Genomic DNA, 222890 nt, shown 5'->3' with positions numbered 1-222890 from the left:
AACACTCCCAAAATACAATTCCTGTGTATCGTCTTTCTACCTACGCAGATCGCTCTGCAGACAGGTCTCTAGAAAGGAGGTGTTCCAGCCGCACCTTCCGGTACGGCTACCTTGTTACGACTTAGCCCCAGTTACCAGTTTTACCCTAGGCCGCTCCTTGCGGTGACGGACTTCAGGTACCCCCAGCTTCCATGGCTTGACGGGCGGTGTGTACAAGGCCCGGGAACGTATTCACCGGATCATGGCTGATATCCGATTACTAGCGATTCCAGCTTCACGGAGTCGAGTTGCAGACTCCGATCCGAACTGTGATAGGTTTTATAGATTCGCTCCTACTCGCGTAGTGGCTGCTCTCTGTACCTACCATTGTAGCACGTGTGTGGCCCAGGACGTAAGGGCCGTGATGATTTGACGTCATCCCCACCTTCCTCGCGGTTTGCACCGGCAGTCTTGCTAGAGTTCCCGACATTACTCGCTGGCAACTAACAACAGGGGTTGCGCTCGTTATAGGACTTAACCTGACACCTCACGGCACGAGCTGACGACAACCATGCAGCACCTTGTAATATGTCCGAAGAAAAGTCTATCTCTAAACCTGTCATACTACATTTAAGCCCTGGTAAGGTTCCTCGCGTATCATCGAATTAAACCACATGCTCCACCGCTTGTGCGGGCCCCCGTCAATTCCTTTGAGTTTCATTCTTGCGAACGTACTCCCCAGGTGGGTTACTTATCACTTTCGCTTAGCCACTCAGACCGAAATCCGAACAGCTAGTAACCATCGTTTACGGCGTGGACTACCAGGGTATCTAATCCTGTTCGCTACCCACGCTTTCGTCCCTTAGCGTCAATACATTATTAGTGATCTGCCTTCGCAATCGGTATTCTAAGTAATATCTATGCATTTCACCGCTACACTACTTATTCTAACCACTTCATAATGATTCAAGACCTGCAGTATCAATGGCAATTTTCCGGTTGAGCCGAAAACTTTCACCACTGACTTACAAGCCCGCCTACGGACCCTTTAAACCCAATGATTCCGGATAACGCTTGGATCCTCCGTATTACCGCGGCTGCTGGCACGGAGTTAGCCGATCCTTATTCGTAGAGTACCGTCAGAGCCTGACACGTCAGGCGGTTTCTTCCTCTATAAAAGTAGTTTACAACCCATAGGGCAGTCTTCCTACACGCGGCATGGCTGGATCAGAGTTGCCTCCATTGTCCAATATTCCTCACTGCTGCCTCCCGTAGGAGTCTGGTCCGTGTCTCAGTACCAGTGTGGGGGATCTCCCTCTCAGGACCCCTATCTATCGTAGCCTTGGTATGCCGTTACCATACCAACTAGCTAATAGAACGCATAGCCATCTTGTAGCGATAAATCTTTAATGATTAAATGATGCCATCTTATCATACTATAAGGTATTAATCCAAATTTCTCTGGGCTATCCCTTACTACAAGGTAGGTTCTATACGCGTTACGCACCCGTGCGCCGGTCGTCAGCATCAGTGCAAGCACTAACCTGTTACCCCTCGACTTGCATGTGTTAAGCCTGCCGCTAGCGTTCATCCTGAGCCAGGATCAAACTCTTCATCGTGTATTCTTAAATATTATCTAAAAACAACACAACAGAAATTATAAATCGTATCTCAAAAATGATTCTAGTCTTAATTCTTATTGTAAAACAATTATATAAATATAATCGCAATACGCGCTGTCAATCAATATATCAATGAACTTTAAATCCCTGCCTAAATACATCAGGACGCCTCTTAAATAAGAGAGAAGCAATCTGTCACAACCACTCCCGGATCTCTTGCTAGTAACTAAGGAATCGAACCCTAATAATGACCTAAATCACCATACTCCAGTATCACTCATTTCCGCTATGAACTATCGCTTGTTTCTCAAAGCGGGTGCAAATATACAACCCCTTTTTAATCCACCAAAACTTTTTTGAAAATATTTTGAAATAAATTAAAAAGCCCTAGAAAATCACCGTAATACCAAAACAAAAAAAATAGCACCACCGTAAAACAATAACGAAAACCTCAATGAACTTAACAAAACAATACCCCGTTTTGCGGGTGCAAACATACAACCCTTTTTCTAATCAACAACACTTTTTTAAAAAGATTTTTATAACCTTTTTATAACACCCTAAAAACATTATCGTTAGAGATAAAAAAAACACAATAATTAAACAAAACAAACCTCTACACTCACTACAATAGACTTACTAATGGGTGTGTTGCCATCAAAAACATAAATTAACAGAATGCTTCATTTAATCTCACTAAACCACCGGTACCTCGATATCTAATATTGTGCCCCTACCCCTCATAGCATCAATATGAAGTGTACCCTTCAGTTTTGCAAGTCTATCTCTTATACTTTGTAACCCTATACCTTCTTGTTTTATTCCTTTATCAAAACCAACTCCATTGTCCTCATAAATTATATGAAGTATATCATTCAATAAATCAATCTGCAAGGAAACCTTGGTAGCGCTAGCGTGTTTTAAAGTGTTCGTAAGCAACTCTTGGACAATTCTAAATATTTCAACTGATATTTTCTCATTTATAGTATCAATTTTTTCTTTTGGAAAAACATTAAATGTCATTTTCATTTGATTTGCACTTACCATAGCTGCCATATATTCTTCCAGCACATCAGTAAATCTATTTCCGTAGAAATTGTCGGGTATCAAATTATGAGATATTTTTCTAACCAGCTTATAGGTCTCACCAACTTGCTGCTTTATTTGCTCTAATTCTTTACTTAACGCTACAGTTGAACCCAATTTTAGATTAATTGCCGCCAAATTACCACCTATACTATCATGCAAATCCTGAGCAATCCTTCTTCTTTCTATATTTTGAACATCAAGAGAAGTTTTTATTAGATTCAACTCTTGCTCTTTTATTAAAGATTTAACTCGTTCTTCGTTAATTTCCTGCTGCTGTTGATTCAACTTATTTTTTGCAATTAGTTTTTGCTTATAAAAGATCAAAAGAACAACACTGACAATTGATACAACCAGAAATGCATAAAAAAGTAATTTTCTTTGTTTTCTTTCAGAAACCAATAAATTATCTTTTATCTCCTGATTTTTTTAAAGCAATTCTATTTTTTTCTCCCTGTCTAAAATATCATACTTAACCAGTAACTCAGCGATTTCTTTATCCTTCTGAATAGCGCGTAAAGAATCTTTTAGCATAAATCTCCTGGTAGTTAATTCTTCAGCTTCTTTGTACTGTTTTTGTGCTTTTAAAGAATTACTTAAATTTTCCAAAATCTCAATTTCAATATCAATAAATCCTTTTGATTTTACTCGTTGCAATAGATCTGAATAAATACTAATTGCTTTTTCTAAATTATTTTTTTTATGGTACGCTTGAGCTAAGGTATTACCAGATAATAATACAAATTTCAAATTTTTATCCTCAAACATATTTTGTACCAACTCTCCATAATAAATAGCTTCATCAAATTCTCCCATTTTTAGATAGCAACCACTTATACTTTCTAAACAATAACCTCTCGCTTTGTAACCTTCCGGAGCCTCACACGCTTTTTTTAAATAATAAAGTGCATTCTTAAAATCATTTTTTCTAACATAAATTTGTCCAAGATTGTTATACGAAAAATATACGGTGCTATTGTTTTTATCAATCTCAATACTCTTTTTATAATAAGGAATTGCTCTATCATATTCTTTCTGATCTAAGTAATAATCTGCCAAGCCTCTAATGTGATGCACAGACATCTCATCACCTACCAGCTGATTCTCATACAAACCCAAGCCTTTTAAGTGGTACTCACCTCTTATTTTTACCAATCCCTTAAAACCATATCCAACAGCCAACATATTAAAAGCTTTACTTAACCATTGATAAGATAGTGAATCGTTTCTACCTATTGAGAGCTCATAAATTTGATTTCCATAATAAATGGTAGAATCCGCAACCTCTTTTTCCATATAATATCTTCCTAAATAATCCAACCCCCATATACGAGCCTTTTTATTGTCTAAAAGCGGTTTAACCAATGGAAAAAACTCTTCAGGATTTAAGTTATTCATATTCTGAAGCTTTTTCTCTAAATCCTTACTAACGTAATCAGTTTTTTGAGATAAAATAAACTGACTACCTAGAAACAAAACGAAAAAAAGTATTGTTTTTAGAATGTGATTATAATTGAATGTTTTTTCTTTACCTAGATGTGTTTTCATAGTAAAATCGTAAGTCAAAAGCCACTGACTACTTGCACAAATGAACAAAAAAGAATACATAACTCAGTATTCCGATAGTATTTTAAAAAAAATTAACCAAAAAGCCTAGAGATTAAACGAGTACATTTTTTTGTTCTATTAACTAATAAGAAACACATTAAAGAGCATATTATTACCCCTCCCAATATTTTATTTACTTTAAATATTAGTAATTATTGTGAGGATTTTATTATCGTATTATCTTTGCCTCTTTAATTAAAGGAAGAATGATCAAAATTACGTTACCAGACGGTTCGGTTAGAGAATACAATGGCAGTGTTACCGCCATGGATGTTGCCAAGGATATAAGTGAAGGATTTGCACGAAATGTCATTTCTGCAAAATTTAATGACACTACGATCGAAACATCCACAGAATTAACAACCGACGGGAATTTAGTTTTGTTCACCTGGGGAGATGATGATGGAAAAAAAGCTTTTAGACACTCCTCCTCACACGTTTTAGCACAAGCCTTAGAAGAGTTATATCCTGGAGTAAAACTATCTATTGGTCCAGCTATTGACAATGGATTTTATTATGACGTAGATCTTGGAGACCAGACAATATCTGAAAAAGATTTTAAGAAAATTGAAGATAAGATGCTGGAAATAGCTCGAGGAAAACATGATTTTAAAATGAGATCTGTTTCGAAAGCAGATGCTTTAGCTAAGTACAAAAACGAAGGTAACGAGTATAAGATTGAATTGATAGAAAACCTGGAAGATGGAACTATTACTTTTTGTGATCACGATACATTTACCGATTTATGCCGAGGAGGACACATTCCTAATACAGGACTAATCAAGGCTGTCAAAATAATGAGTGTTGCCGGTGCTTACTGGCGTGGAGATGAAAACAACAAACAACTTACCAGAGTTTATGGGACTTCATTTCCGAAACAAAAAGAACTGAAAGAATATCTAGAATTATTAGAAGAAGCTAAAAAACGAGATCATAGAAAACTTGGAAAAGAGTTAGAATTCTTTACGTTTTCCCAAAAAGTAGGCCAAGGATTACCTTTATGGCTACCTAAAGGAGCTGCTTTACGTGAGCGATTAGAACAATTCTTAAAAAAAGCTCAGAAAAAGGCCGGTTATGAAATGGTCGTAACACCACATATTGGACAAAAAGAATTATACGTAACCTCTGGACATTATGCCAAGTATGGAGAAGATAGCTTTCAACCTATAAGTACTCCAGCTGAAGGAGAAGAGTTTCTTTTAAAACCTATGAACTGCCCTCATCACTGTGAAATTTATAACAGTGGCCCTTGGTCTTATAGAGACCTTCCTAAGCGTTATGCAGAATTTGGAACCGTATACCGTTACGAACAAAGTGGAGAACTTCATGGACTCACTAGAGTACGTGGATTTACACAAGATGATGCACATATATTCTGTACGCCTGATCAATTGGATTCTGAATTCAAGAAAGTCATAGATCTTGTTCTATACGTATTTGGTTCTTTGGGTTTTGAAAATTTTACAGCACAAGTATCTGTAAGAGATCTTAACAACCCTGAAAAATATATCGGAGATGTTTCTAATTGGGAAAAAGCCGAAAATGCAATCATAAGTGCTGCAAAAGACAAAGGTCTTGATTATGTGGTAGAAAGTGGTGAAGCTGCTTTTTATGGACCCAAACTAGATTTCATGGTAAAAGATGCATTAGGAAGAAGTTGGCAATTAGGAACAATACAAGTAGATTATAATTTACCTGAACGGTTTGATCTTGAGTATAAAGGAAGTGACAATGAGATGCATAGACCGATAATGATACATAGAGCTCCTTTTGGAAGTATGGAAAGATTTATTGCTATTTTGCTAGAACACACAGCAGGTAACTTCCCGCTTTGGTTAATGCCTGAACAAGTTATTATTCTATCAATCAGTGAGAAATATGAAAAATACGCTGAAAAAGTTTTAAATTTGTTAGAAAATAACGAAATTCGCGCCCTTGCGGATCATAGAAATGAAACCATAGGTAAGAAAATCAGAGAAGCAGAAATGAAAAAAATTCCTTACATTGTTATTGTAGGGGAGCAAGAAGAAGAAAATAACACCATATCTGTTAGAAAACACGGAGGAGAAGATATTGGAGCTGTTACTATCGAAAAGTTCACTGAAATTATCAATACAGAAATAAATAGAACGTTAAAAACATTTAACGGATAAAATAATTAAGTTTAATTTAAAATTTTAAGTCATAGCAATAAGAAGAAGAAGGTCTCAGAAACCACTAAGAGTAATTAAAGAAGATGCTCACAGAATCAATCACAAAATTAGGGTTGACGAAGTACGCCTGGTTGGCGATAATGTAGAAGTTGGTGTATACCCAACTAAAAAAGCACTAGCACTTGCTGAAGAGCAAGAATTGGATCTTGTAGAAATTTCTCCAAAAGCGGTACCTCCTGTTTGTAAAATAATGGACTATAAAAAGTTCTTATATGAACAGAAAAAAAGGGACAAAGTTCTTAAGAACAAAGCTACCAAAGTCACCATCAAGGAGATTAGATTTGGACCAAACACGGATGAACATGATTACGAGTTTAAAAAAAAGCATGCAATCAAGTTCTTAAGTGAAGGAGCTAAACTAAAGGCATATGTTTTCTTTAAAGGTCGTTCTATTATATACAAAGATCAAGGGCAAATATTATTATTAAGACTTGCTCAGGAACTTGAGGATTATGGAAAAGTAGAACAGATGCCCAAATTAGAAGGTAAGCGTATGATTATGTTTATTGCTCCGAAAAAAACGAAATAAAAGAACAAGACTTTTAAATTAAAAAAGTTTTAAAAATAATAAGTGAGATTATTATAAAAACAAGGATACAATGCCTAAAATGAAAACTAAATCCAGTGCTAAAAAGCGTTTTAAGCTTACCGGTACTGGTAAAATCAAAAGGAAGCACGCTTTTAAGAGTCACATTTTGACAAAAAAATCAAAGAAGCGTAAGCTGGCTTTGACGCACTCTACGTTAGTGCATAAAAGCGATGAAAATAGTATTAAAGAACAATTACGTCTAAAGTAATCGCTTTTTAATCAGGTTAGAATTATTATAAACCCAGGAGTTGGGCCTTTACTATTTGAAATTTTCAAATTAAAAAGACAAAGAGTCGATCAATCGGCCGCCTACTACTAAAAAATTTAAAATTATGCCAAGATCAGTAAATTCTGTTGCAAAAAGAGCTAGAAGAAAAAGAGTTCTTAAGCAAGCAAAAGGTTACTTTGGACGTCGTAAAAACGTTTGGACAGTAGCAAAAAATGCAGTTGATAAAGCAATGTCATATGCTTATAGAGACCGCAGAAACAAAAAAAGAACTTTCCGTGCTTTATGGATCACTCGTATTAATGCAGGTGCACGTTTACACGGTATGTCTTATTCTCAATTTATGGGAAAAGTAAAAGCTAATAATATCGAATTAAACCGAAAGGTGCTTGCAGATTTAGCGATGAACAACCCAGAAGCTTTTAAAGCAATTGTAGAAAAAGTAAAGTAATTTTTAAATAATATATTTTCTCACTTATAAAAAACCTCGTCGAATTGACGAGGTTTTTTCATGCTATGCTACTTATTGATCTTGGATCAATGAAACGTATATATCGAATAAAGTAAGTGAATTAAAAATGAACAATTCGAGCCTTTAAATTGAAACCACAATTATTGCTTCGCAACTATATTTACAGTTATTTTACAAACTGACAAAAATTATTACATATATGCTTTTGATTACGAGTCTACAAAATCCAAAAATTAAATTCTTGCATCAACTTAAAGAAAAATCCAAATTAAGAAAAAGAGAAGGACAATTCGTGATAGAAGGCAAACGCGAAATTTCTCTCGCAATTTCAGGTGGATATAAAATAAGCCAAATCTATTTTTGTGATTCGATTATATCCAAAGAAGAAGTTATGTTTATCACAGAATCTGTTAATGGTTCAATTGACTATTTTAAAATAACTTTAGATATTTATCAGAAACTTTCTCACAGATCAACTACCGAAGGGATTCTTGCAGTTGCTTATTCTAAAGAAATATCATTAGAACAGTTAGACCTACATACAGACAACCCATTAATTTTAGTTGCAGAATCACCAGAAAAACCGGGAAATATTGGCGCACTTCTTCGTACAGCCGATGCTGCCAAAGTAGATGCATTTTTGATTGCTAATCCAAGAACAGACATTTATAATCCGAATATTATAAGATCTAGTGTTGGATGTGTTTTCACAAACAAAATTGCTTGCGGAACTACAGAGGAGATAATTCAATATTTAAATGAAAGAAAAATTAATATTTATGGGGCCGCATTACAATCTTCAGAAAATTATTACGCACAGGATTATAATAAACCTACAGCTATTATCGTTGGTACAGAAGACAAGGGCTTAACCGATGAGTGGTTAAAAAACACTACACAAAATATTAAAATCCCCATGAGTGGTGTTATAGATTCAATGAACGTTTCAGTAGCTGCGGGAATACTAATTTTTGAAGCAAAACGACAACGCGATTTTGTTGTCTGAAACTTAAAAAATCATTAACTTTCTAAAACCTACAAATCCCAAAGCTACAAACATAAACAAATGACATCAAACCTGCTATTTCAACTATTGATTGCTATTATTATTATAGTATTTCTGATAGATTCTCTTTTGGATATTCTTAATGCAAGACACTACAACAATCATATCCCAGAAGAACTTTCTGATGTATATCCAGAAGAAGAATATCAAAAATCAATCGCTTATAAAAAAGCAAATTACAAGTTCAAAATGGTTTCTTCTTCTATTTCATTATGCATTATGCTACTATTCTTTTTTTTGGATGGTTTTGCCTGGGTGGATGCAATTGCCAGAAGCTTTTCTGATAACTCAATAGTCGTAGGGCTTATTTTTTTTGGTATAATCATGATAGGTAGTGACGTTTTATCTACACCCGCTGCTTACTATAAAACTTTTGTTATAGAAGAAGAATTTGGCTTCAATAAAACGACGGTAAAGACTTTTTTTATTGATAAAATCAAAGGAATCATTATGATGATCATTGTTGGTGGTGGATTATTGGCTTTAATTATTTGGTTTTATGAAATTACCGGAAAATATTTTTGGGTATATGCTTGGGCATTGATTTCTGTTTTTACGCTGACTATGAACATGTTTTATGCTAAGCTCATAGTCCCTCTTTTTAATAAACAAACGCCTCTGGAGCCAGGCGAATTAAGAGATACTATTCAGGAATATTCCAAAAATGTGGGATTTCAGCTAAAGGATATTTTTGTAATTGATGGATCTAAAAGAAGTACCAAAGCAAACGCATATTTTTCTGGTTTGGGAAGTGAAAAAAGAATTACACTGTATGATACACTTATAAAAGATTTAAACAAAGAAGAAATTGTAGCAGTTTTAGCACACGAAGTAGGACACTACAAAAAAAGACATGTTATAATAAATCTTCTTTTATCTATACTGTTAACCGGTATAACATTATGGTTTTTATCCCTTTTTATAGCAAATCCTCTCCTCTCTGAAGCATTGGGAGTAGAAATACCGTCATTTCATATTGGGCTAGTAGCATTTGGGATTCTATATAGCCCGATATCAGAAGTTACGGGTCTGATTATGAATATTGTTTCAAGAGCATTTGAATATCAAGCCGATGATTATGCCAAAGACTCTTATGATGGGGAGGCACTTATCAACAGCTTAAAAAAATTATCAAAAAATAACCTAAGTAATCTAACACCTCACCCGGCTATGGTATTCATACATTATTCTCATCCAACACTTTTACAAAGGATCAAAAACATAAGAAAATAAAACCATCATAATAGACTTGGTGATTACAATTCTTAGTTGTATTTTTAACTATTACTCAAGGTTAAAATATAAATTTTATCTTTAGTGAGAATACACACAATAATATCAAAAAAAGGGCTTTCTAAGAAAACTTTTTAGTATGACTGAAGCCGCTATAGAAGAGGAAAACAAGCAAATTGCAAAGCAATATAAAGAATTGCTTCGTATTAGTTATAGGGATCTTAGTAAAGATGATAAAAAACTAATACGACAAGCATTTGATATTGCTGTAGATGCCCACAAAGATCAACGACGTAAAAGTGGAGAAGCCTATATCTTCCACCCTATTGCTGTGGCCAAAATCGTGGCTAGTGAGATAGGACTAGATGCTACCTCTATTGCAGCTGCCTTGTTGCACGATGTTGTAGAAGACACAGAATATACTCTGGTAGATATTGAGCAAATGTTTGGTGAAACTGTAGCTCGAATAGTTGACGGACTCACGAAAATTTCCTCATTAAAGAAAGATAAAGATATTTCGCTACAGGCAGAAAACTTTAGAAAGATGTTACTTACTCTTAATGATGATGTGAGAGTAATCATCATTAAAATTGCAGATCGTTTACACAATATGCAAACGATGGACTCAATGCGTCCAGATAAACAGGTCAAAATTGCCTCTGAAACTCTTTATATTTATGCTCCTTTAGCTCACAGAATTGGTCTTTATAACATAAAAACCGAACTAGAAGATTTAGGATTGAAATATACAGAACCTGAAGTTTACAAAGATATATTCGAAAAGATAAAGGAAAGCAAAGAAGAACAGGATGCTTATATAAAAAGGTTTTCTGATAAAATAAAAGAAGGTCTTGATAAAGAAGGTCTTGATTATGAAATCAAAGGTCGACCAAAATCTATTTTCTCCATACGTCGTAAAATTTTAAAACAAAATATTTCTTTTGACGAAGTATATGATAAATTCGCCATTCGAATTATCTATAAAGCCGATGATATAGAAAACGAAAAGTTCATAGCTTGGAAAATCTATACAATTGTTACAGATTATTATCGTCCTAATCCAATTCGGTTAAGAGATTGGATTTCACAACCTAAGTCGACAGGATATGAAGCATTACACATTACGGTTATTGGACCTGATAGTCGATGGGTAGAAGTTCAAATACGAAGCGAGCGTATGCACGAAATTGCCGAAAAAGGATATGCTGCTCATTATAAATATAAAAATAAAGAAGAAAAACAAGATCAAGGCCTGGACGGTTGGCTTAACAGATTACAAGAAGCATTAGAAAACTCTGAAGCTAATGCAGTAGATTTTGTAGAAGAATTTAAACTCAACCTATATTCTAAAGAGATTTTTGTTTTTACTCCTGAAGGGGATCTTAAATCTTTGCCCAAAGGTGCTACCGCACTTGATTTTGGATTTAGTGTCCATACCGAAGTAGGGTTACGAACCAGAGGAGCGAGAGTTAACAACAAATTGGTGCCTTTGAGTCACGAGCTCCAAAGCGGAGATCAGGTAGAGATCATTACTTCCACCAAATCAAAACCGTCTTCAAACTGGTTAGATTACGCAACCACAGCTAGAGCCAGGTCAAAAATAAAATCTGCATTACGCGATGAAAAGAAACAAATTGCAGAAGAAGGAAAAGTGATTCTAAAACGTAAACTACGATCGCAAAAAATCACTATGAGCGAGAAAGTAGTAAACGAACTTGTACTATATTTTAAACTAAAAACTAGTCAGGATCTTTTCTATAGAGTAGGTATTGGCACTATTGATAATACAAAAATCAAAGATTTTGCCAACGCACGCAGTAATGTCTTTATGAATTTTATAAAAAATAGGATTCGAAGAGGAAATGCAACAGATGTAAATAAAGATGAGATCACCTCCAAATATGATTTATTGGTATTTGGTAAAGATTCTGAAAAATTAGAGTACAAATTATCTAATTGTTGTAATCCTATCGCAGGAGATGATGTTTTTGGCTTTATTACGGTTAATGAAGGAATTAAAGTGCATAAAAAAGATTGCCCAAATGCCTTGCAATTACAAAGTAATTATGCATACCGAATCATACAAGCAAAATGGATCGATTCGAGTCAAGAAGAATTTAAAGCAGTTATAAGACTCAACGGAATTGATAATATAGGTGTTGTTAATGAAGTGACCCAAATCATTTCAAATAATATGCATCTGGCTATTTATAATATGAATTTTGACACCAACGACGGAGTTTTTACGGGTAAAATCACGGTAGGTGTTAAAAATAAAAACACTTTAAAAACAGTTATCCAAAATCTCTCTAAAGTAAACGGTATTGATAAAGTAGTTAGAGAATAAAATCATTCATTTTTTTTATGAATAAGTATTTATAAATTGGTCTTTCTCTAATAAAAAAATAGTGTAAATTTGCTTTTTAAAGCATTATGAGTACCAAAACAACTACGCAAAACGATCAAAACATCGTTAAAAATGTGTTTACTAGTTTTCTAGAGGAAAATGGTCATCGAAAAACACCTGAGCGCTACGCTATACTTCAGGAAATTTACGAAAGTGAAGAACATTTTGATATAGAATCACTATATATCAAAATGAAAAATAAAAACTATCGAGTAAGTAGAGCAACTCTTTATAATACTATAGAACTTTTACTGGATTGTAAACTCGTTAGAAAACATCAATTCGGTCAAAGTCAGGCACAATACGAAAAATCATATTTCGACAGGCAGCATGATCATCTCATTCTCACAGATAGCGGCGAGGTCTTGGAGTTTTGTGATCCCAGAATACAATCCATAAAGAAAACAATCGAAGAAATTTTTGATGTAGAAATTACAAATCATTCTTTGTATTTCTACGGAACTAAAAAGAAACCAACAAATCAAGAAAACTAATGGCGGTAAACTTACTACTTGGTCTTCAATGGGGAGACGAAGGTAAAGGAAAAATTGTAGACGTTCTTACAAAAAATTATGACATTATAGCTAGATTCCAAGGTGGGCCAAATGCTGGACATACCTTAGAGTTTGATGGTATAAAACATGTTTTACATACGATTCCTAGTGGGATTTTCCACGACAAAGCGATCAATCTGGTAGGAAATGGTGTTGTCATCGACCCGGTAATCTTTAAAAAAGAATTAGACAATCTAGCTAAGTTTAATTTAGATTATAAATCAAAGTTGGTTATATCCAGAAAAGCACATTTAATATTACCAACTCATAGAATTCTTGATGCTGCATCAGAAGCGTCAAAAGGAAAAGCAAAAATTGGTTCTACCCTTAAAGGTATTGGTCCAACCTATATGGACAAAACCGGTAGAAATGGTATTCGAGTAGGAGATTTGGAACTAAGTGACTGGAAAGAGCGTTATCGCAATCTAGCCAATAAACACGAAGCGATGATCGATTTCTATGATGCAAAAATAGAATACAATCTGAAAGAATTAGAAAATGAATTCTTTGAAGCTATCAAAATGCTAAAATCATTAACTTTTATTGATAGTGAAGAATATTTGTATCAAGCACAAAAAGATGGTAAAAAAATATTAGCAGAAGGAGCACAAGGATCCTTACTAGATATAGATTTTGGAACCTATCCGTTTGTTACTTCTTCAAATACCACAGCCGCTGGAGCCTGTACAGGTTTAGGCGTAGCTCCTAATAAAATTAAAGAAGTTTTCGGGATTTTCAAAGCATATACTACACGAGTAGGTAGCGGACCGTTTCCAACAGAGTTATTTGATGAGGATGGAGAAACTATGGGGCGTGTTGGAAATGAATTTGGCGCAACGACCGGAAGACCACGTAGATGCGGATGGCTGGATTTGGTAGCGTTAAAATATGCAGTCCACGTAAATGGAGTTACACAATTAATGATGATGAAAGGTGATGTGCTTAGTGGTTTTAAAACCTTAAAGGTTTGTACTGCTTATAAATATAAAGGTAAAACGATCACTCATCTGCCCTACAACATTGAACCGGAAAATGTAACTCCGGTGTATACCGAAATGAAAGGATGGTCGGAAGATCTTACCAAAATGACAGATAAGTCTCAGTTTCCAAAAGAACTAAATGAATATATCGAGTTTTTAGAAAAAGAACTGGAAACACCAATTACAATAGTTTCGGTAGGGCCGGATAGAACGCAAACTATACATAGATAATAGAATATGTAATAATATAATATCAAATTCCTCAAGCATCTATATTTGCTTGAGGAATTTTTATTTTGACAAAGCTTACAATCATATTTCAATTACAAGATTGGGTTTAATAGATTTAAGTAATACATTTGAAACACGAAAAACAATACCCATGAAAACTAATAAATTATATTATTTCTTATTCATCATAGGAATCATCTTCACTGTCTCCTGTAATCAATTATCCAAAGAAGAACAGGAATTCGATACCTTAATGCAACAAGTAATCGATGTCCACGATGAAGTAATGCCTAAGATGGGAACAATGAGTTCCTTAATAAAGGATCTAGAACCTAAAATTGACACTACCACAACTGGAAAATCATACGCAAAAGCTCAAAAGGACCTTAAAGATTCGTATGATTTTATGATGGATTGGATGAGTGATTTTAGTAATAAATTTCCTCATGGAGAAGAAATTACAACTGACGACTTAGAAAAATTTACCAGTAAGATGAAAATGCTAAAAGAAGAGGAAGTAGAAGTTAACAAGCTAAGAGATCAAATCAATTCTAGTATCGATAACGCAAAAAAAATATTGAAAAAGTCTTAACCACTTGTTTTTAATTATAGTTGCTAAAATTGTTATATTTTTGCTGCTGCAACAAATCGTTTAAATCCAATGAGAAAATTTATTTTATTTACCTTTATACTACTATTGACCAATACGGTAGTACACGCTCAAAAAAAGAAAGATCTATTAGCAGAAATTGATAAACTAAGACAAGAGTTAAAAACTACTGAAGGAGAATTGACCGAAGCTCGTAAGAATGAAAAAGTAGCTCAGTCCAAAGTAAAAACAATGGAGACTCAAGTAGCTGACCTGAAAGAAACTAATGCTACGCTATTAACTAATATGAGTAGTTTTACAGAGCTTTCTAACAAAAAGGCTAGTAACCTGCAGACATCACAGGAAATTATTAAGGCAAAAGACAGACAGCTTAACGCTATTAATGATGCTATTACTAGCAACGATTCTATTAATCTAGCGGTGTTTAGTAAATTTAAAAATGCTATCGGAGGTGACAACATAAAAATAAGCAATGGCACCATTTTTATTGTGTTACCAAACACCACACTTTTTGGAGAAAATGATAAAAATTATGTGGTTGATGACAAAGCAAAGCCTACTTTAGAAAAGATTGCTGCTACATTAAATGCAAATCCTGATCTTAATATAGTAGTAGAAGGAAATAGCAACGCACTAAAATTAGATGGAAAAACGTTAATCGATAATTGGGATTTAAGTTCCAGACAAGCTGCATCTGTAGTTAGAGTGCTGCAAACAGATTATAAAGTAGATCCAAAAAGAATGGAAGCTTTAGGAAAAAGCGAATATGCTACAGAAGGTATTGAAACAGTTACAAGAATTATCATCGATCCAAAATTTGATAAGTTCTACAATATGGTAAAAGACAATATGAAGAATTAAACCATAACTTTTACGTTTTCAAAAAGCCCGACTGAAATCAGTTGGGCTTTTATCTTTCATAAATCTTGTTACTTTTTCTGGATTAAGAATTTGTAAGTTTTTTACTTTTAAAATCAGTTGGATTCATTCCGGCATGTTTTTTAAAAAATTTAGAAAAATGTCCAGCTTCCTTATAACCCAACTCGTAGGCTATTTCTTCAGAGGTTTTATCAGAATACAGTAATAAACGTTTTGCTTCTAAAACTATACGCTCATTAATGGTTGCCAAAGGTGACTTATCACTATATTTATGGAATAGGTTTGAAAGCGTTTTAGGAGATTTAAATAAAAGCTCTGCATAATCTGCAACCTGATGTTTCTCTCTAAAATGTTGCTCAATCAAAACATTAAATTTTCTAATAATATCCAATTGGTTATTTGGTAAATCCGGCTCCGGTAAATCTTCTTTTATAAGTCTTCTTGATTTGATAAGAAATCTTGTTAAAAGTGTTTGAAGCATTTCGCCTTGTATGTTGTCTTTAGTCTCAAATTCTTCTCTAAAAGAATCAAACATCATCTCAAAACTTATTTTTTCTTTCTCATCAAGTGATAATATTTGTGGTATAGAGGATCCAAAAAACAAAAAACCATTACAGGAAACTTCCTGATCATGATCTCTGATACAATAAAATTCTCTATTAAAAACTAATGAAATCATCCCTGCTGTCCCCTTCTCTATCTCTAAAACATTGATTGGAGTACAAAAAATAATTTGATCTTTTTTTAATTCAATGAGAGATCCGTCAACGTGAAAGCTTACCGGATAATCCTTGCTCCAAATAATTTTATACAATCCTTTATCTCTTAATAAATCTAATGCCGCAGAACAGTTAAAATCCGTATAAATAAAGGAACTTTCATCTTTTATACTTGAATAGTCTAATCTCATATTCAAATTAACAAATAAATTTTATCAAAAAGAAAAATCTACACTGAAGGTTATACTAACTTACGATATTGATTCATTTATTTTTTAAGAAAATAGGTACCAGAAAAACCTTGCATTCTGCACATAAACTATCCACCTACACGCTGCTCTTCATCTTCTGTACCACCTTTTCTCTTCCCTGCGTTTTTTACTTCTTTATTTCCGAAAGCATATTGGATATAAAAATTAAAATTACGACTATCGCTACCACCACTACCGCTGATGAATAAATCTCCGAATTGGGTAGTACCACTCCACGGTATTGTATAAAGTATATCATTGACCGTAGCTTTTACTGTCCAATTGTCCCAGGTTTTCTGTATTGCTAGGTTTAGTGAACCTAAGGCATTTGTTTCATAAGTACCTCCCCATATAGAAGGACTACTATACCAACCACTTATTTCTAACTTATAATTTTTGGGTAGGCTGAATGTATTTTGTGCATATAATCCAAAAGTCTTTTGAGATGTTGAAATAAATGCAGGATTAGTAGCGGTATATTTGTTATAAGAACCATAAACATTAGCGTATGCACGCCACCAATTATTAACCTTAAAAGGATAAGAAAAACTTAAGTTATAAACTTGCTGATCGGCTACATTACGTGTACTCAAAAAGTTTGTATTTTCGCCTACAGCCTCGGTAACTTGAGCAAAAAAATCTGAAACAAATGAATAACTAAAACTAGTTGTGAGGGTATATTTATAGATGTGTGAAAGTTTTATATTATCGGTGTATTGAGGTTGTAAAAATGGGTTACCACGTCTGAAACTAAGCTCATCAAGTTGATATTCAAAAGGATTTAAATCCTGATAATTTGGTCTTTGAATTCTACGACTGTACAATAATGCCAACGAATTGTTTTGACTTGCCTGATATGTTATCCCTGCTGAAGGAAAAATATCTGTATAACTTCTGGAAACGGTTTCATCAGCATTTTCATTATCTGCTGTTAGTATACCTCTAGAATCTGTTGTTTCGGATCTTAATCCAGCTTGGAATTTCCATTTATTTCTTGAATAATTATACTTTACATAACCCGCATAAATTTTCTCGTCGTATCCAAACTGGTTGCTCCTATCTAAGTTTAATACGCTTTCTCCATTAATTTCATTAAAGAAGTCGAAGGTATTATCAGTATTTACCTGTGATACCTTCACCCCTGTTTCTAATATCCCTTTTCCAACTTTTCGCTCATAGTCTAATTTACCGGCAAAAATTTCAATATGAATAGGGGTTATTTGTTGAGTGATGCTAGTATTGAGTATTTCTCCATTAGCAGTTGTGTAGAAATTGGGTTGATTATTAAATCGATCTCGTATGTAATTACCATAATCCAAATCTGCGCTTAGACTAGTTCCTGACGTATCTTGATATCTATAATTTAAGTTTACATTAAAATTTCTGGTTTCATTTTCAGAGGAATTTGGAGCTTTTAATATACTATCAATTCTTTGAGTAGCCCTATCTATAATAGGAGTAATTGTTGTAGATCTAGAATCAGAATCATTCGAGTTAAAAGACACCATAGCTCCTACAGTACTTCTTTTAGAAGCATAATAATCAGTGCCAAATCTTATGTTATTTGAAAATCTATCATATTCAGAGTTTGTTTTTGCATCAAAAATTTTATCTCCTTGTACACGGTATAAATCAAGAAAACCAGTCGAACGTCCTACGTAATTTGAATAAGATCCATACATATTCCATTTCTTTAATCTGCTAGTAAAAGAAATAGAATTGTTTGTACGTACATAATCACCTATTGTTAATGTACTGGAGATACTCCCACGAGTTCCAAGTCCCTTTTCTCTCTTCAATCGAATATTAATGATTCCGGCATTTCCGGCCGCATCATATTTTGAGGAAGGTTGTGTAATAATCTCAATACTTTCTATAGTATCGGCATTTAGCGTTTGTAAATAAGCGGTAAGATCACTTCCTTCAAGAAAGCTTTGTCGACCATCGATATATACAAGAACACCTGCCTTACCTTCTACTATGATCGCATCATTATTATCAAGTCTTACTCCCGGAGCTTTACGCATTAGCTCCAATCCGTTTACTCCGGCATTACCAATAGTTCCATCAACGTTGAACACAGTTTTATCTGGTTCTACTTGAATAACTGGTTTTTCTGCTATTACTGTAACCCCTTCAAGCTCTTCTTCTTCAAGTTCCATTTCTACGATCTTTAAGTCCAAAACAGTGTTTTTAACAACAGTTTTTATTTGAATCGTTTTAAAACCGAGGTATGAGATACTCAACAAATATTCATCTGGCATTATTTCTTTAAACCTAAACTTTCCGTTTTCATCGGTAATGGTAGCTTTTACTAAATTTCCTTTAAGATCTTTTAATAAAATCGTTACATATGACAGAGGGTTTTGATTTTGATTTTGTTCTACCACTTTACCTACAATTTCCTGTGCTTTCACAAAAGAAATGTTCAATAATATTATCAAAAAAAGCATATGTATTTTCATAATAGTTTTAATTTTTAACGAAGATGGAAAACAACAACATCAATTAGAAACAAAATGAGATGGATGGTCATATAAGACGATGAAGTGAACTAATCCAACTGAACTGTTTATAGGGCGACTCGCCGAAAACAGTTTTGCATGAACAGTACAAGACCATACATTTGATCTAACTAAAATAAAACACTATGAAATATTTTATAATTACAATTTTACTGATGACAAGTTCCGTTTCGAAAGCGGCATTAACGTTAAACGATCATTACTATTTACAGATCGTTCTAAATGACGGTACTAATGTGAGTTACCCTCCAGGTACAGGATTCTTACTGGAAAATAAAAATGGAAATAACATTCTTAATCCTTCTAAATTGATTGAGCTTAGATCTTATAAAATAAATAACGAAAATACGTTGTATGTATTCCCTACCTATAAGACCACTCCGGATGTGTACGATATTACTGAAGGTACATTATACATGAAACTTGCAGAGTATATTGATAAAAAAACAACGAATCAAAATCGTGTTAAGGATAAAGTGAAAAATATATCAAGTAATAACGTGTCGTTACTTAAAAAACGATTTTTTGATTATTCCGATGAAAATGGGTACGATACCAGTATAGAATTCTCTAACGATGTAATTTTTTACTTCAGGGATGGGAAAGCAGAAGCATGGCAGCAAGGAGAAACCTTAAAAATCGAAGGGAAATATATAATTTATAGTAAATTGGGTATTATTAAATTGAGTTACAATCCATTTAATAAAGAAATTTGGTATGTATTTGAAAAGTATTAAAATGAATAAGGATTTATTAAAAATAAAATGGTCTGAAGCGGTAGCACTAATAGGCACCTATTTTTTACTATCGCTTTTGTACCATATAACATTATGGTTCAATAGAGCGGGATATAATGAAGATCTTAACACGCTGTTTGTACCAAAAAACTGGTTTTTCAATGAAGGGTTGCATTATTCGATAATGCTGGTCGCAACCATCATAGTTTGGTTTATAGTGTTCAGAGTTTTTCGTCATTGGCGATTAAAATATCGTCTGCTATTGCACACTATCGGCTTACCATTTTTCATTTTATTTGCCTGGCCTCTATTTTATTTTATTTGTGAAAGTATTGGAGAATGGCATCTTCAGGGTCCTGCTCAAATATGGGATGTCTACATACCTATGTTAATATATATCATTCAATTTTCATTAATACACGCTTATGAATATTATGTAATCAATCAACGTAAGCTACAATATGAAATTGAATTGAAAAATTCAGCTCTTAAAAGTGAGTTAAGTGCTATAAAAGCTCAGCTAAATCCACATTTCTTATACAATGTTTTTAATACAATAAATGCAAGTATTCCTAAAGAGATGGAGGAAACCAGAGAGATGATTGCAGAACTTGCTGACCTGTTCCGTTATCAATTAAAAGCCAGTAGAGAAGATTTTGTTACACTAAAAGAAGAGCTGGAATTTGTAAATAACTACTTAAAATTAGAGCAAAAGCGCTTTGAAGATCGTCTAATTGTCAATATAGACGTCCCAAATAATTTACTTTCACGAAAAGTGCCACCTATGATCTTACAACCCTTAGTAGAAAATTCTGTTAAACATGGTATTTCTCCTCTATTAAAAGGAGGTAAGATAGAGATTATTGTTAGCGAAGAAAATGACAAATTAATCTTCGAAATTAATGATACTGGAATAGGCGTGAAAGATAAAGAAGCAATTTTTAATTTTGGAGTAGGCTTAAGTAATACCCAGAAACGTCTCCAAAAAATGTATAAATCAACCTTGCAAGTGTCAGATAATATACCAAATGGATTAAAAATTCAATTTGAGATATGAAAAAAGTTGTAATTGTAGATGACGAAAAATCTGGACGTTTTCTAATCAAAGAATACTTGGAATACCATAGCCAATTAATTATTGTGGGGGAAGCAAACAATGGAGTGGATGCAATAAAGGTAATTAATGAGTTTAAGCCGGATCTGGTTTTTATGGACATACAAATGCCAGGGCTCTCGGGTTTTGATGTTTTGGAACACTTAGAGGAATTACCTACTATCATATTTAGTACGGCTTATGACAAATATGCTCTTCAAGCGTTTGAAGTACACGCAGTAGACTATTTACTAAAACCTTATACAAAAGATAGGTTCGATAAAGCAATTGCCAAAATCAACGATAGTTCTCCCAAGGAAATAGTACCATTAGCAGAACAATATATCATGTCTAAAACTGAGTACCCAGACAGAATTATCGTAGAAAAAGGAAATAAGTATGTTACCCTCTCTATACATGATATATTTTATATAGAAGCCTTTGGAGATTATTCAAAACTGTATTCTAAAACGGATGTATATATGAGTAATCGTGGAATTTCTCAACTAGAAGAAAAACTAAACCCTAGCCAATTTTTACGAATTCACAGAAGCACCATTGTAAGTCTGCCAGCAATAAGTGAGGTAAGCCGTTACGGAAAAAGTTACATGCTTATACTTCAGAATAATGCTAAATTAAAAGTTAGTAGAACGTATGCTGATAAGATAAAAGCGCTAATTCTATAGAAATTTAGTTTATGTTATCAAGGAACATATTAATTTGAAAGTACCTATAATCTCCTTGAAAAAAATAAGGAATAATTCACCATGAAATTAATTCTAAATGCTTCATCATCTTATAATAGCAAAGTGTTAAAATTGACTTATTAAAATGCTAAGAGAATTCTGCGAACACAACAATAACTTTATTGATTCTGGTTAAAAAGTTAATACTCAAAAAAAAGCAATAACAGCTAGCGCTCTCTTTGTCTTTTCTATTTCAAAACATAATCAAGCTTGCTTGGTTCAGGATTAACTGCGTTGATCCTCCAAAGGGATCGGTACTCAAAAAAACCAATAGCAGCTAGCGCTCTCTTTGTCTTTTCTATTTCAAAACATAAACTCAAGCAAGCTTGATTATGTTTTGAAATAGAAAATCCAATTGCTTTCACAATTGGATTTTCTTGGTCGGGTAGAGAGGATTCGAACCTCCGATCTCTGGTCCCCCAGACCAGCACTTTAACCGGACTAAGCTACTACCCGAAATTGGGAGACAAATATAAAAATACTTTTGTTAAACCGAAGGATTATTATTTTGTTCTAATATTTTAATCATTTTAAATGATTTTAATAAGTGAAATAGTCCTGGTAAAATCACAGCCCCTCCAATAATTAAAGAAATTCCTAAAACATTAATCACACTATCAGGCGCAATATTGTTTAATAAACTTACGCTATTAGATTCTGTAATTATGATATTAGGGAAATGAGATACTAAAGCCGCTAATAAAATAAAAAACACCTGTAACCCTGCAAAAAGTCTACTTAACACCCTTCTACCCTTTTTTATGGTAAACCAAAGGGGAATTAATAATAAACCTGAAATAATCATAGAAAAAATCGCATATGGATCTTTTATAAAACCAACAACGAATGCATACTCATTTGTATATCCATATATAAAAGTCAACAAACCCACGACAAATACTACAATAGTAGCAATGGTAGCTTTTCTAACATAAATATTTTCTTTTCCCAGCTCGGATTCTCCTATCAACAAAACTGCTGATAGAAATGCACAAAGAGCAGCAAAAAACAATCCAACTAATATGCTAAAAACATTAAACCACGGTCTTACAAATACTTCATAAAAAGTTAAGGTGCTTACATCATCCGTAAGTTGAATTTTTCCACTGATTAGCGCACCGAAAACCATTCCTAAAAATATTGGGGTAATTAAACTTGATACTTTAAACATGGCATCATATAATTTCTGAGAATTGTCGATTATCGCATCATAATGCCTAAATACAAAAGCAACTCCCCTAAGTGTAACTCCCAATAAAACTATAGTAAGCGGAATATGAAGATTCACAACCAATATATTATAATACGCAGGGAAAGCGATCCATAAAATCACGATCAAAATAATAATCCATATATGATTTGCTTCCCATACGGGTCCCATCACACGGTAAATCGTTTTTTTTGTGATTTTTTGGTTCTCTTTTGAAGAAAATAGTTCTACAATTCCCGCTCCATAATCGGCACCACCTAACACTACATATAGGTACAAAGAGAATATCAAAAAGAACAATACAACATACAGCATAAATCAATTATTTTTCGGAGTTAAGAACTTTAATCTGACGTATCATTAACCAGGTCACAGCGACAGATAAAGTTAAGTATACCACTATGTACGTATAGAAACTAAAAACGATTCCGGGCATTGGAGTAACGGCATCTTTTGTTCGCATGATTTTATGAATGATCCAAGGTTGTCTCCCTACTTCTGTTACGATCCAACCAGCTTCTAACGCTATAAATCCAAGAGGTGCTAAGAAGACAAAAAGCAACCAATACTTGTTACTTTTAAACCATTTTTTCTTTTTTAAAGAAATAAAATATAATAACCCTGCTAACATCAATACACCGCCAATCCCCACCATTGTTTGAAAGGCATAATGGACTATAGGTACATTAGGTCTTTCATCCTCAGGGAAATCATTTAATCCTTTCACCTCAGCATCAAAATCCCCAAATGCTAAAAACGATAACATTCCTGGAATAGCGATTTTATAATTAACCTCTTGTGTTTCGTTATTTACAATACCACCAATATATAAAGGAGCTCCATTTTCTGTATTATAATGTGCCTCCATCGCAGCTAGTTTAACGGGTTGTCTCTCTGCGATGTCTTTTGCCGATATATCTCCACTAATAGGCTGTAATATCGCTGCAACGGCACCAAAGGTTAATGCTATTTTAAAGGCTTTTGTATGTAAGGCTACTTTTCTTCCTTTATACACTTGATAGGCGTGGATTCCTGCTACTGCAAAACCTGTTGCCGTAAAAGCTGCCAAGGTCATATGTAATGCTTGCGTAAACCATGCAGGGTTTAGCATAGCTTTTACAGGATCTATGTTCAGAAACTGTCCATCTATGTAATCAAATCCGCTCGGAGAATTCATCCAGCCATTTGCAGCCACCACCAAAATCCCAGATGCCACTCCGGATAACCCTATAATAACACCTGTAAACCAATGAAATTTTTCAGGTAATTTGTTCCAGCCGTACAAATAAAATCCTAAAGCTATAGCTTCTACAAAGAATGCTGCTCCTTCCAGCGAAAATGGCATTCCTATGATTGGTCCTGCGTGTTTCATAAATTCTGGCCACAACAATCCTAACTCAAACGACAGTGCTGTACCCGAAACAGCACCCGTAACAAAAAAAATGGCAACACCTTTTTGCCAAGCTTTGGTAAGGATCAAGTAAAGTTGATCTTTGGTTTTTAACCATTTATAATGTGATACTACCATAAAAAAAGGCATCACCATACCAATACAAGCAAAAACAATGTGAAATATTAGGGTAAATGCCATCTGGAGTCTTGCCGCATCAAGGTTTTCCATAGAAAATATTTAGAGAAAGATTGGGATTCTAATTACCCTCTAAAGATACGACGCAAAGATGATTTTAAGAAAGAAAAAAGCAGGTGTTTTTTTGATATTTTCAGCACTTAAAATTGAATTTAAATTTGGTATCAAACCACTCGCCTACTTTGTAGTTTATTTCAATGGATTGAAAATTTTATGGTGTTAAGTTTTATTAAATATGAGCTTGATTAACCAAACTTAATTACGGAATCTTTACCTTCGTATATAAGACCAATTTATTATATTAACATCAGCACAAATGGATATCACACTCCTTAGAAAAACTTTAATATCTATATTTCTATGGGGTACGTTTATTTGTTTTGGACAGGAGGCATCGACACTACTACTCGATCGTGCGATTGATTCTTTAGATAATAATCCCACATATTCCTACACAGTATTATCCAAAATTTCGAAGCATAAAAAATATCAGGATTCTATTAGAGCGAAAGCAAAACTTTATTTAGGGAGCTATTTCAATTCTATTGGTGTAGTAGATTCCTCAATGTATTATACCAGAGCGTCTTTAATCCATCTGAGAAACAAAAAATACTTGGCTAAGGCATATAGACTATTAGGATCTAGTTTTCGTAGAAGTGGTCAAATGGATAATGCCATTGAAATTTTATATAAAAGCCTTACGATTTCTGAAGAGATAAACTATAGGGATATGATAGTCAAAGTAAAATCTGATTTAGGTTTACTTTATGCTAATAAGAAAAAATATACTAAAGCAATACAATTTTTAGAAGAAAGCATTGACCAGGCAGAAAATGAGCAGGCCATTTATGGAAATTATGTCAATATAGGAGCTATATATTTCTTTCAGAAGGATTTTGATAATGCTGAACAGTATTTTCTTAAGGCATTTGAAATGATGCCGCCGGACAAAGACCCCAAGGTATCAGCCACAATTGCTCTAAATTTAGGATCTGTGCTTTATGAAAACGGAAAGTACAACCAAGCTATTGAATACTATGAAAAAAGCAAAGAGATAGCCGATAAACACGGTTTTGTAGATAAAAGTTTGAATGCCACAATACATAAAGCACTTGTCGTAGGTATATTGGGAAAACATTCTGAAGCTATTCAAACCCTTAAAAATTCTATAGTAAAAGCTGAGGAAATTTCTAATCTGGAAATACAAAAAAACATCTACGATAATTTAGCCATTGTATACAAAGAAGCGAAGGATTACAAAGCGTCTAATGAAGCCTTAATTCAATATCACGCATTCAGGGATTCATTAAATAATAGGAAACAAAGAAAAGAGATCACCGAGTTGGAAGTAAAATATGAAACTGCTACCAAAGAAAAAGAAATTTTAGAGCTTAAAGAAAATCAGTTATTAAAAGATGCCGAAATTAAAAGACAACGATTATTAAAACGGTTCTATATTTTTGGTTTCATCTTGGTTCTTATTCCAATTCTAGGGCTACTTCTTGTTTACTATCAAAAACTACAAGTGAAAAACAAGTATAATGCTCAAAAAGAAGAAATTAATAAACAAAAAATCACTTCTTTCTTAAAAGAACAGGAATTAAAACTTGCGAATACTTACGTCATTGCTCAAAATGAAGAGCGTAGCAGAATTGCCAGAGAGTTACATGATAGTATTGGTGGTAATCTTGCGGCTATAAAGCTCCAAATGAAAGATATCCAAAAAAATAAGGATATTCAAAATACAATTATCGATCAACTGGATGACACCTATGAACAAGTACGGGAAATATCACACAATCTGATTCCTAAGAAAATTAGTCAGACAGCATTTGCAAACTATATCGCTGATTATATAAATACCATAGAAAAAGTAACAGAACCCGAAATTACCTTTATACCACATCCTGAAGAAAAAATTAATTCTATTGATGATCACCAGAAGGTTGAAATTTTTAAAATCATTCAGGAGTTAATGACAAACGCATTAAAACATGCCAAGGCCAAAGTAATTGAGATTTGTCTAAACGTATATAATGACTCTATCGAAATTATTTTTGAGGATGACGGTATCGGTTTCGATGTTAAAAATACAAATACCGGTATTGGCTTGCAAAATATAAAAAAACGTTTGTCGTTATTAAAAGCAAAAATAGATATTGATTCTGCAATCAATCGAGGAACAGCTATACGGATCGAAATTCCTACTGAACTAAATGACAAAAAAACATAAATACAAGCTAGTAGTGGCTGATGACCATAAGATGTTTCTGGATGGTCTACTCAGTATTATATCTCACGAATCAGATTATGAGATTGTCTACACGGCAAGTAACGGTTTAGATCTAAAAAAGTATCTGGATATTAATACTTCTGAACAGATTGACTTGGCTATTTTGGATATCAATATGCCAAAAATGGATGGAGTTGCTCTTAATCAATATATAAAAGAACATCACCCTGCTATAAAAACACTGATCGTTAGTATGCTATCAGAACCACAAAAAATTTATGAACTAACCCAAGATCAGGTAAATGGCTACATCCCAAAAAATGCTAAAAAAGAAGAGCTTTTAAAGGCCATTGAAACCATCTTAAACGGTAACAACTACTTTTCTGATAGTATTAAAGAAGCCTATACGAAGAGTATCTTTGAGCAAAAACAAAAAAGTGAAATTGTTTTGAGTAAAAGAGAAAAAGAAATACTTCAACTGATTGCTAAAGAATATACAACTCAGGAGATTGCTGATCAACTCTTTTTAAGTAAATATACAATTGAAGGATACCGAACCAGTTTGATTTCTAAGCTTAATGTAAAAAACGTGGTAGGTTTGGCAAAACACGCGATTAAAATGGGGTTGGTGGATTAATTATTTAGCCGACTTGAAACACGCTTTGGAATTTTATCCTCCTTGTCATTTTCACTCATGAGTTGTATATATTTTTGGTAAGCTTTTTTTGCTAAATCGATTTTATTTAACTCCCAATAAGAATCAGCAAGATTTAGATAAGATTGTGAATTCTGATAAGTTCTTAACACAATTCCAGATAAAAAAATTGATTCTAAATAAAATTCTTTGTCTTTTAATTTTTTCTCAAGGATATTATAACTTTCTAAGTTGTTTTCTGAAATAGCGACTTCATTCGAAACAATAGCCAACATTTTTTTGTTTCCAAGAAGATCAAAATTGCATTGCTTATCCAAATTATCAACAAGTCGTTTTAGTGATAACTCATCTGTTTTCTGTAAATTATCTTGGAAATAAACTTGTTCTAGTTTCGATAAAGCTAGTGTATTTAAATTATAATTGTTAATAAATGTTTTGTCAAGATCTGTAGAACCTTCTATAGTAATAGAATTTCTATTACTCCCATAGAAAACTATATTTTTAAGATAAAAATTATTACTGTCACCCTCCTTTATAAAATGATTAAATAAGATATACTCATTACCAAACCTAAAAATATAATTTATATTAAATCCACCACTCGAACATTCCAGCTCAATTTCTGGAAGAGAACCATAACCAAAAGTATTTTCATAAATTTCTATATCTTTTTCAGCAACGATTTCATTCTTTCTCTTAATTATAAGTTTTAAAAGAATTTTATCCGTGTTAAATTCTTGCTGAATTAAAACTTTTGATGCCTTATTAGTTTCACAAGATAAACTTTTATACTCGTTTATACTATTTGAACTTGCAATGACCTCAACGTCATTAACGCTAAAAAAGTGAAAGGATAAACCAATTATCGCTAATATAATACTCGAGAAAATTTTATAAAAATTATGAATTGTTATCATTATCTATTTTTCATTTTGTTGAATCTATCCGCCATATCGGTTCCTCTTCTATTATAACCATAGTGCTCAAGTATTTCGTTTTCATAAACCTGATGGTTTTCCCCCCAAGTTAAAGGATTCTTTGACACATTAGGATTCCTTGTGAAAAAATTATTCAAGGAATTTCCAAGATCATTTCTAACATATGCTGGTCTATTTATATGATGATCTAAAGCAGTCGCTCTTCCTAATCGTGATGTTAAAAAATCACCTAACGTATGAGAATAACCTCTAGGTACAATTGGCAAAACCTTATCTCTTAATCTTGATATAAAATCTTCTATTTGTTTTACTTGAAAATCATTATCATTTACTGCATTAACTATAGGTTCTAGTGGCTTACATTTTATTCTAGAACCGAAAGTAGAGGCATCAAAGCCCTCCCTTATCTTACGCTTTAAATCGCTACCTGTAATTTTTTGAGCATTAGGATCATCCGGATCTTTATAGAACATAGTATTATTCTCGACAGTCCAACCACAATGCTCGAAAAGACATTTATATTTCTCGGGATTTGAATCTTTGAACTCCGCTACTTGAATTGGGAACTCTCCCTGACCAGTCGGATTAACGGTTTTTTGCATCGCTCCAGCCGTTAGTATTTCACTATCATAAGATTGAACTGAGTCAATATTACCTTCGTTTGGAGACATAATTATAAATATATCTTTTTCCATACTGGTAACTATCCCTTTTGAAATTATTTCATTCCATTTAGGGTAATCTTTTAATTTGTAACTACCCTTATATATTGGTCCATATACTTTAACCGTTCTACCATAGCTTGTGCATCTAAACTGTCCATCATACTTTTCTCCACAATCACATTTTTTCAACTTAAAATATGCATTTTCACTCTCATTTAGAAACTCTTCTTCATAATTTTGCTGTTCACCACTAACTTGAACTTTTAACCACAGTAAATCAATTGTTTTAGGTGGTTCGTGAATTATTGGTGTTACTGATGCATCCAGATCATCTGGTCTGGGCATTGGTCGGATACTTGTCTCGACAGCTCCAGATTCATTTGTTGCTGTTTCCACTACCGGCTTAAACTTTTCTTTCCATTCTTCAAAAACAGTATCCGGATCCTCCACTTTGGGACGAAATTTTATTTTAACAACCGCTTCTCCGTTTTCATTAAAAACCCCTTTCAATTGAGTTTTGTTTACTGTTTCATTGGGTTCTTCTGCCTCTAAAGAATCGTATTGGATGACAGTTAAAGGTGTTTCACTTTCCATCAGTAAAAACGGACTCTTTTCAAATATTTCTATGGTGGCTTCTTTATCTTTTAGAGCAAAGCCTTTGACCAAAATGAATGCATCTCCTCCTAAGACCCCTTTATCAATTTTTGCATATGAAATTCTTTCTTCTGTTTTAAAAATTTCGAAAGTTACCGTATCGCCATTAGCATTGCTATAACTATCTTCTGTCAATGCAGCCGTAATTAATTCAATTGCAGTATGCTGGCCGTTTTGTTTCAACTCTGGAGAAACCCTGCCGAAAATGATCTGAGCAATTCTTTTCTTCTGGTCCAGCGTGCTTGTGTTGTTATCTCCTCCAAACGTATAGGTATAAGTACCGTCGGGAATTCCGAATTGTCGGGTTATCTGTTCTGCAAAATATGCATCTAACAAACCTTCTTCTGCTTCATTAGTAGCAAAAGTGGTTTGATTTGCATAATCAGCCCAATTACGATTAATCTCCTCAATTCTTTTTGAGCGAGCCTCTAACAACTGTTTTGTTAGATTTTGTGATGCTTCATCATGTCCACTCATATTAATATCTTTTATTATATAATGATCTTTTTAAAAACAGACTAAACTTACTGTAAAGCCTTATCTTCATAAACCAAACTTTTATCTTCTCTCATTATATCCCATTGCCATTTAAAAAATGAATGCATATTACCTTTAAAAAAATTATCCGCAGCTATTTTGTTTAGATCTGGTTCAAACTGAGTTGGATAATCCATGTAATTATCCGTAAAACCTCTATAAAAAAAGAAAGGTGTATTTAGTTCCTCTTCAAAAGAATGAGGTAATGAAAGAGAATGCCCTATTTCGTGAGGAACGTTGTGAATTTCTGACAATCCCCCGCCAAATATAATACATGCATTCCCCCATTTTACATTGGATACATCCATTTGATCAGCAGTTGCCAAACCTCTCCACTGCAAAGGAGGTAACCCCTCCCGTTCAAGAATCCCGGTAACATTGGTATAAAACATAAATGTTTTATTATGTCCAAATTCTTCAATACCAGTTACTGGTTTATAATGCCCGTATTTATCATACAAACTAACCAAATCATTTAAAAACCCATTTACAGAATCAAACTGAACTCCAATATCTAAAGTTTCTGTAATAAAATCTTCTTTAAATTTCTTTACATCTGGATCGTCATCAGGTAAACCATCAATATCAAAATTATCATCAATAACTTCTGCTTGTATTAAACATTGACCTAAGGATTTATATTTAATTGCCGTCTTATAATTAGGATTCAAACTTGCAGATTTTCCGTCTATAATCACATTAACTGCGATAATACTGGCATTAGCAATTTCACTATTCTTATATACCATAAGTTTACCAACCTCTTCTTTTTCTCCATCTAGTTCTGCGAAAATTTTAATTTCTTCGTGATTTTCTAGTGGCTCGCCATCACATTTTATATTGATTACTTTTTCGGTTACATAAAAATCCTTTGTGGCAGTGCCTAAATCCTTAGTTTGTTTTTTTCCTAAAAGTTCATTCAAGCTTAGTTCAGAAGGAGTGATTATTAGTGAATCATTAGCAGATTCAAAAATGATTTGTGTACCATCACTTTCCAACGGCTCAATTTCTTCAATTTCAATATTCAAATCGACTTCATTAATATGACCATTAGATGCATCGGAAAAAATAGATAGCCACGCTGGATAATACTCTACGCCATAAGGTGTGATAGGATTTACAACATCTTTTATTTTATACTCATTTTTTAGATCTTCTGGATTTTTACAGATTGGCATAAGTTGATTTAAGGAGGTTCCATCATTATCAAATACTACGGTTTCGATAGGATAAATATACTCATCACGCAACCAGTCAAATCCGTATTCTCCTTTATAGTCATCTGGTCTTCTTACATTTACTAGAAACTTTTTTAACACAGCATTCTCGATATCTGGCAAATCTGTAGGAACATCCATTTGCGCAGTATCGTCGATAACTATATCTACTCCTCCTGTACTACAAGATATGGTTGAATCTTCTAGTAACATAAACTCTCCATCGATTTCCACATCGGTTGCAACTCCAGCCCATTGAGTTGGCGAAATCACGCTGGTACACGGTGGTGGATTTTTTCTCCATTTTTTACAAACACCTCCAAAAACAAGATTAGTTTTACCTCGATCGCCATTGGTTGCACAAGGCGTATCCTGCAACTGTACCTGAGTATGTGACACGACTAATGTACCACTACTAGAGCAAAGTGGACAGCTTAAAGTAGCGCCATTTTTAACAAATTGTCCTGCCATTATTATAGTTGAATTATACTAACAGTATTGTGATATTCTTGTCTGCCATATTTTTCTATACTAGAAATTACAGCTCGTTGTAACCAGGACTCAAGTATACCCTTAAAATTATAAGTACCATTTACCGAAACATATTCTTCATTTTTAGGATAATGTGACTGTAATTGCAACTGAACATCTTCTGTTTCCTTTGCTGATTGTAATAGAATATTCTCTTGAGTACTAATTTTTCCATATTTTGTAGATAAATACTGGGATGTGTTACTACAGGAATCGGAGCTATATTTCTGATACATCGATTTTATTAATCCTCCAAAATTATGATACAGAGAGATATCCTTTATGATCTCTTCTTCTGAGTTTAATATAGTATCTGTTTTTAATATGAAACGTTGTATTTGATCCCCCTCATACTTACTTTCAAAATACATTTTTGTTTTATACCAATTTCCCTGTAGCTCTTCCATATTATCTATAGACAAGATTTGCCCTTGATAAGATACTTGTAAATGTAGCTTTTTATAAACTGAAGCTGTTCTTTTTATAATATCCTGCATTGCAAAAGATCCATCAGAAAATCGAAAAGTGTCATTTTCAATCTCAACTTTAACAAAACGAATATATGGCTGATCTTCACTGTATTCGATAGATAAAGAAACTTCCTTTTTACGGGAACAGCGTATATTTACAGAATAATTGATAAAATTCGTACTTTCAATCAAATACTTATTTTTTCCTTCTTTTGGGATATTGAGTTGTATTTCTTTTGTTCTAAAAGTATATTTACTTGATATCATGGACTTGTGTGTTAAAAAATACGTTTATCCTTTACTAATTTTTACATTTCCTCCTCCTTGAAAAGAAGCTGTGGCCCCACAAGCAATTTTCATGTTTCTTTTGCTCTGTATTTCGGCATTTCCACTATTCTGGATCATATCTCCTCCTATGGTGGTTTTCATTTTATTTTCTACGGTGTTTGTATGATTAGAAGAAGAAGTATCGAAATTCTTTTCAGTATAAATTGTAGTATTCCTACCAATATTAAAATTGGCATCTTCTTGAACATTCATTTGAAAGTTCTTCGCATTCAGTGTCATCATTTCTAATGCGGTAATGGTCATATTATTATTGGCTGTATCAATATGAATAAGGTTTTCATTCTTATCTCTTATGGTGATAAACTCTCCTTTATCCGTATCATTAAGTTCAATGGTATGACCACTTCTGGTTCTAATAGCTTTAACATTATTTTTATCGGTTTTCCATCCTGCCGGATTTGCAGCTCCATTGTAAAGTGCCCCCATCACAAAAGGTCTTTCTGCATTACCTCCTTCAAATCCTATCAATACTTCCTCTCCTATTTCAGGAATAAAATGAAAACCTTTTTCCCCGCCCGAGTGGGGTGTCATTATCCGAAGCCAAGGTGTGTATACTCCTAATGGCTTTTGCCAAGCTAATTGCACTTTTATTCTACCTATACCATCAGGATCTGCATTATCTGTAACAATTGCTACTTGTGTTTCGCTTTTAGGTGTCTTAAAAATATTAGTATTTGGGTATATATCCTGATCTACTGCGATTCCCTCAAAATGATTTACATACTTCCCATTTTCTGTAGCGGTGTGTGTTATTTTGATAATTCTGTAAACTCCTTTATCATTATTCTTTTCTCTTATTTTTACTTTCTTCCCTAAACTAACTCCCGGATTATCGCTTTTACCTGTAATGAGAACTTGTTTAATCTCTTCAGCCTTTTTTTGTTCTTTTACAAGTTTACTAAGTCTTTGCTTGGTCTGAGTATCGTTATATGTATTCAAAAAAACCTGAGTCTTATGAGGAAACATTTCTTTACTTTTATTAGACGCGTATCCATTGTGTCCGTTTATTGAGCTTGTAATTTCTGAAGTAGTTACTTCGTGTTTTTCATTATTTAAATAATCATTCGTAAAAAATGAATAACTATTAGACCTTGGATGCAAACTTCTTGAAAACTCCTGCAGATCATATCCATATGTTAGCTGTACCTCATCAGATTCTGATGGTTTACCAAAAACCAGATTCTCTCCATCGTAATAAAACCACTCACCATACTGAGCAGATAATCTACTGGCAAACTCAAAACTGCTTTCTCCTTGTTGTACACAGTAATGTAAAGCATCATTATATCTTGTAGATATAGTAGTATTTAACTTTGAACGATCATACTTTTGAAAAACACTTGAAAGAATTGATTCTAAATTTTCATCACTGAAGGATGCATAATGTGGTCCGTCATCGGTTAATATCGAATTACTTTTGGCCTTAATCAAAATAGAATCTCCCATTGATTGATGGAAGCCATTAGTTACTTTTACTTCAGTAACTACTCCGTTAAATTTAAGCTCTTTATATACATCTACTACATCAAGAGGTGTTACAGATAGAATAATAGTTTGTCCTAAAAAATCATTGCTTTCTTCTTCATTTTGATCAGAAATGTTTTCCAGAACATCCTTTCTACATAACAATTCTAGTGTATGGTGATTATCAATTTCCTGCTGAAGGGTTAGTTCCTTAAATGCCGTGATAGAAATTCCTCCAATAAATAATTGAATGTTAGACTGAAGTGCCATTGCTGAGTTTTAAGATTAATGTGTGTTTACCTTGTATAGAATATCAGAAATTAGCCAATGCTTCTGTGAATAACATATTCATTAATAACAAAATAGATTAAAAGAATATGAAATAGTTCTGTACTTTGGTTATTTCAAATTTAAAAAACAATGCAAGCAAAATCACCCAGATTTCCAGTGGAAATATACCCCTGAAAACAACCCCATTAAACGATGGTTGGATTCTAAAACAACTGTGGTGTACCCATAAATTATGACAATTAGCGCTAAGAAAATAATGACCTAGATAAGGTTAGGAAAGAAAAAACTGGATATAAAATAGAATTTACATCCAGTCGTTAAACGTAATTTGTAAACATAATGTTTGGGGTTTAGTTAAGAGAGTCTATCTGTGAATTGCATGGCTACTCGCTGCTGGTAATTCCTGTAAAAACTTTCTTAAAACGCTCCAATTGATCTTTAATGAAATAAAATTTGTCATGATTTCCTTATTTTTAAATTAATAAACATTTTTTAACTGATATTATAATTGCCCTATCAGTTGCTTAGTAATTTTCAAAACGCGTGCCAAACTTTTGTAAGCAAAACCAAAATATTCACAAAGTATTGGTAATCATTACTTTATATGTTAAAAAATATTTTTAAAAACGACCACACAATATGCATTAAGATATACACCTTGCGCATTTAAATTAAAAAAAACAATACTTTATTGACCACTAATATAGATTCATAAGAGTTATTAGAATCATAATTACTAGGGTAACTCTTTCAAAAAATCTTTGGAAAAAACCTCCCTACTCTTTTCTTATATTTTTTGTATCCCATATATTTTTTGAAGAGCAATTCTTCTTCATAAGAACTTTTGAAATAAAATAAGATGAATAAGCTAATAAAAATTATCATTTTGAAACCGGAACAACTATACAAAGTGTAAAAGAAACAACTGATCAATATGCGAGAATATATAGGATGTCTCGAAAATCTATAAAAGCCATTCTCTATCAAAACTCCATCTTTCAAAGGAGCTGGAAAAGGCGATAATTGATCTCGAAGTTGTAGCATAGAACCAAGAATTATAATTCCTCCTGTTATTGTTCCTATTAAAAAGAGATGACGGATAGAAAAGAAACAAAATATTTTCCAATCATATATTGGAAATACGTACAATAAAAACAAGATAATTTGAATTAATACATAGACGAATCCTTTTTTATCCTTTTGCATAATCTAAAAATAAAAAAAACCTGCCAAGAATAATCACGCTCTTGACAGGTTTTTACTTCAGCAAAATAATTGTCTACTTTACCATTTTCATAACCTTCACTGTTTTATTAGAAGTCATCTTTAGCAGATAAATTCCTTTAGGGAGATTATCAGTATTAATAGTAATTGTATTTGTTTTGGTATCTTTTAATTGTGTGGTATTGGTTTTCTTTCCCGCAAGGTCAAACAATTCTATTCTTATAAAATTATCTTTCATATTTCCTGTAAAAGACAATGTGAGCGATTCATTAAAAGGATTAGGCCAAGCTTTGGCAATTTGTAAATCGTTGTTTGCAGGATCTTTATCAGAGAAAGAAGCTTTAATATCTTCAATTGATGGACAATCACTTGGACAATTATCAAACCATTGGTTATCGTACCATCCGTCTGTGGTTCTAAACAGATCCCCTGTCTGTGCTCCTCCATTGTCATTAAATACAATTCCTACCTCAACAAGTTCATCTATTTTAGAGGAATACCAAGGAGACCCATCGATAGCGTTCATTGGTATACCAGGCCAAGCTGGAGCTCCGGGGATTGCAGCATTTGCATTTTTATCATAGATGTAGATAAATGCTGTATTCCAGGAAGATGGTTTTTTAAAATATACATCAAAAGAAGTGTCTATAATAATTCCAGGACATTCTCCAGGACAGACGTCTGTCCATCCGTCATTATACCATCCATCTTCGGTTCTAAACAAATCATCTGTCTGCGCCCCACCGTTATCATTAAACACAATTCCTACTTCAACGGATTCGTCAATAACATAAGAAAACCAAGGAGAATTGTCCAATGCGGTCATTTCGATTCCTGGCCAAGCCGGAAATCCGGGGATTGCAGCATTTGCATTTTTATCATATAAATAAATATAAGCAGTTGCCCAATTATCCGGTTTTCTGAAGTTTACTGTATATCCTGGTGTATCTTCTATCGAATAAGTTCTAGTTATTATAGAAGAACTTCCTGTACTATTAATCGCTATTGCATTTAATTCGGTAGTTCCACTAGTGGCAACTGTAAATGCTCCTGAGTATAAAATACTAGTTTCGTTAGGTGCAGACCCATCTAAGGTATAATATATCTCTCCTGAGTTTGTAGCACTCATATTTACTACAACGCTTCCGGTATACGTTCCTGAATCAGGAGATACTGTTAATACGGGAGGTTCTGGATCAATTGGACAATCGCTTGGGCAACTGTCATACCATTGATTATCATACCAGCCTTTGTTAATTCTTGTTAGATCATCGGTTTGAGCTCCTCCGTTATCATTAAATACAATACCGACCTGTACATTTTGATCAATAGTATAGGTAAACCAAGGAGTTCCTGGCACGCTTTGCATTACTTCTCCGGGCCAAGCTGGGAATCCAGGTAGTGCATCTCCTGTATTTTGGTTAAATATATAAATATTAGCTGTCGACCAATCCGATGGTTTTTTGAAATAAACATCAAACGGAGTACCATCTCCTATAACATAATCTCTTGAAATTATAACAGACTCATTGCCATTAGAATCTACCGCCAGAGCTTTTACTGTTGTTGTTGAGGCTATGCTAAAGGGAGTTGTATATTGCGTACTTGAAATTGAAGGATCAGAACCATCAATGGTATAGAAAATATCTACAGTAGTCCCTTGAGCAGGCGAAAAGGCCGTTATTTCTACAACTACATCGTCTGTATAAAATCCTGAAGCTGGATTTACAGATAATGTTACCTCATCTGAAACTTCATGAGGTTCTCCTACTAGAACAATTCCGAAAGTAGTTCCAAAAGATACTGTTCCTCCGGTAACCTTTGCAGTGGTGTCAGAAAAATAATCTTTAAGTATTGTTCCATCAGGCCACATTCCATAAACATTAAGTGCTCCAGCAAAATCATTATCCTGTCCTTGAAATACTAATGCCTTATCATTTTCGCCATTACGGTTATATTCACGCTTAAAAATGTATGGCGCATCGCTTAGTTTTTGATGCGAACCTGCACCTATAGAAATATGCTCTCTTCTAAATGTTCCTAATTTTCTCCAATGAAGCAGCATAGCATCATTCATGTTATCCCAATTCATGAACCCACGATACCCGGCATCTACATAAGTTTGAGCATCAAAAAATTCTCTCCCCGATTCATCCCCGTAATAAATCTGGGCTCCTCCTGGAGATAGTAATAATTTTACCGCTCCTTCAAACATATTTCCTCTATAATACTCACTAAAATCATGAGACCTCAAGTAACTAATCATGTTATACTCACCTGGAGTATTGAATCCTCCATCTTGATTAAGCTTTGCTGCAAAAGAACTAAAAATTTCTTCTTGCCCCATCGAATCATAAGCTTCAATAGGTGATCTAAAATTGATCATGCTATTGAATTTACTTACTGTAAAGTCTTCAGGAAGTGGATCATTCGCATTATTCTTAATGTTAAGCGAAGAATCTTCTCCTGTCATATAAAAATCAAGGTCATCCGGTTTTTTGGTAGGATTGTTTTGTTTCCATTCTCTTAATGCAAGGACTGCTTCTTCTTTTAGTTCTTTCCAAACGTCAGCTCTTACATGACGTTCTGTATCTACTCGAAATCCATCGATACCGTATTCTCTAACCCAGTCTGTCAACCATTTGATCAAGTAATATCTTGGAGTTCTTGGTTTATTTGTTCTGGAGAAATATGCATCTAGTTCATCCAGTTCCTGCTGTTTTCTTCCTTCGGCCTCCCACTTATCTAATAACCATTGCGGTAAATCTACTGTACTAAAAGATTCTGTTCTTATATCTGGTAAGCCATAAAGAGATTGTGTATAATCATCACATGGTAACTCTCCATTACTAGGTTTTCCATCTTCCTGACATTGAAATCGTACCCAATCCAAAGGATAATCTTGATCAACAGGTATTCTTTGACCATTTACATCTTTGTAAGTAACGTAACCGCTATGGTTCATCACGATATCTAGTAAAACTCGTATACCATGATCGTGAGCTTCGTCAATAAACTCTTCAAATTGTTCTGCCGAAGTGAAATTAGGATCAAAGGCTGTCCAATCATTCGTATGATATCCGTGGTATGGATAATCATTAAATTCTGTGCCTATATATCCATGTCTATTCTCTACCACAGGAGTTACCCATATTGCGCTAACTCCAAGTTTGTTAAAATATCCCTCTCTAATTTTTTGAGTGACCCCGGGAATATCGCCTCCTTGAAAATCAAGTTCATTAGCTGTACTGTTTTTTTGACGATCAAAGCTCGTATCGTTAGTAGGATCGCCGTTGTTGAAACGATCTGTAATAAGAAAATAAACTGTTAGGTTATCCCAGGAAAATGGAAGGTTTCTTTCTGATTGTGCAATACCTAATTTTGGCAAACATAGGCATAATAATAACCCCAAATAGAGTAATTTTTTCATAATAAAGTTTTAGTTTGTGTGTGTTAATAAAATAAACGGATAAGAAAATCTAAAACCTTGTAGAATTCCCTCAAACGTTGTAATAAATATTTCAAAAAAAAAATGGGATAATATAATAATCAGAAGGTCGTTTTTTGCCGAAAACGTTTGAGTGTTGATATTTTGTTACAAAAAGGTTAAAAAAATGATGAAAGAGTAAAATATTGGCGTGTAAATTGAACTATTATTCAATTTTAAAATCTAAAACCCTTTTATTAAAACTTCATAAAAATACAATTGATTGCTTTAGGTATTCATAAAATTCTTTTAGAGAAAATAGACACCTTATAAACCAATGATTTACCTGTCGATTGGCTTCTTGTTTTCAGGTTATTGAAATCGATTAAAGCAAACAATCAAAACTATAACGTTTTAATCTAACTTAACTACAATATTAATCTAGCGCACCGTCTTTTGTTAGCTTGATGTACAATACAATAAGAACAATTTACACACGCTTTCTTAATTATATTGTAAAGAATACAACAGAAAAGTATTTTCGTTATCCAATAATTTTAAGTTTGGCAAATCTCAGCAAGAGTTTTTTGATTCCACCGTTTTCAAAGTTGATTTCGGCTTTTTTGTCCTGACCAACTCCTTCTAACTGAAGTACTTTTCCTTTTCCAAAACGCATATGTTCCACAACAGTACCAGGTACCAGATCTCCGTCAAAGAGATTGGTTTTAGGCGGATTTGTAGAACCATTAGACATGGGTCTTAATTTGCGTAGCTTTCGAAGTTGTTCCTCAGAAGGTTTATGCGAAACCGGAGGTGATCCTGATACTGGTTTTTTAAGTCTTAATTTACTTTTATCTACTTCTCCAAAAATATCCGTATCTACCAGAGGTTTATAACGATATGTGTCTACAGGTGTCATATATTCCAGATATTGAGGGTCAATTTCTTCTATAAAACGACTCGGTTCTGCATCTACAAGTTTACCCCAGCGATAACGAGATTGTGTATAGGTTAAATATGCTTGCTTCTCTGCCCTTGTTAGTGCCACATAAAACAATCTTCGTTCTTCCTCCAATTCTGATCTGGTATTCATGCTCATACCTGAAGGAAATAAATCTTCTTCCATTCCTACAATGTATACATAAGGAAACTCTAATCCCTTTGCTAAATGTATCGTCATTAAAGCCACCCTATCGTCATCTCCAGTATCCTGATCTAAATCTGTAGCTAAAGCTACATCCTCTAAAAACTCTGCAAGAGATCCTGTTTCATCGGCCAATTCCTTTTGTCCTTCAACAAAATCCCGAATACCGTTTAATAGCTCTTCGATATTCTCAATACGAGCAATTCCCTCTGGAGTACCATCTTTTTTAAGTTCTTGAAGTAGACCTGTATTTTTAGCCACCATTTCTGCCAAAACAAATGCATCAGAAGTTTGGTTAGTCACTTGAAAACTTTTGATCATATTCATAAAGTTCTCTAACCTGGTTTTTGTTCCGCTATTGATTTTTAAGTTAATACGATCCAGATTTTCTATTACTTCAAAAATGGACCGATCATAATGGTTCGCAGCCACAACCAATTTATCTACTGTGGTAGATCCTATACCTCGTGCAGGATAATTTATAATTCGTTTTAACGCTTCTTCATCTTTGGGGTTGATAATCAATCTAAGATAGGCTAAAACATCCTTAATTTCTTTTCTTTGATAAAAAGATAATCCACCGTAGATTCTATACTTAATGTCACGTTTACGCAGTGCATCTTCCATTGCTCGAGACTGAGCATTAGTTCTGTAAAGAATTGCAAACTGACCATTGGTCAATTGATGCTGCATTTGATTCTCAAAGATCGAACTTGCTACAAACCTCCCTTCATCTCCATCTGTTAATAATCTGTTGACGTATATTTTAGATCCGGGATCATTAGCAGTCCATACGACTTTGTCTAGTTTGGTTTTATTCTTATCTATAATAGAGTTTGCTGCTTCTACTATATTTTTGGTGGATCTATAGTTTTGCTCCAATCGATATTGCTGTACATTATCATAATCTCTCTGAAAATTCAGGATATTATTGATATTGGCTCCTCGAAACGCATAAATACTTTGCGCATCATCCCCTACCACGCATATATTCTGAAACTTATCTGATAAAGCTTTTACGATTAAATATTGAGAATGATTCGTATCCTGGTACTCGTCTACCAGTATATATCTAAAACGATTTTGATACTTGGCCAATACGTCGGGAAAACGATTTAATAATTCGTTTGTCTTGAGTAACAGATCATCAAAATCCATAGCACCCGCTTTAAAACAACGATCCACATAATGCTGGTATATTTCTCCCATACGTGGTCTTTTGGCCATAGCATCTGCTTCTACCAACTCAGGATTTTGAAAATACGCCTTTACGGTAATCAAGCTATTTTTATAAGAAGAAATTCTTGATTGAACTTGTTTATACTTATAGATATCTTTATCCAGTCCCATTTCTTTGATCACCGAAGCGATCAGTCGTTGAGAATCTTGGGTATCATAAATCGTAAAATTAGAGGGATATCCTAACTTGTCTGCTTCTATTCTAAGAATTTTAGCAAATATAGAATGGAAGGTTCCCATCCATAGATTTTTTGCCTCACTAGCACCAACAATATCCGCAATACGCTTTTTCATTTCACGTGCAGCTTTGTTAGTAAAAGTTAGAGATAAAATATTAAAGGCATCTACTCCCTGATGCATCAGATAGGCAATTCTATAAGTAAGTACTCTTGTTTTTCCTGAACCAGCGCCTGCAATAACGATCATAGGACCATCTTTTTGTAATACAGGAGCTCGTTGCGCATCATTTAATCCAGCTAAATATTCTTCCAAGTCTTCAATTTTTATAAGCCACGAAATTTAAGTAAACTATACATTTTATCGAACTTTTATCGGGTATATTTATAAACAAATCTTCAACGTTTACCGCAATAAATAATAAATAATCATTCAACAACTAAACCTAACCATTTCTTACATTGTTAATATCTTTTAACGCTAAAAAATCGTTTAAAAGCAATAAATTAAGATAAAATACATATATTTAACAATATTTATAAGTAAAAAGTAATTTAAAATCCCAAAATATAACTAAATATTTATAGCTATGTCCCCAAACACAAACGTTCAGTTAATTGAAAAAGAAAAAATTAAATTCCTAACCTTCCCGAAAGAAGATGTACTCGATAAGAGAAAAGATCAGATAGATCGAATTTTAGAACTACAAAGAGCATTGTCCCTAGGTAATCTGGAACGTCATAAAGTCCGAATTGTATTTGTTGATAATAAAGGATTTAAAAAAGTGGAAACCACTATTTGGGGGATTACAGATAAAGAAGTCATCCTCAAGCAAGCAACTATCATACCCTTAGAAAGAATCATTAGTATTTCTTAAAGTTTTAAGTATTAATTGCAAAAACTCTCAATACGATCTTCGTGATGTATTGAGAGTTTTTAGTTTTGTATGGATCAAAAACACATTTTAACTTTCCTTTTATAGATTTTTGAATATCTTTAGAAACCAAAAAATTTAAGCTTGAAACACTCTATTTTATTTCTGCTGCTTGCACTACCAGCAGTAATTTTTTGTCAAAAAGAATTCAAAACAGGAAGCGTTATAACAGATTTTGGTAAAACGTATGAAGTAAAAAATCCTGATTTTAAAACAGATATAAAAAATGACTTAACAGTTGTATTCGATATCGGACGCTCGTTTGGAGATAGCACTAAAGTCAATCCTCTAATAAATACTGCAGCACGGTATCTTAATATGCACACTAATGCCGGAGTACCTATAAAAAATCTGAAAGTAGCTCTGGTTATTCATGGCAGCGCAGCTAATGAACTTTTAAACAATAAAAGCTACCAAGAAAAGTATGGCATAGACAATCCAAATACTCCGCTAATATCAGCACTTGCAGAAAAAGGAGTTCAGATTATTTTATGTGGACAAACCGCCGCATATCGAAATATTTCGAAATCAGATGTACACCCTAATATACAGATTGCCCTATCTGCTATGACCGCTCTGGTTCAATTACAAAACAATAATTACAGGCTCATTAATTTTTAACTCAACAAACTTCATGAAAACTAATATATTCATTGTTTTCCTCCTATTTTTCTGTTTAACACAATCTCAGGAAATAGACCCAGAGGTAAACGCGATGTCAGAAAAAATTGAAAACAAAGTGATTGAATGGCGAAGAGATTTTCATCAAAATCCGGAACTCTCCAATCGTGAATTTGAAACTGCAAAAAAAATAGCAAAACACCTCAAAGATCTTGGTTTTGAGGTAACAGAAAATGTAGCAAAAACCGGAGTCGTAGGTATTTTGGAAGGAAAAAAACCGGGTAAAGTGGTAGCACTAAGAGCAGATATCGACGCATTACCCGTAACAGAACGTGCAGATGTTCCGTTTAAATCAACCGTAAAAACCACTTTTCTCGATACAGAAGTTGGTGTAAGCCACGCATGTGGGCATGATACGCATATTGCAATCCTAATGGGAGTTGCAGAAGTATTGAGTAAGAATAAGGAGAAAATAGCTGGTACCGTAAAATTTATTTTTCAACCTGCAGAAGAAGGACCACCTCCTGGAGAAGAAGGTGGGGCCAAATTGATGATCAAAGAAGGTGTCCTTAAAAATCCAAATGTAGATGCTATTTTTGGGTTACATATCAATTCTGGAACTCCGGTTGGAATGATACGATACAAACCAGGTGGAACCATGGCAGCTGTAGAACGTTTTGTGATTGATGTAAAAGGTAAACAAACTCACGGATCTGCGCCGTGGACCGGTGTCGATCCTATTCTTATTTCGGCCAAAATAATCGATGGTTTACAAACCATCATTAGTAGAGAATCTCCACTAGTTGATGAAGCAGCGGTTATCACTGTGGGTAAGATAACCAGTGGCGTGCGTTTTAATATCATTCCTGAAAGCGCAGAAATGATCGGTACAGTAAGGACATTAGATCCCAAGATGCGCAAAATGATTATTAGACGAATGAACGAAATGGTTCCTGCTATAGCAAAAGCCTATGGTGGTGAAGCAACCATAACCTTCCAGAACAACACTTCGATAACCTATAACGATCCAAAACTCGTTAAACAAATGCTTCCTACCATTCAGGGAATTGTCGGGAAAGAAAATGTTGTCTTATCAAAGGCTACTACCGGAGGTGAAGATTTTTCGTATTTTCAAGAAGTGGTACCTGGGTTCTATTTCTTTTTGGGAGGAAAATCTCCGGCAACCGAAAAAGCAACTTCTCACCATACACCGGACTTCTATATTGATGAAAGCGGATTGGTACTAGGAGTAAAAATAATGTCTCAATTAGCTATAAATTATTTAAACGCTCAATAAATTAAACCAAACATGGAGGCTATCTTAGATTTCTTAGGTTCGATATCTTGGTGGATGTGGATTTTAATTGTACTTGCATTAGTAGCAATACGAGATATATTTTTTAACAGAAAACATACGATAAGTCATAATTATCCGATTGTTGGTCATTTAAGATATCTTTTGGAAAGTATTGGTCCAGAAATGAGACAATATTTCGTAGCGAATAATCGCGAAGAACTTCCGTTTAATAGAATTGAAAGAGGTTGGGTATACGCATCATCAAAAAATGAAAATAATTACGAGGGTTTTGGAACAGACAGAGATATATATCAACATCAGCACATTTTTGTAAAGAACTGCATGATTCCTTTTCAGATGGAGAAAGACCATCCTAATAAGGTAGATAAAACATTTTTACCATGCGCCAAGGTAATGGGTGCGTACAATCAACGTAGAAAACCGTATCGGCCTGCCTCTGTTATCAATGTTTCTGCTATGAGTTTTGGTTCTCTTTCTGCTCGCGCTGTAGATTCTTTAAATATAGGAGTCAAAAATGCAGGAGCTTACCATAATACTGGAGAAGGCGGGTTATCGCCTTATCATAGTAATGGTGGGGATGTTATTTTCCACTTTGGTACAGGATATTTTGGTGTGCGTACTGAAGATGGAAATTTTTCTCTGGAAAAAATGAAAGATTTGGTTGAAAAAAATCCCTTTATCAAAGCTATCGAAATTAAACTATCTCAAGGTGCCAAACCTGGAAAAGGTGGTGTACTGCCAGGTGCTAAAATTACTCCCGAAATTGCTGAAATAAGAGGTGTAGAAGTAGGAAAAGATGTGTTATCACCCTCTACTCATAAAGCTTTTAAAGACGTTCCTGAATTATTACAACTGATTGAAGATATTGCTTCAGAAACAGGATTACCCGTGGGTATTAAAGCTGCTATTGGTAAAACCGAGCAGTGGGAACTATTGGCAGAATTGATGGTGAAAACCAATAGAGGTCCTGATTTCATAACCATCGATGGTGGTGAAGGCGGTACCGGAGCTGCTCCTCCAAGTTTTGCAGATCACGTATCATTACCTTGGATTTATGGATTTACAGCTATTTATAAGATATTTCAAAAACATAACTTAACCGATAGAGTGGTATTTATCGGTAGTGGTAAATTAGGATTTCCTGCCAAAGCAGCCATGGCTTTTGCCATGGGAGTAGATTGTATCAATGTTGCCAGAGAAGCGATGATGAGCATAGGATGTATACAAGCTCAAGTTTGTCATACCAATCGATGTCCAAGTGGTATCGCTACCCAGAGCAAGTGGTTACAAAGAGGCATTAACGTCCCTCTAAAATCAGATCGATTAGCTCAATATTTTAAATCCTTTAGAAAAGAATTGGTAGAAATTACTCACGCAGCGGGTTATGAGCACCCATGCCAGTTTACTATGCAGGATGTAGACGTTAACGTGGATGATGGGGAACTAACGAAAACCCTCGAAGAATCTTTTAAATATACAAAAACACCTGTGGCATATACCTGTGCACAAGACTTAAAGGATTGCACCTATCTAGGAGGACATTATAAAGAAACATATCAATCATAACACAATACTTATGGACATAGAAATCATCCCATTATTAATATCGTTAATACCTTCGCTTTTTATTACATTATTAGCGTTATACTACTTTAAAACCCATACTGATAATGAAGAGAAAAGACGAAGGTTCCTCTTGCATAAAGAACACCAAAAACAATCACTTCCATTAAGGTTACAAGCCTATGAACGAATGGCTTTATTTTTAGAAAGAATTTCTCCAGGTAAACTATTATTGAGAACACCTCCATTGAGTGATGATAAAAAAAGTTATGAATCTTTGCTTGTTAATACCATTGAGCAAGAATTTGATCATAATCTTACGCAACAAATTTATATCTCTGATGAATGTTGGAATATTGTGAAAGCTGCCAAAAATGGTACGATCGCCTTAATCCGTAAAACAGTGCAAAAAGAAGAAGTAGATTCTGCTGATAAAATGAGGGAAATAATGTTAATGACCACTGTGGAAAAAGGTGCACCAAGTGATACAGCCTTAGCCGCTATTAAAAGTGAGGTAGAGGATTTGTTTTAAAATATTCTTCACAATCTACCCTCACTATTTATTGATTACAAAATCAATCCTGAGCATAGTATTTGTTTTACATAACAACCGTTTTATAACCTATAAAACTACTTATCATCCAATATTCTTAAGCTTACTGTGAGAATTATCTTCTTAAATATCAAATGATTACATTTTAAAAAATATTGTAAAACACTAAAAAACAGTTATTTATAAATACACCACCATTCTTATTAAGCTTTTTTAAATAGAAAAAGAGTTTTTTTACCAAACAGACTATTTTGAGCTTAGATACTAAAAAGAATATTTTTCAGTTAAACATGCAAGTTTTACAACGTAAAACAATATAGATATTTGTGTAAATTGATAAATTCATTTTGAGGATTTCAGACACCCTTAAAAAAATGTTTTTCGAAATAAGACTAATTCGGTAAACGTTTATCCCTCCTACATTCTTTTTACACAAGTTATTAAATTTAAGGATATGAAAACTTGTTTTTCATGATCCAGGCAAGTCATTTGTATCATTGAATCAAAACATAATCACAAACTCAATCAATACCAGTCAAATGAAAATAATTGCGCTCTTAAAAACAAAACAAAGACAACACTACATACAGCTTAAAAATAAAACAGTCGGACGACTTGTTTTATTTTTAATCCTATGTTTCTATCAAGTCAGTATATTTTCTCAGGAAAGTCGCCCTTTTAGCTTAGGAAATGAAAAAGCATTCTCAAGCAAATTATGGGATGTAAAATCTAATAGTATTACGCTACAAGTATCAAAAGATGTATCGTATACTGGGATTATTAGTAAAAAACAAGGTAGCTCGGATTCATATATCGTTATCGGAAGTATTGATAATTCTAAAACTTCAACCTTTCAGGTAACCAAACAAAGTAATCTGATATCAGGTCATATTGTCTTGTACGAAGAAAAGATTGCTTATAAATTCATCTCGGATGATACAAATGAAATTTTTATTAAAAAAGTTAATATCCATGAAGTGTTATGTATAGATTATGAAAAGGTGAGTGCTGATGAAGTTGATATGAGTAAAGCTTCAGCTAGAGTTCCCGTATTATCCAGTCTCCCCGGATCTGAATATACGGTTTACTTAGATTTTGATGGCGAATTAGTTAGTGATACCTGGTGGGTTAACGGTGGTACAATTGACGCTCAGCCTACCGGATATAGTGATGCAAAAATAACAGAGATCTGGAGAATTATGGCAGAAGACTTTAGACCTTTTGATATAAACATTACTACAGATAGAACTACTTTCGAAAATACTCCTATTAACCGTAGAATGATGTGTATTTTCACTCCTACCACAGATGCGGCTCCCAACTCCGGAGGCGTAGCGTATCTTAATTCATTTTCCAGTACTACTATAGATAATCCTTGTTGGGTATATAATAGCGGAACCAGATCTGCAGGAGAAACGGGATCCCACGAGGTAGGTCATACACTAGGGTTGTCTCACGACGGAGTTCCTGGAAATCAATATTATGCTGGACATGGTCCTTGGAGTCCGATTATGGGATGGAGCGCCAGCAAACCTATTGGACAATGGAGTAAAGGAGAATATGACAATGCAATTACTCAAGAAGATGATATGGCAATTATTGCCGGAAACAGAAACGGTTTTGGTTATAAAGGGGACGATCACGCTGATACTATCACTGATGCAACACCAATTCAGGTAAATTCTGATGGAACTGTCGATCCTTCCTTACATCAAGCATTGATTTCAACAAAAGAAGATAAAGATATATTTTCATTTATTACAGCGGGTGGAGAAGTAAATTTCAATATTGATCCCGATCCTTATTATCCCAATCTTAATATACAGGCCAGAATTATTAGCGGTACAGGAGACGAACTTGCACTATCAAGCCCAAATAATAATCTTAGTGCTGCTATCAATACTACTTTAGCCGGAGGTACTTATTTTATAGAAATTGATGGTGTTGGAGAGGGCAACGTTTCTAGTGGATATTCTGATTATGCCTCTGTTGGATTTTATGAAATTTCAGGGTCCTACACTCCGGGAAATAATAACCAACCACCAATTGCCAATTTCGAAGCATCTGTCAATTGTGATCAAGTTAATTTTAGAAATACATCTATTAATACCGTTTCTTCTGTTCTTTGGGATTTTGGCGACGGAACCTCGTCTACAGAACAAAATCCTAATCATACCTATACAGCAAATGGAACATACACCGTATCATTAACTGCTATTAACTCCATAGGACAAGACACAAATGTCAAAGAAGATCTGGTTACTATTAGTATAGCTTCATTACCAGATAACAGCTCACAAACGGTATGCCCTGAAGATGTTGCAACAATAAATGCATCAGGTAGTAACGGATATATATGGTACGATTCTCAAAATAGTGATACTATTCTGGCAACAGGACCAACCTTGGAAATTACGGATCTTACACAAAACCAAACCTTTTATGTAGCAGGAACTACAGAACCTATTTTTGATGCCGTTGCAGGAATACAAGATATAAATGAGACTTCTGGTAATATACATCAAGGAGGGTTTAATCTAATATTCGACGCAGAACAACCGATTATTCTTAAGAGAGCAACAGTAATTGCACAAGGATCAGGAAACAGAACATTGCAATTAATAGATGCCAATGGAACTATCATTGATACGAAAACCATAAATATTCCTGATGGCGAAAACACGATCGAAATCAATATGAATATTCCTGTAGGAACCAATATGGAAATTGGTTTCTTAGAGGAAGCTAATCTTTTTAGAAGTAATTCAAATATCAATTATCCTTATACTATAAATAATGTAATAAATATCAAAAGAAGTTCTGCTACCACAGATCCAGAAGGATTTTATTACTACCTGTACAACTGGGAAATTTCTACACTTGGAGGTTGTAAAACCTTAGAACGAGCTGTGATTGAAGTAAACATTTCAGAAGCACCAGTTGAACCAACCGTTACAATCAATACGGAAAACAATACAATTTCTGTAGTAGAAAACTACGCGTCTTATCAATGGTATTTTGAGAACCAACCTATTGCCGGAGCTAATTCGGCAACATACTTGGCAGAAGAAACAGGAGTTTATAGGTTAGAAGTATTTAACGAAGGAGGATGTAGTGCTTTTTCTGAAGATATTGAGATTCAATCACTATCCATTATTGATATTCAATCGCCGGAAGAGTTACTTGTATTATATCCAAATCCAGCAAATGAAGTATTACATATTGGTGGGGTATCTGGATTAAAGAATCGATATTCTCTAAAAGTTGTTAACAGTTTAGGACAAACGGTAATTTACAGATCCGACGTTCCGGAAAGCATCGCTGTAGAGAAACTTTCTGAAGGTTTGTATTTCTTATTGATCAATAATAAGCAAGTGGATAAGTTTATAAAAACAGCGAGATAACGAATGCGTCAGGGATAGGAACCCTTAGACAGGCTCAGGACAAGTCTAATATTATTTTAGTAAGTACCCTTCGAGAGCCTCGGGGTACTCATAAAAAAGAAATAATGGATAGCCCGCGAGGACGCCGTAATAATCTGAATAATCATCCGGCCATATCGATATCTTTCAGCTTATTCTCTTCTGCATGTTTTGCTTTTTCGGCAGCGTAATCAAATCCTTGTTGCCACCAGCTTCGCATTAATTTTTTATTAAAAACTAAAGAATTTTCGGTAAGTTTAGACGGCGTATAATATAAATTGAGCACTACATCTTTGTTCTTTGCAGCTAGTTTACCCACCACGGTATCGTGCCCTTCTACCTGATCAAACATATAGCTAAACAAATTGACCATCAACGAAAATGGATTTTTGCCTAACACCTTGTTATGCTCCATATTTTCGGATTCTAAAATAACAGCATCTACTTCTTTGGCTCCTCTTCGGATAGCTTCTCTGATCGGGACCATACAACCGAAACCTCCATCTGCATATTCGTATCCATTTTTGGTCACTAAGCTCATAAACGGAACATAATTACAAGAAATCCAGATCCAATCACAAAAATCCTCATAAGAGAAATCATTGATGGATTTATACTCTGTCGTATTTTTTGTCAAATTAGACACGGTTACCACTACGTCCTTTACTTTCTTTTTGGCAAGCTCAAACTCTATTTCAGAAAAATTCCTGCGAATATTTCTTCTTAGGTTTTTACTTTCTCCAAAGGTTCGTTTTCGCTTTAGAAATTGTAAGATGGTGTTAAAGAAATTGATAGAAACAAATTCTCGGTTTCCTTTCTTACGTGTCTTAAAAGGATTTACACTAAAAATGGTATGCTGATTTACATTAGTATAAATGTCATATACCTTATTTATGTTTCCGAGTGCCAATTGTGGTATTAACAAACTCCCGGTAGAAGTACCTAGAAAAAGATCGTAAGTCCTACCTTGCTCCTGCATTAAATACTGTGCCACACCACCGGCATAAGCTCCTTTACTTCCTCCTCCGGAAATGACTAATGCACGCATAGTTTACTTTATGGGGTTAATTTTTTTTCTAAAAACTCTTGCTGCCTTTTTGGCAAATTATTCTTTAAATCTACGTATTTCTTTTGAAACTTAGAATTCTTCAATAGCTTATCCAGTAGACTCCTACAAAAGTTCCTAAATCTCCAATTGTGATGTACTGCTCCATCTATAAGATCTACCAATGATTGATCAGAAAATGCCTGTAGACTTTCCAAATATGTAAAAGCATTTTCGCGGGTACTAAAATGATGCTGTGGAGATGAATATCCTGATAACTCTGCGTAAAATTCTTGATGTTTCTCACGCTGATACTCTGGAGTATTCAATGCCAAAACCAACCAAAGCACCCTTACATTTTTATCGTGAAAACCAATTATACTCTTAGTTTGCTCCAAATATTTACTCCTTTCTGAAGGAAAATTGGTCCATAAATGATATAAGGCTGGTTCTATAGTAGCATATGATTGGTCCTCTAATAGAGATTCGTATTGTTTTTGTAAACTTATTGGAACCCTACTCATCGTATTCGCAATTGCCTGACGAACGTAGATATTATTGGTTTCAAAAGCTTTGGTAAATAAGGCAATTGCCTCTTGTGAGGTATCTCCTTCTAACTGATAGATCACTTCTTGCCCAAGATACTCATTTACGGGATTATTCAAGGCTGTAGCCAAAGTGCCCCACTTTCCGGCTAGCGGTTGTGTACGCTCACCCGCTAGTGTCAAATATTTTTTGATGAAAGATGATTTCGTTAAGATATCCAATGCTTCCTGAGAAGGAAAAGCAATAGCTTCTAACCATATTTTCTGATAATCTGATAAATCCTGACCACTCACCTGCCCTGCTATCTTCATAAAATCTGATGTGGTGACATTCCCAAATTTGTGTTTCTCCAGATAGTTAGTAATAGTAAGCTTAAAATTAGCATCGCCGATTATATTCTTTAGTGCGTGCAATGCCCAGGCACCGCGCTGATAAAAGGTCAAAGAACTTGCTTTTGGATCTAGTAAAGAAGTAGCATTTGCGGCTTTTGCCTGCTCGGTTAGTTGCTCGGCACTTTCATACAATTTATATTGAAAATACTCTTCCCCAAAAACCTCTCTTTCTGCTAACAATGCGTAGTAAGTGGCAAAGCCTTCTTGTAACCAATGATGCTTCCCTTCGGTTTCGGTGACCAGATCCCCAAACCACTGATGTGCTAGTTCGTGAGCGTTTACATTGATATAATTGCGATCGTTAAATCCGATATTGTCGACTACAAAAGCGTCAGAAAAAATAGTGGTACCGGTATTTTCCATTCCGGCATATAAAAAATCCTTTACCGGTATTTGTTTATAGTTTTGCCAAGGAAATGTATATCCAATCTCTTTTTCAAGAAAATCAAACATTCGTTTACTATGTTTATAAGTAGGTTCAAACTTGTCCTTATCCTCAGGATAATAATACATTTCTAACGGAATTCCACTTTCTGAATTCTCCACTACTTTTTTGTATTTACCAATGGCCAATGCCAATAAATAACTACTCATAGGCTGTGTCATATCATACTGCCATTGTTGGATAGAATCATTAACAGCTTGCTTATTTATTAATTTGCCATTAGCGATCACTTCATAATCCGAATCAAAATTGATCGTCATATCAAACTCCACCTTTTCGTTCATATCGTCAAAACTAGGCAACCAATTAGAGGTGTATTTGCCTTGTCCTTGTGTCCAGATCTGATCATTGCCTTGATAATCCTTCAAAAAATACAATGCTTTTTGTGGTACAGCTATATATTGAATTTCTATAGTATGTTCTGAATCTTTCTCAAAAACTGATGAAACCTTAATGGTTTTATTATCATAGGCCGCATCTACTTTCTCACCATCCAACAAAACTGCCATAATTTGCATTTTCTGGGCATCAATAGTAATAGAATCTACAGCTTGAATCACTCTGAATACATAGGTAACTTTTCCTTCTACTTTTTTTAGATTAGATTCCAAAAAAACATTTACTTTTCCCGTTAAAAAATCCACGGCAGGTTGTTCCTTTGTATTAATAGAGACTAAGGTGGTAGTTGCTTCTTGTGCAGATACACCACAGAATGCAACTAACATAATTAGATATAAAATAAATCGCATACAGATCAATAATCAAATGTTCTGCCAAAATAACGATTTTAGTCTGGTTATGTGACAAAGCTTTTTATCTTTAATAATATACTGCTTGATTGTATTTATCAAGAAACGTTAATGAAACAGTTTAATTACAAAACTGGATGGCAGTCTGAGACATCCAACAAAAATTTTATCCATTGAATTTATTGACATTCCAAAACAGAGCTTTTGAAAATCTTTTTTCACCAGTATAAGATTGGTTTTGCGTTAAAAAATCTTGAAGCCTTGGAAAGATTTTAGCAAAAACAATCTGGTTTTCAGTAAAACTGAAAAATACCTTGAAAAAAGTGCCTTTTCTTTTGGTTCGTTTTCTTTGGGCAAGCAAAGAAAATGAACAGAAAGTCAAATCAAAGAAAAAAAGACGAAAATTAAATACAATTAAAACTGTGAAGAACAAATTGTTAAAAAATACATCGATCTATTTTTGTCAAAGACTAATCAAACTCTAAATAATCATTATACACTTAAAACTTCGAAATTGATACTTTGAACTTTAGACAGTGAAGTTTATCTTCGCTCTAATGAATCCTAATATCTTACAAACTCCTATTGATTATCTAAAAGGTGTTGGACCTTCTCGTGCAGATTTGTTACGAACAGAATTGGGGATTCATACCTATCAGGATTTGGTTAATTTATTTCCGAATAGATATATAGATAAAACCCATTATTATAAAATCAATGAGTTACAGCGCACCTCTGCAGAGGTACAGATCGTGGGTAAGATTGTTCATCTTAAAATAGTGGAGCAAAAACGCGGAAAACGATTGGTAGCCAAATTTATTGATGATACAGGAGAAATGGAATTGGTATGGTTTAGAGGGCACAAATGGATTAGAGAAAACCTTAAAATAAACGTGCCCTATGTAATCTTTGGAAAAACGAAATATTACAACGGTTATAGCATGCCACATCCAGAAATGGAACTACTTTCAGAGCACGAAAAAAATCTGAAAGTGATGATGCAGCCGGTATATCCATCTACAGAAAAACTTTCTAATAAAGGAATCACCAACAGGGTGATAAGTAAAATGATGCAACAGTTATTTCTGGACACAAAGGCTCGATTTTATGACACCCTTTCTGAAGAAATACGATCTGAACTGAAACTGATCCGCAAAAGTGAAGCGATGCTCAATATCCATTTCCCGAAAAATCAAGAATTATTGGCCAAGGCACAATATCGTCTAAAGTTTGAAGAGCTATTTTATATTCAGTTGCAGTTGATCACCAAAAAACTAATTCGCAAAAAAAAGATCAAGGGATTTCCGTTTACCGAAGTCGGAGAACACTTTACTAATTTTTATAACAACCACTTACCGTTTGAATTAACCAATGCTCAAAAACGTGTGATTAAAGAGATCCGAAAAGACATTGGTAGTAGCGCACAGATGAATCGATTATTACAGGGAGATGTAGGATCCGGAAAAACTATTGTAGCATTGATGACCATGTTGTTAGCTATGGACAATGGCTTTCAGGCATGTTTAATGGCACCAACAGCCATTTTGGCAAATCAGCATTATCAGGGGATATCTGAACTCACCAAAGATCTTGATATCAATGTGAAACTATTAATGGGTAGTACTAAAACCAAAGAACGCCGTATAATTCATCAAGAATTAGAAGAAGGTTCACTACATATTTTAATTGGCACTCATGCAGTACTAGAAGATAAAGTACAATTTAAAAATTTAGGGCTTGCTATTATCGATGAGCAACATCGTTTTGGAGTTGCTCAACGTTCTAAACTTTGGCATAAAAACATCTATCCGCCACATATCTTGGTAATGACCGCTACCCCAATACCCAGAACATTGGCAATGAGTCTCTATGGAGACCTGGATATCTCTGTGATTGACGAACTACCACCGGGTAGAAAATCTATCAAAACCGTACATCGGTATGATAGTAATCGCCTAAAAGTATTTAAGTTCATTGCCGATGAGATCAAAAAAGGAAGACAAGTTTATATCGTATACCCATTGATACAAGAATCTGAAGCGCTGGACTATAAAGATTTGATGGATGGGTATGAGAGTATCGCCCGCTCCTTCCCTGCTCCAGAGTATCAAATTTCTATTGTCCATGGTAAAATGAAACCTGCCGACAAAGATTATGAAATGGAGCGTTTTGTAAAAGGCGAAACCAATATTATGGTAGCGACCACTGTGATTGAAGTTGGGGTCAATGTGCCTAATGCTAGTGTGATGATTATTGAGAGTGCAGAACGTTTTGGATTATCTCAGTTGCATCAGTTACGAGGTCGGGTGGGTCGTGGTGCAGAACAGAGTTTTTGCATCCTAATGACCAGTCATAAATTGTCTTCCGACAGTAAGACACGATTAGAAACGATGGTTCGTACCAATGATGGTTTTGATATTGCCGAGGTAGATCTTAAACTAAGAGGTCCCGGAGATATTATGGGCACGCAACAAAGCGGAGTGCTTAATCTAAAGATCGCTGATATTGTTCGAGATAACGATATATTAAAAAATGCCAGATATTATGCAATGAAAATTCTAAAAGAAGACCCTTCTCTATCTTTAGAAAAAAACAAAGTGTTGTTATTTACCTATCAGCAACTGGCAAAACACAAAAACATCTGGAATTACATTAGTTAAACTGCTAAAAAATTAACATTGCAAGAACTAAAAGAGGTACTTAAGAACTACCCCCTCCTACCTGGACAGTACCTCTCCCCTTGCTAAAACATAAGTCAGTCCTGTATAAAACACAAGTGACACTTCTGTTTATACCTGGCCATGTTTCTGTTTTAAGTACCCTTACCCTATTTTAGAAGTGCCCCAAATGAACCTTTGAAACGAGTACATCCACTTGTATAAGTACCCCGAGTGATGTGCCAATTGTGAAATACCCACTTACATAGGTACCCCCACCTAGGGCTGGAAGTGGGTTTTGGCAAGTTTGCTTTGAAAAGGCTTTTTTTGCAACAGTTTTTGTTAAAACTTAAGAAGTGTCCATATACGATTGCCAAATCACCAAAAGATATTTGCTTTTAGCATTATCTTTTAACTCCAGAAAGCCATATTCATAGCAGAAAAGGTACACTTGGCCTTTGCTGTTTTTCCAATAATGCGTAAAATACTTTGGATCAAAACCTTCTTTAATCAACTTTCCTTTGCGAATAGTAACAAGCCCAGCTCGATTATAATTTTTAAGAATCTTACGGTTTGTCTTAAGCTGTTGATCTATTTTTTTAAACAAGGAATATTCTTTCTCTTTATTTTGTTGATAATAAAAAGCCGATCTACAATAAGAAGAACAAAACTTTTTACCAACTCTTCCTTCAAGCTTCTCGTTACAAAAGGTACAATTTCGTTTCATAAAACATCTTTCTAAGATAGTGTCATTATTCTTAAAAATGTTACCTATCCATCGAATTAAACGTTTATTAAACGTTTAATTCGATGGCTTTGATTGCGATTGGTTATATAATCAATCATATTTGACATGCATGAAACATATTAGCAAACATATCACGCTGAAGCACCTAATGATCAATCAACAAAAAATGATTGGTTTGCAGTTCTACCCGGATAAAATAATCCAGGCTTTGATTAAAGAGTTACCAAATCCCAAGTGGAGTAATCATTTTAAAATGCCTTATATCCTTAATAATCAGGAAAATATAGATTTAATTTTTCAGAAATTCAGAGGTGTCGCTTGGATTAATTGTAATTATTTTTATAGCGACAAAGTCATTAACCCTTCCAACCCAATCGCTAATCTTGAATTATTTAAGAACAGAAAGCTAACAAACGCCTATAGAGTTTGTCCAGAAGAATACTTGCAAAAACTATTATTGAAACGTTATTCTCAAAATACGGTAAGATCTTATGTCAATGCTTTTGAAGCTTTTATAAATTATTATAAGGATATTGAACTTTTATGCATTGGAGAGCAGGAAATAAGAAGATATCTTAAAAAATTAATAAGTGAGAAAAAATCAAATTCCTATATCAATCTGACTATTAATAGCATAAAGTTTTATTACGAGCTTGTTCTTAATATGCCAAATAGGTTTTATGCTATAGAACGACCTAGAAAACAGCAAAAACTTCCTGTTGTGTTATGTAAGGAGGAAATCTTATCGATCATTAATAACACCAATAACTTAAAACATAAATGTATTGTTAGCCTTTTGTATTCTGCCGGATTACGAAGAGCTGAATTACTTAATTTAAAAATATCCGATATCGATAGCAAGCGAATGGTTATACGGGTTGTCGATGCAAAAGGTAATAAGGATAGGTATACATTATTATCTGTCAATTTATTAAAAGATTTAAGAAATTATTTTAAACAATACCAACCTAAACACTATTTATTTGAGGGACCAAAAGGAAATCCTTACAGTGCAAGCAGTGTAAAAGCAATCCTTGAAAAAGCCGCTAAAAAATCTAGAATTACAAAAAGGATCACTCCGCATACGTTAAGACATAGTTTTGCTACACATCTACTTGAGAACGGAACTGACTTACGTTACATACAATCATTATTGGGGCATAGCTCCAGTAAAACAACAGAAATTTACACTCATGTTGCTACAAATACTTTTAGAATGATTAAAAATCCTCTAGATTTGTAGATGATAAAAGAGATATAACAGCAATAGCTGTTATACAATTGTTATCTCTTATTAAAAAAACTAAAAGATCTGAAAGCAATACTTGAAAATCGAACAAAAGCATTTATTATTGACTATCTGATTATGGGAATAATCGGATTTATAATTTTTTCACTGACTTATGATCTATTCATTTCAATGATGATTGTGTATCCAATTACAATGAATAAGGATTTTCTAAATGGAAAAAGTATTGGTAAAAGATTATTAGGAATTCAAGTACAGAATCTGACTGACCAAAAAGCGGACGAATGGAAAAGCTCGTTGCGGAATTTTTTGCCAATTATACCATTTGATTTGCTTTTCACATTTATTAGTCCAACACAAAGAATAGGAGACAAAATAGCGACCACAAAAATCGGAATTGAAACTGAACGAAATTTAAAAACGATTGGTTCAGAGCTAAAAAACTACGAATTAAAAAAAGAGTTAGTTTTCGGATTATTATTCGGAATTGCCAATATTTATGGGCTTTTATGGTTTTACGGATTTTTATTTACTAATATAATGATAAATTAAAACAAGAGATAACACTATATATGTGATCATAGCAGCAAAGTAATTAATCGAATGGTTGTTGTATTTTTGGTAAGGCGCAATGCTTGCAGAAGGAAAAAGTTAGCAACCATTGCGCAAGAAAAATCGAAAAGCAAGGTAACATTTTGCCTTGCTACGACACATATATTAAACGTTAGCAACAAGATGAATAATCTGAATTAAAATCTGAATAGTTTGCGAAAAATATCAATACTTATTTTTATTATTAGCTTGATTGTAAGCTGTAAGGATAAAAAATCAACTGAAATCAAAAATAACTCATATAATGTAAATGCAATTGGAAAGATCAAAAATGGCTCCTATACTTTTTGCGGAACTGTTCCAACTCAAGTTAATTACAACTATCGCATTGCAAAATGGTCATTTATAACTGAAGATAAAATTAAAATTGCGGAAGGTGAATATGATATCGTACTCAAGAAAAATGATAGTAGCGGAGGTTGCGCATTTGAATATTTTGAGAACAAAATTGATCTAAAAAAATGGAGGTTTTGGAATATTGAAGGACGGAATATTGAGCCGACTGAACAATTGATTGGTTTAATTGAATCAAAACATATTAAAAACAAAGTTAATCTAAAATAAAATCCAGTTGCTAACATCATATATGAAATCAGAGCAGAGTTTAGTGCTAGATCGAAAGGTCATTTCCTTTTTGCAATGGCGCTAGATTTTTATAAATTGAATAAGAAATAAAAATGCGCAGATAGATCGATTGGTTCAGGCTTACTTGTCTTGCTCCGATTCATATATTTGGCGTTGTACAGCATTAAAAACAATATAAGATGGGATTAGATTCTGTAGAATTGGCAATGTCTATCGAAGACAAATTTGGAGTAACTATTCCAGATGCCGAATATGCAAACATTGGTACGATTCAACAAATGGCTGATGCAATCTTTCAAAGATTAAAGCTGGAACCGAATAAGAAATGCTTATCACAAATAGTTTTCTATAGAGTAAGACGTGCTTTTGAGGAGTTTGGTAACGAGAAGCAAAGTATTTCACCAAATACTAAAATGATCGATTTACTCAACAAAACTGATCTAAAATCTGATTGGACTAAATTAGAGAATCGAATTGGACTAAAAGTTCCGGATTTAGTTGACCTAGATTTTAACAGTACTTTGAACAAAGAAGTTCGCTTTTTAGGTTTCAAAATATTTGATCGAACGGAACCTGTAGCAGAAAATACTTTACGAAAACTTACCGATTGGATTATTTCAATGAATTCCGATGAATTGATTCCCATCGAACGTATTTCGAGTAAATACGAAATAGAAAGAATTATTTGTGGAATAACGGAGGATAAAACAGGTGTTCCGATAAGTGAAATTGAATTGCATCATTCTTTTACAAATGATCTGGGAATAGATTAAATAAAACGCTGTACAACAACATATATGTGATCATAGCAGCTAAGTGATGAATCGAAAGGTTATTGTATTTTTGGTAAGGCGCAATGCTTGCAAAATGGAAAAGTTAGCAACCAATGCGCAGAAAAATCGAAAAGCAAGGTAACATTTTGCCTCGCTACGACACATATATTAAACGTTATGTGCAAGAAGAAATATCTGAAATGAAAGATAAAATCACATTAGAAAACGTACATACTTTTTCAATACCCTTATCGGAACATCCTCTGAAATGGAAATTTGAAGATGATAATAAAAAATTATCTCATGAATTTGAAGATCAAATAATAGCTTTGACCTCTCCTGCATCCAAGTTCTTATGGAATTTTGAAAACACTCAAAGGTATTTAGGTTCTATTTCAGCAATAGGAAAGTACTTTAACGAACAAGATGAGCTTTCATTTGGGGAAAATGACAATCAAAAGGTAAAGAAATGGCTTTATGAAAAAGGAATTCCTTTTGACCAAAAAGTTTTTTGGATAACTCAACCAGACTGGGGATTTATTTTGACTTGGAAAATGGTAATCAAATTTAGTGAAGACATATTTTTTGGTTCCGACGAAGTGATTTGGGACAAAACTCTAAATTGGTGTCTGATTTTCGACCATAATGATATTTTCTATTTTGGAAAGAATCGGAATTTTAACTCTGACAAGCACAGCGAAGAGATTAACGGAATTCAAAAGATGATTAATAAAAATCTTGGAAAAGCAAGCACATAACAATTTGTATATTGCATATGCCGCCTTCGGCAGGCAAACGCAACATACAAGAAACGTTAGGCACAAGCTGAAAAAAAATAAGAATGGAAACGAAAGAAATCGAAATTCGGGTTTATGATAAACGAGAAAAATCAACTGGAAACCTCTATGTTGAACAATTGTCTGAAAACAAATTCAGAATGACAGATAATGATATTTTCAATTGTCGCTTAACAAAAGGAACTGAATTTGAAACAAGGATTAATAAAGACGGATTACACGAAATAGTTAAAATCTTAAAAGACTCTGATTTTATAACAAGACGCTTCTTTTTATCACCTCAGTATAAAGAATCTGATTATAGAGTTTTAGGAGACGAATTAACTAAGCGCGGTGGATTTTGGCAAGTGGATTTTGGAGGAATAGCAACTGTAAATATTCCTAAAGACTTTGAATTCAATATTGACGAAGCTATGAAAGAATTGGATTTAAATCTGACTGAAATCACTGATTAATGATTGAATATAAATTACAACCTTTAATTATTCCAAGTGGATGTAGAATCGCAAAAAATGATTTTACAACGTATGACCCTAAAATTGATTTTACAGAAGAAAGAAATCTATATAATTTAACAGAAGACCTTTTACAAATTGAATTTGATTATTCAAATCTGATAATTGATTTAGGTTGGTACGGAGAAATATCTTCTAATAAAGGCGAATTTAAAATTTATGTTATAGAAAATAAAGATTGGGATAATCCGCTAAAAATAGAAAAATCAAAGTCTCAAAAAATAATAACCGAAAAACTTGAACTGATTTTATTGGAAATTCGTGAAAGCGGAAAGATAAAGCCAGATGCCTAACAATGGCTATAATTAATACGGGTTTTGGTACTTAACCCAAAGTTTAGAGCTTTTAACCAAGTCCGCCAAATCTTTTGATTTGGCTTTATAAAAAAAGATAAAATAAAAAGTTTTGGCTAAGTGCTTAATCGAAAGTTCACTACTTTTAATTCCCGTACTAACCATAGCCGAGACGTTGTGCGTCATTTGAATAAAGTTATGGAAAAACAAAAAAGAGGATTTAAACTATCAAAAGTTAATTGGATTTTTGCTCTAATAGTAATCGGAATTTCGTCCTTAATATTTTTAAGAAGAGACGGGATAAATGGATTTAGTCTTGGTTACCTATTCGGATCAATTGCAACTTCCGCAATAATACCTCTATTTTTTGCTCTTATGGTTTGGTTAATAAAAGGAAAGAAAGAATACTCAGGAACATACACTTTTAATATCATTCTAACTCTAATGTGCTTTGGAATGATAAAAGAAATCGGATCAATGAGCAAAGAGCAATCTGAAAGTGTTGATTCAATCACTAAATCAGTTGAAGAATACAAAGAAAGAATCAATAATGAAGAAGATGGACTTACTGCTTATAGAGAACACATCTCTAACGTTGATAACGGAATATCCAAAATGATTAAAAATAGTACAGGAAATGAACAGGAAGTTTATATAAACCTTCAAAAATTTTCTAACCTTAACAGCTCGGTAATGATAAATTGGCAAAAAGCTTATGATTCAGTTTTGGCACCTCGAATTTTAGATTATTCAGTATTAAATAATCAAGAAGAATTTGAGTATCAAATTGGAGTACTAAAATATTATCGAAAACAATCTGAATCTTACAAAAGTCACTTTGAAAATAGAAAATCTCTAATCATTGACTTGAATAAAAACATTCCAGAAAACAATCAAACTCTCATTGGCGTTATGAGAGGAATAAATAAAAAAGATTCAATTCAAAAACCAGTTTTTAAACCATTCATTAATTCTCATATCAGTTATGGAAATAACTTGATTAAAATTGTTGAGTTTCTCAACTTAAACAGCGGAAAATGGGAATATGAGAATGAAGAACTAATTTTTGAGAATTCTGAACTTGAAACAAAATATTCAGAATTAATAAATAAAATCACGGAAAATGAAAATCAGGTTAACAGGTGGACTGATGAACTGATTAAAGTGATGTAAAAAACGAACGCACAACAATTTGTATATTGCATATGCCGCCTGCGGCAGGCAAACGCAACATACAAGAGACGTTGTGTATAATTATCAAGTCCAATAACTAAATGATTCGGGTAGTTAATCTTCTAAAAAAGTAGGTTTACTCATTTTGAGTTTTATTCGTAAGCTAACCATTTTAGTTTTGAGGATAAACTGACCAAATAATGAAGAAACTACTATACTTATTCATAATACTTTTCGGTTATAATCTTTCTTCTCAAGATTTATTAGATTTAGCTTTAGTTGATAAAACAAAGATTGTTGACATAGAGGGTTACAAACCTAATTTAAAAACGGATAAATGGAACATCAATAATTATCTCTATGAGCTAAATGAAAGTAAGCTGATTTTGAATGATTCGACAATCTTAATCGAACTAATTTCAAAAACTACTACTCAAAACTTGACGGAATGGAAAATGGATGAACTAAATGAAGTTTATCTGACAAAAAAGAATCAGAAAATTATTATCAATGTTGCTCTGGAATCTATTAAACCGAAATCTAAAGAACAACAAAGAGAGCTGAAAAGAAAAATGAGACAGTATAATAATAATCCCAATAAATGGAGAGGCTGGCCATTATCAATATCTAGACCTGTTTTTTCTGGCGATAATAAATATGGCATGATTAGTTTTAAATTCGGAAATAACGGAGGATACTCCTGCCTATATCAAAACTTGAATGACGAATGGAAATTGATCGGAATTTTTAATCGATTTGCCTATTAAAAAACTATACACAACAATTTGTATATTGCATATGCCACCTTCGGCAGGCAAACGCAACATACAAGAAACGTTACCATTAATTAAAAACTATTGAAAAAATCACTACTCCTAATACTAGTTTTGACATTATTATCTTGTCACAAAAAGACAAAGGTTCCTTCTGAACTAATCTATTCTTTCGAATATTTAAATGATAATTGGGACAAAAACGAGATTAACGAATTCAAAAAAATATCTGAAAATGATACCACCCCAAGAAATTATCATTTTGGAATTGGAATGCAGATAAGAAACAATCTTCTTAGACATAATGAAAAATCGGACTCAATAGTGAAATTTTTCAATGACCTAAAAATTGAACATTATGATTATATGTCTGGTATTATTTTGACATCCTATCACAGATATCTCAATAAAACAGATATCAAACTTATGGATCAAGTAAATGGAATTATAGAAAGTCTTAAACCAACTGTAGATTGTCAAAATAGACGAAAAAGAAAAGCTGAAAAACTATATACCAAATATAACATTAACGATAGCATTCGTATTCAAATGCCTGTAAGTGAGATGACAAAAAATAGTGTGGTTAGCTACGATTGTCCAAACGATGAATGGAAATTTGACAAGAAAAAACATTTACTGATTGATGGAATTATTACAAGAAAATATATTATAAAGGACTCATTCTCTGATAATCCCAAAAAAGCATATAAAGATTACTACTTAAAATTGAGAGTCTTAAAAATCAATAACCCCGAAATAAAATACTTTATGAATAAAATAATTAAGGGTGACGAAATTGACTTTTCTTTGGAAGATTCATTTAATATAGAATAAAAAACTAATGGTAACATCATATATGAAATCAGAGCAATTTAGTGCTAGATCAAAAGGTCATTTCCTTTTTGCAAAGGCGCTGGATTTTTATAAGTTTAATAAGAAATAAAAATGCGCAGATAAATCAATTGGTTCAGGTGTGTTTGCCTTGCTCCGATTCATATATTTAGCGTTAGGTGCAATTGTCCCATTTTGATCTGACAATTTTTTCGGAGGGATACGCTGGGATTACGGAGTTTTATTCTGATAAGCAGTACGGACAAATGCTTTGCGAAAAGGATTTGCCCAAGTATTTTGCGATGGTATCGTGGAGAGTTACACTATCCAAACGTTAGCACGTTATAAAATACTTGATTAAGGTCGCGAAAATTTTTTACAAAGTCAAATTTGAAGCGGAATTGTGGAATGTTTATCAGAATGGAAAACGGAGTATTAAGTTCCCTGCACCAACAGATTATAGACTGATCTATACATCCATAGGTTTGGGTAGCTCCGAAAAAGTTGGGAGTTTTTTTGCCTGCCAAAATAGAACAACTGAGATTTTATTTTTTAATTTTACGATAAATTAATCAAAAAAGAAAAGCACATAACATTATGTAAGATTGCATTGATCAAATAGTTTGTCTTCGCTAACGCTACGCAAACGATTTAATCAACGACGCTACCGCTCATCTTACACTTATTGTTAGCCACAATTTATGCCAAGACACGATTTAACAGATTGGATAATACATTTTGTTCACGATAGAAATCCTGAAAACGACCCTTTGGAATTTTCATTGCATCCAGAAACATTTGAATATTTGCCATTTCCAGACAATTTTGACTTCGAAGGAGAACCAATCTACCAAATAGACGAGTCAGAGGAATCTGATTATGGATTAGAATCTGATGCTACAGCTTTTAGTGTTTTAATGAAAATTTTACACGATGGTTATGTCAGAGCTGGATGGTCTTTCAGAAAAATGAATCCTACTATTTATGGACCTAAATCAGCAGTTTGTTTTACAGAAATGCCACTTTACGGATTAATTGAATATGCGAATATTCGTAACGCTAAAAATTTAACTCAACAATATGGAATAGCTTTTATGCGAGAAGAATTATTTGCTGCTGGAGCCAGACCTGTAATTTATGGACTTAGCGGAAAGCATCAAGAAGCAAAAGAAAGTGATGAATATTTTGGTAAAGGACTTAGAAATTTAGCATCAAATTGCGGAATTGGACTAAAAGAGCAATATAGATATGTTTATACAAATATCGGTACAAAAAGAAAAATTGACTGGACTCACGAAAGGGAATGGCGATGGGCAGATTTAGATGACGAATTTTATTTTCCTGGAATGCCTTTTTATGCGCAAAATGACACAGTAAAATTTAGCAAAATTGTGGTATTAGTTAAAACCGCAGAAGAAGTGGAACAAGTAATTGACCAATTACAAAATCTTTATCATTCAAAGGGAACTAATTATGGCAGAGAATATGACCTCGAATTAATTAGGAAAACATATGTTTTGGCTTTAGATGAACTAAAAAGCTTCACACCTAATGATGAGTTAATAAAAATTGAAGATTTACCAATAAATACTATTCCCAAAATTGAGAAAATAACCGTTTCAAAGGAAATGCTTGAAAAAGTGCGAACAGTAATTAATAAAGCTTCTGAAATTTGTTATAACAAAACTGGAGAATATGCTAAAAAACACGGAGATTCATATCCTTGTGGTCGAGCTAATTTAATATGTTGGGATTCAAATTCAGAAATTACTCAAGCCTTAATTGACTTAGAATTTGCTCACACCTATGCAGATGGTTATTACCATATTTATTTACCAACTGGTTATCCAGTACAATCATTAGATGCACACGAATACGGAATTAAATTTGCGTTAGAATATGTAAAAACTGAACTTGGAGACGGGTTTAGTTCAAGGTCAAGATGGGATTAATAAAAACTGTGGCTAACAACGTATAAAATTAATTGCTTGGTACGAGCCTACTTACGAAAGTCCTTGCGGATTTTCTATTCGGTTTGTATTTGCTAAATTCGTTACTTAACCACGCAACTAATCTTATACAAAACCGTTAGCAGCAATATAAACGAACCGCTAAAAACAAATTGAATAAACTGAAAATCATATTCGCAATAATTTTAATCAGTTCAATCTACGGCTGTAAAGAAGGTCAAACATATTCGAATAAAAACGATTCTTGTGAATTATATCTTTATGGAGATAAAACGTATAAATTCAAATACCCAAATTTTTTCGAGAATAGAACTGAAAAAGGAACTTATGAATTTGACAATAGTAAAATATCTCTAATAAGAAAATCTACAGCAAGAATTGACAGTGTTGACATTGGATATGGCTGTTGGGAAGATAATCCTGACTCTTTATTACTTACTTTTAAAAACTTATATCGGGAACCAATTAATGTTATCGTAAGATTTAATGATACTGACAGAAAATTTAAAACAAATAGTCTCGGAGAAATTAATATCTCTTACAAGGATATAGAAAACCTGAAAATTGTCGACAAAAACAATGGAATTGACAAATACACAATTGAATTTCAAAACAAAGTGTTCACACCTGATATGACTTATTATAAAGACTCTCGAAAACCAAATAAAATCGATTTCAAATTAAATCAGTTTGTCGGAGAAGAATTCGCAATTCTAAAAAGAACTTATGATATAAATAGAGATACAATATTTGTGAATGATATTTCAAGGAAAGCAATTGGAAGAAATAATAAACTAATAAGAATAAAATAATACAGCTGCTAACAATGGCTCCTATGAAAAGCACTAGCTCAGTTTTTCAAAGTTAATATTTATATTTTAATTATCTCATAATGATTACTTTGAAGTGTTTAAATGTTGGCAATTCTCTTCCTTTTGTTGCAAATTGTCAACATTTAAATACTTTATAACTTGCTCCGCATCCTATATGTGATCAGCTTCTAGAGCCGTCACCAGCATCTGTATGATTATAAGCTATAATAAACCTGTTCACTTGCTATAAAAATGTGATATCAATGATACTGATTCACCCACGTTGTTTTGTGATACAGGCTTTACTACTTCTTTGTGAGCTTTGTTATCTGTTAATTATTCTATGACTCCTACAGAGTAAGGTATCTCTGTTTTGATTACTGCTAAGGTTCGACTCAATAATTTGCGAGCCACCTTAATGATTATTGTCTTTACGTTTTTGCCTAAATGTTTACGATAATAGCCCTGCATTACTGGGTCTGTACGTATAGCCTGCCATGAGGCTTCTATAAAATAGCTCCGCATCAATCGATGGGCTCTCATTGTGATTCCACTACTCCTTTGATGGTCTCCGCTTTGATGGATACCAGGAGCTAACCCAACATAACCTGCTAGATGTTTAATACTGTTAAAACGACGTAAATCCCCTAATTCACTTATAATACCACAAGCTACAATACCTCCAATACCAGGGATACTCCTCAACAAATAATAATCCTTTTTATAATGTTTGCGGCAATAAGCTCGTAGTTTAGTGGATACATCTCGTATTTCTTTATCTATAAATCTAAAATAACGCATCCTACTATCTAAGGTCTCACGAGCTGTAGAATATCTAAAAACAACTCCATCTACCCAATAACGAAATTTATGACTCCAATGATCATTATCAAACTCTTCAGGAATAGGAATACCAAAATATAATAATTGCATTTTTATATAGCTCTTTACGCGTCTATAATCCTTAACCAAATCATTACGCCTTCTAAAAAGGCTCCGAAGATGTTCCTGTTTTAATTCAGGAATATGAATACTTTCTAGTCTTCCATCTTTTAATTCTCTACTAATCAGTTGGGCATCTATTTTATCTGTTTTTGTATATTTCTCCTTGCCTTTTCGATGAATGTCTGCTGGGTTTACCACTAAGGAATTCCAACCATAACTCTCAAATTTTCGATGGGCATAGTAACCACAACAGCCAGCTTCGTAAGCAGTTGTAACCCTGTAATCTGGAAAATGTTTAGTAACATATTCTAATAAAACCTCTGGCTTAGGAGGCATCGTAAACGATTTACCAGAAAATAAATCAGTGGAGCAATGTATCTTCCAACTTCGCTTGTGAATATCAATACCAATGTATAAATTTGATTGGGCAGTCAGTTCAGTTTCCATGTCTTAGTGTTTTTGTGAACTTTAAAGATACTGGACTTACTGCTTTTTCATTGATGCTATAATTTATGCTTAATTTATTCTTCAAATTAAAATCATATATTTAACAAACTGATTTGCAACGACTGAAAATCCTGCGGATTCTCAATCGCACAAATCATACACAATACCGTTAGGTACAATACCAGACCGAAAAAAGTGAATGAAAATACTAAGTAAAACTTTAATTCTAATTCTTACGATACTTTTATTTCAAAGTTGCGGAGTTGGTGAATGGGATATAAGTGAATTATATGGTCTAAAAATAGAAGGAACTTCCAAAATAATTTATAAATATGACGCTTGGGGAGGGAGAGATTCAAATGCGAATGGGTATATAATTTTAGATTCCGCAGAAACTTTCAAAGTAGATATCCCCAAAGAATTACCTTTTTATTATTTAAAAGATATCCCGAATAAAAATTCTATTACTGGAGTAAGTCATAAATGTGATAATAGTTGCGGACAGGACTACTCTAAATCAAATCCAATTTACGAGCCGATCGAATTTGAGGAATTAAAAAAAGAAGATATTAAAATCGAGCATTATACTTATCAATATCGCGGGTTTGCTGAAAGAGGAGGCGGATTAGGAAGGTTTCACTTTGAAAGTTTTAAGGAAAAAAGAGATAGTATTTTTTTTTACGATTTAGATGATATTGAGAGTTTGAATGGAAAACATCTTGATAGTTTAAAACTCAAAAAGAAAATGGTGTTTATTCAAGAGAATAAGAACTCTGAAATAATAAAATTAGTTTTAAAAGACTTAACCATTAATAAAGAGAATAATGAAATTATGTCTAACAGAACATATTTCTTAACACCAAAAAATACAACACGAGTTGAATCTTTTTCTGATTATGGAATATTTAAGCCAATTAAAATTAAATAGTACTGTACCTAACAACACCTATGCGATAATGCGGGTTTTGTGATTAATCGAAAAGTTATTGCTAATTTGGTTTGTCGCCAAAGTATTAAATTTGGTATTTTAGAAAAGATAAAAACAAAATATAAACTTTGGCTAAGTGCTAGCTCGAAAACCAATGATTTTCTGCTCCCGCACTACGCATAGCTAAACGTTAGCTACAAGTTGAGAGAACTTTAACTCATTGAAAGGACTGTTTTACTCATTATGCCTTTTCTGAATTATAGCGTAAATCTATTTTTGGAAATCTAATAATATAAAAATGAAAGTTCTATTAACCATTACCATTTTAAACTTGTTTTTGTTTTCTTATAGCGCTTGTTTTTCTCAACAAATGACTAAATCCGAAATAAAAAAACTAATTAAGGAATCCAAAAAAGAAGAAAAGAAGAACGGATATTCATACTATTCAAAAATTATTTCAAATAATATAGACAGCATCTTCTTCAAATCTCAAAAAGTTGAAATCTATACAAGTGAAATAGCTACTCGTGAAAAAAATATTTGCAGAACCGTTGAATTAAAATTTCAAAAAAACAATAGAGTGAATTTCATTGACTGTCAAACTTGTGATGAACCTTCTTCTTGTTATGTAACGACTGATAAAAACTTATATGAATACCGAATCAAAGAAATTGACGACGAATTATATATTTTCTTAAAAAACAATTACAATGAAATCAAATTTAAAGTTATTTCGTCTGAAGAAAATAAATTGAATCGGAGAAAGTATTATAAAATTGGAATGGAAAAACAAATTAAAAACCAGTAGCTAACAATTTGTATATTGCATATGCTCCCTTCGGGAAGCAAACGCAACATACAAGAACCGTTGTAGGGCATACTGCGGATGTGAAAAGCAATGCGCAATCAGAACGCAACTGCGGACGGACGCCAAATCGAAGACTGCTGATTTTTTGCGGTGGTTCGTACCTGATCGAGGAAAAAAGCGGTGAAAAATTCCAAAATTATGGAGGGTTACGGAGTAAAGCGTGCAAAAAACCGCTTTTTTGGGCTGATCAACAGCGGACGAAATAAAGGTCAAGGCAATTTTGGTTTAGTCTGGATCTAATCGATTGGCAGCAAGGCGACCGCGGTGAGAAATAAAATCAGTACGGAGTGGTTCGCAAACAACCATCGCCTCGCTGCGGAGTATTTGCAAAGTTCTGGATTTAAAAAATGGTACGCCCCACAACATCATATAAGTGATCATAGCAGTTTAGGGATAAATCGATGGGATCGTGTATTTTTGCAATGGCGCAATCATTGATTTTGAGTAAATTATCAATCATTGCGCAGATAAATCGAAAATAGGGGTAACTTTTTGCCCTGCTACGACACTTATATATAGCGTTAGCATTCATTAATATGAAATTAACCAAGTACGAAATAGAAGTTGTTAATCTAATGTTGAGCGATAAGTTCGGCGATGAAGAATTGAATTCTATATTGACCAGTCCAATTACAGGTTATGATTACACTGGTGCAGGATATTTTCTTGAATTAACAAATCACATACTTCCAAAAGAAAGAATGACTATTTCAGAGCCAACTTTATTCGGACGTGCGGACAACTTTGAAGTTGGATTCTTAATTTTCATTGAGAATTCTAAACTAACTCTTGAATGTCACAGTTGGGGAAATGAAAACCCACCCGAAACAGTGAGAGAAAAATTGATAACTATTGAAATTATAGAATTGGACAATAAAGACGCTTGAAGTAGAAACTTGTAAAAAAATAATGAAAAACGAAATGCTAACAATGTATATGAAATCATAGCTCCCATTCGGTCACTACACTTCATATACTAACCGTTGTACAACATATCATAGATTAAGAAGTATGTTTAGTATTTTTAAGAAAAAAAGAAAGAAAATAATTGACGCTACTCTTGGAACTCTTACCTTCAGAAAGTCTAATCAAATAGACGAATCTTACTGGAATGTTGATCGAAAAATAAATTCGATAAATGAATTAGTGGAATTTTATATTTACAATAACTCTGAAGGGATTACGGAAAAACAAAAGCAACTTATTCTATCAATTGAAAAAAAATACCCTGAATTGATTAACTCATTAGAGAGTTTTTTAAATATGAAAATAAAAAAACTTGACTCTGATTATTCTAATATATCCATTGAAAGTGATTTGAATGTTTCTTTTATAAATATACCTGAAAACCCGACAGAATTAAATAAATGGGAAATCAATTATGTGGAAAAAAAAGGGTTTACTATTTATGGAATTGAAATTGAGAATTGGAAACCTACTGATTTAGGGATTTCTGCATAAAAAACGTTGTACAACACGATATATGTGATCATAGCAGTTTGGTAATGAATCAAAAGGTTCTTGTATTTTTGCAATGGCGCAATGCTTGCAAAATGGAAAAGTTAGCAACCAATGCGCAGAAATATCGAAAAACAGGGTAACATTTTGCCCTGCTACGACACATATATTAAACGTTGTGTGTAATTAGGGTACGTTAAACAAACATCCTTTACAAAGTTAAAGAAACATAGTTTACACTTTTTAAGGTATAATTTGAGGGAAAAATCAAATTATCATGCCTTGGAAAACGACAACAACTATGGAACAAAAAATTGAATTTATCTGTGAATGACGCACTGGAAAATATACCGTTACAGAATTGTGTAGGAATTTTAAAATCTCCAGACCAACAGCTTATAAATTGATTGATCGATTCGAAAACCAAGGCTTTGAAGGTCTAAAAGAACAATCCAGAAAACCAGGAAAACATCCTAATGCAACCGATCAAAAAATCATTGATGGTATTCTTAAATTAAAAGAAAAATACAAGCTATGGGGAGCTAAGAAAATTAGAACTTTATTGTTTAAAGAGTTTGCTGAAGAAGAAATCCCTTCTGTAGTGACTGTTCATAATATCCTTCGAAAAAACGGTCTGGTCAGTCCCCAAAAACGAATGCGAAGAGTAAAACCCACCTACCCTATTTTTGACCCAAAATCCTGTAATGAAGTATGGAGTGCAGATTATAAAGGAAAGTTCTTAATGGGTAATAAAATCTATTGCCATCCTCTTACTATTGCGGACTCTAAAAGTCGATTCTTATTCACAGCCAAAGGACACTACAAAGAAACCCTCAAGGCTGCTAAAACAGAGTTTACAAAGGTTTTTAGAACTTATGGTATCCCAAAACAGATACATACCGATAATGGAAGCCCTTTTGGATCTGTAAGAGCTATTCAACGATATACACAGCTCTCCTATTGGTTTATAGAACTAGGAATCACTCCCGTATTTTCTGACCCAGCACACCCTGAACAAAATGGAAGACACGAACGTATGCACCGCGATTTAAAGGCTGCTTGTGCTAAACCTTCTGCCTATGATTTAAAAGCTCAACAAAGACGTTTAAATCACTTTGTAAAGGAATATAATCACATCAGACCACACGAAGCTTTGGATATGAAAACACCCGCTGATGTACACGATTTTTCCTGCAGACCTTATCCTGAAAAAATAGCACACTACGACTATGATAACGACTATAAAGTACTCAAAGTAACAAAGAGTGGAGCCATAAGATGGAAGTCTTATTATTGGGTATATTTAACAGCTGCTTTAAAAGGAAAATATGTCGGAATACAAGAGCAAGGAAACGGAATTTGGAAAGTCTATTATAGAAATGTATTTTTAGGTTTCTTTGATCAAAGAAACCTAAGACATAAACAACAATCGACAAGGTTAGAAACTAATTTAGTGTAAACACCTAATCTTTAACTTGTGTAAACTATGTATCTTAATGAACATTAGAATTACGAAATGAAAAGAAAATTTGTATTAACTATAATCGGGACATTCTTTTTCTCTTACTTAATGGCTCAAGATGGTTCAAATATTAGATATTATGAGACGGATAAACTTGATCGTACTTTAATTGGAAAATACTGTCATATTGATTTTGGAAAAACATCATTTGGTGGACAAGCAGTTGACACTATTGAAATTGATGTAAAAGGTCAACGAATGAAATTCTATGAGCACAGAGAAGATGATGGATATAATAATTGGTTCAATAAACAATATTTGATTCGAGTAGAAAATAAAAATCATTCATCTGCCCGCCTTCAGAATTCAAGAATTGACAGTCTAACATCTGACAAAATATATGTGACGAGTACTTTGAGTTATTACACTAACGAATCTCCGATTGACACAATTACAGTCTTTCAACACTCGTATGACAAGAAAAATATTTCGAAAATATTAATAGAAAACTAAAAAAAGATGCTAACACTATATAACAAAACATAGCTGCCCTTTAGGTCAGCAACGTTTGTTATATTAAACGTTAGGCAACATTTGAAATGAGCATTTTCAATCGAAAAACAAAAAAGAAACATATTGAACAGTTCGGACTTAAAATAGCTGAATTGTTGGAACCTGAAATGCCTCAAATCAAAACGGTAATCGGACTTTCTAAAGCTTACGGAATTAGTTTTATGCACGAACCGAGAGGGATTTATATTTCTCGTGGTTATAAGCCTAAAGAATTTGAGATTATAAACAGAAATCACAAAACCTGTTTTAATCTGACTGGAATTTCAGTTTGGAACAAAAAAGAAAATCTCTTCCAACCGATTAAATTATATTATCAATCTGACGGACTGACCAAAATAGAAGTAGATAACCCAGAGTATTTTCATAAAACATTTGACTTAAACCAAATTCAGAAAAACCAAATAGAACTGGAGCATCTGAAAATGGAAAACCCAGACCAAAAGACAGCAGAAAAAATATTAAAATCCCTAACCAAAGAGCAAATTGAACTTTTGGAATTGGACTACACGTTCGAAATTGAATTTGACGAAAAACTATTCTACACAATTTTGGATATGGAAGACGGAAATTATATTGCAGTGGACAAAAGAGGAAAAGTATATCGACTAAATCACGACCACGAAAAAATGGTTAAACAAATAGCCGACAATCCAACTGATTTCTTTAAAATTTACAATGGAGAAAAAAGCGAACTGGAAAACTTGATGTATGAATAAAAAACGTTGCCTAACAATGTATAACCGCAATTACGGCGGAATTTTATATTAGAAAATTCTCGCCTATTTATTAACTTTAACCGTCAGCGGAAAAATCCTGCTGATTTTCCCGTAACTAACGGTTATACTAGACGTAATGAGCAAGCCCTAAAAATGGATGATTAAAAAAATTGGAATTCTAATATTGACTTTAATAGCTCTACCTCTTATAGCTGGAGTATATGGAATTTTGCACGATCAAATTTCTTTCTCAATATCTCCTGAATATTTTACCAAGTTCAAATTTCCTCAATTTCAAATAGGATTTATGGGACAAAATCAACCACGATTATCCGCATCTATTGTTGGTTTTTTTTCAACTTGGTGGACAGGACTTATAATCGGAATTATAGTTGGATCAATTGGATTGATTATGCCAAATACAAAACTGATGCGGAAAAGTATTTTCGGAGCTTCTATACGGACAATGGGAATTGCAGTTGGAATAGGGCTTTTAGGAATTTTAATCGGTAAATTTATTATTTCTAAACTAAATTCTGAATGGACAATTCCCGATGGAGTGACGGATAAAAGTGCTTTCTTGACGGTTGGAACAATGCATACACTTAGTTATATTGGAGGGTTAATCGGATTAATTTTCGGAGTGATTTATCAATTACGACTGAAAAAAGCGAGCTCATAACATTATATATGAAATCAGAACAAAGTGTAGTGCCAGATCAAAAGGTCATTTCCTTTTTGCAGTGGCGCTAGATTTTTATAAATTAAACAAGAAATAAAAATGCGCAGATAGATCGATTGGTTCAGGTATACTTACCTTGCTCCGATTCATATATTTGGCGTTAGGTTTCATACCCAAATAAGAATCAAATTTAATTTTTTCGTATTTTTGAAACAAAGGAAAGGAAATGGATATTAAAACTTCTAAAATTGAGCTGGTTAAAATGATTTTGAATATCGATAGTAGTGAATTCATTAAAAAAGTGACTGACTATATTAACAATGAAAAAGCAGATTTTTGGAATGATTTAAGTGCATCAGAAAAAAAAGAAATTAAAAGAGGGATTGAGGAACTCGAAAAAGGCCAACGAATTTCCTATGATGATGTTTTGAAAAAGATTTCTTAATGAAAGTTTACCTATCCGAACTTGCCGAATCTAAACTTCTAAAACTCACTGAATATCTTATAGAAAAATGGAATTTAAAAGTTAAAAACGAGTTTGTAGCTAAATTAACTGAAAAAATTAATCAAATAACTTTACAACCCGATAGTTGTCCAAGATCTAAGGAGTTAAATGGACTTTATAAATGTGTTGTTACAAAACAAACGACTTTTTATTACAGAGTTAATTTTGAAAAAAAAGAAATCGAAATAATTACTCTCTTTGATACAAGGCAAAACCCAAGCAAACTTAAAAAGCAATTAAAATAGTACGAAAACCTAACATTTTGTATAGTGCATATGCTCCCTTCGGGAAGCAAACACACCATACAAGAGACGTTAAGGCACATACTTGTTATCTGAAAAGCAAAACGCAATCTGAACCTGTATGCGGACGAGCCTCGATCGTATGAACTGAGAGTTTTTACAGTGGTTTGTATCGGATCAAAAGTAAAAAAGCGATGAAAAAATCACGAAAACGTAGGGTTTCGGAGCAATACGTGCTGAAAAATCGCTTTTTTTGGCGTATCACGATAATTTTGACGGAAAAAGGGTTTGTGATTTTTTAGTTTGGTAAGTGATATATCCAAAGGCAGCAAAGTGATCGCGGGAGATTAAGAAAAATAATACGGAGCAATTCGTAATCTGATATCACTTTACTGCGGCTTGTTTACAAAGTTCAGGCTTAGAAAAGTGGTACGTGCCATAACACGATGTATGAAATCAGGGCAATTTTCGCATATCAAAAGGTTATTTTGTATTTGTAATGGCGCTGATTTTTAATAGGTTTGTACTTGCCTGCCGGCAAAGGCAGGAAATAATCAAAAACAAGCGCGGATGGATCGATTGGTTAAAGCTTTTTTGCAAGCCCCGATTCATACATGCAGCGTTGTAAAACATTTAAACTGAATGAAAATAACATTAACAATAATTGCGGTAATCGGAATTGCTTTATTAATATTTTCCTGTACTAATAAGACTAAAAAACAAAAAAGTGAAACGATTACTATTGACCCAAACGAATTAATACCTGGACCGATTCAACACGAAAACTTATCTGAAGACCAACTGACAAAAATTAAATCGATTCACCAGACTTTTGAGGAAGTATATCCAATAAGTTTAGAGGAAACAATTACAAATTTTAAACGTGACCTCAATATTGATAAAGAAATTAATCTTTGGTTAAAAATGAAAGGAACATTTGAGAACGTTTTGAATGAAAAGCAGTATAACAAAGTAGAAGAAAGAAAGGACGTGTTTAAAATTATTCTTATGAGAACTATGATGTCGAAAAATGAAGTAAAGAGTAATGTTGAAATTAATGAGCTATCCGAAAATGATGCTGATTATATATTGAGTGAGTTTGAAAAACAAATGAATAAATAAAAACGTTTTACAAGAAACCGAAATGAGACAAAATAGAAAAGAAACAGCTTGGAAAAAAAGTCGAAAATTCGGGGATGTAAAAGGCGGAAGAAAAAGACCGAAACTTGCAGATAATATTTTCAATCGACAACATAATTTTTCAGCGCCAACTGAAAATGAAGAAACTCCAATTTTTATAGTGGATAATTCATCAAGAGATTTATATTTCCCAGTAACAGTTGATGAAATTAAAGAGTTTTTAAAGAAATTACCATCTAAACACACGGAGAATCTGACTCATATATGGTTGAGAAAAATGACCAATAAAGAATATGAAAAAGAAGGAAGTTTTCAAGGTTGTTTCATTTGTGGTAGTGGAGTGAATTTAATTGTACTTTACCCATTTCCAACTGACTTAAAAATGGAATTTGGAAATAAAAAACCATCTAACAAAACACTAAAATGGTATTCTGACTACGAGCCTGAATTGATTCACTCAAAAGGAAATTGGACTTTAAAATGGACTGAAGAAAAAATTAAGAGATATTATTTAGAAAGCTTACTTCTTCACGAAATCGGGCATCAAATGGATAGTGTTTATCAGAGATATTGGAGTCCAAACTATAAAAAGCAAAGAGCAGAAAACTATGCTGATAATTTTGCCTATTACTGGGGAAATGAAATTAGAAACGAAATTGAATAAAAAAAACGATTTTACAACACTATGTATAGTGCATAGCTACCCTGCGGGATAGCTACGACACCATACATTAAACGTTGTAGTGCATTAGAGAAAAAATGAACGAAAGATATTTAAAATTGGAAATCATCTGGAAAGATGAACATATGTTCGAATTAAAAGTTTCGGCGAATAATGGACGATATTCTGGAATTACGGAAGTTTACGAAGTATCTGAATCTCTACTCAAATTTGTAAATGAACTTAATGGATTTCCATTTGGAAAAGATAGAGTGACTCATTCTTGCGGAGAAAAAGACGGTTACGCTTATTTTCAAATGGAATTTTATAAAATCGGTTTGACTGGAAAATGCGGATTACTAATTACAATGGAAGAAAATGTTGCAACGGAATACAGAAAAGAAGAGAAAGACAAACTGACAATGGAATTGATAGTTGAACCAAATTCGATTGATATATTTTGCCGAGAATTGAAAAAATTAGCTGAAAAAGAAAGTGGAATTGCGGAATTGAAAGCTGTCGGAAAATATACAAACAACATTGCGCAAAATAAATAACGCACTACAACACCGTATAAAATTAATTGCTAGTGCAAGCCTACTTACGAAAATCCTCGCGGATTTTCTATTCGGTTTGTATTTGCTAAATTAGGTGCTTAAAACACGCAACTAATCTTATACAAAACCGTTATGTCTAATTACAAAAAATGAGTAGAGCAGAAACAAAACAATCTTATGAGTTAGGTACTTTTCAATTTAACCAAGCTATGAAAAAATCTCTTGCTCTTAAATTTGGATTAGACGGACTTTATAGCGGAGGGCATACCATTAGAAATGAAAAAGGTTGGAGAGATAACGAAATTGGAGTTGATTACATTTGGATTGCCAAAATAAGTAGGTCATTCGTGGGTTTTGGAGGATTAATTACCATAAAACTTGACGAAAGTGAGTTCCGAGGTATTAAAAATCCTGAAAAACTAATTCAAGGTATCTTTCTATATGACTCAAAAGGAAAAGTAACGGAACTCTATTTTGAGGAGCAAATTGAGGAATTTAATGATCCAGTTAAGAAGATTGATGACCTTGAATTATTTACAGCAAATAAAAGAATAACTCTTGACGGAGTATCTTATGAGTATAATGTGATAGCACAAAATATCGAAACTCATTTTTCCGTTAACAATCCGAATACTGAACGATGGAGAAATTGGGAGAAAGAAATCTGGAATTTAGGGAATAAACTTGCTCAAAAATCGGAGAACGAAGAAATGAAACAACTATTTGAATAAAATAAAAAAGACATAACAATTTGTATAGTTCATTTGCTCCCTTCGGGAAGCAAACGCACCATACAAGAGACGTTATAGCCAATCAAAATTAAATATGAAAATAAAATTATCAGTTCTCCTTTTTATTTTAACAATTTTATCTGTTAAATCGCAAGAAGTAATTAACGAAACGGAAAAAACTCAAACCGAATTTATTGAGTGGAAAGATGTTGAAATTGCTCCACTCTTTAACGATTGTAAAAGAAAAAAGAAAGAGGAAAAAAATAAAAAATGTACAAAAGACAAAATCAACGGTTTTATTCACCGAAAATTAAATACAGAACTGATCTCAAAAGAATTTAAGTCTAGAACGCTAGTTGAGATTAAAAGCGAATTCATAATCAATAGCAACGGAGAAATTGAAAACATAAAAGTGGATGGACCAACACAAACAGCTATAAATAATGTTTATGAAATATTTAGTTTGCTTCCCAAAATGTCTCCTGGTGTGAATAACGGAAAAGCTGTAAATGTGAAATATAAGCATTTTGTTCGCTTTTATACATTTTAAAAAAGGCTATAACACCAAGTATGTGATCATAGCAGTTAAGTGATAGCCCAATGGTTCTTGTATATTTGCTATGGCGCAAAGATTTTATGGAGAGAAAAGTTATAAAATCAGCGCAGAAAATGTCGATGCCTTGGTAACATTTTGCTCTGCTACGACACATACTTATAACGTTACCACACATTTGAGAAAAACACTATTCATATTGACCATTTTGATTTTCCAACAAAGTCTTTACTCTCAAAAAGAAATTGTCGGAAAAGTGGAATTTTATAAATCAATTGAAAGTGATTGGAAAATTCTGGAATCTTTTCCAGATGCTACGATTAAACATTTGACCAATCGAATTCATAGAATTAAGATTGAGCAAAATAATCAAGTAACAAAACTTAAAACTGACTCAACTGGAATTTTTAAAATCGGAACTGAATCGAATGATACTATTAGAATTATTGTAAACGACCATTCGCCAGTTTTCAACGAGAAATTTCAATTTGATTTAAGTCAAATAAAAGACACCTTAAAACTTAGAATATCTGATAAAAAATTGTGTGTTCATCGAGATTCAATTAGTGAACCGAAATTCTATGCTAAATACAATGAACGACAAGCGGAATTGGATTTTAATAATGGAAAACTTGAATTGTTAGGTATTAGTACATGCTGGCCAACAGAAGAATCAATTGAAAGACAGAAACAAATAGAAGTAGAATACGGAATAAAATATAATTACTACTTTGAACCAACTCGCGAAAAAATTAAAATAATGTACCGATATAATCAAGTAATGAAAAAACTAATCGGAATTAATAAAAACGTGTGGTAACACCGTATATAATTTATTGCTAGTTCTAGCCTACTTACGAAAATCCTCGCGGATTTTCTATTCGGTTTGTATTTGCTAAATTAGGTGATTAAAACACGCAACAAACCATATACAATTACGTTGTAAGTAATTCGGTACGTTAAACAAACATCCTTTACAAAGTTAAAGAAACATAGTTTACACTTTTTGAGGTGTAATTTGAGATCAAAATCAAATTATTATGCCTTGGAAAAACACAACAACTATGGAACAAAAAATTGAATTTATCTGTGAATGGCGTACTGGAAAATATACCATCACTGAATTGTGTAGGAATTTTGAAATCTCCAGACCAACAGCTTATAAATTGATTGATCGATTCGAAAACCAAGGCTTTGAAGGTCTAAAAGAACAATCCAGAAAACCAGGAAAACATCCTAATGCAACCGATCAAAAAATCATTGATAGTATTCTTAAATTAAAAGAAAAACACAAACTCTGGGGAGCTAAGAAAATTAGAACTTTATTGTTTAAAGAGTTTGCTGAAAAAGAAATCCCTTCTGTGGTGACTGTTCATAATATCCTTCGAAAAAACGGTCTGGTCAATCCCCAAAAACGAATGCGGAGAGTAAAGCCTCTCTACCCTGTTTTTGATCCAAAATCCTGTAATGAAGTATGGAGTGCTGACTATAAAGGAAAGTTTTTAATGGGAAACAAAATCTATTGTCACCCATTGACCATCGCCGATTCTAAAAGTCGATTCTTATTCACAGCCAAAGGACACTATAAAGAAACCCTAAAAGCTGCAAAGACAGAATTCACAAAGGTGTTTAGAACCTATGGCATGCCTAAACAAATACATACTGACAATGGAAGCCCCTTTGGATCGGTAAGAGCTATTCAAAGATTTACACAACTCTCTTATTGGTTCATAGAACTCGGAATTACGCCCGTATTTTCTGATCCTGCACATCCAGAACAAAATGGAAGACACGAACGAATGCATAGAGATTTAAAGGCTGCTTGTGCTAAACCTTCTGCCTATGATTTAAAAGCTCAACAAAGACGTTTAAATCACTTTGTAAAAGAATATAATAATATAAGACCTCATGAAGCTTTAGAAATGAAAACACCCGCTGATATACATGACTTTTCCTGTAGACCTTTCCCTGAAAAAATAACTCATTTTGATTATCATAGTGACTATAAAGTGCTCAAAGTAACCAAGAGTGGAGCCATTAGATGGAAGTCTTATTACTGGGTATATTTAACTGCTGCTTTAAAAGGAAAATATGTAGGAATCCAAGAACAAGGTAACGGTATTTGGAAAGTCTATTATAGAAATGTATTTTTAGGTTTCTTTGATCAAAGAAACCTAAGACATAAACAACAATCGACAAGGTTAGAAACTAATTTAGTGTAAACACCTAAGCTTTAACTTGTGTAAACTATGTATCTTAACGAACATAAACCACTCAATACTATAAATGAATTTTATTTTAAAAATATGGATTTGGATAACATTTATTAGAAATAAAGAATCATTACCAACAGAATCTAGAATTGAAAAACCAAAAATGGAATATGAAACAATGTCAGGAGCGTTTATTTGGGAAGATGAAGGATTATGGGACTGTCGAAATCATCATTTACAAGACGCATTTAAATATGTTCTCAACCACAGAATGAATTTAATTGTAGGACCTGATAATAATGTCGGAGTTATGCGCTCTAAAAAATTTGATAAATCGATTTTTAAAATGGCGAAAAAGTTCTTTCCAAACTGGATTGGATTTAATAACTCAAGATGTTCATATGATTCTGAAATTGCTGACAGAATACTTAGAATTAAAAAGGTTGAGAAATGGAGATTTGACAAATTACTTAACGAATGAAAATAAAAGTACTAAAGCTAACAATGTATAACCGCAATTACGGCGGATTCGACTACGTCCGAATCCACTCGGAATTGCTAAAGTCTGTTGCAAACCGAAAATAATCGCTAATTTAACCCGTAACTGACGGTTATACTAGACCGTTGTAGCCAATCAGAAGAAAAAAGAGATACGTAAAAATGAAAGTTGAATACAAAGAATATGAAATTGAATTTTTGAATGAGGAAAATTATTCGACAAAATCCGTAGATAATATTAGAAAATACAAGTTTGAATATTCTGAAGGGAAAGATATTAAAGATAGAAATCATCACATGAGTAAACACGGAATTAGAGTCCGAAAAAATTTAACTGATGAGTTAATTTCAAGTGCAATAATTTGTGAATATGGTGGCTCAACTACAATTCACCAGAAATCCTTCTTCATTGACGACCAAAAAATTTGGATTTGTGTATGTGATAAAATCTATTCCCTAAAATTACCAAACTTAGAAATTGAATGGTTTGGTACATTTGATTATGCAACAAACCTTTCTATAAATCAATTTCAAGATGATTTCATAATTCATGGTGAATTAGAAATTTTACGAATTAATCGCAAAGGTCAAATAAAATGGCGATTTGGTGCAAGAGATATTTTTATTACTGAAACTGGAGAAAATAACTTTCAGATAAATAATGGTATAATTGAGGTTCAAGATTGGGAAGGATATAAATATATAATTGACCAAAACGGAAAAGAGATTAAATAAAAAAGACTAGCTACAACAACATATATGATGTCATAGCAGCTAAGTGATCAATTGAATGGTTCTTGTATATTTGGTAAGGCGCAATGCTTGCAAAAAGTAAAAGTTAACAACCAATGCGCAGAAAAATCGAAAAATAAGGTGACTTTTTGCCCTGCTACGACACATATATTAAACGTTATAGCCAATCAAAATTAAATATGAAAATAAAATTATCAGTTCTCCTTTTTATTTTAACAATTTTATCTGTTAAATCGCAAGAAGTAATTAACGAAACGGAAAAAACTCAAACCGAATTTATTGAGTGGAAAGATGTTGAAATTGCTCCTCTCTTTAACGATTGTAAAAGAAAAAAGAAAGAGGAAAAAAATAAAAAATGTATAAAGACAAAATCAACGGTTTTATTCACCGAAAATTAAATACAGAACTGATCTCAAAAGAATTTAAGTCTAGAACGCTAGTTGAGATTAAAAGCGAATTCATAATCAATAGTAACGGAGAAATTGAAAACATAAAAGTGGATGGACCAACACAAACAGCTATAAATAATGTTTATGAAATATTTAGTTTGCTTCCCAAAATGTCTCCTGGTATGAATAACGGAAAAGCTGTAAATGTGAAATATAAGCATTTTGTTCGCTTTTATACATTTTAAAAAAGGCTATAACACCAAGTATGTGATCATAGCAGTTAAGTGATAGCCCAATGGTTCTTGTATATTTGCTATGGCGCAAAGATTTTATGGAGAGAAAAGTTATAAAATCAGCGCAGAAAATGTCGATGGCTTGGTAACATTTTGCTCTGCTACGACACATACTTATAACGTTATGCGCCAGCATCTGAGGTCCGAAAAGCAAATCGCAAGCAACACTCAAAACTGACAAACGCCAGATCAAAGGCCTGAGTATTTTTACAAAGAGTTTTAATGATTCAAAGGTTTACTCCTATTCGCAACTGACGAAAGAAAGGTCATCGCTATTTTGTGAGAGTTGTTTCCCAACCCAAAGTCACAAAGCGATCGTAGGAATCTGAAAAAGCAGCTCGCAAGTAGCTCGCAAGCAATCATCGCTTTGTTTAAGGCACCCTTGCAAAGTATCGGCTGAATAAAAAAGCCGGCGCATAACACCATGTATAAGTTTATAGCGGCGGAAATTCCTAACGGAATTTCACGCGCATTTGCTATCTTTAAGCCGTTGTGGAGAGTATGTTTTGTACCCGCCCGCAACAAACCATACATTAAACGTTACCTGCAAGCGCAAAAAAATGAATACAAAAGAATTCGTAAAAGCATTTTATTCCGAAAAACAGAATTTTCTAGAAGAATATCTATCTGAAAAATCGGAAACGGAAGTTGGAGAGTTAATTAAGTCTCTTAATCTGACTGAACAACAGACTGAAATAATGAAAAAAGTCTTGAACTCATCTTTCACTGATATTTTTTATACTATTCTTTTAGGTTTAGATGGTTCTGCTTCTATTGGCGGAACACAAGAAATGTATGACTTAAAAGATGAAAATGGAAATCAATTAAGTGGAGAAATAGAAGGTTACGCTTATGAATATTTTCACGAATCGGATTAAACAATGGAATTCATAGGGAGAATTAATAAAAGAAAAATTTACTACGTTCAGATTAGAAATAACTCTGAATGGAAAACAGCATTACCTAAAAATGATTGGGTTGCATTTACAATAGCTAATAAGGAAGATGAGGAATTAGTTCCTCCTGTTGTAAAGATATGTATGGACAAGAATGTATCTTATACTTGCAGTGCTGGAAATTTAGGACATCTGACTGAGCTATATTTTGATGAAGAAATATCTTGGAGAGGAGTTGACTACGAAATGCGAACTAAAAAGGATTTTGACTATGAACTTTCACCTGTCACTACAGCTCATAAAAATTTTGGAGAAGGGTTTTGGTTTGCAACAACTTTGGCGCATGATGATAATTTTGAAATTGATAAAGTAGTTTGCATTGACTTTACAACTAGAAAAGTCAAGAAACACTTAACGGAATTGATTAATAAAATAAATAATGATTGGTTACCAAGTGATGAGGAAATTGAGCTTGCGGAATATGATAACTGATGAAAAAGCCAGCAGGTAACAATGGCTATAATTAATACGGAGTTGGTGCTCAACCAAAAGTTTAGAGCATTTAACTAAATCCGCCAAATCTTTTTGATTTGGCTTTATAAAGAAAAAGATAAAACAAAATAAAAAGTTTTGGCTAAGTGCTTAATCGAAAGTTTACTACTTTTAATTCCCGTACTAACCATAGCCGAGCCGTTAGCCCACATTTGAGAAACAATGAAGAAAGTAATAGCATTTGTACCCTTATTAAAAATTAAGACAGTTTAAAAATTCACTAAATTTAAACTGTAATGAAGAAATCAAAATTTACTGAGAGCCAAATCATCAAGGCATTAAAAGAGAATGAAGCTGGTCGTTCTGTAGAGGAGATCAGTAGAGAGTTAAGTATTAACAAGGGTACATTTTACAATTGGCGCAAGAAGTATGGCGGGATGGAAGTAAGTCATTTGAAGCGTTTAAAAGAGTTAGAGGCCGAGAATTTGAGGTTAAAAAGGATGTATGCAGACGTATCCTTAGATTTACAAATGGCAAAAGATGTACTGTCAAAAAAGTGGTAGAGCCTTCCGTTAAAAAGAAAGTGATAGAATTTCTCAGGACTAACTATAGTGTGGGCTTGAAGCGAATATCAAGTATCGTAGGATATAGTCGTTCTTCGTATTATTATCAAAGTAAATTGAATGATACTGAGATTATAGAGAAATTGAATGAATTAGTAGAAAAGAAGCCCAATAGAGGTTTTGATTATTACTTTAAAAGAAGTAGACGAGAAGGCTGTAAATGGTCAAGAGGTAGGATGTTAAGGGTATATCGCAAGCAAGGATTAGTTCGAAGATCCAAAAAGCGCAAGAAGTTACCAATAGAACAGAGAAAGCCGTTATATCAGCCTAAAACAGTTAATGAAATCTGGAGTATGGATTTTATGAGTGACAGTTTATCGGATAGAAGAGCTTTTAGAATTTTGAATGTGATAGATGATCATAATCGAGAATGTTTACTTAGTCAAGGAAGTATAAGCTTTCCCTCTGAGCAAGTAATAAGATATTTAGAAGAATTAATAGAATATTATGGAAAGCCAAAATATATCCGAACAGATAATGGACCTGAATTCACTTCTAACCAATATAAAACTTGGTGTAAGAAGAAAAACATCATACGTGTATATTCAGAACCAGGAAAACCAATGCAAAATGGCTATATAGAGAGATTTAATAGGACATTTAGAGAAGATGTATTAGATGCTTACATATTCGATAGTTTAACGCAATTTCAAGTGATAGCAGATAAAATGATCCAAGATTACAATGATAATCATCCACATGAATCCTTAGGTGGAAAAAGCCCCAAGGAATATGGAAAACCAAAACATCCCATTGTTAGCTTAAGCTAACAATGGGATGGATAATAAAATTTTTTAAATTATAAACTGTCTAAAGATTTATAAGTTTACACATTTGCAGACGAATTTGGAAATAACTCTTTTGATTTTGAAAATCAAGGAAGTCATTTCATCATTGCAAGTGTTATAATGAATCAAGACGAATTGAATGAAATACAAATTCAACTTGAGGAAATTAGAAAACGCTTCTTTCAAACGGGAGAAATAAAATCCAGCAAAGTAAAGCATAATCACAATCGCAGAATTCTCATTTTAAGAGAACTTAAAAAAGTTAATTTTTCTGTTTATGCTGTGGTAATAGATAAACGAAAACTATATGGAGAAGGATTTAAATACAAACAGTCTTTTTACAAATACTTAAACGGAATTCTCTACAAAGAACTTTATCGAACTTTTCCACAATTGGAATTGAAAGTTGATGAACACGGTGGAAATCATTTTATGCGTAGTTTCAAAAAATACGTTGAGAAAAATCATATCAGAAACTTATTTGCAGGTTCTGATTTTCATATTCAAAAAAGCCATAATGATTTAGGTGTTCAATTAGCTGATATGATGGCTGGAACTTTAGGCTACATATTTGACGAACTCAAAAAATCTGATAAATCATCCGAGTTTGCCGAATTAATTAATGACAAGCTAATTAGCTTAAATCAATTTCCGAAAGAATATAAATCCGAGGAATTTAGTGAAAAGGAAACGTTTAGTGAATACGATGATACAATCGCAACACTTGGATTGAATAGAGCATTTGACTTTATTGACAAAACAACAGGAAATACACCTGACAATCGTGATAGAATAAACTTTCTTAAACTTTTATTATTGTATCATCAATCTAATCATCCTCGTAAATTCACAACGTCTGCCGAATTTGTTCGCCATTTAAGTGTAAATAGACATAAACCATTGAGTAAAGAACAATTTAGTTCAAAAATTATTGGTCATTTAAGAGATAAAGGAATTTTGATTGCAAGTAGTAGAGATGGATATAAAATTCCAACTTCTGCAAGTGATATGAAAAAATACATCAATCACGGAAAGAGTATTGTATTACCTGTTTTGCGTAGAATTGAGGAATGTAGAAACGCAATTTTACTTGCGACAACAAACGAATACGACATTTTGGACGACCCAGAATATCAGAAATTAAAAGAATTGATAGAAAAAAACGTGGGCTAACAACGTATCCTATGAAAAGCACTAGCTCAGTTTTTCAAAGTTAATATTTATATTTTAATTATCTCATAATGATTACTTTGAAGTGTTTAAATGTTGGCAATTCTCTTCCTTTTGTTGCAAATTGTCAACATTTAAATACTTTATAACTTGCTCCGCATCCTATATGTGATCAGCTTCTAGAGCCGTCACCAGCATCTGTATGATTATAAGCTATAATAAACCTGTTCACTTGCTATAAAAATGTGATATCAATGATACTGATTCACCCACGTTGTTTTGTGATACAGGCTTTACTACTTCTTTGTGAGCTTTGTTATCTGTTAATTATTCTATGACTCCTACAGAGTAAGGTATCTCTGTTTTGATTACTGCTAAGGTTCGACTCAATAATTTGCGAGCCACCTTAATGATTATTGTCTTTACGTTTTTGCCTAAATGTTTACGATAATAGCCCTGCATTACTGGGTCTGTACGTATAGCCTGCCATGAGGCTTCTATAAAATAGCTCCGCATCAATCGATGGGCTCTCATTGTGATTCCACTACTCCTTTGATGGTCTCCGCTTTGATGGATACCAGGAGCTAACCCAACATAACCTGCTAGATGTTTAATACTGTTAAAACGACGTAAATCCCCTAATTCACTTATAATACCACAAGCTACAATACCTCCAATACCAGGGATACTCCTCAACAAATAATAATCCTTTTTATAATGTTTGCGGCAATAAGCTCGTAGTTTAGTGGATACATCTCGTATTTCTTTATCTATAAATCTAAAATAACGCATCCTACTATCTAAGGTCTCACGAGCTGTAGAATATCTAAAAACAACTCCATCTACCCAATAACGAAATTTATGACTCCAATGATCATTATCAAACTCTTCAGGAATAGGAATACCAAAATATAATAATTGCATTTTTATATAGCTCTTTACGCGTCTATAATCCTTAACCAAATCATTACGCCTTCTAAAAAGGCTCCGAAGATGTTCCTGTTTTAATTCAGGAATATGAATACTTTCTAGTCTTCCATCTTTTAATTCTCTACTAATCAGTTGGGCATCTATTTTATCTGTTTTTGTATATTTCTCCTTGCCTTTTCGATGAATGTCTGCTGGGTTTACCACTAAGGAATTCCAACCATAACTCTCAAATTTTCGATGGGCATAGTAACCACAACAGCCAGCTTCGTAAGCAGTTGTAACCCTGTAATCTGGAAAATGTTTAGTAACATATTCTAATAAAACCTCTGGCTTAGGAGGCATCGTAAACGATTTACCAGAAAATAAATCAGTGGAGCAATGTATCTTCCAACTTCGCTTGTGAATATCAATACCAATGTATAAATTTGATTGGGCAGTCAGTTCAGTTTCCATGTCTTAGTGTTTTTGTGAACTTTAAAGATACTGGACTTACTGCTTTTTCATTGATGCTATAATCCATTGCTAGTACTAGCCTACTTACGAAAATCCTCGCGGATTTTCTATTTGGTTTGTATTTGCTAAATTACGTGCTAAACCACGCAACGAAACCATAGCCAATACGTTATCTGCAATTCTGAAAAATGGACGAAAAAACCAAAAAACAAATTGAAATACACTCTTCTGGCGCTACTGTAAGGCATAAAAGTCCATTTGCCGAACTCGAGCATCATAAATCTGAATTGAAAGTTGATAAAGAATTTGCTGCTAAATGGGTGGTTCCATTTTATATGTGGGGAATAAACGATACCGAAAAGTTTTTGAGTGACTACTCTAAAATAAGGCCTGAATTAAATCTAGATATTGTAAAACAACTTCTTGGAGATTTTAACTGGAGAACTCGTATTACCGGAGCTTACTTTGCATCTATAGAAAATTATGTAGAACTTGAAGAAATTATTGGAGTACATTTATTAAAAAGTCAAGTTTGTTATGCCGGAGGAGGATATTGCCTTGCTATGGCAACATTTAATACGGATAAGTCATATCAATATATCAAAAAGTATCTTGACTATTATTTAACAAGAAAAGATTTAACCTTCGAACAGCAAGAAGCAATGGCAACTCTAAATTGGTTGGATAATGCGAATGGAACTCGTGAAATGGAAAATTATTTACCTAAATACAAAAATTGGGTGAATGAAAAGTATTCTCAAAGTATTGAATCCTCAATCGAGCGTTTTAACAATCAGATGAATGCTATTAATGAAATCAGAGAAAAAAGCAGATAACATTATATAACAAAACATAGCTGCCCTTAAGGTCAGCAACGTTTGTTATATTTATCGTTGGCATTCATTTAAAACACAACGCAATGAAGAACAAAATTTTAAAGTTAGACAATCCTTGTAATGAAAAGTGGGAAAATATGAAACCCAATGAAAAAGGAAGCTATTGTGATTTGTGTTCAAAGAATGTTGTTGATTTCACTAAACTAAATCAAATTGAGATTTCGGAGATAATGAAAAAATCGGGAAATAGAATTTGTGCAAGATTAACATATTCTCAATTGAATTCGCCATTATTAAATATAGAGAATAGTTTGGATTTAAATTTTCCAAAATCTAAAGTAGCCGCAGGATTAATCATTGCAACTTCCTTAACAATTGGACAAACTTTACACGCTGAAAATCAAACTATAAAAACCGAATTCTTTCAAAGTTCAGACTCAAAGGTTGATTCTAAAAAGGAAAAAATTGCTTCTAAACCCAGTGAACCAAAACTTGATGATATAATTATATTTAAAGGAACGGTAACTTCCGAGGATTTGAAAAAACCTGTCGAAAACGCAAAAATTACCCTCGTAACTTCACAAAAAATATTGAATGTTTACACATCAAAAGGCGGGACATTTTCAATTGAAATACCTATAAGTTTAATTGATGATGATAATGTAATAAGAGTTTCATATTATGATGTTAAAGAAAAAAGAGAAAATGAAATGTTTTTTGGATACGAAACAAAAGATTACATATTATCAAAAGAGGAGTTAAAAACTAACTTTTCAATAGAAGCCGAACCTGAAGTACTATATCTTGGAGGAATTGGAGCCTACTCTGAAAAAAGAAAACCGATTGTATTAAGCAATGGGGTTGAAATTAAATATCGTGAATTTGTTAAAGCTCAAATGGGAGAAAAAAGCAGTTGTAGTCTTGAAAATAAAGACTATTTGTATTTTGACTCAAAATTTGCGATAGCGATTTATGGAAATAAGGCAAAAGATGGACTTTATATACTGACAAATAAAACAGAAAAATAAAAACGAAATGCCAACAATGGCTATAAGTAATTGCTTGTTCTCGCTTACTTCTAAAAATCCTCGCGGATTTTCAGTTTGGTGCGTACTTGCAAATTTAAGTGCTAAACCACGCAACTACTCATAGCCGAGACCGTTGGCAGTAATTTGAGAAATGAGAAAACTAATATTAATAATGGGAATTTTTAGCGCATTATTCGGTGGGAAAGCAAAAGCTCAATCCACAGAAGAAAAATATAAACCTGTTCTGAATGACTTAAATGCGGAACAAATTGAATTTATAAAAAATAAATCAAAACAAGCATCTGAATTTGTTGCGAAATACTCTGAATTCAAAAAAGAGGGCATAATGGAATTTCAGTATTTGGATGCATCCATAGAAAATTGGAAAAATGCCGACCAAAAATCACGTGAAAAAACAGAGGAAGTAATAGATATGATTGGAGCTTTATTCGGACAAACTTTATCTGAAAAACTGAATTTTGAATGGCAACTAATTACTGACCAATATGGAACTGATTTTACCGTAATCGACAAGAAATATTTTGTAAACGGATTCCCTTTCTCTTCTGTTCAAAAGTCTGTTTTGGAATATCGACCGAATGCTTTAAGTGAAATTTATGAGTTAATAAGAGAGCAATTAAAAAAAGCCAAAGAAAGTGGAGAAGTTGATGAAAGAAATTAAAAAACTACTGCCAACAATGTATCCTATGAAAAGCACTAGCTCAGTTTTTCAAAGTTAATATTTATATTTTAATTATCTCATAATGATTACTTTGAAGTGTTTAAATGTTGGCAATTCTCTTCCTTTTGTTGCAAATTGTCAACATTTAAATACTTTATAACTTGCTCCGCATCCTATATGTGATCAGCTTCTAGAGCCGTCACCAGCATCTGTATGATTATAAGCTATAATAAACCTGTTCACTTGCTATAAAAATGTGATATCAATGATACTGATTCACCCACGTTGTTTTGTGATACAGGCTTTACTACTTCGTTGTGAGCTTTGTTATCTGTTAATTATTCTATGACTCCTACAGAGTAAGGTATCTCTGTTTTGATTACTGCTAAGGTTCGACTCAATAATTTGCGAGCCACCTTAATGATTATTGTCTTTACATTTTTGCCTAAATGTTTACGATAATAGCCTTGCATTACTGGGTCTGTACGTATAGCCTGCCAAGAGGCTTCTATAAAATAGCTCCGCATCAATCGATGGGCTCTCATTGTGATTCCACTACTCCTTTGATGGTCTCCGCTTTGATGGATACCAGGAGCTAACCCAACATAACCTGCTAGATGTTTAATACTGTTAAAACGACGTAAATCCCCTAATTCACTTATAATACCACAAGCTACAATACCTCCAATACCAGGGATACTCCTCAACAAATAATAATCCTTTTTATAATGTTTGCGGCAATAAGCTCGTAGTTTAGTGGATACATCTCGTATTTCTTTATCTATAAATCTAAAATAACGCATCCTACTATCTAAGGTCTCACGAGCTGTAGAATATCTAAAAACAACTCCATCTACCCAATAACGAAATTTATGACTCCAATGATCATTATCAAACTCTTCAGGAATAGGAATACCAAAATATAATAATTGCATTTTTATATAGCTCTTTACGCGTCTATAATCCTTAACCAAATCATTACGCCTTCTAAAAAGGCTCCGAAGATGTTCCTGTTTTAATTCAGGAATATGAATACTTTCTAGTCTTCCATCTTTTAATTCTCTACTAATCAGTTGGGCATCTATTTTATCTGTTTTTGTATATTTCTCCTTGCCTTTTCGATGAATGTCTGCTGGGTTTACCACTAAGGAATTCCAACCATAACTCTCAAATTTTCGATGGGCATAGTAACCACAACAGCCAGCTTCGTAAGCAGTTGTAACCCTGTAATCTGGAAAATGTTTAGTAACATATTCTAATAAAACCTCTGGCTTAGGAGGCATCGTAAACGATTTACCAGAAAATAAATCAGTGGAGCAATGTATCTTCCAACTTCGCTTGTGAATATCAATACCAATGTATAAATTTGATTGGGCAGTCAGTTCAGTTTTCATGTCTTAGTGTTTTTGTGAACTTTAAAGATACTGGACTTACTGCTTTTTCATTGATGCTATAGCCAATAGGGCATTTAGAGACAAATTGAAAGTCCTGTTCTTTGAGCAGGCAAAGCCAAAACACAGTTTTGACGTTTAACAAAAAGAAAATTAAAAGTAAAAACGTTTGTTTTGGCTTAGTGGTAAACTGAAAGTGAAGAGCCTTAAATCTGCCCTACTGCCCATACACAGAACGTTAGCAAAAATTATGAAACAAACTTTTTGGATATTAATTTTCACACTTTTCCTTCTACCAAATCTTGGTTTTTCTCAACTTACAATTGAGGAACATTTGGAAATGGAAAATTTAAACAGTCCAACGGTTTGTGGCTCAAATATCCTTTTTACCAAAACAGTAAAGAAAGAATGGAACGGTAAAACTTATTCATCGATTGTGACTTGTGATTTGGACGGCAACAACCAAATACAAATTACCGAAAATGAATACGACTATGACCCGAAATTTTCTCCAGACGGAAAATATATCTCATTTGTTTCTTACAGAGATAATTTACAACAAGTATACATAGTGCCAAAATCTGGCGGTAAACTTAAAATGGCGTCTGACGCTCAAAACTACCTGTCGAATTACAACTGGCATAACGATAACACAATCTTATATGTAGATGACGAACCACGAGATAGCATTTTGGTTGCGAACGAAAAACAAAATGGAGGAGGATACAAAGTAGGAACAGAATTTTTTACAAATGCTCTATGGAGTTACAACATACAAACAAAAGAGAAAACCAAGATAACAAACGGAAAGTATAGAATAATTGACTTCGATGTAAGTAAAGATGGAAAACATATTGGTATTCTGGGTGCTAAGAATTATGATACATACGAGGCTATAACAAATAATTGGGTAGAAATCATTGATATTGAAAACGGAAAATCCTTTTACCGATTTGATGACGCGAACTCTTTGAACAACTTAAAATTTTCGCCTTCGGGCGAACAGATTTCGTTCGTTGGTAGTACAGGAGGTTATGCTTCAAATGATGGACTTTATATCGCAAACATCAAAACGGGCAAAACAAAAAATATGACTTACGATTTTGACCCGACCATTGAGAAAACTCAATGGATTGATGAAGAAAATATAGCCTTTTCTACGCCAAGGAATGGATACACAGGAGTTTATAATTTAAACACAAAGGGTAAGATAGAACCAATCCTAAAACCACATTGGGTTACCTATGATTTCCAAATCATAACAAATCAAATATTCTTTACTGCTTCACGAAGTTCTCGGACCAAACAATTATATAAGTTACCATTGGGAAATAATGCAGAAGGTGCAATAAGACTGACCAATCTAAATTCAGAAATAAACACAAAGATTAAGACTACTAGTAGCATTTTAGAATATGTAAGTAATGACGGAACAAATGTCCAAGGAATTATAACCTATCCACCAAACTATGACAAATTCAACGCCTATCCTCTTATGGTCATTCCTCACGGTGGACCTGATGCGAATGTGTTGGACGATTTCAACTGGATGGGTCAATTTTTTGCAGATAATGGATATGTAGTTTTTCAACCCAACTTTCGCGGAAGCATCGGTTACGGCAGAGGTTTTTATGCTGGCAATCGTAATGCATTCGGGTTTAAAGATTTTGAGGACATTATGGCTGGTGTAAACAAACTGGTCGAATTAGGAATTGCAGATGAAAATAAATTAGTTATTGGCGGTTGGAGTTATGGTGGTTATATGGCTAATTGGGCAATAACACAAACCGATATGTTTAAGGCTTCGATAAGTGTTGCTGGAGTATCAAATTTGGTAAGCCTTTATGGACAACACGAATTTAGCAACAGAGATATTGGTGTTTGGGAATACAAATCCTTACCAATTGATAACGTAGAAAATTACAGAAAAGCTTCGCCAATATTTCACGTCAAAAGTGTAGAGACACCACTTTTGATCCTTCATGGTGCAAATGATAAAAGAAGTCCAACGCTACAAGCTTGGGAAATGTACCGAGCGATGGTAGACGCTGAAAAAGAGGTCGAAATGATTATTTACCCAAGAGCAGGACACAGCATTGGTAATCCTGTTCAATTTAAAAGTGTTCTAACAAATTGGCTTGAATGGGCTGAAAGGCACATTGGTAAAGAATAACTTTTGCTAACATTGTATAAAAATAATAGCGGTTTAATCGCTTAATCGAAAGAAAATGAATAAAACAAAGGTCAGTTATAAACCGAAAAGTTAGTGCATAAAAATCCGCTACTATTCTTATACGTGACCGTTGTAAAACATTACTAAAAATTAAAAATGGGATTAGACTCGGTAGAATTAGTAATGTCCGTTGAGGACAAATTTGGAATCAGGATTCCGGATGCTGAATGTGAAAGGATTTATACTATCCAAGATTTTGCCGATAAGGTTTTTGAAATGATTTCAATTAATCCGACGGACAAATGCTTGACTCAAATAGTATTTTATCGAATTAGAAGAGCATTAATAAGTTTGACTTCAATCGAAAAGAAAATCAGACCTGATATGAAAATATCGGAATTGTTTACTCAAACTGAACTGAAAGAAAAATGGAGTCAATTAAAAACTGAACTCGGACTTGAGTTACCTGAATTAGTTGCTTTAGATTTCAACCCGGAATTAGATTCTCACGTCAAAATCTTTGGAATTAAAACTATTAAACGGACAACGCCTGTTACAAAAGGGACAATAAGACAATTAATTGATTGGATAATATCTCTAAATCGAAATAAATTAATCGACATTAAAAAAATATCAAGCAAATATGAAATTGAGCGAATTATTTGTGGAATAACCGAATATAATACTGGAATTCCAATAAGTGAAATTGAATTACATCATTCTTTTACAAATGATTTAGGAATTGACTAAAAACAGGTTACAACAACATCAATGTGCTCATAGCAGCAAGGTGATCAATCAAATGGCCATTAAATATTTAGTAAGGCGCAATGCCTGTAGAAAGTAAAAGTTAGCAACCAGTGTGCAGACCTGCCTGCCATCAGACAGGTAGGCAGGAATATCGAAAAGCAAGGTAACATTTTGCTCTGATACATTGTGGCCAAGTAAAACTGTATATGATGAGATTTACAAACCATTTCTTTTTGCTAAAATAAATCTAATTCTTGGTAATATTGTAGCGTAGTTACATTACAAACAAATGTATATTTATCATATATTCAATACTCAAAATAAACTGTAAATACCAATGACTAATAGTAAACTTATTGCCAATCGATTAAGAGAGCTTTTCTTGAACGGGCGTTGGATTGCAAACACTAACTATAAAGAACTAATAGAAAATGTATCCTATAAACAAGCAATACAGCAAATCGAGTCTTTAAATACAATTGCAGCACTCACATATCATATCAACTACTATCTAGCAGGCATTCTCAATGTATTTAATGGTGGTCCACTTGAGATTAGGGATAAATATAGTTTTAATATGCCACCGATAACATCTGAGAATGAATGGAACAAGCTTACAACCGATTTTTTTTCTAATGCCGAAAAGTTTATCCTTCAGGTTGAAAAAATGAATGATCAAAAATTGAATGCAGCCTTTGTAGATGAGAAATATGGTACTTATTTAAGAAATATTGAAGCTGTCATCGAACATAGCTATTATCATTTAGGGCAAATTTCACTCATAAAAAAACTTATAACATAGAATAGCTTATAGAATATAGAATATAATATTCCATTAATCAGGACGCAAATATTACAGTTCAGGTATTGGATTTAACGATTAGGTAAGATAATTTCTTTGATGATCTGATTTAACGATAACTTTTGATCAAATTATTTTACTATGTTTTTAAGTTCTATAGGAATCGTTCATTTTGCAGCATCTGTTATTTCACTAGCCAGCGGAACACTGGTTTTGCGGAAATCAAAAGGGACAAAAGCGCATCGACAACTTGGCTATCTTTACACTGTATCCATGCTTATTGTTCTTACCACTTCTTTTATGCTATATAGACTACACGGCACGTTTGGAATTTTGCATTGGTTCGCGGTAATCAGTAGTCTTACTCTTTTATGCGGAATTATACCTATGTTTTTAAAGAGACCGAATGGATATTTAAAACTTCATCTTAGCTTTATGTATTGGAGTGTTATTGGTCTATATTGTGCATTTTTTGCCGAGGTGCTTACCCGAATTCCTTTTATCTTAAAACTTGATAAAAACATTCTTACCATTTTTTATTTACTAGTGGGTGCTGCAACAGCAATAGTAGGAGGATTAGGTTCTGTGTATTTCAGAAAACATAAAGATTCCTGGATACATATGGTAGATAATTTCGAAAAGAAATCAGAAAAGTAGCCAAGTAATTGAGAGCATACTTTCTAATCTTTAACTATTCAAAAATTTACTTTTTATAATAAATATTAAGCTCTGACTACTCCTATGTTAGCAAGCGAAAAAATAAAATGTTGCTAGCTATAAAAATTACTTGTCAAGTTTTTAAACTTGTAAAAATATCCAAAATTATTAAGTAAATAATAATGCTATACTTAGAAAATCGAAGGTGTTTATTGCACAAATAGAGCCTATTATGATTAAAAGAATAAATCCAGTATTAAAAATACTTTTGATTGTTTTTTTTAAATGAATGGCACAAATGTATGTTGTATCCAATACAAATTCAACGAGTAATTTGCAAAAGGAAGAATAACTTTTATTACCAAAGATGTTTCTCAATTTGGTACTAAATAAAAGAAAAAAGCGTTGTAAAAATTACAACGCTTTTCAAAACGATGTAACTGCCATTACTTAGGCATAACTACATCACCAATCACATGAATCACTCCATTAGTAGCCATTACATCAGTTTTTACGATTTGGCTATACTTTCCATTTTGATCTTTTAACCAGATCTTTCCGTCTTTTTGTACTACTTTTAACTTGGCACCGTTTAAAGTGGTGAGCTCTGCTTTTCCTCCACCACTTTTTAAAGCTTTTACAACAGCTGATGCATCCATTTTACCTGATATAACATGATATGTAAGAATAGAAGCTAACTTTTCTTTATTTGAAGGTTCTAATAAAGAGTTTAGCGTTTTAGAATCTATTTTTGCAAAAGCATCATTAGTTGGAGCAAATACTGTAAAAGGTCCATCCCCCTTTAAAGCTCCTACTAGATCTGCTGCCTTTAGGGCTGTTACCAATGTAGAAAAGTCATCCACAGAAACGGCTACGTCTACTATATCATTTTTTGATTGCGCAAAAGTGGATTGAGAACATACAAATAAGAAGAGTGTAGAGGCAATAAAAATTAGTTTTTTCATGATTTTATTTTTTAATAATTAAACATTTTGAAACGCGCTTTCATAATCATATACACAACTTTATTTCGTTTAGATGAGATTGGATAAGATTTTTTTTAAATTTGAAGAAGCCAATAACTAAATGAAAGACGATTTAGAACTTATATCAAGGTTACAGAATCAAGACACTAAAGCCCTGTCTAAAATATATGAACGCTACTCTGGAGCACTTTATGGAGTCATTTTGAGAATGTGTAAAAACGAACCTTTAGCACAGGATTTATTACAAGAAACATTTATGAAAATTTGGCAAAAATCACATACATACAACCCGGATAAAGGAAAGTTTTTTACTTGGTCTTATCGAATTGCGAGAAACATAACGTTAAATTCCTTAAGAAAAAAAGATATCCTCATCCAAAATGAGGATTTAAGTGTATATAAAAATAAGAGTACCCCTGAAGTAGCAAAAGATTACTTAGAATTAGATGGTTCTTTAAGAAAACTAGAACCTCATCATCAAAGAGCTTTAGAGCTAGTATATTTTAACGGACTTACTCATAGAGAGGCTCACCAAGAAATGGAGGTGCCTTTAGGTACTTTTAAATCTTATATTAAGCAAGCTCTTAAAAAATTAAGTGAATACTATAAAGAAGAACTTGTGTTAGTTTGGATTATTATTGAAATGATGAGATGATGGACAGGAATACAATAAAAGATAAAGGAATATTAGAACAATATTTGTTAGGTGAACTCTCTGAAGAACAATCTAAAGAAATAGAGAATATTTTAAAGGAAGATCAAGATTTACGAGAGTATTACACCAAAATGGAAGACGATATGGAGAGGATGACTATAGAGAATGCCATCTCACCTCCTGCTCAAGTCAAAACTGATTTATTAAAACAAGTCGAAAATTCTGGCAATACTCCTAAGAAAAAAGCACTCTCACTTGCAAAGGAAAAAAGACAACCATACAATTTTGCTATTGCTGCCAGTCTTGCCGCTTTATTTTTAATGAGCTCTGGATGGTTATATAATAAATGGCAAAATACAGAACAAACTATGATTACTCTTCAGCAGGAGACCAATTATTTAAAGAATAGGCTGGTTAATTTGGAAGGTAATTATAAGGAAACTGATAGATGGTATCAGGCTATCAATAAACCTGAAGTAATTCAATTAGTATTAAAAGGCAATCAGAAGTCACCAAATTCTGCTGCTATAGCTTACGTAAATCATCAGGACAAAGAGGTAATTCTAAATGCTAAAGGACTTTCTAAACTACATCAAGACAAAACTTATCAGATGTGGGCTGATGTTGATGGAGAAATGATTGATATGGGGGTCATTCCTTCAGATAAAGAAATGATTGTAATGAAGTACATCGAAAAAACAGAATCATTAAACATAACTATTGAACCTGCCGGAGGAAATGATCACCCAACAGTAGAACAATTAATCTCTAATGTGATCCTTTAGCATAAAAAAATATAGTTTCCGTAAACATATAAATTTTATGATATTCGAAACGCATCAATTGTCTTCACCGATTAGCGATTACATTGAATCAATATTTCATCTTAAAAATTTCAATCCTGATCATTCTATAGAACGGGTTGTTCCTACAGGACATGTTTTTGTGATATTTGAATTAGATGGCATGTCAAGAAACACATTTGACAATACCACATTAAAACCTATCAAAACATTTAGTAAATCTTGGATATCCGGCATTCATAAGAATTACATTTCCATTTCAGCACATCAAGATTCAGAAATGTTTGTCATTCAGTTTAAGCCTTTTGGAACCTATCCTTTTTTTCATTTCCCTGCTAAAGATCTCAACGAAAAAATTCTTTCTACTGAAGAAGTTTTTGGGGAAGAGCTTTTACTACTCAGAGATACCCTTTTAAAACTAGAAACATCTCGGGATAAATTCATTGCAGCAGAAAAATGGTTAACTCATAAGTATGATCCTGCTAAAATTCCTTCAATAGATTTACTTTCTGTGGTAAAAAAAATACATCAACAATCAACTTTCAGTTTTAATTCTATAATTGAAAGTTACCCATACACTCAAAAACATTTGATTGATCAGTTTAAAAAATATATTGGAGTTACCCCAAAATATTATCATCGTATTGTACGATTCAATGAAATTTTACAGCAAATTCAGCAAAAAGAACAAATTTCGTGGTCACAGGTTGCTTATCAGTGTGGATACGCAGATCAATCCCATTTTATAAAAGAGTTTAGTCATTTTTCAGGCTTTAATCCAGAAGAGTTTATCAAACAAGAATTTAATAGAGACGAGCCTAATTTCTTTCCTTTAGATAGAGAAGGTTAATTTTTTACTATGGAAAGCATTTTTCTTTTCAGTACTTCGCATTAAATTTAGCATTCTATGAAAAAAATCACGTGCACTTTCCTCCTATTATTTTCTGGCTTATTTCTTTATGCACAAGATCAAACCGAACCTATAGAAAAAAGAGTTATTTCAACAGTTGATTCTACAAATAAAAAAGAATTAGTTCTCATACAAGAATTTATAGTAAACGTACCGCTAGATTCTGTTTGGAATGCCTATACTACCAAGAAGGGTTGGGAAAGCTGGGTTGCGCCTATTGCTGATGTTGATTTTAAAATTAATGGAGAAATAAAAACCAATTATAACAAAAACGGTAAAATTGGGGATAGTACTACCATCAAACTTAAAGTGGTTAATTATGTTCCAAAAAAATTAATCACGCTGCAAGCTGAACTTACGACCAACTTTCCTGAGTTTATGAAAAAAGATGAAAAAGATCTCTATAACATTATCTGCTTTGAGCCTTTAGCTAGTAAAAAAACAAAGATGATATCCTATGGAATTGGATATAAAAACAATCCAAAATATCGATCATTGATGAAATTCTTTATTTCCGGAAACGAAATGTCATATCAACAATTAATTACATATCTTGAAAAAGGAGAATCAATAAAATTCTAATACTATGGATCAAGCTTTACAAACGATGATTAGTAATATGCCTGAGAAAACAGGAAAGTCGTTAGAAGAATGGAAAGAAATTTTAAAAGAAAATTCATTTACCAAACATGGTGAAGCTGTTAAATTCCTAAAAACAGAACATGGTGTAACCCACGGTTTTGCTAATACTATAGTCTCGCTATCCAAAGATTCTAATGATACGCCTGACGATTTGGTAACTAGTCAGTACAAAGGGAAAGAAAACTTGATCCCTATTTACGAAAAACTACTTACTGCAGTAACATCATTTGGTGCTGATGTCATTCAAACGCCCAAAAAAGGAAGTGTAAGTATTATAAGAAAAAACCAATTCGCCCTTATCAAACCTGCTACTAAAACCAGAATCGATCTTGGTTTAAAACTAAAAGGCAAACCCACTACAGAAAGACTACAAAACTCTGGTCCATTTGGTACAATGTGCACGCACAGGGTACAATTGCAATCTATTGAAGAAATAGATACAGAACTGATAGCGTGGTTAAAGGAAGCTTATGAAATGGCAGAATAGAAACTAAAAAACATTGAAAAAAATAGTTAGTTACATCTGGCCACTTACCAAAAAAGTTCAATCTAAAATCAATGGTACACTAGAGATAACGTGGATGAACGGTAAAAAGGTATTGGATAGTGAAACCGCCAATTATTCTTATGGTTCATTGCAGCGGATCTTGGATTATGGATTATCCAAAATTTATTTTGATAGTAAAGCAAGTATTCTTTTGTTAGGTATGGGTGGTGGCAGTGTTATTGAAACATTGAGAAATCGGTATAATCATCATGGTCATATTACGGCTGTAGAAATTGATCCTGTTATTATTGAATTAGCAAAAGATGAATTTAATGTCTCAGAAAATAAAAACCTAAGTATTGTTCCTGATGATGCTCTTCATTTCGTAACTAATACTAATAACTCCTTTGACCTAGTTATTATAGATCTATTCATTGACCTAAAAGTACCTCAACCTTTTTATTCAATTACTTTTTGGAATCAATTACTAAATGTAATAAAGTCAAAAGGAAATGTGCTTTTTAATGCAGGAATTCAACTGGATGATGATGCTGATGTTCAATCAATAATTTCAAATTATTCTGAAGTCATAGAATTTCAACTACATCATAATGTACACGGAACCAATACGCTTCTTATAGCTAGGAAAAAATAGTATCTTCGTTAGTGATAATTACCTCTGCAATAATGAACGCAAAACACCTTACGGATACTGCTAAGACCATAGCTTCTTTTATTCACAGAACTCCCATATTAACATCCAGACTTCTTAACGAACTTTCTGGAGCGGACCTTTATTTTAAGTGCGAAAACTTTCAACGAATGGGCGCTTTTAAGATGCGTGGAGCAACCCATGCTATTCTAAAATTATCCGAAGAACAAAAATCTAAAGGAGTCGTAACCCATTCTTCCGGTAATTTTGCACAAGCGCTCTCTCTTGCTGCACAAAATTTAGGAGTCAAGGCTTATATCGTGATGCCATCCAATGCGCCGCAGGTAAAAAAAAATGCGGTAAAAGATTATGGGGGGCAAATCATAGAATGCCCACCTACGCATAAACATCGTGAAGAAACAGCAAACAAAATACAGAAAGAAAAAGGTGCAACTTTCTTGCATCCTTATAACGACCATAATGTAATTCTAGGACAAGGAACAGCTGCTTTAGAACTATTGGAAGATCATCAGGATTTAGCATATATATTTTCTCCGGTTGGTGGTGGAGGACTGATTTCAGGTACAGCGTTGGCAGCCCATTATTTTGGAAACAACTGTAAAGTTATTGGAGGCGAACCTTTTGAGGTTGATGATGCCTATCGCGCTTTACAAAGTGGAAAGTTAGAAATAAATAATACTACCAATACAGCTGCTGATGGACTCAAAATGCCATTAGGTGATCTTACTTTTCCTATTATTCAGAAATATGTTTCGGAAATCATTAGAGTCCATGAAAGAGAAATTATAGTATCAATGCGATTGATTTGGGAACGTATGAAAATTATCATAGAACCATCTTGCGCAGTTCCTTTTGCTGCTTTGCTTAGAGAAAAAGAAAGATTTCAAGATAAAAAAATCGGTATCATTCTTTCCGGAGGTAACGTTGATCTAGACAATTTACCTTTTTAACAATAATATATGATTTTATACATCGGATAAAATGAAAAGAGTAAACATCTGTATTGTTTACGTTACTTTTTGACATCAGCACATAGTAACTTTATACAAAAAGTTAGATATGTTATTACCAAGAAAAAAAGTTCCAGAACTTAAGTTACAATTGATTAACGATACTACATGGAAATTATCGGAACAAAATCCCGATAATTTTATACTACTAGTTTTCTATCGTGGACTACATTGCCCAATTTGTAAAAAACAACTCGAAGAACTGACAAACAAATTAGATGATTTTGTAGAGCGTGGAGTCAATATAATTGCCATTAGCTGTGATACCGAAGAAAGAGCAAAAAAAACTGCTGACAAATGGAGGATACCATCGTTACCTATTGGATATGAAATGACAATTGATACAGCAAGAGATTGGGGATTGTACATTTCAACTGCTAAAGATGATAAAGAACCTGATCATTTTTCTGAGCCTGGGCTCTTTCTAATTAAACCAGATCAAACACTATATTTTTCTTCGGTACAAACAATGCCATTTGCCAGACCGCAATTAGATGATATCATAAATGCCATTGATTATATCTTAAAGAACGATTATCCAGCCAGAGGAGAAGCCTAGATAACGTTAGATAGATCTATTAAAATATTCTTACAAAAGCATGCAATAGCATGCTTTTTCTTTTTTACTATTTTCTTGTCCTCAAAAATCAAGAATATTTTATTTTAATAATTTTTTAACATCATTTCGTACGTACTGAGAACATTCATCTTTTACACACAGCTACTAAAAAATTAGTTTAAATACTAATTGATTAGTTGTAAAACTAATTTATTAGTAGTAAGTTTGTTTTATCAAATTTTCAAGATCATGCAAAAGTTAGCAAAAAGAGAAGAACAGATCATGCAGAGTTTATGGAAGCTGGAAAAAGCTTTTATAAAAGAAATTATAGAGGAATTACCCGATCCTAAGCCTCATTATAATACCACAGCAACGATTGTAAAAATTTTAGAAGAAAAAGGTTTTATTAGTCATAAAGCTTACGGCAACAGTTTTCAGTATTATCCTTTGATTTCTAAGCATGAGTATCAGAAAGATGTTCTGGGTGAAGTAGTTCATAATTATTTCGATAATTCTCCTATGGCATTGGTAAAGTTCTTTGCTAAGGAAGAAAAAATAAATACGGAAGAATTGGAAGAAATCATCAAACTCATTAAAAACAATAAGTAATGGCTTATATCTTCTACAGTGCGTCGCTAATAGGTTTATCTTATATTATTTATAGATTATTCCTTGCTAAAGAAACTTTTTATCACTTAAATAGATGGATATTATTGAGCTTGATCTTTATTTCCTTTTTATTACCATTTATCTCAATACCGGAAAATATCTCTTTCAGAACTACAATTTTTCAAAAATCAGAAATTGCAAATCGCACTAATGATCCGGCTAAAAATCCAATAACAAAAAATAAAATTCAATATAATCAATCCGAAAATTTAGCTCTTTCAACTTCTGATAAACTTACAAATACAGTCGCTCCCTCGATTATTTCTTTAGACTGGAGATCGATTATTCTTTATATCTATATTTTGGGCGTAATGGCCTTTGGCGTAAATTTTTTAATCCAATTATCTGTATTAATATATAGAATGATCCGGTATCCCAGCATCGAGGTAGATACCTATAAAATAGTTGAAACCGATACAAACCACGCTCCCTACTCTTTCTGGAATAGGATCTTTATAAATCCTAATCAATATCAACCGGATACTTATTTACAGATCTTGAAACATGAACAAATGCATATTACCGGTAAACATAGCTTAGATATGTTGTTGGTAGAATTATTAGTAACCGTACAATGGTTTAATCCCTTTGCCTGGCTATATAGAAAAGCTATCGACAATAATCTGGAATATCTAACTGACAATGGTATGCTTATGAAAGGAGAAGATAAAGAAGTATACCAAATGAATTTATTAAAAGTCTCTACTCCAGATATGCCTACAGGTTTGGCAACAAGTTACAATCAATCATTTCTCAAAAAACGAATAATTATGATGAATTCTAAAAAATCAACAGCAAAATCAGGATGGAAATACCTAATCATTATTCCGTTACTGGCCATAACCGCATTATCATTTAATCCGGTTAGTATCAATTCTTCAATCGCTGAAGTTGATGAATCGTATTTTAATGAATTAAAAACTCCAACGGATGACCACTTTAAAGAGTCAAAATTTAAAAATGATTTTACTAAAGGTGTTTGGGACGCCGAAGTTGGCGGAGGAAAGCTATGTGTAATGTACAGAAGCGCAGAACCTCTAAAGAGAAATTTCTGGTCTATTACAAGATGCTATGATCCTTCATTCTTTGCAGATTTCCCTACTGGTGATAAACAAAAACTAGAAATTAACCGAGACGCCGGAACAATGATATTTGTGGGTGAATTTGAAAATGGCATCGGAGATGGGAGATACACTTTTACTCCAAACGCTAGTTTCAGTAGCGCATTATCTAAACAAGGATTCACGGCTGATAATGAAGAACTAGTTCATTGTTTTCTTACAGATTTTGACAACAACTATTTAGCATATTTAAAGAAAGAAAACCTTTCGTTAAGCCAGGATGATTTTGAAGATATTATCCATAAAGGACTTTCTCTTGAAAAATTAAAGATGTACCGAAAAGAACTCTCAGCACTTGGATACTCTAACTACACTATGAAGGAAGTTAGTAAACTTAATTTATTTGATGTAGACATTCCTTATATAAAGTTTATCAATAAGTTAAATGGTCAAAAGGCAACATTAAAGGAAATTACAAAAGCGAAAATTCATAATCTCTCGCCAGAATTTATTAAGTCTTATGATGACAATGGTTATAAAAAGATGTCGCTAAACGATTATATGAAACTAAAAATTCATAACGTTTCTCCTGATTTTATCGCAGAATTCAAGAAAGAAGGATATACAAATATCTCAGCAAAAGAAGCACAAAATTTAAAGATCCATAATGTGACCCCACAGTATATTCAGGCTTACAAAGATGCCGGATATAAAGATATTACATTAAAAGAAGCAAAGGAATTGAAAATTCATAATGTGACTCCGGATTATATTACCAGTTTTAAAAAAGCCGGATACCCAAACATTACTCTGAAAGAAGCTAAAAAATTAAAAATTCATAACATTACTGCTGATCTCATCAAGTCTTATAAAGAAGCTGGACAAGCAAACATTTCTTTAAATGAAGCCGTAAAACTAAAAATTCATAACATTACCACTGCTCAGGTAAAAACTGGCAAAAGCTATGAACAATCCAGTTCTACCAATAGTTTGGGTAAAGCATCTCAAGATGTGCAACAAACACCCGGTGATTTTATAAAACAGTTTAAAGCACTTGGCTATCAAAATGCCTCTGTAGATGATATCATTTCGCTTAAAATCCATAATGTAACACCCGATTTCATCAAAAGATATCACAATGCCGGATATAAAAACATCCCACTAGATAAAGTTGTAGGGTTAAAAATTCATAATGTGAGTCCAGAATTTATAGAGACGTTCAAAAAAGCCGGATACGAGAATATTTCTCTAGAAGAAGCTATGTCCTTAAAAATTCATAATGTATCTCCGGATGCTGCTGCAGAGTATGTAAAAATTGGATATAACAATCTTACTATTGATGACTTAATGTCTCTAAAAATCCATAATGTTTCACCCGAATACATAAAGGAGTTCAAGAAAACACGGTTTGGTGATATTGCGTTTGACGATATTATATCATTTAAAATTCATAATGTCAATCCAGATTTTATAAAACCTTTTGAAGATTTAGGATATAATAATATTACTACGGATCAGGCTATGAGTCTTAAAATTCATAACGTTACTCCTGAATTTGTAAAATCATTGAAAGATCAGGATCCTAATATATCGCTTGAGCAAGCAACCAGAATAAAAATTCATTTTTAAGTGTTTATTTAAAACTAGCCAACAACTAATTACATTCATCAATCATTGAAAAGGCTGCTAATCAAATATGATTAGCAGTTTTTTTTACCAAAACCTGTGGTTCCTTCTACTTGGGCGACAGCGCTATTGCGATGGGCGGAGACGAGGGGATTTTTACATCAAAAACATCACATCAAACTCGCGTTATTTATATGTATGTAAACCGATTTGCCTATGTATTCTGAGTGAATTATCTTTTTCTCTACGCCAGTATGAAATTCCGTTTCCTGCAGTACTACCAGTAAATCCCGGAACTGTCCATTCTACATAAAATCCACCATATTTGATGTAGCCGTTTTCTACTTTATCGTATGCATACGTCATCAACTCAAGAGAATCTATTTTTGCCGGATTATGATAATAAAGTTTGTAGTGATCTACTAAAACTGATTTTCCTGTTTTAATAGTATCAGCAAACGGTAAATACATTGCATCCTCTGTATAGGCATCCGCAGTTTTCTCAGGAATCCGAGCTATTACATTATTTTTACCCAAAGCGATATAAGCTTCTAATTCTCTTGGTATTGTAATCATGTTAGACATAGCATTAGTAGCAGTAGCAGCTTTAGGGACTATCAATATCGTGGGGTCTTCGATAGGTTGTAAATATCCTAATGATTCTGCACGTAGTTTTAATTTCCCTTCTGCATCTTTTTTCCAGACATTAAGGTATTTACCGTTTACTTTTTCAGAATTTTCAAAAACCTTGGTAAATAACCCTATCTCAATGATTCGGTTTTTAAATTCTAAAATGTCTATTGTTTGCCTATGATATTCTTTAATATTCTGCCTTGCAAATATGGTATCATAGTATATTTTAATATTGTTTTGATTTACTATTATTGAATTGTAGTCTGCCATTAAAAAAGACTCACCATCATATAAATCCCGTATTACTTCAAACGATTTGATCTTGGCAGCGTGAATTATCTTCTGATTATATGAGAGCAGTAGATCTTGTAAAACTTCTGACTTTGTCAATTCGTTATCCTTGTTCCTTTTTATGTTTTTGCAGGATACTAATGCTACTAAAACAATCGCTAAAAACTTATATTTCTTCATTCTTCTATCTTTTTAAATTCTTCACTCTACATAAGAAGTCATATTAAAAATGACTTTCCAAATCTTTAAAGTGTTGTCTTTCATTCTTCTAAAAACGAATAGGTTTTTGGTTTCAAAAGTATTAGATGTATTCTTATGGGCCGGATAAAATGTTCCTTTTACCTTACCATGCATGATTACATTTTTTTCAAAAGAATGCATTTGTATTATTTCATGCTTCATATCAGCAAAACCATATTGTTTTTCGTTGTTGATATGTTCTATTAAAGAAGTTTTGGTAGTAATTACAGGGTGATTTGGAGCCATATGAACTAAATCATCAACCCACACCTGCATTTTATCCTCTGTAGAAATAGAATGATCATCTAGAGCCTCTAAAATCATTTGCACTGATTCTTGATCCTGTTTCGCAGAAAAACTTTCGACTTCCTTATGTTCTTTACATTGTATACACACCAATATAGACATCAAGAATATTATAATAAAAACTCTATTCATTGTTGTTGTTTTTTGATTATTAGAATTTAAGATGTTTATTTAAGAGTGGTATGACTCTTGTAGCGATGCGTCCATCATCGCCCCAATATTTATTCCAGGGATCACCCACAAACTCCTCTCCTATATGTTCCACACCTAAATCCATTAATTTTTTACTAAACCTACGATTAGAAATCACGTGTGCTTGTGTTTGATCAAATCGTGCCCAATCAAACGCAATGGCTTTTAGACTTCTTAAATTATCGCCATATTCATCTAAACTTTCATCTAAATGAAATCCTTTCCGCTCTTTTCTCACATTTTTTGGGTGTAGAACTAACTTACCGTTTTCATCTTTTTCAAACAGAAAATCACAATATAAAGGAGGTCTTTCAGGGTTCGGAAGGAACGCCTGACAAACACTAGTGAAAATTTGAGTCATCACGTTTTCATTTATTTCCGCATAGGACTCTGCAGCGTGTACCTTATCCCAATCAATAGCTAACGAAACTCTTGGTAGATAACCTGATCCTGTAGCCACGGGATGTAGGGCGTACACCACGCTAAAAAGGTCAGGGTATGCCATACCAAGTTGTAATGCCCCTCTTCCTCCCATAAAATGCCCTATGACTGCTCTACTATTTTTATTTGATATTGTTTTATAGTTTTGGTCTATATACGGAAGCAATTCCATAGTAATGAAATCCAACCATCGTCCACTTGTATTTGAATTTTCATAAAGACTCCCTACATTGGTTGAGGTGAAGTCTGCAACTACAAAAATGAACTCTTTAGATTGATTGCTCTCAATACTTTTATCTATAATTTCCGGAGTTTTATGATCAGAAACAATATGATTCGGGTTTTCAAAAAGGCTATGTAGATAATAAACTACAGGATACTTTTTTTTTGATTGAGAATAACCTGGCGGAAGATAAATTTTTATATTTCGTTTTGTATTTAACCCTATTTTATTTGCTGTTAACACTTTAGAAAAAATAGTATCATCCATTACTTCTCCCTTCATCTGATGCTGAGCGAATGTATTTATTGAAAAAAGGAATACTAAGATATTTACAAATACTATTCTGAATGAAAAGGCTTTACATTTTATAGAATACTTCATTGGTTTGCACGTCGGGTTAATAATTATAATCATAGGTTGCTATTTGCCGAACGATTTTGAGCGATCCATTAGGTTCACGCCTCCATATTTTAATACCTTTTCCTGTACTAATACCGGAGTACTCATTATTTCGCCAGTTCGCAATGTGACTTGCATAATTGACAATGTAAGTTCCTAAATCATCTATGTGATTATTTCGAATATCCAACTCCTCAAAAATCGGGAGTTCAGCCACATGATCTTTTATAAAAGAATCTAATAACTTTTTATCTTGATACATTGGTTCATAACTAAACAGGGCTATGGCATCATATGTATATAATTGCGACCATAATATATGATCTCCTTGCGATATAAACTCTTCCATAAATTGATTTAGTGCTGCTAGTTCAAAGCGTATATTACTGTTAACAGGAAGATGACCTTGATATGCCAAAACGATACCAGGAATCTGATCAAATTTTAACTGTTCGGTTAAATCAGTGTGATGATCATAATTCTATATCTCTGAGATTAAAGAAACTCGGTTCTTTTCTTTTTTCCAGATATTGAGATATTTCCCTTTTAGTTTTTCAGTTTTTTTGGTGGATTTTAATTGAATATCCATCTCAAAAGTTCCTATTACTGAAAGTTGAGTGCCCAGATCCAGTATTTCTATATTTTCTCTTTTGTAGTCTAAAATTTCAAATCGATCAAAAAATGCTTTATGATAGATCAATGCGTTTTCTTTGCCCAACAATGTTTGTTGAAAAGCGGGCATCAAACGAATGTCATCAGCGTAATATTGTGTGAATATTTTGGGATTAACTTCTAACATTCCCTTGATGTAATCATTCGTGAACTTATTCAGGAATACATTCAGATTCTCCTTAACTATTGATTTGTTTTGAGCCATTATCAACTCAATACTCATCAATATTACAATTGGTAAGAGAAGATGGATTTTAGATCGTGTCATAATCAAAAAACTTTTAGTTGCTCTTGCTAAAATATTCTGAAAATAAAATCACTAATGCATTCAATTGATGAAGTCTTAAAAACTATTGATCATCAACAAAAATTGAAGATTTCTTTACCGCGTAACTGGACAAACTCTTATCTGAATCCATTCGTCAACTATATTGATACGTTTGTCAATAAATCAGAGCCCCTACCTATGTTTCAAAACTATTTTCTTATTTTACTACATCTTAAATGTTATGTTTTATGCAGTTTACATTGGGTACTATTAAGAATTCTAAAATACTTACATCTTTATATCGTTATAAGGTTCATCACCTATTATTTTGGTTTGTCTATCATTATATGTGGTGGGCGATTGGTATGGGTAGCGCGAAAGAAGCCGCCTATAACATATTTTTTTCGGTATATACTACAAAGTTTCTTTTCTATTTTATTTTCCAAGCAGCAGCAGTCTATTTCAATTTATATTATCTGATTCCGACGTTTTTAGAAAAAAGAAAATATCTTACTTATCTCTTTTTCTTTGCACTAACTATCTTGATTACTGTACTAATTATTACTTCTGGATATTTTGTCACTGCTTCTTTTGCTAACTCCACCGTTACAGAATTGTTCGGGGATCAAACTTTTATAAAATTGATGAAATCAAGTCCTTTGTCATCTACATTAGCGAGTATGACATTAGCTATGAGTATCAAATTAGCTAAAAACTGGATTAAATCACAACAACGACAACAGTTACTGGAAAAAGAAAAGATAGCAACTGAACTCAAATTTTTAAAGTCTCAATTCAATCCTCACTTTTTGTTTAATACGATCAATTCGATTTTTGTGTTGATTCATAAGAATCCGGATATGGCTTCAGAATCACTTGCTAATTTTTCGGATCTTTTGCGTTATCAATTGTATGAATGCAATGAGGCTAAAATACCTTTGGAAAAAGAAATTAATTACCTTCAGAATTTCATTGATTTAGGCAAGTTAAGACTTGATACAACCGTTAGGGTTACCACCAGTATTGAAGATCAAACTTATGGCAATGTGTCCATAGCTCCCTTTATATTGATGCCGTTTGTAGAAAATGCTTTTAAACATTGTTCACAAGGTAACGATCAAAAAAATTGGATCTCTATAGGACTTCATTTTCAAAAAGAAAAAATCTCGCTAGAAGTAGAGAATAGTATAGTTTCTGATGAATTAAATTCTGGTGATCTCTCTAAAAATAATGGAATAGGACTAAAAAACGTACAAAGAAGACTGGATTTAGTATATCCAAATCAATACACGTTATCTATACATAAAGCAAAAAACACCTATAACATACGGCTTGATCTTCAATTAAAGAGTTCTCAAGTTATATCGGAACATACTTTGGTTCCTCTAACCTCATTACAATCTTAAAAAAGAGAAAATTATGGTTTTAAAATGTATTGTAATAGATGATGAACCTTTGGCCAGAGAGTGTATTTCTAATTATGTGAACGAAGTTGATTTTTTGGAAACCATAGGATCTTGTGGCAATCCTTTGGAGATTACGAAAATCAAAGATTCACATTTGGCAGATTTACTTTTTCTAGACATACAAATGCCAAGAATGAATGGAATTGAATTCTTAAAGTCTATGAAATCTAAACCATTGGTAGTGATCACCACTGCTTTTCCGAACTATGCATTAGACGGATTTGATTTGGATGTGATGGATTACTTATTAAAACCTATTACCTTTACCCGTTTTTTTAAGGCGGTTTGCAAAGTAAAGGAGCAGTATTTTTTAGTAAATAATCATAAGGTTTCTGCTCTAAAAGAAGAAAATCCAGAACCAGATCACATCTTTTTAAAATGCGAGAGTACTTATAGAAAAATATATTTTGATGACATTCTATTTATCAAATCTATGCAGAACTACGTAGCTTTTCATACCAAAGATGGAAAAAAACATCTTTCTTTAATTCCGCTGAAAGAAGTTGCAAAACAATTAGACTCGAATATTTTCTTGCAAGTTCACAAATCATTCATTGTTTGTGTTCATAAGATTGAAGCCATTGAAACAGAAGGTATCAAGATAGATTCTTATCATATCCCATTAGGTCGAAATTATAGAACATCCATTATGGAAAAAATAGTAAATGACAGGATATTAAAAAGGTAGTTCTTATTGCGAACTAAATGTCTGCAGAATTGAAAAAGGCTACTAATTCCCATTTTAGCAGCCTTTATTAACACTAATATTGAATATTAGATTTCTAAACTACACCCTTGGTAAATCTCCTTCTCCCTTGAGTGGTAAATTCGAGCTCCCCATTAAATAAGTATCAATATGATACGCAGCCTGTCTGCCTTCTGCAATGGCCCAAACGATTAACGATTGCCCTCTACGGGTATCTCCAGCTGCAAAAACACCTTTTACATTCGTTGCATAGTTATCTTCGGTTGCTTTTATATTGGTTCTGGCATCCATATTTATTCCTAATTGTTCTGCAATGGTAGGTTCTGATCCGGTAAAACCAAGAGCCAATAATGCCAATTCACATTTCCATTCTTTTTCTGTATTAGGAATTTCTTTTAAGGTAAAACGACCGTTTTCCTTTACCCATTCTACCTGAGATGTTATTAATCCTTTGAGATTACCATTTTCATCTCCCAAAAATTCTTTTGTAGAGATACTCCAGTTACGCTCTACTCCTTCTTGATGAGAAGAACTGGTGCGTAAACGCATTGGCCAAAACGGCCAGGGCTGATTAGCAGGACGTTCTGTAGTACCTTTACCCATAATCTCAAAATTTGTTACCGAATTTGCACCATGACGTACAGAAGTACCAATACAGTCAGATCCTGTATCTCCTCCACCAATAACGATCACATCCTTACCTGTTGCTAAAATCTCTTCTCCTAAATCTTTAATACCATCCACTCTTCGATTGTTTTGAGGCAAGAAATCCATGGCTTGCACCACGCCTTTAAGATCAGATCCTTTTACCGGCAAACTACGGCGTACGGTTGCTCCTGTGCATAATACGACTGCATCAAAATCTTTTTTTAGTTGATCTGCTTTGATATCTTTTCCGATATGCGTATTTGTTTTAAACACGATACCTTCTTCTTCTAAAACAGCAATTCTGCGGTCAATCACATGTTTTTCCATTTTAAAATCAGGAATACCATAACGCAGTAATCCTCCAACTTTCTCATCCCTCTCAAAAACAGTCACCAAATGACCAGCACGATTTAATTGTTGTGCAGTTGCTAATCCCGCAGGTCCGGATCCAATTACGGCAGCAGTTTTACCTGTTCGTTCTTTTGGAGGATTTGCTTTTACCCATCCGTTTTCAAATGCTTGCTCAACTATATTTTTTTCTATATTTTCTATGGTTACAGGATCTTCATTAATCCCTAAAACACAAGCTTCTTCGCAGGGCGCAGGACATAATCTACCAGTGAACTCAGGAAAATTATTAGTCGAATGTAATATTCTAGCTGCTTTTTCCCATTTACCACGATACACAGCATCATTGAAATCAGGAATAAGGTTTCCTAACGGACATCCACTATGACAAAACGGGATTCCGCAATCCATACATCTGGCACCTTGATCCTTAAGTTTACTTTCTTCCATCGGAACCGTAAACTCTTTATAACCCTTTATACGATCTTTAACAGGTTGGTATTGTTCAATCTCTCTTTCAAATTCTAAAAATCCAGTTATTTTACCCATATCTATAATCGTTTATGCTTGTGCTAAATTTTCTTCTTCTAATCGTTTTAAAGCCTGTTTATATTCTTCAGGGAAAATTTTAATAAATTTTGGTAATTCATTTTCCCAATTCTCGAGAATTCTTTGTGCTAACGGACTTAAGGTTGCATTGTAGTGTGATTCTATTAAACCTTTTAATTCGATCACATCTTCTGGAATTTCCACTGGATCCAGATTTAGTGATTCTTTGTTACAATGTGCTTCGAATGTTTTTTTATCATCATAAATATAGGCTATACCACCCGACATCCCTGCACCAAAGTTTCTACCTACTTCTCCTAAGATAACCGCTACTCCACCAGTCATGTACTCACATCCGTGATCACCAATCCCTTCTACAACCGCTTTGGCTCCAGAGTTACGCACGCAGAAACGTTCTCCCGCTTTCCCGTTGATATAAACTTCTCCATCGGTGGCTCCGTACAGAGTAACATTACCTGTAATTACGTTTTCCTCTGGTACCAGTGTGGCTTCATCAGGAACTTTAACAATTAATTTCGCTCCAGATAAACCTTTACCTAAATAATCATTGGTATTACCATTCACCACCATCGTTAGTCCTTTTGTAGCAAAAGCCCCAAAACTTTGACCGGCAGCTCCCGTAAAATTCAATTTCAACGTACTATCCGGTAATCCTTGAGCTCCATAAATTTTAGAAATCTCATTGCTAAGAATAGCACCAACGGCTCTGTCTGTATTGGCGATATCAAAATCTAAGGTTGTTTTTTCCTTTCTAAAAAGCGCTTGGTGTGCTTGTTCTATAATTTCAAAATCAATGGACTTTCCAAGACCGTGATCTTGTGTCTCAGAATTGTATACTTTCACTCCGTCGGTAGCCGCTACTTGATGTAGAATAGGTGAAAGATCCACTCCGGCGGTTTTGTAATGCTCGATGGCTTGTTTACGATCCAGTTTGTGCACTTGCCCAACCATTTCATTTACAGTTCTAAACCCAAGTTGCGCCATAATTTCTCTAAGCTCCTGAGCAACGAAATACATATAATTTACAACGTGCTCCGGTTTTCCTTTAAACTTCTTACGTAATTCAGGATTCTGAGTTGCGATACCAACAGGACAGGTATTTAGATGACAAACACGCATCATGATACATCCGGATGCAACTAAGGGCGCTGTTGCAAAACCAAATTCTTCTGCCCCTAACAAACAAGCTACTGCCACATCACGACCGGTTTTTAATTGTCCATCACACTCTAGTACAATTCGACTTCTAAGGTTGTTACCTACCAATGTTTGTTGTGCTTCAGCAATACCAAGCTCCCAGGGCAATCCCGCATGTTTCAACGAAGTTAATGGTGATGCACCTGTTCCTCCATCAAATCCAGAAATCAAAACCACATCTGCTTTTGCTTTGGCAACCCCTGCAGCTACGGTTCCCACTCCAACTTCTGATACTAATTTCACATTAATTCTAGCAGATCGGTTTGCTGATTTTAAATCATAGATCAACTGTGATAAATCTTCAATAGAATAAATATCATGATGTGGTGGCGGTGATATTAATCCTACATAAGGAGTAGAATTACGAGTTTTGGCGATTTCAGGATTTACTTTTGGTCCCGGCAACTGTCCTCCTTCGCCCGGTTTGGCTCCTTGAGCCATTTTGATTTGTATCTCGGCTGCATTTGTCAAGTAGTTTGAAGAAACACCAAATCTACCAGAGGCGACTTGTTTAATCGCACTATTTTTCCAGTCTCCATTTACGTCTTTATAAAAACGTAATGGGTTTTCTCCTCCTTCTCCAGAGTTACTTTTACCGCCAATACGATTCATAGCGATTGCAAGATTCTCGTGGGCTTCCTGACTAATCGATCCATAGGACATCGCCCCCGTTTTAAAACGTTTTACAATCTCTGTCCAAGGCTCTACCTCATCTAACGGAATCGGATCGTAATTAGAAAACTCTAGTAATCCACGAATTGTCATTAAGTTTTTGGACTGTTCATTGATCAAATCTGCATATTCTTTATACGTCTTAGGATCATTATCTCTTACAGATTTCTGAAGTTTGGCAACAGATAATGGATTAAACTGATGTTTTTCTCCATTTCGCCTCCAGCGATATTGTCCACCAATTTCCAAATCTAGTGCCGCATCTACTTCTCTTTCGATATATGCTCTTTTATGACGCTTCGCTATTTCTTTTTCGATTTCATATAATCCAATTCCCTGAATACGTGTTGCTGTATTTGGGAAATATTTATCGACTACTTTAGTATTGATACCAATGCACTCGAAAAGCTGAGAGCTTCGGTACGAATTCAAGGTAGAAATACCTATTTTGTTCATTACCTTTAGCACACCTTTACCTACCGCTTTATTGTAATTAGTTATCGCAGCTTCAGCCTCTAACTCTGTAATATTATTTTCCTCAATCTGTTCATTTATAATTTCATTAACCATATAAGGATTGATGGCACTTGCACCATATCCAAATAATAATGCAAAATGATGTACTTCTCTAGGTTCTGCAGATTCGATAATAATACTTACCTGAGAACGCTTCCCTAATTTCTGTAATCCACTATTGACAAAAGAACATGCTAATAAGGCAGGAATCGGAGCTCGGTGCTTACTTACATTTCTATCAGAAAGTATGATGATATTGCTTCCATCATCTATAGCTTCTGAAACTTTATGTAAAGTGTCTTCCAGCGCATCTTCTAATCCATTCAATCCTCTGTTTATATTATATAACATCGGAACAGATGTCGCTTTGAAACCTTTTTCTGAATATGTTTTGATCTTATCCAAATCCTCTTTAGAAATAACAGGATTCTGAATCTTTAATTTATTACAATGCTTTTCATTGATATCAAAAATATTATAATCAGCTCCTAATGTAAGACTGATATCTGTGATCAGTTCCTCACGAATTCCATCTAATGGAGGGTTGGTTACCTGCGCAAATAATTGTTTGAAATAGTTATAGATCAACTGTGGTCTTTCCGACAATACTGCAATGGGCGTATCAGATCCCATAGAACCGATTGGTTCTTTTGCCAGCTGACTCATTGGAACAATAATTGTATCTATGTCTTCCTGAGTATATCCAAACACTTCTTTACGTTTGGTGATGGTTTCTTCTCCTAAAAATAATGGACAATCGTTATAAGGAATATCTCTAAGATGTACTAAATTGTTATCTAACCATTCTCTATAAGGATGTTTGGCTGCTATTTCTTCTTTGATCTCCTCATCATTAACAATTCTACCTTCATCCATATTTACCAGAAACATCTTTCCTGGTTCCAGTCGACCGTGAAACTCCAGATTACTAGGTTTTATATCTACGACTCCGGTCTCTGAAGACATGATTACATATCCATCTTTCGTTACTGTATAACGCGAAGGTCTTAGACCATTTCTATCTAATACTGCTCCAATATAATTCCCATCTGTGAAAGGAATAGATGCAGGTCCATCCCAAGGCTCCATAGCGCAAGAATTATACTCATAGAATGCTTTTTTAGCTTCAGACATTTCGGGATTTTTTTCCCAGGCTTCCGGCACCATCATCATCATTACCTCTGGCAGCGATCTTCCTGTCATTAGTAATAATTCTACAACCATATCCATGGACGCAGAATCTGATTTCCCTTTCAAAACAATTGGAAGTATCTTCTTTATATCTTCTCCAAACCAATTGCTTTCCAGCAACTCTTCTCTAGAACGCATTCTAGTGACATTACCTCTTAGGGTATTAATCTCCCCATTGTGACACATGTAACGGAAAGGTTGTGCAAGATCCCAGGTCGGAAATGTATTTGTTGAAAAACGCTGATGCACTAACGCTAATCTTGTCACCACTTTAGGATCCATCAAATCGGTATAATATAACTTAATATCTTCAGGCATTAAAAGTCCTTTAAATATTAATGTCTTTGTTGACAAACTAGGTAGATAGAAAAACTTACTTTCTGACAGCTTAGATCCGTATATTTCGTGTTCTGTTACTTTTCGGGCGGTAAATAATTTTAAGTTAAAATCAAAATAACTCTGCTCCTCATTATTCTTTCCAATAAATATCTGTTTGATAAAAGGTTCTGTAGTAGCTGCGATTTCGCCTAAATGGACAGTATCTACCGGAACATCCCTCCATCCCAATAGAACTAATCCCTGATCAATAATATTTTTTTCGAAAGTATCGATACAGTATTGTCTTTGGTTTTCTTTTTTTGGTAAGAATACATTACTTACTGCATATTCTCCCGCTTCGGGCAATTCAAACTCGCAATTTTCTAAAAAGAAATCATGAGGTATATCAATAAGTATCCCTGCTCCATCCCCGGTTTTACCATCCGAACTTACTGCCCCACGATGTTCTAGTTTTTCTAAAATCTCAAGCGCCTTATGAATAATATCATTCGACTTTTTTCCTTCTAGGCTACAGATAAATCCGGCACCACAAGCGTCGTGTTCGAATTCTGGCAGATACATTCCTTGTTTCTTCATATTATTTCCGATCTAAAGTGTTTCAATTTGATGAAATTAACAAAACCTTAAGGAAGGAAAAAGAAAAACAGAGCTTTGGGGATTACTTTTCTTAGCTCTTTAAAAAAACACAAGTTTCAGTAAAATAATCACAAAATAAGGACTTCTAATTACGAATTCAATAACGCGATTTTTCTTAAAAAACCTAAATAAAATAAGGGATTGCAGGATTCTGAACTTAAATTTTATCTATGAAAACGTTTTCGTAAAAAACCGTAAATATACTACTGCGAAATCCTCATTTATTTCGTTAAAAAATATGCACCCCTAATTTTTTAGGGGGTAAATATTTTAAAATGATAAAAATACCACTATTACCCTTCAAAATTTGGAGGCTAAAAAGTAATTCACATATTTTTGATACAGATTTAACATTAATTTTAACTTTTTAGTCTTTATGAAGAAAATAGAAGCAATCATCAGAAGATCAAAATATCGTGCGGTTAAAGAAGCCTTACACGACAAAGGCATCACATTCTTTTCTTATTGGGATGTTACCGGTGTAGGTAACGAAAAACAAGGGCACGTATATCGCGGTATCTCTTATAGCACAACTGATATCCAAAGACGTTTTTTATCCATCGTTGTAAATGACGAATTTGAAGAGGCAGCTGTATCTGCAATTCTAGAAGCCGGAAAAACCGGTGAAGTTGGAGACGGAAAAGTTTTTGTATCTGATATTAAGGAAGCGTACAGAATTCGTACTTCAGAAAAAGGAAGTTCTACACTATCCTAACCACACGAACACAAATTACCAACTGAAAACAAAAAATAACTTTTAATAGTCAATTATATAATGGAAATGTTAACTATAAATAATGTATGGATGATGGTGTGTACTGCACTTGTATTTTTCATGCACTTAGGTTTCTCTTTTTTAGAAATTGGATTAACTCGTCAAAAAAACACAATCAATATTCTTTTCAAAAACGTCTTTATCATCTGTATAGGTTTGTTACTATACTGCCTAGTAGGGTTTAATTTAATGTATCCTGGATTTGCAGAAGACGCTGCCGGATTCATAGGCTTTGCAGGTTTTGGACTAAGCTCTCCTGTAGTGGAAGGAGCTTTAGATTTAACATATAACGAAGGATATACCTATTGGACAGATTTCTTATTCCAAGGAATGTTTGCTGCTACAGCTGCTACTATCGTATCCGGAGCTGTTGCAGAACGTATTAAGCTTGGATCATTTATGATTTTTACAATTATCTACGTAGGTGTTGTTTATCCAATTGTAGGTTCTTGGCAATGGGGAGGCGGATTCTTATCATCATTCCAAATCGGTGAAGCAGAAGGATTTTATGACTTTGCAGGTTCTACTTTAGTTCATTCTGTAGGAGGATGGGCTGCGTTAGTAGCTGTATGGTTATTAGGATCTAGAATTGGTAAATTCAGTTCTGAAGGTAAGCCACAGGCGATCCCAGGTCATAACATACCATTAGCGGCTGCGGGTGTATTAATCCTTTGGTTAGGATGGTTTGGATTTAATGGTGGTTCTGTACTTTCTGCAGATGCTGCTGGTACTTCTCTTACATTAGTAACTACATCGCTTGCTGCTGCAGCTGGTGGAGTTGTTGCCTTTTTAGTGTCTACATTGATGTATAAAAATTACGACTTAACGATGTTCTTAAATGGTATTCTAGGAGGATTAGTAGGTATCACTGCTGGTGCTGATCAAATGACTCCAACAGATGCTGTGTTAATCGGAGCAATTGCTGGAGCGATAATTGTATTTGGTGTAGCATTAATAGATAAATTAAAACTTGACGATCCTGTTGGTGCGATTGCAGTACACTTAATCTGTGGTATCTGGGGAACGTTAGCGGTAGGTATTTTTGGAGCTAAAGCCGGTTTTGATCAGTTCTTAGTGCAAGGAGTTGGTGTATTAGCAGCTGGTGGATTCTGCGTGTTGACTTCATTCATCATCATTTTTACATTGAAGAAAACTATTGGAATCAGAGTTTCTGAAAAAGAAGAGATTGATGGTCTTGATGGTCATGAACACGGAATGGATGCGTATCCTGACTTTAGACTAAACCAACACTAGAATTAAATTCAACTTATATATACAAAGAGGGCGATTTACAATCGCCCTCTTTTTTATTGTCTACTTAATAATTTCCATTGATAATGGATAGGATGGTTCTTCTCCATTATTAGCCTTTATAGCATTGATTATAGGAAATACTACACATAGAATGCCTATCACCACTAATCCTAAGATTCCTAGTCCAAATAGTAATATTAGTGGGATGCAAACTAATGCATAGATAAACATACTTATCTGAAAATTCATAATAGATTTTCCATGATTATCCATTGCCAATACCTGATCTCTTTGCGTCAACCATAATATTAATGGTACTATGAATCCTCCAAACCCGGTTACTAAATCTAATAACTGTGATAAATGGGTAATAACTAATAATGATCTGTCTTGTCTCATGATTTCTTTGATTTTTGGTTGATGATGTTTAAAGTTGCTAATAAAATTAGCAGTCTTTATATATATGACGCGAAGACATCTAAATTGTTACAGTATGGAGCGCTAAAAACAAAAAAAACATCCCGACAAAATCGGGATGTTCCATCTACTAACTAAATTTAAGTTCTATTGTTTATTTATTGGTTAGTTGATGATTAGTTTTCGCGTAGTGGATTCACCACCGCTTTCTATTCTGATTAGATAAATCCCTTGTCCAAGTGACAAATTCTTTGCAGAGATTGTATTCGCTCCCGGTTGTAACTCCAACACCACTTGTTTTTGACCTAAAATAGAGAATACCGTAGCGTTTGCATTTTTAACATAAGAATTTATATATATGGCAAAGTTATTACGAGCAGGATTTGGTGCTATTTTAACATCAGCAAAAATACCTTCTGGTTCGTCTCCTAATATTGGTTCTGCAGATTCTAAACTAGCAATTAAACTTTCTGCTGTTGCTGATTGTCCACAAGCTCCTTCATATATTTTTACATTAGAGAAAGTAGAATTATTACCAGATCCTGCATCATTATCGTTGATAAAGACCAATCGATCCATTGCTCCGGTGTAAAAGTTCCCTACCGGAATAATATAGGTAGTTGTTCCTCCTGAGTAATTATCAAAATTAGTAACTCCATAATTCTGAGTACCGTGCACTTTGAAATATCTATTTGCTGTTAATGAATTATCATTCTCAAAACCTACACCGTGAATTTCTCCCTGAGATGAACTACTAAAATCGAATTCGATTACTGTATTAGCAGTCACGGTATAATTTAAAGCAATATACTTCCAGGTATTATTAGTCATTGATAAAGAAGCACCTCCATTACCAATAGAGAAGTTTCCTGCCGCATCTTGATTAGAGAAACCAGTGATTCCAAAATCATTGAAATTGATGGTATCACAGGTTGGAGGCGGTGGCGTACCTCCGTTTGTTATACTTAGATCATCAATAGCAATATCACTTTGCCATCCTTGAGAACCTTCTCCGGTAACAACATTTAATCGCAGTTGAACACTTCCTTCTCCTGCATATGCAGAAAGATCTACAGAAGCGGTATTCCAGTTGCTACCTTGTGCTCCGGATCGACTAAATACGCTCACCCAATTTCCTGAATTATTTGTTCTGGCTTCCACAGAAAGTGAATTAATATTACTTCCTAACATATGATACTGAAAACCTAAAGTCGGAGTTGAAATTCCGCTAAAATCAATACAAGGAGAATTTAAAATAGCTCTTTTATTAGGATATCCTGTACCGTTTCCAGAAGCTTCTACATAGATATATGAATTACCATCTGCTGCTCCACCTGGACCTGTATTATTAGAAGGCGTTCCTCCGGAATTCACTGTCCAATTAATATCATCACTAGACGACTGTGACCACGCACCGATAGATCCCTCAAAACTTTCGCTATAAGGAAAAGAAGATAAATCTCCTGTACATTCTTCTGTAGGTGGTGGCGGTGGTGTTCCTAACCCCATAGCCTCCCAGAAAGCAGGAATTGTCGCTCTTTCTCCTGAGTTAGATCCTCCTGATCCTGAACAACCTCCATAGGCGTGTACTCCAACAGCATTACCCGTTGCTTCATCAATAATAGGACTTCCAGAATTTCCTCCTGTAGTATCTGTTCTGTATCTAACAAAAGTATTTGTCGAAGAACTTAGCGGTCCGGTATGCGTTTGTTGTGTCTGATTATCAACACCGGTGTCTGTTCCAAATCCAGTAATTCTAATAGTGCTACCTGGTTCATCTTGCACTACATTAAATGATTTTCCTTGCGCCTGGATTGGCGTTAAACCTGTTTGTGAGTTTGCGCTTGCTTCAAAAACACCCCAATCGTTCGCCTGACTTGGACTGCCGGGATATGGTGAAACAAAATTTCCGATAGGATACTGATCCTCTGGACCAGGATGAACGATCGTTCTATCAGGATTAGATTTTGGAACATTAAATTCGATTACTTGTGCACTGCTACCAACACAGTGTCCTGCTGTTACCAGTTTACCATTGGTGATAATCCATCCTGTACATCCAATAGGAACCATTCTTCCGATAGCATCATCATTAGAATCTATCCTATCATCAGCAGATCCACATTGAGATTTAATAGAAGGATCTAGTTCTCCAACACTTAATTCAGAAATATTAACTCCAACGGATCTATCATTGGATGCTATTGATAAGGAAACTGTTACCGCATCACCATTAAAATAAGCACTAGAATTGCCCCACTCTTTAATAGTCTGTGCATTTAGGGTTTGTGTAGCTCCGTCTAACTTTGAAGTAATTGTGAGCGTACTGTTTTTTCCTAAGTCGACATCTTTAAAAAATAGACGTAACCAAGTGGCACCCGTTTCTGAAACTTCTTCAGTAATTACAGTTGTTCCATTTTTATTTGATATTTCATCCGACTTTAACGTTAGATTATAAGAAGTTTTATGTCTTTTTAAATCTTGCGTTTGTGCATAATTTATTAATGGGAAAAGCATAAATACTGTAAAGACTACTGCTGTCATTTTGTGTTTTAACAACAGAAGCAGCCTACTGTTATTAATTGAGTTTGTGCTGTGAAAATTCATAAGAATAAAAGTTTTAGTATATAGAAATTAAATTTAGTTACTAAATCTTCTGTTAAAGGTTAGTTATTCCTTTGACAGATATTCCATATAGAAGTATTACTGTAATAGCAGCACTACTCCAGAACAATTTTTCTTTTATTCTTTTTTGCTAAAAAAGAATTCCCTACGGATAAATGTAAGGAAGAAAACTTTCATAGCAAAAAAAGATACTTCGCTTCCCGAAAAACCAGTCTATGAAAAAAAAGATTTTTGATTTTTCAAATAAGGAAATAAAAAATCTGAGCTTGCGGAAAACCTTTTAAAAAACATTTGGCGAAAGCTTCCACAAGCCCAGACAAACAACATATAGTTATAAAATACTATTTAGAGATACTAATTCATTTTACCTTATTTATTTCTTAGAATATTGAAAAGAATCAGTAAGATTTGTTTCATTTTAAACCTTTGGCCTCTTTTACTGAACCACTAACTTTTGAGAAGTGATCCCCTTGCTACTTGTGATCTCTAACAAATATATTCCGGAACTCAGGGATAACGATGAAACATTCACCCTGTTTGCACCTTGTTTTAATGATATCAGACCTTTTCTTTCTCCTAGTAAAGAGTAAATGATTGCAGTGGCGTTTTTGTCTGTATCTGCAAAGCTGATCGTAAATGAATCTCTTGCAGGATTAGGGAATATTGAAATGTCTTTCTCGCTTAAATCTGGGTCATTTCCTATCTCTTCCGTAGTAGCGATTGCTTCAGTAGCCGTTACAGATTCGCTAATAGTAATGAATCTCCAATGTTGATTTTGATTACCGTTACTTGAATCCCATAAATAGGTGTTTTGACCATTTCCTCCTCCATTATTTCCATCTATAGAATAGGCGGAAGCATTTCGTTTTTCAAGCCTGTAATGCCCTCCACCAACGTTTACTTTTCTCCAATGCTGATTAAAATTATTCTTATTATAGGTCCAAAGATATACGTTATGACGTCTTCCACCGCCGTTTCCACCATCCAAGGCGTAATTGGTTCCTTTTTTAACGTATGAATAATAACCTCCGCCCTGATTCACTTCGATCCATTGCTGATTTATATTACTAGCGCTATTTGACCATAGATATACATTTTGGCCATCTGCACCACCGTTACCTCCATCCAGGGCATAGCCGGAAGCATTTCTTTTGATCATACGAACAGTTGGACCCGAAATACCGGTATTGCCAAGACCCAAAGCATTCCAGAATGCTGGTATCGTGGCTCTTTCTCCAAAGTTAGCTCCAGATGATCCTGAACAACCACCATAGGCATGAACGCCTACTGCATTTCCTGTAGCCGTATCGATGATTGGACTTCCTGAATTTCCTCCGGTAGTATCCGTTCTGTAGTTCACAAAGTTAGTATCAAAACTTGTCAGAGGCCCTGTATGCGTTTGTTGCGTTTGATTGTCAATACCGGAGTCGGTGCCATACCCTGTAATTCTGATGGTATTTCCGGGAGAGCTCTGAACCACATTAAATGATTTTCCCTGAGCCTGAATGGGCGTTTGACCTGTCTGAGAATTTGCACTTGCTGTAAATACGCCCCAATCTGTAACGGGCACTCCAAATTGATAGGGTGTATTAAAATTACCTATTGGATATTGATCTTCCGGTCCGGGATGAACGATGGTTCTGTCTGGATTGGATTTAGGCACATTGAACTCGATTACCTGCGCATTACCATTTAAACAGTGTCCGGCTGTAACCAATCTACCATTCCTGATAATCCAACCCGTACATCCTATCGGTACAATTCTCCCTATGGCATCATCATTTGAATCTCCTCTATTATCGCTAGAGCCACAAATGGATTTAATTCCGGGATCCAACTCCCCTACACTTAACTCTGAAACACTTAAACTTACCGCAGCATCGCTTGAGGCTTTAGATAAGGTAACCGTAACCGCATCTCCATTAAAATAAGCAGTAGAGTTGCTCCATTCTTTGATCGTTTTTGAGTTTAGGGTTTGTGTAGCGCCATCTAATTTAGAAGTAATAGTTAGCGTACTATTTTTTCCCAAATTTACATCCTTAAAAAACAGACGCAACCAGGTTGCTCCTTGTTCAGAAATTTCTTCGGTGATCACTTCTGCAGTGCTTTTATTAAAATCATCACTGGATTTTAGAGTCAGGTCGTAAGCAGTAGTGTGTCGGGCTAAATCTTGGGTCTGTGAATGATTGATGAAAGGGATCAACATAAACAGCGCACAAATGACGATGGTAATTTTGTGTTTTGATAAGAGAAAACCGTTATTGGTAAATGTTTTTGCAGAAAATCTCATAAGAATAAAAGTTTTAGTATGTAACAATTAAATTAGTTTAAGGTATTTTAGGAAGGCGCTCTATGCCTTGAAATCGTATCCCAATAACCCAGCGTTTACTATTTTCACTCAACTGCGTATACTAATCACCTCTATTTTATACAGTAGCATTACTATATCAACTATTTTTCTTTTCCTTAACTAAAAGTAGCAAAGAAAACGTGCTACTCAAAAAAAATAAGAATATACAACCACTATCGGATAAAATAATATTATCTATTTTTACCATCTTAAAAATTACCGATAATGATTGCAAATGACACTATAGTTGCTTTGGCAACACCCGCAGGAGCCGGTGCTATAGCTGTGATTAGAGTTTCAGGAAAGGATGCTGTTGAGATTTGTGCACCTTCATTTCGATCCATCAGAGGAAAAGATCTTACCAAACAAAAAACCCATACCATACATTTAGGTCATATTGTGGATGGTGAGCGAGTGTTAGACGAAGTTTTGGTTTCGCTTTTTAAAGGAAGTAACTCCTACACCGGCGAACCCACCGTAGAAATATCGTGCCACGGATCCAGTTATATCCAGCAAGAAATCATTCAATTATTACTTCGGAAAGGATGTAGAATGGCAGATGCCGGAGAATTTACACTAAGAGCGTTTATTAATGGAAAACTGGATTTATCGCAAGCGGAAGCTGTTGCTGATTTAATTGCCTCAGATTCTGAAGCTTCTCATCAAATTGCCATGCAACAAATGCGAGGAGGATTTAGTAATGAAATCAAAAAACTACGTGACGAACTTCTCAATTTTGCATCGCTTATCGAATTAGAACTAGATTTTGCTGAAGAAGATGTAGAGTTTGCCAATAGAACCCAATTTCAGGATTTAATATCTAGGATTACCAAAGTTTTAAAACGATTGATTGATTCGTTTGCTGTCGGAAATGTTATTAAAAATGGTATTCCGGTAGCTATTGTTGGAGAACCTAATGTTGGTAAGTCTACTTTGCTCAACGCATTATTAAACGAAGAACGCGCCATCGTTTCTGACATCGCAGGAACCACCAGAGATACGATTGAAGATGAAATCAATATCGGAGGAATAGGATTCCGGTTTATCGATACCGCAGGAATAAGAGATACTAAAGATGTAGTAGAAAGTATTGGGATCAAAAAGACTTTTGAAAAGATTGAACAAGCTCAGGTAGTTATTTATTTGATTGATAGTTGGGCATTAACCGTTGATAGTTTAAAGTTATTAAAAACTGAAATCGGTAAGATAAAAAACAAATATCCGCAGAAACCATTAATTGTTGTAGCCAACAAAGTGGATAAACTTAATGAATCCGAGATTTCATCATTAACTTCTGAAATTGAGAATATTCATCTGCTGTCTGCTAAACAAAATATAGGAGTAGAAGAATTGCAGAACAAACTTTTGGAATTTGTTAATACCGGAGCTCTCAGAAATAATGAAACGATTGTTACCAATTCCCGACATTATGACGCCTTATTAAAAGCATTAGAAGAAATCCAAAAAGTACAATATGGTATTGATCAAGGAATATCCGGAGATTTGATGGCTATTGATATCAGACAAGCTTTGTATCACTTTGGTGAGATCACGGGTGAGATTACTTCTGATGATTTATTGGGTAATATCTTTGCTAATTTCTGTATCGGGAAGTAATAGATAACTACAATTCTAATTCTTAAATAGCATCTTTTGTACTTTGATAGAATATTCCTTGCTTTTTTGCAACTCAACTGGTGATCCTTCTTACGTAGTATACTTTACAAAAAAAAGATGTTTTGAGATTTATCGAAACTCTTAGTAGCTTCTTATAAATACCTGAATATGTAGCATAGCTGTTTTCAAAAACCTAAAACCTATGATTTATATAACATTCTATTTCTTTTCTATAACGATATATCCGCTATTTGTAATGATCTTTGTAAAAGACTTTATAACCAAGTTTTATACTTAGACGCAATTATATTAAGTCTGAATTATATAGAATTACCAAAATGATAATGAATGCGTAGTATTTGATAGATACGACAAAACATTTCAGGTAATAAAAAGGCGGAAATTAAAAACTCTGCCTTCCTTAAGTACGATTGAACAAAACCTTCAGAAATAACTTTTTATTGATGGAAAAATATTAGAATAACAGACAAATCAAATCGATAAGACCAATTTTAAATAAATGACGATACACAATTAATCTAACTCTTAAAGCCATTCGAACAGATTCTTTAACATCGTCATTTTTTCTTGCTGATTCTTTTTATCCTCAGAGACCGTTCACACATAAACTAAATCTCTGGGGTAAAAAAAGAAACAAAAATTACAACCCTCTTTGAATATTTAATTATGAAACTAAACAAAAAAAGGATTCTAAAATATGAAGTAGGTGACACGGTATTTACTAAAATAAACCCAAACATCTCATTAATCATAAGACGATATACCAAAGGAGTTTATTACTGTGGTTTTCAAAATGACCCGGATCGTTGGGAATTGGGTTTGTCTGCAAGAGCACTGGTATAAAATTAATATCTTTTCGAGATCAATTTCTTTTATGTTAAATCCCTAAAATCAAAAAAACACCTACATTGGTCAATTAGGAAAATGAATTTTGTGAGCAAACAGAAAAACTTAAAAATCAGAATGTGCCGAAACAAGTTATATTGGCTATGAGCAGACGAGATGTAACGATACTGGATTAACTCCAAAATTAGATGTTGAAATTTTTGAAGCAAGCAATGGTCACTTCACAATTGATGCAAAGAAAAATCTAAAACTATCCATAAAACCGTTCGAAGATGAATATTTTGTATGTGACCACAAAGAATATTGGCATTTTAACTACGGTACTACTAAGTTGGGCAGTAGTAAAGAACAAAGAATATACTCTAAATGACGTTATAAAAACATCTTAAGCATCATCAACTTTTCTGAAATATCATGGTTAAAAGTTTCCCTTTTATGATTCTTAAAAAAAATGAGTTTTTATTGTGATAAAAATCTATAAGGCAAAGTTCTCTTCATTAATTGAATTCAATAAGTTTGAAGCTTTGCGAAAAGTAAGTCTAGTTCTGCCCTGGATTTCTTAAGTTTAATGGCAAGACCATTAAGCATGATTTCTTTTTGTTCATCTGCAAAGTCAAAATCTTTGTCAGACAGAAACTTAAACCTACGTTTGAGCATTACCTTTTGCTCTCTCCAACTTCTTGTAATATTTGTTTTAGCCATTTCATCTATTCTTTATGTTACTATTAATAATATCATTCTAAAAATCAAAATCAACTCAAAAGCTCTCGTTCAAAAAACACTACTTCTTTCTTCTCTGGATCTTCGGCTAATTTGCAATAATATATTCGTCGATAATACAACCGTACAATCAATTTTACTTCAGGATTTGCTTTGGCATAAACAGTATCACCTGGTTTGAATTTACTTTCTTGTCTTACCATAACAATTATATTAACTTTTAAATACTTATATTCTCATAACCGCTCATAATTACTGTAGATAACATTTTAAAACGTTTATTAGCCCTTATTATGTTACTTGCGTGAGCAGGAATAATGATTGCCTGACCAGTTTCAATGATATTTGATTCTTCATTAATAACAATCTCAGCTTCTCCGTCTATAATTTGAATAAGATTGTCAAAAGGAGATGTTTTGGAAAGCACTGCTTCTCCTCTATCAAATGATGATATGGCTACAATTCCTGTTCTTTTCTTTAGAATTGCTTTCATAACCACAGAGCCAGGCATATAATCTATCGTGTCGGCCAATCTATGGGTAGTTGATTTTTCTAATTCATGATTTTTCATGGAGATTATAATAGAAGATTAATGCTCAACTAGAATGCGATACCTGTGACTTACAATTGAAGTTTATTCCTCACTTCTTTTTTCCTTTCTTTTTGCCGCTTTTGCAGCTCTTTTCTCTTTTAAGTTTTTTTCAGGAGCTTTTTTACCTGATTTCGGTTTACCTTCGTTTCCTTTTGACATGATTTTATGTTTTAATAGTATTAATATCCAAGCTGTTATGGGTAGTTTTACTATGTGTACAAAAATCGATTAATTAGTGTCTTAATTTGTTACACTCGTTCAAGCCTATATTACATATATCACACTTTTAAAGTTTCCTAAGAAAATGGTAGTAGTTCAAAACGGTCTATGTATTAAGAATCTAGTTACTATAGTATTCAGACGATTATAGATCCTCTAGGTTTCGTTTTCGTTTTTCTTTCAGCTTCTTATAGAACGTAGGAGTCAAACCGGTGATTTTTTTGAATTGATTAGATAAATGTGCCACGCTACTATAATGTAATCTATAGGATATTTCAGTAAGGCTTAATTCATCATAAATAAGTAACTCTTTGACTCTTTCAATTTTATGTATGATGATAAATTGTTGAATTGTAATTCCTTTTACTTCAGAAAAAATATTGGCTAGATACGTGTAATTATAACCGACCTTTTTACTTATGTAATCTGAATAATTGACTTTGGGCAATTCATCTGTGTAATGAATCATTTCGATGATAACATTTCTAATTTTCTCAATTAGAATACTCTTTTTATTTTCCATCAATTCTAAACCGGATTTGCTTAGATTTTTCTTCAGTTGTCTACGCTGGTCTTTAGTTATATCTTCAAGGATTTCAATAACGCCTAATTCTAATACGACATAATGCAAACCAAGTTTTTTCAACTCATCCTTAACCAAGAGTTTACATCGTAAACTGACCATGTATTTTATGAATAGTTTTGTACTCATATTTGTATGTATTTATATGCTACCAAAACATCTGTTCATTATTAGAAAGCCAATTTTTACATCAATTTCTAAGATGTTGCCCAGGTACAAGCTTTTGTAAGCGTAATATGGTTGATACTTCGTTGGTCATTTCTTTATCAATCACAGTATGTTTAATAAACGAGATGATAAAGTTATCACCGATATCTTTATCGGGATGTAATAAGTGTCTTTCAAGTATAACACGCAGAACCTCATTAAAAACCCATGTTTTTTCTAATCCGGATTCTGTTTTATAACAAAATGAATAACCGTCCTCAACTCGCCCTTGATAAACTCCCTCTATTTGTGATATTTCATTCATTTCTTGAGAAGTAGAAATACCAAATGAAATCAGTAATACTAAGAGTAGTTTTATTCGTATTGTCATATTTTATTTTTTGTAAGGAATTTTATTGGTGCCATATTCATTTAAGCATTACCGCACGATATAAGACATAAAAAGCCATCTTCAACAGATGGCTTTTCGATATTTTTGAAGATACAAGATCTACTATTTGACCAACTCAACATTTACCGCATTCATTCCCTTTGGACCTCTTTCCATCTTGAATTTTACGTTATCGTTCTCACTAATTTCATCAATCACACCGCTTTGGTGTACAAAGACATCCTCATCGGAATCCTTAAGCTTTATAAAGCCAAATCCTTTGGCAGTATTGAAAAATTTTACTGTTCCTTTTTTCATTATTTTTCTCTTTATTAGTTACTATTCCTATGTTTAACTTAAAAATGTTCTTTCGCATCATTGCTGAGAAAAAAAGAGAGCAGAAAAAGAATATTGAATTTAGGGAAACAAGATTAAATTGGAGCTTTCCGAATTTTAACATAGTAAAGATACCTGCTATTTGTATACCTTATCCAAATCATATGTTAAATATAATATTGAGCAATAAATAGGGATGTTTAAAAAGAATTCCCCTTTACTTGCGTTCAAAATTTATTTTCATAAACATAAGTCAAACAAAACCCTATCAAAAGAAAACATAACCCGGCATATTGAATTCTCCTTCAGCTCCCCTGCTTCTTTATTTATAAAAGGTTATCACGAATTGTATTGATTCATATAACCATTTTGTTATGTAAGAACTAAAGCACATACCGTAATCTAAAGGTTATAAATCTCGGTAAAATAAAGGTTTCAGTAGAAGAAACAAAAAGGTTTGTCGCTCTGTTATTTACTCGTGAGGTTACATCTAATATATTAGTAGCCCTCAATGTATATTCCCATTTAGCATCTTTGTCTTTTCTGTACGATAACGAAGCGTTCCAGGTATCAAAGGATTGACTAGGTCCATCTTTTCTACTTTGTTTGGTGTAGGTGTAGTCTGTAACAAAAGTCAATGATTTCCAGATGTATGCATCAAAATCTATGGATGGTGCATTGGTGTAAAATGTGGTTTTATTAGATCCTTGGGTATTTGTCGTGATACTGTAGTCATATTGCACGCTAACATTAGGTGCTTTTTTGAAATTAGTTCGTAATCCCGGTCTGTAACTTTGAGTAAATCCTTCATTCACGGACCTCCTGTCCTGAATAAATTGGTTGATTTTAGTATAATTAAAACTGGTATTCATAGTTGCTCTAACCTTACCAAAAGTTCTTTGAATACGACCAAATGCAGAAAAGTTCTCGTCTGCAAAATTAGAATTAAAAAAAGTACTTGTGGTTATTACATTATCAAAATTAGTCAGGCCGCGTATTTGGTCTATATTTTTAGAATATGCTAATCGTGCAAAAATGTTGGTATAATTGAACAAATTGAAACTAGAATAAAACAGACTTAAATTATGAGATAAAGCATTTTGAAGTTCAGGCTCTCCAAATTGGATACTATTAAAGTTATTAAGCACTAGACCTTGTGCTAATCGGGTAACATCCGTAAATTGATTACGCATATCGTACCGCAACGTAAGACTTTCGTTTTTCTTAAACTGTATGCGGGTTTCAAAATCTGGTAATAACCTAAAAAAGCTTTCATCAAATTCCTGATTAAACTGACTGTTTTTATTTACATAAGAATGAACAGAAAATCCCGGTGTAAAAATGAACTTCCCTGTTTTAAATCTATAGTGGAAACCTACATAAACATCACTGAATGTATATTCTGTATCATTGGTCGCTCGCCCCTGATTAAAAGTTGGAGTTGGATCAAATTGAGCGTTATTATTTAAAAATTGAAATAACCTAGAGTTGAATCTTTGCTGACTAAAAATAGTACCTAAGGTCACATTTAAGTTACTTTTCGCATTAATAATATAAAAATAATCAAGCTTAGCATCCAGTTGATTCGATTTGATCCTTCTGTTCTGACCTAAATTGTAATTTTCTAAATTTCTGTCTAATCCTAAAGCCTCTGCTGTATTATCGAAAGGATCGCGGTCAGCTGGGTTCACAGCATCATTATTTGTGGGATCGTTGACCAGTCTAGCATTATAAAAAGGATCTTCATCTTTTAATAAATGTTCTACTTCTAATGCAAAAATATTATCCTCATCAAGTGTATAATAATACTTTAGACTTTGATTAATACTGTAAGGGGTTGCTTCTTCGGTTTCTGTAGTAGCACCTAAAATAGAGGAAGAAAAGCTTTGGCCCTGTACATCTTTAGAAATGCGTCCTAAGACATCATAATCGATTTGATTATTGACATTGGGTTTATAAGATGCGCTTAACTTTAGTAGTCCCTGATCGGATTTCTCTTCGTTATTTTCTTCTGTAGATTCATCCGGAATTCCTAAATCTGCATCGGTATATTGAATAAAATTAGATTGCCTTGCAGAAAGACGACTTACATTAAAAATAGCAAAACCACTTAGATCTAAAGATGTATTAGGTGAATAACTAAAATTTGCAGCACCTAGTTTATTCTGTATAGAAGTAGCATTATTTTGATTGGTTAAGAAACCTAAATCGTTATTACCTAAATCAATACTGGTCCCACTAGTTCTGCTTGGTGCTCTAAAACCACCTCCAAAACTTCTGATATCTCTTCTGGATAAAGCAACTTCTCCTGTGTTGTTAATATCGCCAATAAAATTAATACTATATTTAGGACTATAGTAAAAAAGTTTAGGTTGCGCCAAATACAATGCCTCATCCGGAGAAAAACCTCCACCGGCAGTTACATTTCCGAACCAAAAACTTTCTTTTCCTTCCTTTAGTTTGATATTTAGAGCGACATTATCCTGATTGTTGGTAACGCTACTTAACTGACCTACTTCAGAATAATTTCTGAGAACCTGAATCTTATCAACCGCTTTAGAAGGTATATTTTTAGTGGCTACTTTGGTATCGCCATCAAAGAAATCTTTTCCGTTAACCATTAATTTATTCACTACTTTTCCCTCAACTTCTACCTGACCTTCTTCGTTTATCTCTACTCCGGGCAGGTTTTGAAGTACATCTTCTAATTTTCGTTCAGTACCTGTATTAAAAGAATCGGCATTATAAATTAAAGTATCTCCTTTCATCGTTACTGGCATTTCATAGGTGATTTGCACCTCATCCAGCGTATTTCCGAATTTAAGGATAATGTTTTTGATTATATCTGTTTCCTTCACAGATATTACTTCTTCGTAGTTTTCCATACCAATATAGCTCACCGTGAGTGTGAATTTGGTATTCTTACTGAGATTTAATTTGTATTTTCCTTGAGTATCGGTTGTTCCGTAAGCTTGTAAGATTTTTGTTTCCTGATTTATGGCCACTACATTTGCCAATTCTAAAGGATTACCCAAACTATCCTGTACAGTACCTTTTAGTTCTATTTGGGCAAAAGTACTCTGTACAATCCAAAAAAGAGCTAACACTAATAGAGTTTTCATAAATTTTAAATACTATTGAATTTCAAAAAATTCAAACTGTTAACTTCCAGGTCTTCTTCTTCCTCTATTGTTACGCATCTCCTGCATTTTGCCGGTGATAATTTCTTTGTATTCTTTTTTAGTAACTTCTTTCCCCCTATCCGGAGCTTCAATTTTACTTTTCTCTTCTGGGTTCATTACAATTTTAAAGCACAACATTGTAGTATTATCCACATTTACTTCCAGAATCAACCCTGGTAATCCCCAGTATTCTGAAGGGCCCAAACTAACCGGAATATTTAAAGTATACCAGGCGATAACTTCAGTCATTGGAACTTCTTCAGGTTTGTCGGAATTATTCGCTGCTCTTAATTCACCCCAAGAAAAGTCATACCAGGTAAGATCTGCCGTAGGTATCGTTGCTGTTGCTTTATAGCAAGTATATCCACCAATTTGTTTGGTCTCCGCTCCCATTTTCCATGCTATCGGAAGCAACTTATCTTTGACTAAAAAGTTCTTTCCATAAAATTCTTGTTGCTGAACCAGCTCTTGAGTCTTTACATTTTTATATTGCTCACCGGGGGCGAAGTTTTTCCCCCAAGTGTCAGTAGCACCAGAAAGTACATCCACATCCAGTTTTTCATCCTCCTTAAATGTCGATGATACCTTATCGAAGGTTAGCACATATTTTTTCTCCAGCCTATTCTTTAAACGTGCTGCTACCTGTTTTTTCTGAGCTTCGCTCAATCTGGCTCCCCAACTACCCAATTCCATAGTTGACTTAGCATAGTAATAAGCTTTACCTTGAAAATCTTGAGCTAAAAGACTCGAAGAAAAAAGAAAGAAGAAAAGGTAAAACAGGTAGTTCTTTGTTAGCGTTTTCATTGTGACTAAATTTTGTTTAACGAATATATGTAATTGTTAAACATATGTTTAGTATTTTATTAAAACATTAACGATATAAAACACGTAGCAAAGATTACAAGGTGAGGCATTGATTTATCAAAAATAATCAATATTCTTACACATTTTACTCCTTATGTTTCCCTAATTATCGATTTACTATAATTTATTAAAACCAGTATCAATAAAACAAATGTTAATTACTTTATAATGTAGTAATAGTTTTAGTAGTATTTATTGTAATTTAATTTTATGAACATACTCAATTACACTCCCGGAATTTTACAATACATCCCATTTTTTTATGTAATCTGGTCTGATGATTTATTATCACATTCTGAAATATCTGTGGTAAAAAACTATATTCAAAAAGATCAAACATTGAGCAAAAAGGATCAACAGAGACTTATAAATTGGTTAAATAAGGATGTTCCTCCTACAAACGAAGAGTTTAAAAATTGGAAGAGCACCATTTCTAATTCGGAGGTAAAACTTATAGAAGGTGATACATATCCGCTCTCCACATTCAGCCAAAAAATTGTTTGTCATTATCACACTGATTGTCCTTTTAATACTAATCTAAAAGAGATAGAGATCAACCTTGGTATACAACCCAATCATTATAATCATTTATTTGATGTAGAAGTACAGAAAGAAGCTACTTCGAACCTTTATAATGCCGAATCGATCGATACTATTCTAAAGGGGAAAAACGCATCTATCATAGACACTTTCAGAGAAACCTTACGCGATCCTATTTTTAAATGGCAACTAAGAAGGACTAAGGAAGAATTTCGGGAACATGTTTTGAAACAAATAAAATTCCTTGCAAAAAAAGGGTATGGATCCATGGCTTATCCAGAAGTATACGGAGGAATTGATAATATGCCTGCCTACGCAAATATTTTCGAAAATTTAATATTTGTCGATGGTAGCCTTGCAGTAAAATTTGGAGTACAATTTGGTCTTTTTGGCGGAAGTATCCAGAAGTTAGGTACTAAAACGCATCATGATCAATATCTCAATGATACAGGTAATGCTGATCTGCTAGGGTGTTTTGCTATGACAGAAACCGGGCACGGATCTAATGTAAGAGGTATAAAGACTACTGCTACTTATGATAAGAAAACTAATAGCATTATCATACATACTCCTGGAAATAATGATAATAAAGAATATATTGGAAATGCTTTAGACGCCAAAATGGCATCAGTATTTGCACAATTAATTGTGAATGGAAAAAATGAGGGAGTACACGCAATTTTAGTCCCTATCCGTAATGAAAAACACGAACTTCTACCGGGTATTCGTATCGAAGACAACGGCTATAAATTAGGCCTTAATGGTGTAGATAATGGCAAAATATGGTTTCATCAGGTACAAGTTCCTAAGCAAAACTTATTAAATAAATATGGAGATATTACTGAAGAAGGAACGTATTTTTCAGATATTAAGAATTCTAATAAGCGTTTTTTTACGATGTTAGGCACTTTGGTTGGAGGAAGAATATGTGTAGCCCGTGCCGGTCTAGGAGGTGCTAAAAAAGCACTGACCATCGCTGTTAAACATGCTTTAAAAAGAAGGCAATTTAACGATAGTATCAAAATTCAGGAGGATCTCTTGATGGATTACCCTTCTCATCAATTACGACTTATCCCCCCAATAGCTTCCTGTTACGTGTATGATGTTACTTTAACTCATATAATGGAAGAATATAGTAATGAAGGGACACCCGATAAACGAAAGGTAGAAACACAAGTTGCCGGTCTGAAATCCATTATTACTTGGTTTGCAAATCAAACAATCCAGGAATGTAGAGAAGCCTGTGGTGGCAAAGGATATTTAATAGAGAATCAAATCGCTGATCTGAAAGGAGATGTAGATATTTTTACAACTTTTGAAGGAGATAATCATGTCCTACTACAATTAGCTGCCAAAGGAATTTTATCAGAATTTACATCAGAATTTAACAGCGCAGGATTTACCGCCGTTCTAAGACTATTAACCTCAAGACTTAATGATAAATTCAACTCCATTAATCCAACCTATACCAACAATACAGATAAAGATCATTTGTATAGCTCAAAATTTCATAAACACGCATTTGATTACCGTACAAGACGACTTACATATACAGTGGCAATGCGTATTAAGGATTACATAAAAAAAGGGGTTCCTTCTTATCAGGCTTTCTTGAAAGTTCAAACACATTTATTAGCTTTAGGAAAAGCTTATAGTGTAGAACTAGCCTATACCACCTTTATTAATTTTACCGAAACAATTAAAGAAGAAAAACACAAATTGTTATTTCAAAAATTAGGGACTTTGTATGCGTTACATGAATTGCGTGAAGATGCGTCTTGGTATTTAGAACAAGGATACATCAGTAGTAATAAATCTAAAGCTTTACGACAAAGAGTAGAACGTCTCTCTACAGAATTAAGACCTCATGTAGAAACGCTAGTTGATGGATTTGGTATTCCTGAGCATTGCATAAATGCCCCTATTGCAAAATAAATAATACATGAAATCTATGTTTTATTTAAAAAAACAAACTAAACACCGTATCCTCTCCCTCTTTACTGTTTACCAAAATTTTACCTTTATTTAGTAACATAATTTGCTTACTTAAACTTAGTACAATACCACTACCGGTAGTTTTGCTTCTAAAAAACGGAATAAAAATACTTTCTACAATGTCCGAAGCCTTTATTATATGCTTTGATAAACTAATTTTTTTATTTTTTATAACTAAAATCTACAACCACTCTACGTACAATAAATGCAGTAAATTTCAATTATTTCAATTCTGTAAATCCTTACCTATAATCTATTATTTTAAGGAGCATCTGTAAGTCTGGGTCTAAAACCTCATTTATTTTTTATTCTTTTAAAGTCCATAATCTAAAGGAAGCATTTTTCCTAATTTTAACCCTCCCATATATCCAGCAAAACGAAAAAGGCGTACCGGACGATAATTCCCATATCCATCAATAGAAAAACTTGTCAATTTGTGATTAAATAGCATTTGAGAAAATTTTGATGAATCGTACAAAATGGTAATTTGATTTTTATTGGTGGTCACATTTGCAAATCCATTCTCAACTTCCACAGTAAAACATTTCTTAGGCCTAATTTTTTTTCCTTGATAAAAGAGTTTAAACTTATTCTTACGTAATTTTTTAGTGGCGATACTCCGCATAAAATGTAAAAAAGATCCGAGATATGCCTCATCTCTTCTTACCAAATAATGCTCTGGATCAGGCTTGGTTTCTATTTTATCCGTATAAAAACTGGATCCCATAAAAAACACTGATTTCACTTCAGGGGATTCATTATTACCTTCTTTAAATAGAATTTCGAAGCTTATTAAATCATAGGATATGTCGTAAGCTAAAAAATCATTTTTAATCCTAATAGGTACATAGGCACTAGGGTATAATTTATTCTCCGATAATTTATAGAACAGTTTTATATCTTTCTCATTAAGTATCTTACAAGTATTCTGAATATTTCCAGAACCTATAAAATAACGTTTAAAATATGCTAACTTCTTCTGTCTAGACCAGCTATCATTGCTTAAATATACAGGATCAAGAGGCTCTAGTTGTTCTTTTAAATATACAACGATGTTATTTTTATCCTGTATCCGAGATTGTTCTATGGTCTTATTTTCATATCCCAAATAAGAAATAATCAAAGGTTCATTACTTGCGCTATTCGTTTCCAAATAAAAGCGGCCATTATTATTTGTAATTACTCCTTTGGTAGTTCCGTTAAGATATACCGCAACAGCTTCCAAAGGTTTCTTTGTAACAGCATCCAATACAATACCTCTTAACTCTTGCTGACAGTATAATGATAAATATTGGGAGAAAATAAAAACCATAAATAATCCCCGAAGACATCGTCGATAGTAGAGTTTCATAATAAAGAATTGATTGATGATTGATGATTGATGATTGATGATTGATGATTGATGATTGATGATTGATGATTGATGATTGATGATTGATGATTGATGATTGATGATTGATGATTGATGATTGATGATTGATGATTGATGATTGATGATTGATGATTGATGATTGATTAAGATACCAATTAAAAAATGACAAACAAAACAGAACTTCTCATTTTTTGAGTACTTGCGTAATTTACCAGTTCTTCTATCAAAAGCACACCAATTGCATTGATTACGTTACACAATAATTAATGGGTGCATCCAAATAACTTTTATCAAAACACCAAACTAAACACGGTACCCTCTCCCTCTTTACTGTTTACCAAAATTTTGCCTTTATGTAGTAACATAATTTGCTTACATAAACTTAGTCCAATACCACTACCGGTAGTTTTGCTGGTAAAAAACGGAATGAAAATACTTTCCATAATATCCTGTGGGATTCCGGAACCGTTATCATAAACTTTTATGACTATATTTCTGTTCGGTTTTTGTTCGGCAACCACGCGTATTTCTGGATTAGTTTGATTTTTGCAGGCATCCACTGCGTTTAAAATAAGATTAATTAATACCTGTTCGATTAAATAACTATCAATGCTCAATTCTAATTTTGGTGGCGTTATTTTAAAATCAATACGAATGTTTTTCACGTCCAAAGAAGGCTGCATTAATAATTGTATGGTCTCAAAAAGATCTGTAATCTTCTTTTTCTCCAGATTTAAATGTGTTACTTTGCTTAGACTGCGATACGTTTTAGCAAACTTTAATAGACCTTCACTCCTGTTTTTTATAGTTTTTACGCCAGCGTTTAGATCTTCTAATTCAAGTGGATGTTCTTTCGGATTACTTAATGTAAGTTCTAAATGCGATTGCAAGGTATCAGCCAAAGATGAAATTGGGGCAATCGAATTCATAATCTCGTGTGTCATCACACTTAATAATTTTTTCCAGGCCTCTGATTCATTTTTATTTAGGGTATCATCTATATTTTGTAAAACAATTAATTTAAACGGGTCATCCTTAACCTGAAAGACCGTATCAGAAATTAATACTTTTATCTTTTCATTTTGAACCGCAATCGAAATAGAATTTGGTTCCTTATGATAGGTTTCGAAAACTGCATCATACAAATCGGGTTTTCTTTTTTCTACAAAACGAATATTCTTGAATGAAGGAAAATCCAGAGTTTCTCTAAATGAATCGTTAGACCATAATACATCACCTGTTTCCAGATTGTAAGCAATAATACCAATATCCACCATCTCCAGGATCTTTTGCAGATATACATATTGTGCCTCATTTTTAGTATTTATTTCTTTGATAGTGCGATTCACCTCATTAAAACCTCTATAAAGAAATCTTATATCCTTTGGTCCCCTATCTTCTGGAAACCACCTAGAAAAGTCACGATACTTTACTGCCTCAAAAAAGTCATCCATAACTGTAAACCGGCGCTTTACAAATATATAGGTCGAATAGCCGACATATAAAATCATAAAAGAAATAAGAGTAACAATACTGGTATATTCTTTATAGAACGCATATACCAATCCTAAGATAAGGAATACTAGCATTAGGATCCTTAAAAATAGTCTGGTGATATAACCGTTATAGTTCATATTTATCTAACCTTCGGTATAATGCGGCTCTGGTAATACCTAATTCTTTTGCAGATTTTGAAACATTTCCTTTGTTCTTTTCTAATACCGTAAGAATTGCATTTTTTTCAATACTATCCAAATTCATAGTGCCTACTGAGGCCTTATTAGTTGATCTTTCAATAGAAGAAAACACCAAATCATCAGGTTTTAAGACGTCACCATCACACATAATCACGGCACGTTCTAAAACGTACTGGAGTTCTCTTACATTACCGGGGAAATCGTGCTTTTTTAATTTAGAAATAAACCCAGAATCCAATGTAAATGGCGTTTTATTATATTTATCTGCATAAACACTAATAAAATGTTTAGCCAGCAACGTGACATCGGTTCCTCGATCCCGTAAAGGCGGCATGATAATATCTACGGTATTAATTCGATAAATTAAGTCTTTTCTAAACTTTTGCTCGTCTGCTAAAATTCGAGGTTCTATGTTGGTTGCGCAGATCAATCGGATATCAATTGGAATAGCTTTATTAGACCCTAGAGGTGTTACCAACCTGTTTTGTAAAACCGTTAGCAGTCTTACCTGCTGTCCTAAAGTAATATTGCCTATTTCATCCAGGAAAAGAGTTCCTCCGTTAGCGGCTTCAAATCGTCCAATACGATCTTCTTTAGCATCCGTAAATGCTCCTTTTTTATATCCAAATAATTCACTCTCAAAAAGTGATGAAGTCAATGCTCCTACATCTACTTTTACAAAAGGCTTATCCTTTCTGTTTGAATTATCATGTAATGCTCTTGCGATTAGATCTTTACCCGTTCCGTTTTCGCCAAGAATCAAAACATTTGCATCGGTTGGAGCAACTTTTTTAAGCTTTACAAATACATCCTTAATAACATCGCTTTCTCCAATTATTGCAGTTTCACTAGATGCGGTTACGCTTTTACTGGAAGCTTTTGATTTTTTAGCTTTTAGCAAAGATGTAATCGTATCTATAATTTTTTCATTCTTCCAAGGCTTTACCAAAAAGTCGGACGCTCCTTCTTTTAAGGCACGAATTGCCAAATCAATATCTGCATAGGCAGTAATCAAAATAACATCAGTGTCAGGCTTTGTCTCCTTAATCCTATTTAACCAAAAAATCCCTTCGTTACCGGTATTTACCAAACCGTTAAAATTCATATCCAGAATGATAACGTCGAAACTTTTCTTTTCTATTTGGGCATTTATATTGCTTGGATTCTTTTCGATAACAACCTCCTTCACCAAAGGTTTTAATAAAAGACGTAATGCTGTTAGTACGTCTACATCGTCATCTATAACTAATATCGTTGCTTCCTTTAAAACCATTGATACAATATTACAATAATATCCCCAGCATATAAAAATTAGAAAAGTAAAAAATATCTAGTGTGCTCACTTGTACTGTTTCCGAACACAAAGTGTATCGAAACCGAACACTTTTGCTTTTGTATAACCTACTTTACTTATTAAAAAACAGATACTTACGTTTTTGGCACTATCTTGACTATGCAATTGGTGTACAAAAATAAGATTAAAAGTATAACGAGATAATTCATCAAACAATGAGCAAATCAATCTTAATTCTAATTCTAAGTTTATTCACATTTTTTTGTGGGCAAAACACCAAAAATTTTAACTCATCTAATGAAGAGTATTCCGCAACAAAAGATTCTCTAACTGCTACATTAAAAAATGCAAACAAAGATGGAGAACTTGTAGGTTTTTCCGTAGCAATAATTGATCAAAACAATATATTATATAATGAAGGTTTTGGATTTTCAGATGCTAAAAACAAAAAGAAATACCAAACCAATACAATTCAAAACGTAGGATCTATTTCTAAAACTTTTATAGGAATATCTTTATTGAAAGCTCAAGAATTAGGAAAGCTAGATTTAAATGATCCTATAAACAAATATTTACCTTTTAACGTTACAAACCCTAATTATCCTAATAGTCCTATTACAATATTGCAATTAGCAACGCACTCTTCTTCTATTGTAGATTATGAGGAAAATTATCTGAAAGGTTATTTTCTTAAAAACGCAAAAATCGAAAAAGACGAAGTTCCGTTTACACACTTTCAAAATCCAGATAAAAAAACATCTATGCTTCGTTTTTTAGAGAACTGTTTTTCAAAAGAGGGAAAATGGTATACTCCCGAATCTTTTTCAAAAAACAAGCCCGGATCAACATTCGAGTACACAAATTTTGGAGCTGATTTATGCGGGCTAATAATTGCACAAGCCACCGGAATGTCTTTTAAAAATTTTACTAAAAAACATATTTTTGAACCTCTGCAAATGAATGATTCTGCGTGGAAATTAAACGAAGTTGATACAGATAGACGCTCCAAGTTCTACCTCTATAAAGGTCAAAAAATTGCAGACTACGAAGCTGTATCCTATCCAAGTGGAAGCCTACTTACTACAAGTGAAAATTTAAGTAAATATTTAGCAGAACTAATGAAAGGATATGATGGAAAAGGAACCTTATTAAATAAATCTAGTTACAAGACTTTCTTCGAAAAACATTTTGAGAATAACTTAAACAAAAGTGGAAGGATCAATGTTGGAACTTTTGTAGAGTACAACAATGATTTTATAGGCTCTAAAGATTTATTAATTGGTCATAATGGTTCTTGTATAGGTTCTTTGGCGATGATGTATTTTAATCCGGAAACTAAAATTGGAAAAATATTAATGATCAACACAGATATCGATTATAAAGAAGAAGTAGTAGTTCCGTATATAAAGGATGTTTGGAAATCTATTATAGAATTTGAAAACAAAATTAACTAAATCAACTAATTAGCACCAATAATCAAAAGACAAAGCATGGACGTTCCAATTCAAAAAAAGAAATTTTCAAAATCACGTATCGCAATGATGATAGGCGGCTTAGCAATATTATCATTGATACTATTTGTATTCATACAGTCTTCTGGAGGTTCTAAATTGAATGTAGAAAAAGAGCGTATCGCTATTAGTACCATTAAGAAGGATGTATTTCAAGAAAACATTCCGGTAAATGGAATTGTGCTACCCATTACTACTATTTACCTGGATGCCCTGGAAGGCGGACGCGTTGAGGAAAAATTTGTTGAAGACGGAGCTATTATGAAGAAGGGACAACCTATTTTAAGACTATCCAATACCGATCTGGAATTAAGTTTGATCAATCAAGAAACATCAGTATATAATTTACTAACGCAAATGCAAATTTCTCAAAATGCTGCACAACAAAATACTATAAACAGGAGAAACCAATTTACCGATGTGGAGAATAGCTTGATAGAAGCGAAACGCTTGTATGAAATGAATAAAAAACTATACAAAAAAGGTGTTGTGGCTCGCCAGGAATACGAATCCTCAAAAAATGATTACATCTATCAACAACAACGAATGCAACTTGCTAAACAGGTCTTAAGTCAGGATTCTATATCCACAAAACAAGAGTTCAATCAGGCTCAAAGTTCGTACGCAAGAACGCGAAGCGCTTTAGAACTGATGCGAAAAAAGGTTGGCGATCTGGTTGTACGCTCTCCGGTTGACGGACAATTAACTTCGTTAGATGCAGAAATCGGGCAATCAAAAAATAAAGGAGAACGACTTGGACAAATTGATGTATTAAGCGGTTTTAAAGTTCGTGTAGATATTGATGAACACTATATCTCCAGAATTTATGCGGGGCAGAAAGGAACCTTCAGTTTTAATAACATTACCTATACGCTCATCATTAAAAAAGTGTTCACTCAAGTTAATAACGGACGTTTTCAGGTAGATATGCAATTCGAAAGTGATGTTCCGGAAGGAATTCGCAGAGGGCAAAACTTACAAATCCGTGTAGCGCTTAGTGCTGAAAAGCAAGCAATACTTGTACCTAAAGGAGGCTTTTTTCAAAAAACGGGAGGAAACTGGATTTTTAAAATAAGTGAAGGTGGAAATATAGCATACAAAGTCAACATACGTTTAGGAAGTCAAAACACAGAATATTATGAAGTCATCGAAGGCTTACTGCCAGGTGATCAAGTAGTAACCTCTAGCTATGACAGTTTTGGAGATACCCAAGAATTAATATTAAAATAAAAGAAATCAATCTGTCCGTCTCAGGCGGATCAAAAAATCGAATACAATGATACAAATAACAGACTTAGAAAAATTTTATCGAACCGAAGAGGTCCAAACCATCGCTCTAAACAAACTATCATTTAGTGTCAATGAAGGTGAGTTCGTAGCCATTATGGGACCTTCTGGTTGTGGAAAATCAACTTTGTTAAACATCTTGGGACTGTTAGATGATTCCGATGGAGGAAGTTTTAAGTTTAACGGTAAGGAAGTTTCGGGGTATAATGAGCGTAAACGTTCAGAATTACGCAAGCATAATGTAGGATTCGTTTTTCAGAGTTTTAATCTGATTGATGAACTTACAGTTTTTGAAAATGTAGAATTACCATTAATCTATACGGGTGTTAAACCTGCAGAACGTAAACAACGTGTAGAAGAAGTATTAGAAAAAATGCAAATCATGCACCGCCGCAATCATTTTCCCCAACAATTATCCGGTGGACAACAACAGCGAGTTGCGGTTGCGAGAGCTGTAGTCAATAACCCAAAACTAATTCTAGCTGATGAGCCTACAGGAAATCTAGATAGTGCCAATGGTAATGAAGTGATGGATTTATTGATTGAACTTAATGAAGCAGGAACTACCATCATCATGGTGACACATAGTGAGCACGATGCTAAATATAGCCATAGAATTATTAGAATGTTAGATGGGCAAAAAGTAACCGAAAATGTTTTAGTCTAGAGGTCATCATCAATCAATCAATCAATCAGTCAATCGACAAGTCTGCATAAGGTAGATGAAAAAACGAACAGTAAACCAAATAATTATGATCAGGAATTATTTTAAAATAGCATTAAGGAACCTTTTGAAGAATAAAGTGTATTCCTTTATAAATATATCCGGATTAGCTATCGGAATGGCTGCTACCATGCTCATTGGGCTATGGATATATGATGAACTTAACTATGACGACTATTTCCAAAATAAGACCACTATTGCACAGGTATTTCAGCACGAGTCTTCGAACAATGTTGTAAGTACAGGTCCTGCAATACCAAGACCATTAGAATTTGCCTTAAGAGAAGGATATAATGATAATTTCAAACACATCATCATGTCATCCTGGGAGCAACCAAGATATATTCGATATGAAGAGACTAATATTAATAGACTTGGAAATGCGATGCAAGAAGGAGCTCCAGAAATGCTGAATTTAGAAATTATTGACGGAGTAAGAGATGGTTTGAAAGAGAAAAATTCAATTATGTTATCTGAATCCTGTGCGAAAACTCTATTTGGATCTGATACGGCGATCGGTAAAATTGTGAAGATAAATAATCGTGATGACCTCGAGGTTACAGGTATTTATAAAGATATCCCTGATAACAATTCATTCAGTGATATGGACTATTTGGTACCATGGAAATATTATGTAACCACACAGCCATGGTTAGAAAGAGCAAAAACCTCTTGGGGAAACAATTCGTTTCAATTGTTTGTACAAATTAACGATCATACCACTATGGAAGCTATCACTTCCAAAATTATTGATGTTAAAAAAAATGCATCTGCAGAGGAGGCAGAATTTAATCCTCAAATATTCCTATTTCCTATGAAAGATTGGTATTTGAGAGGAGATTTCGAAAATGGAGTTCAAACCGGTGGTCGTATCGAAAACGTTTGGTTATTTGGTATTATCGGAATGTTTATTTTATTATTAGCATGTATTAATTTTGTGAACTTAAGTACCGCCCGTTCAGAAAAACGTGCAACAGAAGTGGGTATTAGAAAATCAATTGGATCTCATAGAGGACAGTTGATATTTCAATTTTTAAGTGAATCATTTCTGGTCGTATTTTTAGCATTTGTAGTTGCCGTTGGAATTGTATTATTAAGTCTGAATGGTTTTAACAATTTAGCAAGCAAAGCCATCGTTTTTCCCTGGTTGAATCCTTGGTTTTGGTTTGTATCCATAATCTTCATTTTTATTACTGCGTTTCTATCCGGAAGCTATCCCGCATTATATTTATCATCTTTCAACCCTGTTACGGTTTTGAAAGGAACTTTTAGGGCAGGTCGCTTTGCAGCGCTTCCCAGAAAAATATTGGTAGTCACTCAATTTACCGTATCCATCGCTCTAATTATAGGGACTATATTGGTGATGAGTCAAATTGAGCATAGTAAAAACAGACCTACCGGTTACAACAAAGAAGGATTGATACAAATTCCTGTAATGAGTACAGAGTTTATTGGAAAGGCCGATATTATGCGTAATCAGTTCATAGCTTCTGGCGGAGCCATAGAAATGGCTACAACAAGCAGTCCAACTACAAATGTATGGTCTAATAGGTCAGGATATAATTGGGAAGGTAAACCACCAGGTTTTCAGGAAGATTTAGCATATACAGATGTTTCTTATGAATTTGTAGAAACGCTGGGGGCCAAAATCATTGCAGGTAGAGGGTTTTCAAGAGATTTCCCTTCAGACTCTTCTGGGGTTATACTGAATAAAACGGCTGTAGAGTATATGGGAATCCAGGATCCCATCGGAAAACTCATACGTGATTCTGATATAGATGATCCTAATCCAATGCCGCCACTCAAGATTATTGGTGTGATCGATGATATTATCATGCAATCACCCTATGCCCCTGTGAAACAATCAATGTACGTTTTTGATAGGTATGGTAATTATTCTTTTTTTAATTTAAGATTAAATCCAGAAAAGAGCATTCGAGAAAACTTAGAGATTATCGAAGAGGTATTTAAAACCAACTTTCCTAATGTTCCATTTGACTATCAATTTATAGATCAAGAATACGCTAAAAAGTTTAGAGCAGAAGAACGAATTGCAAGTTTATCCAAAGTATTTACTATCCTGGCAATTTTTATTAGTTTATTGGGCTTATTTGGATTAGCATCTTTTGTAGCAGAACAGCGAACCAAAGAAATTGGTATTCGTAAAATACTGGGAGCTTCTATCACCCATTTATGGATGCAATTGTCCAAAGATTTTATCACCCTGGTGATTATTGCATTGGTTATTGCATCTCCAATAGCCTATTATTTTATGAGTCAGTGGCTACAAAAGTTTCCGTATAGAGTTGACATTTCGTACACTGTATTTTTAATAGCAGGACTAGGTGCCTTGCTCATCACGATCATAACAGTAAGTATTCAGGCCATACGCACCGCAACCGCCAATCCGGCCAATGCATTACGAACAGAATAGATGTAATCAATCAAATCAACCTATCAGTCATCGATAGGATTAAAAACGAACAATAATGATACTTAATTATATAAAAATAGCTTTCCGAAGCTTACTAAAAAATAAAGGTTATAGCTTTCTGAATATATTTGGTTTGGCGATCGGTATAACCTGTGCCAGTCTTATCTTTTTATGGGTAGAAGACGAATTGAGTTTTAATGATTCTTTTGCCAGACAAGATCACATCTATTATGTACCCACCAATCAGCAATATGAAGGAGCCTGGCGAACATTTTACGCTACTCCAGGTCCTCTGGCACAGGTGATGAAAGAAGAAATACCCGGTATCATTAGAGCAACACGCTCTAGTAGAGAAGAACGAACTTTTAACGTTAAAGACAATGCAATAAACAAGACGGGCCGTTTTGTAGACAAAGATTTTCTATATATTTTCAGTCTAGATTTTATTGAAGGCTCTATTGAAAAGGCTTTTGAGACTCCCGAAGCTATTGTCCTAACCAAAGAAACTGCAGCACTACTTTTTGGTGAAAAAACCAAGGTATTAGGAAAAACCATCAAAGTGAATAATAAAGATAATTATCTCATTACCGGTGTGGTTGAAAATTTACCTGAAAATGTCACCTTTGCTTTCGATTGGGTTGCTCCTTTTGAACGATACCGGGATGGTGCTGTATGGATGACAGAATACGGTAGTAATTTCTCAGATACTTTTGTAGAGTTATCACCAGAAGCCGAGGTTACAGCTGTGGCCAAAAAAGTACGTGAAATACTTCCTTTAAAAAATCCAAATAGTAATACGTATGCATTTCTACATTCTATGAAAGATTGGCATTTACGATCAAAATTTGAAGGAGGAGAAAAAGCCGGTGGAAGAATTACCTATGTTCGTTTATTTACAGCTATTGCACTAATCATTTTATTAATAGCATGTATTAATTTTATGAACCTCTCTACTGCCAGAAGTGAAAAAAGAGCTAATGAAGTTGGCGTTCGAAAAGCCATCGGATCTAGTCGACCAAGATTAATGATTCAGTTTATAATTGAATCTTTGTTAATGTCGTTCCTCGCTTCTATTTTTAGTATATTTCTGTTATTACTGATTCTACCACAGTTTAATATACTCATTGAAAAAAACTTAACATTAGGCCTATCAAATCCGGTACACCTTGGTGTTTTGATGCTCATTACATTGGTTTGCGGTGTCTTTGCTGGTTTGTACCCAGCTTTTTACCTATCTTCTTTTAAGCCGGTAGAAGTATTAAAAGGTATCAAAGTTTCCTCAGGTTCAGCATCATTTATACGTAAGGGACTAGTGATAGGGCAATTTACTATTTCGATTGTATTTATCATTTGCACCATCCTCGTATATCAGCAAATACAGCATGCAAAAAACAGAGAACTTGGGTTAGACAAAGATCAATTAATTTCTATGCGTATCAATGATGAAATCATTAATAAATTTTCGGTAATCCAAGAAGATCTCATTAAAACAGGAGTTGTACACAATGCTGCTTTATGTAATTCTCAAATTTTATCGTCTGGAAATAATGGTTCTGGGTTTGTATGGAATGGAGGCGTTGATACCGAACAGGTGTTGCTTTCGTTCAGAAATATTACAGCAGGATTTTTTGACACTACCGGTATGGAAATAGTTGCAGGAAGAGGTTTTAGCAAGAATGTAGATACCGATAGCACAAATGTTTTGGTTTCTGAATCATTAGCTAAATTAATACATACAGAAAATGTGATCGGAAGTCGTATTCGAAGAGGTGAAGATTCCTATGAAATTATTGGGGTTGTAAAGGATTATTTATACGGAAATATGTATGACACCAGTGATCCCGTTTTGTTTATCAATAACCCCTACTATGCACGATATATGTATATAAAAACAAAGACAGGTATTCCTATCCAACAAGCATTATCAAAAGTTGAAGATATCTTAAAAAAACACAATCCGGCTTTTCCTTTTGAATATAATTTTGTGGATAAAGAGTTTGATGCTAAATTTAAGAATGAGCAATTAGTAGGTCAGCTTTCCCAAATTTTTGCATTACTAGCAATACTCATCTCCTGCCTTGGACTTTTTGGACTAGCTGCATATACTGCTGAACAACGTAGCAAAGAAATTGGAGTTAGAAAAGTGCTAGGAGCCAGCGTTACAGGTATCGTACGCTTGCTATCTAAAGATTTTCTAAAGCTAATTTTGATATCCTTAATGATTGCTATACCTATTGCCTGGCTAACCATGCACAATTGGTTACAAGATTTTGCTTACCGAATAAAGATCAATTGGTGGGTTTTTATCATAGCAGGATTAACTGCTATTATCATTGCTTTGGCTACCGTAAGTTTTCAGGCGATCAAAGCCGCAATTGCAAACCCTGTAAAGAGTTTAAAAACAGAATAAAAATCATCATCAGTTTAATTATATAAAACACATTCATCATGAAATATCTTAAGTATTTTCTCGCAATCATCATATTTTCTATAACTCAAATACTCTTGGGACAAACGGCTAAGGCTGTCGATTCCTTTGAGAAAGTAATCATAAGCCCGCATATTCAGGCAACTTTTGTAGAAGGCGAAGAAGAATCTGTCATCATCCAAGAGAGCACAGAGCCAGAAGACAAAATAAATATTGAAGTGAAGTCAAATGTCCTACGTGTCTATCTGGATGATGCTAAAGAAACGACTAAAAATGAAACAGTAGTGGTCAACGGAATCAAAAGGCAAGTACCCATTTATAAAGGAAAAGTACTTACGATCATCGTACACTACAAACAGTTAAAAGCTTTGTCTATAAAAGGAGAACAATCCATCATATGTAAAAGTAAGATAGCTACTGAAACTTTTAAATTGAAGATGTACGGAGAGTCGGAAACCATCTTTAAGGATGTTAATTTTAAATTTATGGATGCTGATATTTACGGTGCCAGTAGATTAACTATTAATAAAGGAACTATTGAAAATCAAAAAATTACTGCTTATGGGGAAAGTGTTATTGATCTTTTGGGAGTAGACAATAAAAACACAAAGCTCAAAGCTTTTGGAGAAGCAGAATTCAAAATTCAAGCATCTGATCGTATCAAACTTACCGCTTTTGGTGAGGCAAAACTGTATTATAAAGGAGATGCCTCTATAGACAAAGGACTCAATATAGGAGCGGTAGAAATCACCGAGATTCAGTAATCATCACTAACAATTCATCATTCTGTCCTATCTGGGTAGATCAAAAAACAATTATGATTTTACAACTTAACCATGCTTCCAAAGTACTCACTTCTGGAAGTAAAAAGATTGCATTACTTGATTCGATTAACTTAAATATTGAAGAAGGAGAATTTATTTCGCTTATGGGACCATCAGGTTCCGGTAAATCTACTTTGTTAAACTGCATCGGAATGCTCGATAATTTTACTGATGGTCGCTACACGTTTTTAGGTGAAACTGTTCATACTATGAAGGAGAGGCAACGCTCTAAACTTTACAAAGAATATATTGGTTTTGTATTTCAGGCTTATCACTTAATAGATGAACTAACGGTTTATGAAAACATTGAAACTCCCCTACTGTACAAAAACATAAAATCCTCTGAACGAAAAAGTCTCGTAGCAGATATGCTCGATCGTTTCAATATAGTGGGTAAAAAAGATTTATTCCCTTCACAACTTAGTGGCGGCCAACAGCAATTAGTTGGAATTGCGAGAGCTTTAATCGGTAAACCCAAGCTAATTTTGGCAGATGAACCTACGGGAAATCTTAATTCTAAGCAAAGTACTGAAATTATGGAACTATTCGAAGAATTAAATAAAGAGGGGGTTACTATTATACAAGCCACTCACTCTGAAAGTAACGCTGCTTACGGTTCTAGGGTTATTCATCTGTTAGATGGACGTATTGTATCTGAATAGCTTAAAGTAAAATGATACTAAAATAAATTAGAAATATTAATATCTCTTTTTCATATAAACCAGATACTCTTATAGAAAAGATACAACAAACGAACAAAAAAGACCTAAGAAGCAAGCAGCTCCATTAATAGAACGAAGCGTTTGCTCCATAAAACCATACAAAGCATGCATTTCTTTTTTACCCGCTTCTTTACCTAAGCGACCTGCAAAATATAATACAAACCAGGTAATAAAAAGTAAGACCATAGCTATGATAGCATACAGATAATCCTCGCCTAAACTCATATTGACATACATCCAGATCCCGGATCCAATGAATGCGGTGGCCACAATAAAATGAGCAAACATAAAAAATGTCCAAACCGTCGGACTAGGTCCAAAAAGTCCTTTGAGTTTTGGTTTGTCATCTACATCATAAATCTCTAAATGCAGTTGCGGAGACCAAAAGTGTTGATCTTTTTTAGGAATACGTATAAAGACATGATGATCGATACGACTGACCTTAAAATCTTTACTGGTTTTTCCTTTCTCTTCAAAAGCCTCTAAAGCCTTTTCTGAAGGAATTTCTAAATCCCTAAAAAACCGTGGCCGTAAAACAATATCGTTTGTAATCTCCATATACACCAAAGTAAGAGATCAATGTTACCATATTTCTAAATCTTTATTCCTGATTTTTATCAGTTTTTACTTTACTTTCCTGTGTGTAACTGTATTGGGTCTGGCCAAAAACCACAAGAAATCGCTAGCGGAATCCAATAAATCTAAACTCGCACAGGTTTTTATAGGACAACAAAACAATGATTAAATAACACGTCCTTAATTTCATCATATGGAGGAAATATCATTCTACCTCTCTTAACGCGGCATACATTGCATCCAGAAAGTCTTGTTGTTTTTTATCATCTTTAAAATAGCGCTGATATATTACACTACAACTTTCTACATCTAAGATGTTAGTTGTATCAAAAGACCAATTGTCTGGGTTCTTAACGGTTATGCCCAGATCACAGGCTTCTTCTTTCCATTTGATGTAAAACACCGTCTTTGTATAAGGTACTACGTCAAAATCTGCATATACTGTATATCCACTCATATCCGGATTAAAAAACTTATGAATTGCAGTAATCGGGACACCACCCCAATTTACGCTAGTTCCTTCCGGCAATTCAAAACCTGTGAGATATTTTTCGTTCATTATGGATTGTTGCTCGCCTTTTTTCAGAAAATGTTTCTTGTATGTTAACTTAGTTCCTTTAGGAATCAGTATTTCTTTAATCATTATAGATTCTGAAGTAATAAAATAAGGATTGTTAGGACGTGATCCATTAGGGTTAAGTGTAAGATTACAAGCGGTAGCACAACCTGTAATTAATATGATAAGAGACGATTTTAAGAATTTCATAAATGATATACCTCCTTATCGAATGAAATATTGCTTAGAAATGTTTAGCACTCTACTTTTTAAATTTTAAATCTCCGTCATACTCATCCCAACTAATTGAGTTCTCACCTTTTTTGCTTATTGTTTTTTCGATTTTAACCTGATCATCTTCAATAACTTTCACCTTTAAATCAGGAGAATACATTTTTACTAAGAGAGTCTGCGACTTTTCTATAATGGGTAAAATTTCTAGGACAGTTATTTTATTCTCCACTATTTCAAAACTTAGAACATCTAAATTAAAAAAAGCACCTTTTTTTAAGACCTTATCTACACTCATTCCTCCTTTGTAATTAAACCCTACGCAAGTGATGTTATACTTTCCTGGTTTTAATTTAATTTCTTTTGAGGTTCCATACCTTGTCATATAAGGAAAATCAAAATTTAAGAATCGTTTATTCGCTAAAGTAGTTACAAACTGATTTCCTGAAATCCCCCACTCTAAAGCTCCACTTTCGAGTTGTTTTAATACTTTTTTTCTCAACTTAATTTCAGATACAAATGGTTTTAATTTTAAAATAAAAGTTCCTTCAGACTCTTGAGAAAAAAGAGGAGACATACTTATGCTTAAAAAAATAAAAAACAAAACAGCTATTGAAAACTTTGCTTTTCTAGATACCTTCATTTTAATTTCCTTTTAATAATTATTTTACTTTTTTGTTTGACCGGTTAAACAAGTAGATCAAATATTGACCATTTCTAACAAGTGATATTTATCAATTATTACTACTTGCTAAACATCCCGTTTTGAGGATTGCAAGTATATAAAAAAATGTTTTGTTTTTTAAATTTTTTATGTGCCTATGAGTTCATTTCTCGCATAGCATATGTTGTAAATGATAGACTTTTTAGAGTACAGGAGAAAAGTTATTATCAAGTCATTAAAAGAATTGAAATAATGATCATTAAATTGATGAAGATGGAAAAAGCATTTATTTTTAGGTGTGAATAATAATTTCTCAAATACTTTTTAAATAAAAAATCAATAATCAAGAAAAAAAATACCATCAAAATAAAAAAAACAGGTACTACAAATCCAACAGGTGGTGTATGACTTCCATCAGTTCCTTGTGTGATAATCGAATAGATTGTAAAGCATAGCCCCAATAGATATAAGAGGGATTTAATTATTCTGTATATGTCCATTTCTTAATCATATTCACCACTAGTCACACTTGTCCAACTAAGGTGGAGACTAGCTTTTATACAGTGAATCGGTGGCAGTACTATTTGCAATACTTGCCCAGAAGGTTTTGAGGCATTTCATTATTATACTTTTCAACAAATCCTAATTCAATAGATTTCTTTGCATCTGAGCAACATTTATCTATTTTTTTCATTCGTGCGTGAAGTAATGCTCTATTTAAATACCCAGCCGATTCAGAGGGGTTAACTTCGATTGCTTTGTTGAAATCAATTAAACTTTTATCATATTGTTTCGAGTGCATATATGATAATCCTCTATTTTGTAGCGCGACAAAATAATCATCTTTAATTTCTAAACATTTTGTAAAATCATCTATTGCTTTCTTTCTTTCCCCAATCATATCGAAACAAAAACCACGATTTATAAATATAGATAATCTGTCTCCATACTTTTTTTCCGCCTGATTGAATTTTAAAATTGCTTTATTTGGTTCATTGTTGTTCGTTAATTCTATTGCTTCTAGTATCAAAGATTCATTTTCTTCATAATCTCTAATAATTAAATCTGTAGTATCCTTGTAGTAAATTATTCCATTTTTAACGACACGATCTGTTTCCGATACCTTTTTGCACCCAAAAGAGATAAGTAAAAGAAAAATAAATAAGGTTTTTTTCAAAGTTTTTTATCTAAAATTTTATTAGTAAAAGGTAATCTATCTTATTCCCGATGCCGCCAGTTTACAACTGGTGTGCACCACAAATCTGTGTTAGGCTACATAAAAAGCAACCATAATATACGAAAACTTATAGTATTATGGTAGTTATAAATTCTTACTCGAAGTCGCCACTAGTCATAGACTAGCGGTAGCAGGGGTCACTATTCACACTTCTATGCCTTGGGAGAAGGCTGGAACGGTAGTGGGAGTTGTTAGTAAATGCTTTTTAATATTCGTATTCTAATTTACCTTTAATTTCCAATAATTCTTTTTCCTTATGAGCAAACATTAGAAAGAGTTGCTCTAAAAGCTTTTTAGCCTGGTGGCAATTTTGAAATTCACTTTGACATTCAAAACTATATGACCTAACGAGTCTGTAATTAATATCATAGTTTTTTGGGAAAATTTCTTTTGCTTTTTCGTAGTAAAAGATAGAATTATGCCATTTTCCTTTTTCAAACCAATCATCGCCTTTATTGATGAGTATTAAAAACTGTTTTTCTTTTTCTTTGAATTTTATTATTTGTATACTCTCTTTATCTATACTGTTTTGCCAGATTACATTAATTGTAAAATATGTAAAAACACTTATTATAAGTATTGCGATACCGATTAGTATTGTATTTTCTTTTCGGTTTTGCTTTCTTATTTTTTTCCCTATTTGCAGTAGTTCTTCCGGTGACGCTTTTTTAAAATTTAATTTTCCTTCAGTAGTTTGTAAGGACTCTTTTTTAATATTAAGAAAAGTTCGTTCTTTTTGGAATAGTCTTTTAGACCTAAGTAACTTTTTATTGTTACTCAAGCTAGTTATCATTCCTTGAATACTCCCGCCTCCAAACATTTTTTTACTATTTACTGACCATAAGATATATCTAACAGGATACATCGTTACTAATTGGTATACTTAAAATTAAAAATGTTACAATATAGTCTCAAGAAGAAACAGCCATCATACAAAGAAATTACGGCTGTTATAAATTCTTACTCAAAGTCGACACTAGTCAGACACTAGCGGTAGTGGTTTTTTTATTCAGACCAATTGATTTTGTTGGTTTTGTCTAAATATATAATCGCATCAAAGGCTTTGCCAATTGTTTTGGTTTCAGTTTGACTGTTTCTGGCTTGTGCACCTGCTCCGCTCATTGTCGTTAGTTCATTATCGAGATATTCTTTTAGCTTTTTATCAAGTTTGGCTTTACGTATATTCAAAAATGTATTCGGATTTCCCATTTGTTGCAGGCAATCAGAAAATGTGCCTTTTAAAACTTCTTTATGGCTAAAGGTATTAAATTTCCAATTCCCTGTTTGATTAGCATCAACTGGAAAGGCAATGAATTCTCCAGTCCCAAAATCCGTTGCAATATTGAAAAAATAGTCTCCATACAGTTTTCTCAACTGGTGCCCTGTAACATCAACAAATCCACCATTATCCACCCAATCCCCTACGTGCGCATTATGAGCCCAATAAAGCGCTTTCGTTTCATTGCTGTGAAAATTCATAATCCACTGGATATTTTCGCCCATATAAATGTCTCTAAAATCGTGCTTTCGTTGTTCTACATTTTGAATAATTGCAGATACAAATTGTCCTAAAACAACAATATGTTGGTATGCTAAATTAAACTCTCTTTCAGAAGTTTTGCTCTTAAAAGACTCATAATTATCTATGAAATACTTTTTTAGTTTTGTGTAAGAAATGTAATAATCTGTTTTCTCACTCTCCTCAATTGATTGCCACAAGTGTTTTTCAAATCCATCTATTTGATAATCAGAATTTACAGTATTTAAATATTCTCTTATTCTATTTACATCAGAAATCACATACTGCATTTCACATCCATATAAATAAATCTTGTCAGAATTATTTTTATTGTATGCTTTTAACCAATCCATTAATTGATAAAATTCGGTTGTCTTATATCTCCAAGTAGAATTATGATTCTCCAAAATAGTTTTCAAATCATTTCTTTTGCCTTGAATGTAATCGTTTAAGTATTGTCCTTCTCCAAAACCAGTTTCGATAATTAAAACCTTAAAACCGTGTTTTTTGGATAGGTATTCCATCAGCTCTTTTGCTAGTAATGTAAATTCAGCTGTCCCATGAGTATCTTCTCCGTAACCTACAATTCTCACATCATCAATAGAATGATCAAGAAAGGAAAAAGAGCTGGCTTTGATGTCGTTAAATCCGACAGCGTAATTCTTTAATTCAGAATTACATTGTGATAAACAAGAAATATTAAATATTCCAAAAAATAAAAATGTCAAAAGGTATTTCATAGGTTTCTTCAAATATTTTACAACAGTCCTACCGAAAACAGGTATATTAAAAAATAAGCTATAATTTTTCTGATAAACATAAGCCGAGTTTTTAAATGTACTATTCATTTATTTTGCGATTGTAAAAGTGTAAATTTGTTTTCCTGAGTTCTCTTTTAAAATTAATAAGTTCAATAAAAGATGCTCACTATATTGTATTCCTGAAGTATTCAACGTGTCAAGAATTTCAGTAAATAAATCAGCCCTTTTCGAAATTCCAATAGCCCAAGCAGATACTTTGCTAGGTCTCCAACTATCTTTCAGCATTTCAATCAATATCTCGTCACTTAGTTCTTTTTCGATTAGCTGTAAAGAATTAAATAATTTCTCAATTTCAGTGTCTGATTTATTTAGAAAATTCAAATTCATTAAATCCATATAATATGGAGCAATATATTTTGAATGTAGTTCTTGTTTAGTCATTTTGAGTAATTGTGCCTAACGTGTTTGTGTATTAAAAGTAGGCGACTTCATAGCACTAAGCTTTCGGATAGGCAAAAAGTTTGATGAGAGCTTAATGCCTTGAATATTTTACTTTCCCGCCATTTTTTTATATGTATTGTTTTAATTCAGTTTTTTTAAAAGTCCATTTAATATTTCATCTTCTTCGTCTAATAAATGATCTTTAATCATTATATCAGGTATCACTCCTTCTGGCTTTTTACTGCCATTTACACGAACAATTTGTCCTTTAGACACTTTTACTACAATCCCTGTATTAGGTAATGAGTATTGAAACTGTGAAGCGTAAAGTGTTGGAAAATCACCTGTTTCTTCTCCTACAATCGTCCCAAAATTGTAATCTTGAATTTGAGCTGCTGCCACGGCTGCTTGAGAATATGATTGACGATTTACCAAAACGTACACTGCTCCTGTAAATATTTTTTGTTTGGGTTGTGGCCGGTAATCGTCAAACTCGAAATTATATATCTCTCCGTCTTTGTAATTGAGAATTTTTTGAAAATAAGCATTTGCAGTGTCATTGTGTTTCCTTGTGTGTTCTTTAAGAAATTGACTTGTTTTAAGGGTAAACTCCGAATTCCATTTAAAGGGTTTATCTGCAAAATAAGAGACTAAGTAATTACTAAAAGAGTCGTTCCCACCCGCATTATTCATAAGGTCAGTAATCAGATTTTTACTGTTTCGTTTTTTTATTTCTACAAAAGCTGAGTCAATAAAACTTTGATACTTTTGTTCATCACCTGAAAAATCTCCAGGATTTAAATAAGCTGTATTTTTATAAAACTTAAGTTTCATTTGAGCATTAAGAACTTCATCTCGTGGTGTTTCATATCCTTCAATTAGGTTAACCGCTTTTATTGAATGTTTTTTTACAGCTCCATTTGAGCGAATTTCAATTTGAAAGTTGTCTTGCTTTCCAAACACCTGCCAATACAATCTGGGAAATGAAATCATTTCAATTTTTGCATTTTTAAAGTATGTTCTTTCTGCTGCAACTTGCGGATAAATTTGGGCTAAGATATCTTTCATTAATATCCCATTTATATTTATTATCTCAGAACCAATTTTAATATCAGAATTATCAGAAAAGTTTTTCCGGATTAGACTTTTGTTGTGTTCAAAAGCAATTTCTAATGGAAATAGTGTTCCCCCACTATATGCATATGTTCTGTAAGAAGCTCCTGGGAAGTCGATTTCAGTATGTCCATTATTTACTACTGATATTACTTTTTGAAAAATAGTAGTTGCTTGTAATAGAGTAACAGAATCCTTAGCAATCGATTGTTTTACATTTTGATAATTCTCTGAAAAGTCTTTTTCTGAAGTATATGCGTAGAGATTGTAGTGAGCATCTTTTAAAGAATTATTAAGATACTCTAAGTCTTCTATAATTTCATTTCGTCCAAACTTTTTTTCGGATTGCTGGGCTATAGAATATTGAGAGAATATCAGAAACAGGAAAACTGCAAGGATATATTGATGTTTCATTAGATAGTTTATTTTTTAAAGGATGAATTAAATCCTCGAATGTAACTTGTATTAAGCACAACGCCAAATATATGAATCGGAGCAAGGCAAATAAGCAAGAACCAATCGATCTATCTGCGCATTTTTATTTCTTGTTAATTTATGAAAATCTAGCACCATTGCAAAAAGGAAATGACCTTATGATCTAGCACTAAACTTTGCTCTGATTTCATATATAATGTTAGCAAACGTTAATTTAATCAGCAACTGTTAATTCAATAGAAACAGCTTTAAATAAATTTAGCATTTTCTCACTAAACATATTCTGTGAGATTATTTTATCCACCCATTCTCCCTTGTAATAAATATATGTATTCTCATTTTTAGATTCCAAATCTAGGCCCAAAGTCAATGTTTTTTCTAATCTACTTGAGCGTCGTTTTTTTACTTTTTGTTCTTCTTTAATATTTTCAATTGCAATAAACAATCCTTCTTTCGGGAAAATTACATTTAAATAACTAAGGTCTATTTCAGTTTCATTGATTCCTTTTTTTGCAATCCCAATTATGTTTTGATTTACTAAATACTCATTTGGTTTTTTATCTTGTCCTACACTATAAACCCTAACATTAAATTGTGTTTTTTCAGAAATTCCAGTTATAAGTTTTATTTTTTTCAGAAACTTAGTTTCATTACCAATCGAATTGTTATTAAAAAGCCGAGCTATAATCCAAGGGTATTTTGTGTCTGTGCCAAAATAAAGATCAGTTTCCGATGTTTCAAAGCTCCCGATTTTAAATTCATTTGAATTTTTATTCTTTAATAATTCAATTTCTGGTAGTTTAGTTACAATTTTCTTTAAATAGCCAATATCTTTTATTTCCGATTTATCAATCCTTTTTGTTTCAAAACCAACAGCACTGAATATTAATTTTGTATTCATTTGATTTACATCAATTGAAAAATATCCTAATTCATTAGATGAAGTTCCAATGTTTTCATTTTCAATACAAATATTAACAAACTCTATCGGTTCAAATGTTTCATCATCTTGAACCACTGCATTTATTTGTCCAAGTAAACTATTTGTAAATAAAAATAGACTTATTAATATTAAATGCGGTTTTTTCATAATGTTTGCCAACTACTATATAACAGCAATTACGTTTAATACCATTTGTAATGAATTACAAACACTTACAAACGACTCCTATTTCTACTCATTGCTATTATGTTTTTAAATGTACCATAAAATTCTCCTTTCAACAACATGATAAAAGTGATTCTATGAATTATATCGATCATATTTTTTTTAACCCATTTCAGCTGCTACTAGTTTGCCACTAGTGCAAACCACAAACCTATGTTAGACAACATAAAAAACAACCTTATGACGTAAAAATTACACCTGCCATCTATTCTTACTCGAAGTCGACACTAGTCACAGACTAGTGGTAGCAGAGGCAAGTTATAAAGTAATCATTATAAGATGATTAAAATACAAATATTAACTTTGAAAAACTGAGCTAGTGCTTTTCATAGGAGCCATTGTTGGCAAATCGTTTTTATTATTCAACTATTATTTTTTTGTTTATATATGCTTTTTTCAATTTAGGAAACTCCTTAATAAATTCATATTCCTCAAGTTTTCCAGAAGTAGTGATAATAATTTGTTCAAGTGTTTCTGAATATTTTTCAAGACCTTTCAATGATTTTAGGTTTCTTGATCTGTGAATTTCTATTTTCTTTAAGCCTTTAAGTCCGTTTAGAGTAGTTAAATCCTCTACATTTGTCCAATTAAGACTTGCATTATTGTTACAGTTAATAGGAAATTTAAAACTGTTGAAATTCCTCTCTTTTGGTTTATGATGCCATAGGTAAAAGTTCTCAACATTTTCACATTGCTCTAAATTATAATCTTTAGTTTCCCAATCAATCGTTATTTCCTTAAGAGATGTAAATTGACTAAAATCTATTGACGGTCTTTTCCCAGTCAATCCAATAGATTTTAAATTTTTCAGGTAATATAATCCTTGAATATCACTTAAATTGACATCCCAAAACCAAATATTTTCTACTCTCTTAAAGTGCTCTAAAAAGTCAAGATTTGATTCCTTAAATCCAAATGTTTTGTGTCCGAATATTGAAGTATAAGGATTTCCTTTTTTAAATAATTTGAATTGTTTGTTATACTCGGAAATACAATTTTCCATATTCGAAGATTCAATTCCTAAAGAAATTCCTCTTTCTCGATTTATATGAAATTGTCCTTCTTTTCGAATCATTTAAATTTTCGGTTTTTTTTAAATGTTTGCCAACGGTTATTATATGAAAAGTAGGCGATTTAGCAGCATTAAACTTTCGCTTAAACACAAAGTTTGATACGAGCCAAAACCCTTGATTTTATTACTATCTCGCCTATTTTTTATATATATTGTTGTAAGCAGTTATATCACGCTCTATTCTAATGGACTCAAAGGTATTTTTTGAGCAACTTTTATCTCTTTTATTTTTGCAAAACGGTCACTCGGGTTATCCACTACAATCCATTTATGAGTTGTTGTTGCTTTTAACCCTTTATTGTCTTTTGTAATACCACGCCAAACAAAATCTACATTTACTTCGTATTCATTATTCCCTAATTTTTTTACCATAAAATTCTCAGGAAAATGACTACTTTGTTTTAATTGTTTTGGTGTACCATTTAGCCACTTTTCTAATTCATCAATACTCGAAATTGGTTCGCTACTTGTTGAAAAATGAAGTTTAAAGTCATCAGTCAGCAACTCTTTGAAAGGTTCGACATTACCATCTAATTGCTCCATATTTAATAACCAATAATGAATAAGCGATAACATTCTATTGGTTGGATATGCATCTTCAAAAGTTGGATTTTCGATTGTTCCAGTTGGTGCAATATTAATCTCTGTAAAAACAGGAAGGTTTGAGGTTCCAGTTTGTTTTAGAACTGTACTATAACGCAATGGATAACTGTCATTTGTTCCATCTGGTTTTAGGTTTTGATAAATAATATCTGCCACTAGATTGATTCCATTTTCAGATTCTGAAACTGTAATATTTTGTACGTGATGTGAATTTTGCCAGCCTTTATAAACTTTTAACCTTTCAGGATAATTTGCTCTTCCTTTCATTTCGCCTGCTGCGGATTTCATTTTGATGTCCTCATCTAAAATTTCCAATTGGTTTTCAAGACGTTGTTGGTTTTCAAAATCACGTTCGTAGAATAAATACCAACGGTAATACTGCACTTTTGCTGCGTGGGCAATTCTGGTTTTTTTAATCATATCTATTTTTGATTTTTGAATAAATGAATGTATAGCATCAGCAACATCATCAGGTACTTCCATTTGTGGTGAATGTGCTGCATTTTCTATAAGTTGAAGTTTGGAAATAGGAATATTATTATAAAAATACTCTGCGGAATTGAATTTTACCACCTTGTCGTGTTTTCCCCAAAGAATTAAGGTTGGTGCAGTAATTTTAGAAATATCGTTTTTAAGATTAAAATATTTACCGTTCTTGATTGCAGTAACCAACGTATTGTCAACAAAGTCTTTACTAGCATTTATTTGGTTAATCAGATGCTTTTTTATCGGTGATGGAAGGTCTGGTTTATTGTAAAAAACTCTTGAAAGTACAGCGTCAAATTCTTCATCTGTTTCAATGTTTTTTCCAAAACCTGTGTAAACCACGTGGTCATCTAATTTTAGCCCAGCCGAATTTAATAGAATAAGATTTTTTACATCATTTGGATATTTTATTGCGTAGGTTGCTACCGTATGTCCACCCATTGAATTACCAACCAAATTGATGTTTTTAATACCTAATTTTTCTAAAAATGAATGTAAAAAAGTAGCTTGCCCATCAATAGAATAGTCCAAATCTGCCTTTTTTTCATTTTCTCCGTGTCCAGCAAGGTCAGGTAAAATTAGATTATAATGTTCTGACAATTTTTTTGAAGATTGTAAGAAGCTATTTTTATCATCTCCCATTCCGTGAACTAAAACTAGGGTTTCTTTATCACTATTTGCAGAACTTTGATAATAGTTCACTTCATAACCATTCAAATCAATAGTTTTCTTTTCTAGTTGTGCTGCATTTGCATAACCGCTATTTGTAAAGTCAATCAATTTTTGAGGAAAGAAAAAGAATATAATTCCGCCTACTATTATTAATAGTAAAATGATTGCTGCTAATATTTTTAATAGTTTTTTCATTATTTAATTTTGAGATGATATTTGTAATTGAGTTTGATATTTTTTAGTGTAAACTTCCCCGAAGTTATCAATTGTAATTGCCAAAGAGAGATGTAAAATTAAAGCAGTAGAAATTCCGAAAAAAATCGATTTTGTGTCTAAAAATGACATAACCACAATGATTAATAGAATACAAAATCCATAGATTAATTTTAACCTAAAGAAAGATTTTAAATCTTTTTCTGTTTGTTTTTCTTCTATTTCTAGAAAGTCCACAGAGTTGTTAGTATAAATTGATATTTTATTTTCTATTTTATGATATTGTTTTAAGTATAATGGAAACATAATTATTGATTCCAGAATTCCTAAAACAATCAATGTAACTGCAAAACTTTTGTAGGCAGTAAACGAGAAAAAAAGTATTCCAATTATCACTGAAAAAACTCCGATTATTCCTGCTGATAAATACAACGCTTTTTCACTATTTAAGAAGTCTGTTATTATCCATTCCATATTTTTTGATTGTTTTTTCAAATGAGATTCATTTTGTTCCTTAATTTTATTTTGTGGTCGGATGTTTGTCATAATTGCTTACAACTACTATATAACAGTAATTGCGTTTAGTACCGTTTGTAATTAATTATAAACACTTACAAACGATTCATAATTCTGCTCGTTGTTATTACGTTTTAAATATACCGTAAAATTCTCCTTTCGACAACATGATAAAAGTGATTCTATGAATTATATCAATCATATTTTTTAGCCTGCACTCCTATTCTCAATTTGTCCGGCTTTAGAGGAAAATCAGCAGAACTATTAAGGTGTAATATCAGACAAATAAAACATCCTACCCGTCTTGGGTACATATGAGAACGAAATATTTAATAAAATCAATTAATCAATGATCAAAAAATCTTGGCTATTCATTACTTTTCTTTAAACCAATGGTAAATCCAATCGATAAGCCTACATAACTATTATCTATTGTTCCGATTACTTGTCCTTTTTGTATTTCGATATCAGCTTCTGGTATAAAATTATATTCCAATCCAAGCCTGGTCTTACCAATTTCAAGTCCTCCTCTAACCAAAAAACCGGGTTGATTATTAACACTTCCTTCCAAAATTTCTGAAGTACCGTTCATCGAAACGTCTATATTATTGAATATATAATAGCCTAAACCTATCCCCACATATGGACAATATTGTTTATCATTCAGGTAATAATCAAAAGTTGGCAAAAAGGAAATAATAGCATTATCATCCAGATCATCTACAAAAAATGAAGCGCTATTATCAATTTCAATTTTCTGAGGATTTATTGCTATTCCAAATCTTAATCCAATCAGCATATTTTCCGAAATCTTAATATGAGGTTCCGTATTAAATAGTAATCCTAAATTATCTGATTCTGTCGCTAAGAGAATTCCTGGTTCTATTCTTAGTTTTGGTTGTGTATATGAGTTACATCCGCAAAACAACACAATTAGGAATAAAAATTCTTTTAAATCTGTTTTTTTATTATCAAAAAAATCAAGCTCAAAGACTTTCATAAATAGTATGGATTGATATTTGCAAAACGTCAATATCTCTTTATAATTGCAACGAACGATGAAGTGTCATACACTTTAAATCTATTTAAAAAAGATATAATCGATAGAATACTATCAAAATAGAGTTCCAACGTCCCATCGAGTGTTTTATGGTGTAGCGTAGCGCAGTCATAAAATATATTTGTTAACGTTAGTATTATAAATTTTCTATCACATCGAATATAATTCATTCGATTTTTAGTGTTTTTTATACTGTTTTGAGTATTTTTTACTCGATTTTGAATGTTTTTGATTCAACGTTGAATGTTTTTTACTCAAAATCAGATCTTTTTTATTCGAGTGTCTCTGAATTATATTCATAAAAAAACCAAAAAGACTCGATACAGAATCTTTTTGGTTGCTATCATTGGATTTCCTCTATAAACCACTTATTTTTTAGAAAATCGCTGTTTTAAATCCTCATAAATCGGTTTTGCACTGGTCACTCCTTTTTTATTTGCTTCTTTTACTTGCCCGTAGTATAACAAAGCGGCCTGTAAGGCTTCACTACCCGCTAATAATCGAGTATCATCTACATCAGAGAATAATTGTTCCAGGATATTAGCAATGGGTGTTAATTGTGATACCACGGTTTCATCTTTTAGAAACTCATCTTTATCCATATAACTGGGCATAAACTCCGGATTGGTTTCTGAATACGATTTTACCTTTTGTACCGTAGGTAAAGATTTATTACCCATTTTAAACAATCCTGAACGTTCTGCAGCTGTTAGTGCCTGTAGAAAAGGCGCGAGTGTTGTTCTACATTCTTGTAGTTTGGTAGTCACCTCATCAATTGTTTCTTGTGGTATTACTATACTAATTTGATTTTCTAATCCCATAGGTTTAATTTTTAATGATTACTATTCTTATTATTTGTGCTCTTTAAAAAAAGCTTCTATAACAAAGTGTAATAAGCATTAGAATTGTTACCTCCGGTTTTAGTTTTTTTTTTAAATTATTTTAGAATGAATCTAAAATGTGTGAACTCTTATTAGGACGAGACAATCTATTCTTACTCGAAGTCGCCACTAGTCAAAGACTAGCGGTAGCAGGGTATCTTAACGAACAAATCCATAAGATTTAGCGACTTAGTAAATATACAAAGACCTTTAGATTTAGCCCTAAACTCCGCATTACGTTTAGGTAATGTTGTAAAACGTCATTTTATTGTTACTATCCTCTTTAGCTATTACAGAAAAATATATTTAGATTAAGTTCTTTGGCCTTGTCAAATACGTATTGCATATCTTTTTTCAATTCAATATTATTTGGATACTTTTTTGCCAAAGTATCAAAGTAAAGTTTTTTATAATCTTCTAATTCTCGAATTAAAATGAAAAAAAGATGCGGAAAATCTTTACTTCGAGGTGTCTTCCAATACGATCTTGTACGGTTTTCAAAATCCGATAAATGCTGTGTAAACATAGGCCAATTATCGTTGTTTCGATTTACGATTTTACCATAATGAAGACAAACATCTCGTTGTAAATAGCCATAAACGGCACCCAATGTACTTATAGCGAATTTTTCTACTTCTTTATCCAATATTAAATCGGTGTAAAGATTTTCTGTTTCACCGTCAATAATATTTTGCATTATTCTTTTACTGGATAATTTTCCTGTTGACAAATCAAAATAATCTTCAAGTATAAAGTCATATTCACTATAATCAGGTATTATATTTATTAGGTCATAATTCTTAGAACCAAATACTTCACTCACTTTTCTTCCGTTTGTAAATATTGTTTCAACTGCGTAGCCCATATTTATATGTTGTTTTTCATTAAGTTATCTAGCGAATAATGATTTCTTCGTAACGGTTTTGTGTATGATTTCGTTGCGTGTTTAAGCAACTAATTTAGCAAATTCAAACCTAATAGAAAATCCGAGAGGATTTTCGTAAGTAGGCTAGAACTAACAATAAATTATATACGTACGGTGTTAGCATTAGTCTTTATTCACCATATGTTGCGTGAAAAAACTTTGTCAATTTTTCTTCTTTATAAGTTATTTCAAACTTTAATATTTCTCCATAATCTAAATCTACCATTTTATTAAATTTTCCATTTTCAATTCCATTAAGAAGTTGAAGAGAATACATTTTTTTTACATCTGAAGAATTAATTTTTCTAATCTCTCGTTCCCAGAAATCTTGTTTTAATACATACCAGATTAAATGAGGTCGATATTTATAGACTAATTTTTGATATAATTTTCCGTTCATATATAGTTTTGGTATTTCATCCAATTCATTAGAAGATGTTGAAATTGCAATGTATAAATCAGTTGACGGATTCCATTGGGCACCATTTGGACCTCCTCCATTTTGGCTAAAAACATTATCTATAGAATCATTTGTCAGAATTGTTATAGATTTTTCTTTTAGCCAAGTATTAATAACTAAACTGTCTTTTTCTGTTGAATATTTGTCATCAAGCTTAAAAAAACAATAAGCGTTTAATTTTTGTTCGATACCTTTTTCAGAATTCAGAATACTTTTTGTGATAGTCGAGTTCCCTTTTTTATTTCCTTGACAAGAAATAAGCACCCAAATTGTTAAAAAAGTTACTAAGGTTAATCTCATTTTTCAAATTAATGTTAACGCCAAATATATGAATTGGAGCAAGGCAAGTATACCTGAACCAATCGATTTATCTGCGCATTTTTATTTCTTGTTTAATTTATAAAAATCTAGCGCCATTGCAAAAATACACAGACTTTTCAATTCTTTATCTAGCTGCTATGCTGACATATATTTTGTTGTATGCAGTTTAATTTCTTCACGCTGCCACTAGTTTGCCACTAGTGCGCACCACAAACCTATGTTAGACAACATAAAAAACAACCTTATGATGTAAAAATTACACCTGCCATCTATTCTTACTCGAAGTCGCCACTAGTCAAAGACTAGCGGTAGCAGGGGAATGTAAAATGTGTGAACTCTTATTAGGACTAGACAGGCTTATCACGTATTCTTGTATAGCGCGGAATTGAATTCCGCGCTATCACATCCGTGTGATCGGGTTTCCATAATCATATGTCAATTGTCATTCAAGGTTCAACTTCTTGAAGAGTTCAATTATTTTATCATTACGAGTTCTAATTCGCTTAAGTTCTTTTTCATCCAACTCATTTTTTAATAATTCGGTTAGTTTGGCTTTTTTCTCTCTAGGAGTACCATCAATACGAATCAAATCTCCATTTTCCTTAGCGATATATAAAATCTTGAATTCAGCATTGTAGGACTGACTATATGTAAATCCACCGGTGTTGTTATGGAGTCCATTATTGTAGGCAGTTCCAATCTCATTACGGCGATATATTCTGTATTTTTTTTCTTCTATCACCTCCAAGTTTATATAAGTTGAGTCATATTTTCTTATTACGTTAAATCTTCGTGGTAAGCCAAAGTAAAACTTATCAAGCAGTCTTAAGTCAATCTTCTCGACGTACTTATATTTTTGTAGTTCTTTTGGATATTCAAGAAATATTTCAGAATTTTCAGTTACAATAGGAACATTAGTCCCTTTGTTCAACTCTATTTTAGCGATTACGGTATCTTCTGTTTTTGTTATAAGGAAACCATAGTAATTCATTAATTTAAGTTTATCAATTCTAGATAAATCAGAATAATTTGGTTGTTGAGAAAAAGAAAAAGATGTAATCAAGATTGAAAGAAGTAAGATTTTTTTCATAGTGTATTATAACGTTTAGTGAATGTATCATAGCAGGCAAAATGTTACTCTACCTTTCGATTCATTTACGTAATGCTTGCTAACTTTTCAATTCAGCAAGCATTACGCCATTGCAAAAATACATAGACTTTTCAATTCTTTATCTAGCTGCTATGCTGACATATATTTTGTTGTATGCAGTTTAATTTTCTCACGCTGCCACTAGTTTGCCACTAGTGCGCACCACAAACCTATGTTAGACAACGTAAAAAAACAACCTTATGACGTAAAAATTACACCTGCCATCTGTTCTTACTCGAAGTCGCCACTAGTCAAAGACTAGCGGTAGCAGGGGTTACCAAACGTTTTTTTCTTTCAGTTTAAAATCCTATTGTCTTTTGTTCATATTGTTAGCATTTCGTTATTTATAGATTTCAGTGATTTCTTTCCCAAGTTTATATTTCCAATCTGAAGAACTTATATACATTATACCTGAATAATCGGATGGTGCTTCAATTCCGTCTTCTAAAATCACAATAACTTTATCTCTACCTAACTTTCCAATAAAATAACCAGTTTCAAAAATAACATTTTGTCTTGCTCTTGGTTTTAGATTTTCACCATCTTTATTTAGTCGCCCTAAATCATCTTTACTCCAAATAGCAATTGCTAAATCCACATCTGCCTCATCTTCAAATTTACCTAAAACTTCTCTGCCTTTACTTGGTTGTTCATGTAGAATGATAGCTTCTTTTTTAAAGTCAGATTCTACAAACCTAGCAACCTCCAATTTCAGTTCATTATTATGTCCATGAACTATAAATATTTTATTTTTCATAATCTTTTTTCCATTTATAACAGTGTCTTTAACTTTTCCATTCCTTATTTTTCTTATTAGAATTTTAAATAAGGCATAAGTTTCGGAAAATTTTGAAGAAAGAGTAAATCCATTTCCACTTGTATCAAATTCGCAAAAATTTTGATAAGCTAATTCTGTTTCGTTAAAATGTTCGCTAAATAATTCTCTTGATTCAAGAAACCAATCGGTATACAGTGCTATATTTTGGGATGAATTAACTTGACCATTAATAAAATCTCCTTCATCACATATTTTTCTGTATTTTTCTGCCTTCTCAATTAATCCTTCAATTGTTAAATCTATATCCATATTGTTTTCTAAATCTATTCTTTTAGGCATTAGGTATTCATCCAGATATTTCGGGTCATGTTCTTTGTAGACAAATTTTTTCGGATTTTCACGAACCTTTGGAAAAATCTGTGAAGCGAAGTCACTCCGAATGTAAGTCAGATTTCCAGTTAGTTCATCTATCTCGTACAAGTCGTAAATTTCAGGAACATCATAAAATTCATAATTCATATACTTTTTGTTCGGATAGTAATGCTTAAACCAATGAGACAAAGACATTGATGTATTTGAATTGTTTTTTTCAGCGTTCTTGTGTTTTACTCTCATTCGTAATGTTTCTTCATATGTTTGGTAACTACTATATAACAGCAATTGCGTTTAGTACCGTTTGTAAGTAATTATAAACTCATCATAGTAGGATCAGTTTTTATTACAAGATTCTAAAAATAATGTAAAATTCCCCATACTACAAAATGATATGGGTTCTTTTATGTTTTGGTTGTCTCTCGACTCCGCTCGAGATGACAGTACTTCTAATGAAAGTACGCAGGATAACAGCACTTCGACAGTGCCTGTCCTGAGCCTGTCGAAGGGCTCAGTGTGACAACACTTCGACAAGCTTAGTGTGATAGGCTCTGTGTGATAAAGTGAAGTTTTTAATACTACTCTCTTCCCAACTTAGAAACTAACCACAAATATCCCATACACATCAAAAAGAAAATATAGAACCCAATTGGATTTATAGGTGCTAAAGGAGAGAATTGTTTAGGGTTTGTTATAGAAGATCTATTAAAGTGTCTGCGGTTTCTTTGTATGTTGTCGTACCTTGATTTTGATTCCCATGTAGTGGTATCGGTTACAAAATAGTCCAAAACAGCGGTGGTGTCTTGTGCTATGGATATACTGTTCCAGCCTAATTTCTTAGGATACGTGGTACCTGTCCATAGATTTGAGATATCTATATCGCTGCGCAGTGCAATGCGATACCCTTCATCCGTTGTTACTTCTGGTTCAGGGATAGAAGTTCTTAGTGTAAACTCATATTGTTGATCTTTTGTAGTTAGGATACTATGTTCATCCCAACTGACCTCAGCACTTTCTTTTTTGCCGATGCTACTTATAATTTCGGACCATAGTTGCTGGTACTCGGTTGTTTTGCCATTTAATAATAACTCATAAGTACTTTCTAAAACCGTAGTACTTACCTTCCCTTTTCCAAGATGTTTATAGGCGGATACGATATCGCCTTTATCATTTTTGTGTACAGCTTGCAACTGAAATTGATCTTTAAACAGAAAAGGATACTTCCCTATTCTATTTTTTGGTGAATTGATCAGACTTGTTTCGGTACTTTTTTCTCTGCCAAAATCAAAAGCTGCGATGCCTTTTGAGGATCCAAAAAAATCATCATCCGGTTGAATAAAAAGTCCTAATCCATCTTTTCTTAAAGCATTCTCAAGAGCAGTCCGAGCACGTTCTCCTACATTCTTTGCTGAAGTAGCATCCAGTATCACCAAATCAAAAGGTTGTAAATTCTTTTCGGAAAGAGCGCCGATAGGTATTCGATCTGTATTAAAATATTCAAACTTATACTTTCCTCTTGTGATGCGACTTTTTACCAATACCTCGTGCCCCATTTCTGCCAAATAGTTTTTTAGGTATTTGGTTTCAAAGGTTGGGAAACTGTTTTCTATCAAAATTTTAAAACGCTTTTGATTTGTTACTTTAACAGGAATGGGGTCACTGGATAGTTTTTTACCCAAAGAATCTTTCTCAACTAAAGAAAATACATAGTTGCCTATCGCTTTTAACTCCGCCGATACCTGAAATGATACCACTGTATCCGATGTCAAGACTATAGAATCCAACGGATTTCCTCCCGGTCCTTCCAGAATCAATCGATTTCCTCTTGTTGGATTGTTATATAATCCATGAAATAGTAACCGCTCTCCTACTATCCTTTTGTGATCATATTGGAACCTAACCACTCCAGAAGGCTTATCACTGTTGACATAGTGAACCTTATGGTTTTCTAGCTGCCAAAAATCAAAGGGTGCTACACCATTTCCTAATACAAAAACAGTGTCTGATGTATGTATATTTTCAAAAATAGGCTGATTCTCTTTATACGGAAAGGTTTGTATTCGTTTATGAACCTTTTTTAAACTATCTAACTGTTTGGTGTTATACCCATTCGTAAGCACCGCTACTTTGGTGTTTTTACCAAGTATGGGTATCGCTGGTTTTAAAGCAATCACAGCGATGGACATTATTGCAAACAGCGCAACTGTTAGGTTGATCCAGAACTTAGTTTTTCCAAAATGAGACCACTCTTTACAAACAAAAACCAACCATACAACTATGGCACCAATACTTATATACGTTATCCAATTACTATGTAAAAAAGTGATATCCTCAATCATTGATTTCGAGCTCTTTTAATAGTAATTCGTTGATTTCGCTTGTTTGTTGTTGCTGTTTCACTGCATTAGGCTTCAACTCCGGAAGTGCCGTCAACAATCCTTTTTGTAAGGCTACTAATGCTTCTTGCGGAACCGCTACATCTTCAGAAATCCATTTTAATTGTTGTAATGTTTCCAGGTATTTTCCTGGATCTTCAATCGCTTTTTCCGCTAACTCATTTCCGGCTTGACCGAAAAGCAGTTTATCTTTTTCGGTAATACTTCCTTTTTCAGAAATTAATTGTTCCAGTCTTGCTACTGTAAGGCGTATGGATGCATATGGATCTTCTTGATCTAATGTTTCTGCTTTTCTGTAATTAGATACCTCTTTTATTTCTCCGGTGAGTCTTTTGTCTTCTTTGATGGGTGGAGGATCAAAACCGATACGATGTACATAGATACGCGCACTGTTTTTAATTTCCTGAATTAATTTTAGGGCTCTATATTGATACGGTAATGATTTTTCTGGCGTATAGAGTCGTAAATACAATTCTGCATCCCACATTTCATTAAGTGCTTGTCGCAACTTGCTTTTTAAGGATTGTGTAAACAGTGTAGATTCCTCAGGGTCTTCGTGGTTGTGTAGATATTCTTCTAAAGGGTCTTCCTTTTTTTCTTCTTCCACCAAATTATGTTCGTTCTCGCTATCATGTGCGTGGGTATATTTTGCCAATGGATCTTCTTCTTCGTGATCTTCTTCGTGATGATCTCCTTCTTCTTCAGGAAATTCAACGTCTCCCTCAGCCGTACCACCAAATTCTGATTCATCACCCATAAATTCAGCATATTTCAACCGTAGCACTTTTTGATCAAACCCTAATTCATTACTCTTAGATTTATAGTCTTGTGTAGATAGTTTTGGTTTATCCTTTAGCAATTTTTCTGTATCAATAATCAACTGCCGCTGACTTCTAAAATAATCCGGCATCAGATCGACTCCCATCGTTCCTTCTACTGCAAAGGTATCAGAAATGGTATCCTTAATCACTGCAAAAAAGGTTTCACTTCTGGATGTATTCGGTTTCGGCCGTTTACGGTCTAAGGCTTCTACATAAAAATACAATTCGTCACCAGGTTCCATCTTCATTTGATCCAGATTGATGTTTTTAGACAAGCTTATATTCTTATTGCCTTTGGGAATTTTACTATTGAAGTTTAACTTCTCTTCTCTGAACTTTACAGATTCGCCAGAACCTTTACTTACGGTAGCGATAATGTAAGCGTCTTCAATCCCAAAATCGTCACTAATAGTTGTGGTAAAAGACACCTTTTTATCTTCATTAAAAGCAAAAGAAGTGAACTGCTTTATTCCTTTAATTTCTACCGAAGGACTCTTGTCTTTGATCACCTCAATAGCATACAATTCTGACACATAGGATCTGTCTTGAAGATCTGTAAACTTAAAATTATAAAAACCTGCACTGGTGAGTGTGGATGCTCCGGTATAGGTTCCATCTGTTAATTTCATAGGATAACTATTTCCCATGCTTTCCATCGTTACCCCTTTTATTTCTTGGTCAAATTGTATTTTCCAGGAAACTCTGGATCCTTCTACTGCCTTTATATCCATGTTGGAAGTCTCTACAGAAGGAACTTGCGTGTAGTTAGGATAGTTAATGGTTAGTTGTTGACGTATTAATTTTGGTGATTCAACTGTTGTTGACGTGGTGTCTGTTGGTTTAAAAACAATTGCTTCCGGAGTTATTGTTGGTGGTTGCGATCCTTGTAGGTTTGATAATAATTCATACTTATAGATCACTGTACCTATCAAAATAAAAGAACTTAAAATAATAATTCCACGAACTAAATGATGAGGAGGTTTTATGGTTTTTAGTTTTTCGACAAGTCTGGTTGCTACTCTGTTTTGCTGTATTCTAGCTAAGCCAGACAGTTTTTCTTCGGGTACTAACAAAAGACCCGTACTATACTCTGTAGCATCAAGATGAAGATCTATATAACTGGCCACATTTTCTAAACTGTGTTTCCACGGCTTTATAAAAATTATGATGATAGAAGCGACCAAGATGAATACAGCTATGGCCCAAAATACATTCAAAAATATTAGATACGAAAGAATCGCTGGTCCTAAGGCATATAATGTGATCTCCAGCCAAAGCATCAGTTGCCATCGCCTTCTAAATCCAACCAATATGTTTTGTCCTGATCTCATTATTGTTTTCTGAATTTTGCTACACTACGTTCCATCACTAACAATACTCCCAATAACGACCATAACCATGTTGATATATCAAAAAGCTCAAATTGTTTTTTGTCTGTCGCCAGACTAGCTGTAATTGGTTTTAGTTCTGCTATATCCATAGTTCTTTTATCATACTCATTAACTCTATCCTGAATATCTTGATGAAAATCAAACAATTTTAGCAACTGTTCGGATAAGTTTCTATCAATACTATTGGCTGTAGTAAGCGCTTTTGTGAGATAAAAAATCCCATTCGAAGTTCCTTCTTCAATAATGTTATTGGCAAGGTCATCCGGTTGATATACTAACATCTTTGTTGATATATTCGGAACTACAGCTGAAGATAACCAAACGACCAGGTCAAAAACAGTATCATCTATACCATCTATATTCTGAATGGTTTCTATATCTATTTGCCTATTCAGGTATTTTGATATTGCCTTTAGTGACGCTTCTACATATGTTTTCTGAGTAATCAAACTATCTTCATAGAACAGTAACACTTTGGTTGGCAATTCTGAAGTAAGCGATAGGCTTTCTTCCTTTCCGTTTAACGGAAACATCATACTGTCATTTGCTTCATTAAATTTTAATCTCTTATCATCGGTAGCAATAAATGCTTTCTTAAAAAAAAATTGATCCTGATCGCTATTCATCGATAGGACTTGCAGAGAATCTTCTTTTTTGATGGCTTTGAGTGCTTTTGTAGATGACTCCTTTGAATCTAAAGATATCCAAGCTATATTCTTACTCGTCTCTGGTCTTTTACCTTTAATTCCGTTTATGAATGCTTTCGTGAAAACGACAATACTATCGGTTTGTAAACTTTCCATTTCTTTAGCTAATTGCCAATAATTGGGAGTTGTATTATTTGAATCAAATTGATCTTTGTCTAATTCTGGAAATCCAGATTCCAAGAGTCTCAGTGATTCTCCGGTTTCTATAGTATCTATGATAGTTTGTATCCTTTCATCATCTAGTAATGAAGTTTCCACCAAATAGGTTATGGGTATAGTAGCAGCTTTCTTTTTAATCTGAAAACCGGCCATTAGTAAGACCAAAACCCCGATTAATAACATTCTTACTACTAGTAGAAAAAATTCATTCAACTGAATACTTCTTGATTGTTTTGAGTCAGATTCACTTAGCAATTTGGTACTCCCTACTTTTATTGTTTTTCCTTCTTTTTTACTCCACAGATGTATGGCTAAAGGAACCAGAAGTCCCAATAATGCCCAGAGATATGTAGGGTTGAGGAAAAACATATCAGATTAGTTTATTTCGTTTCTTCAGGAATACTTGCAATGCTTCACCTATATGTTCATTCAATTTGAAGAGATGGTAACTGATATCATTGGCCAAAAGCGTATCTTTTGTTTCTTTTATCATCTTTTCCAGCGATGCGAGGTATTCTTTTTTTGCAGTTTTTGCATCTATTTTGAGCTTTGCACCAGTCTCTAAATCTTCGAATGTTACGGTTCCTTTATAATCAAATTCCAATTCATTCTTACCCATAAGATGTAAGACTACTACCTCATTTTTAGGAGTTTTCAGCATTTTGATAAAAGAAGTCAATTCTTCATTATGTTCATACAGATCTGTTATAAAAAATATGAGTTCTTTATGATTGCGATCGTGAAGACTTTTTGAAGCATTCGGATTTTCGGGCCACTTTCCTTTATTTTCAATCTTGGTTAGCTCTAATAAAAAACGATTATAATGTTGTTTCTGGATTTTAGGATATACGTTATACAATTGTTGTTCATTTAATGCAAAAAGACCAATAGCGTCTCCTTGATTTTGGGATACATATCCTAACGAGGCTATCAGTATTCTGGCATAATCCATTTTAGAAAGTTCGTCTTCTTGATGAAGCATCGATTTACTGGCATCCAAAATAAATTTTACCGAAATATTGGTATCTACTTCGGATTGTTTGATATAATACCGGCCGGATCTGGCAAGCATTTTCCAATCGAGCAATCGTAAGTCGTCACCAGGTTCGTAGTTACGAAATTGAGTAAACTCCATTCCCGAACCTACATTATAACTATGATTGAGTCCAGACAAATATCCATCAACAATCACACGCGCAATGAGTGACAATCCAGATACACTCTTAATAAGTTCTGGTTTTAGTAATTGGTGATAATCTTGTCTCACTTGATTTGTTCTATGGTGTTACTTCCCTACCTCAATGGCTTTTAATAGATGGTGCGTAACATCATCAGAAGTGATTCCTTCTGATTCTGCTCTAAAATTCACAATAACTCTATGACGTAATACAGGTATGGCTACATGCTGTAAATCATCTAATATCACTGATAATCTACCTTGTGCCAATGCCCGGGCTTTGGCGGTTAATATCATTGCCTGACCAGCTCGTGGCCCTGCTCCCCAATTGACCCATTCCTTTACATAAGTATTAGTCGTTGTTTCTGGTCTCGTAGCTCTAATCACTTTACTTACATAAGAGATCAAATTATCACTGATTGGAACCTCTCTTACTAACTGTTGTAATCTAATAATATCTTCTCCGGAAATTACTTTATTCAAAGTTTCTTTCTTGACACCTGTAGTATTTTTTAGAATGGTAGTTTCTTCTGATTCGTTTGGGTATCCTATTTTGATATACAATAGAAATCGATCCTGTTGTGCCTCAGGAAGTGCAAATGTCCCGGATTGTTCGATCGGATTCTGAGTAGCGAGTATAAAAAACGGTTTATCTAACTCGTATGTTTTTCCTGAATAGGTAACCTCGAACTCCTGCATGGCTTCTAACAAGGCGGCCTGCGTTTTTGGTGGCGTACGGTTAATCTCATCTGCCAGTATGATGTTAGAGAAAATAGGGCCTTTATTAAATTTGAAAAACTTCTTCCCGGTACTATAATCTTCTTCTAATATTTCGGTACCGATAATATCCGACGGCATCAAATCCGGTGTAAACTGTATTCTTTTGAATTTAAGATCAATCGCTTGTGCCAGTGTTCTGATCATTAATGTTTTTGCCAAACCAGGAACTCCTTCTAACAATGCATGTCCACCCGCAAGAAAGGTAATCAACAATTGCTCTACCGTTTCTTCTTGCCCGGTAATTACTTTACCGATCTCTTTCCGTAACTTCTGAAGCTTCTCGGTAAGAATCGTTAACTCTTCTTCTATATTTACTAACTCTTTATCCATGTAGCTATATCTTTTTATGATGTTAATGCGTACATTACAATGTTAACACCAAATCGGGTATTGTCAATTTTATACCATCTTTTATTTCTAAAATCATAATCCCACTCACAACCGTAGTCTTTGTTACTAAACAAAACACCTATTCTATCATTAATCTGAATCGCTTTTAAATAGTCGTGTACAATATCATCGCCCCATCCATTTAATTCTTGAGAAGTGGTTGGCGGACCATTTTCAAACTCAAAGAACACATTATAAATCTCGTGATTATTAGGAATCTTTTTTAATGCTTCCGAACCAAAAATATCCTCCATTTGCCGCACAAAGGATTTAGAAAATAATCCATCGATATCGTGATTACAATCATCTGCAAACACAAAACCACCATTATTTACATACTTTTTAAAGTTTTCTCTTTCCTTTTTGGTAAACTGCACCAATTTATGACCAGAGATATAACAAAATGGGCTTTTGAATATCTCATCACTACTCAAAGGGATAATTCTTTCTTGGGTGTCCACTTTTAGTGTGGTATACTCCACAAGTGAGTTTAATAGATTAGAAGGCATTCTTTGATCTACATCCCAATCTCCTGACTCATATTGTAATCGTGTAAAGAAAAATTTAGTACTCAATGCAGTGCGTTGTTTAATCCAGGTAAGATACATTTTGAAATAATACATAAATAAAAACTGGTTATCATGAATTTATCAAAATAACCAGTAATATTATGAACTACCTCTTATACTGCGTCTGATAAGCTAGTAAAGGTAAAGTCTCTTATTTTCATATATGGCACTAGATTACCATCGATTCGAACTTGTTTACCTAGCGTTTCCAGATTATTAAGCATAATAATCGGACTTTCGTTAAATCTGAAATTCTTTACCGGATGCTTTATTTTTCCGTTTTCTATATAAAATGTTCCATCTCTAGTAAGTCCTGTATACAATAAGGTTTGAGGATCCACACTTCTGATATACCATAATCGCGTTACTAAAATACCTTTTCTGGTATCTTTGATAAGATCTTCTAAGGATGCATCACCACCCTGCATAATAAATCCATTGGGAAATGGGATAGGATCAACTCCTTTTTTCTGTGCCCAAAAACGACTGTAGGCAAGATTTTTAACAACACCATTTTCTATCCAACTAATTTTTTTTAGTGGTTGTCCCGATCCGTTCCAGGTTCCGGTTGGTACTTCTGGGTTCAAGGGATCAGACCAAATATTTACTCGTTCATCTACAATTTTCTCTCCTAACTTAGTTCCGCCACCTTCTTTAGACATAAAACTTCGTCCTTCATCTGCAGTACGTGCATTAAATGCAAATGCCATATTACCCAACAAACCAACTGAAGCTGCCGGTTCTAATATTACTGTATATTTACCTGGTTCTATCGCCTTTGCTTCTTTAGACATTACTGCTTTATCTATAGCTATTTTCGAAGCTTCTGCAGCATTAAATTTAGACACATCGTTATAATCTCTAGTCACCCAACCAGAGCCCGTTCCGTCGTTACTACGCATAGTCACGGTAAAACTGGCATTTGTCGATTTGTTATATGCGAACAAACCATTAGAATTGAGCATTGCGCTAAACCCAGAAGAGTCATTAAAAAATCCAGCTGCAGTTACGTCTTTTGCGGCTGCAGGTTCAATACTACTATTTGCAACTTCTGCCCGGTACTCTGGTGTAATATTAGCAGTCGCATCAGAGTATGTTATAGAATCATCATATTTTTGTGGTCCCAGAGGTTCCATGAATTCAGGATTCTCTGGAGAAAGTTTTGCTAATTCTTCAGCTCTTTTTACCACCTTTTTTAAAGATTCATCATCAAATTCATCAATCGTAGCGGTACCAGATTTTTTTCCGAAACTTGAGCTAACCGCCAAGGTTTGATTAGATCGGTGTCCTGCGGTAGATACCGTATTTCTAGCATAGCGGATATTACCACTTTCACTTCCGCTTAAATTTATTTCACAAGCATCGGCAGTAGAAAAGCTTAACGCCTTTTCCATAATCTTCCTTGCTTCTTCTTTAGAATATATTGCCATGATATTTTTTATTTGTAATAAGACTGTGATTAAATTTTTCTACCTGTGTTGATCACATTCACACCATTAAAGCGTGTAGTAGAACTTCCGTGAGAAACAGCGCTTATCTGAGAAGGCTGTCCTTTACCATCAAAGAATGATCCGAACATTCGATAATCATCTTTGTCACATATCTTTGTACAAGAATTCCAGAATTCTTGCGTATTAGATTGGTATGCTACATCATCTAGCATACCTACAATTTTTCCGTTTTTGATTTCATAAAATACGGTTCCTCCAAACTGGAAGTTATATCGTTGTTGATCAATTGAATACGAACCTCTTCCTGCTATGTAAATTCCTTTTTCTACATCTTTGATCATATCATCTATGGAGTATTTTTCTTTGCCCGGTTCTAGAGATACATTTGGCATTCTTTGGAACTGAACATCGTTCCAACTCTGAGAATAACAACAACCGTGAGATTCATTTTGATCAATCATGTGAACCTGATCTCGTATTGCCTGATAGTTCGTTAATATACCATTACGTACCAAGTCCCACTTTTTGGTTTTTACTCCTTCATCATCATATCCTACTGCTCCTAAGGAACCAACCTGGGTTTTATCTGCTACAAGATTTACGATATCACTACCGTATTTAAAGTTTTTAGTTTTCCATTTATCTAGGGTAGCAAAACTTGTTCCCGCATAATTCGCTTCGTATCCTAAAACTCTATCTAGTTCTAATGGGTGTCCTACCGATTCGTGAATAGTAAGTCCTAAGTGATTTGGTTCTAAAACTAAATCGTATTTACCTGCTTCTACCGATTTTGCTGTCAGTCTTGCTTTCGCTTGTTTAGCCGCTATAGTAGCATCTTCTACAATGTCGTAACTATTACGATATAAATTTAAACCTTCGGGGCCTTTTAATTTTTCAGAAGCCAATCCGTCCATATATTCATATCCCATTCCCATAGGAGCACTCATTGCCTGACGTGATTTAAATTTACCGGTACCTTTATCAATAGCAGTTACCGTAAATGTTGGCCAGATACGATGTACATCCTGGTCGATGTAAGATCCATCTGTAGAGGCAAAATACTTTTGCTCATTGACCATGAATAGTCCGGAATTCACATAATTTGCTCCATTATTTAAGGCAGCAGCATTGGCAGACAATAATAGGTCCACTTTTTCTGAAACCGGAACATCTTTAAAATCTTTTTTGATCGGAGTTTTCCAAGATACTTCTCCGTGGGATTTTACCGGAGCAAGTTTTACCTCTTCTTTTTGAATTTTTGAATTCGCCTTTGCAATGGCCACCGCTTGATCTGTTGCTTTTTTAATTCCGTCTTCGGTAACACTATTGGTAGATGCAAATCCCCAGGTGCCGTTTACAATAACACGAATCCCTATACCAAATGATTCTGTATTTACCACGTTTTGCACCTTGTCTTCTCTTGTAAATACATATTGGTTTAAGTACCTGCCAATTCTGGCATCTGCATAGGTTGCTCCCAATGATTTTGCAGTATTGAGTGCAACATCCGCCATTTTTTTCTTAATGGCAACATCCATTCCCGGATTGAGCAATGCTTCAGCGGGAATATCATTTCCCAGGAGAAGTGAAGGCATCATTAATGCACTTGCACCTAATCCTGTGTATTGAATAAAATCTCTACGTTTCATAAACCTCTGTTTTGATTGAGTGAATATTAAAATTAGTCTGATGAACTTTCTCTTACAATTTACTTGATAATCATACAAACCCCGTTAAAAAGATAATAGTATGGTAACAAGACTAACTTCTGTTAGCTTTAAAAGTAGAAAAATTAAATCAAAGTACCATATGACTAACCTTGAGTGTTGTAAGGTTTTTAGGGTAAAAATCCTCTAACCATACGACACACCCAAAAAAACATAACAAACTGAAATACAATACAATAGAATCATCAAGACAATTACATTATTCTTACAAAAACAGACAAAAAATTACTAAAAAAACACGTAAACAGCGTAAGCATAAATTTTTGTTAAATTTCACCATGATTCTTTAAAGGATATTGAAAATCAGATTGAATCTATCTAATTTCAGCGTTTATAAGATAATTTTAGTACAGGAAAACAAACCCTACTGACATTTATAATCATTATTCATTTAATTTAAAGTCAAAAGCAATTGAGCAATGTATAAAAACAAAAGGACGCAATGGATAATTCTTTTAATAGCATCAATCATTACCGCTATTGGTTTACTAACAGGCTGGTATTTTTTCATTTTTTTAGTAATTCCAATGGGATTTTTATTTCAAAAAAAAGATCGAGAAGACTAGCAAAACATGATATGAATAAGTTAAAAAACTGAAGTAATGGTAAAGTTTCATAAAAAGTATTCTGATTATTTAGAATTGACATAATTAAGATCTATATCTCTATCAACTTATGTCATCGTTTAGCTGGTATATGTGCCCTTTTTTTTTATATATTTACCCCCGAAAATGTTAAAATAGGATAAGAATTGTTCATTTTGAGAGGTCTGTAATTAACATTTTTACTTTTACAATAAATATTGAGTTATGGAATTAATGGAGAAAGCACGTGAGTTTGAGAGCAGAAGTATGAGCAATATGTCCACTAGTGATAGAGTTGAAGCATCTAGAGAAGCTAAGGATCTCGTTTTGAGCCTTAATGAAATCTACAAACAAAATAAAGATCCCGAGATCATGGAAATGATGAAAATCATTACTGCCAAAAAACAAAAGATTGAAAAAAGGCTTAAAGGTAGGCCCGAAGTTTAAAACAAGAGGGATCAAGAGAAATTATTGGATAGTTCTAGTGTCCTCACTTTTCTCTTTTATTGAGGAATCGTAAAATAAAAAGTTGTGCCTTTTTCTTCTTCTGATTCTAACCAGATTTGACCGCCGTGAGATTCTACAATTTTTTTGCAGTGAGCCAAACCGATACCCGTGCCTTGATATTTTTCTCTGGAATGTAATCTTTGGAAAATAGCGAATATTCTTTCTTTATGAATCTCAGGGATCCCAATTCCGTTATCTTTTACTGAAAACTCCCAAAACCCTTTGGTATGCTCATTGATTGATCTGTGTGTCGCATCAATTTGTATTTCAGGGATTGTGTTTTCACGAGTGAATTTAATTCCGTTGCTAATGAGATTTTGTATTAAAAGCCGTAACTCAATCTCATTACCCTTAACTATAGGCAAATCATTAGCCATGATTACAGTGTTTGTTCTTTCCAGAATATGCTTAAAATCTCCTTTTAACTCTTTTAATACAATATTCATATTCACGTTAGAAAACTCTTTTGTTCGGCCTAGTCTAGAATATTCCAGTAAGGAATCTATAAGTTTTTTCATCCTGATACTGGCATCCTTTATATAATCTAAGCTTTCCTTACCTACTTCATCAAAGCTATCTCCATAATCCTCTGATATTAAACCAATAAAACTGGAAATTGTATTTAATGGTTCCTGCAAATCGTGACTAGCTATGTATGCAAACTGTTCCAGTTCTTTATTTTTTGATGCTAACACTAAAGATTGCTCGTGTATTTCCTTATTCTTTTGCTGTAATTTTGCACTTAACTTCTTTTTATTCAAGTAATTTTTGTACAGTACAAAACCAGCTACAATGGTAATTATGATCAAAGCAATCAAAGACCAATTAATTTTCTTCTGACTATCAATTTCTGAAAGTTGCTCCTGTAATACGGCTTCCTGTTTTTTGATTTGATCATTTTGCTGATCCAAATACTCTTGTTGCTTTAAGATTTCTTCTGCACTGTCGTTAATCCTTTTATCTTGATCCTTAATGAATGTAAGCTGATCTTGGATATTCTTTTCTAATTCTTTCTCTATCAGCAATTTTTCTTCATATTTTTTCTCCTGTATTTTACTTTCAATTGATAATTCTTCAATCCATTTATTCCGTTCATTTATTCGAAACTGAATAGTATCGATAGCTCTTTCCTGATTGGTTATCTTTTCCTTTTGCTGCGTTATTTGCTTTTCCTTTTCTTCTATAACCGCTTTTTGCTCTTTATTTTCATCCAGCGCCTTTTCCAGAGAATCTTCGGTTGTTTTAAGCAGTCCTTTCCACTTTTGGGAAGATGTTATCGCATATTGTTTGAGTGAAGGAGCGACAACAAAATCTTCATTAGTAATACGTTCTTCATTGATTTCATATTCAAATGAATTGCCAACATTAACCATATTGATCATAGAAGTCTTATAGTTATAATCCTCTGTAACCAAGAGAATATTCTTACCAGATACTTTCCTTAAAATATAGTTTATATCGTAATTGAATTTATTGTGCACATATAGTAGTTCAATATCTTTGATACTTTTTACAGATTGAAAACGAATAATTTCAATTTGTTTCCCAAAAATCTTCCGTTTTTGAGCCATTGATTTCAGATCTAAAATAGTTCGATCAGGTCCCAAGACACCTATTTTAAAAGTATCTTTTTCATCCAGTTCAGGCCATCCTATTTGTTGAGCAAAATTGTAAATAAATATGGTTCGTTGTACTCTTTTAATCTCTTCATCATCCATGTTTTGCCCACAAATATTAGCAGTACCAAAGGAAAAAAGAAAAATAAATAATCCCAACAGTTTGAGTGACTCGTAAATGGAACGATATAGAGAAGTAGCGTACCTATTTATCATAGTTTTAGTAATAATCGAACATAATAATTAGCTCCATTCACTCCGAACTGTTGTACCCTTCTGCTATAAATGAAATTACCATTTTCTGTGTTAGCAGAATGCTTATGCTTATCCGGGTATACATTAAAAATGTTATTTCCCCCCAGGGTAAATTTTACATAATCATTCATCTGATACGAGATCGCAAGATCTGTAGTTAGTTTTGGAGAAAAAGTCTGATCCCTGGATTCAATAGCTCCACTAAATTCATTGAATACCCAATTGGCTTGATCCCCATCGTCCGGATGTATGAATTGTACTTCTCCAAATAATGTGTTGACCATTTGTAAACGAAATTTATTGAATTCGTAGGATACTAAGGTATTTAATTTATAATTAGGCTGAGCTGATTCTACTCTTGCAATTTCCTCTCGATTGAATAGAACATCCTCTTGCCCGACCAGAGATGGAGAAACTTTGATACGCCCGTTTACCTTTGTGTCTGTATAATTAGCTCCCAGAGAAGCATCCAACTTACCAGAGCCTAGTGATGTTTTGTAAACCACAGCAGCATCTATTCCTGATGTTCTGGAATCAATAGCATTTGTAAAAAACTGCGCTGCTCCTACTCCAAAAGGTTCCAAGACGGCTTCATATCCTTCTGCAAATCGACCAGAAAGTACAATTCTGTCATCTATACTAATTTGGTAATAGTCAAAGGTAAAAGTGAAATTTTCCTTTAGTTTTCCACTTACACCAGCAGTAAAATGCTTTGATAATTCAGGTTTTAATTTTGAAATCTGAAATGCTTCTGTGGCTACTGCACTTTCGTTATTAAAAGTTCCTACCTGAACGCTTTCTCCATTGATAAACTGAGTACTTATATTCTGAAAAAAGACCTGATGTAAAGAAGGTGCTCTGAACCCTGTGGAAAATCCAGTTCTAAGGCTCATATTTTCATTAATTCTATATCTTCCAGAAAGTTTCCAGATAGCCTGACCCCCAAAATCATTGTAAGCTTCATACCTTCCTGCTGCTTTTACCAGCAATTTCTCAGAAATATTAGTTTCTATATCTAAGTAAGCAGCACTATTGGTTCTAAAACGATCTAATTCATTCTCTGGTTGAAAACCTGGAAACACTTGTGCTCCTGAAACTCTAGGTATCTCATCTCCTGCATTATTAAAGTAAGTGCTTCCCCCATCAATATATGAGGCTTCCTCTCCTGCGATGATTTGATAATTCTCTACTCTAAGTTCTGCTCCAAATGCCACATTCACCCCATTTAACCAATCAAAAGTTTTAGAAATATCCAAATTGGTGGTATTTTGTTGATACTTAAATCCGCCGGCATAAAAAGTTCTAGGCGAAGCTACACCAAGGGAAGCATTATTCGAATTATTTACCGTATAATCTAAACTATTAATACCAATGGAATGACTAAAATCCACGTTCCACCCATTCTTAATGCCTCTAATTCCTCCTGCCACAACATCGTCCTGAATATCTGTTAATATTTGTGGTGAAAAACCATTAGGAAATAACTCGGGTACTACTCTATCCTGATTTTTGGGAAACCGATAAAATCCTGCGGCCATACCTTCTCTATAATTTCTTCCTCCCTGAAGGTAAAACGTAGCATTCTCAGACATTTTAATTTCTCCGTTAAATGCCAATGCGAGATTCTGTGTTGCAGCACTACCAATTTCCATCACTCTACGACCTGAGTACCCTGTCTGATTGAAAAAATTATTTTCCTGAACGAGTCTTTCATCTTCCACCGGATCTTCATTATAAACTGTTCCATTATAATCCCCGGCTCTATTTACAGATTCTCTGTCTCGATATTCTGCTGTTACATTTATATACCCTTCTTTTCCAATTTTCAATCCAAAATTAGCTGCAGAATAGGTTGTAAAACCATCACCTTGGGTTGTAATTCCTACTCTATTATCTACATTTATAACTTCTGTCTGCTTTTTTAGAATAATATTGATCACTCCTGCAATGGCATCAGATCCGTATTGAGAGGTAGCGCCATCTCTTAGTATTTCTATTCTTTCTATAGAAGCAACGGGTATTGCATTAAAATCTGTACCGACTGTTCCTCTACCTACGGTTCCGTTAACATTTAATAAAGAACTATTATGTCTTCGTTTTCCATTGACCAAAACCAACACCTGATCGGGCCCAAGCCCTCTTAGCGTAGCTGGATCAATATGATCAGTACCATCAGCAATGGTCTGGTGAGTGGAATGAAATGAAGGAACCAGATAATGTAAAATATGGCTTAATTCTATCTGGGATGAGCTTGTAATCTCTTGTGGAGAAATAATATCTACTGGTGCTGTAGTTTTTAATGAAGATTGTGGTTTTGCTCTAGACCCCAAAGATATGGGTTGATCCATAGAAAATCCTGTTTCCAGTAAAAAATCAACCTGAACCGTTTCCCCTACCTTAACAGATATAGTTTTAGACAAAGAATTATACATCACAAATCCAGCGGATACTATATATTCTCCTTCATCAACATCAAATGAATAATTACCATTAACATCAGTTGTTGTGTTTTGATCTGTGCCTTCAATACTTACTCTGGCTCCAGGCAAACTACCAAATTGATCAGAAACATTACCAGAAATTGTAGCTCGGGATTGTGAGTAGTTTATTTGTGTGAAACAACAAAAAAGTATAACAGAAATAAATGTATACCGCATGCTAAAAATGAGGGGTTAGGTTTACGTAATTTATTTAATTAGACACGTTAAATTATAAAAGAAAAAACTATTTAAAAATATTTTAAATTTATGTTTACTTCATTAATCGCCGATTACAAATTAAGTCATTGTTATTGAACAGAGGCGCATTCTTTATGAAAATACTTCCTCGCTAATTCTTTGATTATTTTAGTGGTTAACATTTTTTCTTTAAATTCTTTTACTTGTAAAAAGCCATATGCTACCTTTTCTTCTTCAGGATTAAGGGGAGCCCCAATCATCAAAATCACTATAGTTTGCTTAAGCTGATCATTATGTTTCTGGATTTCTGATAAAAACTCCCATCCATTCATAATTGGCATATTGATATCCAAAAATATAATTTCAGGAATAGTACCCGATTTTATAATTTGTATTGCCTCTGCTCCATTTTCGGCTACTAAGATTTCATCTACACAATCGCTTTTATTAATTATGGTTTTATTAAAAAAATTAGTGGCTTTGCTGTCGTCCACCAATAATACTTGTTTTATTTTCCCCATTTTGAATATTTCTGTAAAAATAATTTTTTAAAACTACCTTGCTAAGGCAAATAAAAAACTATCTGTAAATTCATGACTCCTGATAATAGTATTGGTTATTTATAAGCTCCAGCAATAAAAAAGCTTTTAGAATATTCCGTTATAAATCAAAAATTTTTAATCACCGCCTTATCGATTAAACGCGAAAATTAACGACAAAGTGTATTTTGTTCTACAAAAAATACTAATATCCTAATTTACTTTTTAAGATTTAACAAAAAACACCTGAGCAATTATTTTAATTAAAAAAAAATCTCCACGAGCTTCTTACACTAGTTATCAATATGCTATTTTTCTAAAGTGCGTTTTGCAAAGTGCTTTTCTATTACATTATCCAATAACTCCAGTGATAAGGGCTTGTTTATAAAATCATCAACCGAGTGATTTTTTATGGATTGGTTGACATCATCTGGATTAGAAGAGGTAGATAGTAAAATTACTTTTATTCCTTCGGTAGTACTTTTGTCCAATTTAGCAAACTCTACCAAAAACTCCCATCCATTCATTGCGGGCATGTTGATATCCAAGAAAATAAGATCTGGTTTTATAGCCATATTGTTTTTCACATTAGTTAGATATTCCAATGCAGCTTTCCCACTCTGCACCGTATTTACATTATCGAAACTATTGTGTCTGGTTACTACTCTTTCATTAAAGAAATTTGTGGCTTTGTCATCATCAATTAAAAGCACACTAGTGATCGATTTCTCCATAAAGTTTTTCCAATTACACTCAAAAGAACTAAACTTATTTGACATATACATCATAAAATCAGACTTTCCCGAACACTTTTCGTCCAAAAACCTTATTTAAACGACAAAACAACATCAAATGTTTTACCGTATTAAAATTACGGAAATAAAGCAGCGCAAAATCCTATATGCCAAAATTGAGAATCGTTTAACAGAGTACTATTAAAAATAAATGTACTTTTGAAATGATTCGGACAGTTATTTGTCCGTAATATTTGTAAGGGATTTATGCTTGACAAAATAAAAAACAGGTGCAAAGCCACCACATTACATTATTCAATATTTAATAGTACCAATGATATCCCATCTTATGATTGGAATAGCATAAATAAGAAAAATAATCTTTTTCTTACATTGGACTATCTTCATACACTAGAGTATACTTTATCAGAAACTATAGGGTTTCGATATATTGTATTTTATAATCAGGATGAGGCTGTAGCTATTGCTGTAACTCAACTGATTAAATTTAACACAGAAGATTTAAAGTTTCAGGAATTTCCTTGCAGAATAAGCGATGCTATCAAAAATACGTTTATGAAAAGTATGGATGTGAGGGTATTGGTCTGCGGGAACTTATTTTCCTGTGGAGAGCACGGTTTTCTTTACTCTGATAAGATTAGTGCTAAAGAGGCTTTTGAAAATCTATCAGATGCATTACGAGAAATCAGAAAAACTGAAAGAACTGATAAGCCCTCTTTTATTTTACTAAAAGAATTTTGGCCAACATCCTTTAATCAAAGTGATTATATTAAAGATCAGAAATTCAGAGAATTCAGGATTGATGTAAATATGGTGTTGCGAGTACAACCGAGCTGGAATAATTTTGAGGATTATCTCACCAGTATGAAAACTAAATTCAGAACCAGAGCCAAAAAAGTTTTCAAAAAATCTGCTGATATTACGGTTAAAGATTTCACAGCTGAGGATATAAACAATTGTAAGGAAGAAATTGACAAATTATATCTTTCAGTTCTGGAGAACGCTGATTTCAAAATTGGAAAACTAAACGCTGTAACTTTCAGAAATTTAAAAAATTCACTTAACGAATCCTTCATTTTTAAAGCATATTTCCTATATGATACACTAGTAGGTTTCACGACTTCCTTCATATTAGATCATGTTGTGGAAGCAAATCATATAGGGATTGATTATACATTTAATAAATCACACGATATTTATCAACGAATGTTATATGACTATGTGAACCTGGCCATTGATAAGAAAGTTGATGAATTAAGATTAGGGAGAACCGCAGAGATTATTAAAAGTTGTGTTGGTGCCAAACCCGTGGAAATGAAATTGTATGTTCGACACGGTAACTCTATCTCTAATAAACTTTTAAAACCTTTGGTTGAGTTTATTTCTCCCAGTGAATATGAAGTACGGAATCCTTTTAAACTTCAATTAAGCTAATTGTGGATTCATTAACTCAGATAGTTCTAGGTGCTGCCGTAGGCGAAGCGGCCATAGGAAAAAAAGTAGGTAATAAAGCCATGCTTTGGGGTGCAATTGCCGGAACAATTCCGGATTTGGATGTGATGGCAAAATTGTTTTTTGATAATGTGACAGCTAACGAATTACATCGTGGGTTTTCTCATTCAATCCTGTTCAGCATTATTATGGCACCGATTCTGGGATGGTTAGTTGCTAAACTCTATAAAAATAAAGAAGCTGATTGGAAGGATTGGACAAAATTGATGTTTCTGGCACTTTTTACACATCCTATTCTGGATGCATTTACCACCTGGGGAACTCAACTATTCTGGCCTTTGGATTACAAAGTAGCATTTAATAATATTTTTGTAGTTGATCCACTATACACAATACCCTTTTTGGTGTTTCTTATCATTGCTATGTTTTATAAGCGAACACACCCTAAAAGGCGAAGATTTAATCATCTGGGATTATATTGCAGCTCAATATACCTTTTAATTACACTGTTTCTTCAACAAGGTGCGAGAGGTAATTTTACCATCAACCTGGAGAATCAGCATTTACGGTATAAGGAGATACAAACGCGACCTACTCCTCTTAACAGTATTCTATGGACAGCTAATATAGAAACCGAAGATTCTTTTCTTATCGGTTATTATTCGTTTCTCGATGAACCTGATTTTATTGACTTTACCGAATTTCCAAAAAATCATCATTTGTTAGGAGATTTAAAAGAGGATCCGTTGATTCCCAGACTTGTAAAACTTACAGAAGGTTGGTACACTATCGAAAAAGATGATGATAAAACGTACTTCAATGATCTTAGATTTGGACAATTAGGAATGGGAGCCGATGCCAGTCGCTTTGTTTTTAGTTATGAATTGTATTATGATGAAAACGGAACACTAAAAGCAAAAGAAAGAGAACGCGTTATTGAAGATGCTACTCCTATGCTAAAAAAACTATTTGCGCGAGTACTTGGAAATAAACCATAAAAAAAGGGTTCGACATTTCAAACCCTAACACTCTTATTATCATTGAATTTTAAGCGAATTGACAAATTACTCCCCCCATAAGGGCAAGGCATACGGTCCAATACCCCACGTTGACAGCGATATATTTAAATCCTTTTCTTTCGAATAGAGCATTTATACCTAATACAGGTAAGGCAAAAAATAATCCGGTCATAGTACCGTGTAAAGCCCCGTGTTTAAAGGTCCTAAAATTTGTACCATACTTACTCATAAAATCTTGTGCATATTGATAAATTTCTGTGCCTTCTGTCATTAAATCCGGTTCACTCATCAATGTTTGAAAAAAACCAAATTGGTGAATTACCACTGTATTAAGCATAGATGCCAACATAAGACTAAAGATATAAGAAACGATAAATATTACGGCCATGTTTCCTCCCTTTAAATCTTCGGTTGTAAATCCACAAGCATTCATCCAAGCAGTTCCAAAAACCTTTGGATTATACCAAACGAACCCCAATACCATAGGTATCAAAGCGGCAATTGCCATGATCAAAAAATTAAATTCCATATTGGTCTGTTTTTAAAGTTGTTACTCAAATATAACGAAAATGAAATTCAGTCAGCACTACCATATAAAATATGCTAAACGAATAGAGAAAATCAATAATACGATTCCGGTAACTTTAAAGAATATATTTAGTCTATATGCCGAAATATATTTCTTCAGCTTTTTTGAAAGCATTACTTTCAATAAATCTGTAGTTAATATTGCTGCTAAAACTGCAATTAAAAATACGATCAGTGATGATTTTTCAAGATATTTTTCCTCTCCATATGTATAAACTCCCATCCAAACCACAAATACAAACGGGTTAAAAAAATTAACACTAAATCCTTTGATAAAAAAAGTACTCAACTTTTTAGAAGCCAATGATACGCCCTCGATGATAACAGCCTCTTTTAAAAGATAATGGATTCCTAAACCAAAAAGTATGATACTACCAATAATGCCTATCCAGAATTGATTTTGTGTTGCTGTCATAAAAGAAGAAAGTCCATAGTAGCATAAAGCAACACAAATCATATCACTTATTATAATTCCAAAAGCAACAGCCACTCCGGCTTTTACTCCGTATTGAAAACTACTATTCAATAATAAAAAGAAGACAGGTCCGACAAAGATTATCATGGCCAGGCCAATACCTAAACCTTCAATAAATGGCATAATTATTAGTTTCAATTACCTGACAAATATACTTTTTTTGTGAGTGAGCAATTAGTAACAGTCCTTTTAATCTATTGTTTCACAAACGTGAAACTTACAGCAGCATATACCTTTTCCCTAAAGAACCGAACACAGTAGGATGTTATATCTAGAAGAAATAATTTTATAACTACTATAAAGATAATTACCTTTGAGAGTATGTAACCACATGCATTATCAAAATTTTCATTTAAAACCAACTAAAAACCAATGACAAAAGAATCACTTCAGCAAGAGGGACTCCAGAAAATAAAGGTAGATTTTCACTTTTTGATATCTTTATTTAAGCAAATGCTTATATCTATAGGAGAGGAAGAGCTAGCAAAAGCATTGCCTTTCGACAATCAAAAAATTCCGGATAGAAAGAATATTTCAAATCAAAAACTAACACAGGCTATTGGGATCTGTTTTGAACTTCTTAATTTGGTTGAAGAAAATGCTGCAACACAATACAGACGAAAAACCGAGACGCAATTTGGCTTACAATCAACACGAGGTTCTTGGGCAGAGACTTTACACCAATGGAAAAAGGACGGAATCAATGAACAAGAAATCGCCCAAAAATTACGTCTCATCAACGTAATTCCGGTATTGACTGCACATCCTACTGAAGCTAAACGTTTAACAGTTCTTGATATCCACAGAGAGTTGTATTTGTTATTAGTAAAAATTGAAAATCCAAACTGGTCTACTACTGAACAATCCAAGATCAAAGAAGAAATTATCAGCTTACTAGAAAGATGGTGGCGTACAGGTGAAATTTATCTTGAAAAACCTCGACTTGAAGACGAACGAAATAATCTTATGCATTATTTTGAAAATGTGTTTCCGGAAGCTGTACGATTAACAGATCAACGTCTACTGGATGCGTGGAAAGCTCTTGGTTTTTCTGAATCTTTACTCGAATGGCCAGAACATTTTCCTGTAATTCAATTTGGTAGTTGGGTTGGTGGCGATCGAGATGGGCATCCATTCGTTACTCCAGAGTTTACAGCCGCAACTTTGCACTTGCACCGCAAAAAGGCACTTAAAATGACACAAAACCAACTCATAGGATTGGCAGCAAAACTTAGCTTTTCGGGGTATCAAACCTCCATCCCACAAACCTTTTTAGACCAAATTGAAAATACAGCCAAAGAATTAGGAGTTAAAGGACAAAAGGCTTTAGATCGGAACCCATCAGAACCATTACGACAATTTGTAAATCTACTCCTTATTAAACTTGAAAACACAATTAACGATCATGATGAGTTAGGAGAAGTAACATATTTTAAATCATCAAATGATCTGGGAGACGAACTCAAAAAACTACGTGAAATACTTATTGATTTAAATGCGGTTAGAATTGCTAAACAATATCTGTTTCCCGTTGAAAGAATAATACAGGGGTTCGGTTTTCATTTGGCCAAGTTAGACATCAGACAAAATAGTGCTTATCACGAAAAGGCTATAAGTCAAATTTTGATCGCTTCGGGTTATGAAGATGCTGATTATGGTTCGTGGGAAGAGGAGAAACGATTAGAATTTCTGAATACAGAACTCCAAAGCAAACGTCCTTTTTTGGTAGCAGGAACCTCCTGCGGACCAGAGGCTGATAATGTACTGGGATATCTACGGGAGGTTAAAAAATACGTAGATCAGTTTGGAACAGAAGGTATCGGCTCTATCATTGTGAGTATGACACGCAGTGTAAGTGATTTGTTATTGGTTTTTTTATTATTAAGAGAAGTAGGTCTTGAAGATGCTCATCTTCCGGTAGTCCCGCTTTTAGAAACGATTGATGACCTAATTGCCGGACCTGAGATTTTATCCGCTTATTTACAACACCCTGTCGTTGAAAAACAACGAAAATCAATACACCCGTTTATTCAGGAAGTTATGTTGGGATATAGTGATAGTAATAAAGATGGTGGTATTTTGACTAGCCGATGGAATATTTACAAAGCTGAAGAAAACCTTACGAAAGCTGCAAAAAAATTAGGAGTTGAACTATGTTTTTTTCACGGACGAGGCGGAACTATAAGCCGTGGAGGTGGAAAAATTCATCGATTTTTAGATAGTATGCCACCTGGAGCTATGAGCGGAACTATTAAAATGACCATACAAGGTGAAACTATTGCAAATCAGTTTGCCAATCTTCTTACTGCATCCTATAATCTGGAAATGTTTGTTGCAGGGACCGCAAGGCAAACCCTGATTCCATTAAGTGATACCCAAGATCAACAACGTTATCAGATGATGGATCAATTGGTTGATTTGGCACGAAAAACATATCGTAAGTTATTAGATCACCCAAAGTTTATCGATTTTTACGCCAGCGCTACTCCTATTGATGTTTTAGAACAAAGTAAAATTGGTTCCAGACCGGCGCGTAGAACAGGACAACGGTCTTTAGATGATCTTCGCTCAATTCCCTGGGTATTTAGCTGGAGTCAATCGCGATTTAACGTTACCGGATGGTTTGGAGTTGGAACTGCTTTTGAAGAATTTCAAAAACAACAGCCTGATAGTTTTGAACGATTAAAGGAATTAGCTAAAGAATGGTCATTCCTAAAATATCGACTAATTCAAATTGAATCGAATCTGCTCAATTCTGACATCGATATCATGAAAAGTTTTGCAAATCTGGTAGAAGAACCCGATACAAGAAAGGATCTTATGGATTTGATCCTTACAGATCATTCTACCTGCTTACAAAAAATTGCAAACCTGATGGGTGAACCAATAGAGTCCAGGAGAATTTCAAAACTAGAAAACAACAAATTAAGAAATACCGCCTTACAAGCTCTCCACGAAATACAAATAGAGTATTTAACAAAGTGGAGAAGCATTAAAGAAAGTGATAAAGAACTTGGCAATACATACTTATTACATCTCTTAATGCTGGTTAACGCTTTATCCGGTGGACTTAAAAGTACTGGTTGATCATTTAAATATCTTAAAACTTTGATCTGATCTCATATTCTATAAATTAATCAAAATTCTACATCTGATGTACAGTTCGCTTTGCTAATAGGTATATTAAAATTTATTGGCTATCTAATATTTGAAAAAAAACATAAAAACCACCTAGCATAAAACTAGGTAGTTTAATTTTTCAGTATGGATATTGCCTTATATCTCCGACTTTGCTACACCTATTTACATAAATAAAATCTACTCCCCCAATTCAATGGATAATTCTTTACTAGCTTAAACGTATTGTTAGTAACACCAGAACTTACTTTAACAAAGTTTACGCCATTATGTATCTAGCGATAAATACTAAATTTATCATCTTTTGATACTGAAACTATTTCTAGAATACAACTATAATAAAATCCTTATTTACAACTTTTTGTTACCTCACATAATTATAGAAGAAGAGTTTTATCATCTGTCATTATAGGGTAAACCAGATACCAAATGCTTAAGGCAAGAAATATTAAATTATTCCTAACAAATCCTTGCCCTGAGTTTAAATACCTATATTTATCCGTCAATTGAAGGATTTATTTATGAGTACAAACTATAAGGTAAAAGTAAATACCGATTTTGAATTTACTATATCAGACAATGATAGTTCAGAAACGGATATTATAAAAACTTCTGATTCACAATTTCATATATTACAAAACAATACATCTTTTCACTCAGAGATTATTACATCAGATTTCATCAGTAAAAAATACACGGTAAAAGTAAATGCCAATACCTATGAGGTTGATATATCTAATCCTTTGGATATGATGATTTCAGAAATGGGTTTTTCTATCGGTGCATCAAAACAAGTGAATTCTATTAAATCTCCGATGCCCGGACTTATCATAGATATTCAGATAGAAATAGGTCAGACAGTAAAAGAGGATGATTATCTTCTGGTTTTAGAAGCGATGAAAATGGAAAACATTATCACATCTCCTAGAGAAGGAGTCATTAAATCCATTGAAGTGGCTAAAGGGGATGCTGTGGATAAAGGAAAATTACTGATTGAATTTGAATAAACCCCACCACAAAGTATTGTAAAAGACATATCATAAGTTCCAGAATATTATGAAAAAAATATTAGTAGCAAATAGAGGAGAAATTGCCATTAGAGTGATGCAAACTGCTCGTAAGATGGGAATCAAAACTGTAGCGATTTACTCTACCGTTGATAGAAATGCCCCACATGTAAAATTTGCCGATGAAGCTGTTTGTGTTGGTGAAGCTCCTTCTAGCAAGTCCTATCTATTAGGTTCCAAAATAATTGAGATCGCTAAAAATTTAAATGTAGATGGCATACATCCTGGATATGGTTTCTTAAGTGAAAATGCAGACTTTGCCGAAGAAGTAGAAAAGAACGATCTCATCTTTATTGGTCCTAAATCTAAAGCAATTAAAATCATGGGAAGTAAACTAGCAGCCAAAGATGCTGTAAAAGCTTATGATATTCCTATGGTTCCTGGTATCGACAAGGCTATTACCGACGTTGTTAAAGCGAAAACAATTGCTACAGAAATTGGTTTCCCGATTTTGATCAAAGCTTCTGCCGGTGGTGGGGGAAAAGGAATGCGTATAGTAGAGAAAGAAAGTGATCTGGAATCACAGATGCAGCGTGCTATTAGTGAAGCTATTTCGGCTTTTGGTGACGGATCTGTATTTATTGAAAAATATGTGGCATCTCCCAGACATATCGAGATTCAGGTAATGGCAGATACTCACGGTAATGTGATTCACCTTTTTGAAAGAGAATGTAGCGTCCAAAGAAGACATCAGAAAGTAGTAGAAGAAGCTCCTTCTGCAGTGTTAACACCTGCTCTGCGTTCTGCTATGGGAGAAGCAGCCGTTAAAGTAGCAAAAGCTTGTGATTATGTAGGTGCCGGAACAGTAGAATTTTTATTAGATGAAAACCATAATTTCTACTTCCTGGAAATGAATACACGTCTGCAAGTAGAACATCCTGTGACTGAATTGATTACTGGAACTGACTTAGTGGAGCTTCAGATCAAAGTGGCCAGAGGTGAAGAACTTCCGGTAAAACAAGAAGATCTCACGATCCAGGGACACGCGTTAGAGCTGAGAGTTTATGCAGAAGATCCATTAAATGATTTCTTACCCAGTGTTGGGCATTTGGACACGTACAGAGTTCCATCTGGAGAAGGTATTCGAGTAGATAATGGTTTTGAAGAAGGTATGGATATACCCATTTATTATGACCCGATGCTCTCCAAATTAATTACCTATGGCGATACACGCGAAGAAGCTATTCAGTTAATGATCAAAGCTATTGATGATTACATCGTTAAAGGAGTACAAACCACCCTCCCTTTTGGGAAATTTGTGTGTCAGCACGAAGCATTTACTTCGGGCAATTTTGATACGCATTTTGTCAAAAAATATTATACTCCTGAAGTTTTAAAATCAGAAATGGAAACAGAGGCTAAAATAGCAGCATTAGTTGCATTAAAACAATATAAAGAAGACCAAACAATAGTAAGATTACCAAGTCACTAACATATGAATTCAAAAATAAAAGCTTTACAAGAAAAAATTGATCAAGCGCATTTAGGTGGTGGTGAACAGCGCATTGAGAAACAACATCAAAAGAAAAAACTAACAGCAAGAGAACGTATAGCCTATTTTCTAGATGAAGGATCTTTTGAAGAAATAGGAATTCTGGTTACCCATAGAACCAACGACTTCGGAATGGAAAAAGAGATGTATTATGGAGATGGCGTGGTAACTGGGTATGGAACAGTAAATGGAAGGTTAGTATATATTTTTGCACAGGATTTCACGGTGTTTGGTGGTGCGTTATCAGAAACGCACGCAGAGAAAATTTGCAAAGTAATGGATCTTGCTGTCAATGTTGGTGCTCCTATTATTGGATTAAACGATTCTGGTGGTGCCAGAATTCAGGAAGGAGTACGATCTTTAGGTGGTTATGCCGATATATTTCATAGAAACGTGCAAGCATCTGGTGTAATTCCACAGATTTCTGCAATTATGGGACCTTGTGCCGGCGGAGCGGTATATTCCCCGGCTATGACTGATTTTACGATTATGGTCGAAGATACTAGTTATATGTTCGTTACCGGACCTAATGTTGTAAAAACGGTAACTAATGAAGAGGTTACTTCTGAAGAATTAGGAGGTGCCAGTACACATTCTACAAAATCCGGAGTTGCGCATATCACTTCGCCAAATGACGTACAATGTTTGGAAGATGTCAAAACATTGTTGAGTTATCTACCTCAAAATAACCAGGAAACGCCTAAAATGATCTCTTATCCATTAACTGATGAAAAAAGGGATATTCTTTCGGAAATTATTCCTGATAATCCTAACAAACCGTATGATATGCACGAAGTGATTGAAGGGATCATTGATGAAGATTCATTCTACGAAATTCATAAAAACTATGCAGAGAATATCATTGTAGGTTTCGCAAGATTAGGAGGAAGAAGTGTTGGTATTGTGGCCAATCAACCTATGTTTTTAGCGGGTGTTTTGGATGTAAATAGTTCTAAAAAAGCAGCTCGTTTTACACGTTTTTGTGATTGTTTTAATATCCCATTATTAGTATTGGTAGATGTTCCTGGATTTTTACCTGGTACTGATCAGGAATGGAATGGTATTATAGTTCACGGTGCTAAATTATTATACGCCCTAAGCGAAGCAACGGTGCCAAAAGTTACGGTCATTACTCGTAAAGCGTATGGTGGCGCTTATGATGTAATGAACTCCAAACATATTGGAGCAGACCTCAACTTTGCATGGCCAACGGCAGAAATTGCTGTAATGGGAGCGAAAGGTGCTAGTGAAATCATCTTCAGAAAAGAAATCAAAGCAGCAGAAGATCCTGCCGCCAAACTAGCCGAAAAAGAAGCCGAATATGCAGATAAATTTGCCAATCCATACCGAGCAGCGCAACGAGGTTTTATTGATGAAGTAATCTTACCTAAGGACACCCGAAGAAAACTGATCAAGGGATTTAGCATGCTAGAAGGTAAAAAGATTGATCGCCCAAAACGAAAACACGGTAATATTCCATTGTAAGTTTGGTTGATAGAGATTCGGAACATTTTTCTATTTTTACAATTCAAAAGAATAGATTCCATTCCCCATGAATAAAAGACAACTTACCAAATTTGCAATTTATGCAATCGCAGTGTTATGTGCGGCCTTAATTAATCAATTCATTATTAGTTATGTAAAAAAGCATGTGAATGTAGAAGGCTATTTATTAGTCCTCATAGATATGCTTATTGTTATTCTAATCTTTGCTCCTGCTTTTGCATTGGTTTCTAAATACACTAAAAAACTTTCTAAAGTCTATTTAAAAACCTCCAAAAAAGTCTCTAGCAGTAAAAATGGAAATCTATTGGGTTTTATTGTAGCCATCATAATATTGTTCATACTTTTTGCCTATATCAGACATAATATCAATGTAATTCAGGATTTACAAAAAATGATTCCTTAATAACTATTACACAAATAACTATTACACATCACATATCATAATACCTTCTTTTAATGCTTCCAAACTATCCGCATAGGTTGGAATAAATTCCTGAGCTACATACCCGTTAAAACCATTTGCTACAATCGCTTTCATGATAGCAGGATAATTTAACTCTTGTGTATGATTGATCTCATTTCTTCCGGGGACCCCGCCGGTATGATAATGAGCTATATACTTATGATATTTATTAATTGTAGCAATAATATCTCCTTCCATAATTTGCATGTGATAAATATCATATAGTAATTTGAAGTTGGTAGCACCAATTTTATCAACAAGACTTACACCCCAAGGAGTGCGATCGCACTGATAATCTTTATGATCAACTTTACTATTTAGCAATTCCATTATGAGAATAACATTATTTTTTTCGGCGTGCTTTATCAAAGGATCTAATCCTTTTGCACAATTTTCTAAGCCGATTTCATCAGAAATCCCATTGCGATTACCAGAAAAAACAATCACCTGATTGATTCCTGAGTGTGATGCCTGAGTGATAAGATTTTGATATTTTTTCTGTAGTTCTAAATGATTTTTTGGGTCATTAAAACCGTTAGTAATATTAGCGAATGTATCCGTAGCTAAAGAACAAGTTAATCCTGATTTGCTAACAGTTTCCCATTCATTAGGATTCAATAAATCTATAGCTTTCAAACCAATATCTTTGGCCTTTTCTGCAAATTCTTTCAACGGTATCTTTTGATAACACCACCGACAAACAGAATGATTAATATTTCCGTTCAAACCGATCGGAAATCCTTCTGTAATATCTTTGGACAATGTTTGCCCTATTATAGTACCACCCAGACCTAAAGATCCTAAACCTAAGGATAGATTTCTAATAGCTTTCCTTCGATTAACTTTTGACATTATTTTCGATTTATTTTTTAATAATACACCAATTTAATTAATGATTTGTTAATTGTATTGTTAAAAAGCAAACAAACTTCTTATATTAGAAGCTGGATATAAATATAACAATTGCCTAAGCTATTCGTTGTGACAATGTCATAGCTACAATTTTTTTCTTCCTGAACAAGAAGAAAACAGACAAACAAAACTACTATCAGAATCTCATATAAAGCTAATCATAGCTTACGGAGAGTTGCATTAAAATACGATTGTGATGAGATATTCCTAGTTGAGAATATGCTCGTAAAAATTTAATTAAAGATTGTCTGAAAACATCAAAAGTATGGAACAAGAACCTCAATATGACGCAATTGTCGTAGGAACAGGAATTAGTGGTGGCTGGGCTGCTAAAGAACTTTGTGAAAAAGGGCTAAAGACATTGGTTTTGGAACGAGGACGAATGGTAACCCACATTGATGATTATACAACCGCCAATGATGATCCTTGGGATTATGAGTTAAAAGGTGAACCATCAAGAGAGGAAATAGCAGAGCAACCTAAACAACATCGTACGGGCTATGTAACAGATAAAGCACATCGCCATTTCTTTGTAAATGATTTGAAACATCCTTATAATGAAACCAAACGTTTTGATTGGATCAGAGGATATCACGTGGGTGGTAGGTCCTTGATGTGGGGAAGACAAAGCTATAGATTATGTGATTTTGACTTTGAAGCTAATAAAAAGGAAGGCATAGCAGTAGATTGGCCGGTACGATATAAAGACATTGCTCCGTGGTATGATAAAGTAGAAGAATTTATTGGAGTTAGTGGAGAAAAACTTGGTTTAGAACAATTACCAGATGGACAGTTTCTGCCTCCTATGGAATTAAACTGTGTAGAAGATCATTTAAAAAAGAATATCGCTCAGAATTACAAAGATCGTCTTCTTACCATAGGAAGAACCGCACATATTACAGGAACCAAAACTTTTGAAGGTAGAATGAACTGTCAATATCGCAATCGTTGTATGCGAGGTTGTCCTTTTGGAGCCTATTTTAGTAGTAACTCTTCTACACTTCCTGCGGCAGAGAGAACGGGTAATATGACATTGAGACCCAACTCCATAGTACATCAGGTTTTATATGATGATACTACCGGAAAAGCAACCGGTGTAGAAGTCATTGATACGTTAACTAAAGAAAAAACACAATTCACGGCAAAAGTTATATTTCTATGTGCATCAGCAATCGCATCTGCAAGTATACTTATGCAATCTAAATCAGAACGTTTTCCTAATGGAATGGGTAATGATTCTGGAGAATTAGGGCATAATATCATGGACCATCATTTTAAGGCTGGTGCCTTCGGAAAATACGATGGATTTAATGATCAATATTATAAAGGTCGTCGCCCGAATGGAATTTATATCCCTCGCTTTAGAAATATAGGAGGCGATACGGATCAAAAGAACTTTAAACGAGGATATGGCTATCAGGGTGGTGCCAGTCGCTCTAATTGGGAAGAAACAATTGCAGAGCTCGGCTATGGTGCAGAACTTAAAGAAAAAATATTGGAACCAGGTGGATGGCGAGTAGGTCTAATGGGATTCGGTGAATGCCTGCCCTATCACGAGAACAAAATGACTTTGGATTATGATAAACTGGATGAATGGGGATTGCCTACCGTTACATTCGATGCAGAATTTAAAGAAAATGAATTAGAAATGCGTAAAGATATGATCCAACAGGCTATGGATATGCTTACTAAAGCAGGTTTTACAGATGTGCAGCCCTGGGATAGTATTGGTGCCCCCGGTTTAGGGATTCATGAAATGGGGACTGCCAGAATGGGTAGAGACCCTAAAACATCTGTTCTTAACGGAAATAACCAAATCCATGCAGTGCCTAATGTATATGTTACCGATGGAGCTTTTATGACCTCTGCAAGTTGTGTAAATCCATCATTAACCTATATGGCTTTTACCGCTAGAGCAGCTGATCACGCCGCAAAACAATTACAAAAGAACGCTTAATCTCATAATTATGAACAGAAGAGAAGCATTAAAAAACATTGGATTGTCAGCAGGTTATATCGCTGCAACCCCAACCATATTGAGCCTTTTACAGAGTTGCCAAAAAGAATACGTATTAGACTGGACACCAGAACTTTTATCCATAGACGAAGGAAAAGCTTTAGAACAAATTGTAGATTTGATCCTTCCTGAAACAGACATACCAGGTGCAAAATCACTTAATGTTCCAATGTTTATTGACAAATTTATTAATAACGCCATAGAAGAAGTTGAAGAAGCACAAATGTTTAAATATGGTGCTGGTGTCATAATGAAAGAACTGGGAGTAAACGAAGAAAAAAGTATCGATGATGTTACTGTTGAAGAATATGATGCGCTATTAGCCAACTATTTAAAACTTTCTAAAGAAAAACAAAAAGAACACTGGGAAGCAATATCGAAAGTAAAAACTCCCGAAGATTTAGCCAATGTTCCACGAGAAGCTATATCTTTTAGCTATCTTTCTTCTGTTAGAAGTTTATCCATTTTTGGATTTAAGACTTCAAAAGATATTGCAGAAAATGTGCTTAATTATTTACCTGTTCCAGGGGAATACGTGGGCTGCGATTCTGTTCAAAATCTAACCGGAGGAAAAGGCTGGGCTTTATAAAAACAACAACCTAACTAAACTTAACATTATGCACAAAACCATCTTTAAAGGACTATTATGTATATTAATGATTAGTTCTTGCAAGAATAAAACAACTGAAAACACCACTTCAGTAGAAAAAGAAGAAGAAAAAATTATAGAAAAATCAACAACATCCGAGCCTTTCTTTGAATTATCGCTGGCACAATGGTCACTGCATAGAGAAATACAATCCGGCAAATTAGATCCAATGGATTTTGCTAAGAAAGCAAAAGAGTTAGGATTTACAGGTATCGAATATGTTAGTCAGTTGTACACAGTCAGCTACAAAGATGCCAAAGATCCAAAAGCAGCATTACAACAACTTCTCGATTCCTTAAAATCAAAAAGTGAAAAACATAACGTACAGAATCTGTTAATTATGGTAGATGGTGAAGGAGATTTAGCAGTTCTCGATGAAAAAGAAAGAAATCAAACCGTAGAGAATCATAAAAAATGGGTGGACGCAGCCCAATTTCTGGGATGCCATTCGATCCGTGTCAACCTTTTTGGAACCAACGATCCCGAAAAATGGGTAGAAGTAGCTACCGATGGACTCACTAAACTATCTGACTATGCCGCAACCAAAGGAGTGAACGTGATTGTAGAAAATCATGGGTACTTATCATCTGATGCTTCTTTACTTGTGAAAGTAATGCAAAAAGTAAACAAACCTAATTGCGGAACCCTTCCTGATTTTGGTAATTTTTGTTTAGAACGTGAAGGAGGCGAACGTTGGGGCGCTAAGTGCGTTAAGGAGTATCCGAAATATAAGGGAATTGAAGAAATGATGCCATTTGCAAAAGGAGTAAGTGCAAAATCTTATGATTTTGATGCCAATGGAAATGAAACTACGATAGACTATAAAAAAATGCTAGAAATCGTCAAAGCATCTGGATATCAAGGCTATATCGGAGTAGAATACGAAGGAGAGCGAATGAGTGAAATTGAAGGTATTATAGCAACCAGAGACTTGTTAATCGACCTCGGTAAACAATTAAACTAACCAACTATTTATTATGAAGAAATTCATTCAGTTTCAGTTATCTCTAATGATGTTCTTAGAATTTTTTATTTGGGGTGGCTGGTTTGTAACTATGGGGATTTATTTGCCAAACACCTTGAATACTGATGGTGGAGAAATAGCCATGGCATACTCTACTCAATCCTGGGGTGCTATTATCGCTCCGTTTATCATTGGACTCATTGCAGATAGATTTTTTAATGCAGAACGTATATTGGGAATACTACATCTTATAGGAGCTTTGTTAATGTATCAAATGGCGAATGCTTCAGACTTTTCGGTATTCTATCCGTATGTATTAGGCTATATGATTGTCTATATGCCTACATTAGCTTTAGTGAATTCTGTATCATTTAATCAAATGACGGATCCTGCTAAACAATTTTCTTTTGTTAGAGTTTTTGGCACCATCGGATGGATTGTTGCGGGACTTGTCATTAGTTATGTTTTCCATTGGGATTCTACAGATGGAGTAGCATCAGGATTGTTGAAAAATACCTTTTTAATGACAGCTATTGCTTCAGGAATACTGGGTGTATTTAGTTTCACACTACCTAAAACACCACCCAAAGTTAGTAAAGATCAAAAAGTGACTATTTCAGATATTATTGGACTTGATGCTATTAAACTTTTAAAAGACAGGAATTTCTTAATGTTCTTTTTGGCTTCTGTATTAATATGTATCCCTCTAGCCTTTTATTATCAACATGCCGGACAGTTTTTAGGTGAAATTGGTGTAGCGAATCCTGCAGCAAAAATGACTATTGGTCAAATATCTGAAGTACTGTTTATGTTGCTCCTACCCTTTTTCTTTAAGAAATTTGGTTTCAAAAAAACATTAGTAGTGGGAATGTTAGCCTGGGCGGTTAGATATTTGTTATTTGCTTATGGAAACTCTGGGGAGCTCGCTTTTATGCTCCTAGTTGGAATCGCATTACATGGTATTTGTTATGATTTCTTTTTTGTGTCCGGACAGATTTATACAGATTCTAAGGCAGGAGAAAAATTTAAAAGTGCTGCGCAAGGTTTGATTACACTTGCCACTTATGGGTTAGGAATGCTTATTGGGTTTTATGTTGCCGGAAAAATTACAGATGCTAATCTAGTAGCAGAAGGACAACACGATTGGAATAATATATGGATATTCCCAGCTATTTTTGCGGCTGCAGTGATGATATTGTTTGCAATCTTCTTCAAGAATGAAAAAATAGAATATAAAGAGTGAAGTAAAGAATACCAAGTTTTCAGTATGCAGTTTAAATATGATTAAACAAAAAAACAGTACACTTTTAATAAATAAAGATTTCAAAAATAAAAGGTTGATTACTTAAAGATAATTTTGATTAAAATAAAATTTTAAAAATGTCCAGACTTAAAATGGGAATGGTTGGTGGTGGTATAGGATCTTTTATAGGAGATGTCCATCGAAAAGCTGCCAGTATAGACGGTATGATCGATTTGGTTAGTGGAGCGTTTTCATCGAGCAAAGAAAAGAGTCTTGCTTCTGCAAAAGAACTTGGCATACCAGACGATAGAGCCTACGGAAGTTTTGAAGAAATGATCAAGAAAGAAGCTAAGCTTCCCGAAGAAAAACGAATGGATTTTGTAGCTATTGTCACTCCAAATCATATGCACTTCCCTCCTGCAAAAATGGCGTTGGAACACGGTTTTCATGTGATTTGTGATAAGCCTTTATCATTGACCTTGGATGAAGCCATCGAATTGGAAAAAATAGTTTCATCTTCAGGAAAAGTATTTGCTTTAACACATAATTATACAGGATACCCAATGGTAAAACAGGCTAAAGCAATGATAGCCAAAGGAGATTTAGGAACTATCCGTAAAATTAATGTGCATTATCTACAAGGATGGCTTTCTACAGCAGTGGAAAAAACCGGTCAAAAACAAGCAGCTTGGAGAGTGGATCCAAAACGTTCGGGAATTGGAGGCGCATTGGGTGATATAGGTACTCACGCTGAGAATCTAATTGAATATATAACAGGAACCCAAATTGAAGCTATTGCAGCAGATCTTAGCGCTTATGGCGAAGGGAGAAGTTTGGATGATGATGGAAATATTTTATTACGTTTCGAAAATGGAGCCAAAGGAATTATGTCATTCTCACAAATAGCAACCGGAGAAGAAAACAACCTTGGAGTAAAAATCTATGGTACAAAAGGTAGTGTAGAATGGTATCAGGAAAACCCTAACCAACTTATTACGAAATGGTTAGACAAACCAAAGCAAATATACACTCCCGGTGGTAACAGCACCTATCCGGAATCCTCCGCCTATGTTAGAATTCCAGCAGGACATCCCGAAGGATATTTAGAAGGTTTTGCCAATATTTATAGAAGCTTCGCTAAAGAATTGCTGGGTGTAAAAAACGGAAAAGATATTTCAACTAATCCCAATTTTCCGACAGTAATCGATGGTGTGAGGGGAATGAAATTTATATATGCTGCAGTAGAGAGCAGTAAAAACAATGCAAGTTGGATCAAAATATAAAAGTGATGAGTATTGGAGAGGTGAGTATTTGAGTTATAATCTTTACTGGAATTAATGACATCTTAAAGTATTAATAATTCACCAACTCCAAAGCTCAAAAACTCAAAAACTATAATTAGATGAAAACGATAAAAGGTCCCGCAATATTTTTAGCCCAGTTTATGGATGATAAAGCTCCATTTAATTCACTGGATGGTTTATGCAAATGGGCATCAGATCTAGGATATAAAGGTATACAAATCCCAACGTGGGAAACAAGATTAATTGATCTGGATAAAGCTGCTGAAAGCCAAACATATTGTGATGAGCTAAAAGGCAAGATCGCTGACTACGGTCTGGAAATCACAGAACTATCCACACATCTACAAGGGCAATTGGTGGCTGTACATCCTGCCTATGATTTGATGTTTGATAATTTTGCACCAGATAGTTGTAAAAATAATCCAAAAAAGCGTACTGAATGGGCTATTACTCAGGTTAAGAATGCAGCGACCGCTAGTAATCGATTAGGATTAAATGTGCACGCAACCTTTTCTGGAGCATTGCTATGGCATACAATGCATCCGTGGCCGCAACGCCCTGCAGGATTAGTTGAAATGGGATTTGAAGAATTGGCGAAAAGATGGTTACCAATCTTGAATTATTTTGATGAACAAGGTGTAGATGTTTGTTATGAAATTCATCCCGGTGAAGACTTGCACGATGGCATAACCTTTGAACGTTTTCTAGAAGCTACAGGAAATCATAAACGAGTAAATATACTATACGATCCTAGTCATTTTGTATTACAGCAACTAGATTATATCGAGTATATAGATCACTATCACGAGTTTATCAAAGCATTTCATGTGAAAGACTCTGAGTTTAATCCTACCGGAAAAAAAGGAGTTTTTGGTGGCTATAGTGATTGGATTGATCGTGCCGGGCGTTATCGCTCTCCAGGAGATGGGCAAATCGATTTCAAAACGATTTTCTCGAAGCTTACACAATATGGTTGCGATGTCTGGGCAGTAATGGAATGGGAATGCTGTATCAAATCTCCAGAGCAAGGCGCCAAGGAAGGCGCTCCGTTTATACAAAAGCATATCATAGAAGCTACGCAAAAAGCTTTTGATGATTTTGCAGGAGCAGAAATTGATAAAGAACAGCTTAAAAAAATACTAGGATTATAACCTTTAATAAAACAACATGAAGAAAATTATATCTCTATGTTTTACAATGTTTATTCTCTTTTCTTGCAACAAAGAAACAAAAGAGACTACCAATAAACCGGTAGATGAAACTGCAAAAAAAGAGCAAACCTCAACTCCTCCAAAAAAGGAAATTACTGATCCTAAGGAAACAGAAGTTTGGGATCCAGAACCCAAAGCGATTTCTTTTAACGCTGCTAATATACCATCTGATGCAACCGTTCTGTTTGATGGAAGTAATCTAGAGCAATGGATCTCTACAAAAGACTCTACCGCTGCCGCTTGGACTATCAATCCTGATAAAACCATGACTGTAAAACCAGGAACCGGTGATATACAAACAAAAAATAATTTTGGAAGTGTTCAATTACATTTGGAATGGAAAGCTCCAGACGTAGTTGAAGGAGAAGGACAAGGAAGAGGAAATAGCGGAGTTTTCTTTCAGAATAAATATGAAGTACAGATTTTGGATAGTTATCAAAATCGTACCTATGCTAACGGACAAGCAACTTCTATTTATAAGCAACATATTCCATTAGTAAATGCTACTAAACCCAATGATCAATGGCAAACCTATGATATTATCTTTCACGCACCTGAATTTGATACAGATGGTAAAAAAACCAAATCAGGATTTTTTACCGTAATTCATAATGGAGTACTTGTGCAAGATCACGTAGAGATAATAGGAAGTACTGAATATATTGGCTCTCCTAAAAATGAACCACACGGTAAAGGTCCTATCAAACTACAAGATCATAGCAACCCTGTTTATTATAGAAACATCTGGGTAAGAGAATTATAACATATCCTAATCTTTTTTTAAATCTTCATCTGAAAAACTACCAAATAATATAGCAGAGAACTATATAATAAGTGAAGAAAAAAGAAATATGGTTTTGTGCTTATTTGTATCCACATAGCTAAGGGTAAATTAAAAGCTGCCAGATAATTACCTTCTTTAACTTGCTTCATACTCTTTTTAAAAAGTAACTGACCAATATCTGATTCTGGAAAAGAGTGAGTGGCTATGGAAATCCCTAACCATAAAAATACAACTTCGCTATTGGGAATTAAATATTCACCTAGATTAAATAAAATTAAGGCCAATAAAGACATTTCCATAAAAGGAATAAGGGTTATAGCCAAGGTATACGCATAACTTTTCGGCTTTTCATATTCGACCGAACATGTATTATTATCCAATGCGAGATAATTAACCTTTTGTACTTGTAATCCCAGCATATTGCATATTAATTTATTGATCACAGCCTTTAAAATTAATCCAGGAAAGGTAACGAGTCTTATAGAATATCCTATGAGTTGATCCATGAGTAGTTAGTTGTGGTTATAAAAGTTTTCGTTGATACTATTAAAACGCAACATTTAAGGAATACCCTACCTCTAAAAAATCATTATCCTAAAAAAGTTCTTCAGCCTTCATTACTGACTGGAAATAAAATCTTCAATCTCTTTATCTTCAAAAACAGGATTTGCACCTTCGCTTCCAGCAACCATCGCTCCAATTGCACAAGCATAATCTAAAGCTAATTGGGGTTCAGTATCTTTCAATAATTTAGAAATGAGAGTCGCCAAAAAAGAGTCCCCGGCTCCTACCGTATCCACTACTTCAATCTTGTATCCATTATTATGATACAAAGATCCTTCATAAAACAATGTGGCGCCTTTTCCTCCTTTGGTAACACAAATTTGGTCTGTATTTGTATGATTTGCTATTTCTTTTATCTGCTCGTGAAGTGCAGTTTCTTTAATGCTAAAATGATTACAGATTTCATCAAGTTCTTCATCGTTTAACTTAATAAAATCCGCTCTTTTCATTAATTTAGAAAGTAAGTTTGCATCATAATATGGTGGACGAAGATTCACATCTAAAATCTTGAATTTGGCTTCATCTAATAATCTGAATAAAGTCTTTCTAGAAATATCGTTCCTAGCCGCTAAACTACCAAAAATTATAGCATCTGATGCTTTCACCTCCTTAAGAGCTTCTTCTGTAATACTAATAAAATCCCAAGCAACTGGTCTACTGATTTCATAAGAAGCCGTCCCTTCTTTATCCAATGAAACTAAAACTTCTCCTGTGTGATATTGATTATCTTTTTGAACTGTTTCTGAAGATAAACCGTGTTTATTTATATAGGTAATAATATCATGACCTAAATCATCCATCCCTACTCTGGTAATGATGGAAGAATCGATTCCCATTGTTTTTAATCGTAAAGCAACATTAAGAGGAGCGCCCCCTATTTTTTTATGATGTGGAAATATATCCCAAAGTACTTCTCCAAAACAGCTTATTTTCATGTTTTTCTAATTTTTACTCAAGATATTAATTATTATACTTTTTCCATACCAAAAAACAACCCTCACCGGTTAACTACTCCGATGAGGGTCTAGGTTGAAGCCAAAAAAATTAAACTAACTCAACTTACACTCAATTAACAGCTTCAACTTTTCTTCAAATCGTTATAATGCTTTATTTAAAATAGGTTCCGGCATGCGCTGGAATGACAAAATGATATTGTTTTTAGACAGAATTTAATTTCTCTTTGATCTTTTCTAAACACAAATTATTAATACTTCCTACATGACTATGTTTTGTGTTTTTTTCAGGTTTATAATTTCCGTTTTCGATATCTAGTCCAATTTTCACATATGCATCTCTAAAAGACATTCCTTTCATCACTAATTCATTAAGTGTATCAACACTAAATAGATAATCATATTTAGAATCCTCTAAAATGGTTTCATTCACCCTGACACTTTTCAACGCATAAATTGCCATTTCTAAACACGCTTTTAGATCCTGAATCGCAGGAACAATGCCTTCCTTTAGCAATTGTAAATCTCTATGGTAACCACTCGGCAAATTATTGGTTAACAAACTTAATTCATAAGGCAATGCCTGTATTTTGTTACACTTTCCTCTTATTAACTCAAATACATCAGGATTCTTCTTATGTGGCATGATACTGGAACCCGTAGTTAATTCTGATGGAATGCCCATAAAATCAAAATTCTGACTCATATATAAACACACATCCATTGCCAGTTTAGATAATGTTCCTGCAATACTACTCATGGCAAAGGCAGTTGATTTTTCAGATTTTCCCCTACTCATTTGGGCGGCTACCACGTTATATTTTAACATTTCGAAACCTAATTCTTTTGTGGTAAACTCTCTATCAATCGGAAATGAACTTCCGTATCCGGCTGCACTACCTAATGGATTCTGATCTACAACTTTTAGTGCAGCATTCACAAAATATACATCATCCACAAAACTCTCTGCGTATGCCGAAAACCATAATCCAAATGAAGACGGCATCGCAATCTGAAGATGTGTATATCCCGGTAATAGCACTTCTTTATATCTTTCTGCAGAGCTTAATAAGTTTTCAGACAATTCTTTGACCTGAGATTTAATACCTAATAATTCCTCTTTCAAATATAAATGCATAGCCACTAACACTTGATCATTTCTAGATCTAGCAGTGTGAATCCGCTTTCCGGCGTCGCCTATCTTTTTTGTTAATTCAAATTCAATTTTAGAATGTACATCTTCAAACTGATCTTCAATTACAAAAGTTCCTTCTTCGATTTGTTTTGCCAATGTTTCCAATTCTGTCTCAATTGCCGAGATATCCTGATCAGAAAGCAATGTTATTTGATGTAACATTTTAGCATGGGCCAACGTCGCTTGCACATCGTATTTTGCAATGACCAAATCCAGCTTTCTATCATTTCCGACAGTAAACATATCTATCTTTTGGTCTGTTGGTAATCCTTTATCCCAAAGTTTCATTTCTCTATTTTTAAAAGAGTACAGAAAAAAGAATATAGATAGAAGGCTTTCCAACGCTTCAATCAATTTTCTTATTTCTTTTCTCTATTTTCTTATTTCTTTTAAACTATTCCTTCTAAAATTTTTATATATAATGCTACACCTTCTTTGATCTCCTCTACATATATAAATTCATCTGCAGAATGTGATCTGGTTGAGTCTCCAGGTCCTAATTTTAATGACGGACAACTTAATACCGATTGATCTGATAGTGTAGGTGATCCATAAGTTGTTCTTCCTAATGCAATTCCTGATTTTACAATAGCGTGATCTTTTGGTATTGATGAAGAACCTAAATGTAAGGATCGTGGTTTCACCTCCACATTCTTAGGCATTGCTTGTTTAACCAATTCTAAAACTTCCTCATTTTTATACTTATCATTTACTCTAATATCAACAACCAGATTACAATGAGAAGGCACTACATTATGTTGGTTACCTGCATTGATTTGAGTTACTGTCATTTTTACATTTCCTAAAGTTTCAGAAGTCTTTTCGAATTGATACTCCTTAAACCACTCAATTACTTCCAATGTATTATATATAGCATTATCGTTATTGGGATGTGCAGCATGACTAGCTGTTCCTTTTACGGATACGTCTAATACTAACAATCCTTTTTCTGCAATTGCCAGTTGCATCAATGTTGGCTCCCCGACAATCGCAAATTCTACATTCTTTAAGTATTTCAGGATACTTTTTAAACCTAACGGACCGCTACTCTCTTCTTCTGCAGTGGCTGCAATTACAAAGTTATAGTTCAGATCTTCTCTGTTGTAGAAATAGGTAAATGTAGCAATTAAAGAAACTAGGCATCCTCCAGCATCATTACTTCCTAATCCGTATAATTTTCCATCTTCTACAAATGCTTTAAATGGATCGTTGGTATAATTCCCGTTGGGCTTTACCGTATCATGATGGGAGTTTAATAAAATAGTGGGTTTGGTCTCATCATAATGTTTGTTGCATGCCCAAATGTTATTATTCTCTCTTTCAAAAGGTATATGATATCGATGAAACCAGTTTTCAATTAAAGAAGCGGTACCTTCTTCTTCTGAAGAAAAAGATGGAGTTTCGATCAGTGTATGCAAAAGCTCAATGGCTTTGCTTGATAGCTTTTCAGTATCTGAGTATCTGAGTATCCGAGTATCTGAGTTATCAGATGTAAGGTTCTCTTTATCATCAATTTCTGATATATATTTTTTATTTCTAATACTTTCCATTTCCTTTTTTTTTAAAACTCAAGAACTCACAACTAAAATACTCACAAACTCAAAGTCGTATGTTTTATAGTATTATCTTTTATAAAATCCGCATTAGCTATATGTACTTTACTTACATCTTTCTGCAATGCATCGAAACAATTCTTAAGTTTTGGTAGCATACCATCTGCGATTACTTCTGCATCTCTTAGTTCTGTATATTTTTCTAAATTAATGTGCTCAATTACAGAATCTTTATCTTCGATATTTTCCAGAACTCCTTTAAGCTCAAAACAATAGAAAAGTGACACATCGTAATGCACTCCCATTGCTGAAGCAATTTCTGAAGCAATCGTATCTGCATTGGTATTAAATAATTGACCATTCATATCGTGGGTTACGGCACAAAAAACAGGAGTAATTCCTAATTCTAAGAAACCTGTTAAAATTTTACTATTTACGCTAGTTACATCACCAACAAATCCATAATCAACAAACTGAGCCGGTCTTTTATCTGCTCTTATCAAATTTGCATCAGCTCCTGTCAAACCTAAGGCATTACAGCTATTTTTTTGCAAACCAGCAACAATAGTTTTATTCAATAAACCCGCATAGGTCATTACTACAATCTCCAGATTTTCTGCCGAAGTTATTCTTCTACCATCAATCATTTCTGTCTTTACTCCTAGTCTCGAGGCTAATTTAGTTGCTGATTTTCCGCCACCGTGGATCAAGATTTTATGACCTTTTACTTTTGCAAAATCATTTAAAAAAGAATCCAAAGCATTTTTATCTTCTATGATATTACCTCCAATCTTTGCTACTAACAATTTTTGTTTTGTTTTCATCTTAAAATTTATTTTGCCAACCCGCCACCTGGCTCATTCACTAATAATGTCCACTGGACATTTTCTTAACGTTCCGCCCTCACCAATCTTTGCTGCTAACAATTTTTGTTTTGTTTTCATCTTAATTATTCTTATCACCTTAATTTTTTCTCCCAAAAAGAAGAAGAAATTGTGATCGCATTATTTATTTTCTAATATCTTCTTTAACACCAACTGAGCAGCATAGGTTCTGTTATTAGCCTGTTCAATTACTATCGAATTTTCACTATCAATTACTGCATCATCAACCACTACATTTCTTCTTACGGGTAAACAATGCATAAACTTTGCATTATTGGTTAATTTCATTTTCTCTTCGGTTATTTTCCAACTTTGATCCTGAGATGTCTTTCCATAATCTGTATAAGAACTCCAATTCTTCACATATACAAAATCTGCATCTTTCAAAGCGTTTTCCTGATTGTACTCTATGGACACCTCATTAGTAATCTGACTGGCTAACTCAAATCCCTCAGGGTGGGTAATTACAAAATCTGCGTCCATACGCTGCGTCATTTCTACGAAAGAATTTGCAACTGCCTGTGGTAAGGCTTTCGGATGCGGTGCCCATGATAGTACAATCTTTGGTTTATGCATTGTTTTATGTTCTGTGATGGTAATTGCATCTGTTAATGCTTGTAAAGGGTGACCTGTAGCGCTTTCCATATTAATTACCGGAATACTGGCATACTTTATAAAACTTTTTAATACGTTTTCTTTATAGTCCTCTTCTCTATTCTCGAGTTTAGCAAAAGCTCTAATCGCCAACACATCACAGTACTGAGAAACTACTTGTGCCGCTTCCTTTACGTGTTCAGAATTACCCTGATCCATTACGGTTCCATCACCATATTCTAAAGACCAACCCTCTCCGGTAAAATTCATTACAATTACATTCATACCCAGATTTAAAGCAGCTTTTTGAGTGCTCAACCTTGTACGCAGGCTAGGATTGAAAAACAATAACCCAATGGTTTTGTCTACTCCCAAAGTTTTATCGGATATAGGATTTTTCTTTATCTCAATCGCTTCTTTCACCCACTGATCAAGCGAATCAATATCTTTTATTGAAAAGTAGTTTTTCATAGTTGTTTTCCAAGATTTAAGCACGGAGAAAATAGCGTAAAGACTTTTTAGAGTTTGTTTTGAAAACCCATTATCATTCTTTGAAACTCTTCTAATTTATTCTCCATAATTTCTAATTTTTAGGTTTTTATAATTATGTCGTTTACTCATATACTCTATTTTCTAAACGCCGTTTTCTATTTTCTGCAACAACTCTAGTAAAAGAAATCTTTTTATCAATTGCGTTCACCATAAAATTATCTTCCAGACCATTAACGATCCAGGTTTCTATATCTGCGTTTTGGGTAATGCTTGCTGCTTGTATTTTAGATTGCATTCCTCCAGTACCATGTGTAGAAATTGACGAAACTATTTCGCTTGCTAACGATTCTATATCATCAACTTCTTCTATGGTATCATAGGTGCTATTCTCTACAGATTCTTTAGTACAAATGCCATTCGTATTAGTAGCGATTACTAGCAAATCAGCTTCTAGTAAACAAGCTGTTAGTGCCGCTAACTTATCATTATCACCAAACTGAATTTCATCGGTAGCTACCGTATCATTTTCATTTATGATAGGTATATAATTATTTGCTACTAAAACATTGATGGTGTTCACGATATTCTTTTTGGATTGTTCTCTTTCAAAATCAGAATAAGACAATAAACATTGAGAGGTCAGTAACCCTAAATCTCTAAAACTTTCCTGAAAAATCCGCATTAAATGCGGTTGTCCGATTGAGGCCAAAGCTTGTTTTACATTAATTTCCTTACCGTTACTTTCTAGATTTACAAATTGTTTTGCCACAGCTATTGCACCTGAACTGACAATAACAAATTCATATGTATCCTGCAAGGCAACTATCTGTTTACCAATGTCTTCTATTTTACCTCTAGAAATATGATCTGTTTCTTTGGTCAAAACATTGGATCCAACCTTTAGTATAATTCTCTTTTTATCTGATCTGTCCATCTCCGTGTATATACCATTTATTTGTAACCAAATGCTGCAATCCTATTGGGCCCCTTTGGTGTAATTTATCCGTACTTATCGCTAATTCTCCTCCTAAACCAAGTTGAAAGCCATCCGTAAACCTTGTGGAAGCATTATGATATACTGCTGCACAATCTACATTTGCCATAAAAGTCTCCGCTTGCTTCTGATTTCTGGTGATAATTGCAGCAGAATGTCCTCCACTGTATTTATTTATTTTAGAAATTGCTTCTGGAGCATTTTCTGCTTCTCCTATCACAATTTTATAGTCTAAAAATTCTTCCTGCCATATGTTATCATCAGAAATAGGAAGTACTTCTTCGTATTTTGACAACGAAGGATCACCTAATATTTCCACATTGAAGTTCTTGAGTGTTGCAATCAAGTTTCTTACAAAATCCTCTTTGTTAGGAAGGTTCTTATCAATTAACACTTTATCCACAGCATTGCAGGCAGAAATTTTATCTGTTTTACCATTTATAATATTATCCAACGCCAAAGCTCTGTCTGCTTCGTGGTGAACGTACACAAAATTATTACCGCGTCCACTCACGATAACAGGACAGGTAGCGTGTTGTTTCACGAATGCAATTAACTTTTCTCCTCCTCTTGGAATAATAAGATCAACGTTTTGAGTTGGTTTCTCCAAAAAAGCTTGGGTTTCAGTTCTATTATAGTTCAGATACTCTATCCAATCCTTTGAAATATTGTTTTCTACCAGTGCCTGATGCCATAGTTTTACAATTTCTATATTAGAGTTCAACGATTCTTTACCTCCTTTTAGTAAAATTTTATTACCAGATTTGAATGCGATTCCAGCCGCTTCTATGGTAACATCAGGTCTAGATTCGTAAATAATTAAAATAGTTCCAAAAGAAGCTGTCTTGTTATATATCTGCATACCATTATCGTGAGTAAATCGAAAACGTTCCACTCCAATTGGATCTTCTTGACTTGCCAATTGAATAAGCGCTGCAATCATTATTTCTATTTTATGATGATCTACTTTTAATCGATCCTGCATGGCCAAATCCTTTCCGTTATAAGATTCAAGATCTATACGGTTTGCTTTTATGATGTTCTCTCTGTATTGATTGACCAATACTGCCATCCTTTGTAATACCGAGTTTCTTTGTGATATATCTAATGTTATACTCATATTATATCTTTTCTGGTACTAAAACTTTTTTTAGTGATGTTATAAATTGATCGATTTCAGATTTACCAATGGTCAATGGAGGAAGTATTCTTAAAAGATTTTTGTTCATAGCTCCTCCTGTAAAAATATGTTCGTCATAAATCAATTTTTTTCGAAGATCCCCAACCTCAAAATCAAATTCTAACCCTAACATCAATCCTCTCCCTTTTACTTTTTTAACTCCCGGTATATGTAGCGCTTCAGAGATAAAATAATCGCCAGTGAGCTTAGCGTTATCGATCAAATTTTCCGTTTCTAATATTTCTAACACTGATAAAGCTGCTACACAGGCAAGATGGTTTCCGCCAAACGTGGTACCTAACATTCCATAACTTGGTTCAATTTGTGGTGCGATCATAATTCCGCCTATTGGGAAACCATTACCCATACCTTTTGCAATCGAAATAATATCCGGAGTAATTCCGTGATATTGATGTGCAAAGAATTTTCCGGTTCTTCCAAATCCCGCTTGTACCTCATCTAAAATAAATACAGCTTGATTTTGTTTACACAGTTGCTCCAATCCTTTAAAAAACTCAGTCGTTCCTTCATCCAATCCTCCTACTCCTTGTATTGGTTCAATAATAACGGCACATACATCACCTTTTTTTAATTCAACCTGCACTAGGTCCAGGTTATTTAAAGGTAAAAAAGTGACATTCTGTTGCTTGTTAAGAGGCGAATTAATCTTATTATTATCGGTAGCGGCGACCGCAGCTGAAGTTCTCCCGTGAAATCCATTATGAAATGATATAACTCTGGATTTTCCTGTATAGAAAGAAGCAAGTTTTAGGGCATTTTCATTAGCTTCGGCTCCAGAATTACATAAAAAGAGTTGGTATTCATTGTATCCGGAAAGTTTACCTAATTTATCTGCCAATTGAGATTGTAGGCTATTTTGAACAGCATTAGAATAAAACCCTATTTTTTCTATTTGTTCTTTTAATCTTTTCACATAATGCGGATGTCCGTGACCAACAGATATTACGGCGTGACCACCATACAAATCCAAATATTCAATTCCGTTTTTATCTACGACAATACTGTCATAAGCATTAACCGGTTCCACATTATATAAAGGATAGACATCAAATAGTTTCATATTTTTCTTTTTAAAAAGAGAATAAAGAGAAGAGAAAACAGATAAAAAATATTTGCTCTATTTTCTTAAATCTTCATCACTTACTTAATCGTATTTATTTTTTCGTAAGAAGCCATTACTCCTTTTATTACCGATGAACTCAATCCTTGGTGCTCCATTTCATTTAAACCTTCGATTGTGCATCCTTGCGGTGTCGTCACTTTGTCAATTTCACGTTCTGGATGTGTTCCATTTTCTGCTACTAGTGTTGCGGCACCAATAGCAGTTTGAACGGCTATGATTTGAGCTTCGTGTGGATGAAATCCCATCTGAATTCCGCCCTGGATCATGGCACGAAGAAATCGTAAAAAGAAAGCAATTCCGCTGGCTCCTAAAACCGTAGCTGCCTGCATTAATCTTTCTTCGATTACTAAGGTTTCTCCTATGGTATCAAACATTTTTTCTACCATAGATAGCTCTTCTTTCACATCATCATTAGCTGCAATACAGGTCATAGACAGTTTTTTTGCTGCTCCTGTATTGGGCATTACTCGTACCACTTTATTCTTTGGAACGACTTCATTAATTTCTTTAATGGAGGTTCCTGTAACTGTAGAAATTAATATTTGATCACTGGTAATCAAATCTTTAATCTCTTGTAAAACCGCATCTAACTGTCTTGGTTGCACACATAGAATTATCCATTTTACATCTTTAATAGATTCAATAATCTGCTGTGAAGTGGATACTCCAAGTTTCTCCTCAACTTCTTTAAGATTATACTTCGATTTATCAACAACGGTGATATCTTTTGCTTCAAACAGATCACTATCGGCCAATCCGGATATGATGGATTTCCCTAAGTTACCTCCTCCTATAATTGTTATTTTATTCATTTCTTATCTCTTTTGTCAGTCTGAGCCTGTCGAAGACTCAATTTTAAAAGTTCTTAGTTACACTTCGACAAGTTCAGTGTAACACTGATAATCTTAAAAGGCGTTTGCTTTTAGTTCTAATCCCGTTTTTTCTTCCAATCCAAACATCAAATTCATATTATGAATAGCCTGACCAGATGCTCCTTTTATTAAATTATCAATAACCGACGTAATTACTACCATTCCATTATTCTTTCTGATATGTAGAATACATTTATTGGTGTTTACAACTTGCTTCAGATGAATTTCTTGATCTGATACAACAGTAAATTTTGCATCCTTGTAAAAGGAAGTATAGAGCGCTTTAGCCTCTTCTTCGGATCCATTATATTTTGTATACATCGTAGCATATATTCCTTTACTGAAATTCCCTCGGTTAGGGATAAAGAAAATCGGAGCTTCAAAATCACTTTGTAGTTGTGAAATGCTTTGAACAATTTCGCCTAAGTGTTGATGATTAAACACCTTATAACTTGAAAAGTTGTTATCTCTCCAGCTAAAATGTGTAGTTCCACTGGGCATTACTCCAGCCCCGGTACTTCCTGTGGTAGCGTTTACGTGAACAGACTCTTGCAATTTTCCATCGGAAGCCAACGGTAATAAGCCTAACTGTATTGCCGTAGCAAAACATCCGGGATTCGCAATATTTTGAGCTGATTTGATAGTTTCTTTTTGTAATTCTGGTAAGCCGTATATAAAATTTCTATTCAGATAACTTTTGTCATTTTCTAACCTGAAATCATTACCTAAATCAATAATTTTGGTAGCATTAGAAAATGTATTTGCTTCTAAGAAAGCTCTGGATCTTCCGTGACCAAGACATAGAAATAATACATCTACAGCAGGATTAACGGTATCTGTAAAGGAAAGATCTATATCACCCAACAGATCCACATGCTGTTTGCTTATAGAAATACCGGCATTGGTAGTACTGTAAACAAAATCCAGTTGAACTTTTGGGTGATGAACCAATAATCTTATCAATTCTCCCGCCGTATATCCTGATCCTCCTATGATTCCGACTTTAATCATGATTCGCTTGGATTTACGTTATGATAAATTTTATTTGCATTACCATAGATCTTAATAAAACCTTTCGCATCATCAGACGTCCAGGAGTTATTCATTTCGCCATACTGACCAAAATCAGATTTCATCATATCAAACTCAGATTCAATTCCTTCTAATGTAAAATGATATGGTTTTAACCTTACCATCACCTCACCGGTAACAGATTTTTGAGAATCTTCAAGAAATACTTCAATGTTTCTCATGACCGGATCCAGATAATTCCCTTCGTGTAGCAACATTCCGTACCAATTCGCTAATTGTTCTTTCCAATATTGTTGCCACTTTGTCAATACATGCTTTTCTAATAAATGATGTGCCTTGATAATGACCAAAGGTGCAGCAGCCTCAAATCCTACTCTTCCTTTAATTCCTATGATAGTATCACCCACATGAATATCTCTACCAATGGCAAAAGCACTTGCTAGTTCTTCTAATTTCTGAATATTCTTAACAGGAGTGTCCTTGATTCCGTCTAGGCCAACTAATTCGCCTTTCTCAAAATTTAAAGTAATGGTTTCTTCATTCTCTTTTTGAAGTTGACTTGGATAAGCATCATTAGGCAAAGCTTTATTGGATGTTAAGGTTTCTTTTCCTCCTACACTAGTACCCCAGATACCCTTATTAATAGAATACTGAGCTTTTTCCCAACTGTAATCCACTCCATGTTCTTTGAGAAACTCAACTTCCTCTTGTCTGGATAATTTTAAGTCTCTTATCGGAGTGATAATTTCAATTTCGGGTGCCAAAGTCTGAAAAATGACATCAAATCGTATTTGATCATTACCCGCTCCTGTACTGCCGTGCGCAATATATTTGGCACCAACTTTCTTTGCATAATTGATCACCTCTATGGCCTGAAAGATTCTTTCTGCACTCACAGACAAGGGATAGGTATTATTCTTAAGAACATTACCAAAAATCAAATATTTAATCGCTTTTTGATAAAACTTTTCTAATATTGTTTTGTTTACGTGTGATGCACTTCCTAATTCATAAGCTCTCTTTTCCGTATGTTCCAGTTCTTCTTCAGAAAATCCACCAGTGTTTACCAAGATAGTATGAACTTCTAGATTCTTTTCGTGAATAAGGTATTTTACGCAATATGAAGTATCTAAACC

The 222890-nt window shown here is 33.7% G+C and carries 193 protein-coding genes, 1 tRNA gene, 1 rRNA gene and 2 pseudogenes (1 of these 197 only partly in view); 108 read left to right on the top strand and 89 right to left on the bottom strand.

Annotation, left to right across the window (positions count from 1 at the left end; all coding sequences use genetic code 11):
* Positions 1-72: 72 nt before the first annotated feature.
* From ACE94K_RS12790 to ACE94K_RS12780, 3 genes are all read right to left on the bottom strand, one after another.
* Positions 73-1598 (bottom strand): 16S ribosomal RNA (locus ACE94K_RS12790).
* A gap of 699 nt (positions 1599-2297) precedes the next feature.
* A complete protein-coding gene (locus ACE94K_RS12785; protein ID WP_378172762.1) occupies positions 2298-3089 on the bottom strand; it encodes a sensor histidine kinase in 792 nt (263 codons plus the stop codon).
* Positions 3090-3116: 27 nt separating this feature from the next.
* The gene (locus tag ACE94K_RS12780; RefSeq protein ID WP_378172760.1) at positions 3117-4235 is read right to left on the bottom strand and encodes a tetratricopeptide repeat protein; all 1119 of its coding nucleotides are present in this window, start codon (positions 4233-4235) and stop codon (positions 3117-3119) included.
* Positions 4236-4501: 266 nt separating this feature from the next.
* Here ACE94K_RS12780 and thrS point away from each other — a divergent pair, with 266 nt between their 5' ends.
* The 11 genes from thrS (at position 4502) to ACE94K_RS12725 (ending at position 15737) form a co-directional block, all read left to right on the top strand.
* The gene (gene thrS / locus ACE94K_RS12775) at positions 4502-6448 is read left to right on the top strand and encodes a threonine--tRNA ligase (RefSeq protein ID WP_378172757.1); all 1947 of its coding nucleotides are present in this window, start codon (positions 4502-4504) and stop codon (positions 6446-6448) included.
* A 73-nt stretch (positions 6449-6521) separates the two neighbouring features.
* The gene (gene infC / locus ACE94K_RS12770) at positions 6522-7037 is read left to right on the top strand and encodes a translation initiation factor IF-3 (RefSeq protein ID WP_378184278.1); all 516 of its coding nucleotides are present in this window, start codon (positions 6522-6524) and stop codon (positions 7035-7037) included.
* Positions 7038-7107: 70 nt separating this feature from the next.
* Entirely contained in the window at positions 7108-7305 is a 198-nt protein-coding gene (rpmI, locus tag ACE94K_RS12765; protein ID WP_027394180.1) for a 50S ribosomal protein L35, read from the top strand.
* Positions 7306-7429: 124 nt separating this feature from the next.
* Positions 7430-7774: a 50S ribosomal protein L20 gene (gene rplT, locus ACE94K_RS12760; RefSeq protein ID WP_219010935.1), complete on the top strand. Its 345-nt coding sequence runs from the start codon at positions 7430-7432 to the stop codon at positions 7772-7774.
* Between the two features lie 220 nt (positions 7775-7994).
* The gene (locus ACE94K_RS12755) at positions 7995-8801 is read left to right on the top strand and encodes a TrmH family RNA methyltransferase (RefSeq protein ID WP_378172752.1); all 807 of its coding nucleotides are present in this window, start codon (positions 7995-7997) and stop codon (positions 8799-8801) included.
* A 60-nt stretch (positions 8802-8861) separates the two neighbouring features.
* The gene (locus ACE94K_RS12750) at positions 8862-10094 is read left to right on the top strand and encodes a M48 family metallopeptidase (RefSeq protein WP_378172750.1); all 1233 of its coding nucleotides are present in this window, start codon (positions 8862-8864) and stop codon (positions 10092-10094) included.
* Between the two features lie 139 nt (positions 10095-10233).
* A complete protein-coding gene (locus tag ACE94K_RS12745; RefSeq protein WP_378172747.1) occupies positions 10234-12441 on the top strand; it encodes a RelA/SpoT family protein in 2208 nt (735 codons plus the stop codon).
* 86 nt (positions 12442-12527) lie between these two features.
* A complete protein-coding gene (locus ACE94K_RS12740; RefSeq protein ID WP_027394175.1) occupies positions 12528-12995 on the top strand; it encodes a Fur family transcriptional regulator in 468 nt (155 codons plus the stop codon).
* On the top strand, positions 12995-14266 hold the full coding sequence (locus ACE94K_RS12735) for an adenylosuccinate synthase (protein ID WP_378172744.1): 1272 nt from the start codon (positions 12995-12997) through the stop codon (positions 14264-14266). Before ACE94K_RS12740 ends, ACE94K_RS12735 begins: the two co-directional genes overlap by 1 nt.
* A gap of 151 nt (positions 14267-14417) precedes the next feature.
* Positions 14418-14858 carry a hypothetical protein gene (locus ACE94K_RS12730; RefSeq protein WP_378172742.1) on the top strand — a complete coding sequence of 147 codons (441 nt, stop codon included), beginning with the start codon at positions 14418-14420 and terminating at the stop codon, positions 14856-14858.
* 69 nt (positions 14859-14927) lie between these two features.
* Positions 14928-15737 (top strand): OmpA family protein, encoded by an 810-nt coding sequence (locus ACE94K_RS12725; RefSeq protein WP_378172739.1) that lies wholly within the window; start codon positions 14928-14930, stop codon positions 15735-15737.
* 82 nt (positions 15738-15819) lie between these two features.
* Here ACE94K_RS12725 and ACE94K_RS12720 read toward each other — a convergent pair whose 3' ends face one another.
* The gene (locus tag ACE94K_RS12720) at positions 15820-16665 is read right to left on the bottom strand and encodes a helix-turn-helix domain-containing protein (protein WP_378172737.1); all 846 of its coding nucleotides are present in this window, start codon (positions 16663-16665) and stop codon (positions 15820-15822) included.
* Between the two features lie 128 nt (positions 16666-16793).
* Positions 16794-19142 (bottom strand): TonB-dependent receptor domain-containing protein, encoded by a 2349-nt coding sequence (locus tag ACE94K_RS12715; RefSeq protein ID WP_378172734.1) that lies wholly within the window; start codon positions 19140-19142, stop codon positions 16794-16796.
* A 233-nt stretch (positions 19143-19375) separates the two neighbouring features.
* Here ACE94K_RS12715 and ACE94K_RS12710 point away from each other — a divergent pair, with 233 nt between their 5' ends.
* From ACE94K_RS12710 to ACE94K_RS12700, 3 genes are read left to right on the top strand one after another with little or no spacing between them, the layout of a single operon-like run.
* Positions 19376-19987, top strand: coding sequence for a hypothetical protein (locus ACE94K_RS12710; RefSeq protein WP_378172732.1), 612 nt, complete (start codon positions 19376-19378; stop codon positions 19985-19987).
* Between the two features lies 1 nt (position 19988).
* The gene (locus tag ACE94K_RS12705) at positions 19989-21044 is read left to right on the top strand and encodes a sensor histidine kinase (protein WP_378172729.1); all 1056 of its coding nucleotides are present in this window, start codon (positions 19989-19991) and stop codon (positions 21042-21044) included.
* Positions 21041-21766 (top strand): LytR/AlgR family response regulator transcription factor, encoded by a 726-nt coding sequence (locus tag ACE94K_RS12700; protein ID WP_378172726.1) that lies wholly within the window; start codon positions 21041-21043, stop codon positions 21764-21766. The genes ACE94K_RS12705 and ACE94K_RS12700 overlap by 4 nt, the downstream gene beginning before the upstream one ends.
* 438 nt (positions 21767-22204) lie before the next feature.
* On the opposite strand, the gene ACE94K_RS12695 is transcribed toward ACE94K_RS12700, so the two are convergent.
* The 3 genes from ACE94K_RS12695 to ACE94K_RS12685 form a co-directional block, all read right to left on the bottom strand.
* Positions 22205-22282: transfer RNA gene (locus ACE94K_RS12695), tRNA-Pro, on the bottom strand.
* 31 nt (positions 22283-22313) lie between these two features.
* Positions 22314-23351, bottom strand: coding sequence for a cytochrome d ubiquinol oxidase subunit II (locus ACE94K_RS12690; RefSeq protein ID WP_378172724.1), 1038 nt, complete (start codon positions 23349-23351; stop codon positions 22314-22316).
* 7 nt (positions 23352-23358) lie between these two features.
* Complete coding sequence (locus ACE94K_RS12685) at positions 23359-24657, bottom strand: cytochrome ubiquinol oxidase subunit I (protein ID WP_378172721.1); 1299 nt, start codon at positions 24655-24657, stop codon at positions 23359-23361.
* Positions 24658-24940: 283 nt separating this feature from the next.
* Between ACE94K_RS12685 and ACE94K_RS12680 the strand changes: the two genes are divergently transcribed.
* Entirely contained in the window at positions 24941-26857 is a 1917-nt protein-coding gene (locus ACE94K_RS12680; RefSeq protein WP_378172719.1) for a tetratricopeptide repeat protein, read from the top strand.
* Complete coding sequence (locus tag ACE94K_RS12675; protein WP_378172716.1) at positions 26841-27494, top strand: response regulator; 654 nt, start codon at positions 26841-26843, stop codon at positions 27492-27494. The genes ACE94K_RS12680 and ACE94K_RS12675 overlap by 17 nt, the downstream gene beginning before the upstream one ends.
* Here ACE94K_RS12675 and ACE94K_RS12670 read toward each other — a convergent pair.
* The 8 genes from ACE94K_RS12670 to ACE94K_RS12635 form a co-directional block, all read right to left on the bottom strand.
* Positions 27491-28429 carry a hypothetical protein gene (locus ACE94K_RS12670; protein ID WP_378172713.1) on the bottom strand — a complete coding sequence of 313 codons (939 nt, stop codon included), beginning with the start codon at positions 28427-28429 and terminating at the stop codon, positions 27491-27493. The two genes, ACE94K_RS12675 and ACE94K_RS12670, sit on opposite strands and share 4 nt — an antisense overlap.
* On the bottom strand, positions 28429-30246 hold the full coding sequence (locus ACE94K_RS12665; RefSeq protein WP_378172711.1) for a hypothetical protein: 1818 nt from the start codon (positions 30244-30246) through the stop codon (positions 28429-28431). Before ACE94K_RS12665 ends, ACE94K_RS12670 begins: the two co-directional genes overlap by 1 nt.
* Positions 30247-30293: 47 nt before the next feature.
* Positions 30294-31994: a DUF4280 domain-containing protein gene (locus tag ACE94K_RS12660; protein WP_378172708.1), complete on the bottom strand. Its 1701-nt coding sequence runs from the start codon at positions 31992-31994 to the stop codon at positions 30294-30296.
* Between the two features lie 2 nt (positions 31995-31996).
* A complete protein-coding gene (locus tag ACE94K_RS12655; RefSeq protein ID WP_378172706.1) occupies positions 31997-32791 on the bottom strand; it encodes a hypothetical protein in 795 nt (264 codons plus the stop codon).
* Positions 32792-32815: 24 nt separating this feature from the next.
* A complete protein-coding gene (locus ACE94K_RS12650; protein ID WP_378172703.1) occupies positions 32816-34606 on the bottom strand; it encodes a type VI secretion system Vgr family protein in 1791 nt (596 codons plus the stop codon).
* A gap of 771 nt (positions 34607-35377) precedes the next feature.
* Positions 35378-35833 carry a methyltransferase family protein gene (locus ACE94K_RS12645; RefSeq protein WP_378172701.1) on the bottom strand — a complete coding sequence of 152 codons (456 nt, stop codon included), beginning with the start codon at positions 35831-35833 and terminating at the stop codon, positions 35378-35380.
* 73 nt (positions 35834-35906) lie between these two features.
* The gene (locus ACE94K_RS12640; protein WP_378172698.1) at positions 35907-39281 is read right to left on the bottom strand and encodes a starch-binding protein; all 3375 of its coding nucleotides are present in this window, start codon (positions 39279-39281) and stop codon (positions 35907-35909) included.
* Between the two features lie 541 nt (positions 39282-39822).
* Complete coding sequence (locus tag ACE94K_RS12635) at positions 39823-42153, bottom strand: ATP-dependent helicase (protein ID WP_378172695.1); 2331 nt, start codon at positions 42151-42153, stop codon at positions 39823-39825.
* A gap of 274 nt (positions 42154-42427) precedes the next feature.
* Here ACE94K_RS12635 and ACE94K_RS12630 point away from each other — a divergent pair, with 274 nt between their 5' ends.
* The 6 genes from ACE94K_RS12630 (at position 42428) to ACE94K_RS12605 (ending at position 50231) form a co-directional block, all read left to right on the top strand.
* Positions 42428-42715, top strand: a complete 288-nt coding sequence (locus ACE94K_RS12630; protein ID WP_378172693.1) for a hypothetical protein — start codon at positions 42428-42430, stop codon at positions 42713-42715.
* A gap of 141 nt (positions 42716-42856) precedes the next feature.
* Positions 42857-43393 (top strand): DsrE family protein, encoded by a 537-nt coding sequence (locus ACE94K_RS12625; protein ID WP_378172690.1) that lies wholly within the window; start codon positions 42857-42859, stop codon positions 43391-43393.
* A gap of 13 nt (positions 43394-43406) precedes the next feature.
* The gene (locus ACE94K_RS12620; protein WP_378172687.1) at positions 43407-44690 is read left to right on the top strand and encodes an amidohydrolase; all 1284 of its coding nucleotides are present in this window, start codon (positions 43407-43409) and stop codon (positions 44688-44690) included.
* Positions 44691-44702: 12 nt separating this feature from the next.
* Positions 44703-46277 (top strand): FMN-binding glutamate synthase family protein, encoded by a 1575-nt coding sequence (locus ACE94K_RS12615; protein ID WP_378172684.1) that lies wholly within the window; start codon positions 44703-44705, stop codon positions 46275-46277.
* Positions 46278-46287: 10 nt separating this feature from the next.
* Positions 46288-46806, top strand: coding sequence for a hypothetical protein (locus ACE94K_RS12610; RefSeq protein WP_378172681.1), 519 nt, complete (start codon positions 46288-46290; stop codon positions 46804-46806).
* A gap of 560 nt (positions 46807-47366) precedes the next feature.
* Positions 47367-50231, top strand: coding sequence for a PKD domain-containing protein (locus ACE94K_RS12605; protein ID WP_378172679.1), 2865 nt, complete (start codon positions 47367-47369; stop codon positions 50229-50231).
* A gap of 142 nt (positions 50232-50373) precedes the next feature.
* Here ACE94K_RS12605 and ACE94K_RS12600 read toward each other — a convergent pair whose 3' ends face one another.
* Both ACE94K_RS12600 and ACE94K_RS12595 read right to left on the bottom strand, forming a co-directional pair.
* Positions 50374-51297, bottom strand: a complete 924-nt coding sequence (locus tag ACE94K_RS12600) for a patatin family protein (protein WP_378172676.1) — start codon at positions 51295-51297, stop codon at positions 50374-50376.
* An 8-nt stretch (positions 51298-51305) separates the two neighbouring features.
* Positions 51306-53426, bottom strand: coding sequence for a M1 family metallopeptidase (locus ACE94K_RS12595; protein ID WP_378172673.1), 2121 nt, complete (start codon positions 53424-53426; stop codon positions 51306-51308).
* A gap of 557 nt (positions 53427-53983) precedes the next feature.
* Here ACE94K_RS12595 and recG point away from each other — a divergent pair.
* On the top strand, positions 53984-56086 hold the full coding sequence (gene recG / locus ACE94K_RS12590) for an ATP-dependent DNA helicase RecG (protein WP_378172670.1): 2103 nt from the start codon (positions 53984-53986) through the stop codon (positions 56084-56086).
* Positions 56087-56432: 346 nt separating this feature from the next.
* Here the strand turns inward: recG and ACE94K_RS12585 are convergent, their stop codons facing one another.
* Positions 56433-56810, bottom strand: a complete 378-nt coding sequence (locus tag ACE94K_RS12585) for a hypothetical protein (RefSeq protein WP_378172667.1) — start codon at positions 56808-56810, stop codon at positions 56433-56435.
* Positions 56811-56940: 130 nt separating this feature from the next.
* On the opposite strand from ACE94K_RS12585, the gene xerA reads away from it, so the two are divergent.
* The 12 genes from xerA (at position 56941) to ACE94K_RS12525 (ending at position 67214) form a co-directional block, all read left to right on the top strand.
* Complete coding sequence (gene xerA / locus ACE94K_RS12580) at positions 56941-58074, top strand: site-specific tyrosine recombinase/integron integrase (protein WP_378172665.1); 1134 nt, start codon at positions 56941-56943, stop codon at positions 58072-58074.
* Positions 58075-58101: 27 nt separating this feature from the next.
* Positions 58102-58632 carry an RDD family protein gene (locus ACE94K_RS12575; RefSeq protein ID WP_378184276.1) on the top strand — a complete coding sequence of 177 codons (531 nt, stop codon included), beginning with the start codon at positions 58102-58104 and terminating at the stop codon, positions 58630-58632.
* Positions 58633-58845: 213 nt separating this feature from the next.
* Positions 58846-59256 carry a hypothetical protein gene (locus ACE94K_RS12570; protein ID WP_378172663.1) on the top strand — a complete coding sequence of 137 codons (411 nt, stop codon included), beginning with the start codon at positions 58846-58848 and terminating at the stop codon, positions 59254-59256.
* A gap of 200 nt (positions 59257-59456) precedes the next feature.
* On the top strand, positions 59457-60050 hold the full coding sequence (locus tag ACE94K_RS12565; RefSeq protein WP_378172662.1) for a phosphopantetheine-binding protein: 594 nt from the start codon (positions 59457-59459) through the stop codon (positions 60048-60050).
* Between the two features lie 113 nt (positions 60051-60163).
* Complete coding sequence (locus ACE94K_RS12560) at positions 60164-60808, top strand: hypothetical protein (RefSeq protein WP_378172659.1); 645 nt, start codon at positions 60164-60166, stop codon at positions 60806-60808.
* A gap of 83 nt (positions 60809-60891) precedes the next feature.
* The gene (locus tag ACE94K_RS12555; protein ID WP_378172656.1) at positions 60892-61302 is read left to right on the top strand and encodes a hypothetical protein; all 411 of its coding nucleotides are present in this window, start codon (positions 60892-60894) and stop codon (positions 61300-61302) included.
* Positions 61302-61655 carry a hypothetical protein gene (locus ACE94K_RS12550; protein ID WP_378172654.1) on the top strand — a complete coding sequence of 118 codons (354 nt, stop codon included), beginning with the start codon at positions 61302-61304 and terminating at the stop codon, positions 61653-61655. Before ACE94K_RS12555 ends, ACE94K_RS12550 begins: the two co-directional genes overlap by 1 nt.
* Before the next feature lie 198 nt (positions 61656-61853).
* Entirely contained in the window at positions 61854-62828 is a 975-nt protein-coding gene (locus tag ACE94K_RS12545; protein ID WP_378172651.1) for a hypothetical protein, read from the top strand.
* A 200-nt stretch (positions 62829-63028) separates the two neighbouring features.
* On the top strand, positions 63029-63595 hold the full coding sequence (locus tag ACE94K_RS12540) for a hypothetical protein (protein WP_378172649.1): 567 nt from the start codon (positions 63029-63031) through the stop codon (positions 63593-63595).
* 90 nt (positions 63596-63685) lie between these two features.
* The gene (locus ACE94K_RS12535) at positions 63686-64435 is read left to right on the top strand and encodes a DUF6794 domain-containing protein (RefSeq protein WP_378172646.1); all 750 of its coding nucleotides are present in this window, start codon (positions 63686-63688) and stop codon (positions 64433-64435) included.
* A 698-nt stretch (positions 64436-65133) separates the two neighbouring features.
* Positions 65134-66384 carry a hypothetical protein gene (locus ACE94K_RS12530; RefSeq protein WP_378172643.1) on the top strand — a complete coding sequence of 417 codons (1251 nt, stop codon included), beginning with the start codon at positions 65134-65136 and terminating at the stop codon, positions 66382-66384.
* A 170-nt stretch (positions 66385-66554) separates the two neighbouring features.
* The gene (locus ACE94K_RS12525; protein ID WP_378172641.1) at positions 66555-67214 is read left to right on the top strand and encodes a hypothetical protein; all 660 of its coding nucleotides are present in this window, start codon (positions 66555-66557) and stop codon (positions 67212-67214) included.
* A gap of 336 nt (positions 67215-67550) precedes the next feature.
* On the opposite strand, the gene ACE94K_RS12520 is transcribed toward ACE94K_RS12525, so the two are convergent.
* A complete protein-coding gene (locus tag ACE94K_RS12520; RefSeq protein ID WP_378172582.1) occupies positions 67551-68606 on the bottom strand; it encodes an IS110 family transposase in 1056 nt (351 codons plus the stop codon).
* A 199-nt stretch (positions 68607-68805) separates the two neighbouring features.
* Between ACE94K_RS12520 and ACE94K_RS12515 the strand changes: the two genes are divergently transcribed.
* The 27 genes and pseudogenes from ACE94K_RS12515 to ACE94K_RS12385 form a co-directional block, all read left to right on the top strand.
* Positions 68806-69534 carry a hypothetical protein gene (locus tag ACE94K_RS12515; protein WP_378172638.1) on the top strand — a complete coding sequence of 243 codons (729 nt, stop codon included), beginning with the start codon at positions 68806-68808 and terminating at the stop codon, positions 69532-69534.
* Positions 69535-69832: 298 nt separating this feature from the next.
* Complete coding sequence (locus ACE94K_RS12510; RefSeq protein ID WP_378172636.1) at positions 69833-70342, top strand: hypothetical protein; 510 nt, start codon at positions 69833-69835, stop codon at positions 70340-70342.
* A gap of 596 nt (positions 70343-70938) precedes the next feature.
* Positions 70939-71289 carry a hypothetical protein gene (locus tag ACE94K_RS12505; protein ID WP_378172633.1) on the top strand — a complete coding sequence of 117 codons (351 nt, stop codon included), beginning with the start codon at positions 70939-70941 and terminating at the stop codon, positions 71287-71289.
* A gap of 124 nt (positions 71290-71413) precedes the next feature.
* Entirely contained in the window at positions 71414-71863 is a 450-nt protein-coding gene (locus ACE94K_RS12500) for a hypothetical protein (RefSeq protein ID WP_378172630.1), read from the top strand.
* Positions 71864-72212: 349 nt separating this feature from the next.
* Positions 72213-72470, top strand: a pseudogene (locus ACE94K_RS12495) (helix-turn-helix domain-containing protein); the annotation flags it as partial.
* 45 nt (positions 72471-72515) lie between these two features.
* Positions 72516-73319, top strand: a complete 804-nt coding sequence (locus ACE94K_RS12490; RefSeq protein WP_378184274.1) for an integrase core domain-containing protein — start codon at positions 72516-72518, stop codon at positions 73317-73319.
* 111 nt (positions 73320-73430) lie between these two features.
* Positions 73431-73835, top strand: a complete 405-nt coding sequence (locus ACE94K_RS12485; RefSeq protein WP_378172628.1) for a hypothetical protein — start codon at positions 73431-73433, stop codon at positions 73833-73835.
* A gap of 86 nt (positions 73836-73921) precedes the next feature.
* The gene (locus ACE94K_RS12480) at positions 73922-74611 is read left to right on the top strand and encodes a hypothetical protein (protein ID WP_378172626.1); all 690 of its coding nucleotides are present in this window, start codon (positions 73922-73924) and stop codon (positions 74609-74611) included.
* A 157-nt stretch (positions 74612-74768) separates the two neighbouring features.
* Positions 74769-75293, top strand: a complete 525-nt coding sequence (locus ACE94K_RS12475) for a hypothetical protein (protein ID WP_378172623.1) — start codon at positions 74769-74771, stop codon at positions 75291-75293.
* 226 nt (positions 75294-75519) lie between these two features.
* Entirely contained in the window at positions 75520-75738 is a 219-nt protein-coding gene (locus ACE94K_RS12470) for a hypothetical protein (RefSeq protein WP_378172620.1), read from the top strand.
* Entirely contained in the window at positions 75738-76043 is a 306-nt protein-coding gene (locus ACE94K_RS12465; RefSeq protein WP_378172618.1) for a type II toxin-antitoxin system RelE/ParE family toxin, read from the top strand. The genes ACE94K_RS12470 and ACE94K_RS12465 overlap by 1 nt, the downstream gene beginning before the upstream one ends.
* Before the next feature lie 639 nt (positions 76044-76682).
* Positions 76683-77162: a hypothetical protein gene (locus tag ACE94K_RS12460; protein WP_343914843.1), complete on the top strand. Its 480-nt coding sequence runs from the start codon at positions 76683-76685 to the stop codon at positions 77160-77162.
* Between the two features lie 22 nt (positions 77163-77184).
* Entirely contained in the window at positions 77185-77844 is a 660-nt protein-coding gene (locus ACE94K_RS12455) for a hypothetical protein (RefSeq protein ID WP_378172615.1), read from the top strand.
* A gap of 95 nt (positions 77845-77939) precedes the next feature.
* Positions 77940-78398 (top strand): hypothetical protein, encoded by a 459-nt coding sequence (locus tag ACE94K_RS12450; RefSeq protein WP_378172612.1) that lies wholly within the window; start codon positions 77940-77942, stop codon positions 78396-78398.
* Positions 78399-78547: 149 nt separating this feature from the next.
* A complete protein-coding gene (locus ACE94K_RS12445) occupies positions 78548-79129 on the top strand; it encodes a hypothetical protein (RefSeq protein WP_378172610.1) in 582 nt (193 codons plus the stop codon).
* A 94-nt stretch (positions 79130-79223) separates the two neighbouring features.
* On the top strand, positions 79224-79679 hold the full coding sequence (locus tag ACE94K_RS12440) for a hypothetical protein (RefSeq protein ID WP_378172607.1): 456 nt from the start codon (positions 79224-79226) through the stop codon (positions 79677-79679).
* 70 nt (positions 79680-79749) lie between these two features.
* A complete protein-coding gene (locus ACE94K_RS12435) occupies positions 79750-80502 on the top strand; it encodes a hypothetical protein (protein WP_378172606.1) in 753 nt (250 codons plus the stop codon).
* 244 nt (positions 80503-80746) lie between these two features.
* On the top strand, positions 80747-81904 hold the full coding sequence (locus ACE94K_RS12430; protein WP_378172603.1) for an integrase core domain-containing protein: 1158 nt from the start codon (positions 80747-80749) through the stop codon (positions 81902-81904).
* 154 nt (positions 81905-82058) lie between these two features.
* The gene (locus ACE94K_RS12425) at positions 82059-82376 is read left to right on the top strand and encodes a hypothetical protein (RefSeq protein ID WP_378172601.1); all 318 of its coding nucleotides are present in this window, start codon (positions 82059-82061) and stop codon (positions 82374-82376) included.
* A gap of 179 nt (positions 82377-82555) precedes the next feature.
* Positions 82556-83128 (top strand): hypothetical protein, encoded by a 573-nt coding sequence (locus ACE94K_RS12420; RefSeq protein WP_378172598.1) that lies wholly within the window; start codon positions 82556-82558, stop codon positions 83126-83128.
* Positions 83129-83325: 197 nt separating this feature from the next.
* Positions 83326-83544, top strand: coding sequence for a hypothetical protein (locus ACE94K_RS12415; protein ID WP_378172595.1), 219 nt, complete (start codon positions 83326-83328; stop codon positions 83542-83544).
* Positions 83502-83780 carry a hypothetical protein gene (locus tag ACE94K_RS12410; protein WP_378172593.1) on the top strand — a complete coding sequence of 93 codons (279 nt, stop codon included), beginning with the start codon at positions 83502-83504 and terminating at the stop codon, positions 83778-83780. The genes ACE94K_RS12415 and ACE94K_RS12410 overlap by 43 nt, the downstream gene beginning before the upstream one ends.
* Before the next feature lie 608 nt (positions 83781-84388).
* Positions 84389-84706, top strand: a complete 318-nt coding sequence (locus ACE94K_RS12405; RefSeq protein ID WP_378172590.1) for a hypothetical protein — start codon at positions 84389-84391, stop codon at positions 84704-84706.
* 3 nt (positions 84707-84709) lie between these two features.
* Positions 84710-85216, top strand: a complete 507-nt coding sequence (locus tag ACE94K_RS12400; RefSeq protein ID WP_378172588.1) for a hypothetical protein — start codon at positions 84710-84712, stop codon at positions 85214-85216.
* Between the two features lie 296 nt (positions 85217-85512).
* Positions 85513-85779 (top strand): transposase, encoded by a 267-nt coding sequence (locus tag ACE94K_RS12395; protein ID WP_378172586.1) that lies wholly within the window; start codon positions 85513-85515, stop codon positions 85777-85779.
* On the top strand, positions 85773-86609 hold the full coding sequence (locus ACE94K_RS12390) for an IS3 family transposase (protein ID WP_378172584.1): 837 nt from the start codon (positions 85773-85775) through the stop codon (positions 86607-86609). The genes ACE94K_RS12395 and ACE94K_RS12390 overlap by 7 nt, the downstream gene beginning before the upstream one ends.
* Before the next feature lie 75 nt (positions 86610-86684).
* Positions 86685-87800: pseudogene (locus tag ACE94K_RS12385) on the top strand (DUF3800 domain-containing protein); the annotation flags it as partial.
* 324 nt (positions 87801-88124) lie between these two features.
* On the opposite strand, the gene ACE94K_RS12380 reads toward ACE94K_RS12385, so the two are convergent.
* Entirely contained in the window at positions 88125-89180 is a 1056-nt protein-coding gene (locus ACE94K_RS12380) for an IS110 family transposase (protein ID WP_378172582.1), read from the bottom strand.
* Between the two features lie 188 nt (positions 89181-89368).
* On the opposite strand from ACE94K_RS12380, the gene ACE94K_RS12375 reads away from it, so the two are divergent.
* The 3 genes from ACE94K_RS12375 to ACE94K_RS12365 all read left to right on the top strand — a co-directional run bounded on the left by ACE94K_RS12375 (position 89369) and on the right by ACE94K_RS12365 (position 91726).
* Positions 89369-90016, top strand: a complete 648-nt coding sequence (locus tag ACE94K_RS12375; protein WP_378172579.1) for a DUF6000 family protein — start codon at positions 89369-89371, stop codon at positions 90014-90016.
* 83 nt (positions 90017-90099) lie between these two features.
* A complete protein-coding gene (locus ACE94K_RS12370; protein WP_378172577.1) occupies positions 90100-91044 on the top strand; it encodes a hypothetical protein in 945 nt (314 codons plus the stop codon).
* 151 nt (positions 91045-91195) lie between these two features.
* Positions 91196-91726 (top strand): DUF3806 domain-containing protein, encoded by a 531-nt coding sequence (locus tag ACE94K_RS12365; protein ID WP_378172574.1) that lies wholly within the window; start codon positions 91196-91198, stop codon positions 91724-91726.
* A 338-nt stretch (positions 91727-92064) separates the two neighbouring features.
* Here the strand turns inward: ACE94K_RS12365 and ACE94K_RS12360 are convergent, their stop codons facing one another.
* A complete protein-coding gene (locus ACE94K_RS12360) occupies positions 92065-93120 on the bottom strand; it encodes an IS110 family transposase (RefSeq protein WP_378172571.1) in 1056 nt (351 codons plus the stop codon).
* Positions 93121-93367: 247 nt separating this feature from the next.
* Here ACE94K_RS12360 and ACE94K_RS12355 point away from each other — a divergent pair, with 247 nt between their 5' ends.
* The 4 genes from ACE94K_RS12355 (at position 93368) to ACE94K_RS12340 (ending at position 97499) form a co-directional block, all read left to right on the top strand.
* On the top strand, positions 93368-95290 hold the full coding sequence (locus tag ACE94K_RS12355; RefSeq protein WP_378172568.1) for a S9 family peptidase: 1923 nt from the start codon (positions 93368-93370) through the stop codon (positions 95288-95290).
* Between the two features lie 156 nt (positions 95291-95446).
* On the top strand, positions 95447-96040 hold the full coding sequence (locus ACE94K_RS12350; RefSeq protein WP_378172566.1) for a phosphopantetheine-binding protein: 594 nt from the start codon (positions 95447-95449) through the stop codon (positions 96038-96040).
* A gap of 337 nt (positions 96041-96377) precedes the next feature.
* Positions 96378-96842 (top strand): DUF1572 domain-containing protein, encoded by a 465-nt coding sequence (locus tag ACE94K_RS12345; RefSeq protein WP_378172563.1) that lies wholly within the window; start codon positions 96378-96380, stop codon positions 96840-96842.
* A gap of 141 nt (positions 96843-96983) precedes the next feature.
* Positions 96984-97499, top strand: a complete 516-nt coding sequence (locus ACE94K_RS12340) for a DUF2306 domain-containing protein (RefSeq protein ID WP_378172560.1) — start codon at positions 96984-96986, stop codon at positions 97497-97499.
* Positions 97500-97945: 446 nt separating this feature from the next.
* Here ACE94K_RS12340 and ACE94K_RS12335 read toward each other — a convergent pair whose 3' ends face one another.
* Positions 97946-98464, bottom strand: coding sequence for a fasciclin domain-containing protein (locus ACE94K_RS12335; RefSeq protein ID WP_378172558.1), 519 nt, complete (start codon positions 98462-98464; stop codon positions 97946-97948).
* A gap of 121 nt (positions 98465-98585) precedes the next feature.
* Here ACE94K_RS12335 and ACE94K_RS12330 point away from each other — a divergent pair, with 121 nt between their 5' ends.
* The 10 genes from ACE94K_RS12330 to ACE94K_RS12285 all read left to right on the top strand — a co-directional run bounded on the left by ACE94K_RS12330 (position 98586) and on the right by ACE94K_RS12285 (position 107583).
* The gene (locus ACE94K_RS12330) at positions 98586-99140 is read left to right on the top strand and encodes an RNA polymerase sigma factor (protein ID WP_378172555.1); all 555 of its coding nucleotides are present in this window, start codon (positions 98586-98588) and stop codon (positions 99138-99140) included.
* On the top strand, positions 99137-99925 hold the full coding sequence (locus ACE94K_RS12325) for an anti-sigma factor domain-containing protein (RefSeq protein WP_378172552.1): 789 nt from the start codon (positions 99137-99139) through the stop codon (positions 99923-99925). The genes ACE94K_RS12330 and ACE94K_RS12325 overlap by 4 nt, the downstream gene beginning before the upstream one ends.
* 37 nt (positions 99926-99962) lie before the next feature.
* Complete coding sequence (locus ACE94K_RS12320; protein ID WP_378172549.1) at positions 99963-100793, top strand: DUF6597 domain-containing transcriptional factor; 831 nt, start codon at positions 99963-99965, stop codon at positions 100791-100793.
* 57 nt (positions 100794-100850) lie between these two features.
* On the top strand, positions 100851-101435 hold the full coding sequence (locus tag ACE94K_RS12315; protein WP_378172547.1) for an SRPBCC domain-containing protein: 585 nt from the start codon (positions 100851-100853) through the stop codon (positions 101433-101435).
* A 4-nt stretch (positions 101436-101439) separates the two neighbouring features.
* Positions 101440-101982 (top strand): DUF4287 domain-containing protein, encoded by a 543-nt coding sequence (locus ACE94K_RS12310; RefSeq protein ID WP_378172544.1) that lies wholly within the window; start codon positions 101440-101442, stop codon positions 101980-101982.
* Between the two features lie 13 nt (positions 101983-101995).
* Positions 101996-102637, top strand: a complete 642-nt coding sequence (locus tag ACE94K_RS12305) for a spermidine synthase (protein ID WP_378172541.1) — start codon at positions 101996-101998, stop codon at positions 102635-102637.
* 32 nt (positions 102638-102669) lie between these two features.
* Positions 102670-103605, top strand: a complete 936-nt coding sequence (locus ACE94K_RS12300; RefSeq protein ID WP_378172539.1) for a threonine/serine dehydratase — start codon at positions 102670-102672, stop codon at positions 103603-103605.
* Positions 103606-103714: 109 nt separating this feature from the next.
* Entirely contained in the window at positions 103715-104224 is a 510-nt protein-coding gene (locus tag ACE94K_RS12295) for a peroxiredoxin-like family protein (RefSeq protein ID WP_378172536.1), read from the top strand.
* A 249-nt stretch (positions 104225-104473) separates the two neighbouring features.
* Positions 104474-104833 carry a BlaI/MecI/CopY family transcriptional regulator gene (locus ACE94K_RS12290; RefSeq protein WP_378172534.1) on the top strand — a complete coding sequence of 120 codons (360 nt, stop codon included), beginning with the start codon at positions 104474-104476 and terminating at the stop codon, positions 104831-104833.
* Positions 104833-107583 carry a M56 family metallopeptidase gene (locus tag ACE94K_RS12285; RefSeq protein WP_378172531.1) on the top strand — a complete coding sequence of 917 codons (2751 nt, stop codon included), beginning with the start codon at positions 104833-104835 and terminating at the stop codon, positions 107581-107583. Before ACE94K_RS12290 ends, ACE94K_RS12285 begins: the two co-directional genes overlap by 1 nt.
* A 183-nt stretch (positions 107584-107766) precedes the next feature.
* Here the strand turns inward: ACE94K_RS12285 and ACE94K_RS12280 are convergent, their stop codons facing one another.
* The 5 genes from ACE94K_RS12280 to ACE94K_RS12260 all read right to left on the bottom strand — a co-directional run bounded on the left by ACE94K_RS12280 (position 107767) and on the right by ACE94K_RS12260 (position 111245).
* Positions 107767-108684 (bottom strand): hypothetical protein, encoded by a 918-nt coding sequence (locus ACE94K_RS12280; RefSeq protein WP_378172528.1) that lies wholly within the window; start codon positions 108682-108684, stop codon positions 107767-107769.
* Between the two features lie 21 nt (positions 108685-108705).
* Positions 108706-109182: a hypothetical protein gene (locus ACE94K_RS12275; RefSeq protein WP_378172526.1), complete on the bottom strand. Its 477-nt coding sequence runs from the start codon at positions 109180-109182 to the stop codon at positions 108706-108708.
* A 19-nt stretch (positions 109183-109201) separates the two neighbouring features.
* Positions 109202-110287 (bottom strand): alpha/beta hydrolase, encoded by a 1086-nt coding sequence (locus ACE94K_RS12270; RefSeq protein WP_378172523.1) that lies wholly within the window; start codon positions 110285-110287, stop codon positions 109202-109204.
* A gap of 16 nt (positions 110288-110303) precedes the next feature.
* Entirely contained in the window at positions 110304-110723 is a 420-nt protein-coding gene (locus tag ACE94K_RS12265; RefSeq protein ID WP_378172521.1) for a hypothetical protein, read from the bottom strand.
* Between the two features lie 63 nt (positions 110724-110786).
* Complete coding sequence (locus ACE94K_RS12260) at positions 110787-111245, bottom strand: YybH family protein (protein WP_378172519.1); 459 nt, start codon at positions 111243-111245, stop codon at positions 110787-110789.
* A 248-nt stretch (positions 111246-111493) separates the two neighbouring features.
* Between ACE94K_RS12260 and ACE94K_RS12255 the strand changes: the two genes are divergently transcribed.
* Both ACE94K_RS12255 and ACE94K_RS12250 read left to right on the top strand, forming a co-directional pair.
* The gene (locus tag ACE94K_RS12255) at positions 111494-112651 is read left to right on the top strand and encodes a sensor histidine kinase (RefSeq protein ID WP_378172517.1); all 1158 of its coding nucleotides are present in this window, start codon (positions 111494-111496) and stop codon (positions 112649-112651) included.
* A gap of 13 nt (positions 112652-112664) precedes the next feature.
* On the top strand, positions 112665-113399 hold the full coding sequence (locus ACE94K_RS12250; RefSeq protein ID WP_378172514.1) for a LytR/AlgR family response regulator transcription factor: 735 nt from the start codon (positions 112665-112667) through the stop codon (positions 113397-113399).
* A gap of 99 nt (positions 113400-113498) precedes the next feature.
* Here the strand turns inward: ACE94K_RS12250 and ACE94K_RS12245 are convergent, their stop codons facing one another.
* A complete protein-coding gene (locus ACE94K_RS12245; protein ID WP_378172512.1) occupies positions 113499-114962 on the bottom strand; it encodes a glutamate synthase subunit beta in 1464 nt (487 codons plus the stop codon).
* A 12-nt stretch (positions 114963-114974) separates the two neighbouring features.
* A complete protein-coding gene (gene gltB, locus ACE94K_RS12240) occupies positions 114975-119474 on the bottom strand; it encodes a glutamate synthase large subunit (RefSeq protein ID WP_378172509.1) in 4500 nt (1499 codons plus the stop codon).
* 436 nt (positions 119475-119910) lie between these two features.
* Here gltB and ACE94K_RS12235 point away from each other — a divergent pair, with 436 nt between their 5' ends.
* Together ACE94K_RS12235 and ACE94K_RS12230 are read left to right on the top strand one after the other, a co-directional pair.
* The gene (locus tag ACE94K_RS12235; protein ID WP_378172506.1) at positions 119911-120249 is read left to right on the top strand and encodes a P-II family nitrogen regulator; all 339 of its coding nucleotides are present in this window, start codon (positions 119911-119913) and stop codon (positions 120247-120249) included.
* A 60-nt stretch (positions 120250-120309) separates the two neighbouring features.
* Positions 120310-121563: an ammonium transporter gene (locus ACE94K_RS12230; protein WP_378172503.1), complete on the top strand. Its 1254-nt coding sequence runs from the start codon at positions 120310-120312 to the stop codon at positions 121561-121563.
* A 60-nt stretch (positions 121564-121623) separates the two neighbouring features.
* Here the strand turns inward: ACE94K_RS12230 and ACE94K_RS12225 are convergent, their stop codons facing one another.
* The 3 genes from ACE94K_RS12225 to ACE94K_RS12215 all read right to left on the bottom strand — a co-directional run bounded on the left by ACE94K_RS12225 (position 121624) and on the right by ACE94K_RS12215 (position 126895).
* Entirely contained in the window at positions 121624-121962 is a 339-nt protein-coding gene (locus tag ACE94K_RS12225) for a DUF4870 domain-containing protein (protein WP_378172500.1), read from the bottom strand.
* A gap of 183 nt (positions 121963-122145) precedes the next feature.
* Positions 122146-124524 carry a T9SS type A sorting domain-containing protein gene (locus ACE94K_RS12220; protein WP_378172498.1) on the bottom strand — a complete coding sequence of 793 codons (2379 nt, stop codon included), beginning with the start codon at positions 124522-124524 and terminating at the stop codon, positions 122146-122148.
* 517 nt (positions 124525-125041) lie between these two features.
* Entirely contained in the window at positions 125042-126895 is a 1854-nt protein-coding gene (locus ACE94K_RS12215) for a T9SS type A sorting domain-containing protein (protein ID WP_378172495.1), read from the bottom strand.
* A gap of 285 nt (positions 126896-127180) precedes the next feature.
* On the opposite strand from ACE94K_RS12215, the gene mnmE reads away from it, so the two are divergent.
* Positions 127181-128572: a tRNA uridine-5-carboxymethylaminomethyl(34) synthesis GTPase MnmE gene (gene mnmE, locus ACE94K_RS12210; protein ID WP_378172492.1), complete on the top strand. Its 1392-nt coding sequence runs from the start codon at positions 127181-127183 to the stop codon at positions 128570-128572.
* Between the two features lie 687 nt (positions 128573-129259).
* Positions 129260-129436, top strand: a complete 177-nt coding sequence (locus tag ACE94K_RS12205) for a hypothetical protein (RefSeq protein WP_378172490.1) — start codon at positions 129260-129262, stop codon at positions 129434-129436.
* 510 nt (positions 129437-129946) lie between these two features.
* Here the strand turns inward: ACE94K_RS12205 and ACE94K_RS12200 are convergent.
* The 8 genes from ACE94K_RS12200 to ACE94K_RS12165 form a co-directional block, all read right to left on the bottom strand.
* Entirely contained in the window at positions 129947-130141 is a 195-nt protein-coding gene (locus ACE94K_RS12200; protein WP_378172488.1) for a hypothetical protein, read from the bottom strand.
* A 50-nt stretch (positions 130142-130191) separates the two neighbouring features.
* Entirely contained in the window at positions 130192-130362 is a 171-nt protein-coding gene (locus ACE94K_RS12195; protein ID WP_378172485.1) for a hypothetical protein, read from the bottom strand.
* Between the two features lie 17 nt (positions 130363-130379).
* The gene (locus ACE94K_RS12190) at positions 130380-130730 is read right to left on the bottom strand and encodes a cupin (RefSeq protein ID WP_378172483.1); all 351 of its coding nucleotides are present in this window, start codon (positions 130728-130730) and stop codon (positions 130380-130382) included.
* Positions 130731-131115: 385 nt separating this feature from the next.
* The gene (locus tag ACE94K_RS12185; RefSeq protein WP_378172481.1) at positions 131116-131682 is read right to left on the bottom strand and encodes a helix-turn-helix domain-containing protein; all 567 of its coding nucleotides are present in this window, start codon (positions 131680-131682) and stop codon (positions 131116-131118) included.
* Between the two features lie 61 nt (positions 131683-131743).
* Positions 131744-132091: a hypothetical protein gene (locus ACE94K_RS12180; RefSeq protein WP_378172478.1), complete on the bottom strand. Its 348-nt coding sequence runs from the start codon at positions 132089-132091 to the stop codon at positions 131744-131746.
* A 123-nt stretch (positions 132092-132214) separates the two neighbouring features.
* Positions 132215-132409, bottom strand: a complete 195-nt coding sequence (locus ACE94K_RS12175; RefSeq protein ID WP_378172476.1) for a cold-shock protein — start codon at positions 132407-132409, stop codon at positions 132215-132217.
* Positions 132410-132810: 401 nt separating this feature from the next.
* Positions 132811-135549, bottom strand: coding sequence for a carboxypeptidase regulatory-like domain-containing protein (locus ACE94K_RS12170; protein ID WP_378172473.1), 2739 nt, complete (start codon positions 135547-135549; stop codon positions 132811-132813).
* 39 nt (positions 135550-135588) lie between these two features.
* Positions 135589-136413, bottom strand: a complete 825-nt coding sequence (locus ACE94K_RS12165; RefSeq protein WP_378172471.1) for a GLPGLI family protein — start codon at positions 136411-136413, stop codon at positions 135589-135591.
* Positions 136414-136683: 270 nt separating this feature from the next.
* Here ACE94K_RS12165 and ACE94K_RS12160 point away from each other — a divergent pair, with 270 nt between their 5' ends.
* Positions 136684-138948 (top strand): acyl-CoA dehydrogenase, encoded by a 2265-nt coding sequence (locus ACE94K_RS12160; RefSeq protein WP_378172468.1) that lies wholly within the window; start codon positions 136684-136686, stop codon positions 138946-138948.
* A 373-nt stretch (positions 138949-139321) separates the two neighbouring features.
* Here the strand turns inward: ACE94K_RS12160 and ACE94K_RS12155 are convergent, their stop codons facing one another.
* From ACE94K_RS12155 to ACE94K_RS12145, 3 genes are all read right to left on the bottom strand, one after another.
* Positions 139322-140359 (bottom strand): carboxypeptidase-like regulatory domain-containing protein, encoded by a 1038-nt coding sequence (locus tag ACE94K_RS12155; protein WP_378172466.1) that lies wholly within the window; start codon positions 140357-140359, stop codon positions 139322-139324.
* Positions 140360-140670: 311 nt separating this feature from the next.
* Complete coding sequence (locus tag ACE94K_RS12150; RefSeq protein WP_378172463.1) at positions 140671-142014, bottom strand: PAS domain-containing sensor histidine kinase; 1344 nt, start codon at positions 142012-142014, stop codon at positions 140671-140673.
* Complete coding sequence (locus ACE94K_RS12145) at positions 142004-143350, bottom strand: sigma-54-dependent transcriptional regulator (RefSeq protein WP_378172460.1); 1347 nt, start codon at positions 143348-143350, stop codon at positions 142004-142006. Before ACE94K_RS12145 ends, ACE94K_RS12150 begins: the two co-directional genes overlap by 11 nt.
* A 236-nt stretch (positions 143351-143586) precedes the next feature.
* On the opposite strand from ACE94K_RS12145, the gene ACE94K_RS12140 reads away from it, so the two are divergent.
* From ACE94K_RS12140 to ACE94K_RS12110, 7 genes are all read left to right on the top strand, one after another.
* Positions 143587-144825 carry a serine hydrolase domain-containing protein gene (locus ACE94K_RS12140; protein ID WP_378172457.1) on the top strand — a complete coding sequence of 413 codons (1239 nt, stop codon included), beginning with the start codon at positions 143587-143589 and terminating at the stop codon, positions 144823-144825.
* Positions 144826-144861: 36 nt separating this feature from the next.
* Positions 144862-146112, top strand: coding sequence for an efflux RND transporter periplasmic adaptor subunit (locus tag ACE94K_RS12135; RefSeq protein ID WP_378172454.1), 1251 nt, complete (start codon positions 144862-144864; stop codon positions 146110-146112).
* A gap of 46 nt (positions 146113-146158) precedes the next feature.
* Complete coding sequence (locus tag ACE94K_RS12130; RefSeq protein WP_378172452.1) at positions 146159-146836, top strand: ABC transporter ATP-binding protein; 678 nt, start codon at positions 146159-146161, stop codon at positions 146834-146836.
* Positions 146837-146921: 85 nt separating this feature from the next.
* Complete coding sequence (locus ACE94K_RS12125; protein WP_378172449.1) at positions 146922-149327, top strand: ABC transporter permease; 2406 nt, start codon at positions 146922-146924, stop codon at positions 149325-149327.
* 55 nt (positions 149328-149382) lie between these two features.
* A complete protein-coding gene (locus tag ACE94K_RS12120) occupies positions 149383-151737 on the top strand; it encodes an ABC transporter permease (protein ID WP_378172446.1) in 2355 nt (784 codons plus the stop codon).
* A gap of 38 nt (positions 151738-151775) precedes the next feature.
* Positions 151776-152519 (top strand): GIN domain-containing protein, encoded by a 744-nt coding sequence (locus tag ACE94K_RS12115; protein ID WP_378172443.1) that lies wholly within the window; start codon positions 151776-151778, stop codon positions 152517-152519.
* 53 nt (positions 152520-152572) lie between these two features.
* Positions 152573-153241 carry an ABC transporter ATP-binding protein gene (locus ACE94K_RS12110; protein WP_378172440.1) on the top strand — a complete coding sequence of 223 codons (669 nt, stop codon included), beginning with the start codon at positions 152573-152575 and terminating at the stop codon, positions 153239-153241.
* Positions 153242-153310: 69 nt separating this feature from the next.
* Here ACE94K_RS12110 and ACE94K_RS12105 read toward each other — a convergent pair whose 3' ends face one another.
* From ACE94K_RS12105 to ACE94K_RS11980, 26 genes are all read right to left on the bottom strand, one after another.
* Positions 153311-153859, bottom strand: coding sequence for a GTP-binding protein (locus ACE94K_RS12105; protein WP_378172434.1), 549 nt, complete (start codon positions 153857-153859; stop codon positions 153311-153313).
* A gap of 223 nt (positions 153860-154082) precedes the next feature.
* Entirely contained in the window at positions 154083-154643 is a 561-nt protein-coding gene (locus ACE94K_RS12100; protein WP_378172431.1) for a hypothetical protein, read from the bottom strand.
* Between the two features lie 52 nt (positions 154644-154695).
* Complete coding sequence (locus ACE94K_RS12095; protein ID WP_378172429.1) at positions 154696-155307, bottom strand: hypothetical protein; 612 nt, start codon at positions 155305-155307, stop codon at positions 154696-154698.
* Positions 155308-155908: 601 nt separating this feature from the next.
* Positions 155909-156505 (bottom strand): tetratricopeptide repeat protein, encoded by a 597-nt coding sequence (locus ACE94K_RS12090; protein WP_378172426.1) that lies wholly within the window; start codon positions 156503-156505, stop codon positions 155909-155911.
* Between the two features lie 265 nt (positions 156506-156770).
* Entirely contained in the window at positions 156771-157430 is a 660-nt protein-coding gene (locus ACE94K_RS12085) for a hypothetical protein (protein WP_378172423.1), read from the bottom strand.
* 140 nt (positions 157431-157570) lie between these two features.
* On the bottom strand, positions 157571-158824 hold the full coding sequence (locus tag ACE94K_RS12080) for an erythromycin esterase family protein (RefSeq protein ID WP_378172420.1): 1254 nt from the start codon (positions 158822-158824) through the stop codon (positions 157571-157573).
* Between the two features lie 108 nt (positions 158825-158932).
* Positions 158933-159286: a DUF6000 family protein gene (locus tag ACE94K_RS12075; protein WP_378172417.1), complete on the bottom strand. Its 354-nt coding sequence runs from the start codon at positions 159284-159286 to the stop codon at positions 158933-158935.
* Positions 159287-159427: 141 nt separating this feature from the next.
* On the bottom strand, positions 159428-160813 hold the full coding sequence (locus ACE94K_RS12070; RefSeq protein ID WP_378172414.1) for a S41 family peptidase: 1386 nt from the start codon (positions 160811-160813) through the stop codon (positions 159428-159430).
* Positions 160814-161048: 235 nt separating this feature from the next.
* A complete protein-coding gene (locus ACE94K_RS12065) occupies positions 161049-161924 on the bottom strand; it encodes a carboxypeptidase-like regulatory domain-containing protein (RefSeq protein WP_378172412.1) in 876 nt (291 codons plus the stop codon).
* A 436-nt stretch (positions 161925-162360) separates the two neighbouring features.
* Complete coding sequence (locus ACE94K_RS12060; RefSeq protein ID WP_378172410.1) at positions 162361-163077, bottom strand: hypothetical protein; 717 nt, start codon at positions 163075-163077, stop codon at positions 162361-162363.
* Between the two features lie 174 nt (positions 163078-163251).
* Positions 163252-165030, bottom strand: a complete 1779-nt coding sequence (locus tag ACE94K_RS12055; protein ID WP_378172407.1) for an alpha/beta fold hydrolase — start codon at positions 165028-165030, stop codon at positions 163252-163254.
* A gap of 3 nt (positions 165031-165033) precedes the next feature.
* Entirely contained in the window at positions 165034-165543 is a 510-nt protein-coding gene (locus ACE94K_RS12050) for a hypothetical protein (protein ID WP_378172404.1), read from the bottom strand.
* 388 nt (positions 165544-165931) lie between these two features.
* Positions 165932-166564 (bottom strand): hypothetical protein, encoded by a 633-nt coding sequence (locus tag ACE94K_RS12045; RefSeq protein ID WP_378172401.1) that lies wholly within the window; start codon positions 166562-166564, stop codon positions 165932-165934.
* Positions 166565-166992: 428 nt separating this feature from the next.
* A complete protein-coding gene (locus tag ACE94K_RS12040; RefSeq protein WP_378172399.1) occupies positions 166993-167445 on the bottom strand; it encodes a hypothetical protein in 453 nt (150 codons plus the stop codon).
* 343 nt (positions 167446-167788) lie between these two features.
* The gene (locus ACE94K_RS12035; protein WP_378172396.1) at positions 167789-168370 is read right to left on the bottom strand and encodes a hypothetical protein; all 582 of its coding nucleotides are present in this window, start codon (positions 168368-168370) and stop codon (positions 167789-167791) included.
* 190 nt (positions 168371-168560) lie between these two features.
* Complete coding sequence (locus ACE94K_RS12030; protein WP_378172394.1) at positions 168561-169190, bottom strand: hypothetical protein; 630 nt, start codon at positions 169188-169190, stop codon at positions 168561-168563.
* Between the two features lie 463 nt (positions 169191-169653).
* A complete protein-coding gene (locus ACE94K_RS12025; RefSeq protein WP_378172391.1) occupies positions 169654-170301 on the bottom strand; it encodes a hypothetical protein in 648 nt (215 codons plus the stop codon).
* 400 nt (positions 170302-170701) lie between these two features.
* A complete protein-coding gene (locus ACE94K_RS12020; protein WP_378172388.1) occupies positions 170702-171658 on the bottom strand; it encodes a TIR domain-containing protein in 957 nt (318 codons plus the stop codon).
* Positions 171659-172089: 431 nt separating this feature from the next.
* Positions 172090-173850, bottom strand: coding sequence for a hypothetical protein (locus tag ACE94K_RS12015; RefSeq protein WP_378172385.1), 1761 nt, complete (start codon positions 173848-173850; stop codon positions 172090-172092).
* Positions 173843-176059 carry a tryptophan-rich sensory protein gene (locus tag ACE94K_RS12010; RefSeq protein WP_378172382.1) on the bottom strand — a complete coding sequence of 739 codons (2217 nt, stop codon included), beginning with the start codon at positions 176057-176059 and terminating at the stop codon, positions 173843-173845. Before ACE94K_RS12010 ends, ACE94K_RS12015 begins: the two co-directional genes overlap by 8 nt.
* The gene (locus ACE94K_RS12005; RefSeq protein WP_378172379.1) at positions 176059-177354 is read right to left on the bottom strand and encodes a BatA domain-containing protein; all 1296 of its coding nucleotides are present in this window, start codon (positions 177352-177354) and stop codon (positions 176059-176061) included. The genes ACE94K_RS12010 and ACE94K_RS12005 overlap by 1 nt, the downstream gene beginning before the upstream one ends.
* Before the next feature lies 1 nt (position 177355).
* Entirely contained in the window at positions 177356-178252 is an 897-nt protein-coding gene (locus tag ACE94K_RS12000; RefSeq protein ID WP_378172376.1) for a DUF58 domain-containing protein, read from the bottom strand.
* A gap of 18 nt (positions 178253-178270) precedes the next feature.
* Entirely contained in the window at positions 178271-179272 is a 1002-nt protein-coding gene (locus ACE94K_RS11995) for an AAA family ATPase (RefSeq protein WP_378172373.1), read from the bottom strand.
* Positions 179273-179286: 14 nt separating this feature from the next.
* A complete protein-coding gene (locus ACE94K_RS11990; RefSeq protein WP_378184272.1) occupies positions 179287-179907 on the bottom strand; it encodes a DUF4159 domain-containing protein in 621 nt (206 codons plus the stop codon).
* A gap of 107 nt (positions 179908-180014) precedes the next feature.
* Positions 180015-181331: a TldD/PmbA family protein gene (locus ACE94K_RS11985; RefSeq protein WP_378172370.1), complete on the bottom strand. Its 1317-nt coding sequence runs from the start codon at positions 181329-181331 to the stop codon at positions 180015-180017.
* 29 nt (positions 181332-181360) lie between these two features.
* Positions 181361-183001, bottom strand: a complete 1641-nt coding sequence (locus tag ACE94K_RS11980) for a TldD/PmbA family protein (RefSeq protein WP_378172367.1) — start codon at positions 182999-183001, stop codon at positions 181361-181363.
* An 887-nt stretch (positions 183002-183888) separates the two neighbouring features.
* On the opposite strand from ACE94K_RS11980, the gene ACE94K_RS11975 reads away from it, so the two are divergent.
* Positions 183889-184110 carry a hypothetical protein gene (locus ACE94K_RS11975; RefSeq protein ID WP_118457027.1) on the top strand — a complete coding sequence of 74 codons (222 nt, stop codon included), beginning with the start codon at positions 183889-183891 and terminating at the stop codon, positions 184108-184110.
* A 56-nt stretch (positions 184111-184166) separates the two neighbouring features.
* Here ACE94K_RS11975 and ACE94K_RS11970 read toward each other — a convergent pair whose 3' ends face one another.
* The 4 genes from ACE94K_RS11970 to ACE94K_RS11955 all read right to left on the bottom strand — a co-directional run bounded on the left by ACE94K_RS11970 (position 184167) and on the right by ACE94K_RS11955 (position 189992).
* Positions 184167-186002 carry a YfiR/HmsC family protein gene (locus ACE94K_RS11970; RefSeq protein WP_378172364.1) on the bottom strand — a complete coding sequence of 612 codons (1836 nt, stop codon included), beginning with the start codon at positions 186000-186002 and terminating at the stop codon, positions 184167-184169.
* Entirely contained in the window at positions 185999-188698 is a 2700-nt protein-coding gene (locus ACE94K_RS11965) for a TonB-dependent receptor domain-containing protein (RefSeq protein WP_378172361.1), read from the bottom strand. The genes ACE94K_RS11970 and ACE94K_RS11965 overlap by 4 nt, the downstream gene beginning before the upstream one ends.
* Positions 188699-188829: 131 nt before the next feature.
* A complete protein-coding gene (locus ACE94K_RS11960) occupies positions 188830-189240 on the bottom strand; it encodes a response regulator (RefSeq protein WP_378172358.1) in 411 nt (136 codons plus the stop codon).
* A 326-nt stretch (positions 189241-189566) separates the two neighbouring features.
* Positions 189567-189992 (bottom strand): response regulator, encoded by a 426-nt coding sequence (locus ACE94K_RS11955; RefSeq protein WP_378172356.1) that lies wholly within the window; start codon positions 189990-189992, stop codon positions 189567-189569.
* 267 nt (positions 189993-190259) lie between these two features.
* Here ACE94K_RS11955 and ACE94K_RS11950 point away from each other — a divergent pair, with 267 nt between their 5' ends.
* Positions 190260-191447, top strand: a complete 1188-nt coding sequence (locus ACE94K_RS11950) for a hypothetical protein (protein ID WP_378172353.1) — start codon at positions 190260-190262, stop codon at positions 191445-191447.
* 2 nt (positions 191448-191449) lie between these two features.
* The gene (locus tag ACE94K_RS11945; protein WP_378172351.1) at positions 191450-192463 is read left to right on the top strand and encodes a metal-dependent hydrolase; all 1014 of its coding nucleotides are present in this window, start codon (positions 191450-191452) and stop codon (positions 192461-192463) included.
* Between the two features lie 49 nt (positions 192464-192512).
* Here the strand turns inward: ACE94K_RS11945 and ACE94K_RS11940 are convergent, their stop codons facing one another.
* The gene (locus tag ACE94K_RS11940; protein ID WP_378172348.1) at positions 192513-193013 is read right to left on the bottom strand and encodes a DUF1761 domain-containing protein; all 501 of its coding nucleotides are present in this window, start codon (positions 193011-193013) and stop codon (positions 192513-192515) included.
* Positions 193014-193070: 57 nt separating this feature from the next.
* Positions 193071-193670, bottom strand: coding sequence for a LysE family translocator (locus ACE94K_RS11935; RefSeq protein WP_378172346.1), 600 nt, complete (start codon positions 193668-193670; stop codon positions 193071-193073).
* A 249-nt stretch (positions 193671-193919) separates the two neighbouring features.
* On the opposite strand from ACE94K_RS11935, the gene ACE94K_RS11930 reads away from it, so the two are divergent.
* From ACE94K_RS11930 to ACE94K_RS11910, 5 genes are all read left to right on the top strand, one after another.
* Positions 193920-196634, top strand: a complete 2715-nt coding sequence (locus ACE94K_RS11930; RefSeq protein ID WP_378172343.1) for a phosphoenolpyruvate carboxylase — start codon at positions 193920-193922, stop codon at positions 196632-196634.
* A 572-nt stretch (positions 196635-197206) separates the two neighbouring features.
* Positions 197207-197692 carry an acetyl-CoA carboxylase biotin carboxyl carrier protein subunit gene (locus ACE94K_RS11925; protein ID WP_378172340.1) on the top strand — a complete coding sequence of 162 codons (486 nt, stop codon included), beginning with the start codon at positions 197207-197209 and terminating at the stop codon, positions 197690-197692.
* Between the two features lie 49 nt (positions 197693-197741).
* Positions 197742-199184, top strand: coding sequence for an acetyl-CoA carboxylase biotin carboxylase subunit (gene accC, locus ACE94K_RS11920; protein WP_378172337.1), 1443 nt, complete (start codon positions 197742-197744; stop codon positions 199182-199184).
* Between the two features lie 3 nt (positions 199185-199187).
* On the top strand, positions 199188-200729 hold the full coding sequence (locus ACE94K_RS11915; protein WP_378172334.1) for an acyl-CoA carboxylase subunit beta: 1542 nt from the start codon (positions 199188-199190) through the stop codon (positions 200727-200729).
* Between the two features lie 67 nt (positions 200730-200796).
* Positions 200797-201153: a hypothetical protein gene (locus ACE94K_RS11910; RefSeq protein ID WP_378172332.1), complete on the top strand. Its 357-nt coding sequence runs from the start codon at positions 200797-200799 to the stop codon at positions 201151-201153.
* A gap of 21 nt (positions 201154-201174) precedes the next feature.
* Here ACE94K_RS11910 and ACE94K_RS11905 read toward each other — a convergent pair whose 3' ends face one another.
* Positions 201175-202065, bottom strand: a complete 891-nt coding sequence (locus tag ACE94K_RS11905) for a hydroxypyruvate isomerase family protein (RefSeq protein WP_378172329.1) — start codon at positions 202063-202065, stop codon at positions 201175-201177.
* A 325-nt stretch (positions 202066-202390) separates the two neighbouring features.
* On the opposite strand from ACE94K_RS11905, the gene ACE94K_RS11900 reads away from it, so the two are divergent.
* The 7 genes from ACE94K_RS11900 to ACE94K_RS11870 all read left to right on the top strand — a co-directional run bounded on the left by ACE94K_RS11900 (position 202391) and on the right by ACE94K_RS11870 (position 210276).
* Positions 202391-204082 (top strand): GMC oxidoreductase, encoded by a 1692-nt coding sequence (locus ACE94K_RS11900; RefSeq protein WP_378172326.1) that lies wholly within the window; start codon positions 202391-202393, stop codon positions 204080-204082.
* A 10-nt stretch (positions 204083-204092) separates the two neighbouring features.
* Entirely contained in the window at positions 204093-204731 is a 639-nt protein-coding gene (locus ACE94K_RS11895; protein WP_378172323.1) for a gluconate 2-dehydrogenase subunit 3 family protein, read from the top strand.
* A gap of 28 nt (positions 204732-204759) precedes the next feature.
* The gene (locus ACE94K_RS11890) at positions 204760-205755 is read left to right on the top strand and encodes a sugar phosphate isomerase/epimerase family protein (RefSeq protein WP_378172321.1); all 996 of its coding nucleotides are present in this window, start codon (positions 204760-204762) and stop codon (positions 205753-205755) included.
* Between the two features lie 13 nt (positions 205756-205768).
* Positions 205769-206998: an MFS transporter gene (locus ACE94K_RS11885; protein ID WP_378172318.1), complete on the top strand. Its 1230-nt coding sequence runs from the start codon at positions 205769-205771 to the stop codon at positions 206996-206998.
* Between the two features lie 137 nt (positions 206999-207135).
* Positions 207136-208281 (top strand): Gfo/Idh/MocA family protein, encoded by a 1146-nt coding sequence (locus ACE94K_RS11880; protein ID WP_378172315.1) that lies wholly within the window; start codon positions 207136-207138, stop codon positions 208279-208281.
* A gap of 119 nt (positions 208282-208400) precedes the next feature.
* Complete coding sequence (locus ACE94K_RS11875; RefSeq protein WP_378172313.1) at positions 208401-209453, top strand: sugar phosphate isomerase/epimerase family protein; 1053 nt, start codon at positions 208401-208403, stop codon at positions 209451-209453.
* Between the two features lie 16 nt (positions 209454-209469).
* Positions 209470-210276 (top strand): DUF1080 domain-containing protein, encoded by an 807-nt coding sequence (locus ACE94K_RS11870; RefSeq protein ID WP_378172310.1) that lies wholly within the window; start codon positions 209470-209472, stop codon positions 210274-210276.
* Between the two features lie 17 nt (positions 210277-210293).
* Here ACE94K_RS11870 and ACE94K_RS11865 read toward each other — a convergent pair whose 3' ends face one another.
* The 12 genes from ACE94K_RS11865 to ACE94K_RS11810 all read right to left on the bottom strand — a co-directional run.
* Positions 210294-210803: a hypothetical protein gene (locus tag ACE94K_RS11865; protein WP_378172308.1), complete on the bottom strand. Its 510-nt coding sequence runs from the start codon at positions 210801-210803 to the stop codon at positions 210294-210296.
* Positions 210804-210914: 111 nt separating this feature from the next.
* Complete coding sequence (locus tag ACE94K_RS11860) at positions 210915-211796, bottom strand: carbohydrate kinase (protein WP_378172305.1); 882 nt, start codon at positions 211794-211796, stop codon at positions 210915-210917.
* 223 nt (positions 211797-212019) lie between these two features.
* Entirely contained in the window at positions 212020-213297 is a 1278-nt protein-coding gene (argH, locus tag ACE94K_RS11855) for an argininosuccinate lyase (RefSeq protein WP_378172302.1), read from the bottom strand.
* 101 nt (positions 213298-213398) lie between these two features.
* Positions 213399-214559 carry a M20 family metallo-hydrolase gene (locus ACE94K_RS11850; protein WP_378172300.1) on the bottom strand — a complete coding sequence of 387 codons (1161 nt, stop codon included), beginning with the start codon at positions 214557-214559 and terminating at the stop codon, positions 213399-213401.
* Positions 214560-214600: 41 nt separating this feature from the next.
* A complete protein-coding gene (gene argB / locus ACE94K_RS11845; RefSeq protein ID WP_378172298.1) occupies positions 214601-215386 on the bottom strand; it encodes an acetylglutamate kinase in 786 nt (261 codons plus the stop codon).
* Between the two features lie 180 nt (positions 215387-215566).
* Complete coding sequence (locus tag ACE94K_RS11840) at positions 215567-216511, bottom strand: N-acetylornithine carbamoyltransferase (RefSeq protein WP_378172296.1); 945 nt, start codon at positions 216509-216511, stop codon at positions 215567-215569.
* Positions 216512-216653: 142 nt separating this feature from the next.
* Positions 216654-217466: a glutamate 5-kinase gene (gene proB / locus ACE94K_RS11835; RefSeq protein WP_378172294.1), complete on the bottom strand. Its 813-nt coding sequence runs from the start codon at positions 217464-217466 to the stop codon at positions 216654-216656.
* A complete protein-coding gene (locus ACE94K_RS11830) occupies positions 217450-218646 on the bottom strand; it encodes a glutamate-5-semialdehyde dehydrogenase (RefSeq protein WP_378172291.1) in 1197 nt (398 codons plus the stop codon). The genes proB and ACE94K_RS11830 overlap by 17 nt, the downstream gene beginning before the upstream one ends.
* 1 nt (position 218647) lies before the next feature.
* On the bottom strand, positions 218648-219787 hold the full coding sequence (locus ACE94K_RS11825; protein ID WP_378172289.1) for an aspartate aminotransferase family protein: 1140 nt from the start codon (positions 219785-219787) through the stop codon (positions 218648-218650).
* Between the two features lie 80 nt (positions 219788-219867).
* Positions 219868-220662 carry a pyrroline-5-carboxylate reductase gene (gene proC, locus ACE94K_RS11820; protein WP_378172287.1) on the bottom strand — a complete coding sequence of 265 codons (795 nt, stop codon included), beginning with the start codon at positions 220660-220662 and terminating at the stop codon, positions 219868-219870.
* Positions 220663-220755: 93 nt separating this feature from the next.
* Complete coding sequence (argC, locus tag ACE94K_RS11815) at positions 220756-221733, bottom strand: N-acetyl-gamma-glutamyl-phosphate reductase (protein ID WP_378172285.1); 978 nt, start codon at positions 221731-221733, stop codon at positions 220756-220758.
* A protein-coding gene (locus ACE94K_RS11810) for an argininosuccinate synthase (RefSeq protein WP_378172282.1) crosses the window boundary here: on the bottom strand, positions 221730-222890 show its 3' portion. 30 nt of this gene lie beyond the right edge of the window; the window shows 1161 of its 1191 coding nt (coding positions 31-1191); its start codon lies beyond the right edge, outside the window; it ends in the stop codon at positions 221730-221732. The genes argC and ACE94K_RS11810 overlap by 4 nt, the downstream gene beginning before the upstream one ends.

This window comes from Aquimarina besae (genome assembly GCF_042434905.1).
In the GTDB taxonomy this organism is placed as follows: Bacteria; Bacteroidota; Bacteroidia; order Flavobacteriales; family Flavobacteriaceae; genus Aquimarina.
The sequence above is the reverse complement of the archived record's forward strand: the minus strand, read 5'-3'. Positions and strand labels throughout refer to the sequence as shown.

Coding starts and splice junctions, on each gene's coding strand:
- ACE94K_RS12395 (WP_378172586.1), top strand. CDS start 85,513: ATGAAGAAATCAAAATTTACTGAGAGCCAAATCATCAAGGCATTAAAA.
- ACE94K_RS12645 (WP_378172701.1), bottom strand. CDS start 35,833: ATGCAAAAGGATAAAAAAGGATTCGTCTATGTATTAATTCAAATTATC.
- ACE94K_RS12075 (WP_378172417.1), bottom strand. CDS start 159,286: ATGACTAAACAAGAACTACATTCAAAATATATTGCTCCATATTATATG.
- ACE94K_RS12100 (WP_378172431.1), bottom strand. CDS start 154,643: ATGAAATTCTTAAAATCGTCTCTTATCATATTAATTACAGGTTGTGCT.
- rplT (WP_219010935.1), top strand. CDS start 7,430: ATGCCAAGATCAGTAAATTCTGTTGCAAAAAGAGCTAGAAGAAAAAGA.
- ACE94K_RS12165 (WP_378172471.1), bottom strand. CDS start 136,413: ATGAAAACGCTAACAAAGAACTACCTGTTTTACCTTTTCTTCTTTCTT.
- ACE94K_RS12485 (WP_378172628.1), top strand. CDS start 73,431: ATGGCTCAAGATGGTTCAAATATTAGATATTATGAGACGGATAAACTT.
- ACE94K_RS12565 (WP_378172662.1), top strand. CDS start 59,457: ATGGGATTAGATTCTGTAGAATTGGCAATGTCTATCGAAGACAAATTT.
- ACE94K_RS12470 (WP_378172620.1), top strand. CDS start 75,520: ATGGATATTAAAACTTCTAAAATTGAGCTGGTTAAAATGATTTTGAAT.
- ACE94K_RS12660 (WP_378172708.1), bottom strand. CDS start 31,994: ATGGCAGGACAATTTGTTAAAAATGGCGCTACTTTAAGCTGTCCACTT.
- ACE94K_RS12035 (WP_378172396.1), bottom strand. CDS start 168,370: ATGGGCTACGCAGTTGAAACAATATTTACAAACGGAAGAAAAGTGAGT.
- ACE94K_RS12685 (WP_378172721.1), bottom strand. CDS start 24,657: ATGGAAAACCTTGATGCGGCAAGACTCCAGATGGCATTTACCCTAATA.
- ACE94K_RS12330 (WP_378172555.1), top strand. CDS start 98,586: ATGAAAGACGATTTAGAACTTATATCAAGGTTACAGAATCAAGACACT.
- ACE94K_RS12140 (WP_378172457.1), top strand. CDS start 143,587: ATGAGCAAATCAATCTTAATTCTAATTCTAAGTTTATTCACATTTTTT.
- ACE94K_RS12540 (WP_378172649.1), top strand. CDS start 63,029: ATGAAGAAACTACTATACTTATTCATAATACTTTTCGGTTATAATCTT.
- ACE94K_RS12025 (WP_378172391.1), bottom strand. CDS start 170,301: ATGAAAAAAATCTTACTTCTTTCAATCTTGATTACATCTTTTTCTTTT.
- ACE94K_RS12500 (WP_378172630.1), top strand. CDS start 71,414: ATGTTTAGTATTTTTAAGAAAAAAAGAAAGAAAATAATTGACGCTACT.
- ACE94K_RS12245 (WP_378172512.1), bottom strand. CDS start 114,962: ATGGGTAAAATAACTGGATTTTTAGAATTTGAAAGAGAGATTGAACAA.
- ACE94K_RS12365 (WP_378172574.1), top strand. CDS start 91,196: ATGAGAAAACTAATATTAATAATGGGAATTTTTAGCGCATTATTCGGT.
- ACE94K_RS11875 (WP_378172313.1), top strand. CDS start 208,401: ATGAAAACGATAAAAGGTCCCGCAATATTTTTAGCCCAGTTTATGGAT.
- ACE94K_RS12355 (WP_378172568.1), top strand. CDS start 93,368: ATGAAACAAACTTTTTGGATATTAATTTTCACACTTTTCCTTCTACCA.
- ACE94K_RS12405 (WP_378172590.1), top strand. CDS start 84,389: ATGAATACAAAAGAATTCGTAAAAGCATTTTATTCCGAAAAACAGAAT.
- ACE94K_RS12515 (WP_378172638.1), top strand. CDS start 68,806: ATGAAAATACTAAGTAAAACTTTAATTCTAATTCTTACGATACTTTTA.
- ACE94K_RS12720 (WP_378172737.1), bottom strand. CDS start 16,665: ATGAGATTAGACTATTCAAGTATAAAAGATGAAAGTTCCTTTATTTAT.
- ACE94K_RS11935 (WP_378172346.1), bottom strand. CDS start 193,670: ATGCCATTTATTGAAGGTTTAGGTATTGGCCTGGCCATGATAATCTTT.
- ACE94K_RS12380 (WP_378172582.1), bottom strand. CDS start 89,180: ATGGAAACTGAACTGACTGCCCAATCAAATTTATACATTGGTATTGAT.
- ACE94K_RS12125 (WP_378172449.1), top strand. CDS start 146,922: ATGATCAGGAATTATTTTAAAATAGCATTAAGGAACCTTTTGAAGAAT.
- ACE94K_RS11930 (WP_378172343.1), top strand. CDS start 193,920: ATGACAAAAGAATCACTTCAGCAAGAGGGACTCCAGAAAATAAAGGTA.
- ACE94K_RS12300 (WP_378172539.1), top strand. CDS start 102,670: ATGAACGCAAAACACCTTACGGATACTGCTAAGACCATAGCTTCTTTT.
- ACE94K_RS12595 (WP_378172673.1), bottom strand. CDS start 53,426: ATGCGATTTATTTTATATCTAATTATGTTAGTTGCATTCTGTGGTGTA.
- ACE94K_RS12780 (WP_378172760.1), bottom strand. CDS start 4,235: ATGAAAACACATCTAGGTAAAGAAAAAACATTCAATTATAATCACATT.
- ACE94K_RS12670 (WP_378172713.1), bottom strand. CDS start 28,429: ATGATAACAATTCATAATTTTTATAAAATTTTCTCGAGTATTATATTA.
- ACE94K_RS12400 (WP_378172588.1), top strand. CDS start 84,710: ATGGAATTCATAGGGAGAATTAATAAAAGAAAAATTTACTACGTTCAG.
- ACE94K_RS12620 (WP_378172687.1), top strand. CDS start 43,407: ATGAAAACTAATATATTCATTGTTTTCCTCCTATTTTTCTGTTTAACA.
- argH (WP_378172302.1), bottom strand. CDS start 213,297: ATGAAACTTTGGGATAAAGGATTACCAACAGACCAAAAGATAGATATG.
- ACE94K_RS11925 (WP_378172340.1), top strand. CDS start 197,207: ATGAGTACAAACTATAAGGTAAAAGTAAATACCGATTTTGAATTTACT.
- ACE94K_RS11975 (WP_118457027.1), top strand. CDS start 183,889: ATGGAATTAATGGAGAAAGCACGTGAGTTTGAGAGCAGAAGTATGAGC.
- ACE94K_RS12435 (WP_378172606.1), top strand. CDS start 79,750: ATGGCGCAAAGATTTTATGGAGAGAAAAGTTATAAAATCAGCGCAGAA.
- ACE94K_RS12260 (WP_378172519.1), bottom strand. CDS start 111,245: ATGACACGATCTAAAATCCATCTTCTCTTACCAATTGTAATATTGATG.
- ACE94K_RS12370 (WP_378172577.1), top strand. CDS start 90,100: ATGAAGAACAAAATTTTAAAGTTAGACAATCCTTGTAATGAAAAGTGG.
- ACE94K_RS12005 (WP_378172379.1), bottom strand. CDS start 177,354: ATGTTTTTCCTCAACCCTACATATCTCTGGGCATTATTGGGACTTCTG.
- ACE94K_RS12455 (WP_378172615.1), top strand. CDS start 77,185: ATGAGACAAAATAGAAAAGAAACAGCTTGGAAAAAAAGTCGAAAATTC.
- ACE94K_RS12555 (WP_378172656.1), top strand. CDS start 60,892: ATGGAAACGAAAGAAATCGAAATTCGGGTTTATGATAAACGAGAAAAA.
- ACE94K_RS12710 (WP_378172732.1), top strand. CDS start 19,376: ATGAAATATTTTATAATTACAATTTTACTGATGACAAGTTCCGTTTCG.
- ACE94K_RS12135 (WP_378172454.1), top strand. CDS start 144,862: ATGGACGTTCCAATTCAAAAAAAGAAATTTTCAAAATCACGTATCGCA.
- ACE94K_RS11900 (WP_378172326.1), top strand. CDS start 202,391: ATGGAACAAGAACCTCAATATGACGCAATTGTCGTAGGAACAGGAATT.
- ACE94K_RS11955 (WP_378172356.1), bottom strand. CDS start 189,992: ATGGAGAAATCGATCACTAGTGTGCTTTTAATTGATGATGACAAAGCC.
- xerA (WP_378172665.1), top strand. CDS start 56,941: ATGAAACATATTAGCAAACATATCACGCTGAAGCACCTAATGATCAAT.
- ACE94K_RS11870 (WP_378172310.1), top strand. CDS start 209,470: ATGAAGAAAATTATATCTCTATGTTTTACAATGTTTATTCTCTTTTCT.
- ACE94K_RS12220 (WP_378172498.1), bottom strand. CDS start 124,524: ATGACAGCAGTAGTCTTTACAGTATTTATGCTTTTCCCATTAATAAAT.
- ACE94K_RS12480 (WP_378172626.1), top strand. CDS start 73,922: ATGAGCATTTTCAATCGAAAAACAAAAAAGAAACATATTGAACAGTTC.
- ACE94K_RS11960 (WP_378172358.1), bottom strand. CDS start 189,240: ATGGGGAAAATAAAACAAGTATTATTGGTGGACGACAGCAAAGCCACT.
- ACE94K_RS12130 (WP_378172452.1), top strand. CDS start 146,159: ATGATACAAATAACAGACTTAGAAAAATTTTATCGAACCGAAGAGGTC.
- ACE94K_RS12610 (WP_378172681.1), top strand. CDS start 46,288: ATGGACATAGAAATCATCCCATTATTAATATCGTTAATACCTTCGCTT.
- ACE94K_RS12425 (WP_378172601.1), top strand. CDS start 82,059: ATGGAATATGAAACAATGTCAGGAGCGTTTATTTGGGAAGATGAAGGA.
- ACE94K_RS12235 (WP_378172506.1), top strand. CDS start 119,911: ATGAAGAAAATAGAAGCAATCATCAGAAGATCAAAATATCGTGCGGTT.
- ACE94K_RS11890 (WP_378172321.1), top strand. CDS start 204,760: ATGCACAAAACCATCTTTAAAGGACTATTATGTATATTAATGATTAGT.
- ACE94K_RS12055 (WP_378172407.1), bottom strand. CDS start 165,030: ATGAAAAAACTATTAAAAATATTAGCAGCAATCATTTTACTATTAATA.
- ACE94K_RS12505 (WP_378172633.1), top strand. CDS start 70,939: ATGAAATTAACCAAGTACGAAATAGAAGTTGTTAATCTAATGTTGAGC.
- ACE94K_RS11995 (WP_378172373.1), bottom strand. CDS start 179,272: ATGGATAAAGAGTTAGTAAATATAGAAGAAGAGTTAACGATTCTTACC.
- ACE94K_RS11850 (WP_378172300.1), bottom strand. CDS start 214,559: ATGGAAAGTATTAGAAATAAAAAATATATATCAGAAATTGATGATAAA.
- ACE94K_RS12375 (WP_378172579.1), top strand. CDS start 89,369: ATGGACGAAAAAACCAAAAAACAAATTGAAATACACTCTTCTGGCGCT.
- proC (WP_378172287.1), bottom strand. CDS start 220,662: ATGAATAAAATAACAATTATAGGAGGAGGTAACTTAGGGAAATCCATC.
- ACE94K_RS12475 (WP_378172623.1), top strand. CDS start 74,769: ATGATTAAAAAAATTGGAATTCTAATATTGACTTTAATAGCTCTACCT.
- accC (WP_378172337.1), top strand. CDS start 197,742: ATGAAAAAAATATTAGTAGCAAATAGAGGAGAAATTGCCATTAGAGTG.
- ACE94K_RS12345 (WP_378172563.1), top strand. CDS start 96,378: ATGACTAATAGTAAACTTATTGCCAATCGATTAAGAGAGCTTTTCTTG.
- ACE94K_RS11830 (WP_378172291.1), bottom strand. CDS start 218,646: ATGAGTATAACATTAGATATATCACAAAGAAACTCGGTATTACAAAGG.
- ACE94K_RS12095 (WP_378172429.1), bottom strand. CDS start 155,307: ATGAAGGTATCTAGAAAAGCAAAGTTTTCAATAGCTGTTTTGTTTTTT.
- ACE94K_RS12020 (WP_378172388.1), bottom strand. CDS start 171,658: ATGAATTATGAATTTTATGATGTTCCTGAAATTTACGACTTGTACGAG.
- ACE94K_RS12430 (WP_378172603.1), top strand. CDS start 80,747: ATGGAACAAAAAATTGAATTTATCTGTGAATGGCGTACTGGAAAATAT.
- ACE94K_RS12340 (WP_378172560.1), top strand. CDS start 96,984: ATGTTTTTAAGTTCTATAGGAATCGTTCATTTTGCAGCATCTGTTATT.
- ACE94K_RS12015 (WP_378172385.1), bottom strand. CDS start 173,850: ATGATTGAGGATATCACTTTTTTACATAGTAATTGGATAACGTATATA.
- rpmI (WP_027394180.1), top strand. CDS start 7,108: ATGCCTAAAATGAAAACTAAATCCAGTGCTAAAAAGCGTTTTAAGCTT.
- ACE94K_RS12350 (WP_378172566.1), top strand. CDS start 95,447: ATGGGATTAGACTCGGTAGAATTAGTAATGTCCGTTGAGGACAAATTT.
- ACE94K_RS12045 (WP_378172401.1), bottom strand. CDS start 166,564: ATGAAAGTCTTTGAGCTTGATTTTTTTGATAATAAAAAAACAGATTTA.
- ACE94K_RS12530 (WP_378172643.1), top strand. CDS start 65,134: ATGCCAAGACACGATTTAACAGATTGGATAATACATTTTGTTCACGAT.
- ACE94K_RS12215 (WP_378172495.1), bottom strand. CDS start 126,895: ATGAGATTTTCTGCAAAAACATTTACCAATAACGGTTTTCTCTTATCA.
- ACE94K_RS12230 (WP_378172503.1), top strand. CDS start 120,310: ATGGAAATGTTAACTATAAATAATGTATGGATGATGGTGTGTACTGCA.
- ACE94K_RS12280 (WP_378172528.1), bottom strand. CDS start 108,684: ATGAAGAAATATAAGTTTTTAGCGATTGTTTTAGTAGCATTAGTATCC.
- ACE94K_RS12185 (WP_378172481.1), bottom strand. CDS start 131,682: ATGAGTACAAAACTATTCATAAAATACATGGTCAGTTTACGATGTAAA.
- ACE94K_RS12460 (WP_343914843.1), top strand. CDS start 76,683: ATGAAAATAACATTAACAATAATTGCGGTAATCGGAATTGCTTTATTA.
- ACE94K_RS12085 (WP_378172423.1), bottom strand. CDS start 157,430: ATGTATCCTGTTAGATATATCTTATGGTCAGTAAATAGTAAAAAAATG.
- ACE94K_RS12205 (WP_378172490.1), top strand. CDS start 129,260: ATGAAACTAAACAAAAAAAGGATTCTAAAATATGAAGTAGGTGACACG.
- proB (WP_378172294.1), bottom strand. CDS start 217,466: ATGGACAGATCAGATAAAAAGAGAATTATACTAAAGGTTGGATCCAAT.
- ACE94K_RS12040 (WP_378172399.1), bottom strand. CDS start 167,445: ATGGGATTAGAAAATCAAATTAGTATAGTAATACCACAAGAAACAATT.
- ACE94K_RS11985 (WP_378172370.1), bottom strand. CDS start 181,331: ATGGCAATATATTCTAAAGAAGAAGCAAGGAAGATTATGGAAAAGGCG.
- ACE94K_RS12750 (WP_378172750.1), top strand. CDS start 8,862: ATGACATCAAACCTGCTATTTCAACTATTGATTGCTATTATTATTATA.
- ACE94K_RS12615 (WP_378172684.1), top strand. CDS start 44,703: ATGGAGGCTATCTTAGATTTCTTAGGTTCGATATCTTGGTGGATGTGG.
- ACE94K_RS11970 (WP_378172364.1), bottom strand. CDS start 186,002: ATGATAAATAGGTACGCTACTTCTCTATATCGTTCCATTTACGAGTCA.
- ACE94K_RS12190 (WP_378172483.1), bottom strand. CDS start 130,730: ATGAAAAATCATGAATTAGAAAAATCAACTACCCATAGATTGGCCGAC.
- ACE94K_RS12155 (WP_378172466.1), bottom strand. CDS start 140,359: ATGAAACTCTACTATCGACGATGTCTTCGGGGATTATTTATGGTTTTT.
- ACE94K_RS12070 (WP_378172414.1), bottom strand. CDS start 160,813: ATGAAACATCAATATATCCTTGCAGTTTTCCTGTTTCTGATATTCTCT.
- ACE94K_RS12730 (WP_378172742.1), top strand. CDS start 14,418: ATGAAAACTAATAAATTATATTATTTCTTATTCATCATAGGAATCATC.
- ACE94K_RS12640 (WP_378172698.1), bottom strand. CDS start 39,281: ATGAAAAAATTACTCTATTTGGGGTTATTATTATGCCTATGTTTGCCA.
- ACE94K_RS12510 (WP_378172636.1), top strand. CDS start 69,833: ATGAAAGTTCTATTAACCATTACCATTTTAAACTTGTTTTTGTTTTCT.
- ACE94K_RS11910 (WP_378172332.1), top strand. CDS start 200,797: ATGAATAAAAGACAACTTACCAAATTTGCAATTTATGCAATCGCAGTG.
- ACE94K_RS11915 (WP_378172334.1), top strand. CDS start 199,188: ATGAATTCAAAAATAAAAGCTTTACAAGAAAAAATTGATCAAGCGCAT.
- ACE94K_RS12465 (WP_378172618.1), top strand. CDS start 75,738: ATGAAAGTTTACCTATCCGAACTTGCCGAATCTAAACTTCTAAAACTC.
- ACE94K_RS12560 (WP_378172659.1), top strand. CDS start 60,164: ATGCGCAGAAAAATCGAAAAGCAAGGTAACATTTTGCCTCGCTACGAC.
- ACE94K_RS12440 (WP_378172607.1), top strand. CDS start 79,224: ATGAAAATAAAATTATCAGTTCTCCTTTTTATTTTAACAATTTTATCT.
- ACE94K_RS12490 (WP_378184274.1), top strand. CDS start 72,516: ATGCGAAGAGTAAAACCCACCTACCCTATTTTTGACCCAAAATCCTGT.
- ACE94K_RS12175 (WP_378172476.1), bottom strand. CDS start 132,409: ATGAAAAAAGGAACAGTAAAATTTTTCAATACTGCCAAAGGATTTGGC.
- ACE94K_RS11840 (WP_378172296.1), bottom strand. CDS start 216,511: ATGAAAAACTACTTTTCAATAAAAGATATTGATTCGCTTGATCAGTGG.
- ACE94K_RS12115 (WP_378172443.1), top strand. CDS start 151,776: ATGAAATATCTTAAGTATTTTCTCGCAATCATCATATTTTCTATAACT.
- ACE94K_RS12700 (WP_378172726.1), top strand. CDS start 21,041: ATGAAAAAAGTTGTAATTGTAGATGACGAAAAATCTGGACGTTTTCTA.
- ACE94K_RS12275 (WP_378172526.1), bottom strand. CDS start 109,182: ATGAATAGAGTTTTTATTATAATATTCTTGATGTCTATATTGGTGTGT.
- ACE94K_RS12105 (WP_378172434.1), bottom strand. CDS start 153,859: ATGGAGATTACAAACGATATTGTTTTACGGCCACGGTTTTTTAGGGAT.
- thrS (WP_378172757.1), top strand. CDS start 4,502: ATGATCAAAATTACGTTACCAGACGGTTCGGTTAGAGAATACAATGGC.
- ACE94K_RS12010 (WP_378172382.1), bottom strand. CDS start 176,059: ATGAGATCAGGACAAAACATATTGGTTGGATTTAGAAGGCGATGGCAA.
- ACE94K_RS12410 (WP_378172593.1), top strand. CDS start 83,502: ATGTATAAAGACAAAATCAACGGTTTTATTCACCGAAAATTAAATACA.
- ACE94K_RS12030 (WP_378172394.1), bottom strand. CDS start 169,190: ATGAGATTAACCTTAGTAACTTTTTTAACAATTTGGGTGCTTATTTCT.
- ACE94K_RS12080 (WP_378172420.1), bottom strand. CDS start 158,824: ATGAAATACCTTTTGACATTTTTATTTTTTGGAATATTTAATATTTCT.
- ACE94K_RS12310 (WP_378172544.1), top strand. CDS start 101,440: ATGGATCAAGCTTTACAAACGATGATTAGTAATATGCCTGAGAAAACA.
- ACE94K_RS12745 (WP_378172747.1), top strand. CDS start 10,234: ATGACTGAAGCCGCTATAGAAGAGGAAAACAAGCAAATTGCAAAGCAA.
- ACE94K_RS12360 (WP_378172571.1), bottom strand. CDS start 93,120: ATGAAAACTGAACTGACTGCCCAATCAAATTTATACATTGGTATTGAT.
- ACE94K_RS12060 (WP_378172410.1), bottom strand. CDS start 163,077: ATGATTCGAAAAGAAGGACAATTTCATATAAATCGAGAAAGAGGAATT.
- ACE94K_RS12755 (WP_378172752.1), top strand. CDS start 7,995: ATGCTTTTGATTACGAGTCTACAAAATCCAAAAATTAAATTCTTGCAT.
- ACE94K_RS12295 (WP_378172536.1), top strand. CDS start 103,715: ATGTTATTACCAAGAAAAAAAGTTCCAGAACTTAAGTTACAATTGATT.
- ACE94K_RS12650 (WP_378172703.1), bottom strand. CDS start 34,606: ATGGCACTTCAGTCTAACATTCAATTATTTATTGGAGGAATTTCTATC.
- ACE94K_RS11885 (WP_378172318.1), top strand. CDS start 205,769: ATGAAGAAATTCATTCAGTTTCAGTTATCTCTAATGATGTTCTTAGAA.
- ACE94K_RS12120 (WP_378172446.1), top strand. CDS start 149,383: ATGATACTTAATTATATAAAAATAGCTTTCCGAAGCTTACTAAAAAAT.
- ACE94K_RS11880 (WP_378172315.1), top strand. CDS start 207,136: ATGTCCAGACTTAAAATGGGAATGGTTGGTGGTGGTATAGGATCTTTT.
- ACE94K_RS12250 (WP_378172514.1), top strand. CDS start 112,665: ATGGTTTTAAAATGTATTGTAATAGATGATGAACCTTTGGCCAGAGAG.
- ACE94K_RS12585 (WP_378172667.1), bottom strand. CDS start 56,810: ATGAAACGAAATTGTACCTTTTGTAACGAGAAGCTTGAAGGAAGAGTT.
- ACE94K_RS12740 (WP_027394175.1), top strand. CDS start 12,528: ATGAGTACCAAAACAACTACGCAAAACGATCAAAACATCGTTAAAAAT.
- ACE94K_RS12200 (WP_378172488.1), bottom strand. CDS start 130,141: ATGGCTAAAACAAATATTACAAGAAGTTGGAGAGAGCAAAAGGTAATG.
- ACE94K_RS12655 (WP_378172706.1), bottom strand. CDS start 32,791: ATGATATCAAGTAAATATACTTTTAGAACAAAAGAAATACAACTCAAT.
- ACE94K_RS12550 (WP_378172654.1), top strand. CDS start 61,302: ATGATTGAATATAAATTACAACCTTTAATTATTCCAAGTGGATGTAGA.
- mnmE (WP_378172492.1), top strand. CDS start 127,181: ATGATTGCAAATGACACTATAGTTGCTTTGGCAACACCCGCAGGAGCC.
- ACE94K_RS11940 (WP_378172348.1), bottom strand. CDS start 193,013: ATGGAATTTAATTTTTTGATCATGGCAATTGCCGCTTTGATACCTATG.
- ACE94K_RS12630 (WP_378172693.1), top strand. CDS start 42,428: ATGTCCCCAAACACAAACGTTCAGTTAATTGAAAAAGAAAAAATTAAA.
- ACE94K_RS12735 (WP_378172744.1), top strand. CDS start 12,995: ATGGCGGTAAACTTACTACTTGGTCTTCAATGGGGAGACGAAGGTAAA.
- ACE94K_RS12325 (WP_378172552.1), top strand. CDS start 99,137: ATGATGGACAGGAATACAATAAAAGATAAAGGAATATTAGAACAATAT.
- ACE94K_RS12320 (WP_378172549.1), top strand. CDS start 99,963: ATGATATTCGAAACGCATCAATTGTCTTCACCGATTAGCGATTACATT.
- ACE94K_RS12110 (WP_378172440.1), top strand. CDS start 152,573: ATGATTTTACAACTTAACCATGCTTCCAAAGTACTCACTTCTGGAAGT.
- ACE94K_RS12680 (WP_378172719.1), top strand. CDS start 24,941: ATGGATATCACACTCCTTAGAAAAACTTTAATATCTATATTTCTATGG.
- ACE94K_RS12600 (WP_378172676.1), bottom strand. CDS start 51,297: ATGCGTGCATTAGTCATTTCCGGAGGAGGAAGTAAAGGAGCTTATGCC.
- ACE94K_RS12270 (WP_378172523.1), bottom strand. CDS start 110,287: ATGAAGTATTCTATAAAATGTAAAGCCTTTTCATTCAGAATAGTATTT.
- ACE94K_RS12160 (WP_378172468.1), top strand. CDS start 136,684: ATGAACATACTCAATTACACTCCCGGAATTTTACAATACATCCCATTT.
- argB (WP_378172298.1), bottom strand. CDS start 215,386: ATGAAAACAAAACAAAAATTGTTAGTAGCAAAGATTGGAGGTAATATC.
- ACE94K_RS11980 (WP_378172367.1), bottom strand. CDS start 183,001: ATGAAACGTAGAGATTTTATTCAATACACAGGATTAGGTGCAAGTGCA.
- ACE94K_RS12520 (WP_378172582.1), bottom strand. CDS start 68,606: ATGGAAACTGAACTGACTGCCCAATCAAATTTATACATTGGTATTGAT.
- ACE94K_RS12420 (WP_378172598.1), top strand. CDS start 82,556: ATGAAAGTTGAATACAAAGAATATGAAATTGAATTTTTGAATGAGGAA.
- ACE94K_RS12690 (WP_378172724.1), bottom strand. CDS start 23,351: ATGCTGTATGTTGTATTGTTCTTTTTGATATTCTCTTTGTACCTATAT.
- ACE94K_RS11860 (WP_378172305.1), bottom strand. CDS start 211,796: ATGAAAATAAGCTGTTTTGGAGAAGTACTTTGGGATATATTTCCACAT.
- ACE94K_RS12315 (WP_378172547.1), top strand. CDS start 100,851: ATGAAAAAAATCACGTGCACTTTCCTCCTATTATTTTCTGGCTTATTT.
- ACE94K_RS12225 (WP_378172500.1), bottom strand. CDS start 121,962: ATGAGACAAGACAGATCATTATTAGTTATTACCCATTTATCACAGTTA.
- recG (WP_378172670.1), top strand. CDS start 53,984: ATGAATCCTAATATCTTACAAACTCCTATTGATTATCTAAAAGGTGTT.
- ACE94K_RS12665 (WP_378172711.1), bottom strand. CDS start 30,246: ATGAGTGGACATGATGAAGCATCACAAAATCTAACAAAACAGTTGTTA.
- ACE94K_RS12170 (WP_378172473.1), bottom strand. CDS start 135,549: ATGAAAACTCTATTAGTGTTAGCTCTTTTTTGGATTGTACAGAGTACT.
- ACE94K_RS12335 (WP_378172558.1), bottom strand. CDS start 98,464: ATGAAAAAACTAATTTTTATTGCCTCTACACTCTTCTTATTTGTATGT.
- ACE94K_RS12150 (WP_378172463.1), bottom strand. CDS start 142,014: ATGAACTATAACGGTTATATCACCAGACTATTTTTAAGGATCCTAATG.
- ACE94K_RS12195 (WP_378172485.1), bottom strand. CDS start 130,362: ATGGTAAGACAAGAAAGTAAATTCAAACCAGGTGATACTGTTTATGCC.
- ACE94K_RS12415 (WP_378172595.1), top strand. CDS start 83,326: ATGAAAATAAAATTATCAGTTCTCCTTTTTATTTTAACAATTTTATCT.
- ACE94K_RS12725 (WP_378172739.1), top strand. CDS start 14,928: ATGAGAAAATTTATTTTATTTACCTTTATACTACTATTGACCAATACG.
- ACE94K_RS12545 (WP_378172651.1), top strand. CDS start 61,854: ATGGAAAAACAAAAAAGAGGATTTAAACTATCAAAAGTTAATTGGATT.
- ACE94K_RS11825 (WP_378172289.1), bottom strand. CDS start 219,787: ATGAAACTATTTGATGTCTATCCTTTATATAATGTGGAACCGGTTAAT.
- ACE94K_RS11865 (WP_378172308.1), bottom strand. CDS start 210,803: ATGGATCAACTCATAGGATATTCTATAAGACTCGTTACCTTTCCTGGA.
- ACE94K_RS11965 (WP_378172361.1), bottom strand. CDS start 188,698: ATGCGGTATACATTTATTTCTGTTATACTTTTTTGTTGTTTCACACAA.
- ACE94K_RS12145 (WP_378172460.1), bottom strand. CDS start 143,350: ATGGTTTTAAAGGAAGCAACGATATTAGTTATAGATGACGATGTAGAC.
- ACE94K_RS12605 (WP_378172679.1), top strand. CDS start 47,367: ATGAAAATAATTGCGCTCTTAAAAACAAAACAAAGACAACACTACATA.
- ACE94K_RS12445 (WP_378172610.1), top strand. CDS start 78,548: ATGAGTAGAGCAGAAACAAAACAATCTTATGAGTTAGGTACTTTTCAA.
- ACE94K_RS11895 (WP_378172323.1), top strand. CDS start 204,093: ATGAACAGAAGAGAAGCATTAAAAAACATTGGATTGTCAGCAGGTTAT.
- ACE94K_RS12285 (WP_378172531.1), top strand. CDS start 104,833: ATGGCTTATATCTTCTACAGTGCGTCGCTAATAGGTTTATCTTATATT.
- argC (WP_378172285.1), bottom strand. CDS start 221,733: ATGATTAAAGTCGGAATCATAGGAGGATCAGGATATACGGCGGGAGAA.
- ACE94K_RS12290 (WP_378172534.1), top strand. CDS start 104,474: ATGCAAAAGTTAGCAAAAAGAGAAGAACAGATCATGCAGAGTTTATGG.
- ACE94K_RS12180 (WP_378172478.1), bottom strand. CDS start 132,091: ATGACAATACGAATAAAACTACTCTTAGTATTACTGATTTCATTTGGT.
- ACE94K_RS12675 (WP_378172716.1), top strand. CDS start 26,841: ATGACAAAAAAACATAAATACAAGCTAGTAGTGGCTGATGACCATAAG.
- ACE94K_RS12255 (WP_378172517.1), top strand. CDS start 111,494: ATGCAGTTTACATTGGGTACTATTAAGAATTCTAAAATACTTACATCT.
- ACE94K_RS12705 (WP_378172729.1), top strand. CDS start 19,989: ATGAATAAGGATTTATTAAAAATAAAATGGTCTGAAGCGGTAGCACTA.
- ACE94K_RS11950 (WP_378172353.1), top strand. CDS start 190,260: ATGCTTGACAAAATAAAAAACAGGTGCAAAGCCACCACATTACATTAT.
- ACE94K_RS11905 (WP_378172329.1), bottom strand. CDS start 202,065: ATGTCAAAAGTTAATCGAAGGAAAGCTATTAGAAATCTATCCTTAGGT.
- ACE94K_RS12450 (WP_378172612.1), top strand. CDS start 77,940: ATGAACGAAAGATATTTAAAATTGGAAATCATCTGGAAAGATGAACAT.
- gltB (WP_378172509.1), bottom strand. CDS start 119,474: ATGAAGAAACAAGGAATGTATCTGCCAGAATTCGAACACGACGCTTGT.
- ACE94K_RS12065 (WP_378172412.1), bottom strand. CDS start 161,924: ATGAAAAAACCGCATTTAATATTAATAAGTCTATTTTTATTTACAAAT.